The organism is Yersinia massiliensis, from assembly GCF_003048255.1.
Classification (GTDB): Bacteria; Pseudomonadota; Gammaproteobacteria; order Enterobacterales; family Enterobacteriaceae; genus Yersinia; species Yersinia massiliensis_A.
In genome coordinates this window covers 807401-1038086 of record NZ_CP028487.1, presented here as the reverse complement: position 1 = coordinate 1038086, position 230686 = coordinate 807401, and the positions used below count along the sequence as shown (strand labels likewise).

Here is a 230686-nt window from a genome sequence, read left to right as displayed (position 1 = left end):
AAGAGATAAATGACACCACCAAAGTCGCGTTCATAGTCATAATCTGCCAGTCTGTGCCGTAAATAGCGGTGTAGCGCCAACGTATAAAGCTGGTATTGCAGATCATAGCGGTGCTCGGCCATCGCCTGAGCCATTGCCTCTTGGGTATAGGCGCTACCGTCTTCACCTAACCAATTAGATTTGTAATCCAATAGATAATACTTACCCTGCCAGTAGAAGACCAAGTCAATAAACCCTTTAAGCATCCCTCTAACCTGCTGAAAATCCAGTACGGGGCACTGACGAGAAAGTGGATCATAGCGTTTGATTAAAGTATCTAACTCATGGGCCTGTAACAGTGCGTCGATTGGCAAGTAAAATTGTAATTCTGCTTGCTTGTTCTCAGGTGCTAACCCCGCCAGTGTGACGCCAGTATCATTGAGAGGGACTTGCACGATGTCATTTAGCCATTGATAAAGCATGGATGACCATTGCTCACCAAAACCCTGTAGCTGTAATTGCTCAGCTAGCCAGACTGACTCAATGGGCTGACTAAAATCCATAGGCTCGAGTAAGTCATGCAGAAAAGTACCCGGCGCAGCACCGCGTGGGAAAGCGTGGGGAGTTAAATCTGCTGATGCTATTAATGCATGCTCACCAGCAGCATCAGTATCCAATCGAGGCAATAGCTCTTGTAATGGTGCATTCAGGAGTGGTGATGTACCACCTTTACTTGAGCCATGCTGCTGTAGGCCGGAATAGCTAGTAACCCGCCAGTTATCCTGTACGTGTCGGGTAAATTGGCGCGCAGCGAGTGTAGGTAAAGCTTCCTGTTGTGGTTGCCAAGCGGTATCACTAACACCCTGTGCGAGTGAAACTGAGATGTCCCCCCCGGCTAAAGCAGCTAACTCGGCTAATTTGTCGGCCAGATAGTGTGCATCCCCAGCCTGCCCTTGCTGAACTAAGTAACCTAACGCACTGTGGTGAATATCACTTTCACCCTGTTTTTTCCGCCCACCTTTGATAAGCGGTGCAATCCCGACGCTGCAATGATAAACGGCACGTGTCAGTGCCACGTAGAGCAACCTTAAATCCTCTGCTAATCGCTCTTCTTCAGCCAGAGCCTGACTTTCTTCGTCAGCATTCAGATCAAGCAGTGCTTCAAAACTATGTCGGTCGTGATACAACACGTCCTGCTGCTGGCGAAAATTACCGACAAAAGGTAGCCAAACGAGTGGGTACTCCAGTCCTTTCGATTTATGAATGGTAATAACCTGCACCAAATGGCGATCACTTTCCAAACGTAGCTGCTGGTTGTCTGACTGGTGATTCGGTTGCGCTATTTGTTGTGCGAGCCAGCGGATTAGTGCGTGCTCACTATCAAGTTTTGACGCGGCCTCTTGCAACAATTCCCCTAGATGCAGTACATCCGTTAAACGACGCTCTCCACCGGGTGTCGCGAGCAAGTTTTCAGCTAAGTGCCGACGAGCCATCATCTCCCGCAGCATCGGTAAAACACCACGGCGCTGCCAATGTTGGCGATAATTATCGAACTCTTCTACCAATGCATCCCAATCGCGCTCATTGTGATTCAATGCATCCAGTATTTTTGCATCCAATCCCAGCAATCCTGTTGCCATAGCACTGCGCAATGTGCGCTCATGCTCCGGGTTCAGAACCGCCTGCAACAACCACAACAAATCTTTAGCTTCAGGGGTATCAAACACACTATCACGGTTGGATAAATAGACCGATGGGATAGCCAGCGCACTAAGCGCATCTCGAACTAATGCAGCCTCAGCACGGCTGCGCACTAAAATAGTGATATCTGATGCCTGAACCGGTTTTGGGCCACTGGCTGTCACTAATAGCGCTAATCCATTTTGCCCTGCGGTTAGCCAATCTCGAATTTGTGCCGCACACTGTCGTGCCATCAATTGTTGGTATTCACTAACCCCAACGCCCTCTCCTGGCTGCAACCAAAAAGAGATAGCCGGTTGTTTTTTCCCTTTAATTTCAAAAGATAAACAGCTATTTCTTTCTGCTGCTGCCACCTGTATAAAAGGAATTTGTTCAAATAGGAAAGGCACGTCAACCAAGCTAAACAGTCGATTAACTGATTGCACCATAGGGAACGATGAGCGCCAGTTTGTCTCTAGCGTGTAGTGGGCACTTACTTCAGAACGGGCACGAATATAGGTAAAGATATCTGCGCCACGGAACGCATAAATAGCCTGCTTAGGATCACCAATCAGCAATAGTCCGCATTCTTTTCGCCCTCCATACAGGGTATGAAAAATGCGATATTGTTGCGGGTCGGTATCTTGAAATTCATCAATCATTGCAACGGGATAACGGGTACGAATAGATTGAGCTAATAACTCACTGCCTGGTTGTTGCAGTGCGGTATCGAGTTTGCTAAGCAGGTCATCAAATCCCAACTCCGCCCGTTGTCGCTTTTCTTGCTGGACAGATGTGCGGATTTCACTGATAGCTCTGGCTAAAATCAGATCCCTAAGCGTCAGAGGTTGCTCGAAGATTCTCTCTATGGCACTGAATACTGGATGTTGCGGCACATCACCCTTTTTGGTTTTATCAAATAAGACCGACTGGCGAAATTTCTCCAGTTCTTTGGGTAACTGATAATCACCGGTTTCTTGCTCTGCCCACATACCGACTTTTTCTAGCCAGTTGGGCAGATATCGTGTGCTATAGCTACGCTTATCGACCCCTGAACCGCTAATTAAAGCCTCTAGCTCAGAGGCTGCTGCTCGCCATTGCGCTTTGACTGCATCAATTTGCACGACGATTTGTTGGTGCCGACTCAGTATCGTTTCATCATCACTGGGGGCTTGTCGAAACTTTGGCGTTTCCCCCTGTAAGTAAGCAGAAAGATCATTAAGTAATGCCTCTGGCCCACTCCACTCTTGGCTGACCGCACGTGCGACCGCCAAGGGCAGCGGATAACAGTGTCTGCGCCAAAAGTCGGCGCAAGCTTGTCTGCGTAATGGCAATTCATCCTGTATCAGTGTTTGCTCAAACAAGATGCCGGATTCAAAGGCGTTATTTGCCAGCATTCTTTGGCAAAAGCCGTGGATAGTATAAATGGCAGCTTCATCCATCTGGCGTTCAGCCGCCAACAGCTGCGCGGCAGCTTCACTCAAATCAATGATTTCAGATAATAAAGCGTTATGCATCGGGTTATCACTGACTCCCCGCACGCAAGCGATACGCAACTCATGAATATTGTCGCGAATTCGCCCCCTTAACTCTTCCGTTGCGGCTTCGGTAAAGGTCACCACAAGGATTTCCTCTACCATCAAGGGGCGGCTAAAAGCCGCTTCCCCACCTAAGCCGAGTAATAACCTCAGATAAAGCACCCCGATGGTAAATGTCTTACCAGTACCGGCAGAAGCTTCAATGAGCCGCTCACCATACAGAGGTAGCGTTAGCGGCTCCAGCCGCCGGGGAGCCATTGATGTCATGGTGCCAAGACCTTCTGTGGCAAGGTCGCCTGTAAAGCTGAAGTCGTTGGGAACGTAGTCCACCCGTTCAGTACTGCATACCCGCCCGCTGTTTGCCCTTGTCCCTTCACCTGAGAAAGTAACGCCAGACCTTGCGGTTTGGTGACGGCTTGCTGGAAGAAATCAGCCAACGCGGCATTGTTTAGCAATTTCACTTGAGCAATCATTTTTTCACGGCTATCAAAAGCAAAATTATTGCGGTTGAAATCATTACTGTAACGGCCAGCTTCTTCATCTAGCGTTTGCGGACGTTGCAGCAACTGGTTGATTAGCCCTTGCTTATATTGTTCAAAATCAACCGGTTTCATCTCACGCAGGCGCTTCTCTGCCTGTGGATAGAAGGCCTGATATCGCTGATAAAGGTAATCAGGTTGTTTACTGTTACTTTGCAATAAGAAACCTAACCCCCACTGACGGCCAACCGACATTGGGAAGGCAAAGACCGCATAACCCAGCTGTTCCTCCGTGCGCAGTTGATCGTAGAACCAGGGTTGAACAATTTGGCCCAGTAATGCGCTGCGCGCCATACCATCAATTTCCGAATAACCGGTAGGCACATACACCGCCGCTAGCGCAGCATCAGAGCTACTACCGACCCGTTCCATATTGGCTAGTTGCGCTTTATCGATCACGACATCTTCGCCCGTCCACCAAGTTGTCCCCGTCAAACTCATTTGCTTTTTCAGCGACTCTGCTAGTGAAGTCACTTGTGGCGCAGTCATATTCCCAACAGCCAATACTTCAATGGCCGATTTTTTGAGCAAACTATTACGGTAGGTCACGATGTCTTGAACACTGATGGTGTTGAGCAGTTCACGCCGCTCGCTACGTTCAGAATAAGGAACATGTGATAGTAATTTGGCTGGCTGAATCGCTAACTCATAGGCTTTGCCTTTTTCGGCAACCTCAAGTTGTTCACGGTACCAAGACTTAGCTTGTGCCAATTGGTCTTCTGTTGGCGTGAAGCTGGAATAACCTTCAACCAAAGAAGTTAATAGCTGTGGCATCCTTTGCGTAAAGCCATTAGCGCTGACATACAACCCATTATTTGGCGATGTTGAGAAGCTGATCCCACCAATAGAAGCTTGGTAACTCAGTTCATCAAGTGAAAGCCCTGCCAGATAATCAGTCAGCGCGAATAGGACCTGATGACGAGCAGAGTCCAAAGCATGCTGATTGCGAAAAGCAACTGAGATATCGGCTTTGGGTTCGTCTGCAAAATATTGGCTCGGCATGTAAAACACCCGTAAGCCTGGTTGTTCAGCAACTTTTTGCGGATGGGTAATATTTTTATCCGCTTTAATTAGCTCAAAGTTGTCCGGAATGTAGGGGTTAAGAGCAGGTAAACTCAGCGAAATATCACTACCTAGCTGCTTCCACTCTTTCATCACTTCAGGGCTGATTTTATTGACCTGATAAGGAGCATCGACAAAATACGCCACTTTGTTATGAGGTTCGTCTGGACTAACGAACCAGATCCTCGCATTTTCTGGCGTCATTTCTGCCAAACGAGCGGCAATGGCTTTAGGATCATAATGATCAGCCAGATAAGGTGCATCAAGGACATGCGCGACAGGGACTCGCAGCATCATATCCACCAGCCACTCGATATAATCCATATCCCGTGTGATTGAGGGATAGCGGAAATCAAGATTTAACACATGGGCGATTTCATCAAAATAGCTCTTTTTAATGCCGTCTTTGTGCAGCATATTGATGTAATCAAAGATGGCAGCCACGACAACATCACGTTTGGCTAAACCTTTATCGGTGAGTGATACCGAAATAGAAAACACGCCGCCATTACGGTCGACCATTGGGTCAGCGCCTGCACTGATGGCATCTGCCAGTCCCTGCTTTTGTAGCCAGTCAGATAATGTGTCTTTACTGCGATTACCTATCAAATAGCTAATATAAGTATCTGTTTTACTACGAAACTCGGCACTATTGTTATCAATGCGGAATTCCACTTTAAGCTGTTTACGTGGTTGGGCCGGAACATAATGAATAATGATGCCGGTTTGGTCAGGCGTGACTGCAGGTACAGTAATTGGCGGCACTTTTGCATCTCGATTTGGGATGCGGCCAAAGGTATCAGCGGCTAGTTTTGCTAATTGTTCCAGAGGCTGGTTGCTATACAGTACGCCCACCATCAAATTGGCTGAGTAGTAACGATGATAGAAGCTCAATAACTCGTCATGTAATTTACCATCAGGCTTATCTTTTAGTGTATCTAGGTTACCGCCCGAGAAACGCGCACTTGGATGCGCAGGATTCATCGTTTCAGCATTCACCTGCGCCATACGCATCCCATCACGGGAACGGGCCATCGTCAGTTCAGCATTTACAGCATTACGTTCACGATCTGCATTTATCGGATCGAGTAAGGGCTCTGCGATAGCATCCGCGAGTCGATCAACGGCAGGGGCCAATGCATCATTTTCAATTTCAAGATAATAGGCGGTTCGATAAGATGCGGTACTCGCATTGTGGCTGCCACCATGTTTCTTCAGGAACTCAGCAAAACTGCCAGGTTCTGGGAAACGTTTAGAGCCCATCAATAGCATGTGTTCCAAATAATGAGCCAGACCTAATTGGTTATTAGGATCTTCCAATGATCCTACCGGCAACGCGAGCGCTGCCAAGGATTTAGGGGCTTGTGCATCAGAAACGAGTAATACGGTCATACCATTTGGCAACTTTATTGCCTGATATTCGCGTTGGTCATGTTCACTTTTGTGAATAGCTTCTGCTAGAGGCTGCCATGCAGGCTCTGCCGCCCAACTTAATGGTGCTAGCAAACCCAGTAAGAAAAATATGCCAATGATGCGGGCAAACTGTTTATGCATTCCGTTTCTCCCTTAACCCTTTTTAATTGCCGCTAAAACACGTATCTAGCTTTCTGATATTCAACATGAACAACTATCTGGCTTAGTTTCGAGCCGTTTTCATGCCTTATTATGGCGGGCAATCGGTAATAAATAACGCTCCGCTTCATGTATTATCATGTCGAGGTGTTGGTTATCCATTGTGCGAATCACTCTTTGCACGTAATAATCGTCAGCTTCACCGCTAACTCGCTGATCACCTTGCCAAACCTGCAAAAGTTTCATCCGTGCTTTCGTCTGTGTTTCGTCATCCCACAGAATTTGGCCAGACTCACGTTCAAAGCACTGACTTAACCATGCCCAACCACTTTTACTTAGCAGAAGTAAAGGTTCACACATCCCTTGCTGATACCCCATGATAAGTTGTTGTAGATACTGTCGAGCCTCATCAGAACTCAAGGTATCATAGCGCCACGCCGTTCCTTTACGTCCATACATTCGGCTATCACCCTCACCGCCTGCGGCGCAATACACCAAATGTTCAATCCACAATAAAAGCCCATCAACTGCCGTCAATGCCGCGGGACGCCAACGGATTAAACCATCCTCTTGTACCTGATGAATCCAGCCTGTGAGGACAGTTTCACCAAATTCAATATTAAGCTCAATACTGTAATTATCTCGCCGTTCAGCGCGTATTTGTTCAGCCAGTGGCACCATTTCTTCTTGCTGACTTTCCCAATATAGCTCACCGAAAGATCCATAGGGCAGGCTGCCAGCCGCTCGAGCACGAGTAAAGACAGTATTGATATCACCATCATCAATAAGTGCATTCAGTAGCTGTGTATTGAGCTGATATCGGTTGAGATTATCAAGGGTAAATGGCTCTTCATCCGGTAATTCAGTTTCTTCAATCACAAAGTTCACCCCAAGGCGAAGTTGAAAAAAGGCCCTGACAGGATGGCGGTAGAAACGAATTAATTCATCCAAGGTTATTTCGGGTAACGCTTCAGGAACTAAGGATTGATTAAACTCTGGGTGAGCCAGCCCTTTAGATTCAGCCGAAGGCAGCCATTCGGCAGCGTAACTTTGCTGTTCACTATTTTGGATAAAGTTTTCTGCTGCAAACGGCATACGCGCATGCAAACAGAGTAAGTGCTGAATCACCCGTTTGGCGCTGTCATCGGCACCTAGGTGCTCATCTCCGGGTAAATGATAACTCTGTGAAATGTATTCGATTAACTCACTGACTAACACCGAAGGATAACGCTGACTGTTATCTTGAATTGAACGCCCTATATAACTGATATAAAGCTGTTGCTGAGCAGAAAGTAGTGCTTCTAAGAACAGATATCGGTCATCATCACGGCGGCTACGATCGCCACGGCGAACCTGTTTGGCCATCAAATCAAAACCCAGCGGCGGCAGTGTTCGCGGATAGATACCGTCGTTCATACCCAATAAACAAACCACCTTAAATGGAATGGAGCGCATGGGCATCAAGGTACAGAAGTTGATTGGCCCCGCCAGAAAACGCTGACTGATACGTTCATTATCTAAGCGTGATGCCAGTTCATCCCGCAACAAATTAAGCGGTACCACGTCAGGATATCGAGCTTCAATGCCATAACTGATCACTTTCTGCCATTGCTGCTCTATCAGCACCAAAACAGCTTCGGTATCATTATCAGCTTCAAAAAAGGTATCCAATAAGTTGCGACACAAGGGTAGCCAGTCGCTAAGTGAGCGAGGTTCACTTAACTGTTGTCGCCATTGGCTCAGTTGCATCAAAATATCAGCCAATTGCCCTGCAAGTTCCGCTGCCAAGCCACTTGATTCATCATACGGGAGAACACCTTGCCAATCCCCCGCACTACTGTCCATGGCATAACCCAGCAACATGCGGGTGATACCAAAATGCCAAGTGTGTTGCCCCGTAGCAGGTAAAGAGAGTTCCCGCACATTCTCATCATCTAGCCCCCAACGAATGCCCGATTCCCCAACCCATTGCCGTAAACGACGCAGCCCATCTTCAGTAATGCCGAACTTATTGGCTAGTGCTGGGACTTCCAATAGCGCCAAGACTTGTTCAGAGGTAAACCGACTTTGGGGCAGATCAAGTAAGGTGATAAACGCTTGTAATGCCGGATGAGCCTGACTGGCCTTGCGGTCTGAAATCGCAAAAGGTAGGTAGCGATCCCCAATTGCATTACCAAATGTGGCCTGGATATAGGGGGTATAACTATCAATGTCTGCCACCATCACAATGATGTCACGTGGTGTCAGTTCAGGGTTTGCGGCTAACAAACTCAATAGGCTATCTTGTAAAACCTCGACTTCCCTTTGTGGGCTATGGCAAACATGCAGGCTCAGTGAGCGATCAGCTAGATCTAGGCACCGCTTTTGGTCGCTATGCGCTAGCGTTTCCGGTGTTGTCCCAATAATGGCGTGGTCTTCTAACTCCAACATATCGTGCTGAATACCATGCAAAAGATTGTCTGGATCGATATCGACAAAAGCATGGACCTCTTGGATATCATCCACTTGTGACAATAGATACATATGATCCCGCCCTAACCGCCCCCATGAGGCCAGTAGCGGATTACTGAGATCCTGCTCACCATCTGCATTGAAAAGTTGTTCGGCCTGCTCAGGATGGCGAAACAGGCTTATTTCTGTTGGTTTACCGTCTACTGGTTGGCCTTCCATCGATTCACGATAATGCCGACGTTTGCGGCTTTGCAGCTTAGCCAAGAAGGCATAATCCTGAATATCCCCCCAGAAATAGCGGCAAGGATTTGTAAACATCAAATGGATATCAATGTGCTTACCTAGCGCTTGCAGTGCCTGTAAATAGACGGGAGGTAGTGCCGATATACCGCAAATAAATACCCGTTTTGGCAGCCCTGCGGGACAAACCTTTGAGTCGAGGAGTGTACGAATAAAACGCTGATAGAGATTAGCTCGGTGCCATTCAGGTTGTTCCAGTTGGCGAGTATAACGAGTTAGCTCAACCCATAACTTGGCTTGCCATTGTTGGGCTTCATCCAAATTATCAATAAGCTGACCTCTTTCCCAAGCCTCTAGCCATTCTGGGCGGTAGACTAAATACTGGTCGAAAAGGTCAGCAACACGCGCGGCAAGCTGGTGAATCTTACGTTTGTCGCCATCATCACTGAGATAGCGCTGCATTGACGAAAATGCGGGGTCATCCAGTAAATCCGGTAGCAGCCACATCAGTTTCCATGTCATGGCATCTTTGCTAAAAGCGCTCTCTTTCGGAATATCCGGTAAAACACGGGTAAACATGTCCCAGATAAAGGTGGCAGGCAGCGGAAACTCAATATTGGCTGCAATGCTAAACTGTTGCGCCAGTTGCATTTGCAACCATTGTGCCATCCCAGGGCTTTGAACTAACACAACCTCTTGCTGGAAAGGATTATCTAACGGTTCTCGTTCTATCAGCGCTGTCGTTAGCGCTTTGAGTAAATCCAGTTGATTAGAATGATAAACCGTGAACATGATGGCTCCCTTAAGACACAATGGATAATACTCATAAATGATTAAACAAATTGATAATCATTTATGAATAAATCCTGAGGTTTAATACTCTAGCTTGATAACGAGTGAGTGCAATAGGTTATCGTTATTATCACGTTTAGCCCCCGCAATTATCGGGATTCAGCCATCACTCATTGAGCAAAACCAACGGCTTAGATCTACTCGCTGATGATATTGTCCCACAAGAGTAAAATTGAGCTCAGTACACTCCCCATCAATTCTACCGATAGACTGCCGATATATCCCGTTTGATATCATTCCTGTGATAAGTGACTCATCAAACATTCCGAGCTCAATACGGTCTATATGCTGATGAAGTGAAGACCAAGCCTGACGCTGTTGCCATAAAGAAGAAAATCCCTGCAAGAGTGATTGATGGTATTGCAACAACCCGAGCAGCGATACAGAGAAAAATAGTGCCGCAATTAAGGCTTCTGGCAAGCTAAATCCTAGTTGCGCTTGGGAAATACCTGACTTTTGGGTGAGTTGTCGTTGGTGGTGATATTTCAATGAATACAATATTGTGCATCCTTATCCGGGCAAAAATCCAACCAACCATGAGCATCTTTAACTAATTGATAGCTTAGGTTATTTTTATCATCGCTCTTCAATTTGACACGTTGATACAAGATCAAGGGAGCGGCAGTCCCACGGAACTGGCTCTCGCCTCTAAGTATATAAAACCCTGTCAGCGAGGCTGGTTTGATGCAAGCCTTTAAGCCAATTAGCTGTTTTTCCTGACAATACCATGTTGCATTAGTATGCCTTGGTAAAGTGAATAGCCAACGCTGACTCCTCCCCCAATTCAATGACGACGTTGCCTGATTAAATGCCAGCAGGTAACGCTTATCCACAGCGGTAATTTGCTGAATATTGTCTAATTGGCGGTGCAAAGCGGATAACAGCAATAAGCCAAGTGCAAAAAGTACGGCAATAGCGGTTAAAGTACTGGTTCCCCGCTGATCGTTCTGCTTCATAAATTATTGCCACGTATCGTATAAATAAGCTGATGACGGATGGCTGAATGACCTGTTTTTTGCCCCGCTAATTGCACGGTATATATTTGAGCAGAAGCGTGTTCAGGTAATCTACGTACAGAAAAGTGCGTGATGGTGACCTCTTTTGGGTCTAATAGATTTTCCCAACTACTGCCAGCGCAATTGCGTTCGCCTCGCTGGGCCTCTAATCCCTTATTACGTAAGCGGTAACCAAAATATTCGGATTCTGTATGCTCCTCCCCCTCCCATCGGCCATTGCGATTAAGGTCATACGCAACGATTAGACAAGAATCGGGTATCTCACCTGAATAATGATGTGTGGTAATCGCGTTCCCCTGACACTCACCTTGGCAAAAACCGGCGCGCCGTAAATCTTTTTCAAGCACCGCCATAGCCTGACTTAGTATCAATTCCAGATGATAACGCTGTTGCAGCAATGTGATGTTGTGACGCAATTTTGGAAACACTTGAGTCGCGGCAAGCATAATCATGCTGCCAATACTTAATGCCAACATCATTTCGGGCAGTGTAAAACCTGCCATGTATTTTGGCTCACTCTGCACCAAAGTGAGTTCTACAGATTTTCTGATTACTTTTGGCATCGAGAGATACCTGATATTGACTCACCTTCACTACACAACCTCATTCTGCCTCTACTGGAAATAATTAATCGAATGCGTCCTGCGGGGTTACTGAGCATGATGTTTCCTGCTTGCGCTGTATTTCTTATACCGTAGAAACCAATATTTTTATGCAGTGAAAAAGTGATAGCAACATCAGGATGTGGTGGGATAAATGTATCGCCAGCCAACGCTGAGCATGCAGTATTGGGTCGACTTCCCCAACCTAAGCACCCCTGCCCAGTGTGTTGTATCCACAATAATGCCGTGCCATTACTACGATTAGTTTGCGCTTGTAAAAGCGTTAAGTAGGCCAGTAGCTGACGTGCGCTATCAGCGAGCCTTTCTCTCTGCCGGTAATGGTGCCAACTTTGTGCGCTCCATGTCGCCATCACGCCGACCAAGGCAATAACCACCAACAGCTCAATGAGGCTGATACCTTTTTGTCTTATTAAGTGAATATCCTTGGGTAGTTCTATTTCTTTCAATGCCATGGAGGTTTTCATGCCGCGAGTTTACGTCACGAAAATGTGAGGTCTATTGGCTTATTGTCGAGTCTGGAAACGTTACGCAAAATTCTTTTTGGGACAACATCAGTGTCAAGAATGGTGCGGCACAGCTCGCATTTTTATGGCTGGGGGATGCACTTAGCCAGGAAGGGAATTCGGTGGATATACCGGAGCCATTGCGGCTCCGGTTCAAGGATTAAATCGCTATTGGGGCTTTAATTCCCGGATGCGGATCGTATCCTTCAATTTCAAAATCATCGAAGTGATAATCAAACAAAGAGTCAGGCTTACGTTTGATGATCAGTTTCGGCAGCGCCCGTGGCTCGCGGCTCAATTGCAGATGTGTTTGCTCGATGTGATTGCTGTACAAGTGAGTATCACCACCTGTCCAGACAAAATCCCCCACTTCCAAATCACATTGTTGCGCCATCATGTGTATCAGTAACGCATAACTGGCAATGTTGAATGGCAAGCCGAGGAACACGTCACAAGAACGTTGGTATAGCTGGCAAGAAAGCTTGCCATTTGCCACGTAGAACTGGAAGAATGCATGGCAAGGCGCCAATGCCATTTGGTCCAGCTCACCCACATTCCAGGCAGACACAATGATACGACGTGAATTAGGGTCCTGCTTAAGCTGTTTCACCACATTACTGAGTTGGTCAATCTGACGACCATCAGCTGCACCCCATGCACGCCATTGCTTGCCATACACAGGGCCAAGGTCGCCATTCTCATCCGCCCACTCATCCCAAATCGAGACGTTATTTTCCTTCAGATAGGCAATATTGGTATCGCCATTGAGGAACCATAACAGCTCATGGATGATCGAGCGCAAATGGCAGCGCTTGGTTGTGACTAGAGGGAAACCGTCTTGTAAATTGAAACGCATCTGATGCCCAAAAATCGACACAGTTCCTGTTCCGGTACGGTCATCTTTAGGGGTGCCTTCTTCCAGCACTTTTTTCATCAAATCCAGATACTGTTTCATGTTACCTCACGAAAGTTGTTGCGCAGGACGGCGATACGCCCAAATCATCATAATGATACCGGCCAGAATCATAGGCACAGACAGGATCTGCCCCATGCTGATCACGCCGTCGAACAAACCAAGCTGAGCATCTGGCTGGCGGAAGCATTCTACGATAATGCGGAACACACCATAACCAATCAGGAACAGGCCAGAAACACTGCCCATCGGGCGTGGTTTGCGGATAAACAGATTCAGGATGATAAACAGCACCACCCCTTCAAGGATCATTTCATATAACTGCGAGGGATGGCGTGGCAATACACCGTACTGATTGAATATCGCCTGCCACTTCGCCGGATCTGCGGCAACAATCGCGATATCTTCACCACGAGAGGTCGGAAATAACATGGCCCAAGGAGTATCCGTCGTGACACGCCCCCATAATTCACCATTGATAAAGTTGCCAAGACGGCCAGCACCCAAGCCGAAGGGAATCAAAGGCGCCATAAAGTCGGCAACTTGGAAGAAATGGCGCTTGGTGCGGCGGGCAAACCACAACATCACACAGATAACACCAATCAAGCCGCCATGGAATGACATTCCGCCATCCCAAACTTTAAACAGGTAAAGAGGGTTATCGAGGAACAGTGGCAAGTTATAGAACAGAACGTAGCCAACACGGCCACCGACAAACACACCGAGGAATCCAGCATAAAGGAGATTTTCGACTTCTTCTTTTGTCCAACCACTGCCTGGCTTATTGGCCCGACGAACGGCCAACCACATGGCGAAGACAAAACCCACCAAGTACATCAGGCCATACCAATGAAGGGAAACCGGGCCAACGGAGAAAATGACCGGATCAAATTTCGGAAACGCCAGATAGCTATTGCTCATCTATCACCACGGAATGTCTATTGTTTTTAGGGAGACACGTATTGTTTTTGTGGAAACACGTGTTGTTACCTAGTGAGGACTGCAGGTTGCGCATAATAGCATAGGCCAAGCTGACTCAGGGGCGCACCTGAAGGAAAAGTTGTGTAAACAGCCATATCCTGAAAGGAAGTCACCGCTTAAGCCCCATGTAATGCCGATCGTTAAACGCAGCGATATCGTTAAACGCAGTGATAAAGTATTTCCTTCCACAGATTGAAGCTCATTGTTCCCAATGTGCTTCAAGTGATGAGAATTACTTACCGCCGCGAATCAACCCTCCCAATCCTCTACGCTCCATAAACGCAGCCGTTAAGTGGCGTACATCCGTCGTCATCTGGGCTGCGAGTACCCGCTCTGCCAGCGCTTGCGCATCGACTAAATCGATATTTCGCAGTAGGTATTTTATGCGCGCCACGCTGCGGCCATTCATACTAAGATTGCGATAGCCTAGCCCCACCAACAATAACGCGCCCATAGGATCACCCGCCATTTCACCACATAAGCTGACCTGTAAACCTGATTGTGTCGCTTGCGTCAAAATGTGGCTAAGCACTTGTAGCACCGAAGGGTGCAAGCTGTCATAAAGCGAGGCAACACGGGTATTATTGCGATCTACCGCCAGTAAATATTGTGTTAAATCGTTGGTGCCAACCGAAATAAAATCGACCCGCGATTTTAGGTAAGGCAGCATAAAAATCATCGAGGGGACTTCAATCATCACACCCAATTTCGGCTGTGGTAATTCGTAGCCAAGCTCTTCTTGAACTTCACGCCCAGCACGGTCAATCAACCGTTTGGCTTCATCAACCTCTTCCAGACTGGTGATCATCGGCAACAAAATACCCAGATTACCCGTACCAGCATTAGCACGAAGCATTGCTCTGACTTGGATCAGGAAGATCTCTGGCTGATCGAGAGTGATGCGGATACCGCGCCAGCCTAAACAAGGGTTCTCTTCACTGATGGGCATGTAAGGCAGTTGCTTATCAGCACCGATATCCAAGGTGCGCAATGTGACTGATTTATTAGGATAAAGCTGCAACATACCTTGGTACTGCGCAACTTGTTCCTCTTCCGATGGGAAACCACTTTGCAACATGAACGGAATTTCTGTGCGATACAGGCCCACGCCATCAACCCGCCCGCCGAGCAATTTTTCATGTTCAGGGCTAAGACCTGCGTTCAGCATGACCTGGATCCGCTCGCCACTTTTCAGCGCAGCAGGCCGTTCGACATCATCCTCAGCCAGTTTGCTAAGTTCAATCTCTTCGGTCACTAACCGCTGGTACTCTTTAATCAGCACAGGTTCAGGGTCAACCAGCACTTCACCGCGGTAGCCATCAACGATCAATAACCGCTGATTCAACAATGCGGGCTGGATATCGGCCCCCATCACGGTCGGAATACCCATCGCGCGCACGAGAATGGCAGCATGAGAGTTAGCGGCACCGTCACGGACGACAACACCGGCCAAGCGATCTTGCGGCACTTCCGCTAACAATGTTGCGGTCAGTTCATCGGCCACCAAAACAAACCGCTCAGGCCATTGGCTGGCGCCGGAAGTGCTGTCATCGAGGTGAAATAGTAAGCGCAAACCTAATGCCCGAAGATCACTGGCTCGCTCGCGCATATAGGTATCTTGCAAGCTGGCAAATTGCGCTGCAAATTGTTCAACCACCTGTTTAACAGCCCATTCGGCCACGGAGCCCGCATCAATTTGTGCGAAAAGCTCACGCTTTAGGCGGGCGTCATTTAACAAGTGGGAATAGAGATCGAAAATTGCCGCGCTCTCTTTTTGTGAGCTGGCAGAAAAACGCTTACTGAAACGGCGAAACTCAGCCGCAGCTTCTTCCAGCGCTTGAGTCAGACGTTCGCGTTCCTGAACGGTATCGAGGGTTGAGGCTTCATAAACCAGATCAAGTGAAGGCTGGGAGGTATCCTGCCACCCTTCAGCAACCGCCACACCCGGTGCGGCAGCCAACGCACGAATTCGCGTTTGCCGATATTGGCCGAAAATGGCATTAAGCTGAGATTGAGAAAGAATACCGGCAAGCTGTGTTGCCAGCGTGACCATGAACGATTCTTCGCTCTCATCAAACTGGCGATGTTCACGTTGCTGAACCACCAGCACGCCCAGCAACTGGCGGCGGTAGATAATAGGCACCCCAAGAAACGCGCGGAAGCGATCCTCTTTGACTTGCGGAACATATTTAAAGCTGGGGTGACTCTGAGCATCTGCCAAGTTAATCGGCTCAGCCAAACGCCCTACTAGCCCGACGATACCTTCGTCAAAAGCCAGTGTGATGATGCGACCACGAGGCTTTTTCAAGCCCCGAGTCGCCATCAGGTAGTAACAACGGCGGTCATTATCTGCCAGATAAATCGAGCAGACTTCCGTGTCCATTGCAAGACAGGTTTCATTGACCAACAGCTCTAACGCATCCGTTAGGCTGGTTGCCATCGCCACTTTCTCAACTATTTCTCGCAAACGCATCAGCATGATCGGCTTAACTTAACCTCTTTTACGGCGATAAGCAGGTGGTACCCGTGGCGGAGCAACCTCCTGCACAGGCATGACGGTTGGGGCAAACTCTTTCATGACGCGACGATAAACATCACGTTTAAAAGACACCACCTGACGCACCGGATACCAATAACTGACCCACCGCCAGCCATCAAACTCCGGGGTACTGCTGCGTTGCATGTTGATATCGGCTTCATTACACATTAACTGTAGCAGAAACCACCGCTGCTTTTGGCCGATGCACACCGGCTTTGTATCCCAACGCACCAAACGTTTGGGTAATTTATAACGTAACCAGTTACGGGTTGAAGCCAGAATTCGAACATCCTTCTTGTTAAGGCCGACCTCTTCAAAAAGTTCGCGATACATAGCCTGCTCTGGTGTTTCACCGGGATTGATCCCCCCTTGCGGAAACTGCCAAGAGTGCTGACCGTATCGTCTGGCCCACAACACTTCGCCTTGCCGATTACAAATTACGATACCCACGTTAGGGCGGTAGCCATCATCATCGATCACCGGACTACCTCGATAAACTTAAAACGTAAAGATGCTCTGATTGTTTCACACTAGTAACAGCCGGTAAACCACTGCTTATCAGACAGTAAAACCTGATAACTCTGGGATAACTCACAGATATTAGCAAAGTTATAAACACCCTGAAGGGTCACCACCGTATTTTATTCACTTTTTCTGTGGATATAGGTGTGCAGAACTCTAGGGAAAAGCGGGTACAACTCATTTTCAGCTAATATTACGCTAATAACATCCAAATAAATAAATTATTAATTTCAACAAAATAACAGGTTTCCCACAGGTATCTAAGGTATCGAAATGTGATCTATATCCGTTTTGGATCGGTCACTGGCTAAAGATCCATCAATGCAGTTTTTATCCACAGATAATGCGTCAAAGTTATGCAAAAAAGGATAAAACTCGCAAAAAAGGCGATCGTCAAGGCTGTAAATTGAACCAGTGATCGCGATTTAATGAGGTTATCCAATAAATCTGTGGATAAATAGGTGTAAGATCCTGTTCATTATTACGATTAGCAGGTGCACAAGATAGCCTGAATAAAAGTATTTCATGCATAAGCGGAAAGAAAAACCTCGTTAAATCATGCTATTATTAACGCCTACCCTATAGGGCAATGATGCAAATACTATCACTTTTAATTCAGTTTGTTTTTTAACCGATCTTAACAGGTTGCTACCCATGTCTGTTTATTCACTGCCGCCCCCTCCTCCTACAGATGAACATCAACTTTTCCAACGCGCTGAAACCTTGTCCGGTTTTACGCTCGGAGAGCTGGCAACACGTGCTCAATGGGATATCCCAGCAGACTTGAAACGTGTAAAAGGCTGGGTTGGCATGTTGCTGGAGTACTATCTAGGGGCCAGCGCGGGCAGTAAGCCTGAACAGGATTTTGCAGATATTGGGATTGAGCTAAAAACCATCCCCATTAGTGCTCAGGGTAAGCCCTTGGAAACCACTTTTGTGTGTGTCGCACCACTGACGGGCAATAGCGGAATCACTTGGGAAAATAGCCACGTGCGGCATAAATTGGCCCGCGTTCTCTGGGTGCCAGTCGAAGGAGAACGGCAAATTCCGTTAGCACAACGCAGAGTCGGTGCGCCATTGTTGTGGAGCCCTAATGTCGAAGAGGAAGAATTACTGCGCCGCGACTGGGAAGAATTAATGGACCTTATCGTTTTAGGTAAAGTCGAAACGATCACTGCGCGCCATGGCGAAGTTTTGCAGTTACGTCCCAAGGCCGCCAATAGCCGTGCATTAACAGAAGCAATAGGTGAACAGGGGCAGCCCATCATGACATTACCCCGAGGCTTTTATCTGAAAAAGACCTTTACCGGCCCCATGCTGGCACGCCACTTTTTACTGTAAAACATCATAGAAATTGATATCACTTACTACCAAATCACTATGGTAATTACGTAGGATATATTCCGCTCCATAAATAAAAGCGTATAATTGTATTTTTGTGTTTCCGTAAGGTGTAAAGGCGCAATGTTTGAGTGGATTGCCGATCCAAATGCCTGGTTGGCGCTGGGCACGTTAACTATCCTTGAGATTGTTCTCGGGATAGACAATATTATCTTCCTTTCTTTGGTGGTCGCAAAATTACCTAAAGCGCAGCAAAACAAAGCCCGTCGTATCGGCTTGGCAGGGGCAATGTTAATGCGTTTGGCATTACTGGCTTCGATTGCTTGGGTCATTCGCCTGACGGAGCCACTGTTTAGCATCGCTGGACATGGCGTTTCCATGCGGGACTTGATTCTGCTATTGGGGGGATTATTCCTGATCTGGAAGGCCAGCAAAGAAATCCATGAAACCATTGAAGGCAGTGATACTGAACATTCCAGTAACGTTAGCTCATTCTTTGGTGCCATCGTGCAAATCATGCTACTGGATATCATCTTTAGCTTGGACTCCGTCATCACGGCAGTTGGGCTGTCTGACCATCTGTTTATTATGATGGCTGCGGTGGTGATTTCTGTGGGCGTGATGATGTTTGCCGCTAGGCCGATTGGTGAATTTGTTAACCGCCACCCATCCGTCAAGATGCTGGCGCTGTCTTTCCTGATTTTGGTTGGCTTCACGCTGATGCTGGAAAGTTTCCAAATTCACATTCCAAAAGGCTACATTTACTTCGCCATGTTCTTCTCAATGGGCGTTGAAACCCTCAATCTCATGCGAGGGAAGAAAAGTAAGCCAGTGGATAAAAAAGCATAATCCTCTTCGGGTGCGTTTCTACGCGCCCGTTTCCCACTTTTTTCTACACTTTCGCCTGACATGCTTTCCCCTGCACTCACGCTTCGTTATAGTCGAATAAGGCGGGTTTGACTAATACCCCAAATTATTGGCGGACAGCAACGCCAAGGACATCGGGTATGGCCTGATAATTTCAGACATTAAGGAAGGTCGGCAATGCAATATCATCGTATCCCCCACACTTCACTCGAAGTCAGCCTGCTGGGCTTGGGCACCATGACTTTTGGTGAACAAAACAGTGAAGCCGATGCCCATGCTCAACTGGATTATGCCGTTGCAGCCGGTATTAACTTAATCGACACCGCAGAAATGTATCCGGTTCCTCCGAAGCCAGAAACCCAAGGGTTAACTGAGCAATACATCGGTAACTGGATAAAAGCGCGCGGCAGTCGCGATAAAATCATTTTAGCCAGCAAAGTTTCTGGGCCATCGCGGGGAAGTGATCAACCGATCCGCCCGAATATGGCACTGGACCGCAAAAATATCCGCATTGCGTTGGAAGATAGCCTCCGGCGGCTCAACACTGATTATCTCGATATTTATCAATTACATTGGCCGCAGCGGGAGACGAACTGTTTCGGCAAGCTAAATTATCGCTATAGCGAACATACTGCCGTAGTGACTTTACTTGAGACGCTAGAAGCGCTGAATGAGCAAGTGCGAGCCGGTAAAATCCGTTATATCGGTGTCTCAAATGAAACACCATGGGGCGTCATGCGCTATTTGCAGTTGGCGGAGAAACATGATTTACCCCGTATCGTGTCGATTCAAAACCCTTATAGCCTGCTTAATCGCAGCTTTGAGGTGGGATTAGCAGAAATCAGCCAGCATGAAGGGGTTGAGCTACTCGCTTATTCTAGCCTTGCTTTCGGCACCTTGAGCGGCAAATACCTGAATGGGGCCAAACCCGCAGGGGCGCGTAATACGCTATACAGCCGTTTCACTCGTTATACCAGTAAGCAAGCTCAGTTAGCAGTGGCTGAATATGTGGCGCTAGCGAAACATCACGGCCTCGATCCGGCGCAGATGGCGCTGGCCTTCGTTCGCCAGCAACCTTTCGTCGCCAGTACATTGTTGGGTGCGACGACGCTTGAACAGCTAAAGAGCAATATTGATAGCCAAGATGTCGTCTTAGGCCAAGAAGTATTAGATGCATTGGAAGAGATCCACACTCGTTTCACTTTCCCTGCGCCTTAATTTAACCGCGTTCCAATCGCAAAAAGGCCGCAAATTGCGGCCTTTAGTTTTATTGTCGGGCTGACTTTAAGTGTCAGATAAACCAATCCGCAGGAACACCGAATCGCTCCGAAAGTGCTTTGATATGTTGGACGGTTAAAGCGCGACGACCGTTAAGAATATTGCTCACATTAGATTTAGAACCTAACTGAGGCTCTAAATCCGCAGCTTTAAGCCCATACTGATCAATAATGGTGCGCAAAACGGCAATACCCGTTGGGATATTAGCTAACTGCTGATTAAGACTGTCAAATTCAGGCGCACTGTTCTCATATTCGGCAATTTTTGCTGCAAGCAGATCAAAAAGCGGGTTATCCAAGTCACCTCGATCAATCAGAATCTCAATTAACTCAAGTGCCTGGTGATATTCAATCTCGTTTTTTGCGCCGGTCATCAGGGGAATAGTTTTGACTGCATTAGCAAACGTCGTGATCATGTATTCGGCACTTGCTGCATCAAGATGATGTTTATTGTAGTGAGATGCCATGGTCATTCTCTATGCTCCCTGTAATACGTTATCAACTTGTCATATTCGGCATGCGTAACGATTTTTTCAACCTGAAAACAAATAAAAATGCCGCACTAGGCGGCACTGATATTAATGACTAGCACATTACTCCACCGTTTTACGGCGCAGTTGCCGCCACTGCCAACCCCAAAGCAATGCGATGGCTAACGCGAATATCACACCGAAGCCTACACCGACAGCAACCACTGGGACACCCAGTTTCACCACGACGGAGAACAGCCCTAGCATCACAAGCATGGCGGTGTTTTCACCGAGATTCTGCACAGCAATCGCATTACCGGCTCCAACACTCTGTTTGCCGCGCTCTTGTAGCAACGCATTAAGAGGCACGACAAAGAATCCGCCTAAAATCCCGATGATGATCAACAGTAAATAAGCCATTGGCATGCTGTGTTGCAGAGCAAAAATGGCCACAACCACACCGATCAACACGCCCGCAGGCAAGCAGCGTTTCACCGTTTTAAGCGTGACAAAACGCGCAGCTGCGCCGGCCCCCACCACAATCCCTATCGCCACCATCGCATTGAGCAGAGTGGGCGTGGTGTTATCGGTAATGCCTAATGCAATCGGCACCCAGAGCACGAGCAGGAAACGTAACGTGACCCCTGCCCCCCAGAAGAGGCTGGTTCCAGCTAGAGAGAAACGGGTTTCGCCATCGCGCCATAAAAGCCGGCACGCGCTAAAGAAGCTGCTAGTCATGGCACGAGGTCGCCATGAGCTACCTGCACGGGCAGCCGCTAAGCGAGGGATAAATAGATTGGCAATGACGGCAATGGCATACACCAGCGCACAAGCACCTAAAGCTGCACCTAAATGCCAATCAGCCAGTATTCCACCCGCGACCGAACCGAGTAAGATGGCAGCGATCGTTGAAGCTTCCATCATGCCATTGGCTTTGACCAGTTGCTCACCCGAAGTGAGCTCGCCTAAGATGCCATACTTAGCAGGTGAATAAGCCGCAGCCCCCACGCCCACTAGGCTATAGCCCAAAAATGGATTAAATCCGAAGCAAATCACCAGCGCGCCCGCCAACTTCAAGCCGTTCGCGACCATCATCACCCGTCCTTTTGCGAAGCTATCGGCAAACTGCCCAACAAAAGGAGCCAGAATGATGTACGTCGCCACAAAAGCCATCTGCAAAATAGGCTGGCTCCAGTCGGGATATAACTGCTGTTTGATCAGTGCCAAGGTGGCGAAAAGTAATGCATTATCACCAAACGCTGAGAAAAACTGTGCGCCGAGAACCGCAATCATCCCTCTGGATAACAAAGGCTTATCATCTAGCACTTGCTGACTCATAGACTCATCTCCGGATCTTCTGCCATTTTGCTGAGTGTCACAAAGTCAGGTTTGCCGCTACCGAGCAACGGCAGTGCTTTCACCACTCGGATATCACGTGGAACAGCCAACTCCGGCACACCACTTTCTCGCGCCGTTTTAATCAATTGCTCACGCGTGATTTCGCTGTCGGTGGTAAACAAGACCAAGGCTTCGCCTTTGGCGCTGTCGGTTTTCGCAGCGGCGGCGTGTTGACCGTCTGGCGAGATTTTTATCGCCAGTTGCTCGACGCTCTCTAGTGAAACCATTTCACCCGCCAATTTAGCAAAGCGCTTCATTCGGCCGCGAATAGCGCAGAACCCTTGCTCATCGATGGTGACAATATCGCCCGTGTCATACCAGCCCATCTCGCGTTCGCCCTGTGCATTTTCAGCAGAGGGTTGTTCCAGCACGCCAGGGTTTTCTACTCGCAGGTAGCCACGCATAATGTTCGGCCCGCGTAACTGCAAGCGGCCGCCTTGCTCTATGCCCGGCACTTTAATCAAGCGTGATTCCATTCCCGGCAGAATACGGCCTACCGTATTCACTTTTGCCGCCATCGGCACGTTGATAGCCACAACCGGCGCACATTCAGTAACACCATAGCCTTCCAGAATACGGATACCGAACTTATCCTGCCAAATCTGTTTGGTGCTGTCGGCTAACTTTTCAGCCCCAGCCACCACATAGCGCAAACGAGCAAAATCATAAGGATGGGCGAAGCGGGCATAATTCCCAAGGAAGGTAGAGGTGCCAAACAGTACGGTACAGTTACGGTCATAAACCAGTTCAGGTACGACGCGATAATGCAGCGGGCTTGGGTAAAGAAATACGCGGCTACCGGTCATCAACGGAGTGAATAAGCCAACCGTCAAACCAAACGCATGGAACAGTGGCAGTGACGACATAAAGCGGTCGCGTGGCGTAAAGTCAGCAATGGTGCGGATTTGCTCAACGTTCGCCAATAAACTGGCGTGTGAATGAACCACACCTTTAGGGTGACCTTCTGAACCGGAGGTAAATAAAATCAGCGCCTTGTCGTCTGCTTGCTGTGGCAGCATCGCACGGCGTGGGCAGCACAAGTGGAATAGAATCCAGAGTTTATCTGCGAGTGTCACCGTATCTTTTAAGTCTTCCAGATAAACCCAATTTGCCTCAGTCACTTGTTCAGGCAGATGAGTGAGTTTGCCTTTTTCCAGAAATTGACGCGATGTCACGATGGTTTTTAATGAGGCTGCGGTAATCGCACTCTTTAGCCCTTTGGCACCCGAAGTGTAATTCAGCAAGGCGGGTATGCGACCACTCAGTGATGCACCGAAAATCGCCGCAGCTGTGATAGTCGCATTTGGCAGCAGCATGCCCACATGTTCACCCGCGGTGGTAAAACGTTGCAAGATACGGCTGACACCGAGCGTTTTTTTCAGCAATGTATGGTAGCTATCTTCTTTGAAGGAAATATCTTCGATGCAGGGCTTAAAACGCCCATAACGAGTTTGCGCCGCTAGTAACGCTTCAAATAACGTTTCCCGTGGCACGATAGCCATACGCGCATTCATCATGATGGCATGTAACTGCTCACCCGCGAGTATTCGCCTTTCACGGGCACGCGCCGCTTGCGGCATCGGTAGGCGGGTAGCCGGTAAAACATAAATGCTTATTTTCGGGAACCAACGAACTTTAAAGACGTCTGCCAATCGGCCAAAGCGGCTAAATTCAGGGCCTTCCAACCGGATAGGAACCACCATTGCACCCGATTTTGCAGCAACAAAGGCGGCGCCATCGTAGATTTTCATCAACGAGCCGGTCACTGTGATACGCCCTTCGGGGAATATCACTACCGGACGTCCCTGTTCAACCATTCGAACCAAGTGTTTGATTGCCATGGGGTTGGTGGGATCTAGTGCGACAAAATCCACATAGGGCTTCAGCCAACGCATAAACCAACTTTCCGTCACACTGGTATAAACCGCAAAAACGGGTTTTATCGGCAGAAATAGCGCGAGCAACATACCATCAAGAAAGGAGACATGATTTGGGGTAATCAGCAGTTTTGGGTGTGTGAATTGGTCGGTGATGCCTTCGACAGTCACGCGAAATAGTCGGCGCAGGAGTGCGCGCAGAAAACGAGAAACCATGTCTATCTCTCTATAACCTAATGAATATGATTAAGAGAGAATACTCTATTTGAGGCGAGGTGATCTTTAAGGACTCGCTGAAAAGAGAGGTAGGAATGGACAAATAAAAAAAAACCTACGCATCTGCGTAGGTCGGTGCAAATAAAAAACTGGCTTTTAACACACAGCGTATGTTGATTACTCACCAATTAATACCTCTGGGACAGTCAGGATATCCGTTTGTGAGATGCCACAGCCAGCGGGCAATCGAAACATTTACGTGCAAAGTGTAACCAGTGGTGAACATTGTCAGCGTAGCGAAAAGGTTTGTAATTCATTGTCGTACAAGCCCTATTCACTCAATGTGACTTCGACCAAGCAACTCATCGCATTCGGCCCCTGAGTCAACCTCGAGGTCCCAATATCCAACGTCAACACATTAGGATTACCCGATTGTTCAACTTGGTGCTGTTTGCCACCAAAACCGAGATCGAACCAAGCACCGGTCGCCATCAATACGACGCCTCGTGTCACTCCATCAGTAATACGCACGCCCGCGAGGCATCTGCCCCGTAAGTTGCTGACCTGCACCTGACTGCCCTCGGTAATCTGGCGGCGAGCGGCATCTTGCGGATGCATATAGAGTGTTTCACGGCCAGCGGTTTTATTCCCCTGAGCCAAGGGCGCGGGATCAAGTTGACTGTGCAAGCGATCGGCCGGTTGAATTGAGATCAAATGCAGTGGCCACTGCTCAGCCTCGGGAGCACCTAGCCATTCGACTGGCGGCTTCCATTCAGCATGTGGCGCAAAATCGGCATATTGATAACCGGCGATTTTCTCACTGAACAACTCAATCTTGCCACTGGGTGTTTGCAGTGGGTGCAACTGCGGATCTTCGCGGAAACTATCAAAGAACACGAATTCTTTTTCCGGCGCTGGCAAGTCAACATGGCCCCGTTGCCAAAATGTCTCAAAATCAGGCCATTCAACCCCGTGAGGCTGTTGGGCTACGCCACATTCTTGGTAAATATGTCGAATCCACGCCATTTCATCGCGACCTTCAGTAAAGGCATCACGATAACCTAGTCGTTCAGCCAGATCGGCGAATATATCAAAGTCGTTGCGGGCTTGATGTTGCGGTGCAATCGCTTGATGCATCGCCAAGACATAGCGATCTCTCGATGACCCGCCAATATCATTACGTTCTAGCGAACTGGTGACCGGCAGCACGATATCGGCCATTTTCGCCGCTGGCGTCCACCAGATATCCTGCACAATGACCGTGTCAGGTTTTTGCCACCCTTCCACCAGCCGATTGAGCTGTTGATGGTGATGGAATGGATTCCCACCCGCCCAATGCACTAAATGAATATCGGGGTAGGTGTGGGTTTCCCCCTGAAATTGATATGGCTGCCCCGGTTGCAGCAGCATGTCACAAATCCTAGCCACTGGAATGGCCAGCCCAGATGGGTTTTTGCCTACCGGCATCATCGGTCCAGGGGTGTCTATACGCGGGTTACCGACTCCGTTCATGGAACCATGCCCAAACGAGAAACCCCCACCCGGCAACCCGACTTGCCCTAACATCGCCGACAACGCAATGACCATCCAGTAAGGCTGTTCGCCACGATGGGCGCGCTGCACAGAATAGGAGCAGGTCATAAAACTGCGCACACCAATCAGTTGTTGTGCTAATTGAGCAATTCTCGCAGCGGGAATACCGGTTATCTCACAGGCCCACTCTGGCGTTTTAGCCACGCCATCATTGATGCCACGGATATAATCCGCTAGTCGCTCATAGCCTACGCAATGGGTTGCCAAGAAAGATTCATCCTGCGCATCAACGCGTTGAATCTCATACGCCAGTGCCAGCATCAACGCTACATCAGTATTTGGGCGAATAGGTATCCATTCTGCATTCACAAAAGCAGGACAGTCATCTCGCATCGGGCTGATGTTAATGACCGGCGTACCTTTTTGCGCCAGTTTCTCTAACCAAGGTTTCAGGGAATGTTCTGCTGAGCCGCCGGAAGAAACTTGAGCGTTCTTCAGTGCCAGACCGCCAAAGGCAATAAACAATTCGCAGTGCTCAACGACACTCGGCCATGACGTCACTCTGCCGGTCAGCGGAGTAAAAGTGCCAATGACATAGGGCAAGAAGAACTGCGCGGAGCCCCAACTGTAATTGCCCATTTGGTCAACACCACCACCGCCGCCGAAATAGAAACGCCGAACTAATGAGCGCGCATGATGCAAACGCCCTGCAGAAGACCAGCCGTAAGAACCGGTAAATAGCCCTGAAGGGCCATAACGATCCCTGACTCGCCGATTTTCTTCTGCGACTAAATCCAGCGCAACATCCCAATCCACCTCAACAAAATCTTCTCGCCCACGCAGTGTACGGTCACTTTTTTCCCGCTGTTGCAGCCATGAGCGACGAATGGCTGGCTTACGGATACGCTTATCGGAATAAACCATCGGCGTGATGGATTCCAGCAGTGGCGAAGGGTTTGAATCATCGGCAAAGGGTTCACAACGGATCAACTTGCCATCTTCAACGACAGCAGTATAAGCGCCCCAGTGGGCAAGCTGGGGGTAACGGATGATGGTCATGGTTATCTCAGGCGATTAAATAGATCATAACCGTAGCATTCATCGAGCCATTAAACCAAAGCACAATTTTAACTAAATATACTCCTTTGGGACTAAGACAAGTGCTACCGACCGGACACATCAAAAATGCGGAAAGCAACCACGAATATGCCTATTTTTCCTTTCTTGAGTTTTTTCTTACTAAGTTGCGATCATCCCCTCTTGCGGGCAAGACTGTTTTCCGCAAAACTGAGTAATGTAAGCGATTACCCTGAAAATCTCTGGAAGAAAAATGGCCACTATTAAGGATGTTGCCAAGCTGGCGGGTGTTTCCGTCGCGACGGTATCTCGTGTTATCAATAATTCCCCTAAGGCCAGCGAAGCATCACGTATGGCGGTATGTAGCGCCATGGAGCAGTTGCAGTATCACCCCAATGCCAATGCCCGTGCACTGGCCCAGAAATCCACAGAAACTGTCGGCATGATTGTTTCTGATGTGTCCGACCCCTTCTTTGGTTCGATGGTCAAAGCCGTAGAACAAGTGGCTTATGCCACCGGTAATTTTCTGCTCATTGGTAACGGTTACCATGATGAAGAGAAAGAACGCCAAGCCATCGAACAGTTGATCCGCCACCGCTGTGCTGCGCTAGTGGTTCACGCCAAAAAATTATCCGATGAAGAATTGACCTCCTTAATGGAACAGATCCCCGGCATGGTGCTGATCAATCGCACCCTACCGGGCTTTGAGACCCGCTGCGTCGCATTGGATGACCGCTACGGCGCGTGGCTGGCGACCCGTCATTTGATTCAGCAAGGGCATAAACGGATAGCCATTATTTGCTCCAATCACCAGATTTCCGATGCCATTGATCGCCTGCAAGGTTATTTGGATGCATTAAAAGAGTTTGATATCGCTGTGGATGACCGCTTAATTTCTTACGGTACGCCGGATGAGATAGGGGGTGAGCAAGCCATGACCGACCTGCTCGGTCGTGGTAAGCATTTCACCGCAGTCACCTGTTATAACGACTCAATGGCCGCTGGCGCGCTCTCGGTACTGAGCGATAACAGTATTGAAGTGCCACAAGAGATCTCGCTGATTGGTTTTGACGATGTTTTGATCTCGCGCTATTTACGCCCTCGATTGACGACCATTCGCTATCCTGTGGTGGCGATGGCCACACAAGCCGCGGAGTTAGCATTGGCGCTAGCCAACCATACCCCGTTGCCCGAGATCACCAATATGTTTAGCCCGACGCTGGTACGGCGCCATTCTGTTGCCAGCCCACAAGCGGCAACAGATGACTAAGTGACGCTAATCTAGGTACTCGATTCGCGCTGTTACATCATTTCTAAGGCAATCAGTTCTTCGATAGTTTGCCGGCGGCGGATCAAACGCGGCTGCCCTTGTTCAAATAGCACTTCGGGCAAGAGCGGTCGGCTGTTGTAGTTAGAGGACATCGACGCACCATAAGCGCCAGTATCGTGGAACACCAGATAGTCACCGATTCGGGCTGCCGGTAACGCACGAGTTTCTAGCCCGCCTCCCGCTTCCTGAGTGAAGATATCACCTGACTCGCAAAGCGGGCCACCGACCACTGTCTCAATCAACGCTTCTGATGCTAATGAACGCCCGTCTGCTGGCAACAATGAAATGTGGTGGTAACTACCGTACATCGCTGGGCGCATCAAGTCGTTAAAGCCCGCATCCACCAAGACGTAGTGCCGGCTGCCCATCTCTTTCACTGCTCGTACTTGCGCAATAAGCACGCCTGATTCTGCCACCAAAAAACGGCCCGGTTCAATTTCAAGGCTGACAGAATGGCCCAAATGGGCTGCGATACGCTCGCGAGCGTTGTTCCATAAGCCGTAATAATGCTCGGTATCAATCTCGTCGCCACCGAACTCGTAAGGGATCGACAAACCTCCCCCTGCCGAAATGGCACTGATATCCTGCCCCAAGCTAATCACCTGCTCGACCATGGCGTCACAGACTTGCTCTAGATGCTGATAGTCAACACCAGAGCCAATATGCATATGAATACCCACTAAGGTTAAGCCGTATTGCGTCACTTTCTCGATAGCTTGTGGTAGGTCTTGATACCAGATGCCATGCTTACTGTTTTCGCCGCCGGTATTGGTTTTCTGGCTGTGGCCATGACCAAAACCAGGATTGATACGCAACCATACTGGGTGACCGGGTGCCTGTTGGCCCAATTGATCCAGCATGTCGATTGAGCCTGCATTCACCGGAATGTTTAATTCCGTCACTCGCATTAATGTGGCCTTATCCAACAGATCGGCGGTAAACACGATTTCAGCGGGTTCCAGCCCCGGTTGGAAGCCGGCCACTAACGCACGCTCAATCTCACCGAGCGAGACAGAGTCCACCTTGACGCCCTGCTCACGCATCAAACGCAGAATATGAATATTCGAACAGGCTTTCTGGGCAAAACGAATCACATCAAAATTCCGTAATTGATTGATCCGTTGGGCAATAATATCGCCATCATAGGCCCACACCGGGCAACCAAAACGCTCAGGTAAAGCGATCAGATTTTGGGCAGTAAGCGCCGAAGAAGAGTCGTTAAGTGCGCGTGGCATAGGGTTTTCCTAATAATTTGGTCAATCAATAAGTTGGGCGAAAAGAACGATTTCGCTGATACCGTATTATTAACAATCACGTTCTTGTTAGGAAAATATCTATTTAGCCTGAGTCTATTCATTTATGATATGGATTAGCTTATTCAGTCGTCTAATCAGGAGTCATGCGATGCCTGCCATCTCTCTACGACAAATCGAAATCTTTCATGGTGTGATGACCACCGGTAACCTGACTGAAGCAGCGGCACTCCTCCAGACATCACAACCGACCGTTAGCCGAGAGTTGGCCCGCTTTGAGCAGTTGGTGCAATTAAAACTCTTTGACCGTGTGCGAGGCCGCCTTTACCCGACCGTGCAAGGCTTGCGGTTATTTGAAGAAGTGCAGCGCTCCTATTACGGCCTTGACCGCATACGTCAAGCCGCTGAGGGGATTCGCCAATTCCAGCAAGCTCAACTGTCGATTGCCTGCTTGCCCGTATTTTCTCAATCACTCCTTCCTGCGGTGTGCAAACCCTTCATTGAAAGCTATCCGGAAGTGAGTCTGAGTGTGATCCCGCAGGAATCACCGTTATTGGAAGAGTGGCTTTCCGCTCAACGCCATGACTTAGGGCTGACCGAAAATACCCAAACCCCCGCAGGGACATTACGCCATGCACTGATGACCGTGAACGAAGTCTGTGTCTTGCCAAGCGACCATCCATTGCGGGAAAAATCAGTGCTGACACCACAAGATTTCCAAGGCGAAAATTTTATCAGCCTCTCGGTGACGGACAGCTATCGTCAATTGTTGGATAATCTGTTTGCTGAACAAGGGATTAACCGCAGGTTGGTACTAGAGACACATAGCGCCGCCTCTGTTTGCGCCATGGTACGAGAAGGGGTGGGAGTCTCAATCGTTAACCCGTTGACGGCATTGGATTATATCAATAAAGCCACCGATGACGGCGTCTGCGTACGCCCATTTAGCGTCGACATTCCTTTTACCATCAGCTTGATACAACCGATACATCGCCCCTCATCGACCTTGGTAGAGATATTTATCGAGCATCTGAAACAACAAGCAATCACCTTCCAACAACGATTGGCCGCGGTGATTGCTCATCAATAGTCAATTTACACTGACTTAACTAAGCTGCCGTCACCTTACCCGCTCGCGCGCGGGAAAAGGTATACAGGCACAGCAACAATCCAACAGCCGCGAGTGCAGCCGCCGCTAGCGGAACCGCCGTCAGACCCAGGCCGCTGGCAATGACCACGCCTCCTACCCACGCACCTAAAGCATTACCGACATTGAACGCGGCGATATTGAGCGTCGAGACTAAATTAGGCGCTTTTTTGCCATAAGTGACCACATTGATTTGTAAAGCGGGTACCGCCGAAAATGCCGCCGCCGACCAGAGAAACAACGTCACTTCTGCGGCGATGAGAGAATAACTCGTCCAACTGAATAACGCTGAAAACACCGCGATCAGCAGGAAGGTCATGGTTAAACTGACGGATAAACGCCAATCTGCTAAGCGCCCTCCGACAATGTTCCCCAGCGTTAGCCCCAGCCCCATCAGTAATAATGTCCAACTCACACCGTGCTCGGAAACCTGCGTCACCTCGGTCAAGATAGGCGCAATATAGGTAAAGAGCGCAAACATGGCGGCAGCAAAAATAACCGTCATCAACAGTGAGAGCCAAATGCCACCGCCGCGCAATGCGGCTATCTCTTTACGTAACTCGGTCGGAGCCTCTTCCTGAGTGGCGGGTAATTTACGGTAAAGCGCGACCAGTGAGATTAAGCCGATGAACGAAACCACCCAGAATGTTGAGCGCCAACCAAAAGCTTGCCCCAATGCCGTTCCCAACGGTACGCCCAGCACATTGGCAAGGGTTAAACCGGTAAACATCAGTGCCACCGCAGAAGCCCGTCGATTGGGTGCCACCAGATTGGATGCCACCACAGCACCAATCCCAAAGAATGCCCCGTGGCACAAGGCGGTAATCACCCTCGCCAACATCAGGAAATCGTAACTGTATGCCAGTGCGCACATCAGGTTACCGATAATAAAAATCACCATTAAGAGCAACAGTGTCTTTTTACGCGGCAACTTAGCCGTCAGAACCGCCATAATCGGCGCGCCAATCGCGACCCCTAGTGCATAACCACTGATTAACCAACCTGCAGTTGGAATCGAGATGTGTAAATCACCTGCCACCTGAGGCAATAGCCCCATAATGACAAACTCGGTCGTCCCAATTGCAAAAGCACTCAGTGCTAATGCCAATAGCGCAACAGGCATAATACAAGCTCCCAGTCAGACAATATCTCCCCGCCATAGATAGCGGGCAGATCAAATTATTACCCGTCATTATTCATTGACCGGCATGAGGTAGTGAATCGTAGAAGTCGTGAGGACAGCTGTTCAATTGCCGAATATCGCAGCAATAATCCGATAAATACGCATTATTATTTTTTTGGCTCGCTAAATAGCAATAGCATGAGTTGAGGAATGATAACCAGTAATGAACAGGGTGATAAATAGCATGATCATTAAACGTTAGCTATTCCTCTCGGTAACTCAATGAAATAATGATTTTTTCTGACTGATCATTGATGATAAAAATATGTTTTAGAATGTAACTGCACTTCGCACTCAAGTTGGCAAAGGATGAGTGGCAAACCATTCCACTAAGAAATCCAACATTGTTCTTAATGTTGCTGGCATTTGCCGACGTGAAGTATAGATGCCGTAAATGCCCATTGCCTGAGGCTGATAATCAGGTAATAACTTTACGAGTTCTCCACGAGCAATATAAGGTGCAACAGAGTAGCTGGGTTGCAACGTGATACCTGCCCCCTCTAACGCACCGCTCAGTAGCACGACGGACTCATTAGCACTTAGATTCCCACCGACGGCAACAGAGGATTTAACGCCCTGCTGATCAAAATGCCACAAACTCTTGCCGAAATAGGAATAGGTTAGGCAATTGTGTACCGCCAGATCATGAGGATCTTTTGGGATTCCCTTGGCGGCGAGATACGCTGGTGAGGCGCAAACAACGGAATGACAAATCGCGAGTGGCCGAGCGATTAAGTTTGGATCGAGCTCATTGGTAATGCGTAGTGCCAAATCAATACGTTCTTCGACTAAATTGACAGTGCGGTTGTTCATTTGTAAATCAACCGCAACCTGCGGATGGTGGCGTAAGTAATCAGTGACGGCAACGACTAACGCACTCTGTCCAAGCGATTGAGAGCAACTAATGCGTAGTAAACCCCGTAAATCATCGTTTTCCAGCCCAACGGTGGCATCCATATCCTGTGCGAATTCCAACATCCGTCGGCAACGTTCCAGTGTTGCTTCCCCTGCATGAGTCAAACTCAACTTTCGCGTTGTTCGATGCAGCAAACGTACTCCCGCCCATTGCTCCATCTGTGCCAGATAGCGGGTCACCATCGCCCGTGACATATCCAATGCCTCGGCTGCGGCAATCATACTGCCCCGTTCGACAATCGCGACAAAGACTTCAGCGGCGGTGATTCTATCCATAATTAGCTCGATTTACGCAACAAACAGTTGCTCATTATCGGGTTTTTCTCTCGATATATGCAATCTATTATCTCTCCCACACCCAGACACTCTCAGGACAAATCACATGTTTAAGAAAACGTTATTACAAATCAGCTTCGCCAGCATGGCTATTTTTGCAGCAGCATCAACCGCTCATGCGGCTACGCCATTGAAAATGGAAGTCTACAATCCCGGTGAAAAAAGTGTTTTCCCCGTATCGTCAGAGATTATCAGCGGCAAAACAGAAGTTGCTTTAATTGATGCTCAGTTTCAGCGCAACGACGCCGAAGCATTAGTGAAGAAAATCCAGCAAAGTGGCAAGAAACTGACCACCATTTATATCAGCCAAGCTGACCCCGACTTCTATTTTGGTTTGGACGTGATCACTAAAGCTTTCCCACAAGCCAAGGTACTTGCAACACCACAAACCATCGAAGAAATTGAGGCGACTAAAGCAGGTAAATTGGCCTATTGGGGGCCGATTTTGAAAGAAAATGCACCGACTCAAGTGATTGTCCCACAACCGCTGCAAGGTAAGAGTTTCACTATCGATGGACAAAGTATTGAGGTTGAAGGCTTAGACGGCCCTTCACCTGAAAAAACCTTTGTTTGGATCCCTTCATTAAAAGCGGTCGTCGGTGGGGTCATGGTCTCTGGCAATATCCATTTATGGGTTGCAGACACTCAGACACCTGAGTCACGCCAACATTGGCTGACAACATTGGAAAAAATCAAAGCCTTAAAACCGGTTACGGTCGTTCCAGGCCATTATCTGGATAACGCACCGCAAACATTGGCCTCAGTGACCTTCACTCAAAACTATTTGGCCACGTTAAATGCTGAGATCCCTAAAGCAAAAGATTCAGCTGAACTGATTGCTGCAATGAAAAAGCATTATCCTGAGCTGAAAGATGAATCTAGCTTGGAATTAAGTGCCAAAGTTTTGAAAAATGAGATGAAATGGCCTCAGTAATCGCCACTAGAATGAATTAGCACTAAGGTACTGAATTAACGCCAATGTACTGAATTATCATATCAGTCGATATTATTAAGGACGCCATAATGGCCAGCACAAAATTACATTACATCTTCGATCCACTATGCGGTTGGTGTTATGGCGCAGCACCACTGGTACAGGCTGCGCAAGATATTCCTAACCTAGCGCTAGTACTCCACGCGGGAGGTATGATGTCTGGGCTAAACCGCCGCCAGATTGATAACCAATGGCGCGATTATGTGATGCCTCATGACCAACGAATTGCTGCGTTAACCGGCCAGACATTTGGTGATGCCTATTATAATGATTTACTGAATGATACATCAGCCGTCATGGACTCCACGCCGCCGATTACTGCGATTCTGGCTGCAGAGTCGTTAGGTGGGCGCGGAGCCGATATGCTTCATCGTATTCAGCAAGGGCATTATGTGGAAGGCCGCCATATCTCTGACGCATCAGTACTTGCTGAACTTGCAACTGATATTGGCCTGAACAGCGATGAATTTATTCACGCGTTCAATGCCACTCAGGAGATATCGATCCAGCACATTAACAAAAGCCGCATTTTCCTCGAGAAGATGCGAGGGCACGGCTTCCCGACATTTGTTCTGCAAGATAATCAAGGCAAGCTGACCGTTTTACCGGCCAGCGAGTATTACGGTGATCCCTCCGCTTGGAGCAAGATGCTGAAAAAGAGCATTGCACACTAAAATTGGCAGCGACCTGCTCATCAATTTGTTGAGTAGGTCGTTTTATGGCAGGCAAAATCGAGCAACTGATTGATTCAGTTGAAACGTTTGTTTTTGTAATACTTCTGACGCGCGCGATGATTGCTCTACGAGTTCTGCGTTTAACCTCGTGACCTCATTAATCATTCCCACTTGCGTGGTAATGTTTTCGATACCTTCACTTTTAGATAATCAATAAAGCCAAACTTCAGTAAATTAATAAAAATATGAAATCACATTTCAACACGAGTCAATAAACGTAAGCTATTCACTGGGTGCCCTTGAGATTGCTCGATAAAAATAGTGTCTTTATTTAGCCGATAGATTGTAGGATGACTTATCGTAAATGGCGAACTAAGAAAATCACTCAAACTATGATCATTGTCATCCACCATTGATACAGACAGGATTCTCCCTGCTAAAACATTATTATCAATATCCATAACATCAAAAACAATATTACGCCTAGCTTTTACATAATGATTTTTATCATAAACTTCAACAGACGAATTAACTTCTCTATTCATAATACTGATTCGTGAGTAGACATGATAAGGACCAGCCATATTATCAAGACGACTATTCATTTCCCAATATCCTTCAAGACTTCTCATGGGATGTAGGTAAGAAAATACTCGCCCAGAGAGATACCCTAAGCTGACCGCCAAGATAATCCCTAGAACCACTGGAATTATTATTTCTTTTCGCATATCAACTCTCCCTCATTATATTTACAAGCGATATACTCACCATCACTTCTCTTTTTTAAAAAAATGTAGGGTTTCTTGTTGAATTTCAATAAAAAATCACTATCACTTGTCGCATCCAAGCCGATTAATATAGGTAAGCTACCTACATCATTGATTTTTATTTGATGATGAATTGAAGTTAAGCTAAATGAAGCAATACAACAAACAACTAAAAGCAGCACTACACTTGTTTTATAAAAATTATTAATACCCTTTGGCATTAAGATGATAAATTCAGACACAAAATTTCTAGTTGATTCATCTTCACTCAATATCAAATTTTGTGACGAATCGGATGAAGTGAGAATAGGCTGGGTACTAATGCAGTACCCTTTTTTGGGGATTGTCATGACTAACTCATGATCTTTATCATCAAGTGCATGCCGTAAATTGCTAATGGTCTGTGTCAGTGTGTTGTCAGTAACATAACTATCACCCCATATTTCCTTCTCAAGATCCTCTCGAGATAGCGTTGAGGGATAGTGATGGCACAATAAATGCAACACTTCAGACTCTTTATTTCTCATTTTAACGACTACACCTCCTTTATTAAGGATTCTCTTGTCTGGTGTAAACTTAATATTTCCAATGACTATCTCATCCATTCATTCACCTTAATAAAATTACTGATAATGATAACAGAGATAACATTAATTCGCCGTTATTCACAAACATGAGAAAGGTTAAAAATAGAAATTTGTAGCGAAAAATGAAAGCCATAATGGAAATACACAAGATAAGAAGGAGCGCTATCGTAATAATCACATTACTAATAAAAAACAACCTTAATAACTTTTAATATCCCCCTCAAAAAACCCAATATCTCAGCATTAATGCACGACATCAGAAAATAAAACCCTAAGTTATTAACACAGTCATATAACCAAAAACAAATAAGTCATACCGGCCAACGAAATACAGGGGCCAAATGCGATATACTTAACCTTCTTTTGTAATTTATTATATATAACGACATAAGCCAAAAGACCAAATAAGGCTGAAAGTAAAACCAACAAAGGAATGGCCGTTATGCCAAACCATGCGCCTAACGCGGCCATTAGCTTAAAATCTCCTCGTCCCATCCCCTCAACACCCTTAAAGCTCTTAAATAGCCAATAAGGGAACCAAAGAAAAAGATAACCCGCTATTGAGCCTATTACAGCAAAAGATAAAACAGAGAAACCCTCATTAATATTAAATAGTAAGCCACACCATAATAATGGTAAAGTAATAGCATCAGGTAAAATATAATAGTCAATATCAATAAACGATAAGACAATAAGCGCCCAAATTAAAAATAGGCTAGCGATAATGACGTGTGTATCTTCAATGAAATAGATAATTGCTAACGTTAACACTGTTGATATTAACTCTACGATTAAATACCGATTATTTATTTTTTGTTGACAACATTGACTCTTCCCTCGCAAGTACAACCAACTCAATATTGGGATGTTATACTTAGCGGGTAAAGGACAATAACAAGCTGGACAGAATGATCTAGGGGAAATGAGAGTGAATTTATCTTTGAAAATTCCACATTTCCTATACCTCGTTGTGCCTTTTGATAAGCTATCTGCCATCATAATGGGCAATCGATAGATGATAACATTCAAAAAAGCGCCTATACAGGCCCCAAAAAAAATGGAAAACAACAGACACCATAGTTTATATAAATCCATTATAATTTCACAAATTCCTTTTAGATAAAACATTCTTATTTATTGTGACAATTTGAAAGAACTCATCATCACAAGTGAGATGTTAATGATTAAAATATGGTAGGGTGCTGTTTTATCCTGTTGAAAACAATAGCACCCGCACCGCTCATTTATAATTTACATAGAATAGATAATATCGCTTAAACATATACTTAATTAATAGCCAAGAAACCGATCACTCATTTTATTTGAATCCATCGCTTTCAACATGCCCGAATCCAGCCTAAGCCCATATCGGTTAATCGTTTTAATGATACCGTCAGGTATACCTGCATTTTTCAAATGCACTCTAAACTTATGTATGAGCTGATGATAGTTATTGTCTGATATGCTTTTATGATTCTCATACCATACAACCTTTATGATATCTTGCTTTCTATTCACATCATTAAACAAGCACATAACCAATCTCTTTTGTTTTTCATTAATATCCAAAGTTAATCTTTTCGTATGGAAGTGAATTTTGTTCATACAGCAATCTAGTGATATTTCTTTCTCATAATCAATCACCCCTTTCCCATTGATATCAATGAATTTACTACCAGAAACAACAGAGACTGTATCAACATACATAGATAAACCCTCAAACATATTCACTCAGTTAATAGCAACCAATCACACATCAAGCATGACAACGTAAGAAGTGATTATCATTACGTTAACTTAATAAAAAAAACAAATTAAATTATATATTTTGATTATATTTAATATCAAAATACTATCTATGAGGATTTGATATATATACGCAAACACTCATTTAAAAAACCAACATAACGATAAATTGTGAGCTAGCCATTAATCTGTTGAATGAGTTATTTTAAATAATTAGCCAACATCAATAAAAACCCATGGTTAGTCAAATTTAAAATTCAGTTCATTTGCTCATTAAGGAATGATGTAATCACCGAAGTTAAAATACAATAATGATAGAGAATTTCAAGGGAAATATATTTTAATAACGCTAATAAAACTCTATGTTAAAAAACAGCGATTATTATATGTCTTATGCTTACAACTACTCATAAATAATCTTAACGTTCATATAAATTATATAGTCCTATAGAAATTAAATTTGACTCAATGTGGCACAATTTTTTTCACTAAATTCGCTACTGTTAGTTTAATTTTTATTCAAAAAAGTACAAATGTAAACTCTAGCCAAGTATAAACAAGCCTTAAATAAGATGTAGCGATATATAAATTATTATTAACCTAGGGCGAAATGATAAATGTTCCCATTGACTAAGTATCTGAATGAGTAGGAAGCCACTGAAAATGTCACATAATGGTAAACCTTACATCTCTTAATTGAGATCTTTATGGTGTGCTCTCATCCATTGAGCTAGCGAATCCAGCGTTGGCTGTAAAGTTTTACCCAGCGGGGTGATCTCATATTCAACCCGAGGCGGGACTTGTGCATAGACTTTTCGAGTCACTAAGCCACGTTGCTCGAATGCGCGTAATTGACGCGTTAGCTCTTTTTGCGTAATCGGCGCAATTGCCCGCTGTAGCTCGCCAAAACGAATGGGGGCAGCAGTCACAATCAAACGATAGAGAATAGGAATCGCCCACTTCCCTGCTATTAGTTCGACAAATTGTACCATCGGGCATTTATCTTCCACGTTTTCATACTCGGATGCTGATTTATTTTTTGCCGCCAATAGCAGAGAGGTCGTCATTAGGTTCCTATTACACGCTTAGTATCCAATTGGTACCTACTATACATTAGATACTTTTGTATTAAAAATGGCCTGACATCACCAAAAATGAAAAGGCGCAGAATGAATCGATTAAGTCATAAATATGCATTAATTACGGGCGGAACCAGCGGCATTGGGTTAGAAACCGCTAAACAATTCCTCGCTGAAGGCGCGACAGTCGCCATTACCGGTAGAAATACGGCTGCGTTGCAAGCCGCTTATTTGGAACTAGGGGAACGTGTTCTGCTGATCAAGAGTGATGCCAGCCATATATCTGATCAATATCAGTTAGCCGCACACCTAACAGAAGTCTGGCCTCAGTTGGATATCGTCTATATCAACGCTGGTGATGTTACTCACCACCCAATAGAAAAGTGGGATGAAACTAGTTTTGAACGAGTCCTTTCTACTAATCTGAAAGGCCCTTTTTTCTTGCTACAATCATTACTACCTCTGTTAGCAAATCCTTCATCCGTTATTCTTTGCGGTTCTGCCAGCGCCCACATTGGTTTACCTCAAAGTAGTGTTTATGCCGCCAGCAAAGCTGGGCTACTGTCTCTCGCTCGAACATTATCGGGTGAATGGGCAGAAAGGGGGATTCGAGTTAATGGCCTAAGCCCCGGCCCGACACAAACACCTGCGCTGCAAAAACTGGGGTTATCGGGTGACGAACAAGACAAACTGACCGAGCAAATACGTCAACTCGTGCCAATCAAACGCATGGGAACACCGGCTGAACTTGCCCATGCGGCAGTTTTTCTTGCCTCAGATGAGTCTCGATTTGTCGTCGGAACAGAATTACGCGTCGATGGTGGTGTGACTAGCCTTTAAGTCACAACACTGACGATGAAGACAGCGATATCGCTCATCTTACCCATCAGCTAACTGCCTGAGCGGGTTGGCGAACAGGAGGCTCCAACCCGCATCCGGTCACATCAACAAGTTTGCAAAAAACGATCAAGCTGTCTGCGCAGCTGCTCGTTTTCCTTTTTTAGCTGCTCAACTCGCTCGAGCAACGTTAAGGTCATCGCGACACCAGACCAGTCTAAATCCAACTCATGCTGTAGTCGTTGAGCACGTTTTAGGCTGCTTAATGCTTTAGCATCAAATATCCAGACGCTGTCGGCAGGCTCTAACGGCACAATAACGCCTAACTCGACAACCTCGACCAGTTCATCTTGCATAATGCCCGTTGACTGGCATAACTCAGTCACAGTGAAGGTGATTTCTATTTCAGCCATAATCGTTACTCCCACCCAGTCCGAGGATTAAACGCCGCCTGCTCTGATAGTTGTTGCCACAGCGCCCGCGCTTTCTCATCGGGTTTTGGTGGCATCACCACCTTGAGGATTGCATACAAATCGCCGGTTGATTTTTTGCTTGCCAAACCTTTACCTTTGATACGCAACCGCTGACCACTTTGACTACCCGCAGGGATTGTTAAGGTGATTTTCCCCGTCAAGGTTGGCATCTCAACGCTAGCCCCTAACGCCGCTTCCCAAGGCGCTAGCGGCACGACAATTTGTAAATCCTGTCCATCAACATCAAATACTGGATGAGGTGCAAGACGAATAATCAGGTATAGATCGCCATTGGCTCCGCCAGCAAAACCTGGTGCGCCCTGCCCCTTAAGCCGAATACGCTCACCATCACTCACACCAGCAGGAATCTTCACTTTTAGGGTTTTAGTCGTGTCAGCACCTGGGAAACCCGAAGCATCGACGGTCGGTATTTTGTAGGAAATTGAGCGTGTCTGTTCTGCTAAGGTTTCTTCTAAAAAGAGGGGTAATTCCATCTCAAGATCTTGCCCCCGTACCCCATGAGAGGTGCGATGGGAAGAGTGATGAGCTGAAGCCCCACGGTTGGCAAAAAATGACTCGAAGAAATCAGAGAAGTCACCGCCACCCGCACTGCTGTGCCATTGTTGTCCACCTGAATGATAACCTGCTTGTTGTTGAGCAAATCGAGGATCGTCGCGATGCAATCGTAGCTCGTCATATTCTGCGCGCCGTTCGGCGTCTTTCAATACTTCATATGCCTCAGCGACTTCTTTAAACTTACTTTCGGCATCAGGTTCATCACTGACGTCAGGATGGTATTTACGCGCCAGCTTACGATAAGCTGTTTTAATCTCTTTCAAGGAGGCCGTAGGCTCTAGGCCCATCACGGCATAATAATCTTTAAATTCCATGCGGTAATATCCTTAAATTCAATGTGCTATAAGTTATCCCCATTCGACTTATATAAAACCTGCTTGAGCATTTTTCAACCTCTGACAACCTAAAATGAAACAAATCTAAACTATAGCGCCAATGGCCTATCCTTGGGCTTTATATTGCGATTCAGGCCATTATCAATTTCATTAATCATATAACTGACCTGATGGCTTATTTGCGGTGGATATCGCCCTTTTATGATTGATTTGCTTTACCGAAGAACGAGCTACTAATCTCCCCTGCAATAAAATATTGCTAAAAGGTGCATCAGGGCGTAATAAGCGCCGCTGTAATAACTGGATGGCCTCCGCCCCCAACTCATCTCGCGGCACATGTACTGCGGTTAACGGAACATCATGAATCTCGGCCAGATTAAAACCGTCCATGCTCATCACCGACATGCTATCTGGCACACTTATCTTTAATTTATTCAGCGCATTCACTGCCCCGACCGCCATATAGTCCCCCCCAGCTAAAATGGCTGTCGGCCACAGACTTTTATCTTCGCGAGTAGTCATAAAGTCCATGATTGCCTGCTCTGCTTCTTCCGCACCAAAACCATGTGTCGTGATCAGATGTTGATTATCATCAAAATTCATATTGTGGCTGGCAAATGCTTCTTTAATACCGACTAATCGCAGTTCCATCGTATTGCGGCGCAAACATTGCAAGGTCAAAATTTTCCGATGCCCCTGCTGTATCAGATAGTTGGCAGAAAACTCACCAATCAACTGATGGTCAGGAGAGACACTATCTAATAACATTTCTTTATCGCGACAATTCACCAGTACCGTCGGCTTATGTACGCCAGCCGCCAATGCGTGGATACGAGGATCATCGATACCAATGATGATGGCAGCCTCAGTTTGTGGATGAGTCATTTTCTCTAAAAACAGTGAAATATCACTCTGCGTTTCTGATAATCCACAATAACGAATCATGACTTCATATTGGGTCACCGCCTCGGTAATCCCTTGAATAACTTTGTAGTAAAAAATATCGGTGCGTACATCAAATGCTCGATGAGGGGCAAACACCATAATGTTATTCAGCATTAACCGCCCGCTGGATAAATTTTGCAAAATTCCCTGAGTTTGCGCATAAACCATGACTCGCTGTTTTGCTTTGGCACTGGTATTTGCTTTCCCCGCTAAAACTCTAGAAACCGTGCTAATTGAAAGGCCCGTCTGATTGGCTATTTCTTGTATTTTTAGCTTTCCATTCATTTTGTGATCTCTCTCAAATTAGCAAATGAAAAAATTTTCATGGCTTCTTGATGCCTTATTCAGTGCCCCATCCAATAGGAATGCTGAAATAATACTCAGCTTATGAAAATTCTTTCAAAAAAACGCATATTAAAGCCAATTTAAGCTAGTTACTTTGTTTTGGTAAACCAATTTTAAAAACTTATCAGTCCGGTTATTTTGATGAAAAATAAAAATACGATAAAAATCAAATGAGTATATTTTATTGGCCGCTTTAGTGTGAACAGAATCACATTAAAACTCAGCAAAATCTTAATAACCGAAAAATGGATCATACCAAAATAATTTGTTAGCTCGGTGATTGACGACCAGCTAACACCAGGAGGCTTGGATGAGTGTTGAGATTAATCAATCCGCTAACGTTAGCGGGCGGCGGAAAATAAAGTCATTGCGATGGTGGATGCTGGCACTATTTCTACTTGGGGTCACCGTTAACTATATTACGCGTAACTCACTGGGGATTCTCGCTCCTGAGTTAAAAACCAGTTTGAATATGACCACTGAGCAATATTCTTGGATAGTGGCATCTTTCCAATTGGCTTATACCGTTTTCCAGCCGCTTTGTGGTTGGTTAATTGACGTCATCGGTTTAAAGATGGGATTTTTGATCTGCGCCAGTGTTTGGGCGGTGGTCTGTATGATGCATGCAGGGGCTGGAACTTGGTTCCAATTGGCTGTATTGCGTTTCTTTATGGGCAGTGCCGAAGCGGCCGCAACCCCCGCGAATGCCAAAGCAATTTCTGATTGGTTCCCGAAAAAAGAGCGCCCGATCGCTGCCGGTTGGGCAGGTGTCGGTTTCTCTATCGGCGCGATGTTAGCCCCGCCCATTATTGTATTGGCCCATGTGGCGTTTGGTTGGCAAGGCGCATTCTTGTTCTCCGGTGCCTTAGCCATGATTTGGGTACTGTTATGGTGGCGTTTTTACCATTCACCGGATACGCATCCCAATCTAAGTAAAGAAGAATTTGAACTGATCCATCAGGACAATGAACCTGTGCTGCCACGGCTGCCATTCTTTAAATCATTGGCCATCTTGAGTAAAAATAAAAAATTCTACGGGATCGCGATCCCAGCTTTTTTGGCTGAACCGGCTTGGGCGGTATTTAGCTTCTGGGTCCCTCTTTATCTCGCTACTGAACGCGGTATGGATCTGAAACAGATCGCCATGTTCGCTTGGCTCCCCTTCTTAGCCGCAGATATCGGGAGTGTCGCCAGTGGCTACTTAACAAAACTCTATCAAAAGTGGTTCGGTTGCAGCCGCGTAAACTCGGTGGTCGCCAGCTCGGTAACGGGCGCATTTATGATGATTTCACTGGCCTTCGTTGCCATCACTAAAGACCCCTATCTGGCCATTGCACTGATCTCCATTGGTGGCTTCGGACACCAGGTTATTTCCTGCATGTTAAGCGCATTAGTGGTTGAATCTTTTGATAAAAACCAAGTCGCCACCGTTAATGGCCTGCGAGGTTCTTCTGCTTGGATTGCGAGTTTCCTGTTTACCCTACTCATTGGCGCAGTGTCCGACACCATCGGCTTTAATCCGTTGTTTATCGCCATGGGCTTCTTCGATTTGATTGGTGCCGTGTTCCTAATTGCGCTGTTTGCCGAACGCCGCAATAAAGCTCAACCCGCAATCTGATCCTATCTCCTAATGATGTCTGCAACAGTGCCTCAGCGCTGTTGCCAAAAAAAAAGATGAGCTGTGATGAAAACATTAAAAAACTGGCAGTTGCTAAATGAATTCCCGGACCGCTTGGAACTACGGGTTGATGAGCGTCATATATTTTGCCTGTATGTGTTAGAGCAGAATCTTTGCCGCGTACTGATCAAGCGCAATGGTGAATTGGCACTAAATCGGACTTGGAGTATAGCCCCACAGGGTGATGTTCCATTATCAGGACGCGACCGATTAAGCCTAGAGGGTTTCTCTGTCCCCGGCTATCAATTGGAACGCCATGAAAACTACTTGCGGGTGACGACCGAATGTCTAAGGGTCACGATTCACCAACCGTTGCATCTGGAATGGGAATATAAGAATCCGCAGGATGAATGGCAGCCACTGGCCGCCGACAGACCCACCAGCGCTTATTTGCTCAGCCCGCACGGCGAAGCAATTGCTCACTATCAGCGCCGTTATCCCAATGAACAATATTATGGGCTAGGTGAGAAAGCCGGTGATTTGAACCGCGCTGGCCGCCGCTTTGAGATGCGCAATTTAGATGCAATGGGGTATAACGCCGCCAGTACTGACCCGCTCTATAAGCATATCCCTTTTACCATCACCCGCCGCGATGACGTCAGTTTTGGCCTGTTTTATGACAACCTCAGCAGTTGCTGGTTAGATTTAGGTAACGAAATCGACAATTACCATCTGGCTTATCGCCGCTATCAGGCTGAAGCCGGTGATCTTGATTACTACCTGTTCCTTGGCCCGAAAGTGCTCGATGTCACTAAAGCCTTTGTCCGGCTAACCGGTAAAACCCAGTTTGGGCCGAAATGGAGCCTCGGCTATAGCGGTTCCACCATGCACTACACTGATGCCCCTGATGCACAGGTGCAGTTGCAGAAATTCATAGCGCTATGCCAGCAGCACGATATTCCCTGCGATTCTTTCCAGTTGTCATCTGGTTATACGTCCATCAAAAACAAACGTTATGTCTTTAACTGGAATTACGACAAAGTCCCACAGCCCAAAGTCATGAGTCAGGCGTTCCTGCAAGCGGGTATCAAGTTGGCCGCCAATATCAAACCTTGCCTATTGCAAGATCACCCTAAATATCAGCAAGTAGCCGAGCGCGGGCTATTTATCCGTGATGGTGAAACGGGGTTACCTGAGCGCTCTTCATTCTGGGATGACGAAGGCTCTCACCTTGACTTTACCAACCCTGCAACCGTGGATTGGTGGAAGGAGAATGTCACCAAGCAGCTATTGGAAATGGGGATTGGCTCAACTTGGAATGACAATAACGAATACGAAGTGTGGGATGGCGAAGCTCAATGCCATGGGTTTGGCGAATCAATCGCTATCAAACATATCAGGCCAGTAATGCCTTTACTGATGATGCGTGCTTCCATGGAGGCTCAACAGACATTCGCGCCGGATATACGCCCCTATTTGATATCACGTTCAGGCTGCGCCGGTATGCAGCGCTATGCCCAAACCTGGAGTGGTGACAACCGTACCAGTTGGCAGACACTGCGCTATAACATCCGTATGGGGCTAGGAATGAGTCTATCCGGTTTGTATAACTTGGGTCATGACGTGGGGGGCTTTTCTGGCGATAAACCAGAAGCAGAGTTATTTATTCGCTGGGTACAAAACGGCGTGATGCATCCACGCTTTACCATTCACTCATGGAATGACGACAACACGGTAAACGAGCCATGGATGTACCCTTCGGCAACACCCATGATTCGCGATGCCATGGTGCTACGTTATCGATTATTACCGTATTTCTACACGTTACAATGGCAAGCAACTCATGATGATGAACCGATGTTACGCCCAACATTCCTCGATCATGAACACGATAGTGGCACGTTTAAGGAAAATGACGACTTTATGCTGGGTCGTGATCTGCTTGTTGCCAGTGTCGTGGAAGCCAATCAACGCCAGCGTTCGGTCTATCTGCCGGACAACAATGTGGGTTGGTATTGCTTCCATACAGGGCAATGGTATAGCGGTGGGCAGACAGTCACATTAGATGCACCACTTGAGCGGCTACCATTGTTAGTTCGAGCCGGTGCGGCACTGCCATTATCACAGCGTATTGCCTATGTGAACGCTCAACTGGACAATCAACGCGAGTTAGCACTCTATCCAACCAAAGGAGCTGGGCAATCCTGCGGCATGCTATTTGAAGATGACGGCGAAAGCCACCGCTGGCAGCAAGGCCATGCATTATGGCTGAACTGGCAAGTAACCACGGATAATCACCGTATTGATATCACCTTTACCCGCACCGGGAGCTATCAACCCGCATGGCAAGAATTGACGGTTAACCTCCCTGCTGATGAGCAACGTAACTTGTTTATCAATGGGGTGGCAAGCCATACTTTGACGTTAAACCAACTGAAATAATGATGTGAAATAACAGTATCCTGCGGGTTCTACACTAGAACCCGCGTGTCATCCCAATCAGTTTGTTTGACTAACGCAGCAATTTTAATGCGCCAGTCAATGAGCGTATCCATTTATCTGGACCCACTAATCCCAAACCATCCAAGGACTCATCGGCAAGCGAACGTTGAGCAAATGCGACTTCATACTCCTGAAAACTGTGCATCGATCGAGCAAAAGTCGGAAACGGCACTATCGCCCGCTCGTGGGTCGCTGCCAGTGCTTTGAGCAGCACTTCTCTCATTTGTGCTGCACTCGCTTGTAAAATTGGCACCGGCAATTTAGAACTCACATCAATCTCATTCCCCACGGCATCAGACAACGCCGAGCCCGCCAACTGGGGGAATTTGGCCGCTAACCCCATTCCTACCGCGCTGGTGGTGTTAGCGATTAAGCCAACAGGAAGGTCAGGATTAACGATAATTGCGACCCGTATTTGTTCTGTCACATCAGTCCCCTTTTGCGAATGAATCTGTGCCAAAGATCATATCTTTCCGGTGCGGGTAAGTGCTTTCTTTTATTGGTTTCATTCCGCTAATATTGGTAGACCATACCCAAAATCAATAATAGTCAGGTAGAAAATGTCATCATCATGTATTACATCGGCAGATATAAAAATATTAAAGCAATTGCAACGTGCTGGCCGCATGACCAATCAAGAGTTAGCCGATAAAGTGGGCATGGCAACGTCTCCTTGCTGGCGACGCGTGAAGCAACTTGAAGAAAGTGGCGTGATTACCGGTTATCAGGCGAATCTCGATCGGCGTAAAATTGGCTTGGGGATTTTGGCTTTTATCCGAGTGAAAATTGACAGCCACAGTGAAGAGGAAGCCAAACTATTTGAAACGCAAGTTGGGGCGCTAAAACCTGTGATAGCCTGCTATGCCGTTGCCGGAGATGCCGATTTTTTACTGCAAGTCGTCGCGGAAGATCTTGACAGTTTTTCCACTTTTGCCATGTCAGTGATCCGCCGGTTACCGGGCATTAAAGAGATGCAAACAACCTTTGTACTACGTGAAGTGAAACCCTTTGATCACTTGCCTCTGCCGTAAATATTGGCCAAGACTTGGATTTTGGATTATGCCGCCAGCACTCTATTTCGTCCCGAGGCTTTAGCGCGGTAGAGAGCCTCATCCATACGTTTGAACAAACTATCGGTGTCTTCGCCTATCTGATGTTGCGCAACACCGAGACTGACCGTGAGTTGCGGCAGATTTGGCTGGCATATCATCTGAATTGTTTCTCTGATGGATTCAGCCACTTGTAATGCCCCCTCCAAATTAGTTAACGGCAGAAGAATCGCAAATTCCTCACCTCCCCAACGGAAAACACTATCGCTTTCGCGAATAATGGACTCAAGGGTTCTTGCCAGCAAAATCAACACCTCATCCCCTTTGTGATGTCCAAGTTGATCATTAATGGACTTGAAATGGTCGACATCTAATAGAATCAAACTGAAATGGTGACCATAACGCTGGCTTTGGGCGTGAGCTTGCTCAACCAAGGGGAAAAACTGGCGACGATTACCGAGATCCGTCAAAGGATCCCGCAAAGCAGCATGTTCCAATGCTTGCTCTAGACGTTTTTGTTCAGTGATGTCATGAATGATGCAGAGCATTAACCGTATGCCATCTAACTCGACTGGACCAGCATAAGTCTGGACGTGGCGAATATTGCCATCAGCTAATTTATGAATGAAATTGAGTGGCTTATGCCCACCAGGTAGCTTAGCGACTTCATTCATGACGGGTAAAACATCCCTTCCCATGGTGTTAATTTCCCAAGTGTGCTTCATGCACATCTCATCTCGTGAATAACCATAAAAACGGATTGCAGCCTGATTAGCATCCACAATTTGCCCTTCCTTCGAGGGGTCAATAAGTAGCATGGGGGCGGTATTAGTATTGAAAAATTGCTCATAAAAACCCATTTCATCACGGCGATAAGATGTTGAGCAAAGTTGCCCTACACCAGGCTGAGTGAGAACCTTCTCTGAAATATAAAGCCCTTCAAAGACAATAACATCACCATAGGTCTCTAACTGAGCGAGGGACAACCGGCAGCTCAAAGGGAAAGCATTTCCCTCGCACTCAATTGTCCAGATCTCGACAATCTGATCATCACCCACTAAAGCAGGCAGATAAGCATCCAGTTGTTGCTGTGCATGGGCAGAAAACCGCCCATTACGCATCAATGGCAACTGGCAGTCACCTGCTATTTTTCGGGCTTCCTTGTTAGCAAAAAGCAGTTCTTGATTTTTGGGAGTCACAACCCAAATCGGCGTACTCAAAATATTTAATGCATCTAAGTGAGCAGTCAACATAGGAATACCGATAGATATTTGGCATATATACAGAATACAGTTAATTACGTCGAATTCACTATATTTTGGTTTATCGTCGGATGAGCGGTTTGCGGTATTTAGGCTATTTCGTCGCGGTTAGTACTCTTCCTTCCTCACAAAATCATCTGCGCCGCTCGGCAGTTATCAATCTCAGATATCTAGATGAAATTGCGTGTATCAAGCCATACAGGAATGGATAAAGCACTAAAAACACCTATCCAAAACGGGCAAACCACCACTTTCTTACCTAAACTTTGAATCAGCAATTAAAACCTAACTTTAGGCTTCCCAATAGAACTTACTGCTGAAAAATCATCTTTCCTTACCTTTAAACGACTGATTGTCAATGTTTTTCAATCTCACACTGAGGGTTAAATCATGTCATTTGTCACCACAACGGATAACGTTAGTATCTTCTATAAAGATTGGGGCCCAAAAGACGCGCAGCCTGTGTTCTTCCACCACGGTTGGCCGCTAAGCGCCGATGATTGGGACACGCAAATGTTGTTTTTCCTGTCAGAAGGTTTTCGCGTCATCGCTTCTGACCGCCGTGGTCATGGCCGCTCAAGCCAAATCAGCGATGGGCACGACATGGACCATTATGCTGCGGACGTCTCTGCTGTCGTCGAGCATCTGGATCTCAAGAATGTGGTGCATATTGGACATTCTACCGGCGGGGGACAAGTTGCTCGGTATGTTGCGAAATATGGTCAGCCTCAGGGCCGTGTGGCAAAAGCGGTGTTGATCAGTTCAGTGCCCCCTTTGATGCTAAAAACGGCAAGTAACCCAAACGGCACACCCATTGAGGTTTTTGACCAGTTTCGTCAAGGCATCGCTGTGAATCGGGCGCAATTCTATCTCGATATCCCCTCGGGTCCATTCTACGGCTTTAACCGCCCAGGCGCAGAGACTTCGCAAGGGACAATTCAGAATTGGTGGCGTCAGGGTATGGCGGGAAGTGCAAAAGCGCAGTATGACGGGATCAAGGCCTTATCTGAAACAGATCAAACAGAGGATTTAAAAGCGTTCACCGTGCCAACACTGATTCTACAAGGTGATGACGATCAGGTTGTTCCCTATAAGAACGCGGCCATTTTGCAGGACAAGCTGATCAAAGACAGTACCCTCAAGATTTATCCTGGCTATCCACACGGGATGCATACCACACACGCGGATGTGATAAACAAAGACATTTTGGCGTTTATTCGCCGCTAAATACACTCATCGATCAACTAAAGGTCTGCACCTATTGACCTCCTTAAGACAACAGAAAAAAACCACTTGGGTGGCATTTGTCACCCACCTTCACTTTCTAAGTCACACTTTTCTGCCAATTCAGCCAGACACCAACCGAACAGAAAGAGTGATTTCAAAGACACAATTTGGCAGTCCATTCTCTACACCGTCTGACAAACTTGTCAGAGAACCGTCAGTCTGTTGTCAGGTTGTCTTCGCTAGAATCACTTCTAAGACTAACCACTGCTGATTGAAGGAATAAAACAGTGAGAATGATAAAAATACTTAGCGGGTTTCTGGCGATGATTGTCATGGGTTTTATGGGACAGACCGCTTTCGCATCAGATAATTCATCCGCGCAGTCCCGCACGCTGATTATCTATTTTTCACAGCCAGAGGAAATGAAAGCTGATGCCGTGGATGGCTTTTCCGGGGCCAGCGTATTACAAAAAAATACCCCAGAGACCGGCAGCACTCAGTTTCTTGCGCAGATGATTCAGAAGCAGACGCAGGGCGATTTGTTTCGTATTGAAACCGCGACCCCCTACCCTCGCCAGCATGATGCACTGTTACGCGTTGCCGAAAAGGAGCAGCAAACTAACGCCAGACCCTCGCTAAAAACGCCGCTCCCCGACCTGAGCAATTACGACACCATTTACGTCGGCTATCCTATCTGGTGGTACACCATGCCAATGGTGATATATAGCCTCTTTGAGCAAAATGACTTTGCCGGTAAAACGGTCATTCCCTTTACCACTCATGGTGGTAGCCGGTTAGCCGACTCCCTCCAAGAAATTTCCCGTATGCAGCCAAAAGCCGAATTAATCACTCGTGCACTCTCGATCTCGCGCAACGATATTTCAGATCCAGACGTCCCCACACAAGTTGAGCAATGGGTAAAGCAAGTCCAGCCCCAGCGTTAATCAATCGACATGAAGAAAATTTATATTTTCCAGGTCATGCTGGATGCGCTGATGACGTTACTTCTGCTCATACTGATGGGGTTTCATTTTCACAGTGAAATTGTGCATGAATGGGCTGGTATTCTCTTTACCCTGCTCATTATTTTGCATTTATACCTCAACAGGCATCGCTTGTGGTCATTATCGCCTAAGCTCCCTTTAACGATGCGGAGAGTTAACCGAGTCATAAATGTAGTGACATTCGTTGTCATCCTAACGGCTATTATCTCTGGCATGATGCTGTCCCGACATATCCTTCTGGACCTGCCGTTCCATAACCCAGCGACCTGGGTTAGAAAAGTGCACATGACATCGGTCCACTGGGGAATGATCATTCTGGCGCTACATATTGGGTTGCACTGGAAAATGCTGGCAACGTTTTCCTGTCAGGTCTTGAAAATCACCAGCAACTCACACTTTGCCAATGTCATTATGCCGGGGGTTTTTTCGATAATTGCACTTCTGGGATTGTACGGGTTGCTGAATCAGGACTATCTCGACTATTTGTTGGTGAAGGTTGATTTCTCCTTTTTCGACTACGACGAGTCCGCCCTTCTTTTTTATTTACGCTACTTATCCATTATTGTTTTATTTTCATTAATGACACGGTTTTTGCTTTGGTATCTTATTTTTAGAAAATGCAAAGCCGTGTCGCCGCAATAGAGATTAACTTTCCCGTGCACGTCTTCATCGACCTGCGCCCAATTTTTTTGACTCACAATTGCTCTAGAAAGGGGCGTTTATGGCAAAAAACCGGCCGTCAGTCCCCTAAAATTAATGAACATAACTAATAAGCCCTAGCTAATTACCCCATCTAATCGAATAAACCACGTTGCATTATAATTTTCTTGGTTAATAGCTTAAGGATAACGTCATGCAAACTGTAAAACTGAACAACGGGATGGAAATGCCCCTGCTGGGCTTCGGCGTATTTCAGATGACGGATACTGCCGAATGCGAGAAAGCCGTAATCGATGCGATTGAAACGGGGTATCGCTTGATTGATACCGCTGCATCTTATCAGAATGAAACTCAGGTCGGGAATGCACTGAAACAGGCCGGTATTGCACGTAACGAACTCTTTATCACAACCAAACTTTGGCTGCAGGATACCAATTACGAAGGCGCTAAAGCCCAGTTCGAACGCTCTCTGAATCGACTGCAACTTGACTACGTTGATCTGTACCTAATTCACCAGCCTTACGGTGATGTCCATGGAGCTTGGCGTGCCATGGAAGAATTACAACAGGGAGGCAAAATTCGCGCCATTGGGGTGAGCAACTTCCATCCTGACAGATTGGCCGATCTTATTGCCTTCAATAAAGTTGCCCCTGCGGTTAACCAAATTGAAGTTAACCCCTTCAACCAGCAACTGCATGCCGTTCCGTGGATGCAAAGCCATGGTATTCAGCCGGAAGCCTGGGCACCGTTTGCTGAAGGTAAAAATGGTCTGTTCCAGCATCCCGTATTAACGGCGATTGGTCAGAAGTACGGCAAAAGCGTGGGTCAGGTTGTTCTACGGTGGATCTTCCAGCGTGGCATCGTTTCGCTGGCTAAATCAGTGCGAAAAGAACGTATGGAAGAGAACATCAACATTCTCGATTTTGAACTTAGTTCTGAAGATATGCTGCAGATTACCGCACTTGATACAGCAACCAGCGCATTCTTCTCTCACCGCGATCCCGCGATGGTCGAGTGGCTGACTGGCCGCAAACTTGACGTTTAACACCGTTGTACATCAGCGGTATCGGTATGGTATCGCTGATTTCTATTGCGAAAAACGCAGTGCATCGATCATCGGCGCAGAAGCGGGCGCATCCCAGCATCATAAAGCACAATAATCATTGTGATACTGTTCCTCTGATGCACTGACTATCAAAAATCGGGAATAAACCCCTCTTTTCGCAAAGCATGAATGACACCACGCATCAGATCTGATTTCGAAAAACCGGCGGTATAAATTCGTGATCCCACTTCAACTGGTTGTAAAAGGCCACGATCAACTAACTTACCAATCTGATAGGTAATTTGAGCCGACTTCAATCCCGGCAAAACCTCTTTTAAATCATTAGCTTTTACCGCCCCTTGGCTAAAGGTTCGCTTAAGAATTTTAGATTCCGCCTCATTGATTACACCCCGTCCTTTGGAATACTCGAGCGCGGGATAAAGAATTTTTGAGTTTAAAAAGTGATAATTCGAGAGCTTATCGACTTTCTTTAACTCCGCCGATATACCGGTAAGAACATATAGGCACCATTGCTCTAGCCCCTCAACAGCACCCGTATCCGCTTCAGCCAGCATCGAGTAATAGCGCTCACGATCATTACAAAAAACCGCTGTTGGGTTTAACACCCGCCCACTGGTTTTCACATTAAAGCCGTACTTAATTAGCAAAGAATAAGTCAGCAGGCGAACCGTTCTACCATTGCCATTACCAAATGGATGAATCCAGCCAAAACGGTGATGTGCGAGAGCCACTTTCATCAGATCATATTTTGGCGCGTCTGCGCGATTCATAAACTCGACCAATTCCTGCATATAAGTCGGAACATGGATGAATTCAGGCGGCAAATGAGTTGATTGAGCAATACTCACCCCGTGACTACGATAGGCACCCGGCGTTTTATCCCCTTCCCGCTCAAGCCCATTTACCGTCATGGCATGCAGTTCTCGGACAAAATACTCCGTGATATCTCCACCAGCATGCAGATGCTCGTCAATAAAGTTCATGGCATGTTCAATGTTACCAATCTCTTTCAATTGATCCGTGGAGTCCTCAGCCCCTTCAACTTTACTTTCAACGTAATCGGCTAACGTTGTATGGTTACCTTCGATTCTTGCTGATCCCAAGCTTTCTAGCATATGAAAAATACTTTTTAGTTGGGCAAATAACAGAGGATGCACGGCGGTTTCAATGCGCAGGTGTCTCAGTAACTCAAGCTCGGTCAACGCATCAACCAGTGGCGAGTCGAAGCTAGGGTTTAACAGTACTAAATCATAGTGATTAAAGTTAGGCATATAATTAGATTATCTCAAATTTTTAAATATGATTATCTTAAAAATAGATTAAAAAATACTTTATAGCCAATATGTTAACATATTATTATTTGTAGATTATCTCAAAATCAACTTTATGATTATCTCAAAAATCCGCGGCAATACATCTCATTAGATATCACTGATACCACTCTCAGTGATAGCGTCAGAGGTCTCCACTATTATTTGCAGATTTCAATAGACGAATGCGTATATAGGAATAGTTCAATTAGCTTGAGAGAGACTGACTTACTAGGTTTGATGTACTTTGGGAGATGCTATGAGGCGTTAGTTTGGAGCGGGTGAAGGGAATCGAACCCTCGTATAGAGCTTGGGAAGCTCTCGTTCTACCATTGAACTACACCCGCATCGGTGTGCGGCTTGCATTATAACCGGTTCTTTGACGTGGGCAAGCGAAGATACTATCTAAGCGCCGGTATTTTAAGCGATTAGATAAATAAATTGAGATGCTGCTGTTTTGAGGCAACCATGACGCTCAGTAAAAAGGGCGCCGTAGCGCCCTAATACTCATTGTTGTACCACTAACCAATGTCGCTTACTTAACTGGGCGCATGGCTGGGAACAAGATAACGTCGCGGATGGTATGGCTGTTGGTGAACAACATCACCATACGGTCAATACCAATCCCTAGGCCAGCAGTCGGTGGCAAGCCATGTTCCAATGCGGTGACGTAATCTTCATCGAAGAACATTGCTTCATCATCGCCTGCTTCTTTGGCGCTAACTTGATCAGCGAAACGCTGCGCTTGGTCTTCGGCATCATTGAGCTCAGAGAAGCCATTACCAATCTCACGGCCACCGATGAAGAATTCGAAGCGGTCAGTGATAAATGGATTGTCATCGTTACGACGTGCCAACGGGGAGACTTCTGCTGGGTATTCGGTGATGAAGGTTGGCTGAATCAAATGACTCTCTGCTGTCTCTTCGAAGATCTCGCATTGAACGCGGCCCAAGCCCCAGCTTTTCTCAACCTTGACACCTAATGACTCCGCAATCGCCACGGCTTTGTCCATATCGTCCAAATCCGCAACGTTGGTTTCAGGGCGATATTTGCAGATGGCTTCTTTCATCGTTAATTTGGCGAACGGCTTACCAAAATCAAACGTCTGCTCACCATACTGCACCACACTGCTGCCCAGAATAGTTTCGGTCAACGTGCGGAACAACTCTTCGGTCAACACGATCAGATCTTTGTAATCCGCATAAGCCATATAGAGTTCCATCATGGTGAACTCAGGGTTATGGCGCGGTGAAACACCTTCATTACGGAAGTTACGGTTGATTTCAAACACGCGTTCAAAACCACCCACCACCAGACGTTTCAAATACAGTTCTGGCGCGATACGCAAATACATATCGATATCCAGCGCATTATGATGCGTGACAAACGGACGTGCAGAAGCGCCGCCAGGAATCACCTGCATCATTGGGGTTTCGACTTCCATGAAGCCTTTTTCCACCATGAAGCTACGGATGCCAGACATCACTTGTGAGCGAACTTTGAAGGTATGGCGAGATTCGTCATTCGCGATCAAATCCAGATAGCGTTGACGGTAGCGAGTTTCCTGATCGGCCAGACCGTGGAACTTATCTGGCAGCGGACGCAGTGCTTTGGTCAGCAAACGCAGTTCGCTACAATGGATAGACAGCTCACCGGTTTTGGTTTTAAACAACTTACCGCGTGCACCCAGAATATCGCCCAAATCCCACTTTTTGAATTCTTCGTTATAAACGCCTTCCGGGAGGTCATCACGGGAAACGTACAACTGAATACGACCACCGACATCTTGCAGCGTGACGAATGAGGCTTTACCCATGATACGGCGAGTCATCATTCGACCAGCAACGGTCACTTCAATATTCAGCGCTTCTAATTCTTCGTTTTCTTTGCTGCCGTACTCAGCATGCAACTGGTCAGAAAGGTGCTCACGGCGGAAATCATTAGGGAATGCAATACCCTTCTCCCGCAGCGCAGCCAGTTTTTCCCGACGAGCTTGTAACTCACTGTTGAGTTCTTGCGTTTGGTCAGCGACTTGCGTTTTTTGCTCTGACATCTCAGTTCCTTATAACCCGGCTTTCAAACTTGCTTCGATGAATCTATCCAGATCACCATCCAATACCGCTTGCGTGTTACGTGTTTCCACGCCGGTACGCAAATCTTTGATACGGGAGTCATCCAGTACATAAGAACGGATCTGGCTGCCCCAACCGATATCGGACTTGTTGTCTTCCAGAATCTGTTTATCAGCATTTTTCTTTTGCATCTCAAACTCATACAGCTTCGCTTTCAGCTGCTTCATGGCTTGATCTTTGTTTTTATGCTGAGAACGGTCATTCTGGCATTGAGTCACAATATTGGTTGGAATATGGGTGATACGTACCGCAGATTCCGTTTTGTTGACGTGCTGACCACCCGCGCCAGATGCGCGATAAACGTCAATACGTAAGTCTGCCGGATTGATTTCGATATCAATATCGTCGTCCACTTCAGGATAGACAAAGGCAGAACTGAAAGAGGTATGACGGCGGCCGCCTGAGTCAAACGGGCTTTTACGAACCAGGCGATGTACGCCAGTTTCAGTACGTAACCAGCCAAACGCGTACTCACCAATAATTTTAATGGTGGCAGACTTCAAGCCCGCTACATCACCATCCGACTCTTCAATGATTTCAGTTTTGAAACCCTTGGATTCAGCCCAACGCAGATACATACGCAGTAGCATACTGCACCAATCCTGAGCTTCAGTACCACCTGAACCGGCTTGCAGATCCAGATAGCAGTTGGCGCTATCGTATTCACCAGAGAACATACGGCGGAATTCAAGCTGGCCCAGCTTGCCATCAAGGATATCTAACTCAGCAACAGCTTCGTTAAACGTCTCTTCGTCGTCAGCTTCAATCGCCAATTCTAGCAAGCCTGTCACGTCTTCCATGCCTTGATCCAATTGATCAATGGTGGTGACGATTTCTTCGAGTGCAGAACGCTCTTTACCCAGCGCTTGCGCGCGCTCAGGTTCATTCCAGACGTCGGGCTGTTCTAGCTCGGCGTTTACTTCTTCCAGTCGCTCTTTCTTGGCATCATAGTCAAAGATACCCCCTAAGAACGGCAGTACGCTCAGACAGATCCTGAATTCGGTTTTTTACCGGGTTTATTTCAAACATGATTTAAAGTCTTACGTTGAGTCGTCGATGACGGAGTGTCATTAGAACCGGTAATTCTAACGGATCTTAACCACGGTTTATAGCAAGTTGACTATATTTCCTGCGTACCGACCATGATTTCCTGCGTACCGGTCATGGCTGTCGGAATAACAGCCCGCCTTGCACCAAATCACGGATGAATACCCGTGATTTGGGCTTCACTCGCGATGAACTCATTTAGTGTGAGCTAAACGCGAGGCGAACTAATAAGGCCACAAATGTTGGATCAGCAACTGGACACTGCGGTTACCGCGAAACTCATTAATATCGAGCTTATACGCGAGCTTAACTTCACGCACGCTGCTGTCAGGCCATAACGTCGTATCAATATTAAACGCGATGCCATCGAGCAAAGGCCCGCCATCTAATGGTTCAACCATAAGTTTCAGATGCCGCTCCCCCACTAGCCGCTGTTGTAAAATGCGGAATCTGCCATCAAAAGTGGGTTCTGGGAATGATTGCCCCCAAGGGCCGCCATCGCGAAGCAACTCTGCCGTTTCAATCGATAAATCGTTGCCTTTCAGTTCACCATCAGACCAGACTACGCCTTCTAATTGTGAAGCATCCATCCACTCACCGACTAAATCAGCGAAACATTGCCGAAATTCATCAAATTTGTCCTGCTCTAGCGATAATCCTGCCGCCATAGCATGTCCGCCAAACTTCAGAATCAAGCCAGGGTTTAAAGTATCGAGGCGTTCAAGGGCATCACGCATATGTAACCCCGCTACGCTGCGTCCTGAGCCTTTTAGTAAACCCTCTCCTGCAGGGGCAAATGCAATCACGGGCCGATGAAAACGTTCTTTAATCCGTGAGGCTAAAATACCCACCACACCTTGATGCCACTCGGGGTGATACATCGCGATACCGTAAGGTAACTCAGTACTGGTGCGCTCCAGTTGGTCACACAGTTGCAGGGCTTCGACCTGCATACCTTGCTCTATCTCGCGGCGAGTCTGATTGAGGCTATCAAGATCGATTGCCAGTGCGCGAGCCTGCGCAATGTCGTCACTGAGCAACAGCGCCACCCCAATAGACATATCATCCAAACGCCCTGCTGCATTCAGTCTGGGGCCGAGAGAAAAGCCCAAGTCATTGGCGGCTAACTGTCTGGCGTCACGGTTCGCCACTTCCAGTAATGCGCGGATCCCTGGGCGGCATTTCCCTGCACGAATACGGCTAAGACCTTGATGTACCAATATGCGATTATTGGCATCCAGTGGCACCACATCGGCGACAGTGCCCAATGCAACTAAATCCAGCAATTCCGCTAAATTGGGGACAGCTAGCGCACGTTGCTCAAACCAGCCACTATCTCTGAGGCGAGTACGTAATGCCAACATCAGATAAAAAGTGACACCAACCCCCGCGAGAGATTTAGACAGAAAATCGCAACCGGCTAAATTGGGGTTAATGATGGCCTCAGCCGCGGGCAGCGTTTCACCGGGTAAATGATGATCGGTAACCAGCACTTGAATGCCCTTGGCATGTGCCAAGTCCACCCCTGCGTGGGAGGAAATACCGTTATCTACCGTGACAATCAGTTCCGCGCCAAGGGCGGCAACTTGCTCGACGACTTCAGGGCTAAGCCCGTAGCCATCGTCAAAACGATTTGGCACTAAGTAATCAATATTACTGCCACCCATGCTGCGCAACGCCAGCACGGCCAGTGCCGTGCTGGTCGCACCATCAGCATCAAAATCGCCGACGATCACGATGCGCCGACGATCAGCCAGAGCCTGTTGCAATAGGGTGACACCCGCATCAATGCCGTCGAGTTGCTGCCATGCCAGCAGCCCCTTGACACCGCGCTCTAGTTCTTCTGAACTTGTCACACCACGGCTGGCATAAAGGCGGCGTAACAGAGGATGCAATTGTTCAGGCAAATGGCTGCCATCCACTTCTTCACGACGACGAAGTTGAGTTTTCAATGTCACGGGGGATTAATCCGCTGCTTTTGAGGAAGCCTGATGCTTATTCAGCACCTGTAACATCTCTTTGGGTTCCATATACCCCGGAACAACGGTGCCATTTTGCAGCACAATAGCTGGTGTTCCTTGAATACCAAACTGCACACCTAGCTGGTAATGCTTGCTGATATCCGTTTTGCAGGTCGCTGGCGAGATCTCAGTACCTTTCATCGCTTCATCGAATGCTTTGTTACGATCAGCCATACACCAGATGGAACGCATGTCTTTCTCTGCTTGAGAACTTAGCCCCTGACGTGGGAAAGCTAGGTAGCGCACGGTAATCCCCAGTGCGTTATAGTCTTTCATCTGCTCATGTAATTTATGGCAGTAGCCACAGGTAATGTCAGTAAACACCGTCACCACATGCTTTTCCTGCGGCGCTTTGTACACAATCATTTCGCTGCTCAATGCTTCCATTCTTTTCACTAACGATTGATTGGTCACATTAACAGGCTGGGTACCACTAACGTCATACAACGGCCCTTGCAACAGGTGCTTACCGTCGGCAGACATATAGAGCACGCCACTTTCAGTCATTACCGTACTTAAACCGGGGATCGGCGATGGTTGGATATCCGCATGCTGAATATCTAATTTTTTCAGTGTTTGCTGGATAGCGGTTTCGTCAGCATGAGCCAAACCAGTGAGGGCCGCGATTAACATCGGCAACAGTAATAAACTTTTTTTCATATAAAAATCCTATCCTTTTCCACGCGACGATTAAGCGCGCGGATGATGCTGTTGATGTAGCTGCTTCAAACGTTCAGTGGCTACATGGGTATATATTTGGGTCGTCGACAGATCACTGTGGCCCAATAACATTTGTACCACACGTAGGTCCGCACCATGATTCAACAGGTGCGTGGCAAAAGCATGCCGCAATACGTGGGGTGAAAGCCGTTCACTATCTATACCCGCAAGGATCGCATAGTGTTTGATGCGATGCCAGAAAGTCTGGCGGGTCATTTGTTGGCAGCGGTTGCTGGGGAAGAGCACATCCAGCGACTGACCATTGATTAGCCACGGTCGCCCGTGTTCCATATAATTCTCAATCCAATAAACGGCTTCTTCGCCCAAAGGCACGAGCCGCTCTTTATTGCCTTTACCGATAACCCGCACGACACCTTGGCGCAGACTCACGTCGCTGATGGTCAGGCCAACCAGTTCAGATACCCGCAAACCAGTAGCATAGAGTACTTCTAGCATCGCTTTATCACGCAATTCCAGCGGGATATCAATATTGGGGGAGTTAAGCAACGCATCAACCTGTGCTTCACTTAAATCTTTCGGTAAACGCTGCGGCAGTTTAGGGGATGACAGCAGCGCAGTTGGGTCATCATCGCGTAATTTTTCGCGATATAAATATTGAAATAACCGCCGCATCGCACTCAGTAAACGAGCAGAACTGGTGGCTTTATATCCACCCTCAACACGCTCAGCAAGGAAAGATTGCAAGTCCTGCGAACCGGCGCGCATTAAATCACTGCCGTGGTGTTCCAGCCATCCGGTTAATGCATGTAAATCCAAACGGTATGAGGCCAGTGTATTTTCTGCCAAATTCCGCTCCAGCCACAGCGCATCTAGAAACTGTTCAATCAGGGGATTATTTTGCTGCTGCATCGCGATTGCTCTCATTGATTGAACTCAGCCGCCATTATGCCTGATGACAGGACAAATCTGGTACACTCGATGCTATACCTTATTAGTAATGCTATGGCTATACATCATGAAGATTGGTCTCTTTTACGGCTCCAGCACCTGTTACACCGAGATGGTGGCAGAAAAAATCCGCGATATTCTCGGTGAAGATTTGGTCGACCTCCACAATCTGAAGGATGTCAGTCCCCGCGTGATGGAAGAGTATTCCATCCTAATTTTGGGGATACCGACTTGGGATTTCGGCGAATTGCAGGAGGATTGGGAAGCCGTTTGGCCGCAATTAACGCAGCTTGATCTTAAGGGAAAGATTGTTGCCATGTATGGCATGGGTGATCAATTCGGTTATAGCGAATGGTTTTTAGATGCCCTTGGCATGCTACATGACCATATTGCCCCGCTGGGTGTGAAATTTATTGGTTTTTGGCCCACCGAGGGATTTGAATTTACCAGTCCGAAGCCCCTTAGCGCTGATGGCGAGCACTTTGTCGGTTTGGCACTCGATGAGGTCAATCAGTACGATTTAAGTGAGGCGCGGATTGAGCAATGGTGTGAGCAGATTCTGTTAGAAATGGATGCGCTGCTTTAGCCTAATGGTGTTGAGAATGAGATAAACGGGCAGCAAGTATGCCCGTTTTACTTCAATGCTGTTTCACTTCAATACCGTTGCCACACGCGCTTACTTCCACAAACGGAATTTATCTTGTGAACCGCCGCCTGCGGGAATTGGGTCTATCGACATTTCTTCCCCAGCCGTTTCTGGCACCGTTGTTTCGCGGCTTTGTGTCCCGGTCAAACGTTGCGCTGAAGCCACCTGATACCAGTCCAATTGGCGAGTCAGGATCATGACAGCCGCCAGAACGATAAACAGCAACCCAGCCCCCAGTAACAGCGCATTGTCTTCTGATTGCAGCAAACCATACAACACGCCGTAAAGCAGTAATAACCCCGCTGCAAAACACATGCCCCGCAACCACCCACCCAATACAGCACTCAGATAAATGGCAATCAAAGCGCTACAACTCAGGCTAGCGATGATATACGCCAGCGTGAAACCAAGATGCTCAGCGAACGCCAATAACATCAGATAGAACAAGACTAACGCCGCGCCAACCAACAGATATTGAATCGGATGGACGCGCAGTGACGTTAAGCTTTCAAACAGGAAGAAACTGAAAAATGTCAGGCCGATAAACAAAATGGCATATTTGATCGCCCTTGCCGTCAGTTGATAATGGTCAACTGGCTCAATGAGACTGGTGTTAAACGCTGGTAAATCATTGAAATCAAGGCGGGAGTTATCGCTCGCAAAATTGATATTCATGCTGTTAGCCAGCCAGTTACTACTCCAATGGGCACGAAAACCATTTTCATCAACTTTGCGCTGCATCGGCAGGAATTCGCCGATAAAGTTAGGATGTGGCCAGTTACTCTGTAACGTCAGTTCGCTGTTACGCCCAACAGGGACGACTGAAAGGCTGTTGGTACCAATCAGGGTCAACTTAAAATCAATATCAAATTTACCCTGCTGGATCTGCGCCAAAGTCAGCGGCACATGAACTCCTTGCGCGCCACCTCTCCCCATAAACGCCCCAGGTTCAAAGTTCATTTTTTCACTGCCCAACGTCAGTGGCGAAATCTGCTGAATGCCCCGCGAATCACTTAATGCCAATACTAGCGATGGTGCCCCAATAATGACGCCTTCGCGTGCCAAATCATCTAGTGATGAAGGCTCGAATTGACCATGAAAATAGAATTCACCCTGATATACCTGAGCTTTATAAATCCCAAGTTGGCGAACATCAACATTTGGCGCACCTTTGACGGTCATGACTTCAGGCAATAAATAGCGGTGATGATAGACACGCCGCCCCTGTTTTTTGCCGTCAACTTCGGTTTCCACCCATTCGCTATAAGGCACCACAATTAATGGGCCTAGAATTTTCTGCGCTCGGCTGGTGCTATCGCTAACTTTATCAATCACACTTTGGCGATAGCCGCTACGCTCGTCGATAACATTCAACAACATCTCTTTGGGGATCATCATCAACAAAATTAAGCCCAGCAATGTGGCTATTTTCCAAAACAGAACGGATTTAAACATGACTTGCACTCCTTTTAAGGTCAGGAGAGCAGCCTAACGACGTGAAGTGAAAGGAGAATGAGGTTATGTGAAGTGAGCGTGAAGTCAGCCGTTAAACATTATCTCGCGGTAACATCAAGCGGGCGGTTACGCCTTGTGGCTGGCGGTTTTCCAGCGAAATAGTGCCTCGATGAATTGCCGCGACCTCGCGAACAAAATTTAGCCCCAGCCCCGTGCTTTTAGGGGTGTTGGCTCTGGGCAGTGAATAAAAACGGTCAAAGATCCGCGCTTGGGCATATTCGGGAATACCACTGCCACTGTCTTCAACCGTAATGGCATAGTCATTCGCTCGCCGCTCACCGTGCAATGTCACTTCGCCCCCTTCAGGCGTAAAATCCAGTGCATTATCAATAAGATTACTCAGTGCTTGACTCAGCAATAAGGCATCACCCGTTATCATCGCGCTATCTGCGCCCAAAAAGCGCAAGTCAATACCACGGCTGACCGCCTGAGCCTCTTTGCCATTAAAGGCTTGCTGCAATATCGGACTGATCTCCAACGGGGAAAGTTGCAGGTCGACTCGGCTCTCTAACCGTGCCTGAATCAGCATTTTATCGACTAACTGTTGGATACGCGCACTTTGCTGCTCAATATTGAGCAGAAAACGCTGGGCCGTGGCCGGCGGCGGGGACTCCCGCAATAACTCAGCCGCGCCGGTAATGGCCGCCAACGGGCTTTTCAGTTCATGAGTTAACGTGTGAACGTATTGTTCGATATAGGCTTTACCGTCCAATTTCAGACGCATGCTTTCTAATGCCTGCGCCAAGTCATTGAGCTCGCTGCTCCCCATTGCCGGTAACGCGGCGGGCTGTCCCTGTGCGACTTGTTCGGCATAGTTGACCAATTTACCGATTGCACGGTTGATCCACCAAACAAAGCCCAACCCGATTAATAGCGCAATACCCAATAACACGCCGCCAGCTAACAAGATTTTACGTTCACTGCGTTTGATGACCGGTGCCATCGATATATTGGGTTTCCCTACGCTAAGCACACCCATAATTTTATTATCAACCATGACCGGCGCGGCGACATACATCACCGAACTTTGCTCATCATTGGGGTCAGTGCGGCTACTGCGCGCGCCATATTCGCCGCGCAGCGTTAACCATACGTCATTCCAGCGTGAATAATCTTGCCCCACCGCTTTGCCGGAGGAATCAAAAATGACTTGCCCATTAGCATCGGTTAGATAGACCCGATATTCGTTACGATCCTTGCGAATACCTTCAATATTGGCCCCGATCGGCCGTAAATTCAGCGATGCAAAGGCTTGTGCTAACTGGCCGCCTGCAACCTTGTCTTGCAACATGTCCTGCCGAGCAAACTGGGCCAATAAGGTCGCGGTATCCACCAATGTGCCTTCGGTAGCTCGCCGCACACCCGGTTTAACTTCCTGCACAAAAATGCGAATCACAAAGTAACCCGCAATAGCCACGATCAGAAAATAGCCTAGCAACAGTCGGATACCGATTTTCATAATAAATAGCTCATGGGCAATGGCTCATCATCGGTAACTTAAGGTTGATATGTCAGGCTATAGCCTAGCCCGCGATGGGTGCGGATGGGCGATTCTTCATCGTAAGCCATACGCAGTTTTGAGCGCAGTGTCTTGATATGGGTATCGACAGTGCGGTCTTGGCTCTCTTCCGCCTGCGCCCAAACAATATCCATCAGTTGTTGGCGTGAATAGATGCGCTCAGGAGCCAGCAGTAGTGTTTTCAGCAGTAAGTATTCATAGCGTGTGAGCCACAATACCTGTTGATGATAGGTCACGCGCGCGCCTGCTTCATCGAGGGTGAAATGACCAAATTGATGGAGTGCTGTAGGGGCAGATAGCATTTGTGACTTCTGCAAACGGCGCAAAACGGTGCGTACTCTGGCGCTCACTTCGCGGGGTGAGAACGGTTTAGCAATATAATCGTCGGCACCAATTTCCAAACCGATAATCCGATCCAGCTCTTCACTACGGGCGGTCAAAAAGACCACCGGTAACTCTGGTACCTGCGCCAAGAGACGGCGGCAGAGGTCAAAACCGTTGATATCGGGCAAGCCGACATCCACTATTGCCAATGCGGGCGGGCCGTTAACCAATGCCGCGAGCGCCGGTTCCCCCCGGTCAAACCACCGGAGGGTAAAACCTTCGCTTTCCAGCGTATAAATAAGCGTATCGGCAATGCTTGGCTCGTCTTCCACCAGCCAGATTAACGGCTTCATCAGGTATGCCCTTCATCCGCATCAAAGGAGTGACGCAATAGCAAGCAAAGTTGCCGCCACTCATCTTCTGACATGCTATCAGCCGCCAGCCATAGGCGCTTACAGGTTGATCGACTGTTTGCCTGCCGTAAGCGCAATAACACGCCATATCGGGTCATCCATGGCTGCTTAACGACAATCCATTCAAGCCGTTTCCATAGCACCACATTGCCGGGTTTCAGCCTGATCTCCCCTTGGCAGGAGGTAATATTCTTCTGGCTGCGGATACACTCAAAGACTACCAGCGTCAGTAATACTAACCACAGCGCGGTATAACCCTGAGGCCAGGGTGCGACCAGCGTGAGTATGACCAAGACACCATGTGTCAATAAAGAGAAAAGTTGAGTGTGCCAGGATATACGTAGGTCACATCGCCACTGGGCCACGGGCTTTATTTCGCGTTTGAATCAATTTCACCATCTGACGCAGTTCGTCATCCTGCGGCTCCCCATGATTCATCAGCCAATTGAAAAGGTCTGGGTCATCACATTCCAGTAGCCGAATAAAAATCTGCTTCTCGCTATCACTCAAGCCATCATATTCGTATTCAAAAAATGGCATGATGGAGATATCCAGTTCACGCATACCACGGCGGCATGCCCAGTGAATACGGGCTTTATTATCGATTTCCATGTCCTGATTGACTCCTCAAAGAAGGATGCTGATAGGCTAAAGGCGCTAGAGTGCTGTTTTTTCATACATATTCAGCACGTCGCCACAGAATCTGCGGCTATTGTACCTCAGAAAGAGAGGAATTCAGAGACAGGATAATAATGGTCAATCCGTGGAATAACTGCTTGCAAAGCTACTCGGCTATTTTACCATTGAGGCATCAGTTTTTCGCAGACACTTAACTTCACAAACAATCAATTCGCAGGTAAATAATGGCACATAACACTCCGTTCGTTGCACAACCGCCCGCTGCATCCTCCGAACTGCCGTTAACGCTAATGTCACTCGAGGATTGGGCGCTGGTGACCTTAACCGGCGCTGACAGAGTCAAATATCTGCAAGGGCAAGTGACCGCTGATATTGATGCTCTGCCCGATGATCAGCATATTCTTTGCGCCCATTGTGATGCTAAAGGGAAGATGTGGAGCGATTTGCGGCTATTTCACCGTGGTGAGGGGCTGGCGTATATCGAACGCCGTAGTCTGCTTGACCATCAGTTAACTGAACTGAAGAAATATGCCGTGTTCTCCAAGGTAGCTATCACCGCGCAACCTGATGCGGTTTTATTCGGTATCGCTGGCGCGCAGGCAAAAACTGCGTTGGCGGAAGTCTTTGCTGAATTACCTAATGCCGATCATCCGGTGGTACAACAAGGAAATAGCACGCTGTTGCATTTTTCGCTGCCTGCCGAGCGTTTCCTCTTGGTCACGGATAGCGAACAGGCGCAGCAGCTGGTGGATAAACTGGCTGATCGTGCTCAATTGAATAACAGCCAACAGTGGTTAGCCTTGGATATTGAAGCGGGCTTCCCCATTATTGATGCTGATACTAGCGCGCAATTTATTCCACAGGCGACGAATATTCAGGCATTGAAGGGCATCAGTTTCAGCAAAGGTTGTTACACCGGTCAAGAGATGGTCGCCAGAGCAAAATACCGTGGCGCGAACAAACGTGCGCTGTATTGGCTTGCAGGTCATGCCAGCCGTGTTCCGGCTGCGGGTGAAGATTTAGAGTGGCAATTGGGTGAAAACTGGCGTCGCACGGGCAGTGTATTGGCGGCCGTTCAACTCAGTGATGGTCAGTTGTGGGTTCAAGCAGTATTGAATAACGATCTGGCGGCAGACAGCGTGCTGCGCGTTCGTGACGATGCTGATAGCGTACTGACTATTCAGCCATTGCCGTATTCATTGACCGAAGAGTAATCTCCCTCGTCTGCCCCACATGTTTGAGGCCGGTTATCCGGCCTCAATATTGATGACAAATCCCTCTACGTTTTTACGGCCTCATCAAACGTACAAATAGATCGCCATAAAGTGGCAAACACTGCCACCTAGCACAAAACCGTGCCATATCGCGTGGCCAAAGCGGATACGTTTAGAGGCATAAAAAATCACCCCCAATGTGTAGAGCAAACCACCGGTGGCCAGCAATGCCAACCCGCCAATCTCAAGTTTTACCGCCAACTGATAAATCACAATCAGTGATAACCAGCCCATCGTTAAATAGGTGACCAGCGACAGCACTTCAAAGCGATGAGCGAAGGCCAGTTTGAATATCACACCAATCAGTGCCAGCCCCCAGATAACCGCCATTAAACCTCGCGCCAGCGGTGAATCGAGCCCTACCAGCAGGAAAGGCGTATAGGTTCCGGCGATTAAAAGATAAATGGCGCAGTGATCGAACTTCTGTAACCAGAGTTTCGCCTTACGGTGTGGGATCGCGTGATACAGGGTCGAGGCTAAAAACAGCAAAATAATGCTGCCGCCGTAGAGGCTATAGCTGGTGAGTGCTTTGGTATCAGCGCCGGTATCCACGGCTTGCACCAAGAGCAAAACCAACCCAATGATACCGAGCACCACACCAATGCCATGGCTGATGCTATTGGCGATTTCTTCCGCCCATGGATAAACCGGCGTAGTGGTTGTTGGAGTGACTGTTGTTGCCGCAGTGACTGTCGTTACCGCAGGCGCATCAGGGATGACGGGGGTCGAAGGTTTAGTCTTCAATACTGATTTTCCTGAATATTATTTATTTTATCGCAGGTCATCGTTAGCTCATTCCGTTAGCCTGATAAACGATGCTCTAGTTGTACAAAAATACCACACTCAGATTAACTGAGAATGATTCCAGTGTACACGTGTACGCTAAAATATTCTGTCAGCACATGTAAGCTGCCGTGACAGTGCCTAATGGGTGGAAAATCCTGTATTGAGCTGCAACCTTTTATTTTCCGCCAGCCATATCCAATACACTACCGGTGACATAAGAAGCGCTGTCTGACAGCAGCCAGACAATGGCTTGTGCCACTTCTTGCGGGTGGCCACCACGCTTCATGGGCAGTGAACTTTGTACGCGATCAACCCGCCCAGGCTCTCCTCCGCTGGCATGCATATCTGTATAGATAAAACCCGGACGCACACCGTTGACTCTGATACCTTCGCCAGCGACTTCCAGCGACAACCCCGTGGTTAACGTGTCAATCGCCCCTTTGGACGCGGCATAGTCCAGATATTCGCCCGGCGCACCAAGGCGGGCGGCAGCAGAGGAAACATTCACAATCGAACCGCCATTGCCACCATGGCGAAAAGCCATACGCTTAATGGCTTCGCGGCTACATAAAAAATAGCCAGTCACGTTGGTGGTTAGCACCCGATTGATGCGCTCAGCGGTTAATCCTTCGATGCTGGTTTGGGGGAACAGGATACCGGCATTATTCACCAGTGCAGTAAGCGGGCCGAGCTGGGCTTCAAGTTGTTCAAACATTGCGACAACTTGCCGTTCATCGGCAATATCAGCCTGCAAGGCCACTGCAAGTCCACCACCTGCGGCAATTTCAGCCACAACGTGTCGGGCTGCTTGTTCGTCATTGATATAATTAACCGCGACTCGATAGCCCTGCTTTGCCAACAGCAATGCCGTGGCGCGGCCAATGCCTCGACTCCCGCCGGTCACTAATGCCACTTTTTTATGCATGCCCTAACCCCCTATTCCACCGTGAAGATGTTCCAATTTGAAGCGTAAGCGTCGCCATCGTTTAACTGAACTGCCCATAAAAAAGGGCTGCAGTTTGATGTGCAGCCCTCAGTATCATTCAAAACACCTATTACTTGTAAACAGTTCTCGTCATCAGTTATTCGTAATCAGTCATTGGCACACATGAGCAGAACAGATTACGGTCACCGTAGACATCATCAAGGCGTTTCACGGTTGGCCAATATTTGTTTTCCAGCACTCCGGCAATAGGGAATACCGCCAGCTCACGGCTGTAAGGGTGCTGCCAATCACCAACTAATTCCGCTTGAGTATGAGGTGCGTTCACCAGTGGGTTATCTTCCAGCGGCCACTCACCTTTAGCGACTTTCTCGATTTCTGCACGGATCGCCAACATGGCATCGATAAAGCGGTCCAGCTCGACTTTACTTTCTGATTCCGTCGGCTCCACCATCAATGTCCCTGCCACCGGGAAGGACATCGTCGGCGCATGGAAACCAAAATCAATTAAGCGTTTGGCGATATCCATTTCACTGATGCCGGTGGCTTCTTTCAGTGGGCGAATATCCAAAATACATTCATGAGCAACACGACCGTCATGGCCGGTATACAGCACCGGATAGGCCCCTTTCAGGCGAGTCGCGATGTAGTTGGCATTGAGAATCGCTACCTGACTGGCTTGTTTCAAACCATCTGCCCCCATCATGCGGATGTACATCCAACTGATCGGCAAGATTGATGCACTGCCAAATGGCGCAGCGGAAACAGCCCCTTGCTGAGTGGTCATGCCATCAATTTGTACGACGCTGTGACCGGGAACAAATGGCGCTAAGTGGGCTTTGACACCGATTGGCCCCATGCCTGGACCGCCGCCGCCGTGGGGGATACAGAAGGTTTTGTGCAAGTTAAGGTGCGAGACATCCGCACCGATATAACCTGGGGTGGTGATCCCGACCTGCGCATTCATGTTCGCGCCATCAAGGTAAACTTGACCGCCAAACTGATGAACGATCTGGCAAACTTCACGAATGGTTTCTTCGTAGACGCCATGAGTTGACGGGTAAGTCACCATAATGCATGACAGCTCATCACCTGCTTCACCCGCTTTCTTCCGCAGGTCATGCAGATCTATGTTGCCTTTCGTATCACAAGCTACGACGACGACTGACATCCCCGCCATCTGCGCGGAAGCTGGGTTAGTGCCGTGGGCAGAGCTTGGGATCAAACAGATATGGCGGCTCGCCTGATTACGGCTTTCATGGTAACGACGGATAGCCAGCAGCCCCGCATATTCCCCTTGCGCGCCTGAGTTCGGCTGCATACACACAGCGTCATAACCGGTCAGTTGTACCAGCCATTGCGACAGTTGACCGATCATCTGCTGATAACCCGCCGCTTGTTCTGGTGGGCAGAATGGGTGTAATTCAGCGAATTCCGGCCAAGTGATTGGGATCATCTCAGCCGCCGCATTCAGCTTCATGGTGCAAGAGCCTAGCGGGATCATCGCCTGATTCAAGGCTAAGTCTTTACGCTCTAAACGATGCATGTAACGCATCATTTCCGTTTCGCTGTGGTAACGGTTAAAGACCGGATGAGTCAGAATCGCGTCTTGGCGTAACATTGAGGCTGGGATCGACTGGCTATGTTGACTGACTTTGGCATCAAGTTGGTCAATGTCCAGACCGTGGTTATCACCGATAAGCAGGGAGAATAGCGCCTGAATATCTTCACGGGAGGTGGTTTCATCCAGCGTAATACCGACGGCACCATGTATGTCAGTACGCAGGTTAATGCCAAAGCTCAATGCTCGGGCCAAAACAGCGGCTTTGTCTTTGATGTCAACCGTCAGCGTATCGAACCAATGTTGGAAGCGCAGCGTCAGACCGGCTTGCTGCAAGCCAGCCGCGAGAATGTCGGTCATTCGATGAATACGCCCAGCGATACGCTGCAAGCCCTGCGGGCCATGATAAACCGCATACAAGCTGGCGATATTGGCCAGTAACACCTGAGAAGTACAGATGTTGGAGTTCGCTTTTTCGCGGCGAATATGTTGCTCACGAGTTTGCATCGCCATGCGCAGCGCAGTGTTGCCCGCCGCATCACGCGATACGCCGATAATCCGGCCCGGCATCGAGCGTTTAAATTCGTCACGGCAGGCAAAGAAGGCGGCATGCGGGCCACCGTAGCCCATCGGCACACCAAAACGCTGCGCGGAACCAAAGACCACATCGGCACCCTGCTTGCCCGGCGCCGTCAGTAACACCAGCGCCATAATATCAGCGGCAACGCTCGTCATGATTTTGCGTTTTTTCAACTCAGCCAGTAACGCGCTGTAGTCATGCAATTCGCCGGTGGTGCCAACTTGTTGCAGTAGCACACCGAACACGCCGTCCAGCTCCAGCACTCTTTCCGCACGGTCAATAATCACTTCAAAACCAAAGGTTTCCGCGCGAGTCAGCACCACATCCAACGTTTGTGGATGAACGTCATCGGCGACGAAGAAGCGATTAGCCTCTTTCAGTTTGCTCGCACGTTTAGCCAGCGCCATGGATTCTGCTGCGGCGGTGGCTTCATCGAGCAACGAAGCAGACGCCAAATCCAGACCGGTGAGGTCTTGGGTCAATTGCTGGAAATTCAGCAATGCTTCAAGGCGGCCCTGAGAAACTTCCGGTTGATAAGGGGTATAAGCGGTGTACCAGCCTGGATTTTCCAGCATATTGCGCAGGATAACCGGCGGTGTCAGCACGGGGCTGTAACCCATACCAATATAAGATTTATAGCATTGATTCTGGCTGGCAATCCCTTTCAGTTCCGCCAGCGCCTGATGTTCAGTCGCGGCATCACCCACTGGTGGCGGGCTAGGTAATTGGATATCTGCCGGAACGATCTGCTGGATCAGTGTCTTTAACGAGCTGGCACCAATGGCGGCCAACATCTGTTGCTGCTGTTCGGCTGAAGAACCGATATGGCGCGCAATAAAAGCATCGTTATGTTCAAGCTGGCTGAGATTCTGAGTCATTGCTACGAATTCCTGAATAATGCAAGGTACGAGAAGTGGCACTAATTTGGTCTGATGACTGGCATCAAAAAAGCCCCGATAAGCGGGGCTATTTCTATTTACTCGTCGATAGTGGCTAAATATCCTTCAGCATCTAACAAACTCGCCAACTCGCCCTCATCAGACGCTTTAATGCTAAACAACCAACCATCAGTGTAAGGTGCGCTGTTGACCAGTTCTGGTGAACTCTCCAGCTCGGTATTCACCGCAACGATTTCACCGCTGATTGGCGCATAAATATCGGATGCCGCTTTCACTGACTCAGCGACGGCACAATCGCTGCCCGCGGAAACGTCGCTGCCCACTTCAGGCAAGTCGACAAATACCATGTCACCCAATAATTCTTGCGCGTGTTCGGTGATCCCTACGCTATAAACGCCATCGCCATCGGCACGGACCCACTCATGGGAAGAGGCATATTTTAAATCTGCTGGTACATTGCTCATTGCTGCGACTCCAATTCATTTGGGTATAGAGCCAAAGTTTAGACTCATATAATCTGGAATGATGACAAATAAACTTACAGTGCGACCGGTTTACCCGCCCGCACAAAACCTGGTTTTGTGACCCGTACCGGCATTTCACGGTGACGAATCTGTACGACAGCATTTTCACCAATACCGGCTGGCACACGGGCCAATGCGATACTGAAACCCAATGTGGGCGAGAAAGATCCGCTGGTAATGACGCCAACCTGTGTCTGGCCTGAGGCATCAGAGAAATGCACGGGCAGATCATTACGCAAGACGCCTTTTTCCGTCATGATCAAGCCAACCAATTGCTCAGTACCGTTAGCACGTTGTTGCTCCAGCGCTTCACGGCCAATAAATTGGCGATCTTCCGGTGACCAAGCCACCGTCCAACCCATATTGGCAGCTAACGGAGAAATCCCTTCATCCATTTCTTGGCCGTAGAGGTTCATTCCAGCCTCAAGACGCAGGGTATCGCGTGCGCCAAGACCAGCCGGTTTGACACCCGCTGCCAGAAGTTGCTGCCAGAAATCAACGACATTTTCTTTAGGCAAAGCGATTTCATAACCGGCTTCACCGGTGTAGCCCGTGGTGGCGATAAACAAATCGCCCGTCTGAATACCAAAGAATGGTTTCATCCCTGCAATGGCTTGCTGTTGCTCTGGGGTCAGTAAAGTGGCCACTTTCTGTTGTGCTGTTGGGCCTTGTACCGCCACCAGCGCCAGATCGTCACGCACTGTCACTTCAACCTGATAAGGTTCAGCGTGCTGTGTTATCCAAGCCAGATCTTTATCGCGGGTGGCCGAGTTAACCACTAAGCGGAAATAGTCTTCACGCAGGAAGTAGACAATCAAATCATCAATAACACCGCCAGATGCATTCAGCATTCCGGTGTAAAGGGCTTTGCCTGGTTGGGTCAGTTTGGCGACATCGTTGGCGAGCAGATAGCGAAGGAATTCACGGGTACGTGCGCCGTGCAGATCGACAATCGTCATGTGGGAAACATCAAACATACCAGCGTCTTGGCGCACAATATGGTGTTCATCAATTTGGGAGCCATAATGCAGTGGCATCATCCAACCATGAAAATCTACCATGCGCGCACCACACGCCACGTGTTGGTCATACAGCGGGGTCTGCTTTGCCATCTTTACTCCTGAAATTAAGGCATGACGGGTATAACGCAAACGATACCTTTTACCCAACGTTATCACCGAATTCTCTCAGTAACCATAAGCTAAAATAAGCGAGAACACGGAGTGAAGGTATAAAGTGCAGGGATATTATTCAGAATTTTCCGCTAAAAAACCGTGGATGAAGGCACATAATTAACAATTAAGCAGTGAAAATGACGATTTTATATAACGAAACCACTAAAAGCCTGTCAGATTCAACTTTTCAGGTTTTTAGTGGATATGAAAATAACTAATGCGAAAAACTGACTGAAATTAGATTATTTCAACTGAGGGGTGAGAATCTCTGCAAGACAGCACTGAGAAACCACCCAGTACAGATGTCTGCATAGGGTGGCGTCTAGTAAAGTCTAAATTTGGCACGGCGACAGATACAGCACTATTGGGAAGGTTCTAACCAATCGGGTAAATCATTGAGCCCCATGGCCTGCCGCACTAGTTGCGGTTTAATCCCCGGCAAATTATCGGCTAGCGTTAGCCCGATATCTCTCAGCAGCTTTTTCGCCGGATTGCTGCCAGCAAACAGATCTCGGAAACCTTGCATACTGGCGAGCATCATTGCAGCACTGTGTTTACGGCGGCGCTCGTAACGGCGCAGATAAAGATGTTGGCCGATGTCCTTGCCCTGACGCTGCAAGCGACGGAGTTCTGAAACCAGCTCGGCGGCATCCATAAATCCTAAGTTAACACCCTGCCCTGCCAACGGATGAACGGTATGGGCGGCATCCCCGACCAAAGCCAGCCGATGAGCGGCAAAACTACGGGCATAACGCCCCACCAGCGGGAAGGTTTTTCTCTCGCTCTCAAGCTGACATTGCCCCAAGCGCATATCAAACGCCATACCGAGTGCTTGGTTAAATTCTGCCGCGGGTAGCTCAGATAACGCCGCAGCGCGCTCAGGTGGAAGTGACCAAACAATCGAGCACAGATGGGGGTCGCTGAACGGCAGAAAAGCCAAAATACCGTCGCCATGAAATACCTGACGAGCAGTGGCCTGATGAGCCTCTTCAGTGCGGATCGTTGCCACTAACGCATGGTGGGCGTAGTCCCAAAAAGTCAGCGGGATATCCGCTTGCTGGCGCAATTCAGAGTGAGCGCCGTCTGCGCCGACAACCAGCTTGGCGCTGAGCATGCGGCCATCCGTCAACGTGATAAAAGCTTCGCTTTCTCCCCAGGCAACCTGTTTAAGGCTTGCGGGGGCTAACAGCGTGATATCCGCGAGCTGGCTAGCACGTTGCCACAGTGCTTGCTGAATCACGCGGTTTTCAATGATATGCCCAAGGTGGCTAAAGCCATATTCATCGCCATGGAATGAAATTTTGCCAAAGCTGTCTTGATCCCAAACTTCCATGCCGTTGTAAGGGCTGGCACGTAATGCTTGAATGCCGTCCCACACGCCAATTTTTTGCAACAAGCGCTCGCTGGCCGCATTGATCGCCGAAACCCGTAGCGCTAACTCACCAGTCAAAGGGGCAGAGAGTAACTCTGGCGCGGGCTGATGCTCTAGAATAGCGATGCGCAAACCACTGCCTTGTAAACCGCAGGCCAATGCCAAACCGACCATTCCGCCACCAGCGATAACGACGTCATATGATTGCATACCGCGACAATTCCTCATGAATATTAACTTTTAGCCTCACTCTTTCGATGCTTGATCGTGAGGTCAGGCTCATAGGCAGGCTAAGTATTAACGCTCAACCCATCCCAAAGTGCGACGTGCAAACGCATCACGGACCACGGGCAGATACTCCATCGACATCAACGCCAAATTGCGCCCGACGACTAGCGGGCCGTAGCGATTGGCAAACAAGCGAATTAAGCCATCGGTAACACCAATCGTGGCTTGCTGGTCCTGTCGCCGCCGCTGTTGATATTGAGCGAGTATCCCATAATCACCCAGATCGCTCCCCATCACACTGGCCTGTGCGAGGGTTTCAGCCAGCGACATCACATCGCGCAGCCCGAGATTAAAGCCCTGCCCAGCAATCGGATGCAACGTTTGCGCCGCATTGCCCACTAATGCCAGACGATGGCTGACGTGGCGCGAAGCCGTGAGTAGGTGTAATGGGTAACTATGCCGTTGCCCGACATGGCGCATTTGCCCCAACCGCCAGCCAAAAGCGCGCTGTAGCTCCGCCAGAAAACGAGCATCGTCCCAGCTATCGATTTGCTGTTGATCTTGTTTCGCATGACACCAGACCAATGAGCTGCGCCCTTGAGACATCGGCAACAGCGCTAATGGCCCATGACGGGTAAAACGTTCAAACGCACGGCCGTTGGGCAATTCGGAAGTGGTGACGTTAGCAATGACCGCGATCTGTTGGTAATCCTGCTGTTGCCACTGGATGTGGCAAGCACGGGCCAATGCAGAATGAGAACCATCTGCCGCCACCAGCAATTGAGCGCTCAATTGCTGGCCATTATCCAACGTCACACTGGCGGATTCAGTGGTGCGAACCACATCCACTACTTTTGCCGGACAATGCAGCATCACACCCGGTGCCTTTTGTAGCAAGGCAAACAGCCGTTTACCGGCGTCATGCAGCTCAATAACATGCCCTAACGCGGGAACACGATAGTCATGCGCTCGCAGATTGACACAACCGGAATGCCCACTGTCACTGACATGAACATGATCAATGGCGGTGGCGCAATCGGCTAAAGCCGACCAAATGCCAATGCGGTCAAGCTGCTGGCAAGTTCCTTGCGCCAATGCAATGGCTCTGGCATCAAACCCTGGATGCGCCCGGCTATCAGGCTCCTGCGCTTCAACGAGTGCAACTGGTACCTGCCCTTTTGTCAGGGATGAAATCGCCAGCGCCAGTGTCGCACCCGCCATCCCGCCACCTACCACTATCACGCTCATTCGTTATCTCGCCGCAGCCATTAACGCTTCGATCGCATCGGGGTCTTTTACCACACTGGCTGTCAGGTTTTCATTGCCGTCAGCCGTGATCACGATGTCATCTTCGATACGAATACCAATGCCACGATATTGCGCGGGAACATCCGCATCGGGCGCGATATACAGGCCTGGCTCGATAGTAAGCACCATACCAGGCTCCAGTGTGCGGCCACGATCACTGTTGCTGTAATCGCCAACATCATGAACATCTAACCCCAGCCAATGGCTGAGTCCGTGCATAAAGAAGGGCTTATGTGCCTGCTCTGCAATCAGTTGCTCGATATCGCCTTTCAGGATGCCCAAATCGACTAAACCCGCCACCATGATTCGCACCACCTGTTCCGTCACTTCACGGATGCTGGTGCCGGGACGGAACAGTTCTAGTGATTTGTTAATGGATGCCAAGACGATGTCATAGATTGCCCGTTGGGCGGGCGTAAACTTGCCATTAACAGGGAAAGTACGGGTGATATCACCTGCATAGCCTTGATACTCACAACCTGCATCGATCAGCACCAATTCGCCATCCCGCAATTCGCACTCGTTTTCGGTGTAATGCAGAATACAGCCGTTCTCACCGCCGCCAACGATAGTGTTATAGGCCGGATAGCGCGCACCGTGGCGAGTAAATTCATGCAGAATCTCCCCTTCCAACTGGTACTCAAACATACCGGGGCGGCATTTTTCCATGGCACGGGTATGGGCTAACGCACTGATTTCGCCAGCGCGACGCATCACAGCAATCTCTTCTTCTGACTTAAACAGACGCATTTCATGCAACCACGGCCGCCAATCAGTTAACGTTGCTGGCGCACGCAGATTTTTACGAAAACCGTTACGTAACCTTTCCAGTGCGGCAAAAACAATTTTATCTGCATAATCGTATTGGCCCTGCGCGTGGTAAATCACATCAAGGCGATTAAGCAGCAAATAGAGTTGCTCGTCGATTTCATCGAAAGGTAATGCCCGATCGACCCCAAGCTTAGCGGGGGCGGCCTCTTGCCCTAGACGGCGACCAAACCAGATTTCAGCGGTTAAATCCCGCACCCGATTGAACAGCACACTATGGTTGTGCGTTTCATCGCTTTTCACCAAAATCAGCACAGCTTGCGGTTCGTTAAAACCGGTTAGGTAGCTAAAATCACTGTTCTGCCGATAAGGATATTCAGAATCCGCACTGCGTGTGACTTCTGGTGCAGCAAAAAAAATCGCTGCGCTACCTGGTGCCATCTTCGCCAACAGCGCCTGACGGCGATTCTGGTATTCTTGTTCAGTCATTACACTCTCCTGAAATAGCCGGTCTTCACCCGTCAAAACATCACATAGCGTAGCTTAATGTAATGTCGGCTTGCGCATCTCTGGCGCGGTGGGCTTATCTTGGGTGAATTCGATATGGCACAAAATGGCCGCCACACGGACATACTCAATCACCTCTTCCAACGATTGAGCTAACTCTTCCTGATCTTCATCTTCGTCATAACCCAATTGAGCGATATTACGCAGGTCGTCAATCGCTTCGCCTGTTTCGCCTTTCACCTGAGCCAGCTTCGGCTGCAACATCCCCAGCCCTAGCAGGAAATGGTTCACCCAACCGGATAATGCATCTGCACGCTCAAATACCGTGATCTCTTCCCCCTCGGGGATCAGCAACTGGAACATAAAGCCTTCATTTTCCAATGCTTCTTGTGTTGCTTGATGTAACTGTTGTAACTGTAAACCCAGAGTTTGCGGGAAGGCAACGCCGTCGTTGGTCAGGTCATGCACCATGACGCGCCACCCTTCGTCTTTACTGCCGCCGCAGAGTAATCCGCTGATAAGGCCATGCATTTCTGCGGGGGTTAAAGCCACTGCTTGCTGGTTCAGTGCCAGGGCAACGGATTGATAAGTTGGTAATGTATTCTCTATAGACATGCGTATTGGTCATCGTTGGCTGGATAAGTTCATGTTATGCTACCATCAAGCTCAGTCCCTATACCAGAAAACGCATAGCCACAAAGTGGTTGTATCTTGGTATTGAGGTATATATAGTGACGCCCGCTTTGACGCTACGAGCAATTTGCCTCTGGTTTTCAAGGCTAGCGCAAAAATTAGTCAGGAAGGTGGCATGTCTGCACAACCGGTAGATATTCAAATTTTTGGTCGCTCGTTAAGAGTCAACTGCCCGCCAGAACAACAAGATGCGTTGAACATGGCAGCAGAAGATCTTAACCAACGGTTGCAAGATCTTAAAGTTCGCACTAGGGTCACCAATACAGAGCAGTTAGTTTTTATCGCGGCATTGAACGTTTGTCACGAATTAGCTCAGGAAAGGTTGAAAACTCGCGACTATGCATCCAATATGGAACAACGTATTCGGATGTTACAACAGACCATTGAACAGGCGTTGCTTGAACAAGGTCGCATCTCTGAACGTCAGGATGCACAATTTGAATAAATCTCTGTTGAATGATAGATTCAGTAGGGAGTAAAGAATTTCTCTGAGATGTTTGCCAGCGGGCCAGTCCCCTGAGCCGATATTTAATACCAACAGAATGTAGTGCCTCCGTAACCGGTGCGCATGCTCGGTCCGCCGAGAAGCCTTAAGGTTGCGACGCTGCGTTCACCTTGAACCATGGGTTCAAGGGTTACAGCCAGCAGCGGCATCTCGGAGATCCCTTTCTTATCGGGTAACGGTCAGTTTCAGTTACCACGTTCGTTTTGACACACGCTATTTTTCGCTGTTAAGTCAATCACATGTCCTTGAATCCACAAGATGCCTTTGAGCAGCATGCCCTAGAAAGACAAAGTGTTCGCCAAGCAATTCGTGAGCGTCGGCGTCGATTAACCCCCGAACAGCAACAGCATGCAGCCCATTCGGCCGCCAATCATTTCGCTGCGCATGAAAAAATTCAGCAAGCCAGCAACATTGCGATATTTCTTTCTTTTGATGGCGAGCTTAATACCGCGCCAATCATTGCATTGTTGTGGCAGCAAAATAAGCAGGTTTACCTGCCGGTGCTACACCCATTCAGCCCCGGTCATCTGCTCTTTCTTCATTATCGTCCTGATAGTTTACTCATCCGTAACCGCTTAAAAATCCTTGAACCGCAGCTCGATGTACGGGAGGTTCTACCGCTCAATCAATTGGATGTGGTGATAACGCCATTGGTGGCGTTTGACCACCATGGTCAGCGTTTAGGTATGGGAGGCGGGTTTTATGACCGCACACTGCAACACTGGCAACAAGGCGGCCCCTATCCTATTGGGTTGGCTCATGACTGCCAGCAAGTCGAGCATTTACCGAATGAACATTGGGATGTGCCTTTGCCAGAGATAGTGACCCCTGAAAAAGTATGGAAATGGTAAAAGATCGTATTTAGGCATTAAAAAACCCGATATCAACCGATATCGGGTTATTAGGCATGAGCCACTATCTTCGCCGCTAAGATTAATACAGTAAGCGTGCGCGGATAGTCCCTGGGATAGCCTTCATTGCTTGCAACGCTCTTTCTGCATTTTCTTCATCATCTGTTTCAACGTCGATGACAACGTAGCCGATTTCAGCGCTGGTTTGCAGATACTGCGCAGCAATGTTGACGTTCTGTTCAGCAAAAATTTTGTTAATGCTGGTCAGGATGCCAGGACGGTTCTCATGAATATGCAGCAAACGACGAGTATTATCGCCATGAGCAGGCAGCGAAACCTCTGGGAAGTTAACCGCAGACAGTGTTGAGCCGTTATCGGAATACTTAGCCAGTTTGCCGGCGACTTCATCACCGATATTTTCCTGCGCTTCTTGAGTCGAACCGCCAATATGTGGCGTCAATAAGACGTTATCAAACTCACACAATGGTGAGTTGAACGGGTCTTTATTGGTGGCTGGCTCTTCAGGGAATACGTCAATTGCCGCACCAGCCAAATGATTACTCGCCAACACTTCACACAGCGCTGGAATATCAACAACAGTCCCGCGAGAGGCGTTAATCAGCATTGCACCTGGCTTCATCAGAGCCAACTGCTCAGGGCCAATCATATTTTTGGTGGAGTGATTTTCAGGCACATGCAAACTAATCACATCACTCATGTTCAGCAAATCAGACAGATGGCGAACCTGTTGTGCATTCCCTAACGACAATTTATTTTCGATATCGTAGAAGAACACTTTCATACCAACACTTTCAGCCAGAATACCCAGCTGCGTACCGATATGACCATAACCGATGATACCCAGTTTTTTACCACGGGCCTCATAGGAACCGACAGCCAGTTTATTCCACTCGCCGCGATGCGCTTTGGCGTTAGCCGACGGAATGCCCCGGAACATCAACAGTAGCTCGCCCAGTACCATTTCGGCAACCGAACGGGTATTGGAGAAAGGCGCATTGAATACCGGCACACCGCGCTTGGTCGCCGCCGTTAAATCAACCTGATTTGTACCGATACAGAAACAACCGACTGCAACCAATTTTTCTGCTGCAGCAAAAACTTCTTCGGACAGATGCGTGCGCGATCGAATTCCGATGAAGTGGGCATCACGAATAGATTCTTTCAGTGATTCGGTGTCTAAGGCACCTTTATGGTATTCAATATTGCTATATCCGGCTGCACGCAGATTATCAACTGTGCTCTGGTGCACCCCTTCCACTAACAGAAACTTAATTCTGTCTTTCTCCAGTGATACTTTTGCCATGTCCCCGACCCTATTTTCAGACTTCAGATGTGGCTGCCGCTATCGAATGAATTCGGTCAGCACCCTGTCAACATAACAAATATTACGCGAGCAGCAATACAAACGATTGCCTACCTCTCAGCATAACAACCACTGCGAATGTTAATTTATGGAATAAAAAACTAGCGGCAAGAGGGTTAATGGCAGGTTAAGAAATTGAAATGACGAAATGTGATATATATCACCAAATTTAACGTTTTTAAGAAAAGATAATTAAAGGTGAAAATTTTCAGGACAAAGCGGCCGCACCTTATCCTGAAAATAATCCAGCCGATTGATTTGGCCGATCAGAGCGTTATCGTTTTAACACCATCAGCGGTGCCAATCAGAGCGACATCAGCGCCACGGTTGGCAAATAATCCAACCGTCACCACACCAGCAATACCATTGATTTTATTCTCTAAGGCAATGGCATCTAAAATCGTCAGATTGTGGACATCCAAAATAACGTTACCGTTATCCGTCAGCACATTTTGGCGATATTCAGGTAACCCGCCCAGCTTAACCAATTCACGGGCGACGTAAGAACGCGCCATCGGGATCACTTCGACTGGCAATGGGAATTTACCCAGCACATCCACCTGTTTGGTCGCATCTGCGATGCAAATAAACTTACGCGCAATGGCCGCAATAATTTTCTCGCGCGTTAGCGCCGCGCCACCGCCTTTAATCATCTGCATATGGCCGTTGATTTCATCAGCGCCATCAACGTAGATATCCAGTACATCCACTTCGTTGCAATCAAAGACCTGAATACCGTAACTTTTTAGTTTGGCGGTAGAGGCATCAGAGCTGGAAACTGCTCCTTCAATTTTATCTTTGATGGAACCAAGGGCATCAATAAAGTGCGCGGCGGTGGAGCCAGTCCCTACGCCAACGATAGTGCCAGGCTTGACATAATCTAATGCTGCCCAGCCCACTGCTTTTTTTAGTTCGTCCTGAGTCATGGTGAGTCACTGCCTATGAGATGAAAAACTGAATCCATTATAGAACATGCGCAGAATAAAACGCCGCAATAAAACAGGCATAGGACGCGGTTATTTCTAGCTGGATCACAGTTATATCGGTTTATTTGTGGCGGGGACTTTCATCATCAGCCAAAACAAAATGACCAAAATGTGGCATAGTGCCCTATCGACTAAATTTTTGGAGAGATGACTCCGATGAAACGCCCAGACTACCGTACGCTACAAGCGCTGGACGCGGTGATCCGTGAACGCGGTTTTGAACGCGCTGCACAAAAACTCTGCATCACACAATCGGCGGTATCTCAACGCATCAAGCAGTTGGAGAATCTGTTCGGTCAGCCATTGTTAGTGCGCACCGTTCCCCCTCGTCCGACTGAGCAAGGGCAGAAATTGCTCGCGTTGCTGCATCAAGTTGAGTTGTTGGAAGAAGAGTGGCTCGGCAATGATACTGGTGTAGATACGCCATTGCTGTTGTCATTGGCGGTAAACGCCGACAGTCTGGCAACTTGGCTGTTGCCCGCATTAAAGCCGGTACTGGCCGATTCCCCTATTCGGTTAAATTTACAGGTCGAAGATGAAACGCGAACACAGGAGCGGTTGCGCCGTGGTGAAGTGGTCGGGGCAGTCAGTATCCAGCCGCAACCCTTACCAAGCTGTTTGGTCGATCAACTGGGGGCATTGGATTATCTGTTTGTTGCCTCTAAACCCTTCGCGGAACGTTATTTCCCCAATGGCGTCACCCGCTCGGCTCTGCTGAAAGCCCCTGCCGTGGCCTTTGACCATTTGGATGATATGCATCAGGCATTTTTACAGCAGAATTTTGATTTATCGCCTGGCAGCGTTCCCTGCCATATCGTTAATTCATCGGAAGCCTTTGTTCAGTTGGCAAGGCAAGGCACCACCTGCTGTATGATCCCGCATCTGCAAATCGAAAAAGAGTTGGCTTCAGGTGAGTTAATCGATCTGACACCGGGTTTACGCCAGCGGCGTATGTTGTTCTGGCACCGCTTTGCACCAGAAAGTCGCACAATGAGAAAGGTCACTGACGCCCTTTTATCTTATGGGCGTCAGGTCTTAAGGCAGGATTGAATTATTTAGCGGCGCTGGTCGCTGTTTGCAGCTCAAACACCACATCGACTTGATCATCGAAATGAATGGTCTGTTGCTCGTAGGTTTGAGCTGCATCGGTGGCAGGTGCCGCTTCAGCGCTCTTAAACATACGTGCTACTGGCATTGGCTGGTAGTTCGCGACATGATAACGAATGCTATAAACGGGCCCCAGCTTGACCTTAAAACCATCGGCTAAAGAACCGGCTTGGCTAATGGCGTTTTCAATGGCTTTTTTACGGGCCTGTTCACGATAAGTCTCTGGGTTTGCGACGCCGAGTTCGACCGCGCGAATCTCATTCAGACCTGATTTTAATGCCCCATCCAACAACTCGTTCAACTTGTCCAACTGACGAAGCGTTACCTGAACTTGACGCACTGCACGGTAGCCTTTTAATACCGCTTCGCCGGTTTTCTGATAATCATATTCAGGTTGTGTACGAATATTCGCCGCATTGATATCTTTCTTTTCAATGCCACTTTTACGCAGGAAATCAAAATATTGTGCAACGCGGGTATCTGCCTGTTTTTTGGCGTCTGCCGCATCTTTGGCCGATACACTTACCTCAATGGCGATAGTCGCAATATCCGGTGTAGCATCCACACTGGCCGTACCGGAGGTGACAACATGCGGCCCTTCTGGCACTTCGGCAGCCTGAACTTGCAGCGCCAAAGGTAACGTCCCTAATCCCATCATTGCGGCCAAAGCCAATGTCTTCAACTTCACGGTGCCTCCTAAGATATGCATGACAAATCAGTCTACGTCAGCCAGATAACCAGTGAATCCAAGCAGCCACAAATATATTTGCAGTTAATTACACTTGCGAGAATCCTATTGGCAGAGTGATTAATTTGCCATCGGTCATCCACTAACCCATCAAACGTAGCATATCTTCCGAAGTATGGGATTCGGATTAATGATAAAAACTCACAGATTTAACCCCTGCAGTGCTAACTGAAAGGCAATAAACCACATCACGCCCCCCACCAGTAAGTTAATGATCCGCTGCGAGGTGGGCCGATTAAGCCAAGGCGATAGCCATGCGGCTAACAGCGCCAGTGCAAAAAACCAAGCGATAGAGGCACTCACGGCTCCCAGCGCAAACCACGGACGCACATCTGGTAATAATTGCCCCCCTAGGCTACCGAGTACCACAAACGTATCGAGATACACATGAGGGTTGAGCCAAGTGACCGCCAGCAATGTCACCACGATAGGCCAGCGCCCTTGTACACCTGCAGCGCCAGAAGACGCGGCATTCCCCCCTCGCCAAGCGGCCACTAATGCGCCCCAGCCATACCACAGCAAGAAAGCCACCCCACCCCAAGTGACCAAGGCTAAGAGTAATGGTGAGCGACTCAGTAATGCACTGCCGCCAAAAATCCCAGCGCAAATGAGGATGATATCGCTCAAGGCACATAACGATGCGCTCATTAAATGATGTTGACGCTTGATACCCTGATTCATCACGAAGGCATTTTGCGGCCCGAGGGGCAAAATCATCGCGGCACTGAGAGCAAAGCCTTGCAAAAATACAGCTAACATACTGTTACCTTTAAATAATAATTGGAAATAGCAAAGGAGTGTGGCGAGCCATTAGCAGCATAGTACGGGGAGATAATCATCAGAGGAAATTGATAATTCTTATCAGCTATAAGTAGAGCTAATAATGGATAGATAGGGGCGTCAACATAAAGAAGTCAAAAGAAACGGGCCAATATCAGCCCGCTTTGACAGGACTTACCACGTTCCGGTTGTTATGCGGACGGGTTAGATTCCGCTTGGGCGGTTTGATGCAAATGCACATCCATCTGCGGGAATGGAATACCTATTTTATGGGCATCTAATGCGCGTTTGAAGTTCTCCAGCAGATCCCAGTAAACATCTGCCGCGTCGCCATTGGTGGTCCAGACTCGTACCGTGAAGTTCAGTGAGGATGCCGCCATCTCATTGAGACGAACCGTCACACCTTTATCCTGCATCACACGTTTATCAGCAGCAATGATGTCACCCAGTACTTTCTTCACTACATCAATATCTGCGTCATAAGCTACGCCGATAACCATATCAGTGCGGCGGTTTGGTTCACGGCTGGTATTGATGATGTTATTAGCGATAATCTTGCCATTAGGCACGACGATGATTTTGTCATCAACAGTGCGTAAGGTCGTTGAGAATATCTGTACCTGTACCACGGTCCCCGCTACGCCGCCCAAATCGACATATTCGCCCGCTTTAAACGGACGGAAGGCAACCAGCAACACACCAGCGGCAAAGTTGGATAGCGAACCTTGCAGCGCCAAACCCACAGCTAAGCCGGCGGCACCGATAACAGCGATCACCGATGCGGTCTGCACACCAAGACGCCCTAATACCGCGACGATAGTGAAAGCCAAAATGCTATAACGCGCCATTGCGGCCAAGAAATCGGCAACCGTGACATCAATGCCCCGCAGCTTCATCACCCGCGCAAGCATGCGCGAAACAACCTTAGCGATGATTGAACCGACCGTCAGAATCAATAGTGCCGCAACAAGATTCACTGCGTATTGAATCAGTAAATCTTGGTTATTCACTAACCAAGTACTCGCTTCATTGATGCCGTCAACTACGTTTAATTCTTCCATTTGAACCATCCTACAAAAGCTCCCAGCGGGAGAGATTACGCAAAAAAATTACCGCAAAATACTGGCTGATGACTCAGGCAGCCCGAATAGGGTAACTAACAATGAAGAGTGTTGCCAATTTAGATAACGCTGGATGAGGATGAAAAGTATCGCCGTGAGGACTAACAAGCCGTTTTCAAATAATAAAAGTCACTTACGCTTTATAAAATACTTACGTCTTAACACGCTCTATATTCAACCTTAAGAGAATAACAATTCGCAAATTGAAAGGATCACACTATGTTAACCATTAGACCTACCCCCTTCGCTCCTACCCTTCCTTCTGTCGCCAAACAAGAGCGCTCTTTAACTGACAGTGCCAAATTCCAACAAATGATCGAGGGCTATCAATCAGATCTGAAGAATAGAATAATGCAGGGAGAGGCGGGTTATAAAACAGCACAAGTTGATAAGGGGCATCAAAGATATAAAGACATTGTCACATTACAAAAAACAGCCATTAATGCACCGACCCCAGGAGGCATGACTTTACCTGCTAATTATATCAACCTAGGCACAGATAAAGGTGTTATTCGCAGCCAGTATCCGACGGCTGAAGGGGTAACGAATTTTAAGTCTATGTTAGCAGAGAAACGCATCACTATAGTGGTAGTTATTGCTGACAGTAATATGTTAGATCATTCGCAAGGCAAGTATCGAACAGAGCATCCCGCTTATTTTGCTAATAAAGAAAATCTGAAAAATTATATTAGTCCGCCAGTCAATAATATTGAGATTGATTGTTATCAGATGCCACTAAAGGATGGTAATAACAAAACTATCCCTATAAATTTTGCACATATAAAAAATTGGCAAGATCATACCGCTTTCGGGAAAAATGAAATTAGGGAGCTGGCTGAAATTGTCACAACCCTACACCAACGAGCACTTAATAATTTTCAAAAACAGGGCAGTCAGGCCGTTAAAGTTGATGTTAAAACACTCCCAGTCATCCATTGCAGTGCAGGTGTTGGGCGTACGGGGCAATTGATAGCGGCTATGGAGTTAATCAATCCAGACTCAAGGCTAAGCTTAGAGTCCATCATTAAAACGCTACGTGAAGAAGGTAACCCAATGATGGTTCAAACCAGCGCGCAAATGGACGTACTAATTGATTTAGCTAAAGACTTAGACAAACCACTTTGGACTAAGGATGAGCAACACTCTACACGGCAGCAAGCACCAACTTCACATTCAGTAAACTATCTTTAAGGCAAACAATAACGAAAAAAGGCCCCTCGGGGCCTTTTATATCGTATGAAGCAGTACCGAATTACAGAACGTCTTTCGCGTTCAGTTCTTCAAATGCTTTTTCCAAACGAGCGATCATAGTCACCTGTGCAGCACGCAGCCAGACACGTGGATCGTAGTATTTCTTGTTTGGCTTGTCAGCGCCTTCTGGGTTACCCAGTTGGCCTTGCAGATAGCCTTCGTTCTTTTTGTAGTAGTTCAGAATACCTTCCCACGTTGCCCATTGGGTGTCAGTGTCGATATTCATTTTCACTACGCCGTAGCTTACCGCTTCTTTGATTTCAGCAGCAGTCGAACCTGAACCGCCATGGAACACGAAGTTCAGAGAGTTGTGCGGCAGGTTATGTTTCTTAGAAACATAATCCTGAGAATCGCGCAGGATAGTCGGGGTCAGTTTCACGTTACCTGGTTTGTAAACACCGTGTACGTTACCGAAAGAAGCCGCGATGGTGAAACGTGGGCTGATTGCATTCAGTTTTTCGTATGCATAATCAACGTCTTGTGGCTGAGTATACAGAGAAGATGCGTCCATATGGCTGTTGTCCACGCCATCTTCTTCACCGCCAGTACAGCCCAGTTCGATTTCCAGTGTCATACCCAATTTCGCCATACGAGTCAGGTACTTGCTGCAAATTTCGATGTTTTCTTCCAGAGACTCTTCTGACAGGTCAATCATGTGAGAAGAGAACAGTGGTTTACCGGTCGCGGCAAAATGTTTCTCGCCGGCGTCCAACAGACCGTCTAACCATGGCAGCAATTTCTTGGCGCAATGGTCGGTATGCAGGATGACAGGAACACCATAGTGTTCAGCCATTTGATGTACATGGTGAGCGCCTGAGATAGCACCCAGGATAGCAGCGCCTTGGCCTTCTGCTTTCACGCCTTTACCTGCGATGAATGCCGCACCACCGTTAGAGAACTGAACGATAACTGGCGCGCGCACTTTTGCTGCTGTTTCCAGCACTGCGTTGATAGAGTCGGTGCCAACACAGTTGACTGCTGGCAGAGCAAAGTTGTTTTCTTTTGCTACTGCGAACACTTTCTGAACGTCATCACCTGTGATGACACCTGGTTTTACGAAATCAAAAATTTTAGACATGTACGTTGTCCTGTTTCGTCGACTGAAGATAGCAGCTATCCGATGGGATAGGCCCTAAAGGTAAATCAGGTTTCGCTTATCTAGCGGTATAAACCATAAGCGAAACGGGCGGCTCTCGCCCCCCGTTATCTCAATTACTGCTTAGCACGCTCTTCCAGCATCACAACCGCTGGCAGTTTTTTCCCTTCTACGAACTCAAGGAATGCACCACCGCCCGTAGAGATGTAGGAGATTTGGTCAGCAATACCGAACAGGTCGATTGCTGCCAGCGTGTCACCACCGCCTGCGATAGAGAATGCTTCGCTTTCTGCGATAGCGCGAGCGACAATCTCGGTCCCTTTACGGAAGTTAGGGAACTCAAACACACCCACAGGACCATTCCACAGAATGGTTTTGGCGTTTTTCAGGATCTCAGCCAGACGCTCCGCAGACACGTCGCCCAAGTCCAGAATTTGCTCATCATCTTTAATTTGATTAGCTGGTTTCAGTGTTGCAGTCGCCGTTTCAGAGAACTCGGTCGCAACACGAACGTCTGTTGGAACAGGGATATCACAAGTTTCCAGCAAGCGTTTTGCTTCAGGAATCAGGTCTGCTTCGTACAGTGATTTACCGACATTGTTCCCTTGAGCAGCAACGAAGGTATTGGCGATACCACCACCAACAATCAGTTGGTCAGCGATTTTAGACAGCGCACCCAATACAGTCAGTTTGGTTGAAACTTTAGAACCACCCACGATAGCAACCATTGGGCGAGCTGGGTTACCCAGCGCTTTACCCAGTGCTTCCAGTTCAGCTGACAACAGCGGACCGGCACAAGCGATAGGGGCAAATTTACCAACACCATGAGTAGACGCTTGCGCACGGTGAGCCGTACCAAACGCATCCATCACATACACATCACACAGTGCAGCGTATTTCTTGGACAGCGTTTCGTCGTCTTTTTTCTCGCCTTTGTTGAAGCGAACGTTTTCCAGCACCACTAACTCGCCAGCTGCAATTTCAATGCCGTCTAGATAGTCTTTCGCCAGACGTACCGGAGCAGACAATTTGTCTTTCAGGTAGTTAACGACTGGCAGCAAGGAGAACTCTTCGTTGTACTCGCCTTCGGTCGGGCGACCCAAGTGAGAGGTAACCATTACTTTAGCGCCTTGCTTCAGTGCTGCTTCAATGGTCGGCAAAGATGCACGGATACGCGCATCAGAAGTCACTTTACCCTCTTTTACCGGCACATTGAGGTCCGCACGGATCAGCACGCGTTTGCCAGCCAGATCCAGATCGGTCATCTTAATTACAGACATGGTGAATCCTCTTGTTGATTCTCTTTAAAGTTGCATAAGCTGCACATCAACGCAGATCTAACCGCAGTCACCCACGGAAAAATAAGACGTTGGCATACCATACTAGAAACCACTTCGAGCCATCGCCAATGTCGTATCCAACATTCTATTGGCGAAACCCCATTCATTATCGCACCATACCAATGTCTTAATTAGGTGCTGTCCACTGACCCGCGTTTGCGTGCAATCAACAATGGCACTGTGCGGATCATGGTTAAAATCAGTCGATACCAAAGGTAATTCCGTATAGTCAACTATACCACGAAATGAACCTCTTGCTGCCTTTTGCAAAAGCTGGTTAACCTCAGCCACGCCAACAGGGCTTGTCACGCTAATGCTTAAATCGATAGCCGTTACGTTGATAGTTGGTACCCGTACCGAGATAGCCTCAAACCTGTCGCAAAACTTCGGAAAAATACGGGTAATCCCTGCCGCCAGTTTGGTGTCGACGGGGATAATAGACTGACTTGCTGCTCGCGTACGACGTAAATCCTGATGATAAGCATCAATCACAGGCTGGTCATTCATTGATGAATGAATGGTGGTAACAGTGCCAGACTCGATGCCATAGGCATCATCCAACAACTGAATAATAGGAATAATACAGTTCGTGGTACAGGAAGCATTGGAAACAATCCGGTGCTCAGCCTGTAAATCCTGATGGTTAACCCCATAAACCACGGTCGCATCTAAATCATGACCACCGGGATGGGCAAACAGCACCTTTTTGGCACCAGCGGCTAAATGCGCCTCACCATCTGCGCGGCTGCCATATACGCCGCTGCAATCCAGAACCACATCAATTCCTAACTCACCCCAAGGCAATTGCCCGATCTCTGGCTGATGTATCAGCCGGATGGTGTCGTCCCCGACGTATAAACTGTCACATTCCTGACGAACATCCCAGGCGAAGCGGCCATGGCTAGAGTCATACTTCAACAGATGGGCCATCCCTTCTGCATTCGCCAACTCATTAATCGCAACAACAGAAATTTCTGCCCGACGACCTGATTCATACAGTGCGCGTAAAACGCTACGACCAATACGGCCAAAGCCATTTATCGCTATGCGGATTGTCATGTTACTCCCTGTTTCTGGTTATTATCATGCAACCCTATAGCCTACTGCACTGCACCCTATGATGTTAATCGCCTTATCACAATTCAGCCAGAATACACCCGACTTTTTCCTCAGCAAATTTGAGCTGAAACAGAAAATGAATTATGACTGAAACGCTTCAGCCAGAATAAACCAAACTTATCAGAAAAGGAATATCTGCCTGATAAAGGGCACAATTCATCCATCAATTGGCGAAAAAAAAGACCGCCGAAGCGGTCTTTTAACAGGTGTATTACCGCGGATCTCATCAGCGTTTACACCTTTTGGCTATCTTAATAACGGATCGTATTAATCAGGCCGTTAGCTTTCTCTCGAAAGATTACTTCAACAGTGCCTGAGCTTTTGCCACCACGTTTTCGACGGTGAAACCAAACTCTTTGAACAGCAATTCAGCTGGAGCAGATTCACCGAAGGAATGCATACCCACAACATCGCCATTCAGGCCAACGTATTTGTACCAGTAATCAGCAATACCCGCTTCCACCGCGACGCGAGCGCTAACCGCTGATGGCAATACGGATTCACGATAAGCAGCATCTTGTTTGTCGAAGGCATCTGTTGATGGCATAGAGACAACACGCACTTTACGGCCAGCAGCAGTCAGTTGATCAGCAGCAGCAACCGCTAACTCTACTTCAGAACCCGTCGCGATAAAGATCAGTTCAGGTTGACCAGCACAATCTTTCAGCACGTAAGCGCCTTTAGAAATGTTAGCTAACTGCTCAGCAGTACGTGGCTGTTGTGCCAAGTTCTGACGAGAGAAGATCAGTGCGCTTGGGCCATCTTTACGTTCCAACGCATACTGCCATGCCACCGCAGACTCAACTTGGTCACAAGGACGCCATGTGCTCATGTTTGGTGTTACACGCAGGCTGGCCATTTGCTCAACAGGCTGATGGGTTGGGCCGTCTTCGCCCAGACCGATTGAGTCATGGGTATAAACGAAGATGCTGCGGATTTTCATCAATGCAGCCATGCGCACTGCGTTACGCGCATATTCCACGAACATCAGGAAGGTTGCGCCGTAAGGGATAAAGCCACCGTGCAGAGCGATACCGTTCATGATGGCTGACATACCAAATTCACGGACACCGTAGTGAATGTAGTTACCGGCCAAATCGTCGCCCAGTGATTTAGAACCAGACCAGATAGTCAGGTTACTTGGTGCCAAGTCAGCAGAGCCACCCAAGAATTCAGGTAACACTTTACCGAAGGCTTCCAGCGCATTTTGTGATGCTTTACGGCTAGCAATTTTGGCTGGGTTTGCTTGCAGCTCTTCAATGAATTTCTTCGACTCAGTCGCCCAGTTAGCAGGTAACTCACCGCTGACACGACGTTTGAACTCAGCAGCCAGCTCTGGGTGTGCTTTCGCGTAAGCGGCAAACTTCTCGTTCCAAGCCGCTTCTTTTGCCTGACCGACTTCTTTTGCATCCCACGCGGCATAGATATCCTGTGGAATTTCGAATGCTGGGTATTTCCAACCTAAAGCTTCGCGAGTCGCAGCCACTTCATCCGCACCTAATGGTGCGCCGTGCGAATCATGCGTACCGGCTTTCTTCGGCGAACCAAAACCGATGATGGTTTTGCACATTAATAGTGACGGTTTGTCTGTCACTTTGTGGGCTTGTTCGATGGCCGCTTTGATGGCGTCAGCGTTATGACCATCAACACCACGCACAACGTGCCAGCCGTAAGCTTCAAAACGGGCTGCAGTGTCATCAGTGAACCAGCCTTCAACGTGGCCGTCGATGGAGATACCGTTGTCATCATAGAATGCGGTCAGTTTGCCCAGCTTCATGGTACCCGCTAGAGAGCAAACTTCGTGAGAGATGCCTTCCATCATGCAACCGTCGCCCATAAAGGCATAGGTGTGATGATCGACAACATCATGACCAGGGCGGTTAAACTGCGCGCCCAACGTGCGTTCTGCAATCGCAAAACCAACAGCATTCGCAATGCCCTGACCCAATGGACCAGTGGTGGTTTCTACGCCTGCGGTATAACCATATTCTGGGTGACCTGGCGTTTTAGAGTGCAATTGGCGGAAGTTTTTCAGTTCTTCCATTGGCAGATCATAGCCCGTGAGGTGCAACAGGCTATAAATCAGCATGGAGCCGTGACCATTTGACAAGACGAAACGGTCGCGATCTGCCCAGTGTGGGTTGGTTGGATTATGGTTCAGGTAATCACGCCACAGAACTTCGGCAATATCTGCCATACCCATAGGGGCGCCGGGGTGGCCGGAATTCGCTTTTTGCACTGCGTCCATGCTTAGTGCGCGGATCGCGTTGGCAAGCTCTTTACGAGAGGACATGTTTTACTCCAGGTCGGATTAAAAAAAAGCGTTCAAGTTTACCATTTTCTCAGATCAAGCATTGAAACGGCAATTACTAAAACCACATTGAGCTATAACTTCCATATTAATGGCTAATGGAATCTGCTGAATTTCAGAATTAAGCTATAGCTGTCACGCCCAAGGCACGTTAACCTCACTGCGTTTTTAGCCACCCGCTGAGCGAATTCACACTCAAGGGGCCGAAAGTGCTCGTTTTTGCAAACGAATCTGCAAACCCTACACGCGGCAACAACAACTTTCACGCAACAACAACAACTTTGGGCAAAACCTATTGCCGACAGAGTAGAACAACCGCCGTCGATTCAACAGCTATTAATGCAATAGATGGCAAGAGTGTCGCAGCATCTATCGGTGAAATGCCGTGAATAGATAACCACTCGTGATGCGTTATCGGCGCAGTTAGAACGGTGCTATTTAATGATAAAAATGACATCACTACAGGAAAAAGTGTTATGAAAATTCGTACCTCTATGATTGCACTGAGCCTGACAGCCCTGCTTAGCGGCTGTCAAAATATGAATACTGACGGCTTAATGCAGTCGGGTGCTCAAGCGTTTCAAGCGGCAACCCTAAGTGATGCTGATGTAAAAAATCTCAGTGAAAAATCTTGCGCAGAAATGGATCAGAAAGCACAGATCGCCCCGGCAGACAGCACTTACGGTAAACGTCTGGCGAAAATTTCTACTGCATTAGGTAATAACATCAATGGTACACCAGCCAACTATAAGGTTTACGTGACGAAAGATGTGAATGCTTGGGCGATGGCTAATGGGTGTATTCGTGTCTATAGCGGTCTAATGGACATGATGACCGACAATGAAGTAGAAGGTGTGCTTGGCCATGAAATGGGCCATGTAGCCTTGGGTCATACCCGTAAAGCGATGCAGGTGGCCTACGGCACGACCGCACTGCGTACTGCTGCGGCCTCCGCTGGCGGCATCGCAGGTCAACTTTCTCAATCCCAATTAGCGGATATTGGCGAGAAGCTAGTCAACGCCCAATTCTCACAGAAACAGGAAAGTGAAGCGGATGATTACTCATTCGATTTGCTGAAAAAACAGGGTATCGATCCCAATGGCTTAGTCACCAGTTTTGAGAAATTGGCCACCATGGATGCAGGACGAACCAGTACCATGTTCGACGATCATCCTTCGTCCCAAGCCCGCGCCGATCATATTCGTCAACGCATTGCGGCTGAGAAGTAAATCAGTTCCGCAGAAAAGACAAAACGCCCTACTCTTGGGGGCGTTAAATTTTGGCAAAGTGTCAGGGGCAGTGAAAACAGGCAGATCGTAAAGACGCCGTGAATCCGTCCATGGAGGCTCGAGCCGCGCCATCCTTGGCGCGGACGCTTTACTCTTCTGACTGTCCTCACTGATTCAGATCTCGCTATCGTGATATGAGTATTTGCTCGGATCTCTTAGCTATTTTTCCACCTCGAGATTCACTTCAATCTGATCGCCATTCACTCGTACCGGATAAGTCGCTAAGTCTCTATCACCAGGTTCACGCAAGCACTGTCCCGTTCGCACATCAAACAACGCGCCATGCAAGGGGCATTCAATGGTCGCGCCGTCAGTAAAGCCCTGACTTAATAACGCATTAGCATGAGGGCAGATATCTTCCATCGCAAAATACTCACCATCAACCAGATAGATACCAATTCTCTGCTCATCAACCTGAGCAGAAAAAGGAAAATCCGGTTTGACGTAATTTGCCTTACAAACGCTAAACCACCCCATGAAAGCCCCCTATCAACTCGCACCATCATTTAAGTCATTACTATGAGTGTGGTTGAGAATGAGGTAATCGCCAGTGACCATAAAAACAAAAAGGGCAAACTCACGTTTGCCCTTAAGTCATTTACGAAACCTGTTAACGGTTACTCATCTTCGAGATAAGTATATCCGTACAGGCCCGTTTCAAACTCTTCCATAAACTGAGCTTGAAGCTCAGTGTCCAGATCGGTTTGTTTCACTTGATCGCGGAAATGAGCCAACAACTTCTCAGGATTCAATTGCACATATTCGAGCATATCCGCAACGGTATCGCCTTCATCGGTTTGCTCTACTTCAACCGTGCCATCAGGGAAGACATAGACATCAACTGCGGCCGTGTCGCCGAACAAATTGTGCATATTACCCAAAATTTCCTGATATGCGCCGACCATAAAGAAGCCCAACAGCGGTGGGTTCTCTGCATCGTAAGGCGGCATTGGCATGGTCGTCGCGACCCCATCACCATCAATATAATGGTCGATAGTGCCATCTGAATCGCAAGTAATATCTAACAACACAGCGCGGCGTTCTGGCGGTTTATCTAACCCTTCCAATGGCAAGACTGGGAACAACTGATCGATGCCCCATGCATCTGGCATAGATTGGAACAGTGAGAAATTAACATACAGCTTATCGGCCATACGCTCTTGCAGCTCATCAATGATTGGCCGATGCGCACGGTTGCTCGGATCCAGTTGTTTTTGGATATCATTGCAAATGCTCAGATACAGTTCTTCCGCCCAAGCGCGTTGGGTCAGTTCCAGCATGCCGTGAGCATATTGGGTATGAACGTCGTGCAAGTCCATCTGACTATCGTGGAGCCATTCACGCAGCGAGCGGCGGTTTTCTGGCTCTTGCATTTCCAGCCACGTATCCCACAAGCTTTCTAGCGCACGCGGGGCATCGGCTGCTGGTGGTTGCGGCTCGTTGAACTCATTACGTTCCACACCGATAACATTCGATACCAGCACCGTATGGTGAGCTGTCACTGCACGACCCGATTCCGTGATAACGGTTGGATGTGGCAGACCATGCTCATTACAGGCATCACCAATCCCCCAAATAACGTTGTTGGCGTACTCATTTAAGCCATAGTTAACCGAGCAATCGGATTGAGAGCGTGTCCCTTCGTAATCCACACCCAGACCGCCACCCACATCGAAGCACTGGATATTGACGCCTAACTTGTGCAGTTCCACATAAAAACGCGCAGATTCACGCACGCCAGTGGAGATGTCGCGGATGTTAGACAGCTGAGAGCCTAAATGGAAATGCAATAATTGCAGACTATCCAGACTGTTGGCTTCACGAAGCATATCAACTAGTTGCAGCACTTGGGTCGCAGACAAACCGAACTTGGATTTTTCACCGCCACTGGCTTGCCATTTGCCGGAGCCTTGTGATGCCAAGCGAGCACGAACACCCAAACGCGGTACCACATTCAGGCGTTCAGCTTCTTCCAGCACCATTTTGATTTCTGACATCTTTTCGATAACCAGATAAACCTTATGGCCCAGCTTTTCACCAATTAATGCCAAACGAATATATTCGCGATCTTTGTAGCCATTACAAACGATGACCGAGCGGGTCATGCCTGCATGGGCCAGTACCGCCATCATTTCAGCTTTAGAACCGGCTTCTAACCCTAACGGCTCACCTGAGCTGACTAAGGACTCAATGACCCGCCGATGCTGGTTGACCTTAATCGGGTAAACCAGGAAGTAATCACCTTCATAGCCGAAAGATTCACGCGCACGTTTAAATGCCGCATTAATTGAACGCAGGCGATGCTGTAAAATTTGGGGGAAACAGAATAACGCAGGCAAACGTTGCCCCTGCTCAAGCTGCATTCCTTTGACCAGTTGTGCCAGATCGACACGTGCTTCACGGACATCTGGATCAGGGCAAACGCTGATATGACCTAACTCATTGACGTCATAATAGTTGCCACCCCAGTAGGCGACGTTATACGTGCTCAGCATCTTGCTGGCATTACGATCATTCATGGCAACCTCCTGCATGGAGCGTAAAGAAACAGGTGCGCCCGCAGTTGACGGACGGTCAATCAAGTTATCATCAGACATAATTCGCCTCTATTGCGATACTGACGATAAAGTCAGCCACTATCGCAGCTACAACCAGCCAGGACAACCCGCGTGAATGCCAAAATGGCAGAATAATTCGCTAAAAAGCGCGAACCACAAGCGGTTTATCACTCAGCTATTCATTACCCAAAGGGTAAAACACGGTTAAATGTAAAATACGTTGGACTGTAAATACGTATTGAGATTTTGTGAATCGGATAAGCCGCAAAGTTATTTGGCTGGTCAGATTCAGTGCTTCAGGCGGTGATTAACCTGCCCGAGAATCCTGAGTCGCACCCATATGGGTGTAACATCGGGTTGATGGCGTACTAGAAAGGGAGGTTGCGAAAGGGGATTGAACGTCAGAATGACGCAGCTGTTGATGTGCAGCAACCAGTAGACAACGGATCATTAATCCAACCACCTCCACGCATGCCGTTCACAATGAACGGACAAGACTTTATTAATAGACAATTTAGGTAACAGTTTGATGACGTCGCTTTTAAATGCTCGCCTGCTGATTAGCGCCCCTGAATACTGAGAGCCAAAACTGAAGTGCAAAACACTAAAAACCGAGCAATGAGCGAATGCCATCTTCTGCCATCTTCATCATTGCGTATCAAATAAGCTGCGCGCGCAGTTTATACCTATAATGCGAGCAAAATGCAAAATGAAAATAGCCTGCAACTGTATCAAGCGGTAAATAAACCTGAGGACAATAGAAACAAGAAATCTCTCAATGAAAAAAGGGCTGGCATTAAGGGCAAAACCTGTCCTAAAATAGACGTCTAGATGTTAATACATCCACAGATTTTAATGGTTAAAGTACCCGTTACGTTATCAACGTTAACGGTTTCAAATAGATAGACTGCTAAAGGCTTTGCCTAAAGGGGCGTTGTTCAGCGTTAGACTACAAAAAGTTTGCATCAGCATGACTTTCTGTTATTTCGCTGACACGTTATGCAGTGACTTCTCACTTGTATTCAAGGTAAAGAAAATAATGGCTAAACATTTATTTACGTCGGAATCTGTCTCTGAAGGGCACCCGGATAAAATCGCTGATCAGATTTCAGACGCTGTTCTTGACGCAATTCTTGAGCAAGATCCAAAAGCACGTGTTGCCTGCGAGACCTATGTCAAAACGGGTATGGTATTGGTGGGTGGTGAAGTCACCACTAACGCATGGGTAGATATCGAAGAGATCACTCGTCGTACTGTACGCGAAATCGGTTATGTAAATTCTGAGATGGGTTTTGACGCCAACTCGTGCGCGGTATTAAGCGCAATCGGTAAGCAATCACCCGACATCAATCAAGGTGTTGACCGTGCTGATCCGTTGGAACAAGGCGCGGGTGATCAGGGCTTAATGTTTGGTTATGCCACTAACGAAACCAACGTTTTAATGCCAGCACCTATTACCTATGCTCACCGTTTGGTTGAGCGCCAGGCTGCGGTTCGTAAAAATGGCACTCTGCCGTGGTTACGCCCCGATGCAAAAAGCCAAGTTACTTTCCAGTATGACGAAGGCAAAATCGTCGGTATTGACGCAGTCGTCCTGTCAACCCAGCATTCTGAAGACATCAGCCTGAAAGATTTGCAAGAAGCGGTGATGGAAGAGATCATCAAACCGGTTCTGCCTGCTGAGTGGCTCACTGCTAGCACCAAGTATCATATCAATCCAACAGGTCGCTTCGTTATCGGTGGCCCAATGGGTGACTGCGGTTTGACTGGCCGTAAAATCATCGTTGATACCTACGGCGGCATGGCGCGCCACGGCGGCGGTGCATTCTCGGGTAAAGATCCATCTAAAGTTGACCGTTCAGCTGCCTATGCCGCGCGTTATGTTGCAAAAAATATCGTTGCTGCCGGCCTGGCTGATCGTTGTGAGATTCAAGTGTCCTACGCCATCGGTGTGGCAGAGCCAACATCCATCATGGTGGAAACATTCGGTACTGGGAAAGTTTCAGAGGATCAACTGATTACGCTGGTGCGCGAGTTCTTTGAACTGCGCCCTTATGGCTTAATCCAAATGTTAGATTTACTGCATCCGATCTATCAAGCTACCGCAGCTTATGGTCACTTTGGTCGTGAAGAGTTCCCTTGGGAAAAAACCGACAAAGCCGCAATACTGCGCGATGCTGCTGGCCTAAAATAAGTTTTAGTCCGCACATTTGAATGACATCAACCCCGCGCTGCGGGGTTTTTTATGCATGAAAATTAGCGCTGACGATAGCTTTCAATCAATCTAAAAATGACCATCCCAGCCAGCATTGCGGCCATGAAGAGTATGCCTTTGAACATCCCTGCTCCCACTAATACCAGCGCGGGCCCAGGGCAAATACCCGCTAACCCCCAGCCAATACCGAATAACACGCTACCGCCAATTAAGCGCTTATCGATGCGGGTCGAGGTCGGCAAGTGTACTGGTTGTCCAAGCAAACTGGTTTTGCGCTTTTTCCCCCAAATAAAGCCCAGTGTGGCAACTGTCACCGCGGATGCCATCACCAGTGCCAGCGAAGGATCCCACTGACCACCAATATCAAGAAAACCCAGTACTTTTGATGGGTTAGCCATACCCGCGATAATTAAGCCTAACCCAAAAAGTAGCCCTGCCAGTAATGCAAAAAGCAAATTCATATCCCTTCCTCAATCAGCTTATTTGCTAGGCGAATAAATGCCGAACAAGCCATACAGTGATAAAACCGGCAAACATGAAACTGAGTGTCGCCACCAGTGAACGCAGCGAAAAACGTGCTAAACCGCAGACGCCATGACCACTGGTACACCCCGCGCCATAGCGCGTCCCGATCCCCACCAGCAAGCCAGCCAACACCAATATGGGTAAATCAGCTTCAATCTCAATCGAAGGCAATTCAGTGAATAACGAGTAAACCAAAGGAGAGGCCATTAGACCGAGAATAAACACCACTCGCCAAGCAATATCCCCTGCTTTAGGTTGCAGCAAACCACCCAGAATGCCGCTGATACCCGCAATCCGACCATTCCATAACAATAGAACAGTCACTGCTATCCCCAATAACGCCCCTCCCATCAGTGCGCTATAGGGGGTAAAATTAGCCCAATCGATGTTCATATGCCCTCCTTCTCCTGCGGGCAATAAAGCTGATAAAGCACCTCAAGCAATGCCAATACCTTGCTATCGGCTATCGAGTAAAATATTCGCTTACCATCACGACGTGTATTGACCAACCCATCACTGCGCAGCACGCCCAGCTGTTGTGATAACGTCGGTTGGCGAATCCCCAGTGCCGCTTCCAACTCCCCCACGGCCTTCTCTCCTTGGCTCAGTTGGCACAACAGAAGTAATCGATCTTCATTCGCCAAAATGCGCAATGCATCGCAAGCTTGGGATGCCGCCTGCCTCATCAGATCCATACTGATCGTTTTATTGCCTTCCATTTGCACTCCTAATGCAGTATTTCGATATATATTTTTATATTATATATTTTTATATAATGATTCATTGAAAAATAGCGCCCTTGACTGACTTGCATCTGACTATCTACCGTTTTATTCTTCCGCAATATGAGCACTAGAAGAATCCCCATCGCGTTACAACAAGCCGTCATGCGCTGTTTACGCCACAAATTGCAGCTGGCGAATCAGCACCTTGGCACCGCTTATCCGGAGCCAAAAATTAACTATTACCAGCGTGGTACTAGCGCGGGTAGCGCCTATCTGCAAGCCTTCGAAATTCGCCTTAACCCAATCTTATTGCTGGAAAATCAGCACACTTTTATCGATGAAGTCGTACCGCATGAACTGGCACATCTGTTGGTTTATCGTCAGTTTGGTCGAGTCTCTCCTCATGGCAAAGAGTGGCGCTGGATGATGGAGCATGTATTGCAAGTTCCTGCCAGCCGAACTCATCAATTTGAAGTGACGTCAGTGCGCAGTAAGACGTTCAATTATCAATGTAAATGCCAACAACACGCCCTAACCATTCGCCGGCACAATAAAGTGCAGCGCGGTGAGAGCGAGTATCGCTGCCGTCAATGCGGAGAAAAGCTACAGTTTATTGCAGTAAAAAGCTGTTAGGAATTCGCGTTACTTGTTATAAAACAGCGTGTTAACTTGCTATCCATAAACATTTTCTATAACCTGCCTGCTTTTCATTATCAGGCTGTTTTGAGATATGTTACGCAAAATTCTGTTTCTACTGGTTATCTCCTCCCCTTTGCTTCCACTCACGGGTTACAGCCAAAGCATTAATAATTTTTCTCAGGCAAAAACAGTGGCGGCTAAAATCCACCAAGATGCGCCGGGCAGTTTTTATTGCGGTTGCAAGATTGACTGGCAGGGTAAAAAAGGGATGCCTGACCTCAAAAGCTGCGGCTATCAAGCCAGAAAAAACGTGCAACGTGCTGCACGAATTGAATGGGAACATGTGGTTCCTGCATGGCAATTTGGCCACCAGCGCCAATGCTGGCAGCAAGGTGGCCGTAAGAACTGCACGAAAGATCCCGTCTATCGCCAAATCGAGACCGATTTACACAATCTGCAACCCGCAATAGGCGAAGTGAATGGCGATCGTAATAATTTCATGTATTCACAATGGAATGGCGGCTATGGCCAATATGGTCAATGTGAGATGAAAGTTGATTTTAAAAATAAGATTGCAGAACCTCCTGCCCGTGCACGCGGGGCCATCGCACGGACCTATTTTTATATGCGCGATCAGTACCAACTGCGTCTTTCCAGCCAACAAAGCAAGTTGTTTGATGTCTGGAATCGTCAGTATCCAGTAACAAGTTGGGAATGTCTGCGTGATGAGCGTGTGGCGAAAGCTCAGGGAAACCATAACCCCTATGTACAGCAGGCTTGCCAGCAACGAAAAAGCTAACGAGGCACATTGGTCAATCAATCCAAATCGTTCTATCCTCCTGATAAATAGGATTGCGGCAGGAGAGAATTTTCGATTGGATGAGGCTTCCCTGTCTCTGTTATCCTTAGTCACTTATTAATTTCGTGCGGTTCAATCTGCCGCACGGTATGTTTTCGTTTCTGGACTTAGGGCAACCCATGCGTATACCCCGCATTTATCATCCGCAACCTTTGCAGGCGAATACCGAACTTGCGCTAAGTGATGAAGCCGCCAATCACGTGGGCCGAGTGCTTCGGATGGGCGAAGGGCAAAACCTGCAATTATTCGATGGCAGCAATCAAGTATTCTTAGCTGAAATCATCCGAGTGGACAAAAAAAACTTAGTTGTCCGTCTCGGTGAAGGGCTGTTGGAAAATCGAGAGTCCCCGCTGAATTTACATCTCGGCCAGGTCATTTCTCGCGGCGAAAAAATGGAATTCACGGTACAGAAATCCATTGAGCTGGGTGTCAACGTGATTACGCCACTGTTCTCAGAACGCTGCGGCGTTAAGCTGGATGGCGAGCGTTTGGCGAAAAAAATCCAGCAGTGGCAGAAAATTGCCATCGCCGCCTGCGAGCAATGTGGCCGTAATACCCTGCCAGAAATTCGCAATGCCATGTCGTTATCCGACTGGTGTGCCGAGCAAGATGACAGCCTGAAGCTTAATTTGCATCCGCGCGCTAGCAACAGTATTAATACCCTCCCCTCGTCACTCAACAAAGTGCGTTTGTTGATTGGCCCGGAAGGCGGCCTTTCTGGCGATGAAATTGCCATGACCTCGCGCCTCGGATTTACTGATATCCTGCTAGGGCCGCGAGTTCTGCGTACCGAAACTACTGCCCTTACCGCAATTACCGCTTTGCAAGTGCGATTTGGCGATCTGGGATAATTCGTTCCCATTAGGAGAGAATAATGATCAAGCTCGGCATCGTAATGGACCCTATCTCGTCCATCAATATCAAGAAAGACTCCAGCTTCGCCATGCTGTTGGAAGCACAGCGCCGTGGCTGGGAATTGCATTACATGGAAATGGGCGATCTTTATCTACGGGGTGGCGATGGCCGTGCACGTACCCGCCTGCTCAGTGTGAAGCAAGATAAAGATGAGTGGTTCAGCTTTGGCGCAGAGCAAGATCTGCCTTTGCATGATCTTGATGTCATCCTGATGCGTAAAGATCCCCCGTTTGATACTGAATTTATTTATGCCACCTATATTCTGGAACGTGCGGAAGATAAAGGCACGTTGGTGGTCAATAAGCCACAGAGCCTGCGCGACTGTAACGAGAAGTTGTTTACCGCTTGGTTCCCTGAGTTGACGCCCGATACACTGGTCAGCCGCAGCAAAGATCATATCCGTCAATTCCATAAGGAACATGGTGATATCATTTTGAAGCCTCTCGATGGCATGGGTGGGACGTCCATTTTCCGTGTTAAGCAGGATGATCCTAACTTGTCCGTTATCATTGAGACGCTGACCGAGTTGGGTAGCCGTTTCTGTATGGCGCAGAACTTCCTACCAGCCATTAAAGAGGGTGATAAGCGTGTTTTAGTGGTTGATGGCGAGCCAGTGCCCTATTGCTTGGCGCGTATCCCTGCACAGGGTGAAACCCGTGGGAATCTGGCTGCGGGTGGCCGTGGTGAAGCGCGTCCATTGAGTGAAAGCGATTGGAAGATTGCCCGTGCCGTAGCGCCGGTGTTGAAGCAGAAAGGCTTAATTTTTGTCGGATTGGATATTATCGGCGATCGCCTGACTGAAATTAACGTCACCAGCCCAACCTGTATACGTGAAATTGAAGCGGCTTTCCCAGACGTTTCGATTACCGGCATGCTGATGGATGCCATTGAAGTCCGTTTGGCCAATAAGTAGTCTCAGCGCCCTCCCCTAAAAACTTGGAGCCGCAGCTAACACCGCTGCCGCTTCAAATATCAATACTCCCCCAAAGTACTTGGAGTGACAGCAAGGCAGCCAGCGAGAAAATCCCGATGAGCTGACTCAGGTCAGTGATTCGGGTGCACGAGCGCAGCTAACACCGCTGCCGCTTCAAGTACGAAGGGGGAGGTGACATTACCCGCATTTATCCGCATACTGACACAAACTCATCCTTCAACTCAGCGAATCCACGACATAACATAATGAATTTACAGCATCATTTTCTTATCGCTATGCCTTCACTGCAGGACCCGCAATTTATGCGCTCAGTTATTTATATCTGCGAGCATAACGATGATGGGGCTATGGGTTTGGTGATTAATCGGCCGATGGAGCAGTTTACAGTCGAAACTGTACTGGAAAAATTGAAAATCACGCCTTCTCCGCGGGACCCAGCAATACGTCTGGATAATCCGGTATTGGCCGGTGGGCCGCTGGCAGAAGATCGTGGGTTTATCCTGCATTCACCACGTGGAGGCTTCAGCTCCAGTATTTCTATCTCATCCGATACGATGATAACCACGTCTAAAGACGTACTAGAAACATTCGGTACATCTGAACAGCCTAAAAATCTCTTGGTGGCACTCGGCTATGCTGGTTGGCAACAAGGGCAGTTAGAGCAAGAGTTACTCGATAACGCTTGGCTGACGACTGAGGCTGATACTGACATTCTGTTCCATACCCCGATAGCTGAGCGTTGGCAAGCCGCTGCTAATAAATTGGGTATCAATATCTTTAATATTGCGCTGCAAGCAGGGCACGCTTAATGGCTAATCGTACTATTATTGCCTTTGATTTCGGCACCAAAAGTATTGGTGTCGCGATTGGTCAAGAAGTCACAGGGACGGCCAGAGCATTGACTTCGTTTAAAGCTCAAGATGGCACCCCAGACTGGCAGAAGGTCGAAAAACTGCTCAAAGAGTGGCAACCTGATTTGGTGGTCGTCGGCTTACCGCTGAATATGGATGGCACCGAACAACCACTCACCGCACGTGCGCGTCGGTTTGCTAATCGCCTGCATGGCCGCTTTGGTGTACAAATAGCCTTACAAGATGAACGACTCAGCACCGTCGAGGCTCGCGCCAATTTGTTTGATAGTGGCGGCTACCGTGCATTAGATAAAGGCAGTGTTGACGCCGCTTCTGCGGTTATTATTTTGGAAAGTTGGTTTGATGAGCAAGCAGGCTAAGTAGGCTAAGTAGGCTATTTTTATAGGCCCGCGGTTGCTCGTGGCCTTGCGTTGCCACAGACTAAACAGGCCATTCACGTCGATCATGGCACCCACGCCCACGGAATTGTATACTCTCGTTATGCCAATCGGCGGCTCAAAATATTGCACACCCCACGCGGGTGTTTTTTACATTTATTGAGGTTTTCTCATGACAAAAGTGACTGTTGCTGCGACTCAAATGGCGTGTTCTTGGGACCTGCCAAAGAACATTGAAAATGCGGAGAAGCTGGTTCGTCAAGCGCATGTCAAGGGCGCGCAGATTATCCTAATTCAGGAACTGTTTGCCGCACCATATTTCTGTATTGATCAAAGCCCAGAACACTATGCACTGGCGCAAGAACTGGATAACAGCCCATTGATCCAGCATTTCTCCCAGTTAGCGGCGGAACTGCAAGTCGTCTTGCCACTGAGTTTCTTTGAGAAAGCCAACAATGCATATTACAACTCGCTGGTCATGATCGATGCCGATGGCGCTGTGTTGGATGTTTATCGTAAAACTCACATTCCAAATGGCCCTGCCTATCAGGAAAAACAATTCTTTATCCCCGGCGACACCGGTTTTAAAGTCTGGCAGACCCGTTACGCTAAAGTGGGTGTTGGCATCTGTTGGGATCAGTGGTTCCCAGAAACTGCTCGTAGCTTGGCACTGCTTGGTGCAGAGATCATCTTCTACCCAACAGCCATCGGCTCTGAACCTGCTTACCCTGAAATCGACAGTCAGCCACACTGGACCCGTGTTCAGCAAGGCCATGCTGCCGCTAATCTGGTGCCAGTGATTGCCTCTAACCGTATTGGCACTGAAAAAAGCAAGTTTATTGATGGTCTGGAAATGACCTTCTACGGCTCTTCTTTCATCGCCGACCAAACCGGTGCTCTGCTGGCTCAAGCCAACAAAACCGATGAAACCGTGTTGGTGCATGAGTTCGATTTACAGGAAATTGCCGCCCAACGCGCTTCATGGGGCTTATTCCGCGATCGTCGTCCAGAAATGTATCAGGCATTAGCCACTTCTGACGGCAAGACCCGGAGATAATTTATGTCAGTACAAGATACGGTTTCATCAATCTCAACGTCACAAGCTCTGACGGGTACACCCCAACAGGACGGCTTTTTTATGCCAGCCGAATGGGCAAAGCAGGATGCCGTCTGGATGTTGTGGCCTTATCGCCAAGATAATTGGCGTGGTAAAGGCGTTCCTGCTCAACGGACATTCGCCAAAGTAGCCGAAGCTATCAGCCGTACTACCCCAGTATTTATGGGGGTGCCTGCTGAATTTATGGCGCAGGCTAAAGCCACTATGCCTGCTAATATCACGCTGGTTGAAATGGCTAGCGATGATGCTTGGATGCGTGATACCGGCCCAACAATGGTGATTAACGGTGCCGGTGCGCGCCGTGCCGTTGATTGGCAATTCAACGCTTGGGGCGGCCTTAACGGCGGCCTATATGCCGACTGGCAACAAGATGAGAAAGTTGCCGTTCAGGTCAGTGATTTCCTGAAAGATGCCCATTACAGCGCACCGTTAGTGCTTGAGGGTGGCTCTATTCACACTGATGGCGAAGGTACACTGCTGACCACCGCGGAGTGTTTGCTCAACCCAAACCGCAACCCGCATCTAAATCAGGCGCAGATTGAACAACTGTTGCGTGAATATCTTGGTGTCACGCATTTCATCTGGTTGCAGGACGGTGTTTATAACGATGAAACTGATGGTCACATCGATAATATGTGCTGCTTTGTCCGCCCGGGTGAAGTCGCGCTGCATTGGACCGACGATCAGCAAGATCCGCAGTACGCACGTTCTGTTGCTGCTTTTGACGTGCTGTCCAATGCGGTCGATGCTAAAGGACGTAAGCTGAAAATCTGGAAGCTACCTGCTCCTGGACCGCTCTATAACACTGAAGAAGAAACTTTCGATGTGCTTTCAAGTGATGCAGTGCCTCGTACTGCGGGTGAGCGTCTTGCTGGCTCTTACGTCAACTTCTTGATCAGTAACCAGCAGATTATTTATCCGCTACTGGATAGCCGTACTGACGGGCTGGCGCAAGATTTATTGCAGCAGATGTTCCCTGACTACGCGATTGTTGGCGTCCCTGCCCGCGAGATCTTGCTCGGTGGCGGCAACATTCACTGCATTACCCAGCAGATCCCTGCGGCATAAGTTTCCCTTTGTACCCATCGCTATCTTCGAAAGAGAGCCGCTACCTGTTAGCGGCTCTCTTTTGAGTCACTCAATGCACCGTCGCTAAAATGCCTTGTTTTTTCCGATGCGCAAAGCTCTGCTCAAAGGTTTGCATTCCCCATTGTGCGCCCGATTGGATAACAGTCAGGAGCTGGTAGATTTTACCTTCACGGATCAAATGACTGCCTGCAGTGGTTTGAGTCAAGATCTCAAATAGCGCAATGCGCCCTCCGCCAGGTTTTTGGCACAATTTCTGCGCGACAACAGCACGTAAACTAGCCGCTAATTGCGCCTGTATCACGGTTTTCTCTGCCGCCGGAAAAGTATCCACCAGCCTATCAATGGCCTGGGTTGCGGTGCGCGCATGTAACGTCGCTAACACTAGATGCCCTGTTTCCGCTGCCGTCAGCGCAAGCCGAATTGTCTCTTGATCTCGCAGTTCCCCCAACAGAATGATATCGGGATCTTGCCGAAGTACTCCCCTCAGTGCCCCACTGAAAGAGTCTGTATGACTCCCCATTTCCCGCTGCTGGATCAAGCTGGATTGGCTGCAATGGATAAACTCAATCGGATCTTCAAGGGTGATAATGTGGCGCGCTTGTTGATCGTTAATCGCTTTGATCATCGCATTCAAGGTGGTGGATTTACCGCTCCCGGTAGCACCGCTAATCAAAATCAAACCATTTTCTCGTTTGGCTAATTCACGAATAATGTCAGGGGCCTCGAGTTCAGCCAACGACGGACAGGTTTTAGGGATAAGCCGGAATGCGATTGAGTACCCTTGTCGTTGCTGAAAAATATTTGCACGTAACCTTTGCCCCGCTACGGTGGTGTAGGCGCAATCAACCTGCCCTGCTTGTTGTAACTGGTTTTGCTGTGCTTGAGTCAGTAAGTGCTGATACAACCCATTGATCCAGTCAGCATTCACCTGCGGCCAATGCGAAAAGATTTTTAGTTCACCATCAATACGTAATATCGGATGATGGCCGGTACAAAGGTGCAGATCCGAGGCATTATGATTTACACTATCCGCCACTTTATTGGCGAAATCCTGTTCGTTAAAGCCGTTTTTGGCACGTTCGGGATTTTCTAAATTAATGCATCTGGCCGTTACATCGCCATATGCGGGGTTATCCGGACCTGCATTTTTATCATCTAGGCTGGTGAAATCCATATCAAACTCCTGAGTCCATATGAGCACAATTGAGCAGAATCTACAGGATGTCAGAGCACGAATTGCCGCCATTTCACGCAATTGCGCACGCTCTCCAGAAGAAGTTACCTTGCTTGCAGTGAGTAAAACCAAACCTGTGACCGCTATCGAAGAAGCTATCGCGGCAGGGCAATATGCCTTTGGTGAAAACTATGTGCAGGAAGGGGTGGATAAGATCCATTACTTTGCGGATAAGCACCAAGGTCATCCACTTGAATGGCACTTTATTGGCCCGCTGCAATCCAATAAAAGCCGGTTAGTGGCAGAGAATTTTGCTTGGTGCCATACCGTCGATAGGTTGAAAATCGCTCAGCGTTTGAGTGTGCAGCGCCCTGCCGAAATGCCTGATTTGAACATCCTGATTCAAGTCAATATCAGCGATGAACAAAGTAAATCTGGGATTACCTTAGCGGAATTACCGGCGTTGGCGGCCAATATTAGCGAGCTGCCGAAGGTGAATTTGCGCGGGTTGATGGCTATTCCAGCGCCTGAAACTGATTACCAAAAACAACTGGCGGTATTTGAGCAAATGCATCAGGCGTTCTTGACTTTGAAAGCCCAGTACCCTCAGATGGATACGCTTTCGATGGGTATGACGGATGATATGCCTGCCGCTATTGCCGCTGGCAGTACATTAGTGCGTATTGGCACCGCCATTTTTGGTGCTCGCGCATAAGCCTGTCGTCAGAGCAGCTAACGCCGCTACAGCGCCAAAGACCAACATGCTACCCAAAGGCATTGGGGTTGTAGCAAAGCAGCAAACGAGCGAATCCCGATGAGCTTACACAAGTAAGTGATTCGGGTGAGTAAGAGCAGCTAACGCCGCTACAGCGCCAAAGACCAACATGCTACCCAAAGGCATTGGGGTTGTAGCAAGGCAGCAAACGAGCGAATCCCGATGAGCTGACAGCAGTCAGTGATTCGGGTGAGTAAGAGCAGCTAACGCCGCTACAGCGCCAAGGACGAAGGGTATAGGAGAAAATCAATGCAACACCGCAACATCACATTCATCGGCGCAGGCAACATGGCCCGCGCAATCATTGCAGGCTTAGTTGCCGGTGGTTACCCTGCTAAAAAAATCAGCGTTTGCGCACCTTCGGAAAAAAACCGTGATGCACTGGCCGCTGAATTTGGTGTCATTAGTTCCGATGATAATATCGCCGAGGCACAGAAGGCAGAAGTTATCGTTTTAGCGGTCAAGCCTCAGTTAATGGCCGAGGTATGCCAGCCATTACAGGAAAATATCGATTTCACCGGCAAGCTGGTGCTTTCCATAGCTGCGGGCGTTCAGGTTGCGCGCTTCTATACCTTATTGGGCGAAAACCTCAATTTGGTGCGCATCATGCCCAATACGCCATCGCTGGTTGGGAAAGGAATGAGCGGCTTATATGCCCCAGAACAGGTTTCCAAGGAAGATCGCGACTTCACTACTGCTTTGATGAGTTCTGTGGGGAAAGTTTGTTGGGTGAGTGATGAAAACGGCATCAACAGCGTGATTGCTGCCGCAGGCAGTGCGCCCGCCTATTTCTTCTTGTTTATGGAGGCCATGCAACAAGAAGCAGAGCAGTTAGGTTTTGACAGCGAAACCGCCCGTCTGCTGGTGCAGCAAGCGGCCTCTGGTGCCACCGCCTTGGTCGAAGCCAATCCACAAGTGCCACTTTCAACCTTGCGCCAACAAGTCACGTCCAAAGGCGGAACCACAGCGGAAGCTATTCGAGTGTTTAACGAGCAACATTTGGCTGAAACCGTTGCTGCCGCCATGCAAGCGGCTATTGTGCGGGCCAAAGAAATGGAAAAGCTGTTTTAACGGCAAAAAAATTTACAAAAACCGACACCGTCCCTGACACTTTCTCGTTAAGATAGGGGCCGGTAACGTAGGCGAATATCTAATATTAAGGACGAAAGCAACTCATGCTAACGCTGACTTTTCTGGCCAAAACGGTCATTGACCTGTATGTGATGGTACTGCTGTTGCGCATCTGGATGCAGTGGGTTCACAGCGACTTCTATAATCCGTTTTCACAATTTGTGGTGAAAATCACTCAGCCAATAGTCGGCCCATTGCGCCGGATTATCCCGTCATTGGGGCCAATCGACAGTGCATCGTTGTTGTTGGCTTACTTGCTGATGACCATTAAGTTCCCTCTGCTATTACTGATTGGCAGTGGCTCAATATCCCTCAGCCCTTATAACTTGTTGTTTGGGGTGATTGCCCTGTTTAAAGCTGCCGGTTATTTGATCTTCTGGATCATGATCATTCGCGCACTGATGAGCTGGGTCAGCCAAGGCCGTAGCCCAATGGACTATCTGCTTTATCAGCTCACTGAGCCGTTAATGGCACCGATTCGTCGTATCTTACCCGCCATGGGGGGGATCGATTTCTCAGCGATGGTCGTTATTCTTATTCTGTATCTGATCAACTTCTTAGGGATGGATTTGCTGGGCGAGTTGTGGATGATGCTGTGAGTGCAGTGACATCCCTGCTGGACGGTTTAGTACTCAGGCTATATATTCAGCCCAAAGCGAGCCGTGATCAGATAGTCGGTTTACATGGCGATGAATTGAAAGTCGCCATTACCGCCCCACCCGTTGATGGGCAAGCCAATGCCCATTTAATCAAATTTATCGCTAAACAATTCCGTGTTGCTAAAAGTCAGGTGATTATCGAGAAAGGCGAATTGGGGCGGCATAAGCAGATTAAAGTTATACATCCGCAACAAATTCCACCCGAAGTTGCGGCACTACTTGAGTGATATATCCCTGTCATCCTATTGAGTATCAGCAAGCAGTGTCAGCTTAAAATTCAGGATTTATTCATGCAAAAAATAGTATTAGCGACCGGCAATCCCGGGAAAGTCCGTGAGCTGGCAACCTTGCTTGCTGATTTCGGCTTAGATGTTGTCGCGCAAACAGAACTGGACGTTGAATCTGTTGAAGAAACCGGCTTAACATTTATCGAAAATGCCATCTTAAAAGCACGCCATGCGGCGCAAAAAACCGGCTTACCAGCGATTGCCGATGACTCGGGTTTGGCTGTGGATGCTTTGGGCGGTGCGCCCGGTATTTATTCCGCACGCTACGCCGGTGTTGATGCCAGCGATCAGGAAAACCTCGATAAGCTGCTTGCGACACTGAAAGATGTTCCCAATGGACAGCGCAGCGCTCAATTCCATTGCGTGTTGGTTTATATGCGCCATGGCGATGATCCTACGCCATTGGTGTTCCACGGCCAATGGCCCGGCGTGATTGCCCATCAGCCCGCAGGGGCGGCTGGATTTGGCTATGACCCGATTTTTTATGTCCCAGAATTGGGTAAAACTGCCGCAGAACTGACCCGAGAAGAGAAGCATGCGGTCTCTCATCGCGGCCAAGCCCTGAAGCTAATGTTGGATGCGTTACGCAATGCTTAAGTTACCGCCGCTGAGTCTCTATATTCATATTCCTTGGTGTGTGCAGAAGTGCCCTTACTGCGACTTTAACTCTCATGCGCTGAAAGGTGATGTCCCTCATCAGGAATATGTAGAGCACTTATTGGCAGATCTTGATATAGACGCACCGCTGGTGAGTGGCCGAGAGGTCAGCACCATTTTTATTGGCGGTGGCACGCCAAGTTTGCTCAGTGCCGAAGCGATGCAACAGTTGCTCGACGGTGTACGCGCCAGATTGCCGGTTGCCATTGATGCTGAAATCACCATGGAAGCCAACCCCGGCGCAGTCGAAGCCGATCGGTTTAGCGGTTATCAGCGCGCCGGTATCAATCGCATTTCAATTGGTGTGCAGAGCTTTAGCGCGCAGAAGCTGGTTCGTCTTGGCCGGATACATGGGCCAGAAGAGGCCAAGCGTGCAGCAGCATTAGCAACAGCATTAGGGCTACGCAGTTTTAATCTTGATTTGATGCATGGTTTACCCGATCAAACATTAGAAGAGGCGCTGGATGATTTGCGTCAAGCGATTGCCTTGAATCCCCCTCATTTGTCTTGGTATCAGTTGACTATCGAACCGAATACCGGTTTTAGTTCTCGCCCCCCTGTCCTACCAGATGACGATGCGCTATGGGATATTTTCCAGCAGGGGCACCAGTTACTTAGCGCCGCAGGATATCAGCAATACGAAACCTCGGCCTATGCCAAACCGGGCTATCAATGCCAGCACAACCTTAATTACTGGCGTTTTGGGGATTATCTGGGGATCGGTTGTGGCGCTCACGGTAAAATCACCTTTAGCGACGGGCGGATTTTACGCACAATAAAGACCAAACATCCCCGTGGTTTTATGCAGGGCAAATATCTCGATAAAAAGTATGAAGTGGAAACAGCGGATCGGCCTTTTGAATTCTTTATGAACCGTTTTCGTCTGCTGGAAGCTGCGCCCCGTGCGGATTTCTATCATTTTACTGGTTTAGCTGAAAGTCATATCCGGCCGCAGTTGGATGAGGCGTTAGCGAAAGGGTATTTGATTGAAACAGAAGAGAATTGGCAGATTACTGAGAAAGGAAAGCTATTCCTTAACTCGCTGTTAGAACTGTTTTTATAGCCATTCATACTCGGCTTAGCATTCACATCTGAGGGCAGTTATCGCCCCTCAGATGTCCTTAAAATAGCTTATTTAGCCTACTTTGATGGGAGCCACCCATCTACAATTAGTTCAAAGACTTAAGCAAATCTTTCCGCTGTTGTTCTAGCGTAGTGACTCGGCTACAAACTTCATGGCCAAACTGCTGGAAGTCCTGTTCCTGATTATTCCATTCATTCTGGATAGCCTGCTGTAACCCGCCCAGATTGCCCATAATGGCTTGTAATGGGTTATTGCCCGCGCCACTGGTCGCTTGCTTAACGCCCATTTCATTTAAGCTATCTTGTAAAACGCCGCCCATACTTTGTTGCACTAATTGGCGGCCGTCTTTCTCTACCTGATCAATAGCTTGATGGTGGAAGGTCAAGCCATCACTGCGTTTTTCAATGATACGGCTCATCTGTTGTTTAAGCTGATCATTCAGGGTAGTTAGGCGGTTACGCACATTACTGTTACTGCCCAGCTCCTTAACAATCACTTTGTCTAAGGAGACGCGTGCTTTTTCCAAACGCTGTTGCGCACCTTGATCTATCCAAGGTAAGTCTTTACGCAACGCTGTTTGATAGCGAAATGCCTGCTGGCGCTGCGCATCGGTCAGCGTCAATGTTTTGCCGTTACGAATAACATCGCCGTCAGGTGAAATCTGCAAATTGCCGCTGGCCCCAACAATTTGCACGGATTGCGGGCTGATAATCACATCATCCTGTGGCTTTACGTTGCACTGGTATTCAGCCTGCACTTGTCCAGCCGTTAGCATTAATATTGCCAAACCTGCCGTTCGTAATGCTTTCATTTTATGTAACATAAGACTCCCGATAAACGGTTTAAAAAATGGAGCGGCCAATCCGCTGTGCCAGTAACTCTAAGGCAGCCGTTCCGGCAAGAGAGTTCCCTGCGTTGTCTAATTCAGGTGACCAAACAGCAATGCACAACTCATCGGGTACGATGGCAATAATGCCACCACCCACGCCGGACTTCCCTGGCATACCCACGCGAAAAGCAAATTCACCTGCTCCATCATACATGCCACTGGTAATCATCAGTGCATTGATTTGCCGAGCCTGCATCGGCGTAATTAATGGGTCTTGTCCACTGATACTACGCCCCTGATTCGCCAGATAGACAAAGCAACGAGCCAGTTCAGCACAGCTCATGCGCATCGCGCAATAGTGAAAATAGGTCTGAAGTACCGTCAATACATCGTTATCGAAATTACCAAAAGACTTCATGAGGTAAGCAATGGCGGCATTACGATCTGAATGTTCAAACTCCGAGCGCGCGACGCGGGGATCATAGCTAATGCTATCGTCGCTCACCAGTTGGCGTACGACTTCTAGCATCCGTTGTTTAGGCGCACTCAGTCGACTTTGCAACATATCGCACACCACCAGCGCGCCTGGATTGATAAAAGGATTACGCGGCTTACCCTTTTCTAATTCTAATTGGACCAATGAATTAAAGGGCTGGCCGGAGGGCTCTTTGCCAACTCGCTGCCATACATCTTGTTCAGCGTAACGCGATAACGCCAGCGTTAGGCTTAATACTTTCGATATCGATTGAATGGAGAATCGCTCATTCGCGTCTCCGGCCTGAAACATTTGGCCGTCCAATGTACAGACGGCAATACCCAGTTTGTCCGCCGAGACTTCGGCCAATGCGGGAATATAATCGGCCACTTTCCCTTGGCCAATCAGAGGGCGAACCTGCTGTAATATATCCGCTAGCAACGCATTATCTAACACTGTTGCTACCTCCAGAACATTTGCCAACACGATGCTCCAATATAATCTCGATAACAGTTTCCGCTAATGACAGCCAATAAAAACAAAGGCGCCTGCTTTAGGCGCCCTTATCAATTATCTGCCGTTAAAACGGAAGATCAATCCCACCAGATATCAAACAGCTCACTGGTTTCTACATTTTTCAATTTACGCGCTTCCAGCCATTTTGTGACTAATGCACGATGATCATCGGTGCAATGGCCAATCTCTTGCAGGCAAATCAACCCTTCCCACTGTAGATAGCCGCTACCATCAAATGCCAAGCCATTTGCTTCAATGACTTCATCGATAAAAGCATCGACCGTTTCATCAATGACATCAACACCCGTACCTTCAGGGAAGGTCCATTTCACGGAGAAACCTAACTCTTGGAACTCGTCGATATGCATTTTCTTACGTAAGCGACGACTACGATTCTTAGCCATTATTCTTTCCTCTCAAACATCAGATCCCAAACGCCATGTCCCAGGCGCTGGCCACGTAATTCAAATTTTGTCAGCGGACGCGAGTCCGGCCGAGGTACATAATCATTTTGTTCTGAAAGGTTACGGAATTCGTTCACACCTGACATCACTTCCAGCATATGTTCCGCATAATGTTGCCAGTCGGTGGCCATATGGAACACTCCACCTACTTTTAATTTGCTTCTGACCAGTTCAACAAAAGGTGTTTGAACGATACGACGTTTATTATGGCGCGCTTTGTGCCATGGGTCAGGGAAAAAGAGCTGAACCATATCCAGCGAAGCATCTGGAATCATGTTTTCCAGTACTTCAACGGCGTCATGACACATAACCCGTAGGTTACTTAGGCCCGCTTCATGCGCAGATCCTAGGCAAGCCCCCACGCCCGGAGAGTGAACTTCTATCCCCAAAAAATTCTGCTGTGGGTTGCTGGCAGCCATTGTCACCAGTGAGGTACCCATACCGAAGCCAATTTCCAATACCACTGGCGCTTCGCGGCCAAATAAGGCATTTAAGTTAACCGGCGCTACCTGATATTCCACGCCCATCACCGGCCAGTAGCTATCCAGTGCCAGTTGTTGGCCCTTGGTGAGGCGCCCCTGACGGCGGACAAAACTACGAATACGGCGCATCGGGCGGCCGTTTTCATCAAATTCCGGAGATATGACGTCATTTATCATGGTGCTTTCTGTCTGCTGGTTACTAATGTGAATGCGCATTATGCAAAGATACGGCAGTTTATCAACTCTGGAGGCTATAAGCACAAAATTAAGCTGTAAATAACCTCTATATACTTAACTACGTCACGATTTCGGGTGCGCAAGCGCAGCTAGCACCGCTGTCGTTTCAAGGTTGAAGGCCCCCAAAGTCATTGGAATGACAGCAAGGCAGCCAGTGAGCAAATCCCGATGAGCTGACTCAAGTCAGTGATTCGGGTGAGCGAACGCAGCTAACACCGCTGTCGTTTCAAGGTTGAAGGCCCCCAAAGTCATTGGAGCGACAGCAAGGCAGCCAGTGAGCAAATCCCGATGAGCTGACTCAAGTCAGTGATTCGGGTGAGCGAACGCAGCTAACACCGCTGTCGTTTCGGGTACGAAGGCCCCCAAAGTCATTGGAGCGACAGCAAGGCAGCCAGTGAGCAAATCCCGATGAGCTGACTCAAGTCAGTGATTCGGGTGAGCAAACGCAGCTAACACCGCTGTCGTTTCAAGGACGAAGGGGGTTTACAGCGCATGAACTCTATGCTGCAATCCAGCCCTAAATTCTCAGCTAGATATTGATACCTGCTTATGATGCAAGCGCAACAATTCGCGCACGCGGTACTTGATTGGTACGAACGCTTTGGCCGCAAAACACTGCCATGGCAGTTGGATAAAACACCTTATCAAGTTTGGTTATCCGAGGTGATGTTGCAACAGACGCAGGTTGCGACTGTTATTCCCTACTTTCAACGCTTTATGCTGCGCTTCCCTGATATTCGTGCGCTGGCAGCAGCCCCGCTGGATGAAGTTCTGCATTTATGGACCGGGTTAGGTTATTACGCTCGCGCCAGAAATTTGCATAAAGCAGCCCAAGCCGTGGTCGAGCGACATCAAGGTGAATTCCCAACGACTTTTGACGAAATTCTCGCTTTGCCGGGTATTGGGCGTTCGACTGCGGGTGCGATATTGTCACTCGCACTAGGCCAACATTTTCCTATTTTAGATGGTAACGTCAAACGTGTTCTAGCTCGTTGCTATGCTGTTGAAGGATGGCCCGGTAAAAAGGATGTCGAGGGGCGGTTGTGGCAAATCAGTGAAGATGTTACCCCTGCAAAAGGGGTCGGTAAGTTTAACCAAGCCATGATGGATTTAGGGGCTATTGTTTGTACCCGCGCCAAACCCAAATGTGAACTTTGCCCGTTGAATATGGGTTGTATGGCATATGCCAATCATAGCTGGTCACGCTATCCTGGGAAAAAACCCAAACAAACGATACCGGAAAAAACAGCCTATTTTCTGTTGATGCAGAATGATACACAAGTCTGGCTCGAACAGCGTCCGCCTGTCGGTTTATGGGGAGGGTTGTTTTGTTTTCCACAATTTGCTGAGCAAGGAGAACTTGAGCACTGGTTGCAGCAGCGTGGTGTTACCACCAACGGTTTACAGCAACTCACTGCCTTTCGCCATACCTTCAGCCATTTCCATCTCGATATTGTTCCGATGTGGCTGAATGTGGCGTCAGCCCGAGGATGCATGGATGATGGTGCGGGTCTCTGGTATAACTTAGCACAGCCACCTTCGGTAGGACTGGCTACCCCTGTTGAACGCTTACTGCATATGTTGGCAAAAACAGAGCTAGCAGGACAATAATAGGCAACACTGCCGCCTACCCAAATTGCTTTATTTGACGATAGTCATACACGAGGATTTAGCATGAGCAGAACGATTTTTTGTACATTTTTACAGAAGGATGCTGAGGGGCAAGATTTTCAGTTGTATCCGGGTGAAATAGGCAAACGTATTTATAACGAAATCTCAAAAGAAGCCTGGTCACAATGGATAGCCAAACAGACCATGCTTATTAACGAGAAAAAACTGAGCATGATGAATATTGAAGATCGCAAACTGTTGGAGCAAGAGATGGTCAACTTCTTGTTCGAGGGGCAGGACGTTCATATTGAAGGTTATACTCCGCCGAGTAAATAACCATGGGGGGCCAAGCACTGGCCCCGCTGTTATCCCTGAAATCATTCGAGTGGCAGGTAAGCGGAACACAGCGAATCACCGAACGCTTATTACTATAAGTGGTTGAGGTGAGCGAATACGGCCAATGGATGGGCGACTTGAAGTGTAACGGGGATATTCCTCATCAAGATATGGCTTTTAAGATGAAGAAAATTTTAGCTTTGCTGGTCATTGCACCATTGTTAGTTTCTTGTTCAGGCAATAAAAATCAAACAGACAACGACGCCTTTGTTAAAGATACTAACGGTTTTGATATTTTAATGGGGCAATTTGCCCACAACATCGAAAATATTTGGGGTTTAAAAGAAGTCTTAATCGCAGGTCCGAAAGATTATGTTAAATATACGGACCAATATCAAACTCGCAGCCATATTAACTTTGATGCCGGTACTATTACGGTTGAAACGATTGCCACGACAGATCCCGCAGCTCATTTGCGCCAAGCCATCATCACCACCTTATTAATGGGCGATGATCCTGGCTCTATCGATCTCTATTCTGATGCTAACGATATTCAGATCAGTAAAGAACCCTTCCTCTATGGGCAAGTGCTGGATAACAATGGCGAACCGATACGCTGGGAATGGCGAGCGTCTCATTTTGCTGATTATTTACTTCAAACCAGAATGCAGAAACGGACCTCAGGCTTGCATGTTATCTGGTCAGTCACGTTGCAATTAGTCCCTAACCATTTGGATAAACGTGCTCATAAATATCTGCCATTAGTGCGGCAATCTTCTGAACGCTACGGTGTAGAAGAATCACTCATCCTCGCGATTATGCAAACAGAATCGAGCTTTAACCCCTATGCCGTTAGCCGCTCTGATGCATTAGGTCTGATGCAGGTGGTTCAGCATACTGCTGGGCGAGATGTGTTCAAGCTGAAAGGGAAAGGCGGCCAGCCGAGTCGTAGTTATCTCTTTGACCCTGCAAATAATATTGATGCTGGGACAGCCTATCTGTCGATTTTGCAAAATACCTATCTAGGGGGCATTCAAAATACAACCTCGCGGCGTTATGCCGTTATCACCTCTTATAATGGTGGTGCAGGGAGCGTATTACGGGTGTTCCACAGCGATAAAAATCAGGCGGTAAATATTATCAACAGTATGGCGCCGGGGGATGTATTCCAAACGCTCACGACCAAACATCCATCGAGTGAATCTCGCCGTTATCTGGTGAAAGTGAACAGTGCGCAGAAGAACTACCGACGTCATTAGCGTTAAGTCGTTCTTGACCGAGTAAGAAAACTAAAATGGCACAGTTATCTGTGCCATTTTTTATTACTGGGTGATGACGTAGCCAAAGATACGCCGCCACTCTACATCACCTTTTTCGATATAAACGCCCTGCAATTCTGGCGAAAAGCCCGGCAGCAAATTAATGCCTTCTTCTAAAGCTAAGAAGTAACGTTGCACCGCCCCGCCCCACACTTCTCCCGGAACGACACACAGCACGCCCGGTGGATAAGGTAGTGCCCCTTCCGCAGCAATGCGCCCTTCTGCTTCAGCTATCGGGATCAGCTCGATATTATCGCGGATAAACTGGATATTGGCATCTTGCGGGTTCATGACAACCTGCGGGAAACTCGCTTTACGGAACATATCCTTTTGCAGCTGTTTAACATCAAAACTGACATATAAATCATGCATCTCTTGGCATAACTGCCGCAAAGTATAACCGCGATAGCGCTCTTCATTTTTACGATATATCGTCGGCAAAACGTCACACAGTAGTGCGTCTTGCTCAATATAACGCTCAAACTCTGCCAACATCCCAACCAAATGGGCCATTTTTGCTGGATTTTCTGCCGGTGTTAACAAAAATAGGATCGAGTTCAGATCGCATTTTTCCGGCACAATGCCATTTTCACGTAAGAACGTCGCTAATATCGCGGCAGGCACACCAAACTCAGTATATTGACCCGTGCTGGCATCAATTCCTGGCGTCGTCAGTAATAACTTACAAGGATCAACCAAGTACTGATCTTGGTTATATCCTTCAAACCCATGCCAACGTTCGTTAGGGACAAAGTTAAAGAAACGAGTGTCATTGGCGATGATATCAGTGTCGTAATCTTGCCAATTCTTACCACCTACCATCGGTGGAATAAAAGGCCGTAGCATTGAGCAGCGTTCTAATAACGATTTACGAGTTTCAATGCCCAGCTTAACGCAATCCATCCACATACGGCGGCCACTGTCACCAGAGTGTATTTTGGCATTCACATCCAGTGCGGCGAATAATGGGTAAAACGGGCTGGTCGATGCATGTAACATAAACGCATTATTAAAACGTTTATGATTGCAGTGACGTTTTTGCCCTTTTATGTGGTTATCTTTTTTATGCACCTGAGAGGTCTGGGAAAAACCAGCCTGCTGCTTATGCACTGACTGAGTCACAATAATCCCAGGGTCATTTTCCGTTAATTCCAGCAATAATGGCGAAAAATCCTTCATCATTGGAATAAATTGTTCATAACCTACCCACGCAGAATCAAATAGAATGTAATCACATAAATGACCAATACTATCAATCACCTGTCTTGCATTATAGACCGTGCCGTCATATGTGCCTAACTGAATAATGGCGAGTCTAAATGGCCGAACGTCTTCCGCACGCTCGGGTGCAACTTCACGTAATTGCTGGCGTAAATAGCGCTCATCAAAACAGTGGGCATCAATGCCACCAATAAAACCAAATGGATTACGGGCCGTTTCCAAATAGACCGGTGTCGCCCCCGCTTGAATCAATGCACCATGATGATTGGATTTATGATTATTGCGGTCAAACAAGACCAAGTCGCCACGGGTCAATAAAGCATTCGTGACCACTTTGTTTGCTGCTGAGGTCCCGTTCAGCACGAAATAGGTTTTATCGGCATTAAAGACTTTGGCTGCATATTTTTGGGCGTCTTTTGCCGCGCCTTCATGGATAAGTAAGTCACCCAATTTGACATCGGCATTGCACATATCTGAACGAAAGATCGTCTCACCATAGAATTCAAAAAATTGACGACCTGCGGGGTGTTTCCGGAAAAACTCGCCCCCCTGATGCCCCGGGCATGCAAAGGTTGAGTTTTTCATTTCGACGTATTTTTTCAACGTTGAGAAAAAAGGCGGTAGCAGTTTTTTTTGGTATTCACTCGCTGCCGCTTCTATTTGTGCGTTATAGAACCCTTTATTGGCTTCCCCGAGCGTGATCACTCCCTTAATCAGCGGCAAGTAATCCGTCGAAACCGTCTGTTCTGACATCACAGCAATAAAAGTAGGAATAGCAAAACCAAGCTCATGCAGTGCTGACAAGATACCGGCGTTCGCGTCTTCCACCGACATCACCACCGCGGCAACATCCGTAAAATCAGTTTGGTTGAGGTAAACCACTCCACGCTGAGTTTCTAGATAAGAAGCGAGACGGGCGCTTGTTGCTATTTTTAATAATGTCATATCACTTACTCTCAAACGGTCAGGTATGAGGCTGCCATGTGGCCTATACATGGTATCGCATGGTGGTGGTTACTGATGCGATGCCGGAAAATTGACGTTTTTATGCACACAGTTCCCTAACGGAAATGTCAGCTTGAATGATGGGTGAACTGGTTTCAGCACCGACCAATAAACATCATTAAAATCAGAGTGTTTGCTCTATTTTTAATCATGCCTAACAGTGGGCAACAGATGGCCTTACCGCATGGACGGAATAGGACGCTTAACAGAAGGAAGAGAGAAAAAAAGACGTTTGAGACGGTCAATATGCATTGGGGGGGTTAATAGTGCCATGATCGCCTCCTGTGTGATTGATTGAAATGCTGCGGACTATAAGCATGAATACTAATGCTAAAATTTGCGCAATAGTTGCATGTTTTATCCATTGGTTCAACCCTTGAAGCTTAATAAAAATGCATATTTAGTGAATATATAAGCTATTGTTATTTAACAAGCTTAAAAATAAAAAATCGACAAATCAATTAGATAAAACATTTTCTCGCCGGATTAAAAGTGAGTTAATTGATACCTTTCTAGCAACTTTTGCGTGAAAATAGAGCAACCGATCGCCTTTGCATCAGAAACTCATTGACGAGTGAGTGCCAATACGGTTTAATGCGCCCCGTTGCCCGGATAGCTCAGTCGGTAGAGCAGGGGATTGAAAATCCCCGTGTCCTTGGTTCGATTCCGAGTCCGGGCACCAATTTTAAAGAAACCAGCTTAATAGCTGGTTTTTTGCTTTCTGGCGTTTGGACTCTTCATCAAACAAGGTTCGATTATTCGCCCTGCAAGCAGGTCTCACCCCTTCGGGGCCGTCGCAAGCGACGTTCAACACCGCTGCGCGGGTTGTCCGAGTCTGGGCACCATTCATATCAACGGACCTCCACGGAGGTCCGTTTTGGCATTCTAAACCCGCCGACACCCACGTGTTTCCATCCATTAGTTCGAGGGATATCACCACGCTGAAAACACCCGATCTTCTGGTTCCTGTTAAAACGATTGAAGCAAAAGAGATTTACGAAATTGCCCCCCGTCCGCAACAACGAATCTCCACAATTATGTGATATGCAACACAGCCCGGTATCATCAGCTATAATCCGGCGGTTAATTGGGATATGACACGAAGGTAGATGTTTGTGGCCGCGGCTTCTGAGCTTTTCCAGAACAGTCATTCTGATTCATTCGGCGTCAACCCACCATTATATTGACGAGGTCTGAGCTGACTATCATATCCCGTAATATGAGCGCTGACGTTGCTGAAGCGATAAGGTAAATGCTTGCCGGATGTAGAGCATCGCCAGGTGAAAAACACCAACATTTTAAATAGTTAGAGGTTATAAGGGCTTACTGACGAAGGGATGAATGGCTTAATTTTTATTAAAAAGCCAATTATTGCAACAAGCCCATATTGAAACCTCGATAACTGAAAAGCGATGGTAGTATTTAAGTCGGGATTTCTTTCCATTTATTATAAAGCTCAACCAAACTAGTCACTTGATATTTTTTAAGTATATTAATTTTGTGAGAACTTATCGTTTTTGTACTAACACTCAATAAGTCCGCGACATCTTTAATGGTTAGTCCAAACATTAAAAGTGGTAGTATTTGATGCTCCCTCCCTGTTAATTTAGAGGATTGATTTTTACTGCACTGAAAAATATTGGGTGTGTTATTCAACGAAGTTACACATTGATAAAAACACTGATGTAAAATGGACTCTATTTCATTGACTGTTGCTGTCTTACAAAGATGCATTACATTGGCACTTTTGAAATATGAGTAGCCACCAGATAACTCATTGTCTTTTGAGTAAAAAATAATATTACTTGTTTTTATTTTTCTTCTGATCGTTATTAATGTATTAAACTGCTTCATAACGGGTATATTATCAACATCAAAAATAACAACTGGATTGACAGACATTAAAATCTCATGCTCAAATTCTGGCAATGAAGTACAGATCTTAATGACCGAACAGATTCTATCCGGCCGGTGCATGAATACAGGTTCTATAATCGCTCTTAAGGCAAACCGGATTAAGTCACTGCCACTGAATATAACAACATCTCTCATAAATCACCCTTTACATTTAGATTATCTAACGATTAATCGAATAAACAAACAGTTAAACGCAAAATCAAATATCTGGTGTGGATCAAAGAGTATGCGTTGAGACCTTCGCTGGTCTCCTTATCCATCCTGGTTTAATAGTGGTCAATCGTGAAAATAAGCACCGTTCATAACGGTAATAAATTACAGCAACTTTCAGCACCTTGAAATTACATGCTTATTAATTTCAAGGTGATTCATCAATAATCCATGGAGAAGTTGACTTCCCCATGACGAGGCTAATAACATTGTTTGATGTAAGTTATTAATAATAATTAATCAAAAACACCACTTTTCCATCAGCTCTTCCTGGCGAGACGGCCGATGCCGTTTGATAATATCGTGCCGATAACGGTATCTTCACTGATTGTTGACTGCTGGTGAGTGATACTGTGATATTTTTGGAAAAGTCCAAAAGAGACGGTGAACTCGTTGCACCATAACCCAATTGTATTCCAACACCTTTTGCTGCCGAAGCATTAGAACTGTCGATAGCAAAAATACCATTACTCGAATTCAATATTGCTGTCGCAGGGGTCAATTTGACGCTTAACGTATTATTTATAGGCTGACCCACTGTCGTAACACCACTCCCTGGTGACGTGTTGTAGGAGCTATTATTAAAATATCCATAGAAAACGGGACAGTTCGTCAGGTTAATTGATGCATCTTTCCAAGGTGTGGTCGATCCAATCCCGGTAAAATATTTACTCACCTCAAAAGACCCCATCGCAACATTCACATCGGGGGTAGTGCAGGTTTGAGACACAATATTCAAGCTACCACCAAAACTGAGGTTATAAATCGGTATCGGTGTACTATTTGTGAGCGTTGGGTCCGTCGAAAGATTTAATCTCACCCGCGGTAAAAGAGCGCCGTTAATCGTACCAGGAGATACCGGGCCTATTTTTATCAGAGACAGTACCGCATTGATTCTGACGTTAAAATTGAAGAAAGCATCTCCGGAATAGGTCGTTGTGTAGGCGACCGTTGGTAATGCTTGGTTGCTCAAGTCGCTCGACACAACAACCCCAATACCAGGAACCTGGGTCTGATAAACACGATTAGGGAAAGGAGTACCGCTCCAATTGGCTATCGTGGGTGTACTGGTATATTCAAGAGTTTGAGGCGCGTTAAAAGACCCCGCACCGCAAGTAAACGCATCTGTAGCGGTACCCGGATCTCTGAAATCCAGCCGATACACCACCGTTCCATTCGGCATATCAGGCCCGACAGTAATACTGGCAGGTGACAGGTTGGCAACAAAGGTCCGCGCCGGTGTGATTTTAGTGGTGCACGTCGCCAGTGCCAATGCATATTGGCTGCAACTCAATAATGCACTTAGCAAAATTAATTTATTAAGCTTATTCATATTATTACTCGCTTTGTGATCATTGAAGCAGGTGTAAATTCCAATGTTTACTTATTAACTCATCTCACCATGATGAAAATAACGTGAGAATATTTGTAATCGCTTAGGCACTATTTCTAATAATAATTAATGGTAAACGTTAGCCTTCCATCGGCCCTGCCGGGTTGTACTGTCGCACTGGTTTGGTAATACCGTGCGGATAATGGAATTTTAAACGTCGGTGTACCATCATTTGCTGGCGTAAATCTCGGGGTAGAACCAAAATTAAATGGCACCGGTGTTTCGGTATTATTCCCCGAACCTAATTGAATCCCTACACCTTGAGCTGCTGGCATTTGTGTCGATGAGTTGACTGCCATAATGCCACTGGCAGAATTAATAATAGGGTTTGATGGTGTCAGTGTAACTGTAATGGTATTCGCTTTAGAGGCTCCGGTACCCTGAGTGCCATCGTTTGAGTAAAAGAAATTCCGGCCATCTTCTTTCGTCCCATAAAAATAGGGGCAATCCGTAAATTTAATACTCGCATCTATCCACGGTGTCACACTGCCGACACTTTTAAATTCGGTATTTATATTATGACTGCCCAGTTGAACATTTATATTGCTGGGTGTTGTGCAGGTACGTGAAACTATATTGATAGAACCACCAAAGTTTGCCGTCAATATTGGCATGGTAGGTACACCCTGCACATTATAATCAACCCCAACCGTGAGGAGATTAGACCCGAGCAGAATACCGGGGGTTACCGGCCCTATCTTGACTAAAGAGATATCGAATTCAGGTGCAAAGCTGCGGGTGACGGAACCAGGGGCAGTTCCCTGGGTTCTTAACCTCGGAAACGGAGTGCCCGAGTACCAGGCAACAAAGCCAATACCTGGAACACCGGTTTCATATATTTGCCCGGGATAAGGGTTCCCATTCCAGGATGATAATGGCCTGGGTGCCAGCCTTATCACATCATTTACAGTAAAAGTATGGCCTCCATCGCAATTGATCGCAGGTTGAAACGATGGCTTGAAATATTGTCGGTACAGCACTGTGCCGTCTGGCATGTCAGGACCTACAGTAATATTGGCACCCTGAAGTTGAATGGTAGTATTTATCGCCTCCCTACCCGTGATATAGGTGCAATTCAATGCATATACTGATTTTATTGGTATCAAAACCAGACAAATCATCAGGATTTTTTTCATGATGTTACTCACTTTTTACTGTCGTAGCCCGGCGCTCATCAACCTGACCCTGAGGCACACATGTCGAGGTAAAACGCATCATCGCGCTGGCTTTACCATTGGCTAATTGTGGCGGCAGAATATAGTTGAGATAACATTGTTGGCCGGTACCTTCACCCCAGCTGACTTGCAAGCGACCCCGTTCTTCGCTGACCCGCGCATAAATCTGTCCCCCTTGACCGACAGAACCCACCACTTGGCCTTTCGTGTCTAACACTTGAGCCCCAAACGGCACCGGTTCACCATCCGATTGAGTGGCATTGACCAATATTGGGTACCCTTTGGTGCTTTTATATTTCACCATCACCACCGCACCGGCATTCGGGGCCACTTTCTGACTGGTCGATTCCAGCTCCACGTCATAAGAGGTGCCTTTCGGATCAATAGTGATCTCATTCATCTGGTAGGCCGTCAGATACGGCACCACAGCATAGCCCCGTGAATCAATTTTCACGCCGGAGTAGCCGGACACTTCGGCCCCTTCTGCCCCTTTGGCTTCCACCACCGCAAACGTTTCACTGCTGTACGGCGTTAATGTCACACCACCGGGATGAGCAATCATGCTGCCGGAGAGCCCGATAGAGCCACTTTGATAACTGCTGCTACCGCCATAAGAGGCCATCGTGGTGGCTTTAGAACCGCGGTACTGACCGTTGACACTGCCACTGGCTCCCGAGCCGCCGTTACTGTTCATGGCCGTCGCCCCATAACTGAACTGGCTTTGCTCGCCAGCACTGCCAGAGACAGATGCCTGTTCGCCCCAGTCTCCCTGACCGTTGCGGTTCATTTCCAGTCGCATTTGTGGCACGTTAGCTTTGTCATTCCGCCCTAACGGGAAGCTCATACTGAGCAGATAAGTATTCTGCATCTCGCCAAATCCAGAACGACTCCGGTTCACGCTGACGCCGTAGGTCATGCTTTTATAATTATTGCTGTAACCCATCTGATACTGCTGGTCACTGCCGTCCTTATTCCAGTAATCCTGCAAAGAGCCACTGATATACATTTGGCCCCACCCCTCCGGTAATCCCTGATTGGCGGTCACGGTTAAGCGATTTTTTGCCCGATAGATACGGTTGGCATCATAGCCCTGACGTTCAGCATCAAGAGTTTGCATCGCCGTGGAAAAATCCAGATAGCCCTGAGTCGAAAAGCGGTGCGCCGCCACACTCAGATTACTGTTGGTTTCAGTAATAACCTTGCTGTAGCTGACCTGATAGCTCTGGCCACTTTCATTGCCGTCCCGCAGCCGGGTATTGGCCTGCGTCACGTCAACCGCCACCGCCCCAATCGGGGTACTGAATGCAGTCCCGACCTGTACAGCCGCGTAATCTTCACTGGCCTGCACACCGGTATAACCGGTCATGCTGTTGTTCAGGCCACGCTGATAGGTTCCCTGATAAAGACCAGGGGTAAAGGAGAGTGAATCGTTACGCACTTTACCCACTGTCAGGCTGTAACGCTGCGAACCGGGCCGCAGTAACTGCGCTACTGCCGCAAACGGCACCTGAAAATTCTGTGTGCTTCCGTCAGCTTCACGTACCGTGACATCCAAATTACCGCCGTAGCCGGTAGGATAGAGGTCATCAATGATAAATTCGCCGGGAGAAACGGTGGTTTCATACAACACCTGACCGCTTTGGCGCACGGTAACCAGCGCATTGGTCCGCGCAATGCCGCGCACTTCAGGCGCATAGCCACGTAATGATTCCGGCAACATGCGGTCGTCGGTACTGAATTGTGCACCAGTAAACGGCACTGTATCGAACAACTGCCCAGTCGTATTGGATTCCCCCAACAACACGCGGCCCTTGGCTGCCGGAATATCCCGCTGCACATAACTGTTAATACTGGTGTATTTGCTATCACCATTTTCTTGCCAGTTATACGAGCCGTTATGACGGAAATACCATGAGCCGAGGTTTAATCCGGTATTAATCCCAGCAAAAGCCGAGTTAAATGTCTGTCCGTTGGATGAACTGCTGTAGCCATTGAGCGAATAGCCCAACATCCCTGACGTCACACCGCTGTCCCACAAAGCCGGATTGACAGTACCACGGGCGGTACGAAGTAACAGCGCCTGCGGAATAGCGATATCCAGTCGTTGTTCGCCGTTGTCAAAAACCACCTGAGCATCGGGGATCAGTGACTCCAGATCGACGCAGCCCGCTTCTTTTTTTAACGGGGCCAATGATTCAGACGGTAGAGCTTCTGTCTTGAGATTAAGACTGGCAATGACCGATGAAGATAAGCAGGCATGGACACTTTTATCCTCACGGGCCTTAAATTCCACCGTCTCATTGCCAATCAGGGTATTGTTTAAATAAATATCAGCGCGATAGGTGCCGGGCAGCACACTCCCCCCTTTCGAGAAGCGGCTTAAATCAATACCGGAACCACCGTGTTCGGTATTGAGAAAGATACTGTCAAACTCAGCTGACTGGGGATGACTGGTTTGAAGAGCGTTGGTTCCTTCGACACTATCGATAGGCTCAACAGCAAAAATAGTCGGTGATAAAAAAGTAGTCATAAGAGCAGCCGCCACGGGCGTTAAGCGACCACTACGGGAAAATGTCAGTGCAGGGTGTTTCATTATTCAATTATTCCGTAGTGTACAGACGTATTCCACCCCCACGAAATAGATGTGGTCATTAGCGAATGCTCTGTATGGCTGTTATCTGTTATATATAAATTAAATTAAGGCTTAATGGGCTGACTCAATTTATTGAGTGCGCCATAATCATTAACAAATTCAAAATCAACGCTATTACCGGCGGTATTTCCCGATAACGAAAAGGTCAGCGAGTTATTAGGGCTAATCATTTTGCCTTCAACCGGCGCTTGTTTACTGCCAGTCATGCCCACCGTGACCAAAGAAACATGAAACGGGGTCGGATTAGTCGCTTTCAGTCCACCGGGGACTTTGGTCCAGATCAAAGATTGTGCGGCATCATTTGGATTGCCCACTAACCCCGCAGGACGGAAGAATAATTTAATGCGGGAGCGGAATGCCATCTGTAAATAATTCTGGCTACTACCCGCATCTGCTTTAGCTGGGATTTCCAACACATTAAGCCAGAAAACAGATTCTTTATCTTTTGGTAAAGTCGCACCGGTATAACTAATACGCAGTGTCTGGCTTTTATTTGGCTCGACTCGGTTAATAGGAGGAGTCAGCACAAATGGCACTTTTAACGTTTCCGGACGGGCATTGACATCGCCATTGTCAATCCAGCTTTGTAATACGACTGGCCCAGTGCCAGTGTTATTAACCTTGACCGTCACTTCTTTTTGTTTCTCCGGATAAATCACCCGCGTTCCGGTAATAACCACACTGGCCTGAACAGAGTATCCGGTAAATAAAATCAAGAGTAAGGTTGAGAAGACGGTGAAAAAAAGACGGTTAATAGAGTTCATGACAACCTCGACACTTAATGAAAGAGTGCATATCCTAATTCTAGCGCTTGCCATCAAAAAGGGCAGATATCTGCCCTTTTATATTTCTTCGTGACTCGTTAATACTTATTTGTACTGGATAGAGTAAACCACGTTGCTGACTACAGTACCGGGAGTGGTTGCGCCATCAGCATAATATTGAACCGCATACGGCAGTGAAGCAGAACCTGTAGAAGCATCAATATACGTGGTGCTGGTCGTCTGGTTGCTGTTACCGGCTTTAATCGGTGCCATGGCGTTAGAAGCATCCAGAAGCTCCAAGCTAACCAGACCCGCAGTACCACTCACATTCTTCAGGTGGCCGGTAACCACATCGACACTCGGACCCGCTTCGAAGAAAGCAGAAACTGTTTTCAGCGTGCCAGTACAATTGCTCAGCGCCATGCTAAAACCGGTGTTGCCAGCAACCTGATTAGCAGAAGTCAATTGGCTAGTACCGACAGTTGGCAGTACAACTGTTGCATCTGCACCCTGGCCGTCGACAGAAACATCACAAGTAGAAGCGGTCAGTTCACCGTTAAAAGTGATGGTACCGGTAGAAGCCGCTTGAGCAGCGTTCACACCAGCGAATGCAGCAACGATTGAGGCAATAATAGCTAACTTTTTCATTTAAATTTCCAATTAGTAATAGATGTATGAGTTAAATAACTCAGTACTGATGTTTGTTCATTCGATTGTGGTAATGCCACAAGAATCCATTAGATATTTATCGCTACTTGGCAATAAGAGCAGTTAATGAGTTCTTTCAAAAACTCAGTGAATTTAGAAACTCAATATATGTATTGGTAGCGAAAACGACATCTTAAATATCTTTCTATAGTAGGAGTAAAGCGAGGTTCTAATATTCACAATTTCCGTACTGTATATAAACCACCTTGGAATCCCTGAAACATCCTATTCACTGCACTCACTGGCTATGGATTGAAGTATACACGATCAAATCATCTAGTAAATATCGATAACACAGATCAATGACCTGCAATCAATATTAATTTGCAGAATAAAATTCTTAATACATCCAGTCGCAAGGTTTTTTAGATCGTTCGAGCATAAAAAGGTAATCGTAAATATTGGTTTAGATCATTTTAGTAGCTTATTATGTTTTAATTTTGAAACTTAAATTAATCCTTTTCCATATAACAACAAGAATAATCTTATTATTCCGACGATTAACACTACAAATCAAAATAAAATTCCCACTCAAATGTAGGAATTGGATCATTATTTGATCTTTGTTTTTTAAAATTCCGCCTATATTCCTCATACTTATTTCTTATCAAAGACAAACTAAAACCATGATTATTAATAATTTAATTAATACCACAGTGTCAGAATTCATCTTAGGGAACATTTGAATGTAAAGAACCGAACAGAAGCCATTTTGGATAGCTAATCCCCTCTCTTACGCAGCCAATATAACTTTATAAATTATTGTTTACAGAGTAAAAAACCACAAATGTTATAAGAATCAATTTTAAGTGCCAGTGTATTATCCTTAAGTTATTACCCCCTCCCAATTATTGATAATGATTATTGTTAATTAATGTGGCAATGATTATTATTAACAAATGAGCATCAAATAGTATAAATAAGGATAACAAAAGGCAGAGTATAAAATACGGGATTTATCTTGATACCTTTTCACTTAATATAAGTTAAATATCATTCCGTGATATGGACTTTCGGCTGAGATTAATCATTACCCTGAGGTTACACCGAGTTCCACTTATCAAACGGAATACACCCTACGTATGACCTAAATATTAGACAGAATGCAATCGCTGGGGCTTTGGTTTGAACTGGGCTGGCGGCGGGAGCAACTGGCAGACCTAGATTGCCCATAAGCTTAGCTCAAAATCGATTTAGCTAAACGTCCATTTAATTTCAACAGCAACGCCTTCTTGACGGTATAATTTACTCAAACCAACAAAAAATTATTGTAATACGATAATTTTATCACCATACTCTGCAGGAAATTTCATTTTATTAAGGACGATTTAAGCATGAAACAACCTATAACCGACCAAAAGCAACATTCCTCGACTCGCCTCAGCTTGGTGGGCAAAGGCACGGCGATACTTGCTTGGGGGTTAGGCATTGTTTATACCGTCGGTGAGCTCTATATGTGGTTCAACCATGGGACCATTATGCTACAAGGGATTTTGCAAGCGTTTTCAGACAGTCAACCTCTCCTAGCCGAGCCGAGCTTTCAACTTTCCAAGATGGCAATCGCGCTGCTTTTTATTCTCAATTTCTTGCCGATTATCGTCACCTCTGCAGTTTGGTTGCTAGCTGGGCTTTTCTTCCTACGCTTATCCAGAAATGAGTTGTGGACTGCCCGTAACTTCAAGCTTCTATGGGCTGCAGGTATATTGAACATACTCAGCCCTTTCTTGTATCAACTGAGCTGGACAGGACAAAGCTTGGCGATCTCACTGGATTTACCACCGGGGGAAAGAATATTTGTATTTTCCTTAGGGCTATCAACCAACAGTGTTTATGATGTTGTCGTCGGTATCATACTTTGCGCATTCGCTTGGATGATTCGAGAATCTACTAAAATTCATCAAGAGAATGAGCTCTATATATAAGGTCTTTAGGTGGCAATTATAATTACACTTGATGTCATGATGGCCAAAAGAAAAATTCGCTCAAAGCAACTTGCTGCAGCGGTCGGTATAACTGAAGCCAATTTGTCGTTAATGAAGAATGGAAAAATAAAGGGCATTAAGCTTAATACTGTCGAGCGTCTGTGTAAGGCGCTGGAATGCCAGCCCGGCGATCTATTTTGCTATGAGGAAGACTCCGATCATGAATAAAGTTTTTTAGCCACCTTCAGTCGTTGTGACTGCTTAGCGGTTGTCCTTCATCGAGGGAGAAATCATGGAGGTTAATCGCTGAGGATGGTCACGGCAGTGGCTCTCGCAAGCTAATTTTTTAGCGCGCGCTCATACAAGTTTGAATAATAGCAACGCGTTATATTCCCTATCTTTTCGGGGATTTCCCCTGCCCGAAATTCGTGAACAATGGCATTCTTAGAATATTATTTGGAAAATACTTTTAATTGTTATTTATGGAGAAATATCATGCCTAATTTATTAATGCTTATTGCTTTACTTCGAAAATTAATAAAATTTATTGTTTCATTCTTTCTGATATCCACCCCGTTGATGGCTGTAGAGCCTTTGGTATTAAAGGATAGTGACTCGATGTTCTCCTATAAAGACAACAGAGCATGTATTAACAAGATCTGTTTGGAGTCCAAAAACAACAAAATGCCGGATATGTTCGAGAAACCTGATCGGTTTAGCCAGCGGGAGCGAACCGATCCATGGTCTACTTATGATTTTGATCATTCTAGCAATTTTGATAATTCCAGCAATAGCGTACGTCTTAGCATAGACCTTTAGCCGGGAGATTAACTCATCCACCAGCATAGCCACCTTGATGAAAGTGCTTTAGGGTTTGTTTATGCGGGTTCAGGCAAGGTTATAGTCGAGGGTAACGACAGCGTCTTTTTTATCACGTAGGCTTTCTAAAATTCGTTACTTTTGTTTTTTAGACGCAATTAAGCGGCAACTATTTCAACAAGAGATGACAATATGAAGAAGTTATTTAATATGAAATTAGTTAGAAAATTCACTGTCGTTGCACTCTTTATTTTCTCAGCACCCGCTTTCTCATTGAATCAGGAAACGAGTCACTTTGAAAAAGCATTACTCGGCCCAGAACAAATCAAAGAAGCCATTGCCTATCAGAAGGAAGCAGATAAAAATCAGGATGTTCAACCGGGAGAGGGGGAAAAATGGTTCGACGTTATCTTAGGGCAGGAACCTATTATCATCAGCGCGCCACATGCGACTCAACCATTCCGGGATGGAAAGTATCGTTTCTCTGACGGAGGAGGGACAGCAGCTCTGGCGATCATGTTGGGGAAACTGACGAATTCGACTGTTATCTTCACCACAAAAGCCTCCCCGTCAGATCCCAACTACTACGATGATAATGATTATAAAGTGCAGCTAGCCGAATTAATCAAAACTCAAAAACCGAAACTCATTATTGATATTCACGGCAGCCACCCTTTTCGGCCCTATGATGTCGATATTGGAACGATGAATGGAGAATCGCTGCTGGGTAAAGACGAACTGCTCACTAAACTCATCGCCTCATTACGAAATGAGGGCATTTCCAATTACTCTAATAACTATTTTGCCGCCTCCAAGAACGAAACCATTACCAAATTCGGCGCAGCACATGGCGTGCCAACGATCCAATTGGAATTTAGCAGCGTTTGGATGGTGCCAAGTGACGGTAATTATGAATCACATCGGTTTGCACAACTGCTCCAAGGCATGGTGCGTTACGTCAATAGTGTAAATAATGCCCCTTAAAACATGGCCGCCCCAGGGCGGCATAAAAAGTCGGGGGAAAGCACCATTGGCCGCGGCGACAACCCCCTATCGCAATACCAAGACAGTTTGCCGATTTTGAGCCCTTACACTGTCATCCAATCATCCCAAGCGGGTGTTGCAGATATTTTTTCCACAATAAAATCAATAAAACTTCTCACTTTAGGGTCCTGATAATGACCTGGGTGGTAGAGCGCAAAAAGGCTGTATTCATGCTCTTTCACATCATGATCGAGCAAAACAGGAATCAACTCTCCATTAGCTATATGATCCCCCAGCAGATAAGTTGGCAAATTGACGATCCCTTGATGATGAAGAGCCGCCTCTAATAACCCCAACGTGCTATTCACTTCAACGATATTATTGGTTTTTAATGCCTGTGAATGACCGTCGTCATCTATAAATTGCCAGCTATCGGACACATTTGGATTGATTAGGCAATCGTGTGACTTTAAGTCTGCTTGAGTTTTAGGCACACCACGATGTTCTAAATAACGCTTACTCGCGCAATAGACCCAGTTGATCTTACATATTTTTCTTAAAGCAAAGTTAGTCGGCGGGTGCGCGGTAATACGCAGAGCAATATCAATATTCTCTTCATTCAGATTGATATTTTGATCGTTAAGATCAACCGACAGCCTGACATCTGGATTGATATTTCGATACTCACTGTACAAACGCATCAGATGGCAAACGCCAAAGGCAATTGAACAGGTAATTTTAAGCTGGCCCTGCGGGTGACTGCGGAAACTGGAGGTATTGACCAAAGAATCATCAAGATCCATCAACAAGTGCTGCGCACGAAACAATAGATATTTACCGGGTTCGGTTAAAATAAGGTTGCGTGTCGTCCTTTTTAGCAAAACGACACCAAGGTGTTCTTCCAGTTGAGAAATACTGCGGCTCACCGAAGAGGGCGTCAGGTTCAATTTCTGCGCCGCGGCTGAGAAGCTATTACATTCCACAACCTTAATAAAAATCTCTAACTGCCGGAAAATAGCGTAGTTATCAATTTTTGCCTTAAATAAAACTGAAGATTTGCTTGAAGACATCATCTGCCAATACCCCTTTTATGAGTTTATGCTGGCGGGCGAATCTGGCAACGGAGTATCCACAATACTCTAGATTAGTAAAATTCCCATTATCTTACAGTGAGCTATATTCTTTGGAATGGGATGCTATCTGCATTTTTTATGCCTATTTCTATCAAAACACCCTAGAAATAAGACAGACATCAACTTTTGCGTTTTATGCACAAGTCTTTTCATTTAATAGCACTGCCAACGACTGTTAGTTTAGCTTCCCTGTACGTACTATGCCTGTATATCAGTATGGTTTTTTGGCATACATGATGTTTTAAAAAAACATCTCATTTCGTGAGAATACTAATTCTAATTATCTTGCGACAGGAAGAAAACGATGAATAGCATAATAAACGCAGATACAAAATCAAAAACCGCTTATAATAACGTTCCTTTTACTCGATATGACTTCGGCTGGGTTATTCTCTGTATTGGTATGGCGATTGGCTCCGGTATTGTGTTTATGCCGGTACAAGTGGGCATTAAAGGTATTTGGGTCTTTATTGCCTCTGTTATCATTTCATATCCCGCCATATATTTGTTGCAAAGTCTTTATCTTAAAACACTGTCAGAAAGTGAGAACTGTGAAGATTATACCAACGTCATCACACAATATTTGGGCCGAAACTGGGGCTTCTGGCTAGGTATTGCCTATTTCCTGATGCTATTGCACGGAATGTTTTCATACTCTCTCGCCGTCACCTTTGACAGTGCCTCCTACATCCAAACCTTTGGGCTGACCGAAGGGCTACTATCAAACTCTATCTGGTATGGATTGGCGGTTCTGGTGGTATTAGTTAGCATTGCCGCTCAAGGAGAACGCTTACTATTCAAGATATCCGGCCCGATGGTTTGCATAAAATTCGGCATCATTGTCGTATTAGGCATTGTGATGGTCCCGCATTGGAACTTTAATAATATTACCGCCTTCCCTGCGCTGTTGCCGTTTATGCGCGACGTGTTTTTAACATTGCCCTTTACCCTGTTTTCTATTTTATTCGTTCAAATACTTAGCCCCATGAATATTGCCTATCGTAAAATTGAATCAGATAAGCGTATTGCCACTTATCGAGCGATTCGCGCTAACCGTGTCGCTTATATTATCCTTGCGGTTGCCGTATTGTTCTTTGCCTTCTCATTCACCTTTGCCATTAGCCATGAACAAGCCGTTTCCGCTTTTGAGCAAAATATCTCCGCACTTGCCATTGCAGCACAGGTTATTCCTGGATCAGTTGTTAGAGTCATGAGTGCGTTATTGAACATTTTTGCCATATTAACGGCATTCTTGGGTATTTATCTCGGTTTCCAAGAAGCAATCAAAGGGATTGTGACCAATATTATTTGTCGCTTTATTCCAGAGGAAAAGATAAATCAGAAAGTACTTCATATTGCGATTAGCGTTGGCGTTGTATTAGGCTTATGGGCTTGGATTTCAACCCGCTTCTCTATCCTGTTCTTTATGCAGCTCGGGAGCCCTTTGTTTGGTCTGGTATCATGCTTAATTCCTTGCTACCTCGTTTATAAAGTCGAAACACTGCATAAATTTAAGGGACCAGCAGTTTGGTTTATCACTTTCTTTGGCATATTACTTTGCTTATCACCCTTCTTTAAATTTTTCGAATAAATGATGATTGTCGATATTGCTCTATTCAATGAGGTTAGCAATGAGTAAAAAACCAAACTCGGATTTCAGCATGGGCACCCGTATTACACAGGTCGGCAGAGATCCCGCGAAACAAGCCGGTTTTGTTAACGCCCCCGTTTATCGAGGTTCAACGGTTATTTTCCCGACCGTTAGCGATATTGAACATAACCGAGCCGAATTTAATTACGGAACGATGGGAACGCCGACAATCGCCAACCTGGAGAATGCTTGGAGCGAACTGGCAGGTGCAGCAGGAACCGTATTGTCACCATCAGGACTGGGTGCCATTGCGCTGGCATTACTGACAACACTGAAAGCCGGTGATCACCTGCTCATGCCAGATAGTGTGTACAAACCCACCCGCCTATTTTGTGCTGGGATGTTGGGCAAAATGGGCATCGAAACCACCTACTATGACCCTTTAATTGGCGCTGACATAAAAACCTTGTTCCGCCCGAATACATCGACCCTGTTTTTGGAATCGCCTGGTTCTCAAAGTTTTGAAATTCAAGATATCCCAACGATGACAGCGTTAGCGAAAAGACAGGGGATCGCGACCATCATTGATAATACTTGGGCCACACCGATATTTTTCCGCGCCCATGAACATGGCTGTGATCTTTCCGTTGAGGCCGGCACGAAATATTTAGGGGGACATTCCGATTTACTCATGGGTGTGGTTTCTGCCAACGAGGATTGGTGGCCTAAATTACGGGAAACCTATGATCTGATGGCAATGTTGCCAGGTGCAGAAGACTGTTTCCTCGCCCTGCGGGGGTTACGGACGATGTACTTGCGATTGAAAGAGGCCGAAAAGCGCGGTCTGGAGATGGCTCACTGGCTTAAATCCCGCCCGGAAGTATTGAAAGTCCTGCATCCTGCGCTCCCTGATTGCCCAGGACATGAATTTTGGCAACGAGATTTTAAAGGCTCGTCTGGCCTTTTCTCTCTTATTTTACAACCGGAATACACCAAAGCTGGCGTTGATAATATGTTGGATAACATGTCTATTTTCGCCATGGGCTACTCTTGGGGAGGGTTTGAAAGCCTCGTGATTCCTTTTAATTGTGCTGAATATCGTACCGTAACGCAGTGGCAACCCGGCGGTCGGGCACTGCGTTTGCAGATTGGTTTGGAAGATATGGATGAACTGAAAGCCGATCTGGCACAAGGGTTTGAGCGCTTAAAACAAGCGGTCTAGAACATCATTTCCATTAAGGTGATCGACGATGCTCGGTCACCTACTCTTCTCCTACTTTTCCCCTAATGATAATTGGCGCAATCGCCGAATAAATGGCCCTGATTCATCGATAACAACCTGCGACGATGGCTGGTTGAGGCATTCCAATGAGATGGCTCCTTGATAGCCGGAAAACTGGAGTTGTCGATAGATATCATCAAAAGAAAGATGGCCGTACCCCGGAAACGCACGATTAGAATCGGCAAAATGCACGTGCCGTAACCGAGTCCCCATCAGTTGGATCGCCTGTGCAAAATGTTGATCCTCAATATTCGCATGAAACACATCCCATAGAATGCCAACATGAGACGGTGAGCCAATGAAATCAAGGAAAGACACCATCTCGGCTGCGCTGTTGATATGTTCCACCTCATAGCGATTTAGCGCTTCTATGATGAGGGTGACACCACTGCGCTGAGCATAATCGAGACAAGGGCTTAATCCTTCGGCCAGTAAATGGCAGTAATTATCGGCACTGAGTGAGTATCCGGATGCGCGCAATGAACCAATGGTGACATAGGACCCCAGTGTTGCCGCGGCATCAATATGGCGATAAATACGTTGTTGAGTACGCTGTAATACTGCGGGATCTTGCGTCAATAATGACAGACCGTCTCGCTTACGGGCCTGCCCACTGGCAATCGTCGTACACTTCAGATCATGCGCTGCTAATGCCTTGGCTATAGTCTTAATATCGATATCGTTATAATCAGAAATACACAGCTCAGCCGCATCAAAGCCGCTCTCTTGCAACCAAGCAAGTCCCTGATAAAAATCCGCAGCGCGGAAAGGGGAAAAAATGGCATCATACTGGCAGGTGAGCGTCGCACTAAATTTAATCATCATCTCATTCCATGTATAAATAGCTAAGCCTTGCTCCCCGATGCAATAGCACGGGGGAGCTTATATTGAGGGCGATGCAGGTTATTTCATGGCGCGCTTTAGGATACGTTCGGCATTTTTGGCAAAGAAAGAGGCTGCCTCTTTCACGGTGAAATCTCCTTGGTCTATTTTCTGAATTGTTTCATGGTAAAGAGAGACAAACTGCGGGTAATCGAAATAAGGTGACGTGGGAATATTGTGGGGCAGAGCCATAAATGATTTCAGCCCTGCGACAGCAATACTGCTTTCCTGAATCGTGCCATCCTGCAATAACTGCTGATAGGCTTTGTCACTGATCGGTACGCCTCTCTCCAGCCCCATCGCTTTGATGCCTTCAGGTTCGTTCATCAGGAAGTTAACCAATAAAGCGGCTTCTTCCGGATGCTTCGTCGTGCGGCCAATGCTAAACATCATGGTAGGTTTAAAGAATAAGCCCGCATCTTTTGCTCCTGGCAACATGAAGAACGGCCCCAGTTCCAGCTTGTTATAAGGCGGCTGTAGACTATTTTCATACATGGTAGCGTTGGTATTCCACATATAAACGCCACCCCACGCGCCATTAATCCATGGCTTCATTTCCCACGTATTCGCTTTTCCATAAGAGGCTAAGACACGCTTGGAAGGGAATACATGGCTGTCGACCAGATCTTTATAAAGTTGGAAAAACTCTTCCCACTGTGCGGCGGTGTAATTGAATTTTCCTGTTTTTTCATCAATAGCAGGAATGTTGTATTTCTGCGCCATATAAGAGTGCAACAGCGTCAGTGATTCCATGTAGTCCAGAACCAATGGATAGCTATTGTTATTTTTGGCTTTAAACGCGATTCCGGCAGCTTTCAGCTCATCCCAACTTTGCGGATAAGCAACCCCCATCTCTTCCCAAAGCTTTTTATTGTAATAGAAACTGCGGGCGGTCATGGCGACCGGAATACCGTTAAGTTTGTTATTTACCGTCACGCTATTGAGCGATTCTGGGTCATATTGCGTCAGATCGAGCGTCTTAGCGACTTGACGCAAATCATAAAATCCAGAGCCATTCTTGGAGAATATAGGCAGCCAGTTCCAGTTGGTTTGGATAACATCAGGCTCTTTGCCACCGGCGATTTGGGTAGTAAAGCGTGATAAATACCCCTCCCAACCCGCATACTCTGCCTGAACTTTGATATTGGGATACTGCTGCTCAAATGCTTTTATTGCCTGAAGTGTCGCTTGATGGCGGCTATTTCCCCCCCACCATGAAAATCTTAACTCTACGTCTTCCGCCAGCGCCATGCCGGATGTGGCTAACAACAAGATTGAAGCAATAATTCCTGGTGTCTTAAACATAACTAAACCCTCTTATTATTATTGAATACTGTCGAGAATTGAGGCTGGAATAGTGGCAAGGTACAACGCCGGCAGACCATCTTTATCCGAGGAGAAGAGCACACTCTTTTCATCGGGTGTAAAGGAAGGATGGGGATGAGTCACTTGACGATCGCCATCGAGTACCGCCCACGAACTACTGTGCTTCGCTATCCTGTGGTTCTTTTGGTTCTTCAGATCGAAGAGGTAGAGGTAAGGGTCAGTGGCATCGCCATACTTGTCATTGTCGACGATGTCGATAGGCTTGCCAGAGCCGTCACCGACCGCCAATTGCCCATTGTGATTGCTCATCACATGTGAACAAGGCGGCATCGCGACAATTTTTTCATCCAGACCCGTATCAGGGGAAACTCGGCATAAATAGCGCACTGGACTGTCTTTTACATAGGTGACGTACATCATGGCCGAGCCATCCGGCACCCAAAATTCATGGGTATAACTTTCCCCTGGTGCCGGTTGTTTAACCCGACGAATATGGCTTCCATCTTCATTCATCAGCCACATGCGGGTTTCTACTCGATCCAGTGGCCCCTCATGGCAAAATGCCACGGTATTATCGTCATAAGGGCGGTATATCGGGTGACCTAGCCACTGGTTTTCCTGTAACAACGTCGTGCGGTGCCCATTGTGCAAATCCACTCGAATCACTCGGCAAAGTGGCTGTTCTTCATAAAACTGTTGGAATACAGTCCAGTCACTGACCGGTCGCCAGCTATCGCGATGGATTTCCACGCCAACCAGCTTGGTACAGTCAGAGTTAGCCACCCAAGTGCCATAGCCGACCCACTCATCCGCCACCTGATACACCGAGATCTCTGACAAGTCCTTCAATGTCACGCGCATCAGGTTACGTTCACTTTTGACGTAATAGAGATACTGTTCGTCAGGCGAGAGGAACCCGCCAAAGGTGTTATCTCCTGCCCCTTCGGTCAATTGAGTCGCGATCCCGCTGGACAATTCAAGCCGGTAATAATTACGGAACCCGTCGAATTCTGCGGCGAAAATCAGTGAGCGCCCTTCGTCCAGAAAACACTTTTGATAAAAGTAGTTACGATGACAAATCACATTGGTGGGTGTCAGCCTAGTGACCCGTGAGCCCGTATCTTCGTCGATATACTCATGATATTCGAGTGGATAAATATCGCCCTTTGCCATGGTTATTGCTCCCTGTTATGCCGCGACAACAGTTTTCTGCCGACGGGTAATTGATCGATAAAAATAGGTTGATTGTGTTGCATGGATAAATTGCCGCAGATCCCCGTCAGAATGGACATCGCGCCTGCGTGACTATCTGCACGTCGCTTTAGAGGGTCTGGACCGGGATTGCCAAATAGCTCGGCTAATATCAAGGCATCACCGCCGCCATGCCCGCCTTGCCCGTATTCAACCGCAATACGCTCAGGCGCACCGAACATCGGATACCATGTAATTTCGCAGTCCATCAGGCTGCCTTCTTCTTTGCGTTCTCCCCCACCATTGACGTAGGAGTTCTCCACCAGCTTCATTTCCAGCCGACCTTTACTGCCGTTGAAGGCAATATTTAATCCCTCCCAAGGTTGATAAGCATTCAGGGAGTAAGTTAATAAGGTCTTGTTGCGGTACTTCACCATGACCGCCAAGGTGTCTTCGATACTGATGCCATCGCTAAAAACGCTTTGATCACGCAGGTAGCCATCTTCGTGCTCTGCATCTAGATACAAACTCTTGAGCATGTCTCGCTCTGCCATATGCAGGGCAAAGGGGTCGTTGCGGGCATGTGGGGCGTTGTGACAGCGCGGGTAGAAATCTGTCACGCCGCGATTCTCGGCATTTTCCTTGCCATAAAAACGCAGGTCACCCTGAGCAAAGACGAATTCGGGTACTGAATCGAGCCAGAAGTTGACGAGATCGAAATGATGGGTGGATTTGTGCACCAGCAATCCGCCGCTGTTACGTTTATCGCGATGCCAACGGCGGAAATAGTCGGCACCATGTTGAGTATTTAGCAGCCATTCAAAGTGCACGGAAAAAATATCACCCACCGTGCCATTGAGGATTAACTCGCGCAGTTTGCTGTGATGGGGTGCATAGCGATAGTTAAATGTGACACGCAGATCGCGCCCCGTTTTTTCGACGGTCTCCACAATGGCAAGACAGCGTTCGGCATCAATCGTCATGGGTTTTTCTGTAATAACGTCGCATCCCAATTCCATTGCACGGATGATGTAGCGGTCGTGTGTGCGATCCACGCTGGTGACAATCACAATATCGGGCCGATGCTGGGTAATCATTTGTTCAAAATCGGCGGCTTTCCACGTCGTGACCGCTGGATGGCCCCATTTTTCGAGATTGCGATTGGCATAATCCATGCGCGTTTGATTCGAATCACACAGTGCGACCAGACGTGCTGTTTGTCGGTAGGTGGTCGCAATGGCCTCCAAATACATCCCCGAACGCCCGCCAGTGCCGACCAGTGCATAGGTCTTCATATACTCGTTTCCCCTTCCTTTCGCTGATTCACAGGACTGCGATTGACTCACCACAACCCCCGTTCTACTATCCGTTCACTTGGATGACGTACCCACGCAGTTTGTAGGAGAACCACTATGGGTAGCTCGACACCGCTGCTGTTCATTGAGATAAACACGCCCGCTATGTGGCAATGGGATGTGTTTCTCGACCTGATGCGTCATATCAAAAAACTCCCCTTTAATGGCCTGATCGTGCATCAGCAATCACTGCTGGCCCTATTAGCCAAACCTTCACCGCGATGCCCGAGAGCCACGGTCGAACACATGTTGTTGGCTCGAAATAACGCCCTGCAATATCTGCAAAAAGTGGGGCAATATTGCGAAGAAAATCATCTTCAGTTATGGCTGCAAGGTGAGGCGACACCGGATAACCACGAGTTACGCCGTAAATTTCCTGAATATTTTCTTTCCACTGATTCCGATAATGAGGCGGCATTTCTTAACCTATTTTTTGGTGAAACATTGCCAGAAATATTGAGCCACTTGCCCACAGTACGCGGGTTGCGGCTGTCCCTCTCAACCCCCACCGTCCACCGAACCGAGTGGGCAACCGCCCTTCAGTGCCTCTACCAGAACCTACGCCTTCAGGGCCGCCAATTAGTTTTGCGCGACTATCAGGACAAAGAGTGGCCCCGCCAGCAATTAAAGATGGCGTTAGATGCTTTACCTCATGATGTTCGGGCTTCTATGAAAGCCACAGAATTGGACTATCGTCCTGGATTTGCTAACAACCCTAACTTGACCAGCCTATCCGGCTATCGTAAGTGGGTGGAATTCGACCTTTGGGGCATCGAATATGGTTGGGCACTGCTTCCGTGTTGCCTATTAGACGAACTGCAAAAGCGTCTACACTGGGCCAGCCAAAATCTAGGCGATGAACTTGAGGCCATCACCGCGCGCATCAACTGGGAGTGGCTCCCGAATAACCCACTCTTGGGGGCCGTCAATGAACTCAATTTGTTCGGCCTCTCGCGCTTAATCCGTACCCCTACCGTCTCGTCACAGGCTATTTTTACCGAGTGGTTAGCCCCCCATTGCGTGCACCCCCTGCCGCAACAGGAAATTGACGATCTGTTTGCCATTTACACCTCCAGTTATGACTGGATCTGCAAAACTTCCAGCTTGCTCGGCCGCTTATTACAGCGCCATAGCCAGCCACCTTTTGATTTTGAACAAGCGCTACAGTTGCTCCATATGGACACTCGCAGCGCCAACTGGTCACAATCTTTCCAGCCACTGATGCCCCCTGATGATGAAGTTGTTGGCGAGCAACAGATGCAACTCATCGCACTGGAAAAACAGAAATCTCGTTTCTTGGCTGAATATCTCCGCACTCAAGTGAACAAGAAATTACCCGCCATGGCGCTCACTGATACCTTCAAACAGACCCTTATCGATACTTGGGAACGTGCTTTTTGGTATACACGCGCTTTTAGTCATATTACGGAGGCTTTTGCACTCCGCTTGTGGATCCACAAGTATGGCGAACACCCTGAACAGCGACAGAAGCTACTGATCTCATTACAAAAGTTGAACCAGTTCATCACTGAACTTGAAGTGTGGTTTGCTGCCACAGGGGAGCACCACCCTTACACATTTAAGCTATTACTTGACCCACAAAGAATTCGGCATTTGGCCATGAGTTTGTTGTGTGATGCTTCTGCCCCTCTAAGCTTGAAATGAGCATAAGCATTTCACCTGAGAAATAAACGGGGCGAGTGGTGGGAAGAGAGGGAGAAAACGCGGTATTCGAGTAATGTGTGAGCAATGTTACAGAAGCCAAAAATTGTGCATGATGGCTGTCACAGAATGGCGACACTAAAGTGTGATGTTGGTCATTCCGCTTTTTATCTTTAAGTTTATCTCCGACGACAAGTTTATTTCCGGTGGCTTTGATATTGAGGCGGCATACAGTAAAGCCTGAAATATGACCTATTTCAGGCTTTATGGCATTTCCCGAATACGCATTATCTTTTCGGTTTTAGCTCTAGAATAGCTATCTAAACAGCGTCATTAACTCGGTGGGCACTATTCATTTTTAGCGAAGATCGCCCACTTTAATGTGGTCCATGTCATCAAATACCTGATTTTCACCCACCATGCCCCAAATGAAAGCATAGGCGCGAGTACCCACTCCAGAATGAATCGACCAGCTTGGCGAAATCACCGCTTGTTCATTTTGCACAATAATATGGCGAGTTTCTTGAGGTTGCCCCATCATATGAAATACACAGCTATCTTCTTCTAAACCAAAATAGAAATACACTTCCATACGCCGTTCATGTGTGTGGCATGGCATAGTATTCCAGAGATTGCCGGGTGCCAGCTCCGTCAACCCCATGCTCAATTGGCAAGTTTCTAGCACGTCTGGAATAAAGTATTTGTTAATGGTGCGACGGTTGCTCGTGAGGTTATCACCCAACGTCACCTGAGAAGTTTCTGCTGGCGTCACGTGCTTAGTGGGATATGCCCTATGCGCAGGTGCACAATTATAATAAAAGCGCGCTGGTTGCTGGGCATCCGTACTGGCGAACACCACATCTTTAGCGCCTTTACCGACATAGAGCCCGTCACGCTGGCCCATCCCGTAACAGGTACCATCAACCGTCACCGTTCCCGCCCCACCGATATTAATGATCCCCAGTTCACGACGCTCCAGAAAATAGCTGACGCCAAGCTGTTTCCCAACGTCACAACCGATAGTGACAGATTGGGTGACCGGCATGACACCACCCACGATAATGCGGTCAATGTGGCTGTAGGTCATCGTGAACTCATCTGCGCAGAAAAGCGTTTCTATCAGAAACTCTTTGCGTAGCCCTTGGGTATCAAGACTTTTAGCATGGTCGCTATGGATACTTTGACGAACATCCATTTTAGCTCCTTATCGTTTTGGTTTGAGGCTGCCGATAAATTTATACGCACCGATATAGCGGGTTCAAGAATGATAATCTTCGCTAAAAATAAGCCCGAGATTAATCAATAAAAACAGCCCGTTATCGCCCGATTTAATCAACTTTCAAATATAACAAAAAGCATATTATCAGTTCTTCGAAGCGTAAAATGTGACAACCAATAAAATAATATTCCATTTATAATGAACCTTAATTCCATTTAATCAACGGAATTAGCTGAAGACATGCAGTCTTGTCAGACCAAATAGGGAGCGGTACACATAAAATCAAATGAAGTAACGCTAAAATTGCAGAAAAAGTATGACGCGACGCAAAGTTATCACACCAAAATAATCAAGCCATTGGATCTTAATAACACTCACAATATAAATAACTTATATTTATCAAATAAATACAAAGTAATACTATACGGTTAATCTACCTACCCGAGACTGAAACGACTTTCCACTTTTGTGATATCACTCAATTTACAAAGCTGTATAATAAGTTACTTTGTGTTACATCTGATTCGCCAATGACATCTTTGGCAACCTATTAAAAACAGACTGTTCAATACAGATTGGGCTTTATCTGGCGTTCAGTTTATGTCTCAAAACCAGCTCATTACAGCAGGGTCATATCAGATAAAAATAACACCTGGGCCATATTCCAACCGTGTTTTGATTCACTGAGTCCTCCCCAGGTTTTTTAGTTCACTTCTGGAGATCACCAAATGGAATTATCAAAAACGCTACTCAGTCTTTGCCTCGCTTCCACAACATTATTCATCAGCCATACTTCTGTAGCCGCGCAGCAAATTAAAGCCGCAGATGTTCATCCCGCAGGTTACCCAAACGTCGTTGCCGTTGAGCATATGGGTGAAAAATTAAAACAAGCTACCGATGGCCGACTGGAAATTAAAACCTTCGCCGGTGGGGTATTAGGTGATGAGAAACAAGAGATAGAACAGGCGCAAATCGGTGCCATCGATATTATCCGCGTTTCCATGTCACCGGTTGCCGCGATCTTGCCAGAAGTTGATGTCTTCACCCTCCCCTATATTTTCCGCGATGAAGATCATATGCATAAGGTGCTGGACGGTGAGATCGGTCAGGAGATTGGCCAGAAAATTACCGACAGCGCCAAGTCAAAAATGGTCTTCCTGGGTTGGATGGATGGCGGCACCCGCAACATGATCACTAAAAAACCAATCAATAAGCCAGAAGATCTGCAAGGGATGAAAATCCGTGTTCAAGGCAGCCCAGTCGCACTCGCCACATTGAAAGCGATGGGCGGGAATGCGATCAGTATGGGCGTCAGCGAAGTCTTCAGCAGTATGCAGACTGGCGTTATCGATGGAGCTGAAAACAACCCTCCGACTTACATCGCGCATAACTACATGCCTGTCGCCAAAAACTACACCCTTACTGGCCATATGATTATTCCGGAAGTGTTTCTCTACTCTAAAGCCAAGTGGAACAAGTTGTCTGCAGAAGACCAACAATTGATCTTGAAACTTGCGAAAGAAGCCCAAGCCGAGCAGCGCCAATTGTGGGCAGCCTATAACCAAGAGTCTCTGGATAAAATGAAAGCTGGTAACGTCAATATTCAAGATATTGATCGCGATTATTTCTATAAAGCCACCCAACCCGTTCGCGATGAGTTTGGTAAAAATTACCAAGATCTGATCCAACGTATCGAAGCGGTCCAATAATCGTCTGGGGTGGAGGCGTCGTTCTCCACCTCTCTTTTTCTGACTAGGACCTAGGGGATTATTATGTCTCGCTCCTACTTATCGCTCATGGATTTCTTGTACCGTTTTTCTATCTGGTTGGCCGGTTTCGCCTTGCTCGTCATGACCGCCGTGATCCCCGTGGGTATTTTTGCCCGTTATATTCTCAACACGGGCCTCTCATGGCCAGAGCCTGTCGCCATTATCTGCATGGTGACATTTACCTTCATTGGCGCTGCCGTCAGCTATCGCTCTTGCTCTCACATTGCCGTTAGCATGTTGACTGACCGACTTTCGGAACCCATGAAGAAGGTTTGTTCCGCGCTCACCAATCTTATGATGCTCGCCATCAGCCTATTCATTCTCTATTACGGCGCTAACTTGTGCTTAGAACTGTGGGAACAACCCGTCGCGGAGTTTCCTGTTTTAACCGCAGGAGAAACCTACCTGCCGTTGCCAATAGGCTCATTTATCACGCTGCTGTTCATTATTGAGCGTATCTTTTTAGGCCCACAGAACCACCGTCCGGTGGTCATGCTGGGTAATTCCTGAGTCGTCATAAGGAGTTGATAGTATTATGGATGCACTTATTTTACTCATGACGCTCGGTGTCATGCTCGCCATTGGCGTTCCTGTTGCCTACGCCGTTGGCATTAGTGCGATCGTGGGCGCCTTTTGGATAGACTTACCACTCGAAGCGGTCATGATCCAGATAACCAATGGCGTCAACAAATTTTCGCTGTTGGCTATCCCGTTCTTTATTCTGGCTGGAGCCATTATGGCGGAAGGGGGAATTGCCCGCCGTCTGGTGAATTTCGCCTATATTTTTGTCGGCTTTATCCGCGGTGGCCTGTCATTGGTTAATATCGTGGCCTCGACCTTCTTTGGCGCGATTTCCGGTTCATCCGTGGCAGATACTGCCTCTATCGGTTCAGTCATGATCCCGGAAATGGACAAGAAAGGTTATCCGCGTGATTTTGCCGCAGCGGTCACTGCCAGCGGCTCAGTTCAGGCGATACTGACCCCGCCTAGCCATAACTCAGTTATATACTCACTGGCGACCGGCGGCACAGTCTCCATCGCCTCACTGTTTATCGCCGGGATCTTGCCAGGTTTATTATTGAGCCTGACACTCATGGTGATGTGCGTCTGCTTTGCCCATAAACGTGGCTACCCGAAAGGCGAACGTGTTCCCTTCCGCCAAGCGCTGAAAATCTTCGTGGATACGTTGTGGGGATTGATGACCGTTGTCATCATCATGGGTGGGATTCTTTCAGGCATCTTTACCGCGACTGAATCTGCCGCCATCGCCTGTTTGTGGTCATTCTTCGTCACCATGTTCATCTATCGTGACTACAAATGGTCTGAATTGCCTATTCTGATGTTCCGTACGGTGAAAACCGTCACTATCGTGATGATCCTGATTGGCTTTGCCGCCAGTTTCGGTGCCATCATGACCTATATGCAACTGCCCACGCGGATCACCGAGTTCTTCACCTCTATCTCAGACAACAAATATGTCATCCTACTGTGGATCAACATCATGTTGCTGTTGATCGGCACCTTGATGGACATGGCACCCTTGATCCTGATCTTGACCCCAGTGTTACTGCCGGTCGCGATCAATCTAGGCATCGACCCTGTTCATTTCGGTATGATCATGCTCGTTAATCTCGGTATTGGCCTGATCACTCCGCCTGTGGGTTCGGTACTTTTCGTCGCCAGTGCTGTCAGTAAACAAAAGATAGAGCAGGTAGTGAAAGCCATGCTCCCATTCTATCTCGCCCTATTCTGTGTGCTCATGCTAGTCACCTATATTCCAGCCATCTCGCTGTTCTTGCCTAAATTGTTTGGTGTACATACCGGATAATGGCGGCGATAAATCGATAAACAAACCCATTCTGCTCCGGAGTGGGTTTGTTATTTTTATGCAGGAACAACCTGTCGGTGTTAGGGCACCATCAAGCTCACTGAGATTATACGCGCTCAGAATTCATCTTAGAAAATAACCACTGAGCAAAACTCTGCATCGCGGCGGTTTCAGTACGGGATTGAAGACGAGTCAACCAATATCCTCCCAAGCTAACCGTCGTACTAAAAGGCTGAATAATGCGTTCACTGCGTAGCAAATGCATAAACATAGACGGTGGGGCCAGCGCGATGCCGATTTCGGCCTGTGCGGCTTCTAACATACCGACCGATGAGTCAAATACGATAATTTGCTGAGAAGGAGAAGGGACACTGACCCCTGCGGCGGTAAACCATGTCGACCACTCATCGCGACGATAAGAACGAAGCAACGTAAACTTTTTGAGATCAGCGGGATGGCGTAAGTCCCTCGCCAATGCTGGTACACATAATGGCGACAGTGGCGCATCACATAAGAATTGTGACTCTGTCCCATGCCAAGCACCAGTGCCATAACGAATCGCGTAATCCAGCCCTTCAGCCACCACATCGACACGGTTATTATGTGTTGAAAGGACCAATTCAACATGTGGATGCTGATGCTGAAAATCCCGCAAGCGCGCTAAGAGATAACCGTTGGCAAAGGTTCCCACAACACCCACCCTGACTTTCTCACGTACGATCCCTGCGGAAAAACGGTCTAATGTGTCAGCAATACGATCAAAAGAATCGTTAAGAATAGGTAATAGGTTCTCGCCTTCAGTTGTGAGGACTAACCCCCGTGAAATACGAATAAAGAGGCGGCAATTGAGGTGTCGCTCTAGCGCTTTGACCTGCTGGCTGATAGCGGCATGAGTGACATTTAATTCGATAGCAGCCTTAGTAAAACTTAACTGTCTGGCCGCAGCTTCGAAAGCACGTAGTGAATTTAGGGGTATATAGCGGCGAACCATAGGATTATCTGTTAGTTTTTCTATTGGCAAATGCCAAATATAATCGATTGTGATCCATAGTCAATCACTGCAGAATTTGTCGCGCAGAAGGAGCCACACTGCTTATTACTCATCGTTCTATGGAAGATTACCCAACAATGAAAAAGTCTATCATCAATACGCTGGTCTTTACCGCGTTCGCAGCTACCCCACTTTATATTTCGGCACAAACAATACTGACGCCAAAGCAAGTCGCGGCAGTCGTTAATGACACGATTGATCCTCTCGTCGAAGAGCAAGATATTCCTGGCATGGCCGTCGCGGTGTTTTATAACGGAAAACCACAGTTTTTTAACTATGGCGTCGCCGATAAAAAAACAGGCCGCCCAGTGACCGAAAATACCCTCTTCGAACTGGGTTCTGTCAGCAAGACTTTTACTGGCATCGCGGGGGAATATGCTGCGCAAACCGGCATCATGAACCTTAATGATCCGGTGACAAAATACGCTCCAGAGCTTACTGGGGATCAGTGGAAAGACGTGAAAATGTTGCATTTGGCAACGTACACGGCGGGCGGTTTACCTCTTCAACTTCCTGATTCAGTTATCGACCAAACAACATTATGGCAATTTTATCAACAATGGCAGCCGCAATGGGCACCTGGTGTGATGCGTAATTATTCCAATGCCAGCATTGGATTATTTGGTGCGTTGGCAGTAAAAAGAAGTCAGTTAACGTTTGAGAACTACATGACTCAGCATGTATTTCACCCATTAAAACTGGATCACACCTTTATTACTGTCCCTGAGGCTATGCAGTCAAATTATGCATGGGGATATAAGGATGGCCAGCCAGTGCGTGTCACATTAGGTATGCTGGGTGAGGAAGCTTACGGTGTGAAATCCAGCTCGCACGATATGGTGAAATTCCTTCAGGCCAATATGAACCCAAATAGCTTACCGGCTGGGAACGATGTACTGAAAAAAGCGATCACCGCCTCTCAATCACGTTATTTCCAAGCGGGTGAAATGTTCCAAGGGTTAGGATGGGAAATGTATAACTGGCCTATCAATCCGCAGCATGTTGTGGCTGACAGTGGCAATGATATCGCCTTGAAGCCGCGTAAAGTTGAGGCGTTGGTACCACCAGTGAATGCCATGCCTGCATCTTGGGTACATAAGACGGGCGCAACCAATGGCTTTGGTGCTTATATTGTTTTCATTCCAGAAGAAAATATTGGCATCGTCATGTTAGCGAATAAAAACTACCCTAACCCTGTTCGTGTCCAAGCCGCCTATAATATTCTTCAAGCCTTACGTTGATGATAGCGTCATTTTGATTTGATAGCCTCTTGAGTAGCAACTGCTGGTTGAGAGGCTTTACTTCATGATACGCACCACAAACTTAATTAATAAAGAGTTATCATTACTTATTAATACCAAACCACATCATAATTGCAAATAGTAGCCCCAAGGTACCCACGGCTGGCACCATCATTAATATACTTGTACCGAAAATATTCTCTCTCCCCCTCCAGACAATGATAAATTAGCAGGATTCACATTCTGTTTTTTTAAAAGACATAATTAAACCCTCTTAAATGAGGAGCTCGGTGGCAGGCTCTCCAACCTCTTCTTGCCACGTGGAAAGATTTGGATGCGGTTTTAGCCGTCTTTCCGCCATCGTCTTGAATACGTTGAAAGTCAACGCCTCTTGCTTCAACCCGCCCTGACAGCCAGATTCAGTATAAAACTGCCTCAAAAGAGCGTTCACGCAGTTCATCACATTGACCACAACTCAGCGAGAGTAAGACTTATACCCATCAGGCTTTCCCATAAGGCAAATATTTTCCTGGCCATAGCCTATCGACGATAGATAAAACAAGGTGTTAGCGATATTGAAAAGATAGAAATGTTGCTAAAGAGCACTAAAAGGCGCGAAATATCCCTAGTGATTTGGATCAATATTTGCGGTAATAGAGTCTATAAAGAATAATTCAATAAAATGATATAATAAAATCATTTAAAAAAATAACATTTTGTTAAGAAATTAATCTGTATTTTACATTTAAATTTTGAAATCTATTCCATGAGGAAAAGAAGTATGAATTATAACATTGATAATAAAATAATCTATCAAGAGGAGAATGGTAGGCTATGTAGCATTATAGCCCCCGAAAATACAGTCAGGTTGTCAATCACCCCTGCAAGAATACTAAGCTATCTACTTGAAAACAAAGATAGAATCATCACTCGCACTGAAATATTGGAAAAGGTTTGGGATGAGTATGGGCTCCAGTCCTCTAATAACTCTCTATCGCAAAATATATCTTTATTACGCAAATCATTCCGAGAATTAGGCTATATTGAAGAGATTATCCTAACAGTTCCTAAAGTCGGTTTCAGAATAAGTGAAAACGTTATCATAGAAACTGAGCAACCCTTATCTCAAGATCAGATTGAAATTGAAGAATCTTCTCATTCCCACGAAATGCCACCTCAGCCAAAGAGAAAAGGAAGGTGGGCAAATTACACGCTATTAGTCACACTAATAGTTGCTTCAATACTTCTAACCACGCTACTCGCGCAGCTTGTTGATAAAGAAAATATGGACATTGTTCCCGAGGCCAAATTATATCCGATCGGTAATATTGGACAATGCCCTGCTTTTACACTTGACCATTATTCAGAAAAACTAGTCGCTTCGAAATTACAATTAGCCACTGAACTAGCAAATAAGCATTTACCCTGCATTGATAATTCCATCTATATATTTAAGCTTGATGATAACTATATCCAAAACCATTCTGGTCGAATCTTCCTTAGTCTCTGCTCAATCTCTAAACTACATGACTCTTCATTTTCCAACTGCCAGGATGTATATATCTATGAAAATTAAAATAATTAATTATACATTTGCAATTTATGTCATTGCAATTAGCCTCCTGTTATTAATATCAGCTTGGTTTGGTATACCAGCATTTTTCTTACGCGATTCTCTGAATATCTACTGTGTGTCTTCTTACTCGGCACCCTCGTTGCCGGAAAAAACATCAGCCAATGGAACATTATTGATCCGGTTAGGGAAAAACAATAAAGGATCCTTTAGTATTTCCGGTACTCTCAATCAAGAGGGGAATAATCCACCGACAGCTAAGAAACTGATTTTGCGTGAAGTTATATTTGATTATGCCGTTGAAGGTAATGGTTTTATCACTATTCATAATACAAAACTAACTCGAAGTGCCTCTGATAAAATTTCAGACGAATTTTTCAACCAAAATGTATGGGATTTATCCCGATTGTCTCGTCAACTTAAAGTAATCCGTATAAAAAATGCATGGCTATTCGGTTCATCTTTTTCACCAACAGTGATGTGTGTGAATAAAATCTAAGCATTTCTTGTTCCCTTCCCTCTTGAAGGATGAGGGTTTGGAACAAGCTTAGGCAAAACTAATGAGTACAACTGACAAACTTTCAAAAATTGAGTTTATTAATGATTCGAAGAAGGGTGAAAGCGAATACATAATAAGCGATAAAGCAAACATCCCTATACTTAATGATAGAGGAAAGCCAACCACAAAAATTGAAAGTTGCGGGGTAAGACGATTCAATATCCCCATAATTAAGTTCAAGCACAGTAATAAAGCAACGACGGGTAACGCCAGCATCATGCCACTTTTAAAAATAACACCGGATGCTTGTACCAACGCCATAAAGCCCCCTGCTTCTAATGGCCGCTCTTTGACGGGTAAAATATCAAAACTCGCGGCTAAAGCATCAATCAGCAACAAATGGCCGTTGAAATATAGAAAAAGTAGGGTAACAAGTAAATTCAAAATACGGGCAATAACGGGCATATTCTGGCCGCCCGAGTGGTCATAAAACGTCGCGAAGGAAAGCCCCATTTGCAATCCCACGAGTTCTCCACCATGGCGAACAGCAACAAAAATAAATTGGACGATAAACCCCATCGCGATACCGATGATAACTTGCTGGATCCCCACCCAAAGTCCAGAAATAGACAATATCTTCACATCGGATTCTGGAAGGTTAGGTGCAATTAAAAATGTCAGTATCAGTGCCAACCCAACCTTCAACTTGCCGCTTATTTCCTTCTCGTTATAAATTGGCGCTGAACTAAAAAGGGCCAAAATACGCAGAAAAGGCCAAAAATAATGATTAATGTACGGATAGAGGCTAGCAACCGACAGGGTGAGCATCGTTATCCCACCACATTTGGAATATTAGTGTATAGCGTACGCATATAGTCGAGGAACACCCCCAACATTCTCGGTCCCAGCACAACGCCAACGAGAGTGATCATCAATATTTTAGGAATGAAAGAAAGGGTCATTTCATTTATCTGTGTCGCCGCCTGCAAAATACTGACCACCAGCCCTGTCACCAACGCTGCCAACAACAGAGGAAGCGCGATTGTTAAGCCGACCTTAATCGCTTCATAGCCCATCGCCATAATACTTTCTGGTGTCATGGTGGTTCTCCTTTATCAGTTGTAAAAACTCTGAGCGAGTGAACCCATCACCAACTGCCACCCATCGACCAGGACAAAAAGCATCAGCTTGAATGGCAAAGAAATTGTTGCTGGGGGTAGCATCATCATCCCCAAAGCCATTAGCACACTAGCGATAACCAAATCGATGATCAGAAAGGGAATAAAGACCGTAAAACCAATTTGAAAACCGGTTTTCAGTTCGCTGGTGACAAATGCAGGCATCAAAATACGTAATGGCACATCCTGCGGCGTGGCATAATCTTCATGCTTCGCAATTCGGGTAAATAGCGCTAAATCACTTTCACGGGTATGTTCCAACATAAACGCTCGAAAAGGCTGTTCCGCCCTTGGCAGTGCCGCCTCCATGGTGATTTTGTCCTCCGAAAGTGGTACCCATGCATCCTCATACACACTATTGAAAACCGGCGACATCACAAAAAAAGTCAGAAAAAGTGCCAGCCCTAATAACACCTGATTAGGGGGAGTAGATTGCGTACCTAATGCGCTTCTGAGCAGGCCCAGCACAATAATAATGCGCGTAAAACCGGTCATCATCAGCAAACAAGCAGGCAAGAAAGTCAGCGACGTCAGTAAGATCAGCGTCTGTACCGGTAACGACCATCCTTCTGTCTGGCTGCCTCGCGCTAGCAACAAATCACCATTGGCAGCCCACGCCATCGGCGCAGGTAACAAAATAGCAATGAGTGCAATGAGCAAAGGTGCCCAATTTTTAAGTTTCACGTTCAACCATCGCCTCGCAGCTTCTTGGTGGCGACGTCCGTTAGCATCTTTTGGAAGGTCACGGGTGTAGCGGTATTCTCTTCAGGCTTATCGATACTCGATAGGCAACTGATATTCTCGGCGCTAACGCCTAAAAGCAGCCATTGCTGATTAAACTCAACCACCACCAGTCGCCCTTTCGGGCCGAGTGGCAGATTGCGCTTAATCGAAATAATAGTGTCGCCTTGTAATCTGCCGGAAAAAAGTTGAAAACGCTTAAAGAGCAAAGCGGCCACAACAAAAATCATCAATACGATGACTAAACCTCCTCCAACTTGCGTCAGAAGAGAAGCAGATGAAAAGGCAGCACTTGCAGGCGCGGTAGTTTCAGTCGTTAACTGTAATGGCGTATTCATTAGCGGCTCAGACGGTGTATGCGCTCTGAAGGAGTAATAATATCCGTAATGCGCACACCAAATTTATCGGAAATAACAACCACTTCACCTTGAGCAATAAGATAGCCATTGATTAAAATATCCAGCGGCTCACCCGCCAATCCTTCAAGGGAAACAATCGATCCTTGACTCAAATTCAGCAGTTCTTTAATGGTCATTTTTGTCCGGCCAAGTTCAACGGTCATATTGACGGGAATATCAAGTATGAGGTTGAGGTCGTCGGAAAAATTCGCGGTAACGTCTTCTGGGCTTGTCGTTGCAGTTGCCGCTGTATTTGTATTCTCTGCTGACGATTGTTCGCTCATGGCATCTCCCCACAAGCTATCCATTGAATTGCTCTGGTCTGCCGATGACATTTCATTATCACTCATTAATTAAGTACTCTTTTTTAAACGATAACAAAGCCGAAGTGATGAGTTTTTCAACCTGCAAAGCATACTGATTGTCTACGCAACCATATTTAGCTGACAGGACAGGGACATTATCGACTAGGGCTTTAATTGAATCGGGTTTATCAAGATGAATAACATCGCCTTTTTTTAACTGTAAAACCTTAGAGAGGCGAGTAGGTATTTCAGCTAACTTTGCCACTAACTCAAGTTCAGTATTTTTAACTTCATGCGCTAGGGTATTACGCCAGTGCACATTTTCTTGCTTGGAGTTTTCAAGTGGTGGATTTGTCAGTAATTCGCGAAGCGGTTCAATCATGCTAAATGGAATACAAATATCGAACTCCCCACTGTGTGAACCGATCTCTACATAAAACGGCGTCGTCACGACAATATCGTTGGGTGAGGAAGTAATATTGGTAAATTTAACCTGTATTTCCGCACGAACGTATTCGGCTTTAAGCTGAAAGATTGAGCTCCATGCTTCATCGTAGGCTTGTAATGCCATAGACAGCATACGTTTAATGATACGCTGTTCAGTGGGCGTAAATTCGCGACCATCCACTTTAGTGGGGAAACTACCATCGCCACCAAAGAGATTATCGACTGCCATAAAAACGAGATTTGGCGAACAAACAAATAGTGCCGTCCCTCGCAGCGGGGTTAAGTGCACCAAATTTAGATTTGTTGGAACAGGTAAATTTCGGGCAAATTCATGATATGGCTGAATTTTAATGCCCCCAACGGTGACATCTGGGCTCCGACGCAACAAATTAAATAACCCAATACGAAACTGCCGAGCAAAGCGCTCATTAATAATCTCAAGCGAGTGTAAACGCTCACGGATAACCCGCCGCTGAGTATTAGGATCATAAGGGGTAATATTGCCATCAAGACTCAATTTGTCTGTGGAACTGTTACTCTCTGCCTGATTGCCACCGTTTAACAGCAGATCAATTTCGGCCTGAGATAAGATGCTGTCAGACATAAGTATTACCGTAGTATGAATGCGTTAAATAAGACATCGGTGACCTGAATGTGCTCTTGATTTGTCTGAAGCTGATTAATCGTCTCTTTAATTTTATCCGCTAATTGAGGTTTTCCTTCGTCAGTAGAAAGTTCGCTCGCACTTTGCTGAGAAAAAAAGACGAGCAAACGACTACGAATTTCCGGAAGAAACTTCTCAATATTTTCTTTTGACTTTTCATCTTTTAACTTCAGAGTCAGACCAATATAGAGTACACGTCTATTTTCCTGCTCTGATGGTTTTAAGCTAAGCGTAAATGTTTCCATCTGATAATAAATAGGTGCAGGGGACACTATGGCAGGCTCACTGTTGATACCTTCGGTCCGTTCTAATAATTGTTTTTTGACTGCCTGATGCTCAAACCAGATATATGCAGCCAGTGCCATCGTCGATATGGCAAGGCTCATAAAAAACAGCAAAACCCATGGGATTTTGTTTTTCCCATCGGATATATTTCTTTTCTTGGACATACTAATAATGAATCCTGTTTCATTAATTCCACCGGTAAAAAAATAACGCCCCGGATGAGTGCTTTATTTTATTACAACTTACCAACAGAGCAATTCTCTAAAAAACGAAAATAAGTGTCCATAATTGAACGCTTGAGAAAAATATCAGACAAATGTATTAATTCCGTTGCTGTAAAGCCGTGGGGAAGAAATAATATGCTGCTCCTCGGCATCCTCAAGTGTTTCCTCTCCACTCTCCAGATCCACCCTTCCCGTACCCGACCGCTCTTTTTCGAAGAAAGAGTTGGATGATGAGTTAGCATCGGCACTTACGCTGCTCTGTCCGAGGTTGATACCCGATTCCGCCAGCGAATGACGCAGAGACGGCAAGGCATTCTCTAACGCACTACGTGCTTGTGGGTTTTCAGCCATGAAGTGAATTTGCATACGCTCATTGCTCATGCGTAGGCTAATCTGTACTGCCCCTAATTCTTCTGGGTGCAAGCGCAATTCGGCATGGTGGATACCATCACGGGTAAAGCATGCAAGCTGTTGCCCTAAAGATTGTTGCCATTCGGTGGTGCCTGTCTGCTGGGGTAATGTCACTACTGCGGTGGGTATGACAACGGGTTTCGCCAACGTAGTGTCAGGGTTCGCCGTAGCAAAAACAGCCGTTGGCTCCGCTAAACTAGCGGTATTACTGACAGGCCGACTTAACTCCCCAACAACAGTTTGTGCCACCGGCGGTTTTTCACGATCTGAGAGGCTGCTTGGCAATATGTCAGCGTCTTGAGGCACTTCTCCTCGAGGCTTATCAGCCACCAGCATAAAGCGGTTATCTTGTTCTTGTCCGAGGGTAGCCTTAGCTTCCTGAATTTGCGATGACGTCTGTGACAACCCATGAGAAACGAGTGCATCAATGACCGGAACAGTCGCGGCAGAGGTATTGATCGTTGATTGAGGCGTACCGGCTTTTTCAGCAACAAATTTCGATACCCGGTGAACAACAGATGCCTCAATGTTAGAGACATTTGCCGCGAGTACAGCGGCATCTCCCTGTTCAACAAGGGTATCAACATTGATTGCCGCTGGAAGATTGACGGCGGTGATCTCGTCTTCCTGATCCTTATCTGTTTGTGGTTGAGAGCTATTATCACCGTCAGAAACACCGGTGGCTAACTTTGTCAGCAACCCAGACATTGTGGCGGCGAAATCACCCTCTTCACTCATCGCGGCATCGGCGAGTACGTTTGTCGTCGCGGTGACTGTCGGTATGGTATTGATGATCATCTTAATATTTCCTTCGTGATGCGCGTTGAGCGAATTCATCCATCATTTTTTGGTCCCGACGGCTCTCTTGCAGCAAACGAGCCGCTTCAGATCGCTGCTTCAATGCATCAAAAGCATTGAGCCGCTGTTTATCCGTGCGCCACATATTCACTGCGTTGTCGACTTGAGCCTCGCATATCGCCACTTGCTTGGTTTGATGGGAAACGACTTTATTCAGGGAGTCGATAAAGGATTGGCGAGATAACATATCAATCATCGTCATCCCCTCACCGACCATATGCGATTGCATTTGCTGACAATATTCACGCTCATAATTTTCCAGACGTTCAAGCTGGTTGTTCGCTTGGACAAATTCCTGACGCATTTTCCCTAGATGAGTGGTGGTATCGTTCAGCTTCTTGTCAGCAAGATCGCGTAATATATCCATTGGCTTATGAGTGGTCATTTTTTACTCTACTTTACGTCTAAGGCATTTCAGGGAATAACGAAGCTAACTGAATAAAGGACTCGTCATATTCGCTCTGCTCGTAGATTCCCTGTTGTAGATAGCTTTCAAGCTGCGGATAAAGTGCAATCGCCTGATCAAGTAAGGGATCACTCCCCGCAGCATAAGCACCGACACTAATCAGATCGCGATTACGCTGGAAAGAGGAGAGCAGCTGCTTAAATCGCTGCACTTTCTTATAGTGTGTCGGCGCAATGAGCTCGGTCATTGCACGGCTGATTGAGGCTTCAATATCAATTGCCGGATAGTGCCCAGATTCGGCTAAACGTCGCGAGAGTACGATATGCCCGTCAAGAATGGCGCGAGCTGAGTCCGCAATGGGATCCTGTTGATCATCACCTTCTGTCAGCACGGTATAAAATGCGGTAATGGATCCTCCGCCTTTTATCCCGTTACCCGCACGTTCAACCAGTGCTGGCAGTTTGGCAAACACGGAAGGCGGGTAACCTTTAGTGGCAGGGGGCTCGCCGATGGCCAATGCGATTTCACGTTGTGCCATGGCGTAACGGGTCAAAGAATCCATAATCAGCAGGACATTTAACCCACGGCTACGAAAATCCTCGGCAATACGGGTGGCATAAACCGCCCCCTGCATGCGTAAGATGGGTGAAACATCGGCAGGAGCCGCAATCACGACTGAACGGCTAATGCCTTCTTTGCCGAGAATGTTCTCAATAAAATCTTTCACTTCACGGCCACGTTCACCAATCAACCCAACCACAATCACATCCGCTTTGGTGTAACGCGCCATCATGCCAAGCAAAACGCTTTTACCGACACCTGACCCTGCAAATAGCCCCATCCGTTGGCCACGGCCGACGGTTAGCAGACCATTAATGGCTCGGACTCCCACGTCCAAAACATCTTTGATAGGATCACGTAGCAGCGGGTTAAAAGGAGGCGTAAAAAGCTCACCGCGATGCATCGCTGAGGGCGGTGGAAGTCCATCTAGCGGGCGGGCTCTGGCATCCAGTACTCGCCCAAGCAAGACATCACCCAATGGCAATTGTTTACCCCCCGCATTCCCCTCTTCAGCGTAGGCACGCGCCCCCGGTAACACACCATCAACATTTTCGAGCGGCATCAAAAAAAGTGTCTGGCCATTAAAGCCGACCACTTCACTTTCGACGTATTGCTGCCCATCGCTACGTTCGCACTCCACTAGGCATAATGTTCCGATAGGCAACTTCAGCCCAATCGCCTCCATCACAAGCCCCGTGGCGCGGACCAACTTGCCGTACTGCCTACGCGGAGGTAATGCCGCGATGACCTCTTCTTTACGATCAAGATCGTTAAGCCATGATTTCAGTCGAGAAGTCATTCGTGATGTTCCTCACGCACGAGTGTGCACAACATTTTCCAACGTGTTTCAAGACTTTCATCAATCTCTCCCTCATCGGAAGTGATGCGACAACCGCCGGGCAACATGTCTTCGTCCACATTTAACGTCCAGCCACGTTTTTCGAGGGTCTTGCTAAACTGTTGTGCGATAAATGGCTCATCTTCCGTGCTGACCCACATCTGCGTTTGTTCCTTAAATAGTGGTTCATCACGCAACAAATGTTGAATACGCTCCTGCAACATCTCATTAGTGCTGTCAGTGACGATATTCTTTCCCAGCAAGGCGCGGGCTGCACTGAGTGACAATTGTGCCAATCGCGACGGGATAACACTGTCTAGGCTATCAAGTGCACCTTGCACGTTTTGCAGTAGTGTTTTGAGCTGAACTGCAGTCTGTTCCTGTTGCGCACTTATCTCCGTTCTGCCGGTTTCACGCCCCTCCTCCAACCCTTGCTGCACACCTGCGTCGTAGCCCTCTTTTTTGCCTTCTTCGTAGCCACTGGCTTTGCCCTTCTCAAATCCTTTTTCTTCGGCTTGTTTACGCAGGCGTGATAATTCCGCTTGTAGCTTTGCTTCCGACAGGGGGTCTTCGCCCGCCACGTTCGCACGTATTGTCGGTAAAGCGTCTTCCTCGTTATTATCTAGCAGGTTCGCAGGTCGCCAAGGCTGCCACATCTTTTGCGGGTCATTATCAGACGTAGACATCCTCGCCACCTCCTATAATGATTTCGCCACTTTCTGCCAAGCGTCTTACCAGCATAAGAATATTTTTCTGTTCCGTTTCTACCTGAGACATTCTCACTGGGCCGCGTGAGTTCAGGTCCTCTATCATGATCTCCGATTGACGACGAGACATGTTACGGAAGAACTTATCGCGCAATGCTTGATCAGAACCTTTGAGTGCCACAATGAGCGATTCGGAATCGATATCCTGCAAAATCCGTTGAATACTGCGGTCTTCCATCTCAACAAGATTTTCGAACAGGAACATTTCGTCGATAATTTTCTGGGCCAACTCTTGATCGAACTCTCGGACAGCAGCAATAACCGCATCTTCCTGTTGGGTTTTCATCAGGTTGAGAATTTCCGCCGCTGGACGCACGCCCCCCATCTTGCTGCGTTTGAGATTTTGACCGTGTAGCAAGTTATTGAGTACTTCGGTCAGCTCTTGTAGTGCCACTGGCTGTACACCGCCAAATGTGGCAATACGCAGCATGATGTCGTTACGCACACGTTCATCGAATTTGGCCAAAACATCGGCGGCTTGGTTGCGCTTAAGATGAACCAAAATGGTGGCAATAATCTGTGGATGCTCATCGCGAATGAGATCACTCACTGCCTGTGGCTCCATAAAGTTCAACGTCTCGATACCGTCGTTGCCGGACTGCGTATCCAGTAGATCTTCTAGCAGACTATTTGCACGCTCTTCCCCGAGCGCACGCACCAACACATTGCGGAGATATTCACTGGTATCGACACTCAGTGCGGCGTATTCACCTGCATCACGCTGAAATTCATTCATCACTTGAGCAAGCTGCTCGTGGGTATAGCTCCCCATTCTGACCATGGCACTACTTATCTGCGTCACTTCATGAGCATTAAGATGCTTAAAGACTTCTGCCGCACGTTCGTCGCCCAGCGTAATCATGACGACAGCGCTTTTCTCATAAGCGTTCATTACGACTTCTGCTCCTTATTCATCCATTGGCGGACAACCAGCGCAATGATCTGTGGATCTTGTTCAGCCAACTCACGAAGTTTTTGTGTATTCAGCTCACTTTGTAGCTTCTGCTGTGCCTTCATCCGCTGGCTATCTTCTGCTCGATGTGACTTCGCATCGATCTCAGCCTGTCGGGCTTCTTTTTCCATCTCAAGACGCTGCAGCGCAAACTCTTGATGTTTCACCCAGAACGGTTGCACCGCTTTGCGCCACAGCACCCAAGCGATTAATGCAATGAACAAATAGCGCAACACCGTGAGGAGCATGTTGATAAATTCAGGTTGCTTCCACAGGGGTGGCTGAGCACTTTCATCTAGCGTACTGAACGGTGTATTCACGATATTGACGGTATCGCCACGCTGGCTGGAATAACCAATCGCTTCTTTGGCCAACGCATTAATTTGTTCCAACTGCTCTTTCGATAAACCCGCGTTCTCACCGGTTTCTGTTGGCTGGTAATTCAACACAATAGCCACTGAAAGGCGTGTCACCGTGCCCGTACTTTTACGGGTATGCGTTAAGGTTCTATCGACCTCGTAGTTAGTGGTTTCATCGTTGCGCTGGTTATAAGGCAGTATTGGCGCTGTCGCCGCGGTATTGGTGCTCCCTTGTGTTCGGTTAGCCGCAGCCCCTGTCGCCGGTGGTGGCGTGGGTTTCTCAATCGGCGCACTGGTCGGCATCGGCGGCTGATTACTTAACGCGCCAGGTACCCCGCCGACACCACTGCGCCCACCTTGTTCTGAGGAACTGCTTTGACGGCTACGGATCGCCATTTTTTCTGGTGAGCTGTTCGGCTGATATTGCTCCGCAGTCTGCTCATGTTCGGTAAAATCCATCTGCGCAGTCACTTGCGCGCGAACATTACTCGCGCCGACAATCGGCGTTAAGATTGCGAGAATACGTCTCTGGTAATCGCCCTCAATCTCACTGGTGTACTTCAGTTGAGACGCCTGAGTTGCCTGCCCGCTGTTTTGTGTCAGCAAGTTCCCCGCTTGGTCCACAATAGTGACATTGCTGGCCGTCAGACCAGGAACTGCACTGGAGATCAGATAAGCGATGGCATTTACTTGGTTAGGCTCAAGTGTTCTCCCGCTCGCAATGGTTAACGTCACCGACGCGGTGGGTTGCTTCTGCTCACGGACAAAAAGTGACTGCTTTGGTAGTGCCAGATGCACACGGGCAGCGGTGACCGGCCCGAGTGTATCTATCGTCCGAGCAAGCTCACCTTCCAGCGCGCGCTGATAATTGACCTGCTCATTGAACTGACTGATACCAAATTTCTCTTGGTCCATGAGTTCAAAACCCACATTCCCACCCTTTGGTAACCCCTGCTGGGCAAGCTTTAGCCGAATTTCGTAAATACGATCAGCAGGTACCAGAATCGCCCCACCATGTTCTTCAAAACGGTAAGGGACCTGCATCTGTGTCAACTGAGCAACGACTGCCCCTGCGTCTTGATCGCTAATATTGTTGTAGAGCAATCGGTAATCGGGTGTTCTGGTCCATAACAGAAGCGCAATAACAATGGAGATCGCAGCCGCAGCAGCAATCGCAAATAATATTTTTGGGTTAGCACGAATTCTTTCGAATGCTGCTTTTAGCTCAAGAGTGCTATTTTTATTGTTGCCAGTGGTTGTGGCATTCATGCCATAGTCCTGTAAATATTAATAATGCAGCGTAATAACAATTGCCAATCAGCACTTCCAGTCTTTGAAGGACAACCTTGTGATCTCGGGAATAATTCCGATGCGTATTATCCATAGAATGGGCAAGTTACTAATATGCGATAAGCTTGAATTTTCGTTAGCTCTTTGCGCAATGCTGTACTTTCCGCGCATGTTATACTGGCGATATTAATGACAGAATAAAGCATGTGAAAAGGTAATAAATATGTCGATGCCCGTACAGGCAATGAATAATGTTTTGGAGCAAATTCAGCTTCAAGCAAGTCAGGTCAAAGGCGCTCAGCAAACGAATAATGGTTTTGAACATAAGCAGTCTTTAAATTTTACGGATATTTTATTTCAAAGCATCAGTAATATTAGCGATTTGCAAACTGAGACAAAAACACAATCACAGAACTATATGAGCGGCGTGCCGGGCATCGGCCTGAACGATGTCATGGTCTCATTACAAAAATCTTCTGTCGCATTAAGCCTCGGTGTTCAAGTTCGAAATAAGCTCATTAGTGCTTATCAGGAAATAATGAATATGTCTGTCTAACCCTGAGACTTCATTGTGGGCTTTGCGCCAACACCTAAGGTGAGAGAGAAAATAAACTTTTAATATTTCTTTCGCGCCGCAGTGTTTTAAAGATCTCCATATCAATTACCTTTGAAGGATGCCTTTGATAGTTAATATCAGAGCATTAGCAACTATGTTTAATAAAAATACTTTTAGCAAAACATTAGATTCTAATCAATATATTCAGTACATTCTAGCGGACAATGAACTGGCTAAAATTGCCGATCTTATTTATCGTCGTGCAGGTATTGTCTTATCCGAACAGAAAAAAGATATGGTTTTCAACCGCCTTTCACGTCATTTACGTGCGCGAGGTTTATCTTCTTTCAAAGAATATATTGCCATATTAGAAGCTAATCCAGAGGGCCCGGAATGGCAACAGTTTATTAATGCTCTGACCACGAATCTGACCTCCTTTTTCCGTGAAGCGTACCACTTCCCAATACTCGCCAATCATGCACGTTCACGTCCAACGGATTATTCCGTGTGGTGTGCCGCAGCCTCCACCGGCGAAGAGCCTTGGTCCATTGCCATCACGCTAGAAGAAACCCTTGGTCGTAGCCCTAACACCACGCGAGTCTGGGCGACGGACATTGACACCGAAGTATTAAAAAAAGCGACTCAAGGGCTCTATCAGTTGAGCGATATACAGTCTCTGTCAGATGAACAGAAACGCCGCTGGTTCCTGCGAGGCAGAGATGAGCAAGAACAAATGGTGAAAGTGAAGACCGAACTGGCTGCTTGCGTTCATTTCGAGCAACTCAATTTAATGGCCGCCACATGGAATGTCCCAGCGCCTTTTGACGCCATTTTTTGTCGTAACGTGTTGATTTATTTTGATCAGAAAACGCAGGAAACCATCATTAACCGCTTTGCCAAAATGCTGAAACCAGGTGGCCTACTTTTTGTCGGGCATTCGGAACATTTCAGCAAATCTAGCGGGCCACTGCGCCTAGAAGGCCAATCTGTTTACTCCCTCGCAGGGAAAAAATAATGAAAAAAATCAAAGTAATGTGCGTGGATGACTCTACGTTAATACGTAATATCATGACCAGTATTGTCAACAGTCAACCTGATATGGAAATGGTGGCTGTAGCACTCGATCCCATCATCGCCCGTGATTTGATTAAGATTCACAATCCAGATGTGCTGACATTGGATGTTGAGATGCCACGCATGGACGGGTTGGATTTTCTAGAGCGCCTCATGCGCTTGCGACCAATGCCCGTCATTATGGTCTCTTCACTCACGAGCAAAGGATCTGAAATCACCCTGAGTGCGTTAGAACTGGGTGCCGTTGATTTCATTACCAAGCCACAAATCGATCTGCAAAACAGCATGCGTCTTTACAGTGACCTTATTGCAGAAAAGATTCGTATGGCGGCGCAGGCACGGGTCTATCGTCGCGACAGCCAAATGGCAAAACCGAAAACGATTAAGACGCCCCTGTTCGGGAGTGAAAAGATCATTGCGATTGGTTCCTCAACGGGTGGAACGGAAGCCTTGCGTCATGTGCTAATGCCGATGCCACTGACCTGTCCAGGGATCGTGATAGCACAACATATGCCACCTGGCTTTACCCACTCCTTTGCCGAGCGGCTCAATAAGATTTGCAGCATTTCAGTGAAAGAAGGTGAAGAAGGCGATCGCGTGCTTCCTGGCCATGCCTATATTTCCCCTGGCGGCAAACACATGGAACTGGTTCGCAGCGGCGCTAACTATCACCTCAGCCTTAACGAACGCCCTCCGCTCAATCGTCATCGTCCCTCGGTCGATATGCTGTTGCAATCCGTCGCCAAAACGGCGGGTAAAAATGCCGTCGGTGCCATTCTCACGGGGATGGGCAATGACGGTGCACAGGGCCTACTCGATATGCGTAATGCGGGAGCATGGACATTAGCTCAGAGCGAGAAAACCTGCGTGATTTACGGCATGCCGAGAGAGGCCGTTAAGTTAGATGCCGCCTGCGAAATTACCGACCTTGACCAAATCAGCGAACGTATTCTCAAAAATGTCTCGGGGCAAGCTCACCGTATTTAATGCCTCGCTTATTTGAGCGAGCGAAACGAAAACCAACTTTCATTCATTAGGAAAATAACCATGGTAGACAAGAATTTACGTTTTTTAGTCGTTGATGACTTTGCCACTATGCGGCGCATTGTTCGTAACCTGCTCAAAGATCTGGGTTTCAACAATGTGGAAGAGGCTGAAGACGGCCACGATGCCCTCGGCAAACTGCGCGAATCATCATTCGATTTTGTCATTAGCGACTGGAACATGCCTAACCTCGATGGTTTGCAACTGCTCAATGAAGTTCGTAAAGACCCGAACCTCAGCAGCCTACCCGTTCTGATGGTCACAGCAGAAGCGAAAAAAGAAAACATTATTGCCGCCGCGCAAGCTGGCGCTAACGGGTATGTCGTCAAACCATTTACCGCCGCCACGCTGGAAGAAAAGCTGAATAAAATTTTTGAAAAACTGGGATGGTAACTAATGGATACACAACCAACCGCACAACCTAAAGAGAACTTCCAAAGTATTTTTTCTCGCATTGGTCACCTGACTCGGCTACTACGTGACAGCATGACTGACCTCGGACTCGATCGTGCCATCATGGATGCCGCTGAGGCGATCCCTGATGCTCGAGACCGCCTTAACTACATTGTGAGCAAGACGTCACAAGCCGCAGATCGTGCATTGAATTGCGTTGAGATTGCTCGTCCATTGCAGGACGAGCTCAACGAGAAGGCCCTCGCACTGACCTCTCGTTGGGACGAGTGGTTTGACCAACCGGTAGAGATGCCGGTGGCAAAAGAGCTGGTGAAAGACACCCGATCATTCCTGACACAGGCCCCCATTATCGCCAGCCAAACGAATGAGCAATTAATGGAAATCATGATGGCGCAGGATTTCCAAGACCTCACCGGCCAAGTGATTCAGCGGATGATGAAGCTCATTGAAGCATTGGAGAAGGAGCTGATACAAGTTCTGGTGGAAAACATGCCCGAAGCCAATAACGCCACCAGCGAAAAACCAAACGAGCTCAAAAATGGCCCGCAAATCGACCAAAGTAAGGTTGGTATTGTCGCCTCTCAGGATCAGGTTGATGACTTACTTGAAAGCCTGGGTTTCTGATACCTCTCAAGCAGGTAACCCCGTTCTGATGTCTCTGATCGTCGGAATAGGTTTGCCTATGTTGTTGCACGCGTTATTCGCGAAGCAGTTGAACGACTTTTGCGATTATCCCCATGTCACAAGACAGTGATGTAGAAAAAACCGAAGACCCCACCCCCCATAAACGGGAGAAAGCACGTAAAGAAGGACAGATTCCACGCTCAAAAGAGCTGACATCTTTCATTATGTTGCTATTAGGGTGGTCATTAATGTTCACCGCGGGTGGGTTGATGGCGAGTCGTTTAGCGCAGTTACTTCAAACTGGGCTGAGATTCGATAGCGGTCTTGTTGCTGATGTGAATACGATGTTTTATCAGACCTACCATCTGATAGGCATGATGGTCAGCGCACTGCTGCCTTTTATGCTTGGACTCTTTATCACCGGTATTGCTTCGCCGCTGTTAATTGGTGGCTTGAATTTGAGTTCGAAATCTCTAAAGGTCGATTTAAAACGCATATCTCCCTTTTCTGGGCTAAAGCGCATGTTATCGGTCCAAGTGCTATCTGAGCTGTTAAAAGGGGTGCTCAAGGTAACACTGGTGGGTTGCGCCGGTGCATTCTTCTTCTATAAGAATAAAACTTATTTTATTCAATTGCTTAATGAACCACTAAACGATGCACTGGCGGATGCCCTCACGCTGATTCTACGCGGTCTGTTGACGGTCATTATGTTTTTGCTGCCGGTCGCGGGCTACGACGTATTTTACCAGTTCATGAGCAACCGGAAAAAACTACGCATGAGTCGCCAAGAGATCCGCGATGAATTTAAGCAACAGGAAGGGGATCCGCACGTTAAAGGTCGCATCCGCCAACTGCAACGAGCAGCGGCCCGCAGCCGCATGATGTCAGATGTTCCCAATGCAGACGTGATTGTGAATAACCCGACGCATTACTCCGTTGCACTGTCATATCAGGAAAAAGGCATGTCAGCGCCAGTGGTACTCGCCAAAGGCGCAGGAGAAATTGCGTTACGTATTCGTGAACTGGGTCAACAACATTCCATCCCGATGCTAGAAGCACCAACACTGGCGCGCGCACTCTACCGGCATTGTGAGCCTGGTGAACAAATACCGGCGACACTTTATAGCGCCGTAGCAGAAGTACTTGCTTGGGTTTATGGCATTAAGCGTTGGCGCAATAACGGCGGAATCAAGCCAAAGGTGCCCAGCCAATTGCCCGTTCCACCCAATATGGATTTTCAAACCAGAGAGTAAAAACTGATGGCAAATATCGCCAGCAAATTACGTTTACCGAATTTAAAACAGACACAGTGGCAGATTCTCGCCGGGCCTGTTCTGATCATGATGATCCTCGCGATGATGGTGCTGCCATTACCGCCTCTCGTGCTGGACGCTTTTTTCACGTTTAATATTGTTCTGTCGTTGATGATCTTGCTGGTCACCATGTTTAACCAGAACACGCTCGAGTTTTCAGCATTTCCGACCGTGCTACTCTTCTCGACGTTGTTAAGGTTAGCGCTAAACATTGCCTCTACTCGTGTCATCTTGATGGACGGGCATACCGGCCCAGCCGCCGCTGGTCATGTGGTTGAAGCATTTGGTCACTTTCTGGTAGGTGGCAACTTCGCCATTGGTATCGTGGTTTTCGCCATTCTGATCATCATTAACTTTATGGTCATTACCAAAGGTGCGGGGCGTATCGCCGAAGTGGGTGCTCGCTTCGCCCTAGACGGTATGCCCGGTAAGCAGATGGCTATCGACGCCGACCTTAACGCGGGCTTGATTGGGGAGGCAGAAGCGCGCAGCCGTCGTAAGGACGTTACCCAAGAAGCTGATTTTTACGGTTCGATGGATGGTGCCAGTAAATTCGTTCGCGGTGATGCGATAGCTGGGCTATTAATCATGGCAATTAACATGATTGGTGGTCTGATCATTGGCATGGTTCAGCACGATATGAGCTTTGCTCAAGCCGGTGAAACCTACACGTTGCTGACCATCGGTGATGGACTGGTTGCACAGATCCCTGCATTGATTATCTCAACAGCGGCAGGCGTTATCGTTACCCGTGTCTCTACCGAGCAAGACGTCGGCGAACAAATGGTTGGGCAATTGCTCACCAATCCGCGCGTCATGGTACTTTCTGCCATGGTGGTTGGTCTGCTGGGGATGATCCCGGGTATGCCTAACTTTATCTTTCTACTCTTTACGGCCTCACTACTGGCACTCGCTTGGTGGTTGCGCGGGAAAGAAGAAAAAGAAGCAGCAAATCCGAAGCGTGCTAATGCCAAAGAAGAGGCGGCAAAAGAAAGAGCAGAAGAAACACAATCGACTGAGGCCTCTTGGTCTGATGTACAGATGGAAGATGTGCTCGGGCTGGAAGTGGGCTACCGCCTCATTCCGATGGTAGACAGTAAACAAGAAGGGCAGCTACTGACTCGAATTCGTGGCATCCGTAAGAAATTCGCGCAGGATATGGGGTTTCTGCTGCCATCGGTGCATATCCGCGACAATCTAGATCTCGCCCCCACCGCTTATCGCCTGTTACTTAAAGGGGTCGAAATTGGTCGTGGCGAAGTCCAGCCAGAACGCTGGATGGCCATCAACCCTGGCTGCGCCGAAGGCGAGTTGGCGGGTACTCCTTGTCAGGACCCCGCTTTCGGATTGCCAGCATACTGGATTGACGAGGTGCTACGCGAGCAGGCTCAAACACTGAGCTATACCGTTGTCGACCCAAGTTCAGTTATTGCGACCCACCTGAATCATCTGATCATCCTACACACAGATGAACTGTTTGGCCGCCAAGAAACACAGATGCTGCTCGAAAGGTTGACCAAAGAGATGCCCAAGCTGGTGGAAGATGTTATCCCCGGTATCGTCTCACTCACGCTATTCCACAAAGTGTTGCAAAACTTACTTGCCGAACGTGTTTCCATTCGCGATATGCGCACTATTGTCGATACCTTAGCGGATTTTGCCGGCAACATGACGGACCCTGATGACTTGACTTCTCAAGTGAGAATACGCCTTGGCCGAGCCATCACCCAGCAGTGGTTCCCCGGTAATGACGAATGCCAAGTCATTGGCTTGGACACCACGTTAGAGCGCCTACTTATTCAGTCAATCCAGAATAATACGGCGATAGAACCCGGCATCGCCAACAATTTGCTATCACAAACTGAGCAGGCGATAACTCAGCAAAACTCGTTGAGACTCACCCCCGTGTTACTGGTTAATCCCTTACTACGTGTGATGCTCTCCCGTTTCTTGCGCCGATCGCATCCACAATTGGTGGTGCTTTCCAGCATGGAAATCAGCAGCACTCGTACAGTCCGCGTAACTGCCGTGATCGGTGGCGAAAAGGAAAATATCTGATGCTCAGAAAAATCATACCCACTCTGGCTGCACTTTTGTTGCCTTACACCTCTCAGGCCGCGACACCAGGTGCTTGGAGCAAAGAGAGTGCTGGCGGCCATGTGAGTGTTGGCCGCCAACTGATGCTGGGCCAACCATTACACGCCCCAGAGTCAGTCCCCATAACGGCGAGAGCCACCCGTATCCAGTGGCATATCTCATTGCTGACCACAACGCTGCCCCCGAATTTACAGATAAAGCTCTGCCATGCGAGTGCCTGCCGGCAGCTAGATGGACTTTCGGGTAAATTCACGCCAGACCCTTCATGGCCCGCTAACGGCAGCTATTATTTTATTTATTCCGTTGCAACAACAGGACAACTCCGCCCCCCGCTACGAGTGGTCAATAACGGAATCACTGTTAATTATCAATAAGGGCGGGTAATTATCATCGAGGGCGGGAGTTAAACGTGGGAAGGCGATTCTCGTTTCGTGGAATGGAAATCGCCTTAATACTGTTTTCAGCCAATAAGTGATCAACCAATAAACCATCAACCAATGAGCCACTTAAAAGAGGCTCATCAATTCACTGTCGACATTATTGACATATATTGCGCGTTATAAAGCTGGCTACATTGATTACCATGGTGCAAGGCTGACATATTCTTCTGCAAAAATGAAAGTCGGCTTTTTAAGCTATTAGCGATTTCTTTATCATTTGCTTGCAAACATTGAATAACATCACGCAATGAGTTTTTTTCCTCAACAGTGAATTCGTTTTCATGAGAGGTTAACGCTTGCGGGAAATTTTCAAATATATCCTGAAGCAGGGTCACATATTCTTCAGCGAGTTCAGTCACTGCATCCCATTGCTCCTCACGCACTGCCTCAAGCAAAATAAGATTCTTTTGATAACTTTCCTGAAAACAGGTGATAACGGTATTAGACATAATTAGCCTCAGTGCTGATATTCAATTTCTTTCCATGTCGCCGCAAGATCCATCAATAACTCATCTACTTGAGTCAATTTATCCGGATCATTCTCTAAATTAGCCATGAGTAAGGTGCGAGACATATATTCGTATAGGCTTTCTAAGTCACCCGTAATCGATTCATCTACATCATGATCCAGCGACGCCCGTAGGCCGTTATCAATAATATTAATCGCTTTCGACAGCATTTCACCGCGTTTAGCCACATTACCGTTAGCGAAATAGATTTTTGCGCGCAAAATAGCGTTGTGAGCGCCATCGAATAGCATGGTAATCAGTTGATGTGGCGTTGCACCGGAAAGCTTGCTCTGCAGGTCAACCTGCGCGTAACCGTTAGACCCGTGAGATGTGTACATTCTTAGCTCCGTAGAAAGGCAGAAGTCTCCTCCTGCCAAGAAAGTCGATGGATTAAAGTGTTGAGATAAGCGCGCCAAGCTGGTTACTGACACTGTTTAATTGCGCCATGGTTTTATCGAGATTCTGGAATTGAACCCGATAACGTTCCACCTGCGCATCAATCAGTGCCTGCGTTTTCTCAATCTGAATTTTTACCACATCTACTTGGCCGTTTAAGCTGTCTGTTGTCGCTTTGATGGAGCCATCAATTTTGTTTTCTGCATCGCCGGTAAAGTTGGTGATGATGCCGCTTAACTTGCTGGCCAGCCCTTCATTACCATTACGATCCATGAAGATATTGGCAACATCATCAGGATTCGATGCAATGGCTTCATCAAGTTTGGCTTCATCAAGCGTCATCATGCCGGTGGATGAGTCAATTTTAATCCCAATGTCGGCCAATGAACTGTACTGGGCGTCACTGTCACCATAAACGCCGTTAACGGTATATTTGATGTCATTCACCATACCGCGCAGCATCGAATCCCCCATCAGAGCGCCGTTCTCTGGATTAGGGGTTTGGACACCGCTATCTCCCAGCCCTACCGAGTCGTTCGGAACATATTTACTGGCGGAGTTGGTTTGAGTCATTAACGCATTATATTGCGCCACAAAATCTTTAATGCTGGTTTTGACCTGCGAGGTGTCTTGCGTCAGTGTTAGCTTTTCAGATTTTCCCTCTTCAGAAACCGCTTTTAGCTCAAGGGTAACGCCGGTCAGGATATCGTTAATATTGTTGCTGGAGCGGGTATAATTACTGCCATCGACACGCAGTTTCGCATCCTGAGCATCGGCAACCGCCGTCATGCGATCGTTACCACCACGCCCACCAGGGATGAGAATCCCATCTTCATCAACGTGTTTTCCACCGTCCTCAACGTGCAAGAAGCCATCCAGCGTATCATCGCCTTCAACTCGCACGCTCATCTCGCCATCAACACCGGTATTTTTTGAGCTAAGAACTAACTGATAACCATCATCACTACGCTGTACACTGGCGCTAACATCGCCATCTTCCTTATTGATTGCCTTAGCAATTTGATTCAATGAGGTTTCATCATCTTTCAGCTCGACTCTCATTTCAGAGCCATCTTTTTGCGTGATGATTAAAGTACGGTTGTTATCGTCAGTCTTTGACCCTTGGGCAGCATCGGCACTAGGCACCGCTTCCGTTTTCAACTTGTGTGACGCCGCAAGCTGAGTCACTGTTACATCATGCGTATCGGCATAAGCACCGGACGTTGCCGTCGCCGTAAACGCCTTATTGTTACTGACGCTCAAGGTATTAAAGGCATCAACTTGCAGCGTTTTTACGCTTTTATTGAGGGCATCTAACGAACTGGAAATCTGCCCCCAAGCTGAAATCTTGGCTTCGTAGCTCGCTTGTAGATTGGTATAGGGCTTAAGTCGCATTTGTTCGCTGACTTTGAGCGCTTCTAACATGCCAGCCGTATCAAGCCCTGAGCCTATTCCTAATGAAGTTAATGAAGCCATGACAATCTTCCCTCTCAAATATAAAGTTTTATACTTATAAACATCGGCCCAGCGGATTAAAGCTAAAGATCAAGATTGATCAAATTAGGAAAAAATTAATCATTAGGCCTTTCGACTAGCCAGCAAGAGACATTTAGCCAACAAGAGACATTTAATCCACAAACCACATTTAACCCGACTTGAAACGGTCATCCCTTCTATATAGATGAGAGAGAAAACATTATATAGATGGCCAGCATAATGCCATCGATATAAAAGCATTCAAAAGTGACGCCAATTAAGCGCAATAAAATTAAAACGAAAATTAAATGAATAAAAACACTGATATCCCTATCGTTATTCATTGTTATTAACTCTAAATCGACAAGTATTGCGAAATTTATTGTCATCGGATATTCAGTTAATTTTTCCCACACCGATATATTTAATACGTGATGCACTGAATCATCGCTGTATTACTAATTACTTATTTATCGCAAGCCCAACAAGTAAACGTATAGAGGAAATAATATGTCACAGGTAATTAACACCAATGCCATGAGCCTGGTTGCACAGAACAACCTGAATAAATCCCAGTCAGCTCTGGGCACCGCCATTGAGCGCCTGTCTTCTGGTCTGCGTATTAACAGTGCGAAAGACGATGCTGCGGGTCAGGCGATCAGTAACCGCTTCACGGCCAGTATTAATGGCCTGACCCAAGCGTCTCGTAATGCTAACGATGGTATCTCTTTAGCACAAACGACTGAAGGTGCGTTGAATGAAATCAATGATAACTTGCAGAACATCCGTCGTCTGACTGTTCAGGCCTCTAACGGTACCAACTCTGAATCTGACCGTCAGTCTATCCAAGACGAAATTGATCAGCGCTTATCAGAAATCAACCGTATCTCTGAACAAACAGAGTTCAACGGCGTGAAAGTGCTGAGCAAAGATCAAACCTTGAGCATTCAAGTGGGCGCTAACGATGGCCAAACCATTGATATCAATTTGAGCCAAATGAATGCCACGACTTTAGGTATGGGTGGTTTCGACGTCGGCGCAGCGGGTAATGTTTCACTGGCAAGCCTGGGTAGCGATGTAAAAGACGCTGATGGCAATGTCACGCAGATGACCAAAGAGTCTCTGGAAGAACTGAATGATGCCCTCTTCGGCGCAGGTAACACAGGCACCATTTACACCCTGACCGGTGAAGATGGCGAAACTGTCTTCTTAGGTATCGATCCCAAAACTGGTGAAGCTCAAGTCATCACCGCAGAAGTTGAAATTGATGAAGATGGCCTTGTAGCAGATACCATTACGTTTGGTGCCGCTGTGGACGCGACTGCCGCACAAGTTTCACAGGCTACCCTGCTGAACACCGTTGACGCTGCACTGGCCCAAGTAGATGAATTGCGTTCTAGCCTGGGTGCCGCTCAGAACCGTTTCTCTTCTGTTATCAGCAACTTGGATAGCACTGTAAATAACCTGTCCGAGTCTCGCTCTCGTATTCTTGATGCCGACTTCGCTGCCGAAGTATCTAACATGAGCCGCGCGAACATCTTGCAATCAGCGGGTACAACAGTATTGGCGCAAGCAAACCAAGTTCCACAGAACGTGTTATCTCTGCTGCGTTAATTCGTTTCGAGTTATTCATCATTATTTCCGGCGACGTCAGTCGCCGGTTTTTTTTATCTGGTCGCAGCCACTTCATAATTAAAGGCCATGTCGCCTTGTCCTATTTTGTAAGTTAGCTTCCTTATTTTTTCGCTAAGCCACTGATTAATATTAATGAGAGATAGGTACATGTTTAAAACAATCCGCATGCGCATCATTAGTACTAGCATCATGATTGTCATTTTCTCCCTGACTATTAGTACATTTTTTAGTTATAGCGTTGCTGAGAAATATAATGAACAGGCAATTGACAGTACACTTAATGCACTCGCGTCAAGCTACCCACAGGGTATTAGCGATTGGGTAAAATCAAAAACTGAGATGATCGCGTCACTCCAACCCGCTGCATTAACCGCCGACCCACTCCCCGCCCTTAAACAAATTGCCTCTGCGGGAGGCTTCACCGATGTGTATGTCGGTTATGCCAATAAGATAACGCTTTTCACCGGCGAACCTGCTGATGCCGACCCCACCGAACGCCCATGGTATCAGCAAGCAAAGCAAGCAGGTCATACGGTCATCACTCCCCCCTATTTTGATATTGCCTCCCAAACACTGGTGGTGACATTTGCTATTCCGTTAATGAAAGAAGGCAATTTATATGGCGTGATTGGCGGTGATGTCTCGATGGAGAGTGTGATTAATTACGTCAACTCTCTCGATCCGCTGCCGGGAAGTTTCGGCATGCTGGTCGATAGCACCGGCATTATCATCTCGCACCCCGACCCTAACCTCATGCTGAAACCTTTGGCATCGATAACCCGTCACCTGAATCTGAACGAGGTTTTGCAAGGAGACACACCGGTCGATATTCAGCTTAATGGCGAAACCAAGCGTGTCAAAGCCATGCCGATAGCAGGAACCGACTGGTATATCATTGTTGTGCAAGACAAAGAAACCTCTTCAGCAGGTATGCAATCGTTGCTGATCTCTTCAATCATAATCATGGTGTTGCTGGTTATCGTTTCAGCCATCGCGATTGGCTTTATCATTACCAAATCGTTTAAGCGTCTCTCAATGGTAAGAGACATGCTGGATACCATGGGTTCTGGTGACGGTGATTTGACGCGGCGTTTACCCACCGACGGACAGGATGAAGTGACGCAAATTGCGTTTTCTTTCAACAAATTCGTCGATAAGCTCAGCAAAATTATCGCCGAAATTCGTGTTACTAGCGAATATGTAAAAACGGCGGCCGATGAGATTGCGACAGGAAATAACGATTTGTCAGGTCGGACTCAATCCTCGACGACCAGTTTGCAGCAAATAGGGGCGTCACTGGCCCAGATTACGGCCACTGTTTCTCAATCTGTGCGATCAGCCAAAGAGGCCAGTGATACCGCTAAATATGCCTCTGAAGCGGCAGCACAGGGGGATAGCGTGATGTCTGATGTCATCACCACCATGGGGAGCATCGAACGCGCGTCATCAAAAGTCAGCGATATTACCAGCGTAATCGATAACATTGCTTTTCAAACCAATATATTGGCACTCAATGCGGCGGTAGAAGCCGCTCGAGCCGGTGAGCAGGGGCGCGGATTCGCGGTGGTGGCAAATGAAGTTCGTAGCCTAGCCCAGAACAGCGCCCAAGCTGCAAAAGAAATTAAGCTACTCATAGATTCCACAATAAGCAGCGTGGCCTCCGGTTCAGAACTGGTTCATTTGGCCAGTAACAGCATGAGTGACATTGTCAGCAATGTCTCAAATGTCAGTAACGTGATGCAGGAAATTACTTCAGCCTCTGAGAAAAAGATGCAGAGTATTAATGAAATAAACCGAGCAATAGGGCAACTAGATAGTATGGTGCAGCAGAATGCCGATATGGTGGGGAAATCAGCCAAAGCATCATCGACCTTACAGGAACGGGCAACCGGGCTGGCGATAACGGCAGGAAGTTTCAAGGTGTAAACGCACGAATATCATAATGAATGAGATTATTATTGGGGCAACCGTGCCCCAATAATATTTGAAGTACTTGGTATCATGTTATACCAACCGCAGACTATCAATTTCATGTATTTTCTTATCATCAACTGAAAAACGATATGTGAAAATATAACGTTCAGATAATAAAAAATCCCCCTCAGAACCCTATTCACTTTGACAGGTTTCCATTTACTATTAATCAACTTCCATTTCTCATGCAATATACTGATAGGATTAGCTATTCACTTACTGTGCGATTAAGTTAACAAACCGATAGATACCAATTTTATTGGTGATACCCACTTTCTTCATAATACTGTCTCGGCTGTAGTAACTGGACGAACCAAATCGATTCTTTTGATATCGAGTAATTGTCGCCATCGATTTATTGTTTTTCATCATATTGATGATCTCTTTCTCTTTGATGGTGAGTGAACGCATAATCTGGCAATGCGGGCATAAATCACCATTCCAACCCTGTACTGCGGTATCAATCGCCATTTGGATATTCATTTTGAAGCACTCTAACGACTCACCACTATTCATATAGATAGTATCGTTGGAAGTACAACCTTCCCATCCCCGACTGATTATCGTGATAATCGCGACATTTTTATGTAATAAGTCACAGGTGCATTGTTGCAAGCTGGCCGGTTTTGATCGAAAAAGAATTTTCAGTTCTTCTGTTTCGTTCATGAGCTCTGAAATTTCAACTCGACGGGTATTTTCGGAACCAAGGAGTTGTTCTACTAATATATAACAACCTGCCTGCATAAAATTATCTAAGTCTTGGAAAGCAACAACAGCCATAGAATAGCTCCTTTAAGTTTTATGTTTAAGTGAATATAAAAATATTTATACCCAAGGAATATTTCCGAAAATTAATGCATTGCTTAATCGAGGAAGAAGCTAATGACGTCTATATGTGTCAGGTGATAATGGCAGTTAATGCTAAAATATTGTGACTTTATTAATAACACCAACAGGGTCAAAATTAGGAATGACACTTAATCTGACACGTTAGAAAACCGTCTTTCATTAACGATAAGCCCATAGTCAAATAAATATAATCGGATTGCTTATGGGCATAGAGACAAAAAGTTTATACCGCGGTTCAAACCATGAGAATTTGACTAGCGATTAACATTCTAATTCAACCATTTTTTCGACGAGTGCGATTTCTTCGCTATTTAGCAGCTTCTCAATATCGACGAGAATCAACATGCGGTCATCCAATGCGCCTAGCCCAAGCAGATACTCCGTCGATAAGGTTACAGAGAAATCAGGTGCAGGCTTAATTTTTGCTGCCTCCAGTGACAAGACATCTGAAACACCATCGACCACGATTCCGACAACACGATCACCTAAATTAAGGACAATCACCACAGTGCTTTCGTTAATTTCAGCAGAGCTAAGTTGAAACTTCACCCGCAGATCGACGATCGGTACTATTGCACCGCGTAAATTGGTGACACCAGCGATAAATTTTGGCGCATTGGCAATCCGAGTCACACGATCATAGCCTCGAATTTCTTGTACTTTAAGAATTTCAATACCGTACTCTTCTGCCCCTAACCGGAAGATGAGATATTCGTGCCCATGATTGTCGTTGACGAGTTCTTTATCTGAACTAGAAAAATTCATTGTTTAACCTTTCTTAATGCAGCGTTAATTAATATTGATAGGCATTGATTTATTTTTTGACAAACTGGTCAGCATTGCGACATCCAGAATCAATGCCACGCTGCCATCGCCAAGGATCGTTGCAGCAGAAATCCCTGGAACTTTGCGATAATTTTGTTCCATATTTTTGACAACAACTTGATGTTGGCCCACCAGTTGGTCGACCAATAATGCATACCGGCTTCCACCGCCTTGGACAATCACTGCAATTCTTTCATTGATATCGTTGGGTTCCTCGGGAATATCGAAAACCTTATGCAACTCAATCAATGGCAAATACTCTTCACGAATTTGCAGCACCATCTCGCCGCCGGCCATTTTGTAGAGTGATTTGTCACTTAACAGCAACGATTCCATTACCGTGCTCAATGGAAGAACATAGATTTCGTCACCTGCGCGTATGGACATGCCATCAAGGATCGCCAACGTCAGTGGCAGGATGATACGGATCTTAGACCCTTTACCCTGTTCAGAGTGGATCTCTACGTATCCCCCCATTTCCTGAATATTACGTCGGACGACATCCATTCCCACGCCACGCCCAGAGACATCAGTCACTTTTTCGGCGGTGGAGAAACCGGCAGCAAAAATCAGCATCCAAACTTCTTCATCCGGCATGCTATCGCTGACCAGCAACCCTTGGGATTGCGCACGAGCCAGAATTTTTTCGCGATTAAGCCCAGCCCCATCATCAATGACCTCAATGATAATGTTGCCGCCATGATGTTCCGCGGACAGCGTTAAATTACCCTGTTCAGGTTTGCCGTTAGCACGGCGCGTTGCCATAGATTCAATACCATGGTCAAGACTGTTACGGACTAGGTGAGTCAATGGATCAATAATGCGTTCAATCACGCTTTTATCGAGTTCGGCAGATCCCCCGACCAGAGTCAGTTCCACTTGTTTGTCGAGCTTACCGGCAAGGTCATGCACCAGTCGAGGGAAGCGGCTAAAGACATATTCCATTGGCATCATGCGTGTCGACATTACCGACTGCTGCAAATCACGTGCGTTACGTTCTAGTTGAGCGATGCTGGAAATAAGCGCTTCATATTTCGCCGGATCGAGCTGCGTAGAAAGCTGAGTCAACATGGCCTGAGTAATAATCAGTTCGCCGACTTGGTTGATAATTTGGTCAACTTTTTCTACTGCAACACGGATGCTACTGGACTCGCTACCTTGACTACGGGAAGGTGCACGTGATTTCCGCTGTGCCACTGGAGGCTCAGCTTTAGGCGCTGTCGGGGGTATTTTCTCTTTCGGCTCGATTTTATCAACGACAGGCGCCGCTGGCTCTGAGACTGCCCCGACACTTAAAATAATGTCATTGTCATCCAGCAGAAAACTCAACACTGCCCGAATATCATCTTGCGACTCGCTGGTTTTGAGCACCAACGTCAAGGTATCGCCTTGGTATTGCGGGTTCTCAACTGTTCCAAGCAACCCTAATTCATTAATCAACGGCTGGCGGTCAGTCTCTCGTAGTTTCCGCAGTTCGACTTGAATGACACTCGCCCCTACTGGCGCTGGGGTAATGACCTCAGCAGCCAATGCTTGATCAGCCAGCAGCTCTTCCACCAATACAATAGGCGCTTCAATTTGTGCGTTTGCGACACCATAGCCCTGCTTAGCTTCTTCGGCCATCTGGCGAAGTGCTTCGCAAATGTATTTAAATCTCTCCTGATCAGGTTCCTGTGATGATTTATACGCATCCAGTTGATCCTGCATAATATCTTTACTCTCCAGAAACAAATTAACAATTTTATTGCTGAGCTGCAGTTCGCCGCGTCGTGCATCGTCGAGCAGGTTTTCAAGTATGTGGGTCGTTTCTTGCAAGACAATAAACCCGAATGTACCTGCACCACCTTTGATTGAGTGCGCTGCTCTGAATATGGCATTCAGGCTCTCAGTATCAGGAGAGGCAAAATCAAGCTCTAGCAGATGCTTCTCCATATCTGCTAAAAGCTCATCGGCTTCATCAAAAAAAGTCTGATAAAAATCACTGAAATCCATCTTATCTCGTCCTGAAGGGTGTTATTCGTTGCCCTGGCTCTCACTGCGATCCGGCTCAGAGGGTAGTTTTAATTGAGATTGCACATCGGCGGTGTTAGCACCGGTATTGACGCTTTGAATGAGTGAATCTTCCTGAAAAATCTCTTTCTCTTTACTCTTTGTCAGTATCAACAACGTGATACGGCGATTTGCCGGCGCATCTGGTTGAGAGTCACCCATCGACATATTGCTCGCGACACCAATCACCTGAAGCACCTTATCGGTATGTAATCCACCATTCACCAGAACCTGACGAGAGGCATTTGACCTATCAGAAGAAAGTTCCCAATTGCTGTAGCCCACCTCACCATTAGCATAAGGTAATGAGTCGGTATGCCCTGTTAGCGTCATGCGGTTCGGAATATCATTAAGGATTGGCACCAAGGCTTGGAGAATATGCACCATGTATTCTTCAGGCTTCTTGCTGCCAACTTTAAACATTGGGCGTTCCTGACTATCAATTATCTGGATCAACAACCCGCTATCGATAATGGTCAGCAGTAAATTAGATTTGAAATCATTAAGCCGCGGATCGACATTAATTAACTCTTCGATTTTGTCTTTTAATCTGCCAAGATCTTGCAGCCCAGTATTATCTTCATATCTGAGTTCTTCTCCGTCCTGCTTTAACATATCGTCGCCGCCTCCCGGAATAACACTGTCACTCAGGCTATTTTTATCGCCATTAGAAAGTGCTACGTTCACCGGAGCTTTAAAATATTCAGCGATGTGCTGACGCTCTTGCGGCGTGGAATTTGACAGTAGCCACATCACTAAAAAGAAAGCCATCATGGCGGTCATAAAGTCCGCATAAGCAATTTTCCAGGATCCTCCGTGGTGGCCCCCACCATGGCTTTTCGATTTTTTGACGACAATAATGTTATGAGGCTTTTTACTCATGAGCCGCTTTCCGCGGTTGTGCTAGCAGCAGGTGATTTGACCTGGCGAACATGATCTTCCAGTTCCATAAAACTTGGACGCTCTCTTGAAAAGAGTGTTTTACGGCCAAATTCAACGGCGATCTGTGGCGCATAGCCGTGCAAGCTAGAAAGCAAAGTGACTTTTATGCAGCACAACATCTTGGTGTGTTCTGCGCTCTTTTGGCGCAGTAACGAGGCTAGCGGTAGAACAAAACCGTAAGCCAGCAAGATGCCTAAAAAGGTTCCGACCATCGCATGAGCAATCAGCTCACCCATTTCCGCCGCCGGCCGGTCCGCTGCTGCCAACGCATTCACCACCCCCATGACAGCCGCCACGATACCAAAGGCAGGTAATGCATCGCCCATCACATTCAAGCTACCTGCTGATACTTCATCTTCATGTTCACTGGTTTCGATCTCCTCATCCATTAAGGATTCCATTTCGAATGTGTTCATGCTGCCGCTTATCATTAAGCGAAGATAATCGACCAAAAAATTCATTAGAATAGGGTCACTGAGCAGCCTCGGATAAGCCGCAAAAATAGCGCTGTTCTCTGGGTCTTCTATATCGTTCTCTAAAGCAACCAGCCCTCCTTGGCGACTTTTGGCTAATAGCAAAAAGATCATTGCCAATAAATCCATGTAGAGTTCTTTGGTGTAACGCGAACTTTTAAGTAATTTGGGGAAGGACGATAATGTTCCTTTTATCGCATTGCCATTGTTACCGACAATAAATGCCCCAATACCCGCACCACCGATAATGAGCAATTCGGTCGGCTGATAAAGCACGGCAAGTTGACCACCAGATAGCACAAAGCCACCAAACACGGTTGCAAGAACAACGATATATCCGAGAATAACGAGCACAATAACTCCTTAAGGCTTGTAAATAATTGCTTATCAATTTGCCAAGGCTGCGCGCAGCAAATAGAGCAACACCGCATCACATTATTAAGATACGTTTTAGTACGACTTGAAATATTTAGTACGACTTGAAATATTCCTAATGACTTTACATTGACGCGCTTGGTAGAGTGGTTACAGCATCCCTATGAATTGTCTTTTTTACTGCGCGAGAAGGCGTACAGCATAGGCTGCAAATAAATGGCTTATCGCTATGTTCATGGGTGACAACAAAGGTACCACCGCAACTGCAACATTTAATATGCTTAATCATTCCGCAGTCAATGAAACGAACTAATGTCCAGGCACGAGTTAATCCTAATACTGGTTTTTCGCTCTGATTCCCATAACACTGCTCATTATAAAGTTTATAGGCTTTGACAATATGTTCGATAGTATGACCCGTTAGCGTTTTCTTTAAGTACAAATAGATATTATAAAACATTGACGAGTGAACATTTTGCTCCCAAGCCATAAACCAGTCAGGTGAAAATGGTAATAATCCTTTCGGTGGCGAACAACCTTTTAGTTCTTTATAAAGCCTTAGCAATCTTCTCCGACTTAAGCTAGTTTCATTTTCTAGCACTTGCATTCTCGCGCCAAGAGAGATTAATTCCATGGCAATATTTGTTTCTTTTATTTCATCTAAAAGGCTTTTATTCGTCATTACCTATCTCCAATCATGATGCAGCAGAGTTATTATCTGAGAGTGAGTCAAGTAGATCAGTTGACAGAATAATTCCCGTATGAATACGCTGAAGCGCATCAATACGCGAGTCTCTTGTCAAACAATTAATAACAGCCTCATTATCTAGACGTAAACGACAAATAAGCTGACCACTCGTAGAAAGCTTAATCAATTTTGGTAAAGATAAGTCCTTCAGCATTTCAATAGTACTGTCTTCTAGCCCAAGCCTAAAACCGGATGTAAACTTATCATCACGAATCAATTGCTGCGCCAGTAATAAATAAGAGAGATTGATATCATGAATATTCTGGAGTAACTCGTTATAATCTACAGTGTTCATTTAGTTTATCTATTTTTTTGCAGTAAAAAAACGGTAATTTCATTTAATGAAAATCATCAACCTTTAGACTCAGAAGAATCACAATCATGAGCCCCGGCTTCTGCTTATAATTATTCGTTTTTTTGTGTGTAGGTGCAAGCGTTTCTATCTCTAGTTACGTAAAGATCGAATATTCAATCCAATAAGCTAAATCTTAGGATTTTATAAAATAAAAGCACTGTCTACATATAAGCCTAAAAAACACCAATTTAAACCATAAATTTAAAACCCTTTATTTTCAATGCCATAACAACTCAATACGCATGTTTCATGAGCTTATAAAAAACTTATAAATCACTGGTAACTGATTTTTAAACTAGACAAATGTTTTTATATTTAATTGTTAAGTTTATTCACAAGAATACTTTGAATCTATTGATTAATATTTAACTTTGCGCGCAGTCTTTTAATCGCCTGACTATGTAATTGGCTAACTCTTGTCTCCGTAATGCCGAATGCCAAGGCGATCTCTTTCATGTTTAGGTCCTGCTGGTAGTAGAGACTGAGCAATAATTGGTCACGTTCAGATAGTTCTTTGATTTGCTCACTGACATGTTTGGTTAAATTCTGCAAAATAAGGCTATTGGCAGGATCAAGATACTCCTGCTGTATTCCTATTTCGCCAACATCATCGAGAAACTCTTCCTGTAATTCTTCAAGCGAATATAGCTGGCTAGTATTACTGTCCATCAACATCTGTTGATAGTCTTGTAATGACACATCCATCTCAGCCGCTATTTCAGCTTCCGTAGCAGAAACGCCATTTTTTTGCTCGAGTCGAGTAATCGTCGCTGCAATTTCACGATTATTCGCGCGAACACGTCTAGGAACCCAGTCACGTTCGCGGAGCTCGTCAATTAAAGCATAGCGAATGCGATAAGAAATAAATGTACTCATCGCAATGCTCTTTTTAGCATCATACTGGTCTATGGCGTTCAAAAAACCAATGGAACCTGCTTGAATAAGGTCATCAAGTTCTACACTTGCCGGTAAGCGTGCCTGTAATTTTAAAGCCTCTTGCCTCACTAAATATTGATATTTAGCCCACACTACATTTTTATCAATAGTGCCTTCAGGGGTATATATTCCGTCCACAATAATTTCCCAAGCTGTATGTCATATAGACTATTATTGTTTATTGAACCAAAAGCACATAGTCGGATAAGCGAAAGAAATAGGCTGTATATAAGCCAATGGTAGCGTTAAATTCATTTCAAATAACATTTGAAACTCAATTTATCATGCTATTTATTAGGATAGAGCCATTCTACAATTATCAGGACAGGGTCATTATACCAACAATGACACCATCCTAATGAATTGGCTCAATACTAACACTCTTATTCAATCGTATTTCTCAGACAAAAGATTAACCTGTAAAATAGACTCAGGCCATTATCATGCCATCACATAAACATGAACCAATGACTTTCAATATCAAAAATTCTAACGGTAACGTTAATTATCTCGGCAACACATTAAATAACAGATCAAATCATGTTAAAGAGAGACATTTTTTGCATTGCTTGAAATACTAACATCGATGAATTCAATGCAAACTCCGACATTTTTGACTGAGTAATCAGGCTAATCATCGCTTCAGAATCTGAACCTACTGTCTGCTGATAACGGCTTTCAACCGTAATACGGTGTGAATCAGAACTGGCCCCCAGTTGTTCTAGTTGTTGTAAGTTGGTACCAACACTCGCCTGAACCATACCGAGGTTATCAATACAGCGGTTAATCGACCTATTGACACCATCAAGTGTTTCTTGCAGCGCTTGGCGATCTTCATCACTCTCTATGGGTTGCTGAAGAGCATCGATCGCTTTGTTTAAGGCTGCGAAAAGATCGTCATCAGTCCCACTCATGAAGACGTCACTGCCAGTGTGGCCAACCTGCATGACCGTACTGTCGCCAACCGTTTGCATGATTGCCGTATCACCGCCAACGTAGGTCCCATCTGGCAGGAATGGCGGAGATCCTGTTTGGTATCCACCAAAAATATATCGGCCGTTACTATTTTTGCTGTTACCTAAGTCAACGAGACTATCGCGGATCCCTTCTAACTCAGTCGCCAATGCCTGACGGTCAGCATCGGTGTAAGTATCATTACCCGCCGCGACAATCTTCTCTGACAAGTTTTTGGTGAGCAGATTTGAGATGGAGCTGAGCACATTGTCCTCATACCCCAGCGAATCTTGAGCATACAATCTGGCAGTATCATACTGATTCATGTCAGACAGCGAGTTTTGGTAAACAATGGCCTGCGATGCCGCCGACGGACTATCCGAAGGCTTTAATAAGATCTGCCCCGCAGCCAGACGTGTATAAATATTATTGTAGTTAACCGTCGCGTTGGACATGCTATCAATATTGTGTTGATACATATAACTCGTACTAAGGCGCATTGACTTATTCTCCCAATCTATTTTTACCCAGCTTATTTTAAAAAATGCATCATCAGCGAATGCTCAAAATTGTGTCAAAAATGGTAATCGCCGCTTGTAAAACCTGCGCATTAGCCTGGTAATATTGTGAGAACATCGTCATGTTGATGTACTCTTCGTTAATATCAACACCCGACACCGCTTGCTTCTGATAGGCCCATTGCTCGAATACTTTGCCTGACGTCGTTCCTTCTGCCTTCAACCCACTCACGGTAGAACCGACAGAGCTGACCATATTGGCGTAAGCTTCTGAGAAGGTGGCTTTGCCGATAATCCGCTTATCTTTTACCGCCAGTAGCGCTTGCAGATTCTCGTTATTGCTTTCATCTTCAACATCCGAAGAGCTAGACGCTGCGATTTGGCTGCCATCGGTCAGTGCGACACTGATCCCTGCAGCTGCACCTGATAGTGGGTTGAGTAAGAAGCTATCCCCTGGTTCAGGAACACCACTTGGCATGACGGAAATACCTTCGAAAATCAGCTCACCATCATCCCCAATTTCAGGGGTAATCGTGCGCCCATCACTGGTAGTAATTTGCCAATCTGACTCATCAGGCCCCTTAAATACCAAGGTATAATCAGTCGCATTCACTTCACTGATATTGGTGTAGCTCACACCTAACGCCACATCACTGCTGTTATTTCTGTTGGCCAGCGCCACGGGATCAGCAATATTAAAAATATTCCCGCCGGGATTGCCGTACAAATCGTAGCCTTGTGCGTTAACCGTGTTGAACTCATTCGCCATCTGTAACGCCAACTGGTTCAGGTCGTTACGCGCAGAAACCAAATCTTCGTTACGGAATTTAAATAATCCCCCCAGATTGCCTTCGGTGAACTTATTTTCATCCAGCAACATGGCATTGCCAGAAGCATCAATATAAGCAACCTCAAGCCTGTTAGGGTTGGCCGGAGAAGGTGTGGCTTCTAATGCATAAGCTTTATCACCATTAACCAGCGTCAATCCATTTGTCAGCGTGACATCAACACGGCCGGTAGTGGGGTTTTCATTAACTCTGATACCGACTTGGCCACTGAGTTTATCCAGCAAAAGGTCACGCTGATCCAAAAGGTCAGCCGGTACATTCCCCGTTTGCCAATAAATTTTTTCGATCTGTGAATTGAGATTTGCTATCTGGTTCGCGCAGTCATTAATATCATCGACCGACTGCTTAATTTGCGTGTTGGTGCTTTTCTCCAGCCCATCAAGTGTTTTACTGTCACTCTGGAATTTGTAGCTAATCGTATTGAATTGCGAGTATGTTTCCTGACGAGAAGCGAGGTTTACCGGATCGCTGCTCATCTTCTGCATGGATTCAAAAATATTGCCAAATGCGACGGAAATATTATTGGTGCTATCCCCGTACATATCATCAATTTGGCTAGCTTGTTGGAAACGGCTACTGATAGCTTGAAACTCTGCCGCAGCCCCACGCACCTGATTATTAATGAAGCCATCATAAGCACGCTGCACACCATTCACCTGAACACCGTAACCAAAGAAGCCATAGTTCGTTGTCTTACCGCCTGCTTCACCCAAGATAATACTCTGACGGCTATACCCGAGTGTTAATGCATTATTAATATTGTTACCAACAACATTTAAAGCAGATTGTGCAGAACTCAGACCACCCTGAGCTAGGTACATAAGGTTCATAATTCACCTGTTATAACGACGTCTTAATATCCATAATTAATATATCGGTTTAAAAAAAACCAACTAAAGACCTAACATTAAAATAATGAAGAAATATCGGTTTTATAAGCATTCACTGCCTGACCCACATTCTGCTTCACTTGCTGAATAATATTAATTAGCTTGTTCGCATAACGAGGATCTGTTGCATATCCACCCGATTGCAACACTTTTGCCGCTATTTCAGGGGATGACGATTGCGATATATTTTTATAACGCGGATTATTATTCAGCAGAGAGGTATAATCAGCTAATGCATCCGAATAACTAGGGTAAACTTTAAATACGGCTTTCACTTTTTGCCGTACGCCATCAATATATTCTGTCGTCGTAATTTCAGTCGTTTCCCCTTTCCAAGCTGACGTCGCTTTAATACCAAACAAGTTATGACTCGGTTTTCCTTCTTTGGTGAGTATCTCGCGATCCCCCCAACCCGACTCCAGTGCTGCTTGAGCGATTATCAGTTGATGCGGGATCCCACTTTGCCCGCCCGCCTCAATGGCAGGCGCTAACATGCGTGAAATGAAACTATGTGCGCTACTCGCGCCGCTATAACGTGCCGGTGAAGGGGCATCAGATTGCGGCGTGACCGGCACCGGTATCCCTTTGAAATTCGCCAAGCTCGATGCCAACTCGACCGGGACGCCCCCCGTACCTCGCCCTGTCTCCACTTTTTCCCCGGTCAGCTGCGACATAATCAATTCCGCGAATCCCAGCTTTCCACTGCCAGCAATGTCCTGAGCGATCTGTTGGTCATACATCGAGGTAAACATATCCGACTGCGGGCTATCCAAAAGGCCCCCTTTAAAGGAGGCCTCACGCATGCTTTTTAGCATCATTTGGACAAATAGCCCTTCCATTTGCTTGGCGGCAGCCTCAGCACCTTGTGACGCATCATTTTTAACCGCTAACTTGAGACTATCGAGCGAACGTAAATCGAAAGCTGCCCCTTGATTGAGGTTAAAACCGCTCATCAGTTAGCCTCCAAACGTGCACGTAAGCAGCCCGCACTTTTCATCGACTGTAGGATAGACATCAGGTCGTTAGGGGTTGCGCCCAAGTTATTGAGAGCCCGAATCACGTTATTAAGATCGGCGCTTGTGTTGACCTTCTGCAACGAACCGCCTTGCTCACGCAATGAAACCTGCGTATTCGGTGTTACAACCGTTTGCCCGCCGGCCAAGGGGGTATCTGGCTGACTCACGATGTCATTCCTGGTTACTTCCACGGTGAGATCCCCCTGCGCAACGGCACAGGAATCCAGTGTGACATGACGATTCATCACCACCGAACCGGTACGGGAATTAACAATCACCCGCGCATCTCCGGCATCCACTTTCACGGGTAGATTTTGAATATCTGCCAGAAAACGGACTCGCGCCGCACTTTCTACCGGGGCATTCAGGCGGATGCTGCGCGCGTCTTGCGCGACCGCAACTGAACCATGCCGGCGATTAATCGCATCACTGATGGCCTGCGCAACGGTGAAATCCTCTTGCATCAGTTGCAACGTCAGCGTGGTCTGGTTGGCGAAGTTCATCGGTACTTCACGCTCAACGGTGGCACCGGCGCTAATCCGCGCCCCATTGAGCTGGTTAACTTGTACCCGCGAGCCGCCACCTTGAGCCGAGGCACCCGACATCAAGAGATTTCCTTGTGCAAGGGCATAAATCTGGCTATCGACTCCTTTTAATGGCGTCATCAGCAGTGTGCCTCCCCTCAAGCTTTTCGCATTACCCATTGAGGAGACCACAACATCAATTTTTTCACCTGAGCGCGCAAAAGGCGGCAACTCGGCAGTCACCATGACGGCAGCCACATTCTTGAGCTGCATATTTGTCCCTGGGGGGACGGTGATCCCGAGTTGCGAGAGCATATTGTTAAGGCTTTGAGTGGTAAAAGGCGTTTGCATCGTCTGGTCACCGGTGCCATCCAGCCCCACGACCAAACCATACCCCATCAAGGAGTTACCGCGTACGCCTTCAATTGTCGTCAGGTCACGTATCCGCTCGGCATAAGCAGGAGGGAATATAGCCAGTACGCCTATCACGCACCACAACCATGGCCGGAACGAAAAAAAGTCAATTTTCATAGTTAGCTAATCAGAATGGAGAAATGTTAAGGAATAGACGCTGCAACCATCCCATTTGCTGCGCTTCGTTGATGTATCCGTTGCCGACATATTCAATTCGTGCATCAGAGACTTGCGTTGAAACGACGGTGTTATTGCCACTGATCGTGCGCGGGTTCACCACACCAGAGAAACGGATAAACTCTGTCCCCTGATTGATGGCGATCTGTTTTTCCCCCACCACACTGAGGTTGCCGTTTTCCAGCACTCGCTGCACGGTGACAGTAATGGTGCCACTGAAAGCGTTTTTAGCTGCCGCGCCACCTTTGCCAGCAAAATCACTGTCGCCGCTGATAGCCGCATTGGCGCGATCGCCACCAAACAGGCCCTGCAACATACGAGGCGTTTTGTCAAAAGAAAGTCCCGTAGAACCGTCACGAGAAGCACTCGCAGACGAACTTTTGCTGGCACTAACATTCTCTTGCAGCAAGATAGTCAGGGTATCCCCAACATTACGAGGACGACGATCTTCGAACATCGGCTGATAGCCATAATTCATCGCCAGCCCCGTCTGGAAAACTGAGCCGTTAGCGGCGGTAGCAGATGCGGGTTGCGGTGACGCAGTCGTCGTTCCCTCAACCAAAGGCTTATGTATAAACTGCGCGCAAGCAGTTAGCGTTAGCGATAATGTGAGTAGGGTGAGGTTGCGCAAAAGTGAGCCGAATCGCTCCTTTTTCGCATGAATATCAGACCTAACGGCGCAAAACGAATTCGTCATTTTGTTCACTACTGGTAGGGCAGTCATGGGCCAATTAATGACCCATGACTGAAATCAAAGTTGCGTCAGCCGCTGCAGCATCTGGTCAGATGTTGAAACCGCTTTGCTGTTAATTTCGTAGGCACGCTGTGTCTGGATCATATTGACCAGCTCTTCGGCAACGTTAACGTTGGAGGTTTCCACATACCCTTGTCTTAAGGTACCCGCGCCATTTAAACCTGCGGTTGACTCATTCGGCGCGCCTGAAGACTGAGTTTCGCGATAAAGGTTTTCACCGATACTTTCCAAACCCGAATCGTTAATGAAAGTACTCAGTGTCAGTTGCCCTACCTGCTGTGGTGCTGTTTGCCCAGCGATAGTGACACTGACGATCCCATCGTTACCCACCGTCAATACTTGTGCATCTTGCGGTATGGTGATCGCAGGCTGGACGGGATAACCACTGGCGGTCACTAACTGCCCATTCTGATCGAATTGGAAAGAACCATCGCGAGTATAGGCCGTGGTGCCATCCGGTAATTGCACCTGAAAGAACCCGCCGCCTTGGATGGCGATATCTTTCGAGTTATTGGTTTGCGTCAAACTTCCTTGGCTATGTAAACGCTCAGTTGCCACCGGCCGAACGCCAGTCCCGAGTTGCAGGCCCGACGGGATCGTCGTCTGCTCTGAAGACTGTGCGCCTGGTTGACGTAGGGTTTGATAAAGTAAATCTTCAAACACCGCACGCTGACGCTTAAATCCATTGGTACTCACGTTTGCCAAGTTGTTGGAAATGACATCCATATTTGTCTGTTGGGCTTCCAAACCGGTTTTCGCAATCCATAAAGAACGAATCATGGTTCTCTTCTCCTGACTATGCTTAACCAGTACTCAACAACTGGTTAGCGCTTCTTTCGTTGTTATCGACGCTGCTGATAACCTTCATATGCATATCAAAGTTTCGAGCGGTGGAGATCATATCGACCATCGATTTCACTGGGCTCACATTGCTACTCTCTAGCGCACCCGCCATCAGCTGTTGATCGGGATCGGCTGGCAAGGTCGCCACTTCACCCGCCGGTGTGTGGAACAAACCATCATCGCCGTGCACTAATGCTTTTGCTTCGGCAGTGACTAACTTAATGCGCCCAACCAGTGCCAACGATGAGGGTTCATCTCCCGCACCAAGAGCAGTAATAGTCCCGTCAGAAGCGATAGTAAGTGCTGACTGGGGAGGAACAGTCAGTGCTCCTCCATCGCCCATCAGGGGCAATCCGCGCACCCGCAATTGGCCTTCACTATCCACCTCGATGTTACCGTTACGCGTATAGCCTTCCCCTCCGTTGGGGAGTTCAACTGCCAGCCAGCCATCCTGTGGGAGTGCGACATCAAGCGCGCGACCGGTGGTGTTAATGGCCCCCATGGTGGAATCCACCCCTGGGGTCGATTCCACGACTAAGGTTCGCGTTTCGACGGTAGGCCCATTAACCGGTACAGCGCGATAAGCCGAAATCTGAGCCCGAAATCCGTTGGTTGTGGCGTTTGCCAAGTTGTTACTGGTCACAGCTTGGCGATTCAGGGCGGCATTTGCGCCGCCCAAAGCGGTGTATATGGCGTGATCCATAGGGTTATTTCATCAACTTATATTCACCAGCGTCTGCAAGAGCTCAGACTGGGTTCGGATGGTTTGGGAGTTGGACTGATAGTTACGCTGGAAGACGATCATGTTGACCATCTCTTGGCTCAAATCCACATTCGAAGCCTCGAGCCGATTACCATAAAGCTTGCCCAAGCTTCCTGAACCGGAAATACCGATCGTTGGCTGACCAGAGGCAGGCGTTTCGCTCCAGCAGTTATTACCTTCAGATGACAGCCCACCTGGGTTAGTAAAGTTGCTTAAAAGAATCTGCCCAACTGTCTGGCGCTGACCATTGCTGTAAGAAGCAATAACCTCGCCGTTATCACCGATGGTGTAACCATTCATTTGTCCAGGGGCATAGCCCGTGGTGGAAGGACTTTTCATTTCTGTAGCAGAGGCTTGCTGTGTCATCCCAGCCAGATCTAAGTCAAAATTAAGACCGTTTGCGCCGTTGTAGCCCTCTCCCTGTACGTTCAATTTTGCCGGAGCGGTCGTCAATTGGCCGGAGGTATCAAAGGAAAGCGATGTTTCCTGCCAAGCGGGGGTGCCAGGGGATGTGGTGTCGGTCGAGTAGGCTTTCCACTCGTTATCGTCGGTCTTAACGTAATAGACATTAATGGTGTGCTTATTGCCGAGGCTGTCGTAAGCATCGACTTGGGTGACCTGAGTGTAGCTATTGCCGTCTTTAGGATCGAAGGGATACTCAGTCTGATCAATAGTTTTCGAGCCAGAATCGAGGTTACCGTTCATGGTTCCCGCGTCCGAAGCGCGTGCTGGCATCTGCTCTGTTGGAATTTGAATCGGCCCAACTGCGGCGCCTTGCTCGATAGTCGGTGGCGTGCCTGTTGCTTGGTAACCCGTCAGGAACATCCCCTGATTATTAATGATATAGCCGTTTTCATCCTTCTTGAATTGACCGTTGCGGCTATAGAAAACGTTTCCTGCATCATTCACTAGGCGGAAAAAGCCGTCACCTTGAATGCCCATATCCAGTTCACTGTTGCCCATCCCTAGAACGCCATCGCTGAAATTCTGATTAACACCAGCAACCTGTACGCCCATCCCCACTTGGGAACCGGCAAAAACATCGGCAAAAGCAATGGAACCTGATTTAAAGCCAACCGTCTGTGAGTTGGCAATGTTATTGCCCACCACATCCAGCGCTTGAGAAGCGGCATTTAAGCCACTAAGACCTTGCGAAAAACTCATAACTTATCTTCCTGAGGGGGTTAATATATGTCGTTACTTTCATCTGTTACTGGACGAGGTAAACTTCACCTAACATGGCTGTACCCTCTATTCCCAACTGCAACACGGCACCAGATGGCGTAAAGGAGACGCTTTCAACTTGTGCTCGTTTCAACGCCACAATCGTTGGCGCATCGCCACCTTCGGTCATGGCGGAATAGGTCACGGTAAAGGTGGTATCAGCTTGTTCACGAGGGTCTGCTGGTTGGAAATCAGTGAGGTCATCCAGTGTGTAAGTGTTCACTCCGGCTTTAACATCTTTCAGCGTGCCAACGTAGGCATTGCCTTGATCATCGGTTAGCGTCACGGTGACTTTCTCGCAATCACTCCCCAACGAGAATGCGAGCTCTTGATTCCCACCTTCACTGGTTGACACCGAGGGTTTGCCTTCGACTAACACTGAACGGCCCACCCAGTCAGCGGCGTTCATCTGCTGCATACTGCCGACCATCGCCCCTACCGCGTAGACGGTATTATTTAATTTCTCGATGCCAGCGGCTGTCTGGAATTGAGCCAACTGAGAGGTCAGCTGGTTATTGTCCATTGGATTGGTCGGGTCCTGATTTTGCATCTGGGCCACGAGTAGGGTCATAAAGCTGTTTAACAGCTCATCCGACGTATTACCCAAACTACCTGAGTTGGCAGTTGCGGCACTGTTGGTCGTGACGGGAGAGACGGCCATTTAAATTTTCCTTATTGTCCTAATGTCAGTGTTTTCAACATCAGTGTTTTTGCGGTATTCATCACTTCAACGTTTGCCTGATAGCTGCTTGAAGCCGATAAGGTATTCACCATTTCGCCGACGACATCGACGTTCGGCATCCGCACGTAACCATTTTCGTTAGCAAAAGGATTGCCTGGTTCGTACACCAAACGGTCGGGCGCATCGGTCTCAATCACATCGCTGACTTTTACGCCGCCGATATCCTGACCCGCTGCGGCATCCACTTGAAATATCACCTGCCGTGCTTTGTAGGGCTGCCCATCTGGGCCTGCTACGCTATCGGCATTGGCCATATTACTGGCGCTGACATTGAGCCGTTTCGACTGTGCAGACATCGCAGAGCCGGAAATATCAAAAATACTAAACAAGGACATAGGGGTAATTAACCTTGGTTGATAACACTCATCATATTTTTAAGTTGTGAGCTAAGAATGGTCAGGCTTGTCTGATATTTAATGGTGTTATCAGCAAAATTGACGCGCTCGCGATCCATATCGACAGTATTACCGTCTGCACTCGGCTGATCTGGAATACGATAAAGCAATTGGTCATTATTAATGCTTGGTGCAATAGCCGGAATATGTTTGCCGGATGTCAGGGTTAATGAGACATCGCCCGTCGTTTTAATATTATTTTCGACGGCATCTTTTAACTGTTGAGAAAAATCAATATCTCTTGCAAGATATCCAGGTGTATCTACGTTAGCGATATTGGAAGCAAGAATATCTTGTCGTTGTGACAGTAATTGCAATGCCCCTTGCTGGAAACGAAGTTCATTATCGAGTTTATCAAGCATAATAACGTCCAAACGCTGGCTGTATCATTTAATTCATGCTTAATAGTTTATGAGAGAAAGGAGAAAATCTAAACTCTGAAAACTAGACATAAATAACAGCTTTTATCGGGCTTATTTTTTATCGCATCATCATAATTCAGTACAGAGATACAAATTGAAATAACCATCATGATAAGTAAGCGCAGTTTCGCCGCCATTAGCCAAAACGATAAATGACTCACCTGCTGTATAATATAGAGAGAAAAGTTTAATCATGAAACATTCTCATTCATATCGTTTAATGAAAAGGCAAAAGTCATCGTGTACTTTAGGTTTATACGAAATTTATATTTACTCACTGTGGGCTTCTATCTTCCGATGCCATCAGCGTCTGATGCAATGCTGCCATTAGAAGAAAGAATACGCATGATGGTCACTGATAAATATAAATCTGTAGGGGAATACGCGCCCAAATTAGCGTCTTTAATGTTGGTATCAGATAAGCAATTAGAGGCTATCTGCAGCAATCCAGAATTATCTTTTAGTGGGCAAACGCAGCGGTTTTCCGGCAACCTGACGGTATTGGCAAAATGTGGTGCAAAACGCCACTTTGTGCGTGTGAATGTTAAAACTACCGGCCGTTATTGGGTCGCAAAGCAGACTATTCAGCCTGGGCAGCCAATCAAAATGAGCGATATGGAGGAGCGTGATGGGTCACTAGACAATTTGGCCTCTGACCTCATTTTTGCCCCGCAGCAAATAACCGATAAAATTCCGACCCGTATGATTAAGGCAGGCCAACCCTTTACGGCGAGCCAGTTACGGAAACAGTGGTCAGTACGGACGGGGGAAGAAATCAGTGTTATCTCTATAGGGAGCGGGTTTCAGATAGTCACCGTCGGTAAAGCTTTGGATAATGCAGCACTGAATGACACCCTACGCTTTCGTACAGGTTACGGCCAACTGTTATCTGGAAAGGTCACTGGGCCAAAACAAGTCACAATAAAAATGAAAAACTAACTTCAGTTATTTTTTACGACGCCGATGTATTTAATAACGAGTCAGGACTACCCATCTAAGGTGGAGAATGAAAATGGCAATCGAACGAATAGACCAAATGCGGCCTGTCACTGCAACACAACAGGATGTGTTATTACGCCAGAAAAGTGAATCTGCAGCGTTACCTGCGGTGGAAACAGATAAAGAATCAGCTACCCAGGTCAAACTGAGTCAGGTGACTCAGCAAGTAAAAACGGACACCAGTCGCGATATCGATATGGAGCGCGTGAACACCATTAAAGCGCAAATATCAACAGGGCAATTAACCATTGATACGGATAAGATCGCCCAATGTTTAATAAATGAAATTTTCGAATTCTCCTACTCAGCTTAATGATTAAGAATCATGGATAAATTATTAATTACATTAATAAAGTTGCAGGAACTCTTGAACGAACAGGAAGAAGTTCTGGTGGAGGAAATAAAGCAACTTAGTCTCCTTAAAGTTAATCCGGTGACACTCCAGTGTATTGCTGATAGTAAGAGTCGCTTACTATCAGCTATTAATTACTTTGATACACAACGTCGGCAAATTGAGAGCAAGGGGAATGTTACAGCCCCCTACTCAGGGAACTCTAGACTTGCCAACGTCTGGAAAACAATTACGCTAAAAACAAAAAACCTAAAAGAGCTCAATTATAAAAGCTATTTACTCCTTGAAAGGCACATGCAGAAAGTTCAGGAGTTTAAAAAACTCGTTAAAGACTCCGGCATGATGAATTCATTGTATGAGTCTGATGGGCAAACTGAACATAAAACCTCTGGTCGTGTTTATAATATTTCAATTTAGTCGTACTCGCAGCTTCCAGTTACCACTTTGATTGGAAGCTTTTTTTATAATTTTCAACCAATAAAGAGGAAATCAAAGCTAGAATCTATTTTACACGTTGCAATATACACATTAATTATTTTATTAAATTGTTATTTTAAATAACAATTTACCTGCCAACGTGATAATTAGCACTATTTCCTTCTGCTTTTCGCCCTCTCCGCTCACCTTATTTCTCAATCAAAATCCGTTAAAATAGCCCACGATTCTTATTTCACTTTCATCGTTAATAACGGGATAAATAACGTGGTAAAACCATTACTGCGAAGTGGCGTGCGTAGCCATTATTTGGCATTGGGCGAAAATGGCCAGCTAGTATTTGATTCAGCATTACAAATACGAGAAGCATTACGCTTACGCGGGTTACAAGCCGTCGCAGATTGTCTGGCAATTCCGCAATGCCATCATGAAGGCGAGCGTATCGATTGGTACGCGCCTCGTCGTGGCGCGGTGACACCATGGGCAAGCGCCAACGCTTCACTTCGTCAACAAGCACTCGACGATCTACTGCACTGCCGCGCCAAAGTTGAAGCGTTGCGTACACTCGCCACAAATGCAGAGAACCTGACACTGCGGATGCTTGCCATGCTGCTCAAGCATGTTTTTCAATTCCCTAGCGCTCAATACATTTGGCTGCAAAATGGGAAGCCCGTTATCGCATTCTGGGGGTTTACTGACCCGGCTCAGCCTCCCGCTCAACATGCGCTGGATAATCTTATCTTGAGCGAACGTCATCGCGCGCAGTTGATACCACCAAAAGCAGAACGAGTGCCTGCCGTTGTGCCACCAGAAGACAGCCCTAAACCCCTACCTGTTGAGCAAGAAAAGATGCCTGATACATCAGAAATCGCTCAGCCCATGCCTCAGCGTAGAGACAGTAAACGCCCTTTCTATTATGGATTGGCCACTATCTCCTTCGTTGGCATTGCCGCAATATCACTGTCCTTTATCTTTGCGACAGCGCCTGTCGCACCTGATGATTTATCTTCAAAACCGTCATCGTCAAACAATGAAGCGCTGAGTATTAAAGCGTTCAACAAAATTAACTTACCGGTTCACACCGTTGAAGTCCCTCAGCACGCCAGTGAGCAACGGTTTGAGCCAGAAACTATTTTCACGCCAACGTTGCCGCTAGAACACGCGACCGTCGCCATCACACATAAAGCGGCACCGCAGGCCGTTCCGGTTGTTGAGAATGCACTGGTCATGTTCCCCAATTCTATTAAAGCGGGATCAATCAAGTTTTTGAACGGAAACTGGCAAGCCCAGTATGTCGAACGAGATAACGACAACCTGCCAGCCATGCGCGTACAAATCACGAATGGTAAAGGCAACATCCGCCTATCAAAAGGCAAACAAATTTGTCAGGCAACAATAACTGCGGGTTTGCTTCCGTCAGGCACCCTTTCAATGAAAAGCAAGTCACGGGCTCGCTGCGGCGATGGAACATGGCTGGCGGTTCCCGATCTCAGTTGTAAACCCGGCACCGAAGATATCGCACTTTGTCACGCGCAATGGGCAAATACAGAGTCAGCCTCACTGACGTTTAAGAAAGTAAATGGATAATCAAATGCTCATTGAACTTGTGCACTATAAGCCCGATGTCACATTGATTCAGGATAGCGGTATCCAGTTTCTCGATTTTGGTCTGTCCCTCGCTTTTGGTGAGAAGGACAAAGGGTATTTCGTTCGCCAGACGGCGAATGGCCCGCTATTAAATCTCCAGCAAGATGCCATAGATGGCAAATTTACGATCCCCTGTCCTCCTGAAGATACGGCCGAAATCGTCAGACCAGAGAGCACTATCCTACTATCGCACTCACTTGCACTCCTTGACGGCGTGTGGTTACCGCTGCCTTGGTTGCGCCGTAGCCAAGGCATTGCATCAGGAAGCGGCCCAGATAACTGGTCACGAGTGCAGTTTACGCGTTTGCAGAAACCCGATGCTGCGGGAAATACGGTGCGGATGTGTATCGCGTTTGATACACAGATCCCCACCGGTGACGACGCTCATTCGCAACTTGCCCCGATACAAGCGGATATCGACAATGGGGTGCGTTTTGCCTTCGCTTGGCGTAATGCGGATATTGCTGCATTCCTCGATAATACTTGGGTCGACGGCTGGCTGCGTGAAGTCTTTTCGACCTATGCCAGAGAACATGAACAGCGCAGCGAACAGGATATCGCCACAGCGCTGAAAGCATTCGAATATCAGGCCCATTTTCTTAATCTGCTGAACATTATGGCTAATCATTTGGCCTTGCCCGAGATCTTACTCAGTCGCGAAACACTCCACACCCCTGCAATTCCCGTCGATCTGGTGCTCGATGTGGGGAGCACACATACTTGCGGCGCGGTTATTGAAGATCATGGGCTCAATAATGATGGGCTCAAGCAATGTGCGGAACTGCGCTTACGCTCATTAAGTCAACCTCAGCTCATGAGCTCATCGCTCTTTTCCAGTCGACTGGAATTTAATGAAGCACGCTTTGGCAAACCCTACTTTTCATTGGAAAGTGGGCGTGAAGCCGCCTTTAGTTGGCCCTCGATCGTTCGTCTTGGTGATGAGGCCAAAAAAATCACACTACAGCGCGCCGGTAGCGAGGGGGGAAGCGGCCTTTCAAGTCCTCGCCGGTACTTATGGGATACCACCCCCGTTAGCGAGCCTTGGCGTTTTAGTGGCCGCCAACATGAGCCACTCGCGACTGCACTCCCCCTGATGCACTTGGTGAATGATGAGGGCACGCCGCTGTACTCGCTGGATCAAAATGAACGCCTGCCGGTCTTCACGCCTCGTTATAGCCGTGCATCACTAATGACACTCATTCTGAGCGAGTTATTAGCACAAACATTGGTACAAATTAATAGTCCGGCCTCACGCCAACAGAAGGGTTATCGCCATGCGCCCCGCCACTTACGGCACATAATTCTGACACTCCCTTCCGCCATGCCAAGTCAAGAGCGGAAACGCTTTCACCAACATATGAACGAGGCTATCGCGCTGGTCTGGAAGAGTTTGAACTGGCATCAGCATGACGAAGGCTTCAATACGCCACTGGAAAGAGCGAAAAGCAAAGTCCCAGTGCCAACAATCTCCCTCGACTGGGATGAGGCATCCTGTAGCCAACTGGTCTGGTTATATAATGAAAACCGCCGCTGTGGCGGCAGAATCGACAAACTTTTTAGTCTGCTCCGCCGCCCTGACCGCAGGCACGGTAAAGGCGAAATGGATGATCGGACACTCCGTGTTGCCGCTATCGATATTGGTGGTGGCACCACAGATTTAGCGATCACTCGTTATGACATTGATACCGCGGTGAGCAGTAATGTCAAAATCACCCCCCAGTTATTATTCCGCGAAGGCTTTAAAAATGCAGGTGATGACCTTTTGCTGGAAGTCATTCGTCAGGAAATCCTGCGAGCGATGGAGGAAGCCATTTGTCAGGCGGGCGTTGATGATAGCGAGGGGTTGCTGCGTCAGCTATTTGGATCATCATTAAGCCACGATGGCCGCGATGTCTTGCGTCAACAAGCCACATTGCTATTGATAATGCCATTGGGATACGCGCTGCTGAAGGCGTGGGAAGCAGGACAGACTGTGGATACCACGTTCGGCGCTTTGCTGGCCCAGCCGCCCACACCACAAGTCATTGCCTATATCGAGGATGCGGTTCTTCAGGCGGGTGGCGCATGCAAGGTATTAGATATCCCTTTACGCGTCGATCCCCAAACCCTGAGCAACGCCCTATTAACTGGCCAATTTTCTCTGACCCAAACATTGCAGTCACTTTGCGAAGTCATCGAGTATTACTGCTGCGACGTACTGCTCTTGTCTGGGCGCCCAAGTTGCCTACCTGGTGTGCAGACTTACTTGCGCCGCCGCCAACCGGTGCCATCAAGCCGCATTGTCTGGATGCAGAATGACCCACTACCCGACGGTTTTCCCTTCAATCAGAAAATAGCCGCAAGCAATCCCAAAACCACCGCGGTGGCTGGGGCCATGCTGTACCGTTTGGCGATGGACTTACGCCTGCCAGGATTCAACTTTAGCGTCGGGAATATTCAATCGACCTCAACCATCCGCTATTTAGGGGTGATCGACGAACACAATCTGCTCGCTGAAGAAAATACGTATATCCAGCACAACGAAGGAGCATCGCAAGAGATGACTCTTGCGATACGTGGTAACACTCGCTTGGGCTTCCGACAGCTTGCTAACCCAAGTTGGCCTGCTACACCGCTTTACCAATTGACGCTACGCGACCCGCAGCTCGCAAGAACACTTGCCAACGGTGCCATTTTGTCTGTTCGCCTGCGTCGAGAAGCCAATAGCGATGAGCTCGTGCTTATTGATGCAACATTGCAAGACGGCAGCCCTGTCTCCTGTGATTGTCTCCGCCTTTCATTGCACACACTAACCGATAACCATACTGCCGCCAGAGAATACTGGATTGATAGTGGGAACTTGTACCAATGACATATACCAAACCCGATGCCCTAATATCTTGTGTTCAAAACACTCGCCAGCAGAACACGTGCTTAGAGAATGAAGCCGATGCGATGTTCACTGTTCATGAAGCTGAAAAACTCCTGCGCGCACTGCAAGCCAGTTCCGATCGTCATGGTGAATTGCTCTGTGAACTCACGATCAATGAACAGGCATTTGAAGCCATCAGGCTACAACCAGAAACACCGGAGGGGTCAGCCATTTTACCTTCTACGATCAATCTGTTTGGCGATGATACTTCGTTGGCATGTGGCGTCGATGAAAAAGGTTTCGCCGCCAGAGCCTATCGGCACTGGATCAATCATATTCGCGAAAAAGGATTTGATGCAGAACTGGCTTTACGTTGTGGGCTAACCCCTCAGCAGTTACAGATGTTGTGTCATGTTTTGATCCAGGCAAGCGACAAGACTGACCTTCAAACCTATCTGGCCCGTATGATTGACGATTTAAAAGGTGATCCGATCGCCAGAGCCTACTGTACAAAAATGGTTTTAAACGAATTTATTACGTGGCTTGGCTATGATCGTGTTGCACCAGAGATGAGGCCAAACAGCCATATTCATCGTGATTCAGCGCTCTTTAGCCCTCTTCTGAGAGAGGCACCTTTAGCTGAACTAGATAATCAGGTACACAGTAATATCGTGTGGCTGGGTGACTGGTTAATTGCACTCTACAACCGCACGTTAGAGCAACATGAGGAATAGGGTTTAAATCCAGAACAGTGCCATCAGCTTAATACGATTTTTTAAATTAACTGTTTCCATAAAATAATTCTCATGGACGCAGATATTGATTTATTTAGCATTTAATTCTTACAACACCATTACAGTCATTAGGCAGTATTACAATATTAAATAAGGTTACCCCGATGAAAGCGATCATTATCGATAATCATCCGCTTGCGCGTGCTGTCATTCGAAATTTACTTGAGAATGCTGGTGTGAATGTATTATTTGAATCTGATAATGGTGCTGAAGCACTGAAGTTGATGAAAAACGCTCAACCAGACGTAGTGATTTTAGACGCTGATATGCCAAGACTAAGCGGAATCGAAGTCATTGTAAAACTGAGAAAAAAAAGATATATCGGCATCATCATCGTGGTGTCAGCGAATAACGATCTTTTTTATAGTCAGCGGAGTGCTGATGCAGGAGCAAATGCATTTATCAGTAAAAAACATTGTATTACAGATATTATTCCTGCCATTGAAGCGGCGCAAAAAGGTTACAGCTATTTTCCTTTCATATCCGATGAGTTGAACGTCAAGCCTACCTCTGAGAAAGAAAAACTTGATCTGCTCTCAATGCAAGAAATAAAAGTGATGCGTTATATTCTTGATAGCTTAAGTACGATGAGTATCGCGTCAGAAATGAGAATCAGTAGTAAAACAGTGAGTACTTATAAAAGTCGATTAATGGATAAATTAGAATGTAAGACTTTGATGGATTTATTCTCTTTTGCCCGCCGTAATAAGATTTGCTAGTCCTATTCTACTGCAACTTATAGAGAATACTGATTAGAAAAAAATTGAGCCCTGTACGATACAGGGCTCTTGTCTATATTAGAATGTTTCCCAACTGTCGCTTGCAGTCGCTGCACTGGCTTTACGTGCAATAGCCATGGCTGGCGGCGCCACATTTTTGGTTGCGGCATGCTCAAACGTATTCATTCGTTCCTGCTGAATATGGAATACGGCAACAGCTTGGGTCAAACGGCTGGCTTGTTCTTCTAGCGCGGCTGCGGCTGCGGCAGATTCTTCGACCAATGCGGCGTTTTGCTGAGTGACACGATCCATTTCCACTACCGCTAGCCCCACTTGATCGATACCGCGGCTTTGTTCGTCAGAAGCAGAAGCAATTTCACCCATAATATCAGTGACTCGAGTCACCGCATTGACGATTTCATCCATGGTTTCACCTGCGCGTTCCACTAGGGTAGAACCCATTTCGACACGGCCAACAGAATCTTCAATCAAACTTTTGATTTCACGTGCAGCTTGAGCGCTTCGTTGTGCCAAGTTACGCACCTCACCCGCCACAACCGCAAAACCACGGCCCTGTTCACCCGCACGTGCAGCTTCAACGGCAGCGTTAAGCGCCAAGATGTTGGTCTGGAAGGCAATTCCATCGATGACACTAATAATATCGGCAATCTTCTGAGAACTCACACCGATATCACGCATAGTCTGTACAACGTCATCAACAACTTTGCCACCCTTCTGCGCCGTTTCGGACGCATTCAGCGCCAGATGACTCGCTTGACGGGCATTTTCGGCGTTCTGTTTCACCGTCGCGGTTAACTCTTCCATACTGGCAGCGGTCTCTTCTAAAGAGGCGGCCTGCTGCTCTGTACGTGAAGAGAGATCATTATTGCCAACAGAGATTTCACTCGCCCCGCTGTAAATCGCATCGGCTCCGCTACGGACATCACCGACGGTGCGAGCCAGTTCGCCCTGCATGTGGCGTAATGTATCCGCCAGCACACCCATTTCGTTAGTGCCTACCACGTCGATATGTCTTGCTAAGTCTCCACCTGAGATATGGCGAATACTGTCAATCAGGCGATTAAGTGGGGAGATCAACGTTTGCTTGATGCCCAACCAAACACAGATAATCACTAACAAAACAACCGTGAGCACAGCAACTTGTATCCAAATTGTCTGTACGAAAGTGGTTTCGTTCTCCGCTACTGCCCCCTCAAACAAGCGATTGGCTTGCTGTAAATAGCTATTATACTGCTCTTCAAATTCCGTCTCGAAACGCTGTGTCGGATGGTCTGCATACTCCCTAAGCTTACCCGCAGCCAGCATCTGGTTCAGTTCCTCTAGCGCGGCACGATAACCATCGTACTTACGCTTAAGGTCTTGAAGGAATGCCGTATTCATAGTAGTGGGTAATGCTTCAAATTCTGCAAAATCTTTCTCAGACTCTTTTAACGCGGCTGAGGCAGCTTGCAGTAATGGCGGAACGGCATTAACGTCATTTAAAGAAAGGCGGTTGGCAGAACGAGCGAGAAAACCACGGGTTTTCACTAATCCTGTCCAACTCGCAGATATGGCAGTCTGCCGCTGACTAATGCTTTGCAGGCTATTAAAGTTATCTTTATCGTTTTTGATTGCACTATAAAAAAGTCCACCGGACGTTATTTGCAGCATACCAAAAATAATTAAGACCAACATAAAGCTAGTGACAATTTTAATACGATTTAACATCTTCTCTCTTCCCTCTAGATATATACATAATCTATCGGCCTGAAGAGAGAAAACATAATGAATCCCATCCTGACATATGCAGATACTTTAGTCACTATATTGCCTCATCACTAAACTTAAGTGAGTACTCAACGAGGATTTTACGGATGAAAAATAAGCATCATTGCAATTTATATCTATGATTTAAACGAAGGAAATGGATGGAATCCATTATTTTTATGACAAAATCAATCCCACTAATGGGTGTTATTGAATTTGAAAAAATGCTTCAGTCGATGCTTTTTGCATCGGGTAAGGCAGTTCGGTGAAACTCAATATCCAGGAAAGTCCTATTAGATATAGTGATTTGTATATAGTTTGCATCGTTTCTTTTAAGTATTGCTACGTGGGCATTTTCACCAGAGTGTCGTGAAGCAATTTCTCTTATCTCATCAAGCATATACTGGATTTTTCTCTCACTCATCGCCTAATCCTTTTGGTTATATGTAACACCTGCATTTAAAAACTGTCATGTGTAATATTAGATGAAGAAACTAATGGAAAATGACCACTTACGCACAGCGTTTACATCGACTATGTTTGCATCGACTATGTTTACATCGACTATGTTTACATCGACTATATGGGATGGATATCAAGCCATTTACTTAACGAGCTAACTAATACACATTTAAAATAAACATACGATACTTTAACCCTCCGAATTTAATTTTCAAGTAGAAGTGTGAGTCAATACATAAATTAAATTTACATTTGTTTTACCCCCAACATAAAAAAAATCAATTCTATTAAATACGAACAAAAACTTGTCGTTTTCGTTCAATTAACAGTTTAAAATTACGTGATATCCTATATAATCTTGGGGATAATCAAGAGTCAGTTTTTTCATTTTAATTTTCCTTGAGTCTCAGGTAATTCAGTATGAATAAGCGGTATCTTTATTTTAATCTGGGCGTCGGCTTTTGGCTGCTCGCTTTAACCGCCTGTCTCTCTTACTCTACAGTACTGACACTGGTTTTAGCTTGCCTTGCATTAGGCTCATTTACACTCCATTGTTCACAATTGCAGAATCTAAATATGTTTAAAATAAACAAAAAACCAAGTAATGACTTACAAACAAAAAACCTCAGCCTACCTGCATTACTTCCCTCTGAGGAAAACGGCCCCCATACCATTATTGCCAAAGATAATCGCGTCGAAGGTAATCTGACTTCTTCTGGGCAGATTGAAATTTTTGGAGAAGTTAAGGGGGATATCCATGTCACTAATGGGCTGGTACGTATTCTGTGTTCTGGTCGTGTCGAAGGTAATATCACCTGCGATGAATTATATATAGATGGTTCAGTTCGAGGAAAATGTACCGCCGACATCATCAATATTGACGAGCACGGTAACATCAATGGTGTTCTCACCTATAATTCGCTGTCTATCCAACATGGCGCGATTGTCATAGGTACACTCTGCCATGTTAATAAGTTAGAAAATTTAGTTCATGAAGCACCTTTCGAACCAAAAGAAATATCCTTACAAAAACCTCATAAGCAAAAACAATTAAAACAAGAAGTTGAAGAATTATACCTTCAGAAGTAAAAAAATTCTCTGTCGCAGTGATGATTTTCTGTGACAGAGAATTGAATATTGCGTGATTATCTTAACGAAATCCAATTAATGATCCATTCTACTCGTCGGTAAAATTAACATGGGTTGTAATGAGGGTATGCCCAGCTTATTCATAGCATTTCGCTTATAGTAACTCACTGTTTTGTTGCTCAATTGCAAAGCAGAAGCAATGTGATTATTGGAGTTTCCTTGTAGCAATAATTCCATAACTAGTTGCTCCCGTTTTGATAGTGATAAATGTCTCTTTCGATAAAAAAAACGTTTGGTCGGTGTGACCTGATAAAAAACCTGCCTCAACCATTCGACAACATGACTAACGGGGGCTGTTTTCGCAATCATTGCGTAGATGAGATCAATGTCGTAGAAATAATGCTCTAACAGTCGGATATAGGGTATATCGGCGATAATAACCACACGACAAGTGGCTCTATTCGCCTGTAACCAATTTACGATCAAATGAAAGGTATGGTTATGACGATAGTCGTCGCAGCACAAACTCAAAATAACCATATGAGTAGAAGGAAAGCGCATCAAATTATCGTATACATCTTCTAGTGATTTGACTTGAGCAACAATATTAATGGGTTCCGTATTCAATATATCATTTAAAATATCTTTCACACTGGCGAGTGTAAATTGACAGGCATGTTGAATGATAACTTGTTTCTCTTCCATATAATCAATCCCTATTGATTCTTAAAATAAAACTTCAAAATATTTAGAACTGAGGGTTATTGCGTCCTTTAAAAAATAAATAAATCAACATCATAATAGCAACGGTTAACGTAAGAGATGACCACAATAAAGTTGCAATCAATGAACCATAAGCATCATCCGAGAAGATAAGACCAAAATAACGTGAATAGAACTGTATGACGAGGCTAGGAATAAACTCAACACTCAGCAATGAAATAAAACAAAACATCCATGCAAACCAGAAAATGTAAAAAAAAACGGATTCAGCTATTTTCATAAAGCGTCCCTCCATCATATACCACTCTCATTTTGATATTGATGCTTGATAGTCAAGATTTTTATGGAAATATTATAAAGCTATCAAGCATCAACATGTTGTGTGTATAGCGATTGTTACCTAATTCAAATTCACTAGTGTGGGTGTAAATGAGAATGGGATGGATGAAGTTATGGCTTCATCCGTGGTTGAGAAAAGCCAGCTCGGATTATTAAGTTGCAAAGTAGATAACTTTGGTTTTACATCAAATTGAAATGTCTTATTACCATTCCCCGCAGTGATGGGAATAGTGACAATGATGTCATTATTGGGTATTAACTCAGTTCCTTCATAGAAAATGTTCAGTGTCAGCCCTGTTTTATTGGTTGAAAATGAACTTCCAGCCCCAGCAAGATTTAATCTACCTGAAATAGATTGTGTCATGTTCAAAGAAGAGCTATCCCCCGAACAGGCAACGCTTATTGTTGGATGATTAGCCTGATTAGTGGCGCTCCCCGCGAAGGCTTGGTCTGTTAGCGCCGTGAATGAAAAGGTGCTGTTAGTCACTGTCGGATTACAATTTATCGTCCCAACGTTGTTCCATCCTGAAATATTGAACTTATAATTCTTCGCACTAGGCATGGTATTAAGTCCGCCAACACCATCCAACTGGAAAAGAGTAATTGATGTCACGCCAGCGGTACTGATGTCCCCTGTTTTCTTTAAATACGTTTGGAAAGTCACACCATTTTTAACGAGATCATTTCCCGATGTGACTCTCCAACCTGTATCTTTCCGCCTGCTATTCAATGAACTACCTGTACTCATTGTGCCTAAATCAACGCCGTCAAAAATCAACCCCATTTCTACATTCTGAGGGAGTGTCTCAGCCCCCATAAATGGATAGGCATAAATATAGACATTTTCGGTTATTCCAGAGGAACAGGTAATATTTCTCGTAAAGACATCAGAACGCCATATTATATCGCCATTAGACGCATTAGCGAGATAGACCATTCTGTCTAACACCACGGAATCAAGAACAACATTACCGGCGCCCACACAATCTAACGCCATGACTTTTGATGAAGCCAATGAGATAACGCCAAATAATATAAGTGATACTGTTTTTTTCATTTGCATAAAATCCATTATTTTGTTTAAGCGGCTATCAACACCTTGCTGATAAAAACGTAACAGCATCCTTGCTATTACGTCTTTTCAGAAGATATCTCTCCAATTAACAATGACGGCTACTCACTATTTGAATATATTAATTGACCTTAATTTCCAGTGAGCTGCGATAGACGCCAAACGATAATGTCGCCATATCCTCAAGTACGGTATCGTCAATATAGGTTGCGATATTACCGAGACCTTTCTGAGTAGAGGTTAACGTTGCCGTATATACCCCTTGAGACTCGCTAATTGGTCCTAGCGTAATACCACTGCTGATCCCCTCGACCTTAAATTTAACATCGGCACCGCGAACCAAATTATTGTGCTCATCCCTAGCCGTAAATGTCATGGATAACGATGCACTCCCGTTGGCCGAAATAATATTTTTATCGATAGCGAATGTGGATTTAGCACCACTAATATCTCCAGCAATAAAGTTAGAGGTTTTCGCCGCTGTGGTGTTGGTGCCAACCTTTGCCGTGACCCCATGATCACCTGCGATCAGACTGACCAAGGCTGCCGTGGCCACCCCGTCGTTGTTGGTGTTCACTATTAAAGTCGTCTGCTGAGCCGTGTTGGCGAAGGTGGCACCGCCACTCACCACGAAAGTCACGCCCACATTCGGCACTAAATTGCCATTACCGTCCTTCACCGTGGCACTGACCGCATTGGTCGCCGTATTGTTCGCCACTGCCCCACTGGCGACAGTAAAGTCAGTGCTACCAATGATGGCGGTGGTTTCATCCGCGATAAAAGTAGAGGTTTTCGCGGCGGTGGTGTTGGTCCCCACCGTGGCTGTGACATCATGACCGCCCGCGACCCGACTGATCAGTAATGCTGTTGCCACCCCTGCGCTGTTGGTGTTGACCTCCTTAGTCAGTTCGGTTCCCCCTTCGAAGGTTGCCCCGCCACTGACCACGAACGTCACACTCACATTCGGCACTAAATTCCCATTGCCATCCTTCACTGTGGCGCTGACGGTATTGGTGGCAATATTGTTCGCCACTGCGCCGCTGGCGACAGTAAAGTCAGTACTACCAATGATGGCGGTGGTTTCATCCGCGATAAAAGTAGAGTTTTTCGCGGTCGTGGTGTTGGTGCCGACTGTTGCCGTCACCCCATGATCACCCGCGACCAGACTGACCAAAGTTGCTGTAGCAACCCCGGCGTTGTTGGTGATTGCCGACTTGCTGATCTCGGTGGCCCCGTCAAAGGTTGCCCCGCCCGTCACGGCAAAAGTCACAGTGACATTCGGTACCAGATTGCCATCAGCATCCTTCACGGTAGCGCTCACGGCATTGGTGGCAATATTGTTCGCCACTGCCCCACTGGCGACAGTAAAGTCAGTGCTACCAATGATGGCGGTAGTTTCATCCGCGATGAAGGTGGAGGTTTTCGCGGTGGTGGTGTTGGTCCCCACCGTGGCCGTGACGTCATGATCACCCGCTACCCGACTGATCAGTAATGCTGTCGCCACCCCAAGGTTATTAGTGATGACCTCCTTACTAAGATCAGCTCCCCCTTCGAAGGTTGCCCCGCCACTGACCACGAACGTCACGCTCACATTCGGCACTAAATTCCCATTGCCATCTTTCACCGTCGCACTCACGGCATTGGTCGCCGTATTATTAGCGGCCGCGCCACTGGCGACAGTAAAGTCGGTGCTGCCAATCTCGGCCGTGGTTTCATCGGCGATAAAATTGGACGTTTTCGCGGCCGTGGTGTTGGTACCGACCGTTGCCGTCACAGCATGATCACCTGCGACCAAACTGATTAAGGCTGCTGTTGCCACCCCATCATTGTTAGTGATGGCTTCTTTAGTCACCTCGATTCCCCCGTTGAAGGTCGCCCCCCCAGTGACCGCGAAAGTCACGACAACATTTGGCACGGTATTCCCATTACCATCTTTCACCGTGGCGCTGATTGCATTGGTCGCCGTATTGTTGGCTACTGCTCCGTTGGCGACCGTAAAATCAGTGCTACCAATGACTGCGGTGGTTTCATCGGCGATAAAATTGGACGTTTTCGCCGCCGTGGTGTTGGTGCCCACCGTTGCCGTGACCCCATGATCACCCGCGACCAGACTGACCAAAGTTGCTGTAGCGACCCCGGCGTTGTTGGTGGTCGCCGACTTGCTTACCTCGGTGGCCCCGTCAAAGGTGGCGCCGCCACTCACCACGAATGTCACATTCACATTCGGCACTAAATTGCCATTGCCGTCCTTCACCGTGGCGCTCACCGCATTGGTCTCGGTATTGTTTGCCACTGCCCCACTGGCGACAGTAAAGTCAGTGCTACCAATGATGGCGGTAGTTTCATCCGCGATGAAGGTGGAGGTTTTCGCGGTGATGGTGTTAGTTCCCACCGTGGCCGTGACGTCATGATCGCCCGCGACCCGACTGATCAGTAATGCTGTTGCCACCCCAAGGTTGTTAGTGATGACCTCCTTACTAAGATCAGCTCCCCCTTCAAAGGTTGCTCCGCCACTCACCGTAAAGGTCACGCTCACATTTGGCACGGTATTCCCATTGCCATCTTTGACCGTCGCGCTGACTTCGTTGGTGGCAATATTGTTCGCCACTGCGCCACTGGCAACGGTAAAGTCGGCGCTCGCGATGATGGCACTGGTTTCATCCGCGATAAAAGTGGAGGTTTTCGCCGCTGTGGTGTTGGTGCCCACTGTTGCTGTCACCGCATGATCACCTGCCATCAGACTGACTAATGCAGCTGTAGCGACCCCACTGTTGTTGGTCATCACCGATTTGTTGACCTCGGCTGCCCCGTCGAAGGTCGCTCCCCCCGTCACGGCGAAAGTCACAGTGACATTCGGCACCAGATTGCCATCAGCATCCTTCACGATAGCGCTCACGGCATTGCTCGCCATATTGTTCGCCACCGCACCACTGGCGACAGTGAAATCAGTACTCGCAATAATGGCTGTCGTCTCATCGGCCACAAAGGTGGAGGTTTTCGCAGCAGTAGTATGGGTTCCCACTGTTGCCGTCACCGCATGATCACCCGCCACTCGGCTGATCAGTAATGCTGTTGCCACCCCAGCGCTGTTAGTGTTGACCTCCTTAGTCAGTTCGGTTCCCCCTTCGAAGGTTGCCCCGCCACTGACCACGAACGTCACGCTCACATTCGGCACGATATTCCCATTGCCATCTTTGACCGTCGCACTTACCGCATTGGTCTCGGTATTATTCGCCACCGCACCACTGGCAACAGTAAAGTCAGTGCTGCCAATCTCGGCCGTGGTTTCATCAGCAATAAAAGTAGAAGTTTTCGCGGTCGTGGTGCTGGTTCCCACCGTTGCCGTCACCGCATGATCGCCCGCCACTCGACTAATCAACGCAGCGGTAGCCACCCCTGCACCGTTAGTGATGGCCTCTTCACTCACCTCGGTTCCCCCGTTGAAGGTTGCCCCCCCAGTGACCGCGAAAGTCACGACAGCATTTGGCACCGTATTACCATTGCTATCTTTCACCGTCGCACTGACCGCATTGGTCTCGGTATTGTTCGCCACCGCTCCGCTGGCGACAGTAAAGTCGGCGCTACTTATCTCAGCCGTCGTCTCATCCGCGATAAAGGTAGAGGTTTTCGCCGCCGTGGTGTTGGTGCCCACCGTTGCCGTGACTCCATGATCACCCGCGACCAGACTGACCAAAGTTGCTGTGGCGACCCCGGCGTTGTTGGTGGTCGCCGACTTGCTGATCTCGGTTACCCCGTCAAAGGTTGCGCCGCCACTCACCGCGAATGTCACATTCACATTGGGCACCAGATTTCCCTCGGCATCCTTCACCGTGGCGCTCACCGCATTGGTCGCAGCATTATTCGCAATAGCCCCACTGGCGACTGCAAAGTCGGTGCTGCCAACTTCTGCCGTGGTTTCATCGGCTATAAAGGTAGAGGTTTTCGCGGCAGTAGTGTTAGTTCCCACAGTGACCGTGACGCCATGATCACCCGCCACCCGACTGATCAAAGCTGCTGTTGCCACCCCAAGGTTATTCGTGATGACCTCCTTACTAAGCTCGGTTCCCCCTTCGAAGGTTGCCCCGCCGCTCACCGCAAAGGTCACGCTCACGTTCGGTACGATATTCCCATTGCTATCTTTCACCGTCGCGCTCACGGCGTTGGTGGCAATATTGTTGGCTATCGCACCACTGGCGACGGTAAAGTCGGCGCTTGCAATGATGGCACTGGCTTCATCTGGCGTAAAAGTGGAGGTTTTCGTCGCCGTGGTGTTGCTGCCCACGGTTGCCGTCACCCCATGATCGCCCGCAACTCGGCTGAATAATTGAGCGATGGCGACCCCACTGCTGTTAGTGATCGCCGACTTGCTTACCCCGGTTCCCCCGTCGAAAGTTGCGCCACCAGTCACTTCAAACGTGACACTGACATTCGGCACTAAATTGCCATTGCCATCTTTCACCGTCGCACTCACGGCATTGGTGTCGGTATTGTTCGCCACCGCCCCGCTGGCCACGGTGAAGTCAGTACTGCCAATCTCGGCCGTGGTTTCATCGGCCACAAAGGTGGTGTTTTTTGCGGCGGTGGTGTTCGTTCCCACTGTTGCCGTCACTGCGTGATCACCCGCGACCTGACTGATCAAGGCTGCTGTTGCGACCCCACTGCCGTCGGTCATTACCGAATTAGTCGTCTGAGTGGTGCCGACAAAAGTAGCGCCGCCAGTCACTTCAAACGTGACGCTGACATTCGGCACTAAATTGCCATTGCCATCTTTCACCGTCGCGCTTATCGCATTCGTCGCGATATTATTGGCGACGGCCCCGCTGTCCACAGTGAAGTCTGCGCCCGCAATGATGGCGGTGGTTTCATCCGCCACGAAGTTGGAGTTTTTCGCGGTCGTGGTGTTGGTGCCGACCGTTGCCGTCACGGCATGATCGCCTGTCACCCGACTGATCAACGCGGCTGTGGCAACCCCACTGTTATCGGTACTTGCCACCTTCGTGTTCTGAGTCGTGCCAACAAAGGTTGCGCCCCCTGTGACCGTGAATGTCACATCTGCATTCGGCACCACATTGCCACCAGCATCCTTCACCGTAGCGCTCACGGCATTGGTGGCAATATTGTTCGCCACCGCGCCACTGCCTACCGTAAAGTCCGCATCAGCTATCTCGGCGGTGGTCAAATCGGGTCTAAAGGTGGTGTTCTCACTGGCGCTACTGCCGTTTACCGTCGCAGTCACCACCGAGGTGCCCGCCACAAGATTGGTCAGTTCCATCCGAGCAATGCCATCCACAGCCGTACTGGCACTAGCATTAGCCAAACTGCCGCTGTCCACACTGAAGTTGACTATCTCATCAGGCACCGGATTACCATTTGCATCGGTCACTAAAACCTGAACGGCATTACGGTCAAGGCCATTCGCAATCGCATTATTGACGGTCACCGTAAGGTTGCCATTAGCAATCTCGGCCGTGCCACTATCAGCAATAAAGGTTAAAGGCGATTGCGCGCGATTGCCGTTATCCAAGACACCACGAATATGCCCACTCCCAGCGAGTGAACTTTTGATCGCAATATTCGCTTTGCCTTGATTATCAGTCACGGCATTTGGAATGGTCACATCACCCACCGTCGAGTTAAATGCGATATTCATTCCCGCCAATGGTGACGCTACAGGGCCACTGGTATCGACAACGGTTGCGATATAACTCACTAGGGTAGTGCCATCGGCAATCGCGATATGACTACCTCCGTTGAGGGCGAGGGAGATTTGTTGCGGTGATTCTTGCACCACAAGCGTGGTGGTCGCCGTATTCGATCGATTACCGCGCACATCATAAGCAACAGCGCTGACCTGATAGCTGTTAGCCGTGGCGACTTGTTGATAAGGCGGGAAAGTGACGGAAGCCGACTCTAAAGTCAGCGGTACAAGTGCACCTCCAGCGGCGATTAGCGCTGGCGCACTCCATTCCACTCTCTCGGCGCCATACTTAGAATTGATATTGCCCGTGAGCTGAAGATTAGAAATGGCATAGGCGGATAATGTTTCTGGCAATGTCAGCCTGATTAAATCCTGCTTTTGATATTGCATGACGATATTGTAATTACGATCAACAATATCGTAGCGGCTGCCCATCAGGCTTCGCATCAAACCCACCGCATTTCGGTTGATTTGATCGACCCAAGGCACACCGAATCGGTAATTAAAGTTCAGACCAAGTTGTAGTTCGTTATTAGTATTTTGGCCTTTCTTATGTGCCATATCGATAGTAAACAATGGAATTGGCGTGTAATTAACGCCCACCGTGAAAGCAGACGGTGAATCACCTAAGTCACTGGGACTAGTGCTGCCGGAATTCAGGGCAACACCTTTACCGAAGTATTTCTCATACATTAAACGTCCACCCAACTGTGGGTGGCTGGGCAGATAGGCTTCTGCACGCACATCAAATCCATTGGCTGGGCGTTCGTCATAATCTTCCATATCGGCAAGTACCGACTGATGCCAGTCAGTCAAACGGAAATAGCCGTTAGCCGAGAATTTGAGATTGTCAGTCCAGGCTTCGCCGCCGACACCCAAACGGCTATTCTTGCCGGTCAGGTCATAATCATAAAAGGTATTAACACCGAACATCCAGTTGTCGGTAAAAGTACGCGCACCAAGACCAATGTTATTGGTGGTTCTTTCCCCGTTGTAACGCACCCCTAATTGACCAAACAACAAATTGTTCTGTGTTTCTGTCAGCGGGATCAAGACATCAGCATTACCGATGCCATTCGAATTGATTTGCACACGAGCATTACCGTACTGACCAAGCCAGTCAGCAGCGGCTTGCGAAGCTAAACCTGAAGCAACACCTGATACGGCACTTTCTGCGGCCCGGCTGCTATTTTCATTCCCCATAATGCCCCAAAGTTGAGTCGCGGCACTGGCCACATTTTCCTCATTCACCGCGGGTAGATGGCTTTGCGCATTAATATCTGTCTGCAACGAGCCTAAATCAGGTAACTGTTTGATATCTTCAGCTGTCGCATCCGGTGCAGTAAGGGGTGAAGATGGGGTACTCAAGGGAGCCGTTGAGGGTAATGAAGGGGCATAAAATGGGTTGTTAGATAAGGGGTTATGGGATGGCTCTCCCGACTTAGGCTCTGTGTTATCTGGGATTGTCAGAATGTCTAACGAGCGCATTTTCGCCATCTGTTCATCTAATTCATTCGCACGTACAGATGAAGAGATAAGCGGGCTAAAGGCTATCACGATAGGTAACATTAATTGCACTAACAAAGTATTAAATGCAACTACCCGCATAAATGATTTATATGAATAGAAACCGTTCATAATAAATTCAACGTCCCGATTTTAATTGGCAATATAACCCTGCGAGTATTGATATAGAGTCATTGCATAAACCACAAAAAGCCAATTACATCATTATGTTACACATGATGAATTGACCTATCCTTGTGGCCTGATTATGTATATCACTCAAAGGTGATGAATAACGCGCATACGGAGAAGATAAGCTGTTTAGTAAGCCAAACAGCTCTAATTAATCATAAAGTTAATTATCTAATACAGAACAATAGCGCAGTGCATTTAAGGTCATGCAGCTGAATACGAATACCATTGTTGTCAAATGAGTAAATAGATCAGAATATTCTAGATTCGAGAAAGATAATTAACTTTATTCTGTACTTCATTAAAAGCCGTGTTTCTCACTCGTGCACATACCATTTTCAATTTCGAATCAAGCTCGAGAGAAATTAGCTGCTTAGGATCTTCGTCAAGAATATTCCTATTTTGCTCTAAGAAAGAATACATATCATTTATCTTATCAAACTGGCCTCGAAAAACTGAGAAATCATTCCCATTCAATTTTTTAACCATTGAGAAGTTATTGACACACTGATCGTTAGTGCTTTTTTTAATGATAGCAGCGGTCTGTTGTTCTGATTCAGTTTTGGCTTTTGTCGTACATCCCATAAGCACTGTACTCAGCATTAACACTGTGATTGCCACATTTTTCATATATACCTCACTGATCCTTTATAAACAGCTATCCCATACTCTCAAAGACCGTTTTTACAAGAATTCCGACAACATCCTAGTGATGTTAAACGTAATATAAACGAACTTGAAAAAGTTGATAAAAACTCAAACCAATACAGCATTTTTGTAATCCGGTTTCTTTATAGCACGATCTTTTATGCTGTAAAACATTATTAACCTAGACTTTAAAGCCATAAAGACAACTCCAACCAGCTTATTATTCTTTAAATTTATTGATTGATGGATATATTGATCACTGAGGATGTATTTCTTGGTTATATCTTTCATATTATAACCATATATTAGCCAATAACCCTGTTTAAATTTAGTTCATAAAAATCACATTAATTATAAAAATATTTGATGCACCGCAAAAAAAATCAACAACTCAATAAGAATACAAATTTAAAAAAATGAAATACATTAAATAACCAATTTAATAACAAATTAAAAATGACATAACACAATAAGCTTTTCTAATTCAATAAATAATCGCACAAGAAAAGTCTTATATTGAATACAGATTATTCCTAACATTGAATATTCATTTGGCGATGACTATTACTGACCAATTCTACAGCAATCAACATTAATGAATTGCAATGCGAACGCATAGGCATTTTGTGACGTATCAATAAAACAGAGCGCCAATAGCCCCATCTGAAAGTAAATAGTAAAGCATTCTCATTCTTCATTGGTGAACTCAACAAAGTGAGCTGACCTGATTTTCTTGCCCTTAACTCACCATTTTTATTATTTTGCTGGCGGTATTCCAGAGATCGCCTTAATGGGATGAATGTGTCACTATCCCTAATCTCACCTCAATATCTCTCGCAGGAAATGACATGCATCTCGATTTACGCCAGTTGCGTAATTTTGTTGCGCTGATTGAGCACAGTAGTTTTATACAAGCTGCGGAAGCGGTTTGCTTATCACAATCAGCTTTTAGCCGAAGTATTCAGGCGCTTGAATTGAGTGTCGGGCATCCGCTTGTTGAGCGTAAAGGGAAACAACCAGAACTCACGTTGCATGGACAAAAATTACTGCCCTATGCACGTTACATGCAGGAATTGAGTGTTGAGATTACCACCACACTTCAGGATGTAGATGATACCGAAACAGGGGAAGTCTCCTTCGGTTGTGGACCCGCGCCTTCGGCTTTACTGATCCCTAAAGCCGTCGCCGAATTTCACCGCCAGACACCTCATGCCACCGTTTCATTTCGGGTCGATAACTGGTTTGCATTGCGTAATGCGCTCACGACGAATGAGTTACCCTTTGTCGTGGCCGATACGTGGCATGCAGAAATCGATACCCAGCTCAAAGTCCAGCCACTGAGTCAACAACGTTGCTTTTTTGTTTGCCACCAGCACCACCCATTAGCACGACGGGAGACGGCCACGATACAAGAGCTACTGAGCTACCCGCTGGCGGCTCCTTATTTGCCACCGGGCATTCGCAAAGTGCTGGCAACACTGAGCAAACGCGGAGACTACCAACCCGCGATCCAGTGCGATCATATTTATGCTCTACTCGGTATTTTAAAGAATACCGATGCCATCAGTTTTGCTAGTGAAGATGGATTCCAATTAGCGCAGCACAGCCACAATCTGGTGAAAATTGAGTTAGGTGACTTGCCGGATGAATGGCGGTTTATGCAAACCCGTTTTGGCGTGATTTCCCCGATGAACGCGATCCAGCGCCCTTTGGTGGAGAGGCTGATTGAGATAATTATGCATACTGATCGCCAGCGGCAGTTGAACCTGCTGGCGATGTAATTCTACTGGCTATGTTATTCTACTGATTCATCCCGCGTTTTCCTGATCGCCGCGTGCGTTATAAGCCGGCCAATATTTTTCCAACTGCTGGGATTGCAGAGCCTGTTCGACAAAGCGATTGTCAAACCATTGGTCTACGGCAAAATCACGGCGGATCAGATTTCCATTTTTAGCCTGTTCCACACTGCGTTGAAAACTGTCTTGCAAGAAAGTGTCGAGTCGCGGCGAACTGATAAACTTCAGATCGGCCGGATTAAGCTCCTCGAGAAACAAAACTTGGGGAATGGCACTTTGGGCTGAGAGCGTTTTGGCGTAGTTCTCACGATGCTCTTCCTCGCTGGTCCATAAGGCATTTTTGACCAATACATCAATAATTTGCTGAGTGGCTTGCGGATAACTTTCGATAAATGCAGCGGTCCCGATAAATCCTGCCTGCGTGGTATTTTCCCAGCTCAGATCACGACTTTTCACCACCACATCGACCCCTTTACCGCGCAGAGCCAGCAGCGAAACACCGCCCCATACGGCATCAACCCGCCCCGCCGCCAGTGCGGCTTTGCCCGATGTCCAATCAAGATTGATCACCTGCATATCGCGCTCACTCAATCCAGCCCCTTTCAGCGCCCGATCAAAAGCCAGTTGATCGGCGGTCCCGCGATAGACCGCGACCCGTTTACCTTTCAAATCTGCAATTTGTTTGATACCACTTTGGCTGTTCACCGCCAGATATGAGCTGGAGCCGCGGTGACCAAATAAGAAGCGTGTGGGTAAGCCACTGGCACGGCCAATAATGGCGGCCAGATCGCCAAGATAAGCAAAATCAAGCTGCTGATTCGCCAACGCCTCATTCACCGCAGGCCCTGCACCTTTAAAAAATGACCATTTCACCGTCACGCCCTGTGGGGCAAACACATCCTCAAGCTGATGCTGAATATGCGCCAGACCTAACGGCCCACCAATAAAGGGTTTACTGCCCGCACTTTGATCCGGCACACCAATGCGGATTTCTTTTGGCAGTGGCGTCGTTTCACTACGGGCAACAGCCGAAATGCTCAGTAGTGCTGCCACCATCAGAACGAATTTACCCAAAGGAAGTTTTCTCATCACAATCATATCCTCAACGTTATTTCCCTTTACGCTAAACAGGAAGTCCTTACGGGGATAAATGCTTTTTTTCGCTGAGTAATGAGTAAATTGAGATAAAGCAGTCGCCACGTGGCGTTCACGCCAGAATGCATATTTTGCACCCACATTATTCATTAAATGCATTGGTTTACGCGGCGACTTACGCTTTTTATAGAGGCTGACTTCACAAAAGAGCAGGCTCTTATGACGCAATTGATCTTACGGCAAGTGATTTTCCGCCGTCTCACATTCGCGCTTAACCTGTGGTCGCTTCTGCTACCGCTACTGGTTTTGTTGCTCTGGCAACTGGCGGCGACGCAGCGCTGGATGCCTGAACAGATTCTGCCTGCGCCCACCACCGTATTCGCCACCGCCCAAGAACTTTGGCATGGGGATTTACTGGCACAATTGGGTGTGAGTCTCAGACGGTTGCTTTCAGGGTTAGCGCTAGGGGTGTTGGCGGGTACCTTGCTCGGTGGGCTGTTGGGGGCATCACGTCATGCCGCACGAGCTATCGAACCCCTATTTTACGCCTTGGCACAAATCCCGACACTCGGTTGGATCCCGCTCTTTATGGTGCTGTTCGGGATTGATGACGGGCTAAAACTGGCGGTTATCATCAAGGCGGTGATTGTGCCTGTGACGCTCAATACTCAGCAAGCGGTTAACTCAGTGCCACAGGTATTAAATGAGGTCGCACAGGTTTTACGCCTAAACCGCTGGCAACAACTCCGTCGGGTGGTTATCCCCGCCAGCCTTCCCGGCTGGTTTACTGGCCTACATCTGGCGCTGTCACAGGCTTGGATCTCATTGATTGTGGTTGAGCTTTTGGCTTCGTCTCAAGGCATTGGTTATCTGATGGTTTGGGGCCGCCAGCTCTTCCAACTGGATATTGTCTTTGTCACTATCGCCGTCATTGGACTTTGTGGGCTGGCCATGGAGTGGGGATTAGGGCAACTCCATCACCGCTTAGTTTATTGGCCGCAACCGGCGATCAGTCAGCAGAAACGCGACCAACAACTGCCCGTCACCGGTTTTTGGTTGCCCTTGGCGTTGTTATTCCTTTGGCAGCTAGCCAGTCAGTACCATTGGGTCAATCCCCAATTCTTCTCCTCGCCGCTGGCAGTCACAGAACGTGTCATACAGGGTTTTCAGGATGGCGAGTTGCTCCCTGCAATGACGCAAAGTCTGGGCAGAGCCTTAGCGGGTGCGGCGATAGGCATCACACTGGGCTTGCTCACCGGATTGTTACTGGCACTTCATCGCCAAACAGGGCAAATCGTCACACCAACACTGAACGCGTTGCGCCAAATAGCTCTGTTCGCTTGGCTACCGTTGCTCACAGCTTGGGTTGGCAATGACGAAGCCGGCAAAGTGGTGTTTGTCACGCTGGCTGCATTTTTCCCCATGTTTTTCAGTACGCTCAAAGCAGTACAACAGCGCAACCCCCATCTGGATGAGGTGGCTAAAGTGCTGCGCTTGAATCGCATCGACTATCTTCGCCTGCTCATTCTACCGGGTGCGACTCCCGGTATTTTTTCCGGTATCCGTTTGAGCCTGCTTTATGCCTGGCTGGGAAATATCGGTGCCGAATATTTTATGGCATCAGGAGTCGGTATCGGAAATCTCATGATTAATGCGCAGCAACTGTTGGATATGCCCACCATTCTTAGCGGCATGTTACTCATTGGCATCACTGGCGGCTTGCTCGACAAACTGGGTCGGCTGGCAGAATCACAGGTGACGCGCTGGCGTCAGCAAGGAGAATCATCATGACGCAAACCGCACTGGTGCAATTTCGTCACGTCAGAAAAAGCTGGCAGAACCTCACGGCAATCGACAATTTCACTTTGGACATCGAACGCGGCGAGTTTATCGCGTTAGTGGGGAGCAGTGGCTGCGGGAAATCGACACTGCTGCGGTTGTTGGTTGGGTTGGAGCCAGATTTTCAGGGCGAAATCTGTGTTGATGGCTTACCCGTCACTGGCATTGGTCGCGATAGAGGCATTGTGTTTCAGGAACCTCGGCTTTTCCCTTGGTTGACGGTTGAACAAAATGTGGCGCTCGGGCTGGCCGATGCGCCGCTGGGCCGCAATGCAAAACGCGAACGTGTGGCACACATGCTGGAATTGGTCCAACTGACAGGATTTGCCCACAGCCTACCCGCCCAACTTTCTGGAGGTATGGCGCAACGGGTCGCCATCGCCCGTGGACTGGCCGCCAGTCCGGAAATTCTCATGTTGGATGAACCCTTCGGGGCATTGGATGCCCTGACGCGCCAGCAAATGCAGCAAGAACTGCTGCATATTCATCAAACCCAGAGAACCACCACGCTGATTGTTACCCATGATGTGGATGAAGCCGTCACGCTGGCCGACCGCATTGTTGTGATGTCACCTCGACCGGGCCGTATCCTTGAGATTGTCGATATCCGTCAACCTCATCCTCGCGCCCGTGACAGTGATGCCTTTACTTCTCGTTGCGCACACATCCGCGCTTTAATCACCCAAACTGAATCATTTGCAGGAGCTCATTGAGATGGGACATCCCTCTATTTACCCCACGGGGACCACAATCTATAACCCTGAAAAATCTTGGAGTGGCTATACCGTTTTTCAGGCGGTCGAAACAGGTGCCGTACTGACCGATATGAATGGGCGTGAGCTGCGGTTATGGCCTAACTTGCACGGCTTCCCCAACAAAATTTTTCCGGGAGGGACGATTTTGGGGCATACCGCACAGCGAGATCCACGCTTCGGCATGCAGGATATGGTCGATCTGGTGCAAATCGACTGGGAAGGCAATGTGACATGGCAATTCAATCAGTACGAAAAAATCCACGATCCTGAAGGTGATCCGCAGTGGATGGCGCGCGCACATCATGATTATCAACGCAGTGGTAATCCGGTCGGCTACTATGCCCCCGGTTTGGAACCGCAAGTAGATGGCGGTAACACACTCATTCTGGCGCATACCAATCTCCACAATCCGAAAATATCTGACAAATTGCTGCTCGATGACACCATTATTGAAGTGGATTGGCAGGGGAATGTTATCTGGGAATGGCGCTGTAGCGACCATTTCGATGAATTGGGGTTCGATGATGCTGCCAAAACGGCCATTTGGCATAATCCCAATATGCGCGCCAGTGGGGGTGGAATGGGTGATTGGATGCACATCAATTCCATGTCGACACTCGGCCCTAATCAATGGTTTGACGCGGGGGATAGCCGTTTTCATCCCGATAACATTATCTGGGACGCGCGCGAATCTAACATCATCGCCATTATCGATAAGCAGAGCGGGCGCATTGTCTGGCAGCTCGGGCCTGACTACAGCAAACCTGAATTGAAGCATTTAGGCTGGATCATCGGCCAACATCACGCCCACATGATCCCACAAGGTTTACCGGGTGCGGGCAATATTCTGGTGTTTGATAATGGCGGCTGGGCGGGATACGGCGCGCCGAATCCGGCTTCTCCTGATGGGTTAAAAAATGCTTGGCGCGATTACTCCCGTATTCTGGAAATCAATCCACTGACACTGGATATTGAATGGCGTTATTCCCCTTATGAGGCCGGCTTGCCACAGCCAACCGATTCTTACCGTTTTTACAGCCCCTACATTAGCAATATTCAGCGGCTACCCAATGGCAATACCCTGATTAATGAAGGGTCGAATGGGCGTATTTTTGAAGTAACGCAATCCCATGAAATTGTATGGGAATATATCTCCCCCTACTGGGGAAAATCCGTCAACAACAACATGGTCTATCGTGCCTATCGTGTCCCTTACGAGTGGATCCCTCAGCTAACGCGACCTGACGAAATTCCCGTTCAGGCCATAGACGTCACCCAACTACGCCAACCGAATGCCGCAGCAAAAGGTGAATTTGCCTCGGTTATCCATGTTGACGGTGTGCAGCCCTACGACAAAAGTGCCGACGCACTGTGCGTGGCGACGGATAATGAAACCTTGCGGCGTAGCCCTAAGGTGTTTCAGGTAGATGGCACTCACTTTACGAAGCTCGATAATCATCAGAGCGCCCTGCTGGAAGTCGAGCAGGCATGGATTTTCGTCGGCGCAGAGCGCTGTATTCATTGCCGCAATCTATGGCAACGCTTGAGCCACATTGATTTACAGTCAGCGCTGCGGTCATCCCCACGGTATTATGTGGACGCCGATGTCTTCCCTGATTTGGCACAACAACTTAACGTTCGCAGTTTGCCCACACTGCTTAAGTTACGAGGAGGCCGAGAGGTGAAGCGCACAGGTTCAACTCTCAGCGTGAGCGAACTTCTGAGTTGGCTTGAAAACGACGCCTAATCAATACTCACCGTAATAGGGCTATTCCGGCATCGGTTCGGGATAGCCACTGCTGCCAAGGTCAATACCATATTTGGTAAAATCTAATTCTATCCCCGGCCAGTTAACCGTATACACATCCCCCAGACCATAAATGACACCGTTCAATGGATGGGACAGATACTTGGTGAAGTTTCCGAGCAGGAATTTGTCGCCACTCGCGCCAAGATAGCCGACACCAAAAGTCTGCCCATTCATGTTGCTGTAAAACATATGCTCTTTCCCCACGGCAAAGGTTTGGACATCCACTGCGCGCAGTGTCACACCGGAACCATAGACCTGATACAACTCATGGCCCCCCCAAGTGTACAGCCGATTATCTTGTGTCAGAGCCGCACTCCCGATATAGCGTGACTGTAACGTTTTCACGTTTTGCATAATGACAATAGGCGGTGCCACTTCCAGATTGGTCAGCGCAGCAGATTCATATTGATAACTAGGGTAATTTTGCCCTAAGTGGAAATGAGTCCCCCAACCAATCACCGAACCATCGTCCAGTAATGCCGCCCCCCAGCCATTGCCACCAGAGATGTAGACGATTTTATCGGCATAGTTTTTCAAGCCACTGATTTTTCGTGGCAAGGCAGATAAGCCCTTATAATCTTGATAGCCATAATGGCATCGTGACTGACCTCCCCGCACATCATTGCGGCTCGCTATCTGGCCAGTCCCACCGTGAACATACTGAGTAAAGCCCAGGCCACAGCCTTCGTTATCGCCAAAACCCCAGACCGAATACTCGTTACTGTCATTCACGGTGACAGCAAAGCTCCCTTCGTAGGCTGCGCCCATCAGCGTGACCTTCTCTCCCCCTAAGACAATTTGTCTTGGCGTCACCCGCGTTAAGTCAAGTTCAGGTGCAGTGGTCGCATACCGATTATTACCACACTGGTTATAGCGGCACTCGCCAAGAAACCACAAAGTGCCATCCGCTTTTTGCATCAGCGTAGTGTATTCCCCTGCGGCAATATCAACCACGCCACTCAGCACTTTGCAGGGGGTCGGGTTATAGAGCACTTTGGTGCCATTACACACCGTCGACCCCGCTTCACCATAGAGATCTTGCCCCCAACTCCAGACATCACCATTCTCATCTAAGGCAACCAGATGATAAATACCACCGGCAATCTTAGTGATACGCAGTGTCGAGTTTGGATCGCCTGGCGGGATAATAACCATCGCGGGTTTCGCGGTATCCGCATTGCCTGAAATACCATTTGAGCCATTGCCTTGTAAGCCATGGTCACGGTAACCCCACACCCAAAGTTTACCGTTAGAATCAATGCCGACTCCGGTATCCACCAACTCAGTTTGGTTACTGAAAGTGATGACACCTTGTAAGGTCGATTGCTTGTACACCGGACTTTGATATGCCACCGCCTGCTTAGGCTCAAAACCGAACACCACTAATGGCAAGTAGACCGGAGTGTTAATGCGAGCCATTGCAACCTGATCGTATTTTCGGCCTGAAGCGCTTTGTGTCACTGTCACATTGACATCACTCTTCAACACTGAATCTTGTGGGAAGTGATAAGCCAGATTTGCTTTCAATACATTGCTACTGCGTACCTGTTGGCTATAACTGTGGGTACTACTACTGACTAAACTCTCCGTCACAATATCGGCGAGTCGCGCTTGTTTAGCGAGCAAGTTACTCCCATCAAGCGTCAAGGAAAGCAGCGCCGCTAATAAAGGTAATAACAGCGCATACATCACGATTAGCGCACCTTTTTCATCAGCGAGTGTTTTGAAAAATCGCTTAATTGTCATCGCGAAGGTCGTCATAACGAAGGTCTGAGCAGTGAGGATCTTAGCAGCGAGGGTCATAGTTGAAAATCTCCGTCACTCAACGTGGCATCACGATGCTTGAAGTGGCAATATTCGGCGGCATCTTGAGCAGCGAGCCGATGAAAGCAGAAAAAACGCTGGTGTCATTGCGTTCGACACAAAGTGTGACGCGGTAAATTGGCACCCATCCCCATTGAGTTCGTTCGCTGATAAACGTCATTTTTGCCGCATCCGCTGGCGTGAAAATGCCGTCTGAAGAAACACAGTTATCATCGGTGGCATAAGACAAGGTGAGTGGCTTGCCATCGACCCAGCGGTTATCAACGGTTGCGTCGCCAGCGCTGTCGGTAGTGAAATAAAAAGTTTCAAGACGAACCGCCACCGCTTTACCAGGGAATGTGCTGCCCAACAAACTCAGTGCCACTTTTGCCATATCATCTACTTCAGTTGGCACTACCTGTTTCCTTTCGTTATACAGATAAGTCCGTTCTCGAATCACAGAAGCAATAGAATGCAAGGTCCGTTCAGCTTTACCTTTATTGAGATTGAGCTGACCCAGATCCACGACGAAATAAATCAGCGCAATAAACAACGTAAACACGAGTGATGCCTCTAATGCGACAGCACCATCAGCTGACTTAACCGAAGATAACCTTTTGTTAAATAAGCGGCTGAGGGGTGGATTACACCAATTCATAATGTTGGACATAAACAACCTTGCGGCTCAGTAAGCTGGCTTTAAAAGAAGACAAAAGGAATAGTTGAGCAAGGACTGGGTTGTAGTGATATTTGATGCTGTAAACAGCTAATTTCGCCCCGCTTGCTGGGGTTGAAGCACGGCAGCTATTCGCAACCAATTCCTCAACGTTTCGGCAATACAAAACATCCTCAATATCGATGTCATCTGAGTTTCCTAACCAAGGCCATAGCTGGCTATTATTTTCCAAACTATGAATGAAGCTAGCGCGATAATTAGTCGCGGTACTGCTATCGAAAGAAGCACTTCTTCCTGACTCCGCCACGGCAAGATCCAATGCAGCAGAGATGAAAATAACGCGACAAATCTCAAGAAATAGAAATACTAAAAGTAAAAATGGCCCAATCAGTAGTGCAAACTCAAGTGAAATAGCACCCGAATCAGATCTGATACGTTCCCTAATAGTCAGTACAAGCTTGTTGCTATACATATAGCGTTCCATAAGACATATAGCGTTCCATAAGTTATCGGTCAGATAAAATGGGCGTGCGGCCACAATAAAATAATTAAGGCAATAGATATTCATGAGTGGTACGTAATAACGCACACTCAAGATCGACTTGTAAGATATCCAATGTTATTAAACGACAAGAAGAGATAAATTACAATAATAATAACCCCAGTTATATATATCATTTTAAAAAAACCATAGAACACTCTCATTTTAAGTCACTTGCAACCTGTGCTCATAAAAAAATAGTATCTGATCACTTGTGCGAATTTCATTTGTGATTAGTTTACATAAAGCATTTGATTATTTGATCACTATGTAGGAATTCAATTAATAAGAGATTGGATATCATGTTAAAAGAAACACAAGTAACCACTAAGATGATTAATATCATAATGTTAAATTAAGGTTAAATTAACTATTATTCTCAGCGTTATGTATAAGAATAATGGTATTGTCCCCGCCTTTATAAGCTATATATTACTTCCGTTAATTCATTGTATTTCAAAGCACTTTAAGGGTTAACTATGCTACGTTTGAAAATTAATAAAAATGATAACATCCAAAATCAAATTGTTAAGGGAATCATAGAATTAACCAATAAAGGAGACCTCAAGTTTGGTGATCACTTACCCTCAATTACTGCAATGAGTGATTCTTTGTTGATATCAAGGACATCCGTTATTGGTGCATATGAAAAGTTGGTAAAATTAGGAATCATTCAAAGTAAGGAACGAAGTGGTTATTTTATCTCCACGATTATCGATGATAATCAAAGCTCAAGATCAACAACAAAAGTCATGTTTAAAGAGAAAGCAGGAAATAAGCCACAACAAGATAGGATTTATCATGCTAGAGATGTGAGAATACCAGATGTATTTGTCAGAAATTTCTTTACGGAAATAAGATTACGTAAAAACAGTACGACTGAGCCATTAGATATTAGGCAGCTAATGTCAGATATGTTGCTCTCTATGCGACGAATAAAAGCTAATTACAGTACCTCGATTATCACCAAAAATGTTATCTCGTTCTTACTGACTGTGGCTGTCGCAATTAAGAAGAGAACACCCAGTCCAACCATCATTCTTGAATATCCGTGTTACAACAAAGTGCACGATATCTTCAGCTCTCTGGGATTTAAAATTATTCTGGTCCCTGTCGATCAACATGGATTGCAGGTAGAAAATCTAGAGAGTCTGAGTGCAGACTGTATTTATCTCACCCCTGCTCATCAATTCCCAACAGGCGCGGTATTAAGCCAAGAACGGCGGGATTATCTGGCAGCTTGGTGCCAAAAAAATCATGTTTGGCTCATTGAAGATGACTCTTTATCGCTGATGAATTTGAGCGAAAAGACCAGTAGCCCTATCTACGTTAGCCATCCGAGTGAAAAGAATATCTATGTTTCTTCAATGGCACTAATCCTCGGTAGTGAGAACGGTGCCAGTATCGGCCTGTTGCCAGCAGACTTGTATCCTGAAATAAGCCAGTTAGAAAACATACTCTATAGTGAGGATTCTGTACTGAGCTATCGGTTAGTTTCAAACTATCTACACTCAAATAGAATCATCCGTGATATCGCTAATCTGGCACATAAGAGGCGTAAAAAGTATCAGCTTGCCACCGAAGGCTTACGTAGAGCCTTTGGCCAACCTCAGATATGGGGGATACCTCGCTCGATATATTTCTCATTTTTAATACCTCCAGGGATTACCGTTGACCATGATAAATTCCCGTCCCATTTAATTCCTATGTCTACAATCTTTGATACTTTCGGTTTTAGCTGGTTAGGAAAAAGAATAATTTATCCTTTTGCTGCACTCGAGATGGACCAAATAAAACTGATCAACGACTATTTCCTAAAAATAGCTCAAGAGCAGTAAGATGCACTTCGTAACATATGATGTTACGCCAATAGAGTCCTGATAGAGACTGCCGATTAGTGATGTCAAACATAAAACAATCACTTAGCGGCAGAATTATGTCACTAGCGATACAAGCATTGTTCTTACATTGTGAAATTTATGCTAAATAATAAAAATCTGTGCCTAATACTTATATTGAGTTGTAACTGATAAATAATAAAATTTGGCTCTACCATGATTTTAAGGATAAAAATATAGTGATTACGTAACTTATTTACAGAGTGAAATCTCTTATAAGTTACCTTTGCTAAATTTCATTTATAAAGGATTTATAATGTTTACTAAAGCATCAAGCATGGTATTGAACTCATCTGTATTTCTGGCAGTTAAGGGTCAAGAAAAACTGCAAGAAATGTTAACAAATGAGAAAGGTGTTACTGCCATTGAATATTCAATGATCGCTGTAGCTGTTTCAGCAATGCTGTATATCGTTCTGGGTGATGGAACAAGCGGTGATAACTTCTTGGGCAAAATTATTACTGCTTTCGATAAAATTAAAGACAGCATAGATCAGTCTATGAGTGCCTTCCCTACTGCTCCATAGTAGGTAGCCTTAAGTTAACACTCACTTTTAGCCTATATTGGCTAGTCGTGAGTGTTACTGCATATACATAATAAACGAGACCAATAACTTTATGTGGCTAAATTATGGGATATCGCTGGTGTGGTTCGGTATCCTTATGCGAATTTGTTACACCGACATTCGATTCAGGTTAATAAGAAACCACGATGTTTTTATATTACTGATTTGTGTTATCAGCACATTGCTTATTTTTGATAAGCCATTTAATTACCCCTACGCACTCATCACACTGGCTATCGGATTTATCTTGGTCACGATAAATATCGTAGGTGCTGGTGATATAAAGTTACTCGCCGTTCTGGCACTAACATTCCCCGATGGCATTTTTTTTGGCTACCTACTGGTCATGTCGATACTGGGCAGTGGCTTAGCCATCATTGAATTGATCAGGATGAGGCTTAAAAAGCAGCCGTCACGTGGATTGCCTTATGG

Annotated in this window: 205 protein-coding genes, 2 tRNA genes, 1 other RNA gene and 2 pseudogenes (2 of these 210 cut by a window edge); 81 read left to right on the top strand and 129 right to left on the bottom strand. The window is 47.1% G+C overall.

Going from position 1 to position 230686, the window contains the following annotated elements; translation table 11 throughout:
• The 11 genes from recB to rppH form a co-directional block, all read right to left on the bottom strand.
• A protein-coding gene (gene recB, locus DA391_RS04705) for an exodeoxyribonuclease V subunit beta (protein WP_108087416.1) crosses the window boundary here: on the bottom strand, positions 1–3464 show its 5' portion. Its footprint begins 148 nt before the window's first position; only the first 3464 of its 3612 coding nucleotides appear in the window; it begins with the start codon at positions 3462–3464; the stop codon falls past the left edge of the window.
• On the bottom strand, positions 3461–6352 hold the full coding sequence (gene ptrA / locus DA391_RS04700) for a pitrilysin (RefSeq protein ID WP_108087415.1): 2892 nt from the start codon (positions 6350–6352) through the stop codon (positions 3461–3463). The genes recB and ptrA overlap by 4 nt, the downstream gene beginning before the upstream one ends.
• Before the next feature lie 99 nt (positions 6353–6451).
• Positions 6452–9853, bottom strand: coding sequence for an exodeoxyribonuclease V subunit gamma (recC, locus tag DA391_RS04695; RefSeq protein ID WP_108087414.1), 3402 nt, complete (start codon positions 9851–9853; stop codon positions 6452–6454).
• Positions 9854–10012: 159 nt separating this feature from the next.
• Complete coding sequence (locus DA391_RS04690; protein WP_050286494.1) at positions 10013–10402, bottom strand: prepilin-type N-terminal cleavage/methylation domain-containing protein; 390 nt, start codon at positions 10400–10402, stop codon at positions 10013–10015.
• On the bottom strand, positions 10399–10869 hold the full coding sequence (locus DA391_RS04685) for a YgdB family protein (RefSeq protein ID WP_050082273.1): 471 nt from the start codon (positions 10867–10869) through the stop codon (positions 10399–10401). The genes DA391_RS04690 and DA391_RS04685 overlap by 4 nt, the downstream gene beginning before the upstream one ends.
• Positions 10866–11492, bottom strand: coding sequence for a prepilin peptidase-dependent protein (locus tag DA391_RS04680; RefSeq protein ID WP_050082271.1), 627 nt, complete (start codon positions 11490–11492; stop codon positions 10866–10868). The genes DA391_RS04685 and DA391_RS04680 overlap by 4 nt, the downstream gene beginning before the upstream one ends.
• A complete protein-coding gene (locus DA391_RS04675) occupies positions 11480–12016 on the bottom strand; it encodes a prepilin peptidase-dependent protein (protein WP_108087413.1) in 537 nt (178 codons plus the stop codon). Before DA391_RS04675 ends, DA391_RS04680 begins: the two co-directional genes overlap by 13 nt.
• A gap of 199 nt (positions 12017–12215) precedes the next feature.
• Positions 12216–13010, bottom strand: a complete 795-nt coding sequence (gene thyA, locus DA391_RS04670) for a thymidylate synthase (protein ID WP_050082267.1) — start codon at positions 13008–13010, stop codon at positions 12216–12218.
• 6 nt (positions 13011–13016) lie between these two features.
• On the bottom strand, positions 13017–13889 hold the full coding sequence (lgt, locus tag DA391_RS04665; RefSeq protein WP_019211573.1) for a prolipoprotein diacylglyceryl transferase: 873 nt from the start codon (positions 13887–13889) through the stop codon (positions 13017–13019).
• A 292-nt stretch (positions 13890–14181) separates the two neighbouring features.
• Positions 14182–16428, bottom strand: coding sequence for a phosphoenolpyruvate--protein phosphotransferase (gene ptsP / locus DA391_RS04660; RefSeq protein WP_049606068.1), 2247 nt, complete (start codon positions 16426–16428; stop codon positions 14182–14184).
• 12 nt (positions 16429–16440) lie between these two features.
• Positions 16441–16968 carry an RNA pyrophosphohydrolase gene (gene rppH, locus DA391_RS04655; protein WP_019211575.1) on the bottom strand — a complete coding sequence of 176 codons (528 nt, stop codon included), beginning with the start codon at positions 16966–16968 and terminating at the stop codon, positions 16441–16443.
• A 696-nt stretch (positions 16969–17664) separates the two neighbouring features.
• Between rppH and mutH the strand changes: the two genes are divergently transcribed.
• The 3 genes from mutH (at position 17665) to DA391_RS04635 (ending at position 20436) form a co-directional block, all read left to right on the top strand.
• On the top strand, positions 17665–18351 hold the full coding sequence (mutH, locus tag DA391_RS04645) for a DNA mismatch repair endonuclease MutH (protein WP_050082263.1): 687 nt from the start codon (positions 17665–17667) through the stop codon (positions 18349–18351).
• 123 nt (positions 18352–18474) lie between these two features.
• Positions 18475–19200, top strand: a complete 726-nt coding sequence (locus tag DA391_RS04640; RefSeq protein ID WP_019211577.1) for a TerC family protein — start codon at positions 18475–18477, stop codon at positions 19198–19200.
• Between the two features lie 195 nt (positions 19201–19395).
• Positions 19396–20436, top strand: a complete 1041-nt coding sequence (locus DA391_RS04635) for an NADP(H)-dependent aldo-keto reductase (RefSeq protein WP_050082261.1) — start codon at positions 19396–19398, stop codon at positions 20434–20436.
• A 73-nt stretch (positions 20437–20509) separates the two neighbouring features.
• On the opposite strand, the gene DA391_RS04630 is transcribed toward DA391_RS04635, so the two are convergent.
• From DA391_RS04630 to DA391_RS04615, 4 genes are all read right to left on the bottom strand, one after another.
• Positions 20510–20968: a helix-turn-helix domain-containing protein gene (locus tag DA391_RS04630; protein WP_108087412.1), complete on the bottom strand. Its 459-nt coding sequence runs from the start codon at positions 20966–20968 to the stop codon at positions 20510–20512.
• A 120-nt stretch (positions 20969–21088) separates the two neighbouring features.
• A complete protein-coding gene (gene lplT, locus DA391_RS04625; RefSeq protein ID WP_050082258.1) occupies positions 21089–22303 on the bottom strand; it encodes a lysophospholipid transporter LplT in 1215 nt (404 codons plus the stop codon).
• Positions 22300–24456, bottom strand: a complete 2157-nt coding sequence (gene aas / locus DA391_RS04620; RefSeq protein ID WP_050082256.1) for a bifunctional acyl-ACP--phospholipid O-acyltransferase/long-chain-fatty-acid--ACP ligase — start codon at positions 24454–24456, stop codon at positions 22300–22302. Before aas ends, lplT begins: the two co-directional genes overlap by 4 nt.
• A gap of 330 nt (positions 24457–24786) precedes the next feature.
• Positions 24787–27048 (bottom strand): molybdopterin guanine dinucleotide-containing S/N-oxide reductase, encoded by a 2262-nt coding sequence (locus DA391_RS04615; protein WP_057643212.1) that lies wholly within the window; start codon positions 27046–27048, stop codon positions 24787–24789.
• A 271-nt stretch (positions 27049–27319) separates the two neighbouring features.
• Between DA391_RS04615 and galR the strand changes: the two genes are divergently transcribed.
• Positions 27320–28336 (top strand): HTH-type transcriptional regulator GalR, encoded by a 1017-nt coding sequence (galR, locus tag DA391_RS04610; RefSeq protein ID WP_050082253.1) that lies wholly within the window; start codon positions 27320–27322, stop codon positions 28334–28336.
• A 32-nt stretch (positions 28337–28368) separates the two neighbouring features.
• Here galR and lysA read toward each other — a convergent pair whose 3' ends face one another.
• On the bottom strand, positions 28369–29631 hold the full coding sequence (lysA, locus tag DA391_RS04605; protein WP_057650309.1) for a diaminopimelate decarboxylase: 1263 nt from the start codon (positions 29629–29631) through the stop codon (positions 28369–28371).
• Positions 29632–29800: 169 nt separating this feature from the next.
• Between lysA and DA391_RS04595 the strand changes: the two genes are divergently transcribed.
• Positions 29801–30739: a LysR family transcriptional regulator gene (locus tag DA391_RS04595; RefSeq protein ID WP_050082249.1), complete on the top strand. Its 939-nt coding sequence runs from the start codon at positions 29801–29803 to the stop codon at positions 30737–30739.
• 19 nt (positions 30740–30758) lie between these two features.
• Here DA391_RS04595 and DA391_RS04590 read toward each other — a convergent pair whose 3' ends face one another.
• On the bottom strand, positions 30759–31919 hold the full coding sequence (locus DA391_RS04590; RefSeq protein WP_057650307.1) for an MFS transporter: 1161 nt from the start codon (positions 31917–31919) through the stop codon (positions 30759–30761).
• 354 nt (positions 31920–32273) lie between these two features.
• Entirely contained in the window at positions 32274–33170 is an 897-nt protein-coding gene (locus DA391_RS04585) for a LysR family transcriptional regulator (RefSeq protein WP_050082246.1), read from the bottom strand.
• A 106-nt stretch (positions 33171–33276) separates the two neighbouring features.
• Between DA391_RS04585 and DA391_RS04580 the strand changes: the two genes are divergently transcribed.
• On the top strand, positions 33277–34164 hold the full coding sequence (locus tag DA391_RS04580) for an MBL fold metallo-hydrolase (protein ID WP_050082244.1): 888 nt from the start codon (positions 33277–33279) through the stop codon (positions 34162–34164).
• An 89-nt stretch (positions 34165–34253) separates the two neighbouring features.
• Positions 34254–34898 (top strand): DsbA family protein, encoded by a 645-nt coding sequence (locus tag DA391_RS04575; protein WP_050082242.1) that lies wholly within the window; start codon positions 34254–34256, stop codon positions 34896–34898.
• Here the strand turns inward: DA391_RS04575 and DA391_RS24430 are convergent.
• The 6 genes and pseudogenes from DA391_RS24430 to DA391_RS04545 form a co-directional block, all read right to left on the bottom strand.
• Positions 34897–35102 (bottom strand): annotated as a pseudogene (locus tag DA391_RS24430) (methyl-accepting chemotaxis protein); the annotation flags it as partial. The gene DA391_RS04575 and the pseudogene DA391_RS24430 sit on opposite strands and share 2 nt — an antisense overlap.
• Before the next feature lie 47 nt (positions 35103–35149).
• The gene (locus DA391_RS04565) at positions 35150–35626 is read right to left on the bottom strand and encodes a hypothetical protein (RefSeq protein WP_050082241.1); all 477 of its coding nucleotides are present in this window, start codon (positions 35624–35626) and stop codon (positions 35150–35152) included.
• Entirely contained in the window at positions 35611–36270 is a 660-nt protein-coding gene (locus DA391_RS04560; RefSeq protein WP_050082240.1) for a winged helix-turn-helix domain-containing protein, read from the bottom strand. The genes DA391_RS04565 and DA391_RS04560 overlap by 16 nt, the downstream gene beginning before the upstream one ends.
• Positions 36271–36540: 270 nt before the next feature.
• Complete coding sequence (locus DA391_RS04555; RefSeq protein WP_167398162.1) at positions 36541–37347, bottom strand: prepilin peptidase; 807 nt, start codon at positions 37345–37347, stop codon at positions 36541–36543.
• Between the two features lie 195 nt (positions 37348–37542).
• Complete coding sequence (locus DA391_RS04550) at positions 37543–37959, bottom strand: winged helix-turn-helix domain-containing protein (RefSeq protein ID WP_050082339.1); 417 nt, start codon at positions 37957–37959, stop codon at positions 37543–37545.
• 731 nt (positions 37960–38690) lie between these two features.
• The gene (locus DA391_RS04545) at positions 38691–39065 is read right to left on the bottom strand and encodes a winged helix-turn-helix transcriptional regulator (RefSeq protein WP_050082237.1); all 375 of its coding nucleotides are present in this window, start codon (positions 39063–39065) and stop codon (positions 38691–38693) included.
• 102 nt (positions 39066–39167) lie between these two features.
• On the opposite strand from DA391_RS04545, the gene DA391_RS04540 reads away from it, so the two are divergent.
• Positions 39168–39917: an SDR family oxidoreductase gene (locus DA391_RS04540; protein WP_050873744.1), complete on the top strand. Its 750-nt coding sequence runs from the start codon at positions 39168–39170 to the stop codon at positions 39915–39917.
• A gap of 104 nt (positions 39918–40021) precedes the next feature.
• Here the strand turns inward: DA391_RS04540 and cbpM are convergent, their stop codons facing one another.
• The 3 genes from cbpM to DA391_RS04525 form a co-directional block, all read right to left on the bottom strand.
• Positions 40022–40327: a chaperone modulator CbpM gene (gene cbpM / locus DA391_RS04535; protein ID WP_050082234.1), complete on the bottom strand. Its 306-nt coding sequence runs from the start codon at positions 40325–40327 to the stop codon at positions 40022–40024.
• Positions 40328–40332: 5 nt separating this feature from the next.
• Positions 40333–41277 carry a curved DNA-binding protein gene (cbpA, locus tag DA391_RS04530; protein WP_050082233.1) on the bottom strand — a complete coding sequence of 315 codons (945 nt, stop codon included), beginning with the start codon at positions 41275–41277 and terminating at the stop codon, positions 40333–40335.
• A 171-nt stretch (positions 41278–41448) separates the two neighbouring features.
• On the bottom strand, positions 41449–42528 hold the full coding sequence (locus DA391_RS04525; RefSeq protein WP_098904921.1) for a LacI family DNA-binding transcriptional regulator: 1080 nt from the start codon (positions 42526–42528) through the stop codon (positions 41449–41451).
• A gap of 370 nt (positions 42529–42898) precedes the next feature.
• Here DA391_RS04525 and DA391_RS04520 point away from each other — a divergent pair, with 370 nt between their 5' ends.
• Together DA391_RS04520 and DA391_RS04515 are read left to right on the top strand one after the other, a co-directional pair.
• Entirely contained in the window at positions 42899–44206 is a 1308-nt protein-coding gene (locus DA391_RS04520; RefSeq protein WP_019211598.1) for an MFS transporter, read from the top strand.
• Between the two features lie 66 nt (positions 44207–44272).
• Positions 44273–46648, top strand: coding sequence for a TIM-barrel domain-containing protein (locus DA391_RS04515; protein WP_108087410.1), 2376 nt, complete (start codon positions 44273–44275; stop codon positions 46646–46648).
• A 70-nt stretch (positions 46649–46718) separates the two neighbouring features.
• Here DA391_RS04515 and DA391_RS04510 read toward each other — a convergent pair whose 3' ends face one another.
• Positions 46719–47135: a DUF2000 domain-containing protein gene (locus DA391_RS04510; protein ID WP_050082228.1), complete on the bottom strand. Its 417-nt coding sequence runs from the start codon at positions 47133–47135 to the stop codon at positions 46719–46721.
• Between the two features lie 133 nt (positions 47136–47268).
• Between DA391_RS04510 and DA391_RS04505 the strand changes: the two genes are divergently transcribed.
• A complete protein-coding gene (locus tag DA391_RS04505) occupies positions 47269–47739 on the top strand; it encodes an Lrp/AsnC family transcriptional regulator (RefSeq protein ID WP_050082227.1) in 471 nt (156 codons plus the stop codon).
• Between the two features lie 26 nt (positions 47740–47765).
• Here the strand turns inward: DA391_RS04505 and DA391_RS04500 are convergent, their stop codons facing one another.
• Positions 47766–49010 carry a sensor domain-containing diguanylate cyclase gene (locus tag DA391_RS04500; protein ID WP_050873738.1) on the bottom strand — a complete coding sequence of 415 codons (1245 nt, stop codon included), beginning with the start codon at positions 49008–49010 and terminating at the stop codon, positions 47766–47768.
• A gap of 399 nt (positions 49011–49409) precedes the next feature.
• Here DA391_RS04500 and DA391_RS04495 point away from each other — a divergent pair, with 399 nt between their 5' ends.
• The 4 genes from DA391_RS04495 (at position 49410) to DA391_RS04480 (ending at position 52955) form a co-directional block, all read left to right on the top strand.
• Positions 49410–50246: an alpha/beta fold hydrolase gene (locus tag DA391_RS04495; protein ID WP_050082225.1), complete on the top strand. Its 837-nt coding sequence runs from the start codon at positions 49410–49412 to the stop codon at positions 50244–50246.
• A 293-nt stretch (positions 50247–50539) separates the two neighbouring features.
• Positions 50540–51190, top strand: coding sequence for a flavodoxin (locus DA391_RS04490; RefSeq protein WP_050082224.1), 651 nt, complete (start codon positions 50540–50542; stop codon positions 51188–51190).
• A gap of 9 nt (positions 51191–51199) precedes the next feature.
• Entirely contained in the window at positions 51200–51892 is a 693-nt protein-coding gene (locus tag DA391_RS04485) for a DUF4405 domain-containing protein (RefSeq protein WP_240624789.1), read from the top strand.
• 211 nt (positions 51893–52103) lie between these two features.
• Entirely contained in the window at positions 52104–52955 is an 852-nt protein-coding gene (locus tag DA391_RS04480; RefSeq protein ID WP_050082223.1) for an aldo/keto reductase, read from the top strand.
• Positions 52956–53104: 149 nt separating this feature from the next.
• Here the strand turns inward: DA391_RS04480 and DA391_RS04475 are convergent, their stop codons facing one another.
• The 7 genes from DA391_RS04475 to xerD form a co-directional block, all read right to left on the bottom strand.
• A complete protein-coding gene (locus tag DA391_RS04475; protein ID WP_050286443.1) occupies positions 53105–54247 on the bottom strand; it encodes a Fic family protein in 1143 nt (380 codons plus the stop codon).
• A gap of 312 nt (positions 54248–54559) precedes the next feature.
• Positions 54560–54633 (bottom strand) — tRNA-Gly (locus DA391_RS04470).
• 188 nt (positions 54634–54821) lie between these two features.
• Positions 54822–56339, bottom strand: a complete 1518-nt coding sequence (gene lysS, locus DA391_RS04465; RefSeq protein ID WP_050082221.1) for a lysine--tRNA ligase — start codon at positions 56337–56339, stop codon at positions 54822–54824.
• A gap of 9 nt (positions 56340–56348) precedes the next feature.
• Positions 56349–57447, bottom strand: a protein-coding gene (prfB, locus tag DA391_RS04460; RefSeq protein ID WP_098904924.1) for a peptide chain release factor 2 whose coding sequence is annotated in 2 segments (ribosomal slippage) — positions 56349–57371 and positions 57373–57447 — 1098 coding nt in all. Because the reading frame shifts where the segments join, the coding sequence is not laid out codon by codon here.
• A gap of 242 nt (positions 57448–57689) precedes the next feature.
• Complete coding sequence (gene recJ, locus DA391_RS04455) at positions 57690–59423, bottom strand: single-stranded-DNA-specific exonuclease RecJ (RefSeq protein ID WP_050873680.1); 1734 nt, start codon at positions 59421–59423, stop codon at positions 57690–57692.
• Positions 59424–59429: 6 nt separating this feature from the next.
• Positions 59430–60146: a bifunctional protein-disulfide isomerase/oxidoreductase DsbC gene (gene dsbC, locus DA391_RS04450; RefSeq protein ID WP_019211610.1), complete on the bottom strand. Its 717-nt coding sequence runs from the start codon at positions 60144–60146 to the stop codon at positions 59430–59432.
• A gap of 30 nt (positions 60147–60176) precedes the next feature.
• Positions 60177–61076, bottom strand: coding sequence for a site-specific tyrosine recombinase XerD (gene xerD / locus DA391_RS04445; protein ID WP_019211611.1), 900 nt, complete (start codon positions 61074–61076; stop codon positions 60177–60179).
• A gap of 106 nt (positions 61077–61182) precedes the next feature.
• On the opposite strand from xerD, the gene fldB reads away from it, so the two are divergent.
• Positions 61183–61701, top strand: coding sequence for a flavodoxin FldB (fldB, locus tag DA391_RS04440; protein WP_050286440.1), 519 nt, complete (start codon positions 61183–61185; stop codon positions 61699–61701).
• A 90-nt stretch (positions 61702–61791) separates the two neighbouring features.
• Here the strand turns inward: fldB and creD are convergent, their stop codons facing one another.
• The 5 genes from creD to sdhE form a co-directional block, all read right to left on the bottom strand.
• Positions 61792–63216 carry a cell envelope integrity protein CreD gene (creD, locus tag DA391_RS04435; protein WP_050082216.1) on the bottom strand — a complete coding sequence of 475 codons (1425 nt, stop codon included), beginning with the start codon at positions 63214–63216 and terminating at the stop codon, positions 61792–61794.
• Between the two features lie 91 nt (positions 63217–63307).
• Positions 63308–64735, bottom strand: coding sequence for a two-component system sensor histidine kinase CreC (creC, locus tag DA391_RS04430; RefSeq protein ID WP_050286437.1), 1428 nt, complete (start codon positions 64733–64735; stop codon positions 63308–63310).
• 38 nt (positions 64736–64773) lie between these two features.
• Entirely contained in the window at positions 64774–65472 is a 699-nt protein-coding gene (creB, locus tag DA391_RS04425) for a two-component system response regulator CreB (protein WP_050286436.1), read from the bottom strand.
• Positions 65472–65897, bottom strand: coding sequence for a protein YgfX (locus DA391_RS04420; RefSeq protein WP_050082213.1), 426 nt, complete (start codon positions 65895–65897; stop codon positions 65472–65474). The genes creB and DA391_RS04420 overlap by 1 nt, the downstream gene beginning before the upstream one ends.
• Complete coding sequence (gene sdhE / locus DA391_RS04415) at positions 65878–66144, bottom strand: FAD assembly factor SdhE (protein WP_019211617.1); 267 nt, start codon at positions 66142–66144, stop codon at positions 65878–65880. Before sdhE ends, DA391_RS04420 begins: the two co-directional genes overlap by 20 nt.
• 251 nt (positions 66145–66395) lie before the next feature.
• Between sdhE and ygfZ the strand changes: the two genes are divergently transcribed.
• Positions 66396–67385, top strand: coding sequence for a tRNA-modifying protein YgfZ (gene ygfZ, locus DA391_RS04410; protein WP_108087409.1), 990 nt, complete (start codon positions 66396–66398; stop codon positions 67383–67385).
• 84 nt (positions 67386–67469) lie between these two features.
• On the opposite strand, the gene trhA is transcribed toward ygfZ, so the two are convergent.
• The 9 genes from trhA to DA391_RS04365 all read right to left on the bottom strand — a co-directional run bounded on the left by trhA (position 67470) and on the right by DA391_RS04365 (position 78711).
• A complete protein-coding gene (gene trhA, locus DA391_RS04405) occupies positions 67470–68162 on the bottom strand; it encodes a PAQR family membrane homeostasis protein TrhA (protein WP_050082335.1) in 693 nt (230 codons plus the stop codon).
• A 244-nt stretch (positions 68163–68406) separates the two neighbouring features.
• Positions 68407–69156 (bottom strand): SDR family oxidoreductase, encoded by a 750-nt coding sequence (locus tag DA391_RS04400; protein WP_050286433.1) that lies wholly within the window; start codon positions 69154–69156, stop codon positions 68407–68409.
• Between the two features lie 157 nt (positions 69157–69313).
• Entirely contained in the window at positions 69314–72193 is a 2880-nt protein-coding gene (gcvP, locus tag DA391_RS04395) for an aminomethyl-transferring glycine dehydrogenase (RefSeq protein ID WP_050286432.1), read from the bottom strand.
• 98 nt (positions 72194–72291) lie between these two features.
• On the bottom strand, positions 72292–72678 hold the full coding sequence (gene gcvH, locus DA391_RS04390; protein ID WP_050082209.1) for a glycine cleavage system protein GcvH: 387 nt from the start codon (positions 72676–72678) through the stop codon (positions 72292–72294).
• A gap of 74 nt (positions 72679–72752) precedes the next feature.
• Complete coding sequence (gene gcvT, locus DA391_RS04385) at positions 72753–73850, bottom strand: glycine cleavage system aminomethyltransferase GcvT (protein ID WP_050082208.1); 1098 nt, start codon at positions 73848–73850, stop codon at positions 72753–72755.
• Between the two features lie 424 nt (positions 73851–74274).
• Positions 74275–75495, bottom strand: coding sequence for an FAD-dependent 2-octaprenylphenol hydroxylase (gene ubiI / locus DA391_RS04380; RefSeq protein ID WP_108087408.1), 1221 nt, complete (start codon positions 75493–75495; stop codon positions 74275–74277).
• An 87-nt stretch (positions 75496–75582) separates the two neighbouring features.
• A complete protein-coding gene (gene ubiH / locus DA391_RS04375) occupies positions 75583–76761 on the bottom strand; it encodes a 2-octaprenyl-6-methoxyphenyl hydroxylase (RefSeq protein ID WP_108087407.1) in 1179 nt (392 codons plus the stop codon).
• Between the two features lie 3 nt (positions 76762–76764).
• The gene (pepP, locus tag DA391_RS04370) at positions 76765–78078 is read right to left on the bottom strand and encodes a Xaa-Pro aminopeptidase (protein ID WP_050873670.1); all 1314 of its coding nucleotides are present in this window, start codon (positions 78076–78078) and stop codon (positions 76765–76767) included.
• A 54-nt stretch (positions 78079–78132) separates the two neighbouring features.
• Positions 78133–78711, bottom strand: a complete 579-nt coding sequence (locus DA391_RS04365) for a YecA family protein (RefSeq protein ID WP_019211627.1) — start codon at positions 78709–78711, stop codon at positions 78133–78135.
• 193 nt (positions 78712–78904) lie between these two features.
• On the opposite strand from DA391_RS04365, the gene zapA reads away from it, so the two are divergent.
• The 3 genes from zapA to DA391_RS04350 all read left to right on the top strand — a co-directional run bounded on the left by zapA (position 78905) and on the right by DA391_RS04350 (position 80145).
• A complete protein-coding gene (gene zapA, locus DA391_RS04360) occupies positions 78905–79234 on the top strand; it encodes a cell division protein ZapA (RefSeq protein ID WP_004706812.1) in 330 nt (109 codons plus the stop codon).
• A gap of 37 nt (positions 79235–79271) precedes the next feature.
• Positions 79272–79455: non-coding RNA, 6S RNA (gene ssrS, locus DA391_RS04355), on the top strand.
• A gap of 78 nt (positions 79456–79533) precedes the next feature.
• Positions 79534–80145, top strand: coding sequence for a 5-formyltetrahydrofolate cyclo-ligase (locus DA391_RS04350; RefSeq protein WP_050286428.1), 612 nt, complete (start codon positions 79534–79536; stop codon positions 80143–80145).
• 82 nt (positions 80146–80227) lie between these two features.
• Here the strand turns inward: DA391_RS04350 and serA are convergent, their stop codons facing one another.
• Together serA and rpiA are read right to left on the bottom strand one after the other, a co-directional pair.
• Positions 80228–81469: a phosphoglycerate dehydrogenase gene (gene serA, locus DA391_RS04345; RefSeq protein ID WP_019211629.1), complete on the bottom strand. Its 1242-nt coding sequence runs from the start codon at positions 81467–81469 to the stop codon at positions 80228–80230.
• 326 nt (positions 81470–81795) lie between these two features.
• Positions 81796–82455: a ribose-5-phosphate isomerase RpiA gene (rpiA, locus tag DA391_RS04340; RefSeq protein ID WP_019211630.1), complete on the bottom strand. Its 660-nt coding sequence runs from the start codon at positions 82453–82455 to the stop codon at positions 81796–81798.
• 216 nt (positions 82456–82671) lie between these two features.
• Here rpiA and DA391_RS04335 point away from each other — a divergent pair, with 216 nt between their 5' ends.
• Complete coding sequence (locus DA391_RS04335) at positions 82672–83565, top strand: LysR family transcriptional regulator ArgP (RefSeq protein ID WP_019211631.1); 894 nt, start codon at positions 82672–82674, stop codon at positions 83563–83565.
• A 1-nt stretch (position 83566) separates the two neighbouring features.
• Here DA391_RS04335 and DA391_RS04330 read toward each other — a convergent pair whose 3' ends face one another.
• The 3 genes from DA391_RS04330 to mscS all read right to left on the bottom strand — a co-directional run bounded on the left by DA391_RS04330 (position 83567) and on the right by mscS (position 86211).
• Positions 83567–84310 carry an oxidative stress defense protein gene (locus DA391_RS04330; protein WP_050082200.1) on the bottom strand — a complete coding sequence of 248 codons (744 nt, stop codon included), beginning with the start codon at positions 84308–84310 and terminating at the stop codon, positions 83567–83569.
• Between the two features lie 201 nt (positions 84311–84511).
• Complete coding sequence (argO, locus tag DA391_RS04325) at positions 84512–85129, bottom strand: arginine exporter ArgO (protein WP_050286426.1); 618 nt, start codon at positions 85127–85129, stop codon at positions 84512–84514.
• A gap of 212 nt (positions 85130–85341) precedes the next feature.
• Positions 85342–86211: a small-conductance mechanosensitive channel MscS gene (gene mscS, locus DA391_RS04320; RefSeq protein ID WP_098904931.1), complete on the bottom strand. Its 870-nt coding sequence runs from the start codon at positions 86209–86211 to the stop codon at positions 85342–85344.
• A 279-nt stretch (positions 86212–86490) separates the two neighbouring features.
• Here mscS and DA391_RS04315 point away from each other — a divergent pair, with 279 nt between their 5' ends.
• Positions 86491–87462 (top strand): protein-tyrosine phosphatase family protein, encoded by a 972-nt coding sequence (locus DA391_RS04315; RefSeq protein ID WP_057643160.1) that lies wholly within the window; start codon positions 86491–86493, stop codon positions 87460–87462.
• 61 nt (positions 87463–87523) lie between these two features.
• Here the strand turns inward: DA391_RS04315 and fbaA are convergent, their stop codons facing one another.
• The 4 genes from fbaA to tkt all read right to left on the bottom strand — a co-directional run bounded on the left by fbaA (position 87524) and on the right by tkt (position 93370).
• The gene (gene fbaA / locus DA391_RS04310) at positions 87524–88600 is read right to left on the bottom strand and encodes a class II fructose-bisphosphate aldolase (RefSeq protein WP_019211635.1); all 1077 of its coding nucleotides are present in this window, start codon (positions 88598–88600) and stop codon (positions 87524–87526) included.
• Between the two features lie 134 nt (positions 88601–88734).
• Positions 88735–89898 carry a phosphoglycerate kinase gene (pgk, locus tag DA391_RS04305; RefSeq protein ID WP_050082195.1) on the bottom strand — a complete coding sequence of 388 codons (1164 nt, stop codon included), beginning with the start codon at positions 89896–89898 and terminating at the stop codon, positions 88735–88737.
• Positions 89899–90000: 102 nt separating this feature from the next.
• Entirely contained in the window at positions 90001–91017 is a 1017-nt protein-coding gene (epd, locus tag DA391_RS04300) for an erythrose-4-phosphate dehydrogenase (RefSeq protein ID WP_108087406.1), read from the bottom strand.
• Positions 91018–91375: 358 nt separating this feature from the next.
• Positions 91376–93370 (bottom strand): transketolase, encoded by a 1995-nt coding sequence (gene tkt / locus DA391_RS04295; RefSeq protein WP_019211638.1) that lies wholly within the window; start codon positions 93368–93370, stop codon positions 91376–91378.
• A gap of 237 nt (positions 93371–93607) precedes the next feature.
• Here tkt and DA391_RS24580 point away from each other — a divergent pair, with 237 nt between their 5' ends.
• Together DA391_RS24580 and DA391_RS04290 are read left to right on the top strand one after the other, a co-directional pair.
• On the top strand, positions 93608–93736 hold the full coding sequence (locus DA391_RS24580) for a hypothetical protein (RefSeq protein WP_260654996.1): 129 nt from the start codon (positions 93608–93610) through the stop codon (positions 93734–93736).
• A 128-nt stretch (positions 93737–93864) separates the two neighbouring features.
• The gene (locus tag DA391_RS04290; RefSeq protein ID WP_050286424.1) at positions 93865–94617 is read left to right on the top strand and encodes a M48 family metallopeptidase; all 753 of its coding nucleotides are present in this window, start codon (positions 93865–93867) and stop codon (positions 94615–94617) included.
• Positions 94618–94836: 219 nt separating this feature from the next.
• Here the strand turns inward: DA391_RS04290 and DA391_RS04285 are convergent, their stop codons facing one another.
• The 3 genes from DA391_RS04285 to DA391_RS24685 form a co-directional block, all read right to left on the bottom strand.
• The gene (locus tag DA391_RS04285) at positions 94837–95154 is read right to left on the bottom strand and encodes a non-heme iron oxygenase ferredoxin subunit (RefSeq protein WP_050082191.1); all 318 of its coding nucleotides are present in this window, start codon (positions 95152–95154) and stop codon (positions 94837–94839) included.
• Positions 95155–95294: 140 nt separating this feature from the next.
• On the bottom strand, positions 95295–97274 hold the full coding sequence (speA, locus tag DA391_RS04280; RefSeq protein ID WP_019211641.1) for a biosynthetic arginine decarboxylase: 1980 nt from the start codon (positions 97272–97274) through the stop codon (positions 95295–95297).
• 268 nt (positions 97275–97542) lie between these two features.
• Positions 97543–97686, bottom strand: coding sequence for a hypothetical protein (locus DA391_RS24685; protein WP_419835451.1), 144 nt, complete (start codon positions 97684–97686; stop codon positions 97543–97545).
• A gap of 588 nt (positions 97687–98274) precedes the next feature.
• Between DA391_RS24685 and metK the strand changes: the two genes are divergently transcribed.
• Positions 98275–99429 carry a methionine adenosyltransferase gene (metK, locus tag DA391_RS04275; protein ID WP_019211642.1) on the top strand — a complete coding sequence of 385 codons (1155 nt, stop codon included), beginning with the start codon at positions 98275–98277 and terminating at the stop codon, positions 99427–99429.
• A gap of 62 nt (positions 99430–99491) precedes the next feature.
• On the opposite strand, the gene DA391_RS04270 is transcribed toward metK, so the two are convergent.
• The 3 genes from DA391_RS04270 to DA391_RS04260 are packed head-to-tail and all read right to left on the bottom strand — an operon-like array spanning position 99492 to position 100694.
• The gene (locus DA391_RS04270) at positions 99492–99911 is read right to left on the bottom strand and encodes a DUF6691 family protein (protein WP_050082190.1); all 420 of its coding nucleotides are present in this window, start codon (positions 99909–99911) and stop codon (positions 99492–99494) included.
• Between the two features lie 25 nt (positions 99912–99936).
• On the bottom strand, positions 99937–100368 hold the full coding sequence (locus DA391_RS04265; RefSeq protein ID WP_108087405.1) for a YeeE/YedE family protein: 432 nt from the start codon (positions 100366–100368) through the stop codon (positions 99937–99939).
• Complete coding sequence (locus tag DA391_RS04260) at positions 100365–100694, bottom strand: ArsR/SmtB family transcription factor (RefSeq protein ID WP_167398161.1); 330 nt, start codon at positions 100692–100694, stop codon at positions 100365–100367. The genes DA391_RS04265 and DA391_RS04260 overlap by 4 nt, the downstream gene beginning before the upstream one ends.
• Positions 100695–100820: 126 nt before the next feature.
• Here DA391_RS04260 and DA391_RS04255 point away from each other — a divergent pair, with 126 nt between their 5' ends.
• The 8 genes from DA391_RS04255 to aguA all read left to right on the top strand — a co-directional run bounded on the left by DA391_RS04255 (position 100821) and on the right by aguA (position 107481).
• On the top strand, positions 100821–101333 hold the full coding sequence (locus tag DA391_RS04255) for a SprT family zinc-dependent metalloprotease (protein ID WP_019211646.1): 513 nt from the start codon (positions 100821–100823) through the stop codon (positions 101331–101333).
• 97 nt (positions 101334–101430) lie between these two features.
• Positions 101431–102138, top strand: coding sequence for a deoxyribonuclease I (gene endA, locus DA391_RS04250; protein ID WP_050082185.1), 708 nt, complete (start codon positions 101431–101433; stop codon positions 102136–102138).
• A gap of 179 nt (positions 102139–102317) precedes the next feature.
• Positions 102318–103049, top strand: coding sequence for a 16S rRNA (uracil(1498)-N(3))-methyltransferase (rsmE, locus tag DA391_RS04245; RefSeq protein WP_050082183.1), 732 nt, complete (start codon positions 102318–102320; stop codon positions 103047–103049).
• Between the two features lie 23 nt (positions 103050–103072).
• Positions 103073–104026, top strand: a complete 954-nt coding sequence (gene gshB, locus DA391_RS04240; protein WP_050286418.1) for a glutathione synthase — start codon at positions 103073–103075, stop codon at positions 104024–104026.
• A 266-nt stretch (positions 104027–104292) separates the two neighbouring features.
• The gene (locus DA391_RS04235) at positions 104293–104856 is read left to right on the top strand and encodes a YqgE/AlgH family protein (RefSeq protein WP_050082181.1); all 564 of its coding nucleotides are present in this window, start codon (positions 104293–104295) and stop codon (positions 104854–104856) included.
• The gene (gene ruvX, locus DA391_RS04230; RefSeq protein WP_019211651.1) at positions 104856–105278 is read left to right on the top strand and encodes a Holliday junction resolvase RuvX; all 423 of its coding nucleotides are present in this window, start codon (positions 104856–104858) and stop codon (positions 105276–105278) included. Before DA391_RS04235 ends, ruvX begins: the two co-directional genes overlap by 1 nt.
• Before the next feature lie 190 nt (positions 105279–105468).
• Positions 105469–106353: an N-carbamoylputrescine amidase gene (gene aguB / locus DA391_RS04225; protein WP_050286417.1), complete on the top strand. Its 885-nt coding sequence runs from the start codon at positions 105469–105471 to the stop codon at positions 106351–106353.
• 3 nt (positions 106354–106356) lie between these two features.
• Positions 106357–107481 carry an agmatine deiminase gene (aguA, locus tag DA391_RS04220; RefSeq protein WP_050873666.1) on the top strand — a complete coding sequence of 375 codons (1125 nt, stop codon included), beginning with the start codon at positions 106357–106359 and terminating at the stop codon, positions 107479–107481.
• Positions 107482–107551: 70 nt separating this feature from the next.
• Here the strand turns inward: aguA and DA391_RS04215 are convergent, their stop codons facing one another.
• A complete protein-coding gene (locus DA391_RS04215; protein WP_108087404.1) occupies positions 107552–108676 on the bottom strand; it encodes a type IV pilus twitching motility protein PilT in 1125 nt (374 codons plus the stop codon).
• A 19-nt stretch (positions 108677–108695) separates the two neighbouring features.
• On the opposite strand from DA391_RS04215, the gene DA391_RS04210 reads away from it, so the two are divergent.
• The 6 genes from DA391_RS04210 to hemW all read left to right on the top strand — a co-directional run bounded on the left by DA391_RS04210 (position 108696) and on the right by hemW (position 113248).
• Complete coding sequence (locus tag DA391_RS04210) at positions 108696–109391, top strand: YggS family pyridoxal phosphate-dependent enzyme (RefSeq protein ID WP_108087403.1); 696 nt, start codon at positions 108696–108698, stop codon at positions 109389–109391.
• Between the two features lie 309 nt (positions 109392–109700).
• Entirely contained in the window at positions 109701–110522 is an 822-nt protein-coding gene (gene proC / locus DA391_RS04205) for a pyrroline-5-carboxylate reductase (RefSeq protein ID WP_050286414.1), read from the top strand.
• A gap of 104 nt (positions 110523–110626) precedes the next feature.
• Positions 110627–111181, top strand: coding sequence for a YggT family protein (locus DA391_RS04200; protein ID WP_019211656.1), 555 nt, complete (start codon positions 110627–110629; stop codon positions 111179–111181).
• A complete protein-coding gene (gene yggU / locus DA391_RS04195) occupies positions 111178–111468 on the top strand; it encodes a DUF167 family protein YggU (protein WP_019211657.1) in 291 nt (96 codons plus the stop codon). The genes DA391_RS04200 and yggU overlap by 4 nt, the downstream gene beginning before the upstream one ends.
• Positions 111469–111531: 63 nt before the next feature.
• A complete protein-coding gene (locus DA391_RS04190) occupies positions 111532–112125 on the top strand; it encodes an XTP/dITP diphosphatase (RefSeq protein ID WP_050082171.1) in 594 nt (197 codons plus the stop codon).
• Positions 112118–113248: a radical SAM family heme chaperone HemW gene (hemW, locus tag DA391_RS04185; protein ID WP_019211659.1), complete on the top strand. Its 1131-nt coding sequence runs from the start codon at positions 112118–112120 to the stop codon at positions 113246–113248. Before DA391_RS04190 ends, hemW begins: the two co-directional genes overlap by 8 nt.
• A gap of 106 nt (positions 113249–113354) precedes the next feature.
• On the opposite strand, the gene DA391_RS04180 is transcribed toward hemW, so the two are convergent.
• The 4 genes from DA391_RS04180 to trmB all read right to left on the bottom strand — a co-directional run bounded on the left by DA391_RS04180 (position 113355) and on the right by trmB (position 116212).
• Positions 113355–114092: a DUF2884 domain-containing protein gene (locus DA391_RS04180; RefSeq protein ID WP_049606248.1), complete on the bottom strand. Its 738-nt coding sequence runs from the start codon at positions 114090–114092 to the stop codon at positions 113355–113357.
• 19 nt (positions 114093–114111) lie between these two features.
• On the bottom strand, positions 114112–115059 hold the full coding sequence (gene glsB / locus DA391_RS04175) for a glutaminase B (protein ID WP_050873654.1): 948 nt from the start codon (positions 115057–115059) through the stop codon (positions 114112–114114).
• A gap of 107 nt (positions 115060–115166) precedes the next feature.
• Complete coding sequence (locus DA391_RS04170) at positions 115167–115493, bottom strand: YggL family protein (RefSeq protein WP_019211662.1); 327 nt, start codon at positions 115491–115493, stop codon at positions 115167–115169.
• Positions 115493–116212, bottom strand: a complete 720-nt coding sequence (trmB, locus tag DA391_RS04165; RefSeq protein WP_108087402.1) for a tRNA (guanosine(46)-N7)-methyltransferase TrmB — start codon at positions 116210–116212, stop codon at positions 115493–115495. Before trmB ends, DA391_RS04170 begins: the two co-directional genes overlap by 1 nt.
• A 609-nt stretch (positions 116213–116821) precedes the next feature.
• On the opposite strand from trmB, the gene mutY reads away from it, so the two are divergent.
• The 3 genes from mutY to mltC all read left to right on the top strand — a co-directional run bounded on the left by mutY (position 116822) and on the right by mltC (position 119478).
• A complete protein-coding gene (gene mutY, locus DA391_RS04160) occupies positions 116822–117883 on the top strand; it encodes an A/G-specific adenine glycosylase (protein WP_050286413.1) in 1062 nt (353 codons plus the stop codon).
• Between the two features lie 63 nt (positions 117884–117946).
• The gene (locus DA391_RS04155) at positions 117947–118219 is read left to right on the top strand and encodes an oxidative damage protection protein (RefSeq protein WP_049606249.1); all 273 of its coding nucleotides are present in this window, start codon (positions 117947–117949) and stop codon (positions 118217–118219) included.
• Between the two features lie 182 nt (positions 118220–118401).
• Positions 118402–119478 (top strand): membrane-bound lytic murein transglycosylase MltC, encoded by a 1077-nt coding sequence (gene mltC, locus DA391_RS04150; protein WP_050082331.1) that lies wholly within the window; start codon positions 118402–118404, stop codon positions 119476–119478.
• A gap of 63 nt (positions 119479–119541) precedes the next feature.
• Here the strand turns inward: mltC and speF are convergent, their stop codons facing one another.
• Complete coding sequence (gene speF, locus DA391_RS04145; RefSeq protein WP_108087401.1) at positions 119542–121704, bottom strand: ornithine decarboxylase SpeF; 2163 nt, start codon at positions 121702–121704, stop codon at positions 119542–119544.
• Between the two features lie 666 nt (positions 121705–122370).
• Between speF and DA391_RS04135 the strand changes: the two genes are divergently transcribed.
• Positions 122371–122446 (top strand) — tRNA-Phe (locus DA391_RS04135).
• A gap of 205 nt (positions 122447–122651) precedes the next feature.
• Positions 122652–122804, top strand: a pseudogene (locus DA391_RS24425) (phage integrase central domain-containing protein); the annotation flags it as partial.
• A gap of 382 nt (positions 122805–123186) precedes the next feature.
• Here the strand turns inward: DA391_RS24425 and DA391_RS04120 are convergent.
• The 6 genes from DA391_RS04120 to DA391_RS04095 all read right to left on the bottom strand — a co-directional run bounded on the left by DA391_RS04120 (position 123187) and on the right by DA391_RS04095 (position 130524).
• Positions 123187–123816, bottom strand: a complete 630-nt coding sequence (locus DA391_RS04120) for a helix-turn-helix transcriptional regulator (protein WP_050287510.1) — start codon at positions 123814–123816, stop codon at positions 123187–123189.
• Positions 123817–124117: 301 nt separating this feature from the next.
• On the bottom strand, positions 124118–125224 hold the full coding sequence (locus tag DA391_RS04115) for a fimbrial protein (RefSeq protein WP_050879115.1): 1107 nt from the start codon (positions 125222–125224) through the stop codon (positions 124118–124120).
• Between the two features lie 116 nt (positions 125225–125340).
• On the bottom strand, positions 125341–126420 hold the full coding sequence (locus DA391_RS04110; protein WP_050287512.1) for a fimbrial protein: 1080 nt from the start codon (positions 126418–126420) through the stop codon (positions 125341–125343).
• A gap of 4 nt (positions 126421–126424) precedes the next feature.
• On the bottom strand, positions 126425–129052 hold the full coding sequence (locus tag DA391_RS04105) for a fimbria/pilus outer membrane usher protein (RefSeq protein WP_108087400.1): 2628 nt from the start codon (positions 129050–129052) through the stop codon (positions 126425–126427).
• Between the two features lie 104 nt (positions 129053–129156).
• Complete coding sequence (locus DA391_RS04100; RefSeq protein WP_108087399.1) at positions 129157–129876, bottom strand: fimbrial biogenesis chaperone; 720 nt, start codon at positions 129874–129876, stop codon at positions 129157–129159.
• Between the two features lie 105 nt (positions 129877–129981).
• Positions 129982–130524, bottom strand: a complete 543-nt coding sequence (locus DA391_RS04095; RefSeq protein WP_050083288.1) for a fimbrial protein — start codon at positions 130522–130524, stop codon at positions 129982–129984.
• Between the two features lie 1394 nt (positions 130525–131918).
• Here DA391_RS04095 and DA391_RS04090 point away from each other — a divergent pair.
• The 3 genes from DA391_RS04090 (at position 131919) to DA391_RS04075 (ending at position 134309) form a co-directional block, all read left to right on the top strand.
• Positions 131919–132506 carry a hypothetical protein gene (locus tag DA391_RS04090; RefSeq protein ID WP_050286714.1) on the top strand — a complete coding sequence of 196 codons (588 nt, stop codon included), beginning with the start codon at positions 131919–131921 and terminating at the stop codon, positions 132504–132506.
• Positions 132507–132515: 9 nt separating this feature from the next.
• Positions 132516–132734 (top strand): helix-turn-helix domain-containing protein, encoded by a 219-nt coding sequence (locus DA391_RS04085; protein ID WP_050083286.1) that lies wholly within the window; start codon positions 132516–132518, stop codon positions 132732–132734.
• Between the two features lie 783 nt (positions 132735–133517).
• Positions 133518–134309 (top strand): ketol-acid reductoisomerase, encoded by a 792-nt coding sequence (locus DA391_RS04075; protein ID WP_108087398.1) that lies wholly within the window; start codon positions 133518–133520, stop codon positions 134307–134309.
• A 104-nt stretch (positions 134310–134413) separates the two neighbouring features.
• Here DA391_RS04075 and DA391_RS04070 read toward each other — a convergent pair whose 3' ends face one another.
• On the bottom strand, positions 134414–135379 hold the full coding sequence (locus tag DA391_RS04070; RefSeq protein WP_050083296.1) for a LysR family transcriptional regulator: 966 nt from the start codon (positions 135377–135379) through the stop codon (positions 134414–134416).
• A 466-nt stretch (positions 135380–135845) separates the two neighbouring features.
• On the opposite strand from DA391_RS04070, the gene DA391_RS04065 reads away from it, so the two are divergent.
• Together DA391_RS04065 and metC are read left to right on the top strand one after the other, a co-directional pair.
• A complete protein-coding gene (locus tag DA391_RS04065; protein ID WP_230820137.1) occupies positions 135846–137033 on the top strand; it encodes an amino acid permease in 1188 nt (395 codons plus the stop codon).
• Positions 137034–137073: 40 nt separating this feature from the next.
• Positions 137074–138255, top strand: coding sequence for a cystathionine beta-lyase (gene metC, locus DA391_RS04060; RefSeq protein ID WP_050083284.1), 1182 nt, complete (start codon positions 137074–137076; stop codon positions 138253–138255).
• A 51-nt stretch (positions 138256–138306) separates the two neighbouring features.
• On the opposite strand, the gene DA391_RS04055 is transcribed toward metC, so the two are convergent.
• From DA391_RS04055 to DA391_RS04040, 4 genes are all read right to left on the bottom strand, one after another.
• Positions 138307–139140: a sugar phosphate isomerase/epimerase family protein gene (locus tag DA391_RS04055; RefSeq protein WP_080986322.1), complete on the bottom strand. Its 834-nt coding sequence runs from the start codon at positions 139138–139140 to the stop codon at positions 138307–138309.
• A gap of 78 nt (positions 139141–139218) precedes the next feature.
• The gene (locus tag DA391_RS04050) at positions 139219–140502 is read right to left on the bottom strand and encodes an ABC transporter substrate-binding protein (protein ID WP_050286716.1); all 1284 of its coding nucleotides are present in this window, start codon (positions 140500–140502) and stop codon (positions 139219–139221) included.
• An 18-nt stretch (positions 140503–140520) separates the two neighbouring features.
• Positions 140521–141696: an oligogalacturonate lyase family protein gene (locus DA391_RS04045; protein ID WP_050083281.1), complete on the bottom strand. Its 1176-nt coding sequence runs from the start codon at positions 141694–141696 to the stop codon at positions 140521–140523.
• A 2-nt stretch (positions 141697–141698) separates the two neighbouring features.
• Positions 141699–143009, bottom strand: a complete 1311-nt coding sequence (locus DA391_RS04040) for a Gfo/Idh/MocA family protein (RefSeq protein WP_019211774.1) — start codon at positions 143007–143009, stop codon at positions 141699–141701.
• A gap of 117 nt (positions 143010–143126) precedes the next feature.
• Between DA391_RS04040 and DA391_RS04035 the strand changes: the two genes are divergently transcribed.
• Positions 143127–144734: a hypothetical protein gene (locus tag DA391_RS04035; RefSeq protein WP_050286718.1), complete on the top strand. Its 1608-nt coding sequence runs from the start codon at positions 143127–143129 to the stop codon at positions 144732–144734.
• A gap of 355 nt (positions 144735–145089) precedes the next feature.
• Here the strand turns inward: DA391_RS04035 and kduI are convergent, their stop codons facing one another.
• Positions 145090–145926, bottom strand: coding sequence for a 5-dehydro-4-deoxy-D-glucuronate isomerase (kduI, locus tag DA391_RS04030; protein ID WP_108087397.1), 837 nt, complete (start codon positions 145924–145926; stop codon positions 145090–145092).
• Positions 145927–146678: 752 nt separating this feature from the next.
• Here kduI and DA391_RS04025 point away from each other — a divergent pair.
• From DA391_RS04025 to DA391_RS04015, 3 genes are all read left to right on the top strand, one after another.
• Complete coding sequence (locus DA391_RS04025) at positions 146679–147659, top strand: TRAP transporter substrate-binding protein (protein WP_050083277.1); 981 nt, start codon at positions 146679–146681, stop codon at positions 147657–147659.
• A 63-nt stretch (positions 147660–147722) separates the two neighbouring features.
• On the top strand, positions 147723–148229 hold the full coding sequence (locus DA391_RS04020; RefSeq protein ID WP_019211778.1) for a TRAP transporter small permease: 507 nt from the start codon (positions 147723–147725) through the stop codon (positions 148227–148229).
• 25 nt (positions 148230–148254) lie between these two features.
• The gene (locus DA391_RS04015) at positions 148255–149547 is read left to right on the top strand and encodes a TRAP transporter large permease (protein ID WP_019211779.1); all 1293 of its coding nucleotides are present in this window, start codon (positions 148255–148257) and stop codon (positions 149545–149547) included.
• 106 nt (positions 149548–149653) lie between these two features.
• On the opposite strand, the gene ampR is transcribed toward DA391_RS04015, so the two are convergent.
• Entirely contained in the window at positions 149654–150538 is an 885-nt protein-coding gene (gene ampR, locus DA391_RS04010; RefSeq protein ID WP_050083276.1) for a LysR family transcriptional regulator AmpR, read from the bottom strand.
• Positions 150539–150675: 137 nt separating this feature from the next.
• Here ampR and ampC point away from each other — a divergent pair, with 137 nt between their 5' ends.
• The 3 genes from ampC (at position 150676) to DA391_RS03990 (ending at position 153911) form a co-directional block, all read left to right on the top strand.
• Positions 150676–151839, top strand: a complete 1164-nt coding sequence (ampC, locus tag DA391_RS04005; protein WP_072084826.1) for a class C beta-lactamase — start codon at positions 150676–150678, stop codon at positions 151837–151839.
• A gap of 781 nt (positions 151840–152620) precedes the next feature.
• Complete coding sequence (locus DA391_RS03995) at positions 152621–153415, top strand: winged helix-turn-helix domain-containing protein (protein WP_050083273.1); 795 nt, start codon at positions 152621–152623, stop codon at positions 153413–153415.
• Positions 153405–153911 carry a hypothetical protein gene (locus DA391_RS03990; RefSeq protein ID WP_050083272.1) on the top strand — a complete coding sequence of 169 codons (507 nt, stop codon included), beginning with the start codon at positions 153405–153407 and terminating at the stop codon, positions 153909–153911. The genes DA391_RS03995 and DA391_RS03990 overlap by 11 nt, the downstream gene beginning before the upstream one ends.
• A gap of 48 nt (positions 153912–153959) precedes the next feature.
• On the opposite strand, the gene fliR is transcribed toward DA391_RS03990, so the two are convergent.
• The 13 genes from fliR to fliF form a co-directional block, all read right to left on the bottom strand.
• The gene (gene fliR / locus DA391_RS03985; RefSeq protein WP_050083271.1) at positions 153960–154739 is read right to left on the bottom strand and encodes a flagellar biosynthetic protein FliR; all 780 of its coding nucleotides are present in this window, start codon (positions 154737–154739) and stop codon (positions 153960–153962) included.
• Positions 154740–154741: 2 nt separating this feature from the next.
• Entirely contained in the window at positions 154742–155011 is a 270-nt protein-coding gene (fliQ, locus tag DA391_RS03980) for a flagellar biosynthesis protein FliQ (protein WP_019211794.1), read from the bottom strand.
• Positions 155012–155026: 15 nt separating this feature from the next.
• On the bottom strand, positions 155027–155710 hold the full coding sequence (fliP, locus tag DA391_RS03975; protein ID WP_050083295.1) for a flagellar type III secretion system pore protein FliP: 684 nt from the start codon (positions 155708–155710) through the stop codon (positions 155027–155029).
• Positions 155711–155775: 65 nt separating this feature from the next.
• Positions 155776–156168: a flagellar biosynthetic protein FliO gene (gene fliO, locus DA391_RS03970; protein ID WP_050083270.1), complete on the bottom strand. Its 393-nt coding sequence runs from the start codon at positions 156166–156168 to the stop codon at positions 155776–155778.
• Positions 156168–156578, bottom strand: a complete 411-nt coding sequence (fliN, locus tag DA391_RS03965; protein WP_050083269.1) for a flagellar motor switch protein FliN — start codon at positions 156576–156578, stop codon at positions 156168–156170. The genes fliO and fliN overlap by 1 nt, the downstream gene beginning before the upstream one ends.
• Positions 156571–157584 (bottom strand): flagellar motor switch protein FliM, encoded by a 1014-nt coding sequence (fliM, locus tag DA391_RS03960; RefSeq protein WP_019211798.1) that lies wholly within the window; start codon positions 157582–157584, stop codon positions 156571–156573. The genes fliN and fliM overlap by 8 nt, the downstream gene beginning before the upstream one ends.
• A gap of 5 nt (positions 157585–157589) precedes the next feature.
• Complete coding sequence (fliL, locus tag DA391_RS03955) at positions 157590–158093, bottom strand: flagellar basal body-associated protein FliL (protein ID WP_050083268.1); 504 nt, start codon at positions 158091–158093, stop codon at positions 157590–157592.
• 144 nt (positions 158094–158237) lie between these two features.
• A complete protein-coding gene (locus DA391_RS03950) occupies positions 158238–159362 on the bottom strand; it encodes a flagellar hook-length control protein FliK (protein ID WP_226722745.1) in 1125 nt (374 codons plus the stop codon).
• 1 nt (position 159363) lies between these two features.
• Positions 159364–159807, bottom strand: a complete 444-nt coding sequence (fliJ, locus tag DA391_RS03945) for a flagellar export protein FliJ (protein WP_019211801.1) — start codon at positions 159805–159807, stop codon at positions 159364–159366.
• A gap of 19 nt (positions 159808–159826) precedes the next feature.
• Positions 159827–161188, bottom strand: coding sequence for a flagellar protein export ATPase FliI (gene fliI, locus DA391_RS03940; RefSeq protein WP_019211802.1), 1362 nt, complete (start codon positions 161186–161188; stop codon positions 159827–159829).
• Complete coding sequence (locus DA391_RS03935) at positions 161185–161913, bottom strand: flagellar assembly protein FliH (protein ID WP_072084823.1); 729 nt, start codon at positions 161911–161913, stop codon at positions 161185–161187. Before DA391_RS03935 ends, fliI begins: the two co-directional genes overlap by 4 nt.
• The gene (gene fliG / locus DA391_RS03930) at positions 161900–162886 is read right to left on the bottom strand and encodes a flagellar motor switch protein FliG (protein ID WP_019211804.1); all 987 of its coding nucleotides are present in this window, start codon (positions 162884–162886) and stop codon (positions 161900–161902) included. Before fliG ends, DA391_RS03935 begins: the two co-directional genes overlap by 14 nt.
• Positions 162886–164574, bottom strand: a complete 1689-nt coding sequence (gene fliF / locus DA391_RS03925; RefSeq protein ID WP_108087396.1) for a flagellar basal-body MS-ring/collar protein FliF — start codon at positions 164572–164574, stop codon at positions 162886–162888. Before fliF ends, fliG begins: the two co-directional genes overlap by 1 nt.
• 244 nt (positions 164575–164818) lie before the next feature.
• Here fliF and fliE point away from each other — a divergent pair, with 244 nt between their 5' ends.
• From fliE to DA391_RS03885, 8 genes are all read left to right on the top strand, one after another.
• Entirely contained in the window at positions 164819–165151 is a 333-nt protein-coding gene (gene fliE, locus DA391_RS03920) for a flagellar hook-basal body complex protein FliE (RefSeq protein ID WP_167398160.1), read from the top strand.
• 154 nt (positions 165152–165305) lie between these two features.
• On the top strand, positions 165306–166166 hold the full coding sequence (locus DA391_RS03915; RefSeq protein ID WP_050083265.1) for a CheR family methyltransferase: 861 nt from the start codon (positions 165306–165308) through the stop codon (positions 166164–166166).
• Positions 166166–167212 carry a protein-glutamate methylesterase/protein-glutamine glutaminase gene (locus DA391_RS03910; RefSeq protein ID WP_049607857.1) on the top strand — a complete coding sequence of 349 codons (1047 nt, stop codon included), beginning with the start codon at positions 166166–166168 and terminating at the stop codon, positions 167210–167212. The genes DA391_RS03915 and DA391_RS03910 overlap by 1 nt, the downstream gene beginning before the upstream one ends.
• 60 nt (positions 167213–167272) lie before the next feature.
• A complete protein-coding gene (gene cheY / locus DA391_RS03905) occupies positions 167273–167662 on the top strand; it encodes a chemotaxis response regulator CheY (protein WP_019211809.1) in 390 nt (129 codons plus the stop codon).
• Positions 167663–167665: 3 nt separating this feature from the next.
• Positions 167666–168307, top strand: a complete 642-nt coding sequence (gene cheZ, locus DA391_RS03900) for a protein phosphatase CheZ (protein ID WP_050083263.1) — start codon at positions 167666–167668, stop codon at positions 168305–168307.
• A 113-nt stretch (positions 168308–168420) separates the two neighbouring features.
• Positions 168421–169560: a flagellar biosynthesis protein FlhB gene (gene flhB, locus DA391_RS03895; RefSeq protein WP_050083262.1), complete on the top strand. Its 1140-nt coding sequence runs from the start codon at positions 168421–168423 to the stop codon at positions 169558–169560.
• A 6-nt stretch (positions 169561–169566) separates the two neighbouring features.
• Positions 169567–171678 (top strand): flagellar biosynthesis protein FlhA, encoded by a 2112-nt coding sequence (gene flhA / locus DA391_RS03890; protein ID WP_050083261.1) that lies wholly within the window; start codon positions 169567–169569, stop codon positions 171676–171678.
• Positions 171678–172091, top strand: a complete 414-nt coding sequence (locus DA391_RS03885; protein ID WP_050873971.1) for a flagellar protein FlhE — start codon at positions 171678–171680, stop codon at positions 172089–172091. The genes flhA and DA391_RS03885 overlap by 1 nt, the downstream gene beginning before the upstream one ends.
• A gap of 146 nt (positions 172092–172237) precedes the next feature.
• On the opposite strand, the gene DA391_RS03880 is transcribed toward DA391_RS03885, so the two are convergent.
• From DA391_RS03880 to fliD, 3 genes are read right to left on the bottom strand one after another with little or no spacing between them, the layout of a single operon-like run.
• Positions 172238–172606, bottom strand: coding sequence for a flagellar protein FliT (locus DA391_RS03880; RefSeq protein ID WP_108087395.1), 369 nt, complete (start codon positions 172604–172606; stop codon positions 172238–172240).
• Between the two features lie 8 nt (positions 172607–172614).
• Positions 172615–173004, bottom strand: a complete 390-nt coding sequence (gene fliS, locus DA391_RS03875) for a flagellar export chaperone FliS (protein ID WP_019211815.1) — start codon at positions 173002–173004, stop codon at positions 172615–172617.
• Positions 173005–173056: 52 nt separating this feature from the next.
• A complete protein-coding gene (gene fliD, locus DA391_RS03870) occupies positions 173057–174538 on the bottom strand; it encodes a flagellar filament capping protein FliD (protein ID WP_050083258.1) in 1482 nt (493 codons plus the stop codon).
• Between the two features lie 510 nt (positions 174539–175048).
• On the opposite strand from fliD, the gene DA391_RS03860 reads away from it, so the two are divergent.
• On the top strand, positions 175049–176152 hold the full coding sequence (locus tag DA391_RS03860) for a FliC/FljB family flagellin (RefSeq protein ID WP_050083256.1): 1104 nt from the start codon (positions 175049–175051) through the stop codon (positions 176150–176152).
• 168 nt (positions 176153–176320) lie between these two features.
• Positions 176321–178099 (top strand): methyl-accepting chemotaxis protein, encoded by a 1779-nt coding sequence (locus DA391_RS03855; RefSeq protein ID WP_050286730.1) that lies wholly within the window; start codon positions 176321–176323, stop codon positions 178097–178099.
• A 264-nt stretch (positions 178100–178363) separates the two neighbouring features.
• On the opposite strand, the gene DA391_RS03850 is transcribed toward DA391_RS03855, so the two are convergent.
• The 19 genes from DA391_RS03850 to flgB form a co-directional block, all read right to left on the bottom strand.
• Positions 178364–178927, bottom strand: a complete 564-nt coding sequence (locus DA391_RS03850) for a hypothetical protein (protein ID WP_108087393.1) — start codon at positions 178925–178927, stop codon at positions 178364–178366.
• Positions 178928–179257: 330 nt separating this feature from the next.
• Positions 179258–179761: a chemotaxis protein CheW gene (gene cheW / locus DA391_RS03845; RefSeq protein ID WP_019211822.1), complete on the bottom strand. Its 504-nt coding sequence runs from the start codon at positions 179759–179761 to the stop codon at positions 179258–179260.
• Positions 179762–179785: 24 nt separating this feature from the next.
• Entirely contained in the window at positions 179786–181813 is a 2028-nt protein-coding gene (cheA, locus tag DA391_RS03840) for a chemotaxis protein CheA (RefSeq protein WP_050083253.1), read from the bottom strand.
• Positions 181814–181834: 21 nt separating this feature from the next.
• Complete coding sequence (motB, locus tag DA391_RS03835; RefSeq protein ID WP_019211824.1) at positions 181835–182752, bottom strand: flagellar motor protein MotB; 918 nt, start codon at positions 182750–182752, stop codon at positions 181835–181837.
• Positions 182749–183639, bottom strand: coding sequence for a flagellar motor stator protein MotA (gene motA, locus DA391_RS03830; protein WP_050083252.1), 891 nt, complete (start codon positions 183637–183639; stop codon positions 182749–182751). Before motA ends, motB begins: the two co-directional genes overlap by 4 nt.
• A 145-nt stretch (positions 183640–183784) precedes the next feature.
• Positions 183785–184342, bottom strand: coding sequence for a flagellar transcriptional regulator FlhC (flhC, locus tag DA391_RS03825; RefSeq protein WP_050083251.1), 558 nt, complete (start codon positions 184340–184342; stop codon positions 183785–183787).
• Between the two features lie 13 nt (positions 184343–184355).
• Positions 184356–184703 (bottom strand): flagellar transcriptional regulator FlhD, encoded by a 348-nt coding sequence (gene flhD / locus DA391_RS03820; protein ID WP_019211827.1) that lies wholly within the window; start codon positions 184701–184703, stop codon positions 184356–184358.
• A 411-nt stretch (positions 184704–185114) separates the two neighbouring features.
• Entirely contained in the window at positions 185115–185837 is a 723-nt protein-coding gene (locus DA391_RS03815) for an RNA polymerase sigma factor FliA (RefSeq protein WP_049607832.1), read from the bottom strand.
• Positions 185838–186232: 395 nt separating this feature from the next.
• Positions 186233–187153: a flagellar hook-associated protein FlgL gene (gene flgL, locus DA391_RS03810; RefSeq protein WP_050083250.1), complete on the bottom strand. Its 921-nt coding sequence runs from the start codon at positions 187151–187153 to the stop codon at positions 186233–186235.
• 52 nt (positions 187154–187205) lie between these two features.
• On the bottom strand, positions 187206–188849 hold the full coding sequence (gene flgK / locus DA391_RS03805; RefSeq protein ID WP_057644525.1) for a flagellar hook-associated protein FlgK: 1644 nt from the start codon (positions 188847–188849) through the stop codon (positions 187206–187208).
• A 77-nt stretch (positions 188850–188926) separates the two neighbouring features.
• Positions 188927–189862 (bottom strand): flagellar assembly peptidoglycan hydrolase FlgJ, encoded by a 936-nt coding sequence (gene flgJ / locus DA391_RS03800; RefSeq protein ID WP_108087392.1) that lies wholly within the window; start codon positions 189860–189862, stop codon positions 188927–188929.
• On the bottom strand, positions 189862–190980 hold the full coding sequence (locus DA391_RS03795; RefSeq protein ID WP_019211832.1) for a flagellar basal body P-ring protein FlgI: 1119 nt from the start codon (positions 190978–190980) through the stop codon (positions 189862–189864). Before DA391_RS03795 ends, flgJ begins: the two co-directional genes overlap by 1 nt.
• A 10-nt stretch (positions 190981–190990) precedes the next feature.
• Complete coding sequence (locus DA391_RS03790) at positions 190991–191737, bottom strand: flagellar basal body L-ring protein FlgH (protein WP_240624788.1); 747 nt, start codon at positions 191735–191737, stop codon at positions 190991–190993.
• Between the two features lie 54 nt (positions 191738–191791).
• The gene (gene flgG / locus DA391_RS03785; RefSeq protein ID WP_019211834.1) at positions 191792–192574 is read right to left on the bottom strand and encodes a flagellar basal-body rod protein FlgG; all 783 of its coding nucleotides are present in this window, start codon (positions 192572–192574) and stop codon (positions 191792–191794) included.
• Between the two features lie 22 nt (positions 192575–192596).
• Positions 192597–193340: a flagellar basal body rod protein FlgF gene (locus tag DA391_RS03780; RefSeq protein ID WP_019211835.1), complete on the bottom strand. Its 744-nt coding sequence runs from the start codon at positions 193338–193340 to the stop codon at positions 192597–192599.
• Between the two features lie 12 nt (positions 193341–193352).
• On the bottom strand, positions 193353–194564 hold the full coding sequence (flgE, locus tag DA391_RS03775; protein WP_050083244.1) for a flagellar hook protein FlgE: 1212 nt from the start codon (positions 194562–194564) through the stop codon (positions 193353–193355).
• 46 nt (positions 194565–194610) lie between these two features.
• On the bottom strand, positions 194611–195285 hold the full coding sequence (locus tag DA391_RS03770) for a flagellar hook assembly protein FlgD (protein ID WP_050083243.1): 675 nt from the start codon (positions 195283–195285) through the stop codon (positions 194611–194613).
• An 11-nt stretch (positions 195286–195296) separates the two neighbouring features.
• Positions 195297–195701: a flagellar basal body rod protein FlgC gene (gene flgC / locus DA391_RS03765; RefSeq protein WP_050083242.1), complete on the bottom strand. Its 405-nt coding sequence runs from the start codon at positions 195699–195701 to the stop codon at positions 195297–195299.
• Positions 195702–195709: 8 nt separating this feature from the next.
• Positions 195710–196123 carry a flagellar basal body rod protein FlgB gene (flgB, locus tag DA391_RS03760; protein ID WP_050083241.1) on the bottom strand — a complete coding sequence of 138 codons (414 nt, stop codon included), beginning with the start codon at positions 196121–196123 and terminating at the stop codon, positions 195710–195712.
• Between the two features lie 357 nt (positions 196124–196480).
• On the opposite strand from flgB, the gene flgA reads away from it, so the two are divergent.
• From flgA to evgA, 7 genes are all read left to right on the top strand, one after another.
• On the top strand, positions 196481–197122 hold the full coding sequence (gene flgA, locus DA391_RS03755; RefSeq protein ID WP_098904941.1) for a flagellar basal body P-ring formation chaperone FlgA: 642 nt from the start codon (positions 196481–196483) through the stop codon (positions 197120–197122).
• Between the two features lie 73 nt (positions 197123–197195).
• Positions 197196–197495, top strand: a complete 300-nt coding sequence (gene flgM, locus DA391_RS03750) for a flagellar biosynthesis anti-sigma factor FlgM (protein WP_050083292.1) — start codon at positions 197196–197198, stop codon at positions 197493–197495.
• 12 nt (positions 197496–197507) lie between these two features.
• Positions 197508–197951, top strand: coding sequence for a flagella synthesis protein FlgN (locus DA391_RS03745; RefSeq protein WP_050083239.1), 444 nt, complete (start codon positions 197508–197510; stop codon positions 197949–197951).
• A 285-nt stretch (positions 197952–198236) separates the two neighbouring features.
• Positions 198237–199556 (top strand): SrfA family protein, encoded by a 1320-nt coding sequence (locus DA391_RS03740; RefSeq protein WP_108087390.1) that lies wholly within the window; start codon positions 198237–198239, stop codon positions 199554–199556.
• A 4-nt stretch (positions 199557–199560) separates the two neighbouring features.
• Entirely contained in the window at positions 199561–202467 is a 2907-nt protein-coding gene (locus tag DA391_RS03735; RefSeq protein WP_108088241.1) for a virulence factor SrfB, read from the top strand.
• Entirely contained in the window at positions 202464–203201 is a 738-nt protein-coding gene (locus tag DA391_RS03730) for a virulence factor SrfC family protein (RefSeq protein WP_098904943.1), read from the top strand. The genes DA391_RS03735 and DA391_RS03730 overlap by 4 nt, the downstream gene beginning before the upstream one ends.
• A 164-nt stretch (positions 203202–203365) precedes the next feature.
• On the top strand, positions 203366–203980 hold the full coding sequence (evgA, locus tag DA391_RS03725; RefSeq protein ID WP_057644511.1) for an acid-sensing system DNA-binding response regulator EvgA: 615 nt from the start codon (positions 203366–203368) through the stop codon (positions 203978–203980).
• 78 nt (positions 203981–204058) lie between these two features.
• On the opposite strand, the gene DA391_RS03720 is transcribed toward evgA, so the two are convergent.
• Together DA391_RS03720 and DA391_RS03715 are read right to left on the bottom strand one after the other, a co-directional pair.
• A complete protein-coding gene (locus DA391_RS03720; RefSeq protein ID WP_098904944.1) occupies positions 204059–205708 on the bottom strand; it encodes a methyl-accepting chemotaxis protein in 1650 nt (549 codons plus the stop codon).
• 268 nt (positions 205709–205976) lie between these two features.
• A complete protein-coding gene (locus DA391_RS03715; protein WP_050083232.1) occupies positions 205977–206171 on the bottom strand; it encodes a hypothetical protein in 195 nt (64 codons plus the stop codon).
• Between the two features lie 458 nt (positions 206172–206629).
• Here DA391_RS03715 and DA391_RS03710 point away from each other — a divergent pair, with 458 nt between their 5' ends.
• Positions 206630–207298, top strand: coding sequence for a bactofilin family protein (locus DA391_RS03710; protein ID WP_108087389.1), 669 nt, complete (start codon positions 206630–206632; stop codon positions 207296–207298).
• A gap of 75 nt (positions 207299–207373) precedes the next feature.
• Here the strand turns inward: DA391_RS03710 and DA391_RS03705 are convergent, their stop codons facing one another.
• From DA391_RS03705 to DA391_RS03685, 4 genes are all read right to left on the bottom strand, one after another.
• Positions 207374–208003 (bottom strand): helix-turn-helix transcriptional regulator, encoded by a 630-nt coding sequence (locus DA391_RS03705; protein ID WP_108087388.1) that lies wholly within the window; start codon positions 208001–208003, stop codon positions 207374–207376.
• Positions 208004–208421: 418 nt separating this feature from the next.
• Positions 208422–209483 (bottom strand): hypothetical protein, encoded by a 1062-nt coding sequence (locus DA391_RS03695; protein WP_050286745.1) that lies wholly within the window; start codon positions 209481–209483, stop codon positions 208422–208424.
• 70 nt (positions 209484–209553) lie between these two features.
• A complete protein-coding gene (locus tag DA391_RS03690; RefSeq protein ID WP_108087387.1) occupies positions 209554–216768 on the bottom strand; it encodes an Ig-like domain-containing protein in 7215 nt (2404 codons plus the stop codon).
• Between the two features lie 321 nt (positions 216769–217089).
• Entirely contained in the window at positions 217090–217458 is a 369-nt protein-coding gene (locus DA391_RS03685) for a hypothetical protein (protein ID WP_049607787.1), read from the bottom strand.
• A gap of 866 nt (positions 217459–218324) precedes the next feature.
• Here DA391_RS03685 and DA391_RS03675 point away from each other — a divergent pair.
• Positions 218325–219257, top strand: coding sequence for a LysR family transcriptional regulator (locus DA391_RS03675; protein ID WP_057650774.1), 933 nt, complete (start codon positions 218325–218327; stop codon positions 219255–219257).
• 27 nt (positions 219258–219284) lie between these two features.
• Here DA391_RS03675 and DA391_RS03670 read toward each other — a convergent pair whose 3' ends face one another.
• A complete protein-coding gene (locus tag DA391_RS03670) occupies positions 219285–220361 on the bottom strand; it encodes an ABC transporter substrate-binding protein (RefSeq protein WP_098905285.1) in 1077 nt (358 codons plus the stop codon).
• 225 nt (positions 220362–220586) lie between these two features.
• Between DA391_RS03670 and DA391_RS03665 the strand changes: the two genes are divergently transcribed.
• Genes DA391_RS03665 through DA391_RS03655 form a run of 3 tightly spaced genes read left to right on the top strand, consistent with a single transcriptional unit; the run spans position 220587 to position 224708 of the window.
• A complete protein-coding gene (locus DA391_RS03665; RefSeq protein WP_108087386.1) occupies positions 220587–222158 on the top strand; it encodes an ABC transporter permease in 1572 nt (523 codons plus the stop codon).
• On the top strand, positions 222155–222919 hold the full coding sequence (locus DA391_RS03660) for an ABC transporter ATP-binding protein (protein WP_050873996.1): 765 nt from the start codon (positions 222155–222157) through the stop codon (positions 222917–222919). The genes DA391_RS03665 and DA391_RS03660 overlap by 4 nt, the downstream gene beginning before the upstream one ends.
• A 1-nt stretch (position 222920) precedes the next feature.
• The gene (locus tag DA391_RS03655) at positions 222921–224708 is read left to right on the top strand and encodes an aryl-sulfate sulfotransferase (protein ID WP_108087385.1); all 1788 of its coding nucleotides are present in this window, start codon (positions 222921–222923) and stop codon (positions 224706–224708) included.
• 21 nt (positions 224709–224729) lie between these two features.
• On the opposite strand, the gene DA391_RS03650 is transcribed toward DA391_RS03655, so the two are convergent.
• The 3 genes from DA391_RS03650 to DA391_RS03640 are packed head-to-tail and all read right to left on the bottom strand — an operon-like array spanning position 224730 to position 227722.
• The gene (locus tag DA391_RS03650) at positions 224730–226574 is read right to left on the bottom strand and encodes an RCC1 domain-containing protein (RefSeq protein WP_050286751.1); all 1845 of its coding nucleotides are present in this window, start codon (positions 226572–226574) and stop codon (positions 224730–224732) included.
• Between the two features lie 19 nt (positions 226575–226593).
• Positions 226594–227244 carry a tight adherence pilus pseudopilin TadF gene (gene tadF / locus DA391_RS03645; RefSeq protein WP_108087384.1) on the bottom strand — a complete coding sequence of 217 codons (651 nt, stop codon included), beginning with the start codon at positions 227242–227244 and terminating at the stop codon, positions 226594–226596.
• Positions 227219–227722 carry a TadE/TadG family type IV pilus assembly protein gene (locus DA391_RS03640; RefSeq protein ID WP_050874002.1) on the bottom strand — a complete coding sequence of 168 codons (504 nt, stop codon included), beginning with the start codon at positions 227720–227722 and terminating at the stop codon, positions 227219–227221. Before DA391_RS03640 ends, tadF begins: the two co-directional genes overlap by 26 nt.
• Positions 227723–228270: 548 nt before the next feature.
• Between DA391_RS03640 and DA391_RS03635 the strand changes: the two genes are divergently transcribed.
• The 3 genes from DA391_RS03635 to DA391_RS03625 form a co-directional block, all read left to right on the top strand.
• Positions 228271–229629: an aminotransferase class I/II-fold pyridoxal phosphate-dependent enzyme gene (locus DA391_RS03635; RefSeq protein WP_050879125.1), complete on the top strand. Its 1359-nt coding sequence runs from the start codon at positions 228271–228273 to the stop codon at positions 229627–229629.
• A gap of 316 nt (positions 229630–229945) precedes the next feature.
• On the top strand, positions 229946–230215 hold the full coding sequence (locus tag DA391_RS03630) for a Flp family type IVb pilin (protein ID WP_050286755.1): 270 nt from the start codon (positions 229946–229948) through the stop codon (positions 230213–230215).
• A gap of 136 nt (positions 230216–230351) precedes the next feature.
• A protein-coding gene (locus DA391_RS03625; protein ID WP_172440377.1) for an A24 family peptidase crosses the window boundary here: on the top strand, positions 230352–230686 show its 5' portion. Its footprint extends 55 nt past the window's final position; only the first 335 of its 390 coding nucleotides appear in the window; the start codon lies at positions 230352–230354; its stop codon lies beyond the right edge, outside the window.

Coding starts and splice junctions, on each gene's coding strand:
- DA391_RS04015 (WP_019211779.1), top strand. CDS start 148,255: ATGGATGCACTTATTTTACTCATGACGCTCGGTGTCATGCTCGCCATT.
- DA391_RS03640 (WP_050874002.1), bottom strand. CDS start 227,722: ATGTATAGCAACAAGCTTGTACTGACTATTAGGGAACGTATCAGATCT.
- DA391_RS04120 (WP_050287510.1), bottom strand. CDS start 123,816: ATGAGAGATGTTGTTATATTCAGTGGCAGTGACTTAATCCGGTTTGCC.
- fliD (WP_050083258.1), bottom strand. CDS start 174,538: ATGGCTTCATTAACTTCATTAGGAATAGGCTCAGGGCTTGATACGGCT.
- tadF (WP_108087384.1), bottom strand. CDS start 227,244: ATGTCCAACATTATGAATTGGTGTAATCCACCCCTCAGCCGCTTATTT.
- DA391_RS04475 (WP_050286443.1), bottom strand. CDS start 54,247: ATGCCTAACTTTAATCACTATGATTTAGTACTGTTAAACCCTAGCTTC.
- DA391_RS04590 (WP_057650307.1), bottom strand. CDS start 31,919: ATGCCTGTTGCGCTATTGGCATTAGCACTGAGTGCTTTTGCAATTGGG.
- pgk (WP_050082195.1), bottom strand. CDS start 89,898: ATGTCTGTAATTAAGATGACCGATCTGGATCTGGCTGGCAAACGCGTG.
- DA391_RS04070 (WP_050083296.1), bottom strand. CDS start 135,379: ATGTCTTCAAGCAAATCTTCAGTTTTATTTAAGGCAAAAATTGATAAC.
- DA391_RS04490 (WP_050082224.1), top strand. CDS start 50,540: ATGATAAAAATACTTAGCGGGTTTCTGGCGATGATTGTCATGGGTTTT.
- flgG (WP_019211834.1), bottom strand. CDS start 192,574: ATGATTCGTTCTTTATGGATTGCGAAAACCGGTTTGGAAGCCCAACAG.
- DA391_RS03715 (WP_050083232.1), bottom strand. CDS start 206,171: ATGAGTGAGAGAAAAATCCAGTATATGCTTGATGAGATAAGAGAAATT.
- thyA (WP_050082267.1), bottom strand. CDS start 13,010: ATGAAACAGTATCTGGATTTGATGAAAAAAGTGCTGGAAGAAGGCACC.
- DA391_RS04265 (WP_108087405.1), bottom strand. CDS start 100,368: ATGAACATCGATTGGGCTAATTTTACCCCCTATAGCGCACTGATGGGA.
- creC (WP_050286437.1), bottom strand. CDS start 64,735: ATGAAAATCGGTATCCGACTGTTGCTAGGCTATTTTCTGATCGTGGCT.
- fliQ (WP_019211794.1), bottom strand. CDS start 155,011: ATGACACCAGAAAGTATTATGGCGATGGGCTATGAAGCGATTAAGGTC.
- epd (WP_108087406.1), bottom strand. CDS start 91,017: ATGACAATCCGCATAGCGATAAATGGCTTTGGCCGTATTGGTCGTAGC.
- DA391_RS03990 (WP_050083272.1), top strand. CDS start 153,405: ATGAAAATTAAAATAATTAATTATACATTTGCAATTTATGTCATTGCA.
- DA391_RS04495 (WP_050082225.1), top strand. CDS start 49,410: ATGTCATTTGTCACCACAACGGATAACGTTAGTATCTTCTATAAAGAT.
- DA391_RS03910 (WP_049607857.1), top strand. CDS start 166,166: ATGAAAAAAATCAAAGTAATGTGCGTGGATGACTCTACGTTAATACGT.
- DA391_RS03710 (WP_108087389.1), top strand. CDS start 206,630: ATGAATAAGCGGTATCTTTATTTTAATCTGGGCGTCGGCTTTTGGCTG.
- ygfZ (WP_108087409.1), top strand. CDS start 66,396: ATGGCACATAACACTCCGTTCGTTGCACAACCGCCCGCTGCATCCTCC.
- ubiI (WP_108087408.1), bottom strand. CDS start 75,495: ATGCAATCATATGACGTCGTTATCGCTGGTGGCGGAATGGTCGGTTTG.
- DA391_RS04685 (WP_050082273.1), bottom strand. CDS start 10,869: ATGAAGCAGAACGATCAGCGGGGAACCAGTACTTTAACCGCTATTGCC.
- metK (WP_019211642.1), top strand. CDS start 98,275: ATGGCTAAACATTTATTTACGTCGGAATCTGTCTCTGAAGGGCACCCG.
- DA391_RS04615 (WP_057643212.1), bottom strand. CDS start 27,048: ATGACCATCATCCGTTACCCCCAGCTTGCCCACTGGGGCGCTTATACT.
- flgJ (WP_108087392.1), bottom strand. CDS start 189,862: ATGAGCGGTTTTAACCTCAATCAAGGGGCAGCTTTCGATTTACGTTCG.
- recC (WP_108087414.1), bottom strand. CDS start 9,853: ATGTTCACGGTTTATCATTCTAATCAACTGGATTTACTCAAAGCGCTA.
- DA391_RS03790 (WP_240624788.1), bottom strand. CDS start 191,737: ATGACGAATTCGTTTTGCGCCGTTAGGTCTGATATTCATGCGAAAAAG.
- creD (WP_050082216.1), bottom strand. CDS start 63,216: ATGTTTAAATCCGTTCTGTTTTGGAAAATAGCCACATTGCTGGGCTTA.
- DA391_RS04105 (WP_108087400.1), bottom strand. CDS start 129,052: ATGAAACACCCTGCACTGACATTTTCCCGTAGTGGTCGCTTAACGCCC.
- ruvX (WP_019211651.1), top strand. CDS start 104,856: ATGGCTAATCGTACTATTATTGCCTTTGATTTCGGCACCAAAAGTATT.
- evgA (WP_057644511.1), top strand. CDS start 203,366: ATGAAAGCGATCATTATCGATAATCATCCGCTTGCGCGTGCTGTCATT.
- lysS (WP_050082221.1), bottom strand. CDS start 56,339: ATGTCAGAGCAAAAAACGCAAGTCGCTGACCAAACGCAAGAACTCAAC.
- lgt (WP_019211573.1), bottom strand. CDS start 13,889: ATGAGCAATAGCTATCTGGCGTTTCCGAAATTTGATCCGGTCATTTTC.
- DA391_RS03685 (WP_049607787.1), bottom strand. CDS start 217,458: ATGAAAAATGTGGCAATCACAGTGTTAATGCTGAGTACAGTGCTTATG.
- fliL (WP_050083268.1), bottom strand. CDS start 158,093: ATGTCCAAGAAAAGAAATATATCCGATGGGAAAAACAAAATCCCATGG.
- DA391_RS03675 (WP_057650774.1), top strand. CDS start 218,325: ATGCATCTCGATTTACGCCAGTTGCGTAATTTTGTTGCGCTGATTGAG.
- aguB (WP_050286417.1), top strand. CDS start 105,469: ATGACAAAAGTGACTGTTGCTGCGACTCAAATGGCGTGTTCTTGGGAC.
- flgA (WP_098904941.1), top strand. CDS start 196,481: ATGCCATCAGCGTCTGATGCAATGCTGCCATTAGAAGAAAGAATACGC.
- DA391_RS04315 (WP_057643160.1), top strand. CDS start 86,491: ATGTTAACCATTAGACCTACCCCCTTCGCTCCTACCCTTCCTTCTGTC.
- DA391_RS03795 (WP_019211832.1), bottom strand. CDS start 190,980: ATGAAAATTGACTTTTTTTCGTTCCGGCCATGGTTGTGGTGCGTGATA.
- lplT (WP_050082258.1), bottom strand. CDS start 22,303: ATGAGTCAGCAAGTGCTAGATGATAAGCCTTTGTTATCCAGAGGGATG.
- ptrA (WP_108087415.1), bottom strand. CDS start 6,352: ATGCATAAACAGTTTGCCCGCATCATTGGCATATTTTTCTTACTGGGT.
- DA391_RS04190 (WP_050082171.1), top strand. CDS start 111,532: ATGCAAAAAATAGTATTAGCGACCGGCAATCCCGGGAAAGTCCGTGAG.
- gcvH (WP_050082209.1), bottom strand. CDS start 72,678: ATGAGCAATGTACCAGCAGATTTAAAATATGCCTCTTCCCATGAGTGG.
- lysA (WP_057650309.1), bottom strand. CDS start 29,631: ATGCCACGCGCACTTAACGACTCTTCTTCGGCGCTTACTGCCCAAAAT.
- DA391_RS04680 (WP_050082271.1), bottom strand. CDS start 11,492: ATGCCAAAAGTAATCAGAAAATCTGTAGAACTCACTTTGGTGCAGAGT.
- DA391_RS03770 (WP_050083243.1), bottom strand. CDS start 195,285: ATGGCCGTCTCTCCCGTCACGACCAACAGTGCCGCAACTGCCAACTCA.
- DA391_RS04200 (WP_019211656.1), top strand. CDS start 110,627: ATGCTAACGCTGACTTTTCTGGCCAAAACGGTCATTGACCTGTATGTG.
- cheA (WP_050083253.1), bottom strand. CDS start 181,813: ATGGATTTCAGTGATTTTTATCAGACTTTTTTTGATGAAGCCGATGAG.
- xerD (WP_019211611.1), bottom strand. CDS start 61,076: ATGCAGCAGCAAAATAATCCCCTGATTGAACAGTTTCTAGATGCGCTG.
- DA391_RS03670 (WP_098905285.1), bottom strand. CDS start 220,361: ATGAGAAAACTTCCTTTGGGTAAATTCGTTCTGATGGTGGCAGCACTA.
- speF (WP_108087401.1), bottom strand. CDS start 121,704: ATGACATTATTAAAAATAGCAACAAGCGCCCGTCTCGCTTCTTATCTA.
- DA391_RS03935 (WP_072084823.1), bottom strand. CDS start 161,913: ATGTCTACGTCTGATAATGACCCGCAAAAGATGTGGCAGCCTTGGCGA.
- DA391_RS04630 (WP_108087412.1), bottom strand. CDS start 20,968: ATGACCATGGCATCTCACTACAATAAACATCATCTTGATGCAGCAAGT.
- DA391_RS04485 (WP_240624789.1), top strand. CDS start 51,200: ATGAAGAAAATTTATATTTTCCAGGTCATGCTGGATGCGCTGATGACG.
- DA391_RS04480 (WP_050082223.1), top strand. CDS start 52,104: ATGCAAACTGTAAAACTGAACAACGGGATGGAAATGCCCCTGCTGGGC.
- cheZ (WP_050083263.1), top strand. CDS start 167,666: ATGGATACACAACCAACCGCACAACCTAAAGAGAACTTCCAAAGTATT.
- DA391_RS03635 (WP_050879125.1), top strand. CDS start 228,271: ATGCTACGTTTGAAAATTAATAAAAATGATAACATCCAAAATCAAATT.
- DA391_RS04400 (WP_050286433.1), bottom strand. CDS start 69,156: ATGCATAAAAAAGTGGCATTAGTGACCGGCGGGAGTCGAGGCATTGGC.
- DA391_RS03705 (WP_108087388.1), bottom strand. CDS start 208,003: ATGGAAGAGAAACAAGTTATCATTCAACATGCCTGTCAATTTACACTC.
- DA391_RS03655 (WP_108087385.1), top strand. CDS start 222,921: ATGGGACATCCCTCTATTTACCCCACGGGGACCACAATCTATAACCCT.
- speA (WP_019211641.1), bottom strand. CDS start 97,274: ATGTCTGATGATAACTTGATTGACCGTCCGTCAACTGCGGGCGCACCT.
- DA391_RS04525 (WP_098904921.1), bottom strand. CDS start 42,528: ATGAATGGAAAGCTAAAAATACAAGAAATAGCCAATCAGACGGGCCTT.
- tkt (WP_019211638.1), bottom strand. CDS start 93,370: ATGTCCTCTCGTAAAGAGCTTGCCAACGCGATCCGCGCACTAAGCATG.
- DA391_RS04170 (WP_019211662.1), bottom strand. CDS start 115,493: ATGGCTAAGAATCGTAGTCGTCGCTTACGTAAGAAAATGCATATCGAC.
- DA391_RS04545 (WP_050082237.1), bottom strand. CDS start 39,065: ATGACGACCTCTCTGCTATTGGCGGCAAAAAATAAATCAGCATCCGAG.
- galR (WP_050082253.1), top strand. CDS start 27,320: ATGGCCACTATTAAGGATGTTGCCAAGCTGGCGGGTGTTTCCGTCGCG.
- DA391_RS04110 (WP_050287512.1), bottom strand. CDS start 126,420: ATGAAAAAAATCCTGATGATTTGTCTGGTTTTGATACCAATAAAATCA.
- fliR (WP_050083271.1), bottom strand. CDS start 154,739: ATGCTCACCCTGTCGGTTGCTAGCCTCTATCCGTACATTAATCATTAT.
- ubiH (WP_108087407.1), bottom strand. CDS start 76,761: ATGAGCGTGATAGTGGTAGGTGGCGGGATGGCGGGTGCGACACTGGCG.
- DA391_RS04115 (WP_050879115.1), bottom strand. CDS start 125,224: ATGAATAAGCTTAATAAATTAATTTTGCTAAGTGCATTATTGAGTTGC.
- mutY (WP_050286413.1), top strand. CDS start 116,822: ATGATGCAAGCGCAACAATTCGCGCACGCGGTACTTGATTGGTACGAA.
- fliF (WP_108087396.1), bottom strand. CDS start 164,574: ATGAATGCCACAACCACTGGCAACAATAAAAATAGCACTCTTGAGCTA.
- fliE (WP_167398160.1), top strand. CDS start 164,819: ATGTCGATGCCCGTACAGGCAATGAATAATGTTTTGGAGCAAATTCAG.
- DA391_RS04055 (WP_080986322.1), bottom strand. CDS start 139,140: ATGATGATTAAATTTAGTGCGACGCTCACCTGCCAGTATGATGCCATT.
- DA391_RS04540 (WP_050873744.1), top strand. CDS start 39,168: ATGAATCGATTAAGTCATAAATATGCATTAATTACGGGCGGAACCAGC.
- DA391_RS04515 (WP_108087410.1), top strand. CDS start 44,273: ATGAAAACATTAAAAAACTGGCAGTTGCTAAATGAATTCCCGGACCGC.
- dsbC (WP_019211610.1), bottom strand. CDS start 60,146: ATGAAAAAAAGTTTATTACTGTTGCCGATGTTAATCGCGGCCCTCACT.
- DA391_RS04520 (WP_019211598.1), top strand. CDS start 42,899: ATGAGTGTTGAGATTAATCAATCCGCTAACGTTAGCGGGCGGCGGAAA.
- metC (WP_050083284.1), top strand. CDS start 137,074: ATGAGTAAAAAACCAAACTCGGATTTCAGCATGGGCACCCGTATTACA.
- DA391_RS04235 (WP_050082181.1), top strand. CDS start 104,293: ATGAATTTACAGCATCATTTTCTTATCGCTATGCCTTCACTGCAGGAC.
- flgC (WP_050083242.1), bottom strand. CDS start 195,701: ATGTCCTTGTTTAGTATTTTTGATATTTCCGGCTCTGCGATGTCTGCA.
- DA391_RS04505 (WP_050082227.1), top strand. CDS start 47,269: ATGTCATCATCATGTATTACATCGGCAGATATAAAAATATTAAAGCAA.
- flgB (WP_050083241.1), bottom strand. CDS start 196,123: ATGCTTGATAAACTCGATAATGAACTTCGTTTCCAGCAAGGGGCATTG.
- flhD (WP_019211827.1), bottom strand. CDS start 184,703: ATGAACACTGTAGATTATAACGAGTTACTCCAGAATATTCATGATATC.
- DA391_RS04560 (WP_050082240.1), bottom strand. CDS start 36,270: ATGGATGAGATAGTCATTGGAAATATTAAGTTTACACCAGACAAGAGA.
- DA391_RS03860 (WP_050083256.1), top strand. CDS start 175,049: ATGTCACAGGTAATTAACACCAATGCCATGAGCCTGGTTGCACAGAAC.
- gcvT (WP_050082208.1), bottom strand. CDS start 73,850: ATGGCAAAGCAGACCCCGCTGTATGACCAACACGTGGCGTGTGGTGCG.
- DA391_RS04365 (WP_019211627.1), bottom strand. CDS start 78,711: ATGTCTATAGAGAATACATTACCAACTTATCAATCCGTTGCCCTGGCA.
- ptsP (WP_049606068.1), bottom strand. CDS start 16,428: ATGCTGATGCGTTTGCGAGAAATAGTTGAGAAAGTGGCGATGGCAACC.
- DA391_RS04335 (WP_019211631.1), top strand. CDS start 82,672: ATGAAACGCCCAGACTACCGTACGCTACAAGCGCTGGACGCGGTGATC.
- DA391_RS04675 (WP_108087413.1), bottom strand. CDS start 12,016: ATGAAAACCTCCATGGCATTGAAAGAAATAGAACTACCCAAGGATATT.
- DA391_RS04215 (WP_108087404.1), bottom strand. CDS start 108,676: ATGGATTTCACCAGCCTAGATGATAAAAATGCAGGTCCGGATAACCCC.
- DA391_RS04155 (WP_049606249.1), top strand. CDS start 117,947: ATGAGCAGAACGATTTTTTGTACATTTTTACAGAAGGATGCTGAGGGG.
- hemW (WP_019211659.1), top strand. CDS start 112,118: ATGCTTAAGTTACCGCCGCTGAGTCTCTATATTCATATTCCTTGGTGT.
- zapA (WP_004706812.1), top strand. CDS start 78,905: ATGTCTGCACAACCGGTAGATATTCAAATTTTTGGTCGCTCGTTAAGA.
- gshB (WP_050286418.1), top strand. CDS start 103,073: ATGATCAAGCTCGGCATCGTAATGGACCCTATCTCGTCCATCAATATC.
- rsmE (WP_050082183.1), top strand. CDS start 102,318: ATGCGTATACCCCGCATTTATCATCCGCAACCTTTGCAGGCGAATACC.
- DA391_RS03630 (WP_050286755.1), top strand. CDS start 229,946: ATGTTTACTAAAGCATCAAGCATGGTATTGAACTCATCTGTATTTCTG.
- flhC (WP_050083251.1), bottom strand. CDS start 184,342: ATGACGAATAAAAGCCTTTTAGATGAAATAAAAGAAACAAATATTGCC.
- fliP (WP_050083295.1), bottom strand. CDS start 155,710: ATGGCGTGGGCTGCCAATGGTGATTTGTTGCTAGCGCGAGGCAGCCAG.
- flhA (WP_050083261.1), top strand. CDS start 169,567: ATGGCAAATATCGCCAGCAAATTACGTTTACCGAATTTAAAACAGACA.
- DA391_RS03915 (WP_050083265.1), top strand. CDS start 165,306: ATGTTTAATAAAAATACTTTTAGCAAAACATTAGATTCTAATCAATAT.
- serA (WP_019211629.1), bottom strand. CDS start 81,469: ATGGCAAAAGTATCACTGGAGAAAGACAGAATTAAGTTTCTGTTAGTG.
- DA391_RS04065 (WP_230820137.1), top strand. CDS start 135,846: ATGGCGATTGGCTCCGGTATTGTGTTTATGCCGGTACAAGTGGGCATT.
- DA391_RS04025 (WP_050083277.1), top strand. CDS start 146,679: ATGGAATTATCAAAAACGCTACTCAGTCTTTGCCTCGCTTCCACAACA.
- DA391_RS04075 (WP_108087398.1), top strand. CDS start 133,518: ATGAAGAAGTTATTTAATATGAAATTAGTTAGAAAATTCACTGTCGTT.
- DA391_RS03735 (WP_108088241.1), top strand. CDS start 199,561: ATGCTCATTGAACTTGTGCACTATAAGCCCGATGTCACATTGATTCAG.
- fliN (WP_050083269.1), bottom strand. CDS start 156,578: ATGAGTGATAATGAAATGTCATCGGCAGACCAGAGCAATTCAATGGAT.
- DA391_RS04580 (WP_050082244.1), top strand. CDS start 33,277: ATGTTTAAGAAAACGTTATTACAAATCAGCTTCGCCAGCATGGCTATT.
- ampR (WP_050083276.1), bottom strand. CDS start 150,538: ATGGTTCGCCGCTATATACCCCTAAATTCACTACGTGCTTTCGAAGCT.
- DA391_RS03745 (WP_050083239.1), top strand. CDS start 197,508: ATGGATAAATTATTAATTACATTAATAAAGTTGCAGGAACTCTTGAAC.
- DA391_RS04500 (WP_050873738.1), bottom strand. CDS start 49,010: ATGTTGACTGCTCACTTAGATGCATTAAATATTTTGAGTACGCCGATT.
- DA391_RS03880 (WP_108087395.1), bottom strand. CDS start 172,606: ATGTCTAATACCGTTATCACCTGTTTTCAGGAAAGTTATCAAAAGAAT.
- DA391_RS04040 (WP_019211774.1), bottom strand. CDS start 143,009: ATGAAGACCTATGCACTGGTCGGCACTGGCGGGCGTTCGGGGATGTAT.
- mutH (WP_050082263.1), top strand. CDS start 17,665: ATGTCTGTTTATTCACTGCCGCCCCCTCCTCCTACAGATGAACATCAA.
- kduI (WP_108087397.1), bottom strand. CDS start 145,926: ATGGATGTTCGTCAAAGTATCCATAGCGACCATGCTAAAAGTCTTGAT.
- fliO (WP_050083270.1), bottom strand. CDS start 156,168: ATGAATACGCCATTACAGTTAACGACTGAAACTACCGCGCCTGCAAGT.
- mscS (WP_098904931.1), bottom strand. CDS start 86,211: ATGGAAGAATTAAACGTAGTTGACGGCATCAATGAAGCGAGTACTTGG.
- DA391_RS04290 (WP_050286424.1), top strand. CDS start 93,865: ATGAAAATTCGTACCTCTATGATTGCACTGAGCCTGACAGCCCTGCTT.
- flhB (WP_050083262.1), top strand. CDS start 168,421: ATGTCACAAGACAGTGATGTAGAAAAAACCGAAGACCCCACCCCCCAT.
- DA391_RS24685 (WP_419835451.1), bottom strand. CDS start 97,686: ATGATCCGTTGTCTACTGGTTGCTGCACATCAACAGCTGCGTCATTCT.
- DA391_RS04180 (WP_049606248.1), bottom strand. CDS start 114,092: ATGTTACATAAAATGAAAGCATTACGAACGGCAGGTTTGGCAATATTA.
- trmB (WP_108087402.1), bottom strand. CDS start 116,212: ATGATAAATGACGTCATATCTCCGGAATTTGATGAAAACGGCCGCCCG.
- DA391_RS04585 (WP_050082246.1), bottom strand. CDS start 33,170: ATGGATAGAATCACCGCCGCTGAAGTCTTTGTCGCGATTGTCGAACGG.
- DA391_RS04595 (WP_050082249.1), top strand. CDS start 29,801: ATGCCTGCCATCTCTCTACGACAAATCGAAATCTTTCATGGTGTGATG.
- DA391_RS04050 (WP_050286716.1), bottom strand. CDS start 140,502: ATGTTTAAGACACCAGGAATTATTGCTTCAATCTTGTTGTTAGCCACA.
- gcvP (WP_050286432.1), bottom strand. CDS start 72,193: ATGACTCAGAATCTCAGCCAGCTTGAACATAACGATGCTTTTATTGCG.
- cbpM (WP_050082234.1), bottom strand. CDS start 40,327: ATGGCTGAAATAGAAATCACCTTCACTGTGACTGAGTTATGCCAGTCA.
- aguA (WP_050873666.1), top strand. CDS start 106,357: ATGTCAGTACAAGATACGGTTTCATCAATCTCAACGTCACAAGCTCTG.
- fliJ (WP_019211801.1), bottom strand. CDS start 159,807: ATGACCACTCATAAGCCAATGGATATATTACGCGATCTTGCTGACAAG.
- DA391_RS04270 (WP_050082190.1), bottom strand. CDS start 99,911: ATGAATTTGCTTTTTGCATTACTGGCAGGGCTACTTTTTGGGTTAGGC.
- DA391_RS03720 (WP_098904944.1), bottom strand. CDS start 205,708: ATGTTAAATCGTATTAAAATTGTCACTAGCTTTATGTTGGTCTTAATT.
- fliG (WP_019211804.1), bottom strand. CDS start 162,886: ATGAACGCTTATGAGAAAAGCGCTGTCGTCATGATTACGCTGGGCGAC.
- DA391_RS04550 (WP_050082339.1), bottom strand. CDS start 37,959: ATGTATGTTGATACAGTCTCTGTTGTTTCTGGTAGTAAATTCATTGAT.
- flgK (WP_057644525.1), bottom strand. CDS start 188,849: ATGAACCTTATGTACCTAGCTCAGGGTGGTCTGAGTTCTGCACAATCT.
- DA391_RS04565 (WP_050082241.1), bottom strand. CDS start 35,626: ATGCGAAAAGAAATAATAATTCCAGTGGTTCTAGGGATTATCTTGGCG.
- rpiA (WP_019211630.1), bottom strand. CDS start 82,455: ATGACTCAGGACGAACTAAAAAAAGCAGTGGGCTGGGCAGCATTAGAT.
- DA391_RS04285 (WP_050082191.1), bottom strand. CDS start 95,154: ATGGGGTGGTTTAGCGTTTGTAAGGCAAATTACGTCAAACCGGATTTT.
- DA391_RS04640 (WP_019211577.1), top strand. CDS start 18,475: ATGTTTGAGTGGATTGCCGATCCAAATGCCTGGTTGGCGCTGGGCACG.
- DA391_RS04020 (WP_019211778.1), top strand. CDS start 147,723: ATGTCTCGCTCCTACTTATCGCTCATGGATTTCTTGTACCGTTTTTCT.
- DA391_RS04035 (WP_050286718.1), top strand. CDS start 143,127: ATGGGTAGCTCGACACCGCTGCTGTTCATTGAGATAAACACGCCCGCT.
- motB (WP_019211824.1), bottom strand. CDS start 182,752: ATGAGTAAAAAGCCTCATAACATTATTGTCGTCAAAAAATCGAAAAGC.
- DA391_RS03730 (WP_098904943.1), top strand. CDS start 202,464: ATGACATATACCAAACCCGATGCCCTAATATCTTGTGTTCAAAACACT.
- proC (WP_050286414.1), top strand. CDS start 109,701: ATGCAACACCGCAACATCACATTCATCGGCGCAGGCAACATGGCCCGC.
- DA391_RS03780 (WP_019211835.1), bottom strand. CDS start 193,340: ATGGATCACGCCATATACACCGCTTTGGGCGGCGCAAATGCCGCCCTG.
- DA391_RS04575 (WP_050082242.1), top strand. CDS start 34,254: ATGGCCAGCACAAAATTACATTACATCTTCGATCCACTATGCGGTTGG.
- endA (WP_050082185.1), top strand. CDS start 101,431: ATGTTACGCAAAATTCTGTTTCTACTGGTTATCTCCTCCCCTTTGCTT.
- fbaA (WP_019211635.1), bottom strand. CDS start 88,600: ATGTCTAAAATTTTTGATTTCGTAAAACCAGGTGTCATCACAGGTGAT.
- DA391_RS03995 (WP_050083273.1), top strand. CDS start 152,621: ATGAATTATAACATTGATAATAAAATAATCTATCAAGAGGAGAATGGT.
- aas (WP_050082256.1), bottom strand. CDS start 24,456: ATGGTTTCTCGTTTTCTGCGCGCACTCCTGCGCCGACTATTTCGCGTG.
- DA391_RS03665 (WP_108087386.1), top strand. CDS start 220,587: ATGACGCAATTGATCTTACGGCAAGTGATTTTCCGCCGTCTCACATTC.
- DA391_RS04635 (WP_050082261.1), top strand. CDS start 19,396: ATGCAATATCATCGTATCCCCCACACTTCACTCGAAGTCAGCCTGCTG.
- flgE (WP_050083244.1), bottom strand. CDS start 194,564: ATGAGTTTTTCGCAAGGTCTTAGTGGCTTAAATGCCGCTTCTCAAGCG.
- DA391_RS04260 (WP_167398161.1), bottom strand. CDS start 100,694: ATGGAAGGCAATAAAACGATCAGTATGGATCTGATGAGGCAGGCGGCA.
- DA391_RS03885 (WP_050873971.1), top strand. CDS start 171,678: ATGCTCAGAAAAATCATACCCACTCTGGCTGCACTTTTGTTGCCTTAC.
- DA391_RS03855 (WP_050286730.1), top strand. CDS start 176,321: ATGTTTAAAACAATCCGCATGCGCATCATTAGTACTAGCATCATGATT.
- fliS (WP_019211815.1), bottom strand. CDS start 173,004: ATGTACACATCTCACGGGTCTAACGGTTACGCGCAGGTTGACCTGCAG.
- cheW (WP_019211822.1), bottom strand. CDS start 179,761: ATGAATTTTTCTAGTTCAGATAAAGAACTCGTCAACGACAATCATGGG.
- DA391_RS04095 (WP_050083288.1), bottom strand. CDS start 130,524: ATGAAAAAGTTAGCTATTATTGCCTCAATCGTTGCTGCATTCGCTGGT.
- pepP (WP_050873670.1), bottom strand. CDS start 78,078: ATGACTGAACAAGAATACCAGAATCGCCGTCAGGCGCTGTTGGCGAAG.
- DA391_RS03695 (WP_050286745.1), bottom strand. CDS start 209,483: ATGCTGTTACGTTTTTATCAGCAAGGTGTTGATAGCCGCTTAAACAAA.
- DA391_RS04090 (WP_050286714.1), top strand. CDS start 131,919: ATGAAACAACCTATAACCGACCAAAAGCAACATTCCTCGACTCGCCTC.
- DA391_RS03650 (WP_050286751.1), bottom strand. CDS start 226,574: ATGACCCTCGCTGCTAAGATCCTCACTGCTCAGACCTTCGTTATGACG.
- DA391_RS03850 (WP_108087393.1), bottom strand. CDS start 178,927: ATGGCTGTTGTTGCTTTCCAAGACTTAGATAATTTTATGCAGGCAGGT.
- DA391_RS04555 (WP_167398162.1), bottom strand. CDS start 37,347: ATGGATTTATATAAACTATGGTGTCTGTTGTTTTCCATTTTTTTTGGG.
- DA391_RS04100 (WP_108087399.1), bottom strand. CDS start 129,876: ATGAACTCTATTAACCGTCTTTTTTTCACCGTCTTCTCAACCTTACTC.
- flgM (WP_050083292.1), top strand. CDS start 197,196: ATGGCAATCGAACGAATAGACCAAATGCGGCCTGTCACTGCAACACAA.
- sdhE (WP_019211617.1), bottom strand. CDS start 66,144: ATGGAAATCGATAATAAAGCCCGTATTCACTGGGCATGCCGCCGTGGT.
- DA391_RS04350 (WP_050286428.1), top strand. CDS start 79,534: ATGTCCTTGAATCCACAAGATGCCTTTGAGCAGCATGCCCTAGAAAGA.
- fliI (WP_019211802.1), bottom strand. CDS start 161,188: ATGACTTCTCGACTGAAATCATGGCTTAACGATCTTGATCGTAAAGAA.
- DA391_RS03950 (WP_226722745.1), bottom strand. CDS start 159,362: ATGATCATCAATACCATACCGACAGTCACCGCGACGACAAACGTACTC.
- creB (WP_050286436.1), bottom strand. CDS start 65,472: ATGAAGCCGTTAATCTGGCTGGTGGAAGACGAGCCAAGCATTGCCGAT.
- DA391_RS04045 (WP_050083281.1), bottom strand. CDS start 141,696: ATGGCAAAGGGCGATATTTATCCACTCGAATATCATGAGTATATCGAC.
- cheY (WP_019211809.1), top strand. CDS start 167,273: ATGGTAGACAAGAATTTACGTTTTTTAGTCGTTGATGACTTTGCCACT.
- DA391_RS04210 (WP_108087403.1), top strand. CDS start 108,696: ATGAGCACAATTGAGCAGAATCTACAGGATGTCAGAGCACGAATTGCC.
- ampC (WP_072084826.1), top strand. CDS start 150,676: ATGAAAAAGTCTATCATCAATACGCTGGTCTTTACCGCGTTCGCAGCT.
- cbpA (WP_050082233.1), bottom strand. CDS start 41,277: ATGGAATTTAAAGATTATTATGCCGTGATGGGCCTAGAGCCTACGGCC.
- DA391_RS04255 (WP_019211646.1), top strand. CDS start 100,821: ATGAGCACTAGAAGAATCCCCATCGCGTTACAACAAGCCGTCATGCGC.
- DA391_RS03690 (WP_108087387.1), bottom strand. CDS start 216,768: ATGAACGGTTTCTATTCATATAAATCATTTATGCGGGTAGTTGCATTT.
- DA391_RS03660 (WP_050873996.1), top strand. CDS start 222,155: ATGACGCAAACCGCACTGGTGCAATTTCGTCACGTCAGAAAAAGCTGG.
- fliM (WP_019211798.1), bottom strand. CDS start 157,584: ATGTCTGACAGCATCTTATCTCAGGCCGAAATTGATCTGCTGTTAAAC.
- argO (WP_050286426.1), bottom strand. CDS start 85,129: ATGTTAGCTGTATTTTTGCAAGGCTTTGCTCTCAGTGCCGCGATGATT.
- fldB (WP_050286440.1), top strand. CDS start 61,183: ATGAAGATTGGTCTCTTTTACGGCTCCAGCACCTGTTACACCGAGATG.
- mltC (WP_050082331.1), top strand. CDS start 118,402: ATGAAGAAAATTTTAGCTTTGCTGGTCATTGCACCATTGTTAGTTTCT.
- flgL (WP_050083250.1), bottom strand. CDS start 187,153: ATGCGCCTTAGTACGAGTTATATGTATCAACACAATATTGATAGCATG.